General features: G+C 73.1%; 82 protein-coding genes and 2 pseudogenes (2 of these 84 only partly in view). 35 read left to right on the top strand and 49 right to left on the bottom strand.

From position 1 onward, the window contains the following. From ACZ6TD_RS30355 to ACZ6TD_RS30300, 12 genes and pseudogenes are all read right to left on the bottom strand, one after another. Nucleotides 1-6,803, bottom strand: partial view of a type I polyketide synthase gene (locus tag ACZ6TD_RS30355; RefSeq protein ID WP_471343260.1) — the 5' portion only. It extends 4,837 nt beyond the left edge of the window; 6,803 of the gene's 11,640 nt are visible here — the first part of the coding sequence; it begins with the start codon at nucleotides 6,801-6,803; the stop codon falls past the left edge of the window. 62 nt (nucleotides 6,804-6,865) lie between these two features. Further along, nucleotides 6,866-24,124 carry an SDR family NAD(P)-dependent oxidoreductase gene (locus ACZ6TD_RS30350; protein WP_471343257.1) on the bottom strand — a complete coding sequence of 5,753 codons (17,259 nt, stop codon included), beginning with the start codon at nucleotides 24,122-24,124 and terminating at the stop codon, nucleotides 6,866-6,868. Between the two features lie 56 nt (nucleotides 24,125-24,180). Beyond that, nucleotides 24,181-33,801, bottom strand: coding sequence for a type I polyketide synthase (locus tag ACZ6TD_RS30345; RefSeq protein ID WP_471343254.1), 9,621 nt, complete (start codon nucleotides 33,799-33,801; stop codon nucleotides 24,181-24,183). Nucleotides 33,802-33,866: 65 nt separating this feature from the next. Further along, the gene (locus ACZ6TD_RS30340; protein ID WP_471343252.1) at nucleotides 33,867-55,844 is read right to left on the bottom strand and encodes a type I polyketide synthase; all 21,978 of its coding nucleotides are present in this window, start codon (nucleotides 55,842-55,844) and stop codon (nucleotides 33,867-33,869) included. A 51-nt stretch (nucleotides 55,845-55,895) separates the two neighbouring features. After that, a complete protein-coding gene (locus ACZ6TD_RS30335) occupies nucleotides 55,896-71,699 on the bottom strand; it encodes a type I polyketide synthase (protein WP_471343250.1) in 15,804 nt (5,267 codons plus the stop codon). Nucleotides 71,700-71,958: 259 nt separating this feature from the next. Then, nucleotides 71,959-76,932, bottom strand: a pseudogene (locus tag ACZ6TD_RS30330) (type I polyketide synthase); the annotation flags it as partial. 73 nt (nucleotides 76,933-77,005) lie between these two features. After that, nucleotides 77,006-102,682, bottom strand: coding sequence for a type I polyketide synthase (locus ACZ6TD_RS30325; protein WP_471343247.1), 25,677 nt, complete (start codon nucleotides 102,680-102,682; stop codon nucleotides 77,006-77,008). Nucleotides 102,683-102,707: 25 nt separating this feature from the next. Next, a complete protein-coding gene (locus ACZ6TD_RS30320; RefSeq protein WP_471343245.1) occupies nucleotides 102,708-113,111 on the bottom strand; it encodes a type I polyketide synthase in 10,404 nt (3,467 codons plus the stop codon). Between the two features lie 47 nt (nucleotides 113,112-113,158). Continuing rightward, nucleotides 113,159-137,746, bottom strand: coding sequence for a type I polyketide synthase (locus tag ACZ6TD_RS30315; RefSeq protein ID WP_471343242.1), 24,588 nt, complete (start codon nucleotides 137,744-137,746; stop codon nucleotides 113,159-113,161). Nucleotides 137,747-138,077: 331 nt separating this feature from the next. After that, on the bottom strand, nucleotides 138,078-139,625 hold the full coding sequence (locus ACZ6TD_RS30310) for a PH domain-containing protein (protein ID WP_471343239.1): 1,548 nt from the start codon (nucleotides 139,623-139,625) through the stop codon (nucleotides 138,078-138,080). Next, nucleotides 139,622-140,122 (bottom strand): PH domain-containing protein, encoded by a 501-nt coding sequence (locus ACZ6TD_RS30305; protein WP_471343237.1) that lies wholly within the window; start codon nucleotides 140,120-140,122, stop codon nucleotides 139,622-139,624. The genes ACZ6TD_RS30310 and ACZ6TD_RS30305 overlap by 4 nt, the downstream gene beginning before the upstream one ends. Nucleotides 140,123-140,200: 78 nt before the next feature. Then, nucleotides 140,201-140,767, bottom strand: coding sequence for a hypothetical protein (locus ACZ6TD_RS30300; RefSeq protein WP_471343236.1), 567 nt, complete (start codon nucleotides 140,765-140,767; stop codon nucleotides 140,201-140,203). Between the two features lie 167 nt (nucleotides 140,768-140,934). Here ACZ6TD_RS30300 and ACZ6TD_RS30295 point away from each other — a divergent pair, with 167 nt between their 5' ends. After that, nucleotides 140,935-142,179, top strand: a complete 1,245-nt coding sequence (locus tag ACZ6TD_RS30295) for a sensor histidine kinase (protein WP_471343235.1) — start codon at nucleotides 140,935-140,937, stop codon at nucleotides 142,177-142,179. 4 nt (nucleotides 142,180-142,183) lie between these two features. After that, nucleotides 142,184-142,819, top strand: coding sequence for a response regulator transcription factor (locus tag ACZ6TD_RS30290; RefSeq protein ID WP_471358171.1), 636 nt, complete (start codon nucleotides 142,184-142,186; stop codon nucleotides 142,817-142,819). Nucleotides 142,820-142,828: 9 nt separating this feature from the next. Here ACZ6TD_RS30290 and ACZ6TD_RS30285 read toward each other — a convergent pair whose 3' ends face one another. From ACZ6TD_RS30285 to iolC, 9 genes are all read right to left on the bottom strand, one after another. Next, nucleotides 142,829-145,642 (bottom strand): helix-turn-helix transcriptional regulator, encoded by a 2,814-nt coding sequence (locus tag ACZ6TD_RS30285; RefSeq protein ID WP_471343232.1) that lies wholly within the window; start codon nucleotides 145,640-145,642, stop codon nucleotides 142,829-142,831. A 102-nt stretch (nucleotides 145,643-145,744) separates the two neighbouring features. Further along, nucleotides 145,745-146,506, bottom strand: a complete 762-nt coding sequence (locus ACZ6TD_RS30280; protein ID WP_471358169.1) for a thioesterase II family protein — start codon at nucleotides 146,504-146,506, stop codon at nucleotides 145,745-145,747. A 139-nt stretch (nucleotides 146,507-146,645) separates the two neighbouring features. Then, a complete protein-coding gene (locus ACZ6TD_RS30275; RefSeq protein WP_471343229.1) occupies nucleotides 146,646-148,760 on the bottom strand; it encodes an FUSC family protein in 2,115 nt (704 codons plus the stop codon). Nucleotides 148,761-148,942: 182 nt separating this feature from the next. Next, entirely contained in the window at nucleotides 148,943-151,699 is a 2,757-nt protein-coding gene (locus ACZ6TD_RS30270) for a type 1 periplasmic-binding domain-containing protein (RefSeq protein ID WP_471343227.1), read from the bottom strand. Nucleotides 151,700-151,898: 199 nt separating this feature from the next. Beyond that, nucleotides 151,899-153,395, bottom strand: a complete 1,497-nt coding sequence (locus tag ACZ6TD_RS30265; protein ID WP_471343224.1) for a CoA-acylating methylmalonate-semialdehyde dehydrogenase — start codon at nucleotides 153,393-153,395, stop codon at nucleotides 151,899-151,901. 28 nt (nucleotides 153,396-153,423) lie between these two features. Beyond that, nucleotides 153,424-155,310: a 3D-(3,5/4)-trihydroxycyclohexane-1,2-dione acylhydrolase (decyclizing) gene (gene iolD, locus ACZ6TD_RS30260; RefSeq protein WP_471343223.1), complete on the bottom strand. Its 1,887-nt coding sequence runs from the start codon at nucleotides 155,308-155,310 to the stop codon at nucleotides 153,424-153,426. After that, nucleotides 155,307-156,212 (bottom strand): 5-deoxy-glucuronate isomerase, encoded by a 906-nt coding sequence (gene iolB, locus ACZ6TD_RS30255; protein WP_471343220.1) that lies wholly within the window; start codon nucleotides 156,210-156,212, stop codon nucleotides 155,307-155,309. Before iolB ends, iolD begins: the two co-directional genes overlap by 4 nt. A gap of 29 nt (nucleotides 156,213-156,241) precedes the next feature. Continuing rightward, nucleotides 156,242-157,129, bottom strand: a complete 888-nt coding sequence (locus tag ACZ6TD_RS30250; RefSeq protein WP_471343219.1) for a Cgl0159 family (beta/alpha)8-fold protein — start codon at nucleotides 157,127-157,129, stop codon at nucleotides 156,242-156,244. A gap of 256 nt (nucleotides 157,130-157,385) precedes the next feature. Next, complete coding sequence (gene iolC, locus ACZ6TD_RS30245) at nucleotides 157,386-158,333, bottom strand: 5-dehydro-2-deoxygluconokinase (protein ID WP_471343218.1); 948 nt, start codon at nucleotides 158,331-158,333, stop codon at nucleotides 157,386-157,388. A 280-nt stretch (nucleotides 158,334-158,613) separates the two neighbouring features. Between iolC and ACZ6TD_RS30240 the strand changes: the two genes are divergently transcribed. The 6 genes from ACZ6TD_RS30240 (at nucleotide 158,614) to ACZ6TD_RS30215 (ending at nucleotide 164,256) form a co-directional block, all read left to right on the top strand. Further along, a complete protein-coding gene (locus tag ACZ6TD_RS30240; protein ID WP_191068811.1) occupies nucleotides 158,614-159,624 on the top strand; it encodes a sugar ABC transporter substrate-binding protein in 1,011 nt (336 codons plus the stop codon). A 7-nt stretch (nucleotides 159,625-159,631) separates the two neighbouring features. Next, complete coding sequence (locus ACZ6TD_RS30235; protein ID WP_471343216.1) at nucleotides 159,632-160,702, top strand: ABC transporter permease; 1,071 nt, start codon at nucleotides 159,632-159,634, stop codon at nucleotides 160,700-160,702. Nucleotides 160,703-160,707: 5 nt separating this feature from the next. Continuing rightward, nucleotides 160,708-161,583: an ATP-binding cassette domain-containing protein gene (locus tag ACZ6TD_RS30230; protein ID WP_471343214.1), complete on the top strand. Its 876-nt coding sequence runs from the start codon at nucleotides 160,708-160,710 to the stop codon at nucleotides 161,581-161,583. Between the two features lie 110 nt (nucleotides 161,584-161,693). After that, nucleotides 161,694-162,614, top strand: a complete 921-nt coding sequence (locus tag ACZ6TD_RS30225; RefSeq protein ID WP_471343211.1) for a sugar phosphate isomerase/epimerase family protein — start codon at nucleotides 161,694-161,696, stop codon at nucleotides 162,612-162,614. Between the two features lie 85 nt (nucleotides 162,615-162,699). Continuing rightward, complete coding sequence (locus ACZ6TD_RS30220) at nucleotides 162,700-163,719, top strand: Gfo/Idh/MocA family protein (RefSeq protein ID WP_471343209.1); 1,020 nt, start codon at nucleotides 162,700-162,702, stop codon at nucleotides 163,717-163,719. A 327-nt stretch (nucleotides 163,720-164,046) separates the two neighbouring features. Continuing rightward, on the top strand, nucleotides 164,047-164,256 hold the full coding sequence (locus tag ACZ6TD_RS30215) for a helix-turn-helix transcriptional regulator (protein WP_471343208.1): 210 nt from the start codon (nucleotides 164,047-164,049) through the stop codon (nucleotides 164,254-164,256). A gap of 100 nt (nucleotides 164,257-164,356) precedes the next feature. On the opposite strand, the gene ACZ6TD_RS30210 is transcribed toward ACZ6TD_RS30215, so the two are convergent. Next, the gene (locus tag ACZ6TD_RS30210) at nucleotides 164,357-166,681 is read right to left on the bottom strand and encodes an MMPL family transporter (protein WP_471343207.1); all 2,325 of its coding nucleotides are present in this window, start codon (nucleotides 166,679-166,681) and stop codon (nucleotides 164,357-164,359) included. A 167-nt stretch (nucleotides 166,682-166,848) separates the two neighbouring features. Between ACZ6TD_RS30210 and ACZ6TD_RS30205 the strand changes: the two genes are divergently transcribed. The 3 genes from ACZ6TD_RS30205 (at nucleotide 166,849) to ACZ6TD_RS30195 (ending at nucleotide 170,350) form a co-directional block, all read left to right on the top strand. Further along, entirely contained in the window at nucleotides 166,849-167,508 is a 660-nt protein-coding gene (locus ACZ6TD_RS30205) for a TetR family transcriptional regulator (RefSeq protein WP_471343205.1), read from the top strand. Nucleotides 167,509-167,730: 222 nt separating this feature from the next. Continuing rightward, on the top strand, nucleotides 167,731-167,955 hold the full coding sequence (locus tag ACZ6TD_RS30200; RefSeq protein WP_471343203.1) for a heavy-metal-associated domain-containing protein: 225 nt from the start codon (nucleotides 167,731-167,733) through the stop codon (nucleotides 167,953-167,955). Between the two features lie 85 nt (nucleotides 167,956-168,040). Next, nucleotides 168,041-170,350 (top strand): heavy metal translocating P-type ATPase, encoded by a 2,310-nt coding sequence (locus ACZ6TD_RS30195; protein WP_471343200.1) that lies wholly within the window; start codon nucleotides 168,041-168,043, stop codon nucleotides 170,348-170,350. A 445-nt stretch (nucleotides 170,351-170,795) separates the two neighbouring features. Here the strand turns inward: ACZ6TD_RS30195 and ACZ6TD_RS30190 are convergent, their stop codons facing one another. Both ACZ6TD_RS30190 and recD2 read right to left on the bottom strand, forming a co-directional pair. Further along, nucleotides 170,796-172,085, bottom strand: a complete 1,290-nt coding sequence (locus ACZ6TD_RS30190; protein WP_471343198.1) for a citrate synthase — start codon at nucleotides 172,083-172,085, stop codon at nucleotides 170,796-170,798. A gap of 151 nt (nucleotides 172,086-172,236) precedes the next feature. Continuing rightward, entirely contained in the window at nucleotides 172,237-174,480 is a 2,244-nt protein-coding gene (recD2, locus tag ACZ6TD_RS30185; protein WP_471343197.1) for an SF1B family DNA helicase RecD2, read from the bottom strand. A 198-nt stretch (nucleotides 174,481-174,678) separates the two neighbouring features. Here recD2 and ACZ6TD_RS30180 point away from each other — a divergent pair, with 198 nt between their 5' ends. The 8 genes from ACZ6TD_RS30180 to ACZ6TD_RS30145 all read left to right on the top strand — a co-directional run bounded on the left by ACZ6TD_RS30180 (nucleotide 174,679) and on the right by ACZ6TD_RS30145 (nucleotide 182,584). Next, nucleotides 174,679-175,695: a LacI family DNA-binding transcriptional regulator gene (locus ACZ6TD_RS30180; RefSeq protein WP_471343195.1), complete on the top strand. Its 1,017-nt coding sequence runs from the start codon at nucleotides 174,679-174,681 to the stop codon at nucleotides 175,693-175,695. A gap of 314 nt (nucleotides 175,696-176,009) precedes the next feature. Continuing rightward, the gene (locus ACZ6TD_RS30175; protein WP_471358166.1) at nucleotides 176,010-177,527 is read left to right on the top strand and encodes a sugar ABC transporter ATP-binding protein; all 1,518 of its coding nucleotides are present in this window, start codon (nucleotides 176,010-176,012) and stop codon (nucleotides 177,525-177,527) included. Further along, nucleotides 177,517-179,466 (top strand): ABC transporter permease/substrate-binding protein, encoded by a 1,950-nt coding sequence (locus tag ACZ6TD_RS30170; RefSeq protein WP_471343194.1) that lies wholly within the window; start codon nucleotides 177,517-177,519, stop codon nucleotides 179,464-179,466. The genes ACZ6TD_RS30175 and ACZ6TD_RS30170 overlap by 11 nt, the downstream gene beginning before the upstream one ends. A gap of 19 nt (nucleotides 179,467-179,485) precedes the next feature. Further along, nucleotides 179,486-180,412, top strand: a complete 927-nt coding sequence (locus ACZ6TD_RS30165) for a ribokinase (protein ID WP_471343191.1) — start codon at nucleotides 179,486-179,488, stop codon at nucleotides 180,410-180,412. After that, nucleotides 180,409-180,804: a D-ribose pyranase gene (gene rbsD, locus ACZ6TD_RS30160; protein ID WP_471343190.1), complete on the top strand. Its 396-nt coding sequence runs from the start codon at nucleotides 180,409-180,411 to the stop codon at nucleotides 180,802-180,804. The genes ACZ6TD_RS30165 and rbsD overlap by 4 nt, the downstream gene beginning before the upstream one ends. Before the next feature lie 307 nt (nucleotides 180,805-181,111). Continuing rightward, nucleotides 181,112-181,525, top strand: a complete 414-nt coding sequence (locus ACZ6TD_RS30155; RefSeq protein ID WP_471343188.1) for a hypothetical protein — start codon at nucleotides 181,112-181,114, stop codon at nucleotides 181,523-181,525. Between the two features lie 70 nt (nucleotides 181,526-181,595). After that, nucleotides 181,596-182,228, top strand: coding sequence for a sigma-70 family RNA polymerase sigma factor (locus tag ACZ6TD_RS30150; RefSeq protein ID WP_471343187.1), 633 nt, complete (start codon nucleotides 181,596-181,598; stop codon nucleotides 182,226-182,228). After that, a complete protein-coding gene (locus ACZ6TD_RS30145; RefSeq protein ID WP_471343186.1) occupies nucleotides 182,225-182,584 on the top strand; it encodes a hypothetical protein in 360 nt (119 codons plus the stop codon). The genes ACZ6TD_RS30150 and ACZ6TD_RS30145 overlap by 4 nt, the downstream gene beginning before the upstream one ends. A 42-nt stretch (nucleotides 182,585-182,626) precedes the next feature. Here the strand turns inward: ACZ6TD_RS30145 and ACZ6TD_RS30140 are convergent, their stop codons facing one another. Next, entirely contained in the window at nucleotides 182,627-183,100 is a 474-nt protein-coding gene (locus ACZ6TD_RS30140) for a hypothetical protein (protein WP_471343184.1), read from the bottom strand. Nucleotides 183,101-183,376: 276 nt separating this feature from the next. Between ACZ6TD_RS30140 and ACZ6TD_RS30135 the strand changes: the two are divergent. Then, nucleotides 183,377-183,544, top strand: a pseudogene (locus ACZ6TD_RS30135) (helix-turn-helix domain-containing protein); the annotation flags it as partial. 60 nt (nucleotides 183,545-183,604) lie between these two features. Here ACZ6TD_RS30135 and ACZ6TD_RS30130 read toward each other — a convergent pair. From ACZ6TD_RS30130 to ACZ6TD_RS30080, 11 genes are all read right to left on the bottom strand, one after another. After that, entirely contained in the window at nucleotides 183,605-184,438 is an 834-nt protein-coding gene (locus ACZ6TD_RS30130) for a sugar phosphate isomerase/epimerase family protein (protein ID WP_471343183.1), read from the bottom strand. Beyond that, nucleotides 184,435-185,604, bottom strand: a complete 1,170-nt coding sequence (locus ACZ6TD_RS30125; protein WP_471343182.1) for a dihydrodipicolinate synthase family protein — start codon at nucleotides 185,602-185,604, stop codon at nucleotides 184,435-184,437. The genes ACZ6TD_RS30130 and ACZ6TD_RS30125 overlap by 4 nt, the downstream gene beginning before the upstream one ends. After that, the gene (locus ACZ6TD_RS30120) at nucleotides 185,601-186,761 is read right to left on the bottom strand and encodes a Gfo/Idh/MocA family protein (protein ID WP_471343181.1); all 1,161 of its coding nucleotides are present in this window, start codon (nucleotides 186,759-186,761) and stop codon (nucleotides 185,601-185,603) included. The genes ACZ6TD_RS30125 and ACZ6TD_RS30120 overlap by 4 nt, the downstream gene beginning before the upstream one ends. A 114-nt stretch (nucleotides 186,762-186,875) precedes the next feature. Further along, on the bottom strand, nucleotides 186,876-188,717 hold the full coding sequence (locus ACZ6TD_RS30115; RefSeq protein ID WP_471343179.1) for a hypothetical protein: 1,842 nt from the start codon (nucleotides 188,715-188,717) through the stop codon (nucleotides 186,876-186,878). Next, nucleotides 188,714-189,298: a hypothetical protein gene (locus ACZ6TD_RS30110; RefSeq protein ID WP_471343177.1), complete on the bottom strand. Its 585-nt coding sequence runs from the start codon at nucleotides 189,296-189,298 to the stop codon at nucleotides 188,714-188,716. The genes ACZ6TD_RS30115 and ACZ6TD_RS30110 overlap by 4 nt, the downstream gene beginning before the upstream one ends. Nucleotides 189,299-189,300: 2 nt before the next feature. Then, nucleotides 189,301-190,173 carry a carbohydrate ABC transporter permease gene (locus ACZ6TD_RS30105; RefSeq protein WP_079343895.1) on the bottom strand — a complete coding sequence of 291 codons (873 nt, stop codon included), beginning with the start codon at nucleotides 190,171-190,173 and terminating at the stop codon, nucleotides 189,301-189,303. Further along, nucleotides 190,170-191,132 (bottom strand): carbohydrate ABC transporter permease, encoded by a 963-nt coding sequence (locus ACZ6TD_RS30100; protein WP_471343176.1) that lies wholly within the window; start codon nucleotides 191,130-191,132, stop codon nucleotides 190,170-190,172. The genes ACZ6TD_RS30105 and ACZ6TD_RS30100 overlap by 4 nt, the downstream gene beginning before the upstream one ends. Then, complete coding sequence (locus tag ACZ6TD_RS30095) at nucleotides 191,129-192,418, bottom strand: ABC transporter substrate-binding protein (protein ID WP_471343174.1); 1,290 nt, start codon at nucleotides 192,416-192,418, stop codon at nucleotides 191,129-191,131. Before ACZ6TD_RS30095 ends, ACZ6TD_RS30100 begins: the two co-directional genes overlap by 4 nt. Before the next feature lie 269 nt (nucleotides 192,419-192,687). Continuing rightward, nucleotides 192,688-193,437, bottom strand: coding sequence for a cupin (locus ACZ6TD_RS30090; protein ID WP_471358163.1), 750 nt, complete (start codon nucleotides 193,435-193,437; stop codon nucleotides 192,688-192,690). Nucleotides 193,438-193,442: 5 nt separating this feature from the next. Further along, a complete protein-coding gene (locus ACZ6TD_RS30085) occupies nucleotides 193,443-194,390 on the bottom strand; it encodes a DUF6807 domain-containing protein (protein WP_471343172.1) in 948 nt (315 codons plus the stop codon). A 7-nt stretch (nucleotides 194,391-194,397) separates the two neighbouring features. Next, nucleotides 194,398-195,555, bottom strand: a complete 1,158-nt coding sequence (locus tag ACZ6TD_RS30080; RefSeq protein WP_471343171.1) for a Gfo/Idh/MocA family protein — start codon at nucleotides 195,553-195,555, stop codon at nucleotides 194,398-194,400. A 181-nt stretch (nucleotides 195,556-195,736) separates the two neighbouring features. Between ACZ6TD_RS30080 and ACZ6TD_RS30075 the strand changes: the two genes are divergently transcribed. From ACZ6TD_RS30075 to ACZ6TD_RS30050, 6 genes are all read left to right on the top strand, one after another. Beyond that, nucleotides 195,737-196,786: a LacI family DNA-binding transcriptional regulator gene (locus ACZ6TD_RS30075; RefSeq protein ID WP_471343170.1), complete on the top strand. Its 1,050-nt coding sequence runs from the start codon at nucleotides 195,737-195,739 to the stop codon at nucleotides 196,784-196,786. A 200-nt stretch (nucleotides 196,787-196,986) separates the two neighbouring features. After that, on the top strand, nucleotides 196,987-197,937 hold the full coding sequence (locus tag ACZ6TD_RS30070; RefSeq protein ID WP_471343168.1) for a bifunctional helix-turn-helix transcriptional regulator/GNAT family N-acetyltransferase: 951 nt from the start codon (nucleotides 196,987-196,989) through the stop codon (nucleotides 197,935-197,937). Between the two features lie 83 nt (nucleotides 197,938-198,020). After that, a complete protein-coding gene (locus ACZ6TD_RS30065; RefSeq protein WP_471343165.1) occupies nucleotides 198,021-198,776 on the top strand; it encodes an RNA polymerase sigma factor in 756 nt (251 codons plus the stop codon). Next, on the top strand, nucleotides 198,773-199,852 hold the full coding sequence (locus tag ACZ6TD_RS30060) for a CU044_5270 family protein (RefSeq protein WP_471343164.1): 1,080 nt from the start codon (nucleotides 198,773-198,775) through the stop codon (nucleotides 199,850-199,852). The genes ACZ6TD_RS30065 and ACZ6TD_RS30060 overlap by 4 nt, the downstream gene beginning before the upstream one ends. Nucleotides 199,853-200,211: 359 nt before the next feature. Further along, a complete protein-coding gene (locus tag ACZ6TD_RS30055) occupies nucleotides 200,212-201,240 on the top strand; it encodes a methyltransferase (RefSeq protein ID WP_471343163.1) in 1,029 nt (342 codons plus the stop codon). Nucleotides 201,241-201,383: 143 nt separating this feature from the next. Further along, nucleotides 201,384-202,181, top strand: a complete 798-nt coding sequence (locus tag ACZ6TD_RS30050) for a sugar phosphate isomerase/epimerase family protein (protein ID WP_471358161.1) — start codon at nucleotides 201,384-201,386, stop codon at nucleotides 202,179-202,181. Between the two features lie 131 nt (nucleotides 202,182-202,312). Here ACZ6TD_RS30050 and ACZ6TD_RS30045 read toward each other — a convergent pair whose 3' ends face one another. Further along, the gene (locus tag ACZ6TD_RS30045; protein ID WP_471343161.1) at nucleotides 202,313-203,863 is read right to left on the bottom strand and encodes an alpha/beta fold hydrolase; all 1,551 of its coding nucleotides are present in this window, start codon (nucleotides 203,861-203,863) and stop codon (nucleotides 202,313-202,315) included. A gap of 237 nt (nucleotides 203,864-204,100) precedes the next feature. Then, nucleotides 204,101-205,060 carry an EamA family transporter gene (locus tag ACZ6TD_RS30040; protein ID WP_471358160.1) on the bottom strand — a complete coding sequence of 320 codons (960 nt, stop codon included), beginning with the start codon at nucleotides 205,058-205,060 and terminating at the stop codon, nucleotides 204,101-204,103. A 111-nt stretch (nucleotides 205,061-205,171) separates the two neighbouring features. Between ACZ6TD_RS30040 and ACZ6TD_RS30035 the strand changes: the two genes are divergently transcribed. Continuing rightward, the gene (locus ACZ6TD_RS30035; protein ID WP_471343159.1) at nucleotides 205,172-206,086 is read left to right on the top strand and encodes a LysR family transcriptional regulator; all 915 of its coding nucleotides are present in this window, start codon (nucleotides 205,172-205,174) and stop codon (nucleotides 206,084-206,086) included. A gap of 206 nt (nucleotides 206,087-206,292) precedes the next feature. Here ACZ6TD_RS30035 and ACZ6TD_RS30030 read toward each other — a convergent pair whose 3' ends face one another. Continuing rightward, on the bottom strand, nucleotides 206,293-207,513 hold the full coding sequence (locus ACZ6TD_RS30030; protein ID WP_471343158.1) for a macrolide family glycosyltransferase: 1,221 nt from the start codon (nucleotides 207,511-207,513) through the stop codon (nucleotides 206,293-206,295). A gap of 260 nt (nucleotides 207,514-207,773) precedes the next feature. On the opposite strand from ACZ6TD_RS30030, the gene ACZ6TD_RS30025 reads away from it, so the two are divergent. Further along, the gene (locus tag ACZ6TD_RS30025) at nucleotides 207,774-209,696 is read left to right on the top strand and encodes a glycoside hydrolase family 3 protein (RefSeq protein ID WP_471343157.1); all 1,923 of its coding nucleotides are present in this window, start codon (nucleotides 207,774-207,776) and stop codon (nucleotides 209,694-209,696) included. A gap of 31 nt (nucleotides 209,697-209,727) precedes the next feature. Here the strand turns inward: ACZ6TD_RS30025 and ACZ6TD_RS30020 are convergent, their stop codons facing one another. Next, the gene (locus ACZ6TD_RS30020) at nucleotides 209,728-211,134 is read right to left on the bottom strand and encodes a S28 family serine protease (protein ID WP_471343156.1); all 1,407 of its coding nucleotides are present in this window, start codon (nucleotides 211,132-211,134) and stop codon (nucleotides 209,728-209,730) included. A 182-nt stretch (nucleotides 211,135-211,316) separates the two neighbouring features. Between ACZ6TD_RS30020 and ACZ6TD_RS30015 the strand changes: the two genes are divergently transcribed. Beyond that, complete coding sequence (locus ACZ6TD_RS30015) at nucleotides 211,317-211,760, top strand: hypothetical protein (protein WP_020871152.1); 444 nt, start codon at nucleotides 211,317-211,319, stop codon at nucleotides 211,758-211,760. 105 nt (nucleotides 211,761-211,865) lie between these two features. Here the strand turns inward: ACZ6TD_RS30015 and ACZ6TD_RS30010 are convergent, their stop codons facing one another. Then, nucleotides 211,866-216,080, bottom strand: coding sequence for an ABC transporter ATP-binding protein (locus tag ACZ6TD_RS30010; RefSeq protein WP_471358157.1), 4,215 nt, complete (start codon nucleotides 216,078-216,080; stop codon nucleotides 211,866-211,868). A gap of 276 nt (nucleotides 216,081-216,356) precedes the next feature. On the opposite strand from ACZ6TD_RS30010, the gene ACZ6TD_RS30005 reads away from it, so the two are divergent. Further along, nucleotides 216,357-217,349, top strand: coding sequence for a helix-turn-helix domain-containing protein (locus tag ACZ6TD_RS30005; protein ID WP_471358154.1), 993 nt, complete (start codon nucleotides 216,357-216,359; stop codon nucleotides 217,347-217,349). A gap of 158 nt (nucleotides 217,350-217,507) precedes the next feature. Here ACZ6TD_RS30005 and ACZ6TD_RS30000 read toward each other — a convergent pair whose 3' ends face one another. The 5 genes from ACZ6TD_RS30000 to ACZ6TD_RS29980 all read right to left on the bottom strand — a co-directional run bounded on the left by ACZ6TD_RS30000 (nucleotide 217,508) and on the right by ACZ6TD_RS29980 (nucleotide 224,666). After that, nucleotides 217,508-220,291 carry a glycosyl hydrolase family 65 domain-containing protein gene (locus ACZ6TD_RS30000; protein WP_471343155.1) on the bottom strand — a complete coding sequence of 928 codons (2,784 nt, stop codon included), beginning with the start codon at nucleotides 220,289-220,291 and terminating at the stop codon, nucleotides 217,508-217,510. 99 nt (nucleotides 220,292-220,390) lie between these two features. Then, nucleotides 220,391-221,068 (bottom strand): response regulator, encoded by a 678-nt coding sequence (locus ACZ6TD_RS29995; RefSeq protein ID WP_471343154.1) that lies wholly within the window; start codon nucleotides 221,066-221,068, stop codon nucleotides 220,391-220,393. Next, on the bottom strand, nucleotides 221,065-222,420 hold the full coding sequence (locus ACZ6TD_RS29990) for a sensor histidine kinase (RefSeq protein ID WP_471343153.1): 1,356 nt from the start codon (nucleotides 222,418-222,420) through the stop codon (nucleotides 221,065-221,067). Before ACZ6TD_RS29990 ends, ACZ6TD_RS29995 begins: the two co-directional genes overlap by 4 nt. A gap of 10 nt (nucleotides 222,421-222,430) precedes the next feature. After that, complete coding sequence (locus ACZ6TD_RS29985) at nucleotides 222,431-223,660, bottom strand: acyltransferase family protein (protein WP_471343152.1); 1,230 nt, start codon at nucleotides 223,658-223,660, stop codon at nucleotides 222,431-222,433. Nucleotides 223,661-223,742: 82 nt separating this feature from the next. After that, nucleotides 223,743-224,666: an alpha/beta hydrolase gene (locus ACZ6TD_RS29980; RefSeq protein WP_471343151.1), complete on the bottom strand. Its 924-nt coding sequence runs from the start codon at nucleotides 224,664-224,666 to the stop codon at nucleotides 223,743-223,745. Between the two features lie 349 nt (nucleotides 224,667-225,015). On the opposite strand from ACZ6TD_RS29980, the gene ACZ6TD_RS29975 reads away from it, so the two are divergent. Next, a complete protein-coding gene (locus ACZ6TD_RS29975; protein WP_471343150.1) occupies nucleotides 225,016-225,426 on the top strand; it encodes a hypothetical protein in 411 nt (136 codons plus the stop codon). 538 nt (nucleotides 225,427-225,964) lie between these two features. Then, nucleotides 225,965-226,234 (top strand): hypothetical protein, encoded by a 270-nt coding sequence (locus ACZ6TD_RS29970; protein ID WP_471343149.1) that lies wholly within the window; start codon nucleotides 225,965-225,967, stop codon nucleotides 226,232-226,234. Between the two features lie 95 nt (nucleotides 226,235-226,329). Here ACZ6TD_RS29970 and ACZ6TD_RS29965 read toward each other — a convergent pair whose 3' ends face one another. Both ACZ6TD_RS29965 and ACZ6TD_RS29960 read right to left on the bottom strand, forming a co-directional pair. Next, the gene (locus tag ACZ6TD_RS29965) at nucleotides 226,330-226,962 is read right to left on the bottom strand and encodes an SRPBCC family protein (RefSeq protein ID WP_471343148.1); all 633 of its coding nucleotides are present in this window, start codon (nucleotides 226,960-226,962) and stop codon (nucleotides 226,330-226,332) included. A 3-nt stretch (nucleotides 226,963-226,965) separates the two neighbouring features. Then, nucleotides 226,966-227,337 (bottom strand): ArsR/SmtB family transcription factor, encoded by a 372-nt coding sequence (locus ACZ6TD_RS29960; RefSeq protein WP_471343147.1) that lies wholly within the window; start codon nucleotides 227,335-227,337, stop codon nucleotides 226,966-226,968. Between the two features lie 298 nt (nucleotides 227,338-227,635). Between ACZ6TD_RS29960 and ACZ6TD_RS29955 the strand changes: the two genes are divergently transcribed. From ACZ6TD_RS29955 to ACZ6TD_RS29945, 3 genes are all read left to right on the top strand, one after another. After that, nucleotides 227,636-227,839, top strand: a complete 204-nt coding sequence (locus ACZ6TD_RS29955; RefSeq protein ID WP_020871138.1) for a cold-shock protein — start codon at nucleotides 227,636-227,638, stop codon at nucleotides 227,837-227,839. Between the two features lie 97 nt (nucleotides 227,840-227,936). Continuing rightward, nucleotides 227,937-229,322 carry a DEAD/DEAH box helicase gene (locus tag ACZ6TD_RS29950; protein WP_471343146.1) on the top strand — a complete coding sequence of 462 codons (1,386 nt, stop codon included), beginning with the start codon at nucleotides 227,937-227,939 and terminating at the stop codon, nucleotides 229,320-229,322. Nucleotides 229,323-229,484: 162 nt separating this feature from the next. Further along, the gene (locus ACZ6TD_RS29945) at nucleotides 229,485-230,294 is read left to right on the top strand and encodes a phosphatase (RefSeq protein ID WP_471343145.1); all 810 of its coding nucleotides are present in this window, start codon (nucleotides 229,485-229,487) and stop codon (nucleotides 230,292-230,294) included. Nucleotides 230,295-230,399: 105 nt separating this feature from the next. Here the strand turns inward: ACZ6TD_RS29945 and ACZ6TD_RS29940 are convergent, their stop codons facing one another. Next, nucleotides 230,400-230,686 carry the final stretch of an acyl-CoA thioesterase gene (locus ACZ6TD_RS29940; protein WP_471343143.1) on the bottom strand. Its footprint extends 607 nt past the window's final position, so 287 of the gene's 894 nt are visible here — the last part of the coding sequence; the start codon falls outside the window, past its right edge; it ends in the stop codon at nucleotides 230,400-230,402.

Genomic DNA, 230,686 nt, shown 5'->3' with positions numbered 1-230,686 from the left:
TCGCTCTTGCCGGACAGGATCCACGGCAGCGCACCGGGCTCGGGTGCGGTGGCGTCGGCGGCCGTGGGCCGCTCCGCCGGGGCCTGCTCGATGATGGTGTGCGCGTTGGTCCCGCTGATGCCGAACGAGGACACCGCGGCCCGGCGCGGACGGCCGGTCTCCGGCCACTCCGTCTGGTCGGTGAGCAGCGACACCGCGCCCGCCGTCCAATCCACGTGCGGGGACGGCTCGTCCACGTGCAGGGTCCTGGGCAGCACACCGTGCTCGATGGCCTTGACCATCTTGATGATCCCGGCGACACCGGCCGCGGCCTGGGTGTGGCCGAAGTTGGACTTCACCGAGCCCAGCCAGAGCGGCTGGTCCTCGGTGTGCTCCTGGCCGTAGGTGGCGAGCAGCGCCTGCGCCTCGATCGGGTCGCCCAGCGTCGTACCGGTGCCGTGTGCTTCCACGACGTCCACGTCGGCCGGAGACAGCCGGGCGTTGGCGAGGGCCTGCCGGATGACGCGCTGCTGGGACGGGCCGTTGGGCGCGGTGAGGCCGTTGGAGGCGCCGTCCTGGTTGATGGCCGAGCCCCGGACGATCGCGAGGACCGGGTGACCGTGTCGGCGCGCGTCCGACAGCCGCTCGACCAGCAGCATGCCCACGCCCTCGCCCCAGGCCGTACCGTCGGCCGCGGCGGCGAAGGGCTTGCAGCGGCCGTCGGTCGCGAGGCCGCGCTGCTTGCTGAAGGCCACGAAGGTGCCGGGGGTGGCCATCACGGTCACACCGCCCGCGAGGGCGAGCGAGCACTCGCCGTTGCGCAGCGCCTGTACCGCCATGTGCAGGGTGACCAGCGAGGACGAGCACGCCGTGTCGACCGTGACCGCCGGACCCTCCAGCCCGAAGGTGTACGACACCCGGCCCGAGGCGACGCTGCCGGAGCTGGCGGTGCCCATGTAGCCCTCGAGGCCGTCGGGGGCGCGGTGCAGGAGGGTGCCGTAGTCGTTGTACATGACGCCGGTGTAGACGCCGGTCCGGCTGCCGCGCACCGTCGCCGGGTCGATCCCGGCCCGCTCGAACGCCTCCCAGGTGGTCTCCAGCAGCAGCCGCTGCTGCGGGTCCATCGCGAGCGCCTCACGCGGCGAGATCCCGAAGAAGACGGGGTCGAAGTGGTGGGCGTCGTGCAGGAATCCGCCGTTGCGGGCGTAGCTGGTGCCCTGCTGGTCAGGGTCGTCGTCGTAGAGCGACTCGATGTCCCAGCCCCGGTCGGTGGGCATGTCGGTGATGGCGTCCGCGCCGTCGGTGACCAGCTTCCACAGGTCCTCGGGCGAGGTCACCCCGCCGGGGAAGCGGCAGCTCATCGCCACGATGGCGATCGGGTCGTCGTCGTGTGGGGTGGCGGCGGCCACGGGTGCGGCCGCGTCCTCCTGGCTGCCCTGGGCCTCGGCCCGCAGATAGGCGGCGAGGGCGGCGGGGGTCGGGTAGTCGAAGATCAACGTGGCGGGGAGCCGGACGCCGCTGACCGCGGTCAGGCGGTTGCGCAGCTCCACGGCGGTGAGCGAGTCGAAGCCGACCTCGCTGAACGCGCGCTGGGGCTCGACCGCTTCGGGCCCGGCGTAGCCGAGTACGGCCGCCACCTGCGTACGGACCAGGCCGAGGACGATGGCCTCGGCCTCGGCGTCGGACGCCGCCCCGGCCAACTGCTGGGCGAGCGCGCCGGACCGCGCGGCCGCGGCGGCCTGGGCCGCGCGGCGGGGCGGGACGCGGACGAGTCCGCGGAAGAGCGGCGGCAGCATTCCGGCGCTCGCCTGGGCCCGGAGGGCGGCCAGGTCGAGCGGCATGGGGACCAGCAGCGCGTCGCCCGCGGCGTGCGCCAGGTCGAACAGTTCCCGACCCTGGTCGGCGGTGATGGCGGCGACGCCACCGCGCTGGAGGCGGGCGAGTTCCGCCTCGTCCAGGTCTCCGGCCATGCCGCCGGGCTCGGCCCACAGGCCCCAGGCGAGGGAGGTGGCGGGCAGGCCCTGGGCGCGGCGGTGCCGGGCCAGGGCATCGAGGAAGGCGTTGGCCGCGGCGTAGTTGCCCTGTCCGGCGCCGCCGAAGACGCCGGCGGCCGAGCTGAAGAGGATGAACGCGGACAGGTCCGCGTCCTGGGTCAGCTCGTGGAGGTTCCAGGCCGCGTCCGCCTTGGGGCGGAGGACGGTGGTGAGCCGGTCGGGGGTGAGGGACGCGATCACGCCGTCGTCCAGCACGCCCGCGGTGTGCACGACGGCGGTGAGGGGGTGCTCGGCTGGGATGGTGGCGAGGGTTGCGGCGAGGGCGTCCCGGTCCGCTACGTCGCAGGCGGCCCAGTCGGCTTCGGCGCCCAGCTCGGCGAGTTCTGCGGTGAGTTCGGCGGCGCCGGGGGCGCTTTCGCCGCGGCGGCTGACCAGGAGGAGGTGGCGTATGCCGTGGTCGGTTACGAGGTGGCGGGCGAAGAGGGTGCCCAGGGTGCCGGATGCGCCGGTGAGGAGGACCGTGCCGTTGGGGTTCCACTCGGGGGCTTGGTCCTGCGTTGACGCGGTGGCGCGGGCCAGGCGGGGGGTCTTGACCGTGCCTTCGCGCACCGCGAGTTCCTGTTCGCCGGATGCGAGGGCGGAGGCCAGGGCGGTGGGCAGGGCGGTGGCAAGGGCGGTGGGCAGGGCGTCGAGGGAGTCCGGGTGGGTGTCGGTGTCCACCAGGATGATGCGGCCCGGGTTCTCCGACTGGGCGGAGCGGATGAGGCCGTGGGCGGCGGTGTGGGCGAGGTTGGTGCCGTCGGTGAGGATGACCAGGCGGGTGTCGGTGAAGTGGGGTTCGGCCAGCCACGTTTGGAGCAGTTCGAGGGTCTGGGCCGTGGTCCGGTGTGCGGCTTCGGTGGGGCTTTCCCCTGTCCCGCCCCTTCCCGAAACAAGGGGCTCCGCCCCTTGGCCCGGGTCCTCAAACGCCGGACGGGCTTGATTTGCCAGGGATACCACTGCGTACTGCGGGGGCTGTGTGCCCGCGTCCAGGGCCTTGGCCAGCGCTGCCAGGTCCGGGTAGGAGGTGTTGGGGCCTATGGCCGTCCAGTCGTCGTTGGACACCGGCTCGGACGTTGCCGGGATCGGGGTCCAGTCCACCGTGAACAGGGCGTCGGGGGCGGTGCCCGGGGCGGTGAGCTGGTCCTGGGAGACCGTGCGGAGGGCCAGGCGGTCCACCGTGGCCACCGGGGTGCCCGTTACGTCCGCGAGTTGGAGGGACACCGTGCCGTTTCCGGCCGGTGACAGGCGGACGCGTACAGTGTCGGCGCCCACCGAGTGGACGCGGACGCCGGTCCAGGAGAAGGGGAGTCCGCCCTGGCCCGGGTTCTCGGTCAGGTCGCTGAGGCCGATGGTGTGCAGGACGGCGTCCAGCAGGGCCGGGTGGAGGCCGAAGAGGGCGGCGCCGGGTTCGGTGTCCTCGGGGAGGGCGACCTCGGCGTAGACCTCGCCGTCGCCGCGCCAGGCGGCGCGCAGGCCCTGGAAGACCGGGCCGTAGCCGAAGCCCGCCTCGGCCAGGCCCTCGTACAGGCCGTCGGTCTCGATGCGCTCCGCCCCGGCGGGCGGCCAGGCGCTCAGGTCGAACGACGGGGTCGCGGGGGCGCTCTCCGCGAGGACGCCCGTGGCGTGCCGCAGCCACGGCTCGTCGTCTCCCGCCTCGTCGGGGCGGGAGTGGAGGGCGAGGGTGCGGCGGCCGGTGTCGTCCTGGGCGCCCACGGCGATCTGGAGCTGGACCCCGCCCCGCTCGGGCAGGATCAGCGGTGCCTCCAGGGTGAGTTCCTCCACCAGATCGCATCCGGCCTGCTCACCGGCGCGCACCGCCAGTTCCACGAACGCGGTGCCGGGCAGCAGCACCGCGCCCATGACGGCGTGGTCGGCCAGCCACGGGTGGGTGTCCAGCGCGAGCCGCCCGGTGAAGAGGAAGCCCTCCGCGTCGGCCAGGGAGACGGCGGTGCCGAGCAGCGGATGGTCGGCGGTGCCGAGGCCGACGGAGGAGACGTCGCCGTAGGCGGTGCCCGCGTCCAGCCAGTAGTGCTCGCGCTGGAAGGCGTACGTGGGCAGCTCGACGCGCTCGGCGCCGGTGCCCGCGTAGTACGCCGCCCAGTCGGGGGCCGTGCCCCGGGTGTGCAGGGTGGCCAGGGCGGTGGTCAGGGTCTCGGCCTCGGGGCGGCCGGACCGCAGGGCGGGGGCGAACGCCACGTGCTCGGACTCGCCCGCCAGGCACTCCTGGCCGAGCGCGGACAGCACACCGTCCGGGCCGAGTTCGAGGTAGGTGGTGACGCCCTGCGCCTCCATCGCGCGCATACCGTCGAGGAAGCGCACGGCCTCGCGGACATGGCGGACCCAGAAGTCGGCGGTGGCGATCTCCGCGGCGGGCGCTACGCCGCCGGTGAGGTGGGAGACCACCGGGATCTTCGGGGCCTGGTACGTCAGGCTCTCCGCGACCTTGCGGAACGGCTCCAGCATCGGGTCCATCAGCGGCGAGTGGAACGCGTGGCTGACGGTGAGCCGCTTGGTCTTACGGCCCTGGGCCTCGAACGACGCCGCGATCTCCAGCGCCACGTCCTCATCGCCCGCGATGACGACCGACGTCGGGCCGTTGAGCGCGGCGATCGACACCCGCTCGGTGAGCAGCGGCGTGACCTCGTCCTCGGACGCCTGGACGGCGATCATCGCGCCGCCGCCGGGCAGCCGCTGCATGAGGCGGCCCCGGGCCGCCACCAGCAGGGCGGCGGCGTCGAGCGAGAGCACCCCCGCGACGTGTGCGGCGGCGATCTCGCCGATGGAGTGGCCGGAGACCACGTCCGGCTTCAGGCCCCAGGACTCGACCAGGCGGAAGAGGGCCACCTCGATGGCGAACAGGGCGGGCTGGGTGAAGCCGGTGCGGTCCAGCGCGGCGGCGTCGTCCCCGAACAGCACGTCCTTCAGGGGTCGTTCGAGACGTGGGTCGAGCGCGGCGCACACCGCGTCCAGCGCCTCCGCGAACGCCGGGTACGTCTCGTACAGCTCGCGCCCCATGCCGAGGCGCTGGCTGCCCTGGCCGGTGAAGAGGAACGCCAGCTTGCCCCGGGTCTCCACGCCCTGGACCACCCCGGCGGCGGGCTCACCGGAGGCGAGCGCGGCGAGGCGGTCGAGGAAGGTGGCGCGGTCACCGGCGATGACGGCGGCCCGGTTCTCCAGGGCGGCGCGGGTGGTGGCCAGGGAGTAGCCGAGGGACACCGGGTCCAGCTCGGGGCGTTCGGCCACGTAGGCGTGGAGCCGGGCGGCCTGGGCGCGCAGCGCGTCCTCGCCCTTGCCGGACACCAGCCACGGCAGGAGGGGAAGGGTCCGGGGCGCCGCCGTCTCCTGGGCCGGTGCCGCCGTGCCCTCGGCGGGGGCCTCCGCGGCCTCCTCGCCCTCGGGGTCCTCCGCCGGGGCCTGCTCGATGATCAGGTGGGCGTTGGTGCCGCTGATGCCGAACGACGACACGGCGGCGCGGCGCGGACGGCCGGTCTCCGGCCACGGTCGGCCCTCGGTCAGCAGCGAGACGGCCCCGGCCGACCAGTCGATGTGCGGCGACGGCTCGTCGATGTGCAGGGACTTGGGCACATAGCCGTGCTCGATGGCCTTGACCATCTTGATGATCCCGGCGACACCGGCGGCGGCCTGGGTGTGGCCGACGTTGGACTTGATGGAGCCCAGCAGCAGCGGCCGTTCGGCGGACTTCTCCTTGCCGTACGTGGCGAGCAGCGCCTGGGCCTCGATCGGGTCGCCGAGCGTGGTGCCCGTGCCGTGGGCCTCGACCACGTCGATCTGGTCGGCCGTCAGCCGGGCGCTGGCGAGCGCCTGGCGGATGACGCGCTGCTGGGACGGGCCGTTGGGCGCCGTCAGACCGTTGGACGCGCCGTCCTGGTTGATGGCCGAACCCCGGACGACGGCCAGCACCTTGTGGCCGTTGCGGCGCGCGTCCGACAGCCGCTCCACCAGCAGCATGCCCGCGCCCTCGGACCAGCCCGTGCCGTCCGCCGACGCCGCGAAGGACTTGCAGCGGCCGTCGAAGGACAGCCCGCGCTGACGGCTGAACTCGGTGAAGGTGCCGGGCGTCGACATCACGGTGACACCGCCCGCGAGCGCCAGCGAGCACTCGCCGTTGCGCAGCGCCTGCATGGCCAGGTGCAGGGTCACCAGCGACGAGGAGCACGCCGTGTCGACGGTGAGCGCCGGCCCCTCCAGGCCGAAGGTGTACGCCACCCGGCCGGAGGCGATGCTGCTGGAGCCGCCGGTGCCGAGGTAGCCCTCGACACCGGGCGGCACGGCGCGCAGCCGCGAGGCGTAGTCGTGGTACATGACGCCCGCGAAGACACCGGTACGGGTGCCGCGCACGGAGGTGGCGTCGATGCCCGCCCGCTCGAACACCTCCCAGGTGGTCTCCAGCAGCAGCCGCTGCTGGGGGTCCATCGCGAGGGCCTCGCGCGGATTGATACCGAAGAAGGCCGGGTCGAAGTAGTTGGCGTCGTGGAGGAAACCGCCCTCCCGGACATAGCTCGTGCCCGCGCCGTCCGGATTGTCGTCGAAGAGCCGCCCGATGTCCCAGCCGCGGTCGGTGGGGAACTCGGAAATGCCGTCCCCGCCCTCGGACACCAGCCGCCACAGGTCCTCGGGGGAGCTGACCCCGCCCGGGTAACGGCAGCTCATCCCGACGATCGCGATGGGCTCCTGGTCCTCCGACTCCACCTCCTGCAGGCGGCGCCGGGTCTCATGCAGGTCGGCGGTCACCCGCTTGAGAAAGTAGCGGAGCTTTTCCTCATTCATACGTGCGTTTCCCTCTCGAGGAATCCGGAAGACCTTGTCACTTCACGCCGGCTGCGGTCACTTCAGGAGATCCCGAATTCCTTGCCGATGAAGTCGAAGAGGTCGTCGTCCGTGGCGGACTCCAGCTCCTCGGCGACTCCGGCGCCGTCTTCCGGTCCTCGGTCGTCATTCCATTGCGCGAGCAGCGCCTGCAGCCGCGCGGTGATCCTGCTCCGGCCCTCGTCATCGGGGGCGGCTCCGGCCAGGGACTTCTCCAGCCCGTCGAGCTCCGCGAGCAGCGAGGTGACCGCCGTCGCGTCGTCCGGCAGGATCTCGCCCCGGAGGTATTCGACCAGTGCGTTCGGGGTGGGGTAGTCGAAGACCAGCGTCGCCGGGAGGCGGACTCCGGTGGTCGCGTTGAGGCGGTTGCGGAGCTCGACCGCGGTGAGCGAGTCGAAGCCGACCTCGCTGAACGAACGGGCCGGGTCGACCGTCTCCGGGCCGGGGTGGCCGAGGACGGCCGCCACCTGGGTGCACACCAGCTCCAGCAGCACCTCCTCGCGCTCGGGCTCGGAGAGCCCGGCGAGCCGCTCGCGCAGCGCCTCGGCACCGGCCGCGGCGGCCGCCGCGGACTCGGCCGCGCGGCGCGCGGACGCCCGGACCAGGCCGCGGAAGAGCGCGGGCAGCATGCCGCTCCCCGCTTGTGCCCTGAGGGCGGCCATGTCGAGCGGCAGCGGTACGAGGAGGGCCTCGTCCGAGCCCTGCGCGACGCTCTGTGCGGCGTCGAACAGCTCCATGCCGCTCTCGGCCGTGAGCACGCCGATCCCGCCGCGCCGGATGCGGGCGATCTCGGCCTCGTCCAGCTCACCGCCCATGCCTCCGGCCACCGACCACAGACCCCAGGCGAGGGAGGTGGCGGGCAGGCCCTGGGCGCGGCGGTGCTGGGCGAGGGCGTCCAGGAAGGCGTTGGCCGCCGCGTAGTTGCCCTGTCCGGGACCGCCGAAGACGCCTGCGGCTGAGCTGAACAGGATGAACGCGGACAGGTCCGCGTCCTGGGTCAGCTCGTGCAGGTTCCACGCCGCGTGTGCCTTCGGGCGGGCCACGGTGGCCATGCGCTCGGGGGTGAGCGAGCCGATCACTCCGTCGTCCAGGACGCCTGCCGTGTGGATCACGGCGGTGAGGGGGTGGTCGGCGGGGACGGACGCGATGACCTCGGCGAGGGCCTTTCGGTCGGCCGCGTCGCAGGCCGCCCAGTGGGCTTCGGCGCCCAGCTCGGTGAGTTCGGTGGTGAGTTCGGCGGCGCCGGGGGCTTCCGCGCCGCGGCGGCTGAGCAGGAGGAGGTGGCGTACGCCGTGTTCGGTGACCAGGTGCTTGGCCAGGAGGGTGCCCAGGGTGCCGGTGGCACCGGTGATCAGGACCGTGCCCTCGGGGGTGAACGCGAGGGTTTCGCGCTCCGCCGGTGTGGCGGCCCGCGCCAGCCTTGGCGCCCGGGGGGCGCCGTCGCGGAGGGCGATCTGGGGTTCGGCTGTGGCGAGGGCGGTGGCCACGGTGTCCTGTGGCGTGCCCTTGCCGTCCGTGTCCACCAGGACGATGCGGTCCGGGTTCTCCGCCTGGGCGGAGCGGACCAGGCCCCAGATGGCGGCTTGGGCCGGGTCGGTGGCGGGGTCGTCCGCACCGGTGCGCACGGCTCCTGAGGTGAGGATGACCAGGCGGGCGTCCGCGAAGCGGGCTTCGGTCAGCCACTGCTGGAGGAGGGTGAGGGTGTGGGTGGTGGTGCGGTGCGCCGTTTCGGCGGGCGAGGGGTTTTCCCCAATCCCGCCCCTCCCCGAAACTTGGGGTTCCGCCCCAAGGCCCCAGTCCTCAAACGCCGGACGGGCTTGAGTTACCGCGCCCGGACGGGCTGGGTGGGGCGTGCTGTCCGAGGCGAGGGCCACGGTCTGTGCCCCGGCACGCCCTTCGGGCGTGTCCTCAAGCGCCGGACGGGCTTGATTTACCACGACGTATTCCGGGAGCTGGGTGCCGGAGGCGACCGCCTTCGCCAGGGCGTCCAGGTCCGCGTAGGTCTGGAGGCCCAGGGTGTCGGGGCCCACTGCTGCCCAGTGGTGGGGGGTTACGTCGGTGGACTGGGCCGGGACCGGGAGCCAGTCCAGGCGGAAGAGGGAGTCGGACGGGCCGCCGGGGCGGGTGGCGCCCAGCTGGTCCGGGGAGATCGTGCGGAGGGCCAGGCCCTCCACGGAGGCCACGGGGGCCCCCGTCACGTCTGCCAGTTGGAGCGACACCGTGCCCGTTGTCGTGCCAGCCAGCCGTACCCGGAGGGCCGAGGCGCCCACCGCGTGCAGGGAGACTCCGGTCCAGGAGAAGGGCAGGCGGCCCTGGCCGCCGCCCTGATCGGCCGTCTGGAGTCCCAGTGCGTGCAGCGCCGCGTCCAGCAGCGCCGGGTGCAGGCCGAAGGTCTTGGCGTCGGCCTCGGCGCCCTCCGGGAGGCGGACCTCGGCGAACACTTCGTCGTCGCGCCGCCAGGCGGCGCCGAGCCCCTGGAAGACCGGGCCGTAGTCGAAGCCCGCCCCGGCCAGGCCCTCGTACAGGCCCTCGACCGGGATCTGCTCGGCCTCGGTGGGGGGCCATGCGGTCAGGTCGAACGACGACTCCGTGCCGCCCGGCGCCAGGGCGCCGGTCGCGTGGCGCAGCCACGGTTCGTCCGCCGGGGCGCCCTCTGCGCGGGAGTGCAGGGTCAGCGCGCGGCGGCCGGTGTCGTCGGGTGCGGCGAGCGAGAGCCGGAGCTGGACGGCGCCCTGGTCGGGGACGATCAGGGGGGCTTCCAGGGTGAGTTCGTCCAGGCGGTCGCAGCCCGCGTGGTCCCCGGCGCGCAGCGCCAGCTCCACGAAGGCGGTGCCGGGCAGCAGCACCGTGCCCATGACCGCGTGGTCGGCGAGCCAGGGCTGGGTCTGGAGGGAGAGCCGTCCGGTGAAGGCGATGCCGTCCGAGTCGGGCAGTTCCACGGCGGCGCCCAGCAGCGGGTGGCCCGCCGCGTGCAGGCCGATCGCGGTGGCGTCGCCGCCGACCGGCCCGGCGTCCAGCCAGAACGAGCGGCGCTGGAAGGCGTACGTCGGCAGATCGACCAGCCGCGGGCCGTACGGGGCGAACAGTGGCCCGAAGTCCACGGCGGCGCCCCGGACATGGGCGGTGCCGATCGCCGTGAGCAGCGTCTCGGCCTCGGGGCGGCCGCCGCGCAGGGCGGCGGCGAAGGAGCCGCCGTCCTTGGTGACGCAGTCCTGCGCCATCGCGGTCAGCACCCCGTCCGGGCCCAGTTCCACATACGTGGAGACGTGTCGCTCCTCCAGCGTCCGCACCCCGTCCAGGAAGCGGACGGCCTCGCGGACGTGGCGCACCCAGAAGTCAGCCGTCATGATCTCCTCGGCGGAGACCACGGCACCGGTCAGGTTGGACACGATCGGGATGCGCGGGGCCTGGTATGTCACCTCGTGCGCCACCTCGCGGAAGGCGTCCAGCATGCCGTCCATGTGGGGCGAGTGGAACGCGTGGCTGACGGTGAGCCGCTTGGTCTTGCGGCCCTCCGCCTCGAAGGCCGCCGCGATCTCCAGTGCCGCGTCCTCGTCGCCCGCGACCACGACCGAGGTCGGGCCGTTGACGGCCGCGATGCTCACGCGCTTGCCCAGCCGCGGGGCCACCTCGTCCTCGGACGCCTGGACGGCGATCATCGCTCCTCCGGCGGGCAGCCGCTGCATCAACCGCCCACGGGCGGCCACCAGCTTCGCCGCGTCGGCGAGCGAGAGCACACCGGCCACATGGGCCGCCGCCAGTTCGCCGATGGAGTGTCCGGAGAGGAAGTCGGGCCGCAGCCCCCACGCCTCGACCAGGCGGAACAGCGCCACCTCGATCGCGAACAGCGCGGGCTGGGTGAACCCGGTCCGGTCCAGCTCCTCCGGGTCGTCCCCGAACATCACCGTCTTCAGGGGCCGTTCCAGGTGCGGGTCCAGCGCGTCGCAGACCTCGTCCAGCGCCTCGGCGAACGCCGGGTAGGCGTCGTAGAGCTCACGGCCCATGCCGAGCCGCTGGCTGCCCTGGCCGGTGAACAGGACGGCCAGCTTGCCGCCCTCGGCCACCGCGCCCTCGACAAGACCGGTCGTGGTGCGGCCCTCGGCGAGGGCGTCCAACCCGGCCAGGAAGGCGTCCCGGTCCCGGGCGACGAGCGTCGCCCGGTGCTCGAACGGCACCCGGGAGGTGGCCAGGGAGTGGCCGAGGTCGGCGAGGGACAGCTCGGGACGGTCGGCCACATGGGCGCGCAGCCTGGCCCCCTGGGCGCGCAGCGCCTCGGGGGTCTTGGCGGACAGCACCCACGGCAGCACGGACGGCTCACCCGCCGGAACCGCCGGCACCCGCGCCGGTTCGGGCTCCGGCACCTGCTCGATGATGGCGTGCGCGTTGGTGCCGCTCATGCCGAACGACGAGATACCCGCCCGGCGCGGACGCCCGGTCTCCGGCCACTCCCGCGCCTCGCTCAGCAGCGACACCGCACCCGAGGCCCAGTCCACATGCGGCGACGGCTCATCGATGTGCAGCGACTTCGGCAGCACACCGTGCCGCATCGCCTGCACCATCTTGATGATGCCCGCGACACCCGCGGCGGCCTGCGTATGACCGAAGTTGGACTTGATGGAGCCCAGCCACAGCGGCTGGTCCTCGGTCTTCTCCTTGCCGTACGTAGCCAGCAGCGCCTGCGCCTCGATCGGGTCACCCAGCGTCGTACCCGTACCGTGCGCCTCCACCGCGTCCACCTCGGACGCCGACAGACCCGCGTTCGCCAGCGCCTGACGGATCACCCGCTGCTGCGACGGACCGTTCGGCGCCGTCAGACCATTCGACGCGCCATCCTGGTTGACCGCCGTGCCCCGCACGACCGCCAGCACCTTGTGACCGTGCCGCTTGGCGTCCGACAGCCGCTCCACCAGCAGCATGCCCACGCCCTCACCCCAGGCCGTGCCGTCGGCGGCCGCCGCGAACGGCTTGCAGCGGCCGTTCCTGGCCAGGCCGCGCTGGCGGCTGAACTCGGTGAACACATCGGGGGTGGTGATGATGGTGACACCGCCCGCGAGCGCCATCGTGCACTCGCCGTTGCGCAGCGCCTGCGCCGCGAGATGCAGCGCCACCAGCGACGACGAACACGCCGTGTCGACCGTGACGGCCGGGCCCTCGAAGCCGAAGGTGTACGCCACCCGGCCGGAGGCGATGCTGCTGGAGCCGCCGGTGCCGAGGTAGCCCTCGACGCCGTCGGGGACGGTGTGCAGCCGGGACACGTAGTCGTTGTGCATCTGGCCGACGAACACGCCGACCTGCTTGCCGCGCAGCGCGCCCGGGTCGAGGCCCGCCCGCTCGAAGGACTCCCAGGAGGTCTCCAGCAGCAGCCGCTGCTGGGGGTCCATGGCGAGCGCCTCGCGCGGGTTGATGCCGAAGAAGGCCGGGTCGAAGTGGTGAGCGTCGTAGTAGAAGCCGCCCTCGCGGGCGTACGAGGTGCCGGGCCGGTCGGGGTCCGGGTCGTAGAACGCCTCGAGGTCCCAGCCCCGGTCCTCCGGCAGCCGGGCGATGCCGTCCCGGCCCTCGGCCAGCAGCTCCCACAGATCCTCGGGGGTGCGCACATCCCCGGGGAAGCGGCAGCTCATCGCGATGATGGCGATCGGGTCGTCCTCGTCCGTCCCGGCGCCCGCCGGGCCCTCCGCCCGCGCGGGGACGGCGGCCGCCGCCTCGGAGCCGAGCAGCTCCTCCAGCAGGTATCCGGCGAGCGCGGTCGGCGTCGGGTAGTCGAAGACCAGCGTGGCGGGGAGCCGCAGCCCGGCGGCGCCGCCGAGGCGGTTGCGGAACTCCACCGCGGTCAGCGAGTCGAAGCCGAGGTCCTTGAAGGCCCGGCTCGCCTCCACCGCGTCGGGCGAGTCATGGCCGAGCACCACGGCCACCTGGGCGCGCACCAGGTCCAGCAGGGTCTGCTCGCGCTCGGCCGCGTCCAGCCGGACCAGCCGCTCCACCAGCGAGGAGCCGTCCCCGGCCGCGCCCGACTCGGCGGTGCGGCGGGTCGCGACCCCGCGCACCAGACCGCGCAGCAGCGGCGGCACCATCTCGATGGGCGCGCCGGTGAGCGGCGCCAGGTCGAGCTGCATGGGCACCAGGAAGGCGTCGCCCACCTCCTGGGCGGCGTCGAACAGCGCCAGGCCCTCGTCCGAGGAGAGCCCCAGCACTCCGGAGCGGGTCATCCGGGACTTGTCGGTGGCCTCCAGCTCACCGGTCATCCCGCTGGCCTCGGCCCACAGGCCCCAGGCCAGCGAGGTGGCGGCGAGGCCCTGGGACTGGCGGTGGCGGGCCAGGGCGTCCAGGAAGGAGTTGGCCGCCGCGTAGTTGGCCTGTCCGGGGCCGCCGAAGGTCCCCGCCGCCGAGGAGAACAGCACGAAGGCGGCCAGGTCCTGGTCGCGGGTCAGCTCGTGCAGGTTGACGGCCGCGTCCACCTTGGGGCGCAGCACCTTCGCCAGCCGCTCCGGCGTCAGCGCGTCGATCACCCCGTCGTCCAGCACACCGGCGGTGTGCACGACGGCGGTCAGCGGACGCCCGGCGGGGATGTCGGCCAGGACGGCGGCGAGCGCGTCCCGGTCGGCCGCGTCGCAGGCGGCGATGGTGACCTCGGCGCCCAGCTCGCGCAGCTCGGCGGCGAGTTCGGCCGCTCCCGCGGCCTGCTCACCGCGGCGGCTGGTGAGCACCAGACGGCGGACGCCGCGCTCGGTGACCGCGTGCCGGGCGACCAGGCCGCCCAGGGTGCCGGTGCCGCCGGTGATCAGCACCGTGCCGTCCGGGTTCCACGGGGCGGGCACGGTGAGCACGACCTTGCCGATGTGGCGGGCCTGGCTGAGGTAGCGGAACGCGTCCGGGGCCTGCCGCAGGTCCCAGGCGGTGATCGGCAGCGCCCGCAGCGCGCCCCGCCGGAACAGCTCCAGCAGCTCGCACAGCATCTCCTGGATGCGGTCCAGGCCCGCCTCGGTGAGGTCGAACGCCTGGTAGGAGACGCCGGGGTAGGCGGCCGCGACCTCCTCCGGCGCCCGGACGTCGGTCTTGCCCATCTCGACGAACCGGCCGCCGCGCGGCAGCAGCCGCAGCGAGGCGTCCACGAACTCCCGGGCCAGCGAGTCCAGTACGACATCGACGCCGCGACCGCCGCTGACCTCGCGGAACTTCTCCTCGAAGGCCAGGTCGCGGGAGGAGGCGATCCGGTCGTCGGCCAGCCCCAGCGAGCGCAGCGTGTCCCACTTGGCCCGGCTGGCGGTGGCGTAGACGTCCACGCCCCAGTGGCGGGCCAGTTGCACGGCGGCCATGCCGACACCACCGGCGGCGGCGTGCACCAGCAGCGACTCCCCGCCCTGGAGGTCGGCCAGGTCGCGCAGCGCGTAGTAGGCCGTCATGAAGACGATCGGCACGGACGCGGCCTGGGCGTACGACCAGCCCTCCGGCATCGCCACGATCATGCGGCGGTCCACGACCACCAGCGGGCCGAAGCCGCCGGGCAGCATGCCCATCACCCGGTCGCCGGGCGCCAGATCGGTGACCCCGGGGCCGGTCTCGAGGACGACTCCCGCGCCCTCGCTGCCCATCAGGCCCGCGTCACCGGGGTACATGCCGAGCGCGTTGAGCACATCGCGGAAGTTCACACCGGCGGCCCGGACCGCGACCCGCACCTGCCCGGCCTCCAGCGGCGCGGCGGCCTCCGGGCTGGGCAGCAGGGTGAGGTTCTCCAGGGTGCCCTTGTCCTGGATGTCCAGTCGCCAGGCCGGCTCGCCGGGCGGCGGCACCATGGGCCCGGTGGCGGCGGTGCGCGCCAGCCGGGGGGCGTGCACGGCGCCCCGGCGCAGCACGAACTGCGGTTCGCCGGAGGCGAGCGCGGCGCCCAGCGCCTCGTAGGAGGCGTCGGTGCCGTCGAGGTCGGCCAGCACCAGCCGGTCCGGGTTCTCCGACTGCGCCGAGCGCACCAGACCCCACACCGGGGCGTGCGCCAGGTCGTGGGTCCCGGCGTCGCCCGCGGTGGCCACCGCGCCCCGGGTGACCAGCACCAGCCTGGACGCGGCGAACCGGTCGTCGGCCAGCCACGCCCGGACGAGCGCCAGCGTCCGCTGGGTGGCGGTGTGGACGGCGGCGGTCACCTCGTCACCGGTGGCGCCGCGCGGGTCGAGGTACGCCAGGACGTAGGCGGGCGCGTCCCCGGCCGCGGCCAGCGCGTCCAGGTCGGCGTGGATCGCGGCACCGGAGGTCAGCGGGGCGGGCGCGCCCTCGCCGAGCACCGTCCAGGACGCGGCCGGGCTCTCGGTGGACAGTGCCACGGTGGCCCAGTCCAGCCGGTACAGCGACTCGTGGTACGCGGCGGAGCGGCCCTCGGCGAGCTGCCCGGCCGAGACCGGGCGCAGCGCCAGTTGCTCGACCGAGGCCACCGGGGCACCGGTGCCGTCGGCCAGCTCCAGCGACACGCCGTCGGCACCGGCCGGGGTCAGCCGGACCCGGAGCGCGTCGGCGCCCACCGCGTGCAGCGACACCCCGCTCCAGGAGAACGGCAGCCGCCCCTGCTCATCGCCGCCCGCGCGGGCGAACGTGCTGTGCAGCGCGGCGTCCAGCAGCGCCGGGTGCAGCCCGAACCCGCCCGCGTCGGCCTTGCGGTCCTCCGGCAGCCGCACCTCGGCGAACACCTCGTCGCCGCGCAGCCAGGCCGCCGTCAGCCCCTGGAACATCGGCCCGTACGCGAAGCCGCCCTGCGCCAGATGCTCGTAGAGCCCCTCGACCTCGGCGGGCTCGGCGCCCTGCGGCGGCCATGCCGTCAGGTCGAACGAGGGCCGGGGGCCGCCGGCCACCAGCACACCGCTCGCATGCCGGATCCACGGCATCTCGGCGGGCGCGTCCTGCGCCCGCGAGTACAGCTCCAGGGTGCGGTGCCCGGCCTGCTGCGGGGCGCCGACGACGATCTGGAGCTGGACCGCGCCGCGCTCGGGCAGCACCAGCGGCGCCTCGATCGTCAGCTCGTCCAGCCGGTCGCAGCCCACCTGGTCACCGGCGCGGATGGCCAGCTCCACGAAGGCGGTCCCGGGCAGCAGCACGGTGCCCATGACGGCGTGGTCGGCCAGCCACGAGTGGCTTTCCAGGGACAGCCGACCGGTGAACAGGAAGCCGTCGGAGTCCGCCAGCGGCACGGCCGCGCCCAGCAGGGGGTGGTCGGCCCGGTCCAGACCCGCCGACTCGACGTCGCCCACGAAGCCCGCGGGGGACGTCAGCCAGAAGCGGCGGTGCTGGAAGGCGTAGGTCGGCAGGTCGACGCGGTGGGCGCCGGTCCCGGCGAAGTACGCGGCCCAGTCCGGGGTCACGCCACGGACGTGCAGGGCGGCGAGGGCGGTGGCGACGGTCTCGGCCTCGGCGCGGTCCTTGCGCAGCGCGGCGGCGAAACCCGCCACGTCGGCGTCGGACTCGGCGAGGCAGTCCTGGCCCATGGCGGACAGCACGCCGTCGGGGCCGAGTTCCAGGTAGGTGGTGACGCCCTGGGCCTCCAACGTCCGTACGCCGTCGAGGAAGCGGACCGCCTCGCGGACGTGGCGGACCCAGAAGTCGGGGCTCGTGATCTCTTCGGCGGAGACCACGTCGCCGGTGAGGTTGGAGACGATCGGGATGCGCGGGGCCTCGTACGTGAGCCCCTGCGCCACCTCGCGGAACGCCTCCAGCATCGCGTCCATGCGCGGCGAATGGAACGCGTGGCTGACCGTGAGGCGCTTGGTCTTACGGCCCCGCGCCTCGAAACCGGACGCGATCTCCAGCGCCGCGTCCTCGTCACCCGCGATGACCACGGAGGCCGGGCCGTTGAGGGCGGCGATCGAGACGCGCTCGGTGAGCAGCGGCAGCACCTCGTCCTCGGACGCCTGGACGGCGATCATCGCGCCACCGGCCGGAAGCTCCTGCATCAGACGGCCACGGGCGGCCACCAGCTTCGCCGCGTCCGCCAAAGACAGCACACCGGCCACATGCGCGGCGGCCAGCTCACCGATCGAGTGCCCGGAGAGGAAGTCGGGCCGCAGCCCCCACGCCTCCACCAGGCGGAAGAGTGCCACCTCGATCGCGAACAGCGCGGGCTGGGTGAACCCGGTCCGGTCCAGCTCCTCGGCGTCGTCCCCGAACACCACCGTCTTCAGCGGCCGTTCCAGATGCGCGTCCAGCTCGTCGCAGACCGCGTCGAACGCCTCCGCGAACACCGGGTAGGCGTCGCACAGCTCACGGCCCATCCCCAGCCGCTGGCTCCCCTGCCCGGTGAACAGGAAGGCCACCTTGCCATCCGCCACCGCCCCCTGGACCAGCCCCGCGGCCGACTCGCCGCGCGCCAGCGCCGCCAGGCCCGAGACCAGCGCCGCACGGTCCCCGCCGACCACGACGGCACGGTGGTCCAGCGCGGCACGGGAGGTCGCGAGCGAGTACGCGAGGTCGGTCGGGGAGACGTCCGGCCGCCGCTCCAGGTCGGCGAGCAGCCGCTCGGCCTGCGCCCGCAGCGCGTCGGCGTTCTTCCCGGACACGGTCCACGGCAGCACGGACGGCCGGGCGGCCGGAAGCGCGGCGGCCTCGGCCGGTTCGGGCTCCGGCGCCTGCTCGATGATGGCGTGCGCGTTGGTGCCGCTGACGCCGAAGGAGGAGACACCGGCCCGGCGCGGACGCCCGGTCTCCGGCCACTCCCGCGCCTCGCTCAGCAGGGACACCGCGCCCGCCGCCCAGTCCACATGCGGCGAGGGCTCGTCGAGGTGCAGCGATTGGGGCAGTACGCCGTGGTGCATGGCCTGCACCATCTTGATGATGCCCGCGACACCGGCGGCGGCCTGGGTGTGGCCGAAGTTGGACTTGATGGAGCCCAGCCACAGCGGCTGGTCCTCGGTCTTCTCCTTGCCGTACGTAGCCAGCAGCGCCTGCGCCTCGATCGGGTCACCCAGCGTCGTACCCGTACCGTGCGCCTCCACCGCGTCCACCTCGGACGCCGACAGACCCGCGTTCGCCAGCGCCTGACGGATCACCCGCTGCTGCGACGGACCGTTCGGCGCCGTCAGACCATTCGACGCGCCATCCTGGTTGACCGCCGTGCCCCGCACGACCGCCAGCACCTTGTGACCGTGCCGCTTGGCGTCCGACAGCCGCTCCACCAGCAGCATGCCGACACCCTCGGCCCAGCCGGTGCCGTCCGCGTCGGCCGCGAAGGACTTGCAGCGGCCGCTGGCCGACAGACCGCCCTGGCGGCTGAAGTCGATGAAGGTGTCCGGGGTGGACATGACGGTGACACCGCCCGCGAGCGCCATCGTGCACTCGCCGTTGCGCAGCGCCTGCGCCGCCAGGTGCAGCGCCACCAGCGACGACGAACACGCCGTGTCGATGGTGACCGCGGGGCCCTCGAGACCGAAGGTGTACGCCACCCGGCCGGAGGCGACACTGCCCGCCGTACCGGTGCCGAGGTAGCCCTCGAGGCCCTCCGGCAGGGCGGTCAGCCGGGAGAGGTAGTCGTGGTACATGACGCCCGCGAAGACACCGGTCTTGCTGCCGCGCACGGTCGCCGGGTCGATCCCGGCGCGCTCGAACGCCTCCCAGGAGGTCTCCAGCAGCAGCCGCTGGTGCGGGTCCATGGCGAGGGCTTCGCGCGGGTTGATGCCGAAGAAGTCGGGGTCGAACTCGCCCGCGTCGTAGAGGAATCCGCCCTCGATGGTGGCGCTGGTGCCCGCCTGCTCGGGGTCGTCGCCCAGCAGCCCCTCCAACTGCCAGCCGCGGTCGGTCGGGAAGCCGGAGATGGCGTCCACCGAGCCGGTGACCAGTTGCCACAGCTCCTCGGGGCTGGTGACCCCGCCGGGGTAGCGGCAGCTCATGCCGACGATGGCGATGGGCTCGTCGTCGGCGACGGCCACGGTGGCGGCCGGGGCCGCGGCGGCCTCGTCGGCCTGGTCGCCGAGGATCTCGGTGCGCAGGAAGCCGGCGAGCGCGGTCGGTGTGGGGTAGTCGAAAACGAGGGTGGCCGGGAGCCGTACGCCGGTGACGGCGCCGAGGCGGTTGCGCAGCTCGACGGCGGTGAGCGAGTCGAAGCCCAGCTCCTTGAAGGCGCGCCCGGCGCCGACGGCCTCCGGGCCCGCGTAGCCGAGGACGGCGGCCACCTGACCGCAGACGATCTCCAGCAGCAGCCGGTCGCGCTCGGGGACGGACAGCCCGAGGAGCCGTGTCGCGAGCCCGCCGTCGCCCGCGGTGCCCGACTCGACGGTACGGCGGGCCGTTCCGCCGCGCACCAGCCCGCGCAGCAGCGCGGGGACCATGGAAGCGTCGGCGTGGCGCAGCGGCGCCAGGTCCAGGTGCATGGGGACGAGCGTGGGGTCGCCCACGGCGAGTGCGGTGTCCAGGAGGGCGAGGCCCTCCTCGGAGGAGAGGGCGGCCACTCCGGCGCGGGTGATGCGCTGGATGTCGGTGTCGTCCAGGTCGCCGGTCATCCCGCTGCGCTCGGCCCACAGGCCCCAGGCGAGGGCGGTGGCGGGCAGCCCCTGGGCGCGGCGCCGGTGGGCGAGGGCGTCCAGGAAGGCGTTGGCGGCCGCGTAGTTGGCCTGGCCGGGGCCGCCGAGGGTGCCGGCGGCGGCGGAGAACAGCACGAACGCGGACAGGTCGAGGTCGCGGGTGAGCTCGTGGAGGTTCCACGCGGCGTCCACCTTGGGGGGCAGGACGCGGTCGACGCGCTCGGCGGTGAGCGAGCCGATGACACCGTCGTCGAGCACACCGGCGGTGTGCACCACGGCGGTCAGCGGGTGTTCGGCCGGGATGGCGGCGAGCGCCCCGGCGAGCGCGTCGCGGTCGGCCACGTCGCAGGCGGTGAGGGTGACCTCGGCGCCCGACGCGCGCAGCTCGGCGGCGAGTTCGGCGGCGCCGTGGGCGTCTCCCCCGCGCCTGCTGAGCAGCAGCAGGTGGCGCACGCCGTGCTCGGCCACCAGATGGCGGGCCACCAGCCCGCCGAGGGTGCCGGTGGCGCCGGTGACCAGGGCGGTGCCCTCGGGGTCGAGGGCGGGGGCGGTCTGCTCGGCGGCGGAGGCGACCTTGGCCAGCCGCGGCACGACCACGGTTCCGGCGCGGACCGCGAGCTGCGATTCGCCGGTGGCCAGGGCGGCGGACAGCACCCGGTACGACTCGTCGGTGCGGTCGAGGTCCGCCAGGACGAAGCGGTCCGGGTTCTCCGACTGCGCGGAGCGCAGCAGGCCCCACAGCGGGGCGTGGGCCAGGTCCTCGGTGTCGGTGTCCGTCGAGGTGGCGACGGCGCCACGGGTGGCGATCACCAGCCGGGAGCCCTCGAAGCGGGCGTCGGCGAGCCAGCTCTGGACCAGCTCCAGCGCGCGGTGCAGGGCCTCGCGCACGGCGGTCTGGACGGGAAGCCCGGTGTCATCCGCGAAGAACGGCGCGACGACGGCCTGCGGCACCGGTGCCCCGGCGTCCACGGCCGCGCCGAGCGCGGCCAGGTCGGCGTACTCGGCGGCGGTGGGCAGGGCGGTGGCGAGCTCGGGGCGCTCGGCGCCCAGCACCGCCCACTGCCCGGCCACGACGGTGGTGGTGGCGGGCACCGGGGCGGGGGTCCACTCGACGCGGAACAGCGCCTCGTGGAAGGCGCCGCGCGCGGCGTGCACCTGGTCGGGCGAGACGGGGCGCAGCAGCAGCGAGTCGACGGAGGCGACGGGCGCGCCGCTCTCGTCCGTCACCAGCACGGCCACCGCGTCCTGACCGGCGGGCGAGAGCCGGACGCGCAGCGTGGCGGCGCCCACGGCGTGCAGCCGGACGCCGCTCCAGGAGAAGGGGAGGCGGCCGTGTTCGGTGTCCTCCAGGAGGGAGCCGATGCCCACCGCGTGCAGGGCCGCGTCCAGCAGCGCCGGGTGCAGCCCGAACAGCTCGGCCTCGGCGCGGGCGCTCTCGGGCAGCCGCACCTCGGCGTACACCTGATCGCCGTGGAGCCAGGCGCCCTGGAGCCCCTGGAAGACCGGGCCGTAGGCGAATCCGGTCTCGGCGAGCCAGTCGTAGAGGCCGTCCACGGGGACCTCGGTGGCACCGGCCGGGGGCCAGGTGGTGAGGTTCTCGTCGGGGGTGGTGGCACCGGCGGCGAGCACACCGGTGGCGTGGCGGGTCCACTCGCCCTCGCCCCAGGTGCCGTCGGCGGCCTCCTCAAGACGCGAGTGCAGGGTCAGCGAGCGGCGGCCGGTCTCGTCCGGGGCGCCCACGGACACCTGGAGCTGGACGCCGCCCTGCGGGGGCAGGACCAGCGGGGCCTCGAGGGTGAGCTCCTCCAGGACGTCCGCGCCCACGTGGTCACCGGCGCGGATGGCCAGCTCCACGAAGGCGGTGCCGGGCAGCAGCACGGTGTCCATGACGGCGTGGTCGGCCAGCCACGGGTGGGTCTGGAGGGACAGCCGTCCGGTGAAGAGGAACCCGGCGCCGTCGGCGAGCGACACGGCGGCGCCGAGCAGCGGATGGTCGGCGGAGCCGAGCCCGGCGGCGGTGACATCGCCGGTCCACGGGCCGGGCGGCTCGGGCCAGTACAGCTCGCGCTGGAAGGCGTACGTGGGCAATTCGACGCGGCGGGCGCCGGAGCCCTCGAAGACCGCGGCCCAGTCGACGGCCACGCCGTGGACATGGGCGCGGGCGAGGGCGCCTGCCAGTGCGGTGGCCTCGGGGCGGTCGCCGCGCAGCACGGGCACGAACACGGCGCCGTCGCCGGTGACGCAGTCCTGCGCCATGGCGGAGAGCACCCCGTCGGGGCCCAGCTCCACGTACGTGGCGACGTCGTACTCCTCGAGCCGGCGGATGCCGTCGGTGAAGCGGACCGCCTCGCGGACGTGCCGGACCCAGTAGTCGGGCGAGCAGATCTCGTCGGCGGAGACCGAACCGCCGGTGAGGTTGGAGATGATGGGGATGACCGGCGGGGCGTACGTCACCTGCCGTGCGACCTCGCGGAACGCGTCCAGCATGCCGTCCATGCGCGGCGAGTGGAACGCGTGGCTGACGGTCAGCCGCTTGGTCTTGCGGCCCCGGGCCTCGAAGCCCGCCGCGATCTCCAGAGCCGCGTCCTCGTCACCCGCGATGACCACGGACGTCGGCCCGTTGAGGGCGGCGATCGACACCCGCTCGGTGAGCAGCGGCGCCACCTCGTCCTCGGACGCCTGAACGGCGATCATCGCGCCACCGGCGGGCAGTTCCTCCATCAGCCGGCCGCGCGCGGCCACCAGCTTCGCCGCGTCGGCCAGCGAGAGCACACCCGCCACATGCGCGGCGGCCAGCTCGCCGATGGAGTGGCCGACGAGGAAGTCGGGCTTGACGCCCCACGTCTCCAGCAGCCGGAACAGCGCCACTTCGAGGGCGAACAGCGCGGGCTGGGTGGAGCCGGTGCGGTCCAGCGACCCGCTGTCGTCGCCGAACATCACCTCGCGCAGCGGCCGCTGGAGGTGCTGGTCGAGCTCGGCGCACACCTCGTCCAGGGCGCGGGCGAAGCTGGGGACGGCCGCGTACAGCTCACGGCCCATCCCGGCGCGCTGGCTGCCCTGGCCGGTGAAGAGGAACGCGACCTTGCCCTCGGCGACCTCGCCCCGGACGACACCGCCGGTGGGGGCGTCCTCGACGAGCTCGGCCAGCCCGCGCAGCAGTTCGTCACGGCCGCCCTCGCCCGCGAGGACCACGGCCCGGTGGTCCAGCGCGGCGCGGGTGGTGGCCAGCGAGTGGGCGAGGTCGACCAGGCCGAGGCCCGGGTCGTCCTGCACCCGGGCGATGAGCCGCTCGGCCTGGGCGCGCAGCGCCGGTGCGCTCTGCGCGGACACCAGCAGCGGCACCTGCCCGCCGATCCCGGTCCACTCCGACGGCGTGGCGTCGCCATCGGGGCCTTGCGGCTCGCGGTCCTCGGCGGGTGCCTGCTCGATGACGGTGTGCGCGTTCGTACCGCTCACTCCGAAGGAGGAGATGCCCGCGCGGCGCGGCTGGCCGGTCTCCGGCCACGGGGTGTTCTCGGTGAGCAGGGAGACGGCGCCCGCGTCCCAGTCCACGTCCCGGGAGGGCGCGTCGACGTGCAGGGTCCTGGGCAGCACACCGTGCTCGATGGCCTTGACCATCTTGATGATTCCGGCGACACCGGCGGCGGCCTGGGTGTGCCCGAAGTTGGACTTGATCGAGCCGAGCCACAGCGGGCGGCCCTCGGCCCGGTTCTGCCCGTACGTGGCGAGCAGGGCCTGGGCCTCGATGGGGTCGCCGAGGCTGGTGCCGGTGCCGTGTGCCTCGACGGCGTCCACCTGGGCCGGGGTGAGCCGGGCGTCGGTGAGCGCCTGGCGGATGACACGCTGCTGGGACGGGCCGTTGGGCGCGGTCAGGCCGTTGGACGCGCCGTCCTGGTTGATGGCCGAGCCCCGGACGACGGCCAGCACCTTGTGGCCGTTGCGGCGGGCGTCCGACAGCCGCTCGACGAGCAGGAGCCCTACGCCCTCGCCCCAGCCGGTGCCGTCCGCGCCGTCGGCGAACGCCTTGCAGCGGCCGTCGGGCGCGAGGCCGCGCTGGCGGCTGAAGTTGATGAACGCACGCGGGCTGTTCATCACCGTGACACCGCCGGTGAGCGCCAGCGAGCACTCGCCGTTACGCAGCGACTGGATGGCCAGGTGCAGCGCCACCAGCGACGCCGAGCACGCGGTGTCGACCGTGAGCGCCGGGCCCTCCAGGCCGAAGGTGTAGGAGATCCGGCCGGAGATGACGCTGGCCGCGTTGCCGGTGAGCAGATACTGCTCGACGCCCTGCGGCAGCGTGTGCATCAGCTCCGGGTAGTCCTGGCCGTTGGTGCCGACGAAGACACCGGCCTTGGCTCCGCGGAGCGTGGCCGGGTCGATCCCGGCCCGCTCGAACACCTCCCAGGATGTTTCCAGCAGCAGCCGCTGCTGCGGGTCCATGCCGAGGGTCTCGCGCGGGCTGATCCCGAAGAACGCGGCGTCGAACTCGCCCGCGCCGTCGAGGAACCCGCCCTTGTCGGTGTAGCTGGTGCCCTGCTCGTCGGGGTCGTCGGCGAAGAGCGAGTCGACGTCCCAGCCACGGTCCGTGGGGAAGTCCGCGATGGCGTCGCCGCCCGCGGCCACGAGCTCCCACAGCTCCTCCGGAGACGTGACGCCTCCGGGGAACCGGCAGCTCATACCGACGATCGCGATCGGCTCAGGCTCCCGCGACTCGACCTCGCGAAGACGCTGCCGCGTCTGGTGCAGATCGGCAGTTACCCGCTTGAGGTAGTCGAGGATCTTGTCCTGATCCGCCATTGGAGTCTCACCCATGCTTCTCGTCACAAACCTTGCGCCCTCGGACCCGTCGATCCTCAGATTCCGAGTTCCTTGTCGATGAAGGCGAAGACCTCGTCGGGCGTCGCCTCCTGCAACTTCTCCGTCACGGTGCCGCCGTCGCCGTCGGCCGCCTCGGCATCGGCCGTACGGGGCTCCGCCCACTTCGCCGCGAGGTCCCGCAGCCGGGCCGCGATGTCGTCCCGTGCTTTGCTGTCGGGGTCCAGGACGGACAGCGCGGACTCCAGCGCGTCGAGCTCCGCGAGCCCGGGGGCCGCGGCCGTGCCGCCGTCGCCCACGATCCGGCCGCACAGGAACTCGGCGAGCGCCGCCGGGGTCGGGTAGTCGAAGACCAGCGTGGCGGGCAGCTTCTGCCCGGTGGCGGCGGTGAGCCGGTTGCGCAGCTCCAGCGCGATGAGCGAGTCGAAGCCCAGCTCCTTGAACGCCCGCCCGGCGCCGACCTCGTCGGTCGAGGGGTGGCCGAGCGCGGCGGCCGCGCTCCCGCGCACGACCTCCAGGACGACCAGGGACTGCTCGGCCCGGGAGATCCCGGCCAGCCGCTTGCGCAGCGCGTCCGCCGGGGAGCCGTCGGAGGCCGCGCCGGGCTCGCCGGCCGGGCCGCCGGTCTCCCGCAGCCGCTTGACCTCCGGCAGCTCGCCGATGAGCGGGCTGGGGCGAACGGCCGTGTAGCCGCCGGCGAAGCGGTCCCACTGGATGTCGGCGACGGCCACGACCGTGTCCGCGTGGTCCAGGGCCCGCTGGAGCGCCGTGATCGCGGCGTGCGGCGCCATCGCCGGGACGCCGCCCCGGTCCAGCCGCTCGCCGATGGCGCCGTCCGCGGCCAGCCCCGTCTCGCCCCAGCGGCCCCAGGCCACCGAGGTGGCGGGCAGGCCCTGGGCGCGGCGCCGCTCGGCCAGCGCGTCCAGATAGGCGTTGGCCGCCGCGTAGTTGCCCTGTCCGGCGTCGCCGAGGGTGCCCGCGATACCGGAGAACAGCACGAACGCGGACAGGTCCAGCTCGCGGGTCAGCTCGTCCAGATGGCGCGCCGCGTCGGCCTTGGGGCCGAGGACGGTGGCGAACCGCTCCGGGGTGAGCGCGTCCAGGACGCCGTCGTCCAGGACGCCCGCGGCGTGCATGACCGCCGTGAGCGGCCGGTCGGCCGGGATGGCGGCGAGCAGCGTCTCGACGGCCTTGCGGTCGGCCACGTCGCACGCGGCGACGGTGACCTCGGCGCCGAGCCCGATCAGCTCGTCCCGCAGTTCGGCCGCGCCCGGCGCCTCCAGGCCACGGCGGCTGGTGAGCACCAGGTGCTCGGCGCCGCCTGCGGCCAGCCAGCGCGCCACATGGGCGCCCAACGCGCCCGTACCACCCGTGACCAGCGTCGTACCGGACGGCTTCCACGACCGTACGGCGGGCACCCCGGCCAGCGGGGCGTGGGCGAGCCTGCGGGCGAACACCCCGGCCGCGCGCACCGCGAGCTGGTCCTCGCCGTCGGTCCCGGCGAGCACCCCGGCGAGCCGGGCCAGCGCCCGCTCGTCGGGCGCCCCGGGCAGGTCCACCAGACCGCCCCAGCGCTCCGGGTACTCCAGGGCGGCGGTCCGGCCGAGGCCCCAGACGAGCGCCTGCTCGGGGGATTCCACCTGGTCCGTCCGGCCGACGGCGACCGCGCCCCGGGTGGCGCACCACAGCGGCGCGTCCACCCCGGCGTCGCCGAGGGCCTGGATCAGCACGGCGGTACCGACCAGCCCGGCGCTGACACCGTCGGTGCCGGGCGCGGTGCCCGCGTCGAAGGCGAGCAGCGACAGCACACCCGAGACGGCTCCGGCGTCGGCCAGCTCCTCGCGCACCAGACGGGTCAGCGACGCGCGGTCCGACTCCACGGCGGCCGGGGTGATCTGCCGCACCTCGGCGCCGCGTTCGGTGAGCATCCGGACCGCGCCGAGCGTCCAGTCGTCGATGGCGGCGGACTCGGGCACGGCCAGCAGCCAGGTCCCGGACAGCCGGGGGGCTTGGGCGTCGGTCAGGGAGGTCCAGGTCACGCGGTAGCGCCAGCCGTCCACGGTGGACTGCTCGCGGGCCTGCTTGCGCCACGACGCCAGGGCGGGCAGGACGGCGCCGAGCGAGGACCGCTCGCCGTCGTCCTCGAACGCGAGGGTGTCGGCCAGCGACTCCAGGTCCTCCCGCTCGACGGCCTCCCAGAAGCGGGCGTCCACGGCATCGGACGGCGCGCCCGACTCGTCGGCCACGGTGTCGGCCGCCCGCGGCCAGTAGCTCTGGTGCTGGAAGGCGTACGTGGGCAGCTCGACGCGGGCCGCGCCCGTCCCCTCGTACACCGCCTCCCAGTCCACGGCCACACCACGCGTCCACGCCTCGCCCAGCGAGGTGTGGAAACGGTCCAGGCCGCCCTCGTCGCGGCGCAGCGACCCGATCGCGGCGGCCTCGCGGCCCGCGTCCTCGGCGGTCTCCTGCACACCCATCGTCAGCACCGGGTGGGCGCTGGACTCGATGAACACCCCGAAGCCCTCGTCCAGCAGACGGCGAACGGCGCCCTCCAACTCGACGGTGCGACGCAGGTTGGTGAACCAGTACTCGGCGTCCAGCTCCGGACCCTCGACCCACTCCCCCGTCACCGTCGACAGGAACGGCACCTCGGCCGCCCTGGGCTCCACGGGCGCGAGCAACTCCAGGAGTTCCTCGCGGAGGAGTTCCACCTGGGCCGAGTGCGACGCGTAGTCCACCGGCACCCGGCGGGCCCGCACCTCGTCCGTCTCGCACGCGGCCACCAGCTCATCGAGCGCGGCCGGTTCACCGGAGACGACCACCGACGACGGCCCGTTGACGGCCGCCACCGAGATGCGCTCCTCGCCCCACGGCGCGATCCGCTCCCGTACGTCCGCCACCGGGAGCGCCACCGACACCATGCCGCCCTTGCCCGCCAGCACCCGGCCAATGGCCTGGCTGCGCAGCGCCACCACACGCGCCGCGTCCTTCAGCGACAGGGCTCCGGCCACACACGCCGCCGCGATCTCACCCTGCGAGTGGCCGACCACGGCCGCCGGGACGACGCCCAGCGAACGCCACAGCTCCGCGAGTGAGACCATCACGGAGAACAACACCGGCTGAACAACGTCCACCCGCTCCAGTGACGGTGCGCCCTCCGCCTCGCGCAGCACATCCACCAACGACCAGTCGGTGAACTCTGCGAGCGCGGCGGCACACTCATCAATACGGGCAGCGAACACCGGTGAAGCATCCAACAGCTCCACGGCCATGCCTACCCATTGTGACCCCTGTCCTGGGAACACGAATGCGGCCTTGCCCCCGATTGAGGCCCCCTGCACCAGGTTCGGCAGGACCTGCCCCCTAGCGAGGGCGTCCAAACCCCGGACGAAATCGTCCCGGTCCGTGCCCACCAGCACCGCGCGCCGGTCGAAGGCGGCACGGGTGGTGGCCAGCGAGTGGCCGATGTCCAGCGGGCGCGGGGCCGGGTCGGCGTCGAGGTGGGCCAGCAGCTTGGCGGCCTGCGCCCGCAGCGCCGCCTCGCTCTTGCCGGACACCGTCCACGGCAGGGCGCCGAGCGGCCGGGTCACCGGCTCAGCCTCGCTCGGCTCCTCCGCGGGTGCCTGCTCGATGATGGCGTGTGCGTTGGTACCGCTGAAGCCGAACGAGGATACGGCGGCCCGGCGCGGACGGCCGGTCTCCGGCCACTCCCGCGCCTCGGTCAGCAGCTCGATGTCGCCCGCCGACCAGTCCACATGCGGGGTCGGCTCGACGATGTGCAGCGACTCCGGCAGCACGCCGTGGCGCAGCGCGAGCACGAGCTTCATCACACCCGCGACACCGGCGGCCGCCTGGGCGTGGCCGATGTTGGACTTGATGGAGCCGAGCAGCAGGGGCTGCCCGTCGGGCCGGTCCTGGCCGTAGGTGGCGAGCAGCGCCTGCGCCTCGATCGGGTCGCCCAGCGTCGTACCCGTGCCGTGTGCTTCGACGACGTCCACCTCGGCCGGAGACAGCCGGGCGTTGGCGAGGGCCTGCCGGATGACGCGCTGCTGGGACGGGCCGTTGGGCGCCGTCAGACCGTTGGACGCGCCGTCCTGGTTGATCGCCGAGCCCCGGACGACGGCCAGCACCGGGTGGCCGTGTCGGCGCGCGTCCGACAGCCGCTCGACCAGCAGCATGCCCACGCCCTCGGCCGGGCTGAAGCCGTCGGCGTCCGAGGAGAACGCCTTGCTGCGGCCGTCGGAGGACAGTCCGCGCTGGCGGCTGAACTCGATGAAGGTGCCGGGGGTGGCCATCACGGTCACCCCGCCCGCGAGCGCGAGCGAGCACTCGCCCTGGCGCAGCGACTGGACGGCCAGGTGCAGCGCCACCAGCGACGCCGAGCACGCGGTGTCCACGGTGACCGCCGGGCCCTCCAGGCCGAAGGTGTACGAGAGGCGGCCGGAGACGACGCTCGCGGCGCTTCCGGTGGCGAGGTGGCCCTCGTAGCCCTCGGTGTTGCTGCGCATGAGGATGGAGTAGTCGGAGCCGTTGGTGCCGACGAAGACACCGGACGGGCTGCCGTGCAGCGTGGCCGGGTCGATCCCGGCCCGCTCGAACGCCTCCCAGGAGGTCTCCAGCAGCAGCCGCTGCTGCGGGTCCATCGCCATGGCCTCACGCGGCGAGATCCCGAAGAAGGCGGGGTCGAAGTCGGCGGCCCCGGTGAGGAATCCGCCCTCGCGGGTGTAGCTGGTGCCCTGCGCGTCCGGGTCCGGGTCGTACAGCGACTCGAGGTCCCAGCCGCGGTCGCCCGGGAACTCCGACAGCGCGTCGCCACCGGAGGCCAGCAGTTGCCACAGCTCCTCGGGGGTGCGCACCCCGCCCGGGAAGCGGCAGCTCATGGAGACGATGGCGATGGGCTCGTCGTCGGCGAGCGCCGCCGCGGTCGGCAGCGCGGCCACGGCGGCCTGCTGCCCGCCCGCGATCTCGGTGCGCAGATGGCGCGCGAGCACGGTGGGGGTGGGGTAGTCGAAGATCAGGGTCGGCGGCAGCTTCAGCCCGCTGGCGGCGCTGAGCCGGTTGCGCAGCTCGACGGCGGTCAGCGAGTCGAAGCCCAGCTCCTTGAAGGCCCGGCCCGCCTCGACGTCGTCGGCGCCCGCGTAGCCCAGGACGGCCGCGACGGCGGTGCGCACCAGGTCCAGCACCAGCCGCTCCCGCTCGGCCTCCGGCACCCCGGCGAGCTGCTGCGCGAGCGCGACCGCGCCCGCGCCGTCCGCCTCGGCGTCCCCGGCCATGTCCTGGATGACGTCCCGCGCCTCGGGCAGGTCGTGCAGCAGCGGACGGGAGCGGCCGGAGGTGAACGCGAGGACGAAGCGCTTCCACTCCATGTCGACGACGGTGAGCACCGACTCGTCGCGGTCCAGCGCGTGCTGGAGCGCGGTGACGGCCGACCGCGGCGCCATCTCGATGACGCCGTGGCGGCGCATCCGGTCACCCACGCCGCCCTCGGCCATACCGCCCTCGCCCCACGGGCCCCAGGCCAGCGAGGTGGCGGGCAGGCCCTGGGCGCGCCGGTGCTCGGCGAAGGCGTCGAGGAAGGCGTTGCCCGGGGCGTAGTTGCCCTGGCCGGGCGCGCCGAAGGTGGCCGCGAAGGAGGAGAACAGCACGAACGCGCTCAGGTCCAGCTCGCGGGTGAGCTCGTGCAGATGGCGGGTGGCGTCCACCTTGACCTTCAGCACCCGGTCCACCTGGTCCGGGGTCAGGCCCTCGATCACCCCGTCGTCCAGCACGGCTGCGGTGTGGACGACGGCGGTCAGCGGGTGTTCGGCGGGGATGTCCGCGAGCAGCGCCTCGACCTGGGCGCGGTCGGCCACGTCGCACGCGGCGATGGTGACCTTGGCGCCGAGCTCGGTCAGTTCGGACCGCAGATCCGCCGCGCCCGGGGCGTCCAGGCCACGGCGGCTGGTGAGCACCAGGTGCTCGGCGCCGCCTGCGGCCAGCCAGCGCGCCACATGGGCGCCCAGTGCGCCCGTACCGCCGGTGACCAGCGTCGTACCGGCCGGCTTCCAGGCCCGTACGGCGGGCGTGGCGGCCAGCGGGGCGCGCACCAGACGGCGTACGAGCAGCCCGGTGGCGCGGATCGCGACCTGGTCCTCCTCCTCGGCCCCGGCGAGCACGGTCACCAGCCGGGCCAGCGCCCGCTCGTCGGGCGTGTCGGGCAGGTCGACGAGACCGCCCCAGCGCTCGCCGTGCTCCAGCGCGGCCACCCGGCCCAGGCCCCAGACCAGCGCCTGCTCCGGAGATTCCAGCGGGTCCGCGCGGCCGGTCGAGACCGCGCCTTGGGTGGCGGACCACAGCGGCGCGCCGATCTCCGCGTCACCGAGGGCCTGCACCAGCGCGAGCTGCGCCGCCACCCCGGCCGGGACGGAGGCGTGGCGGGGGTGCGGACGGCCGTCGAGGGCCAGCAGCGACAGCACTCCGGTGAACGGGATGCCGTCGGTCTCGGCGAGCGCGGCGCGCAGCCGCCCGGCCAGTTCGTCGCGGCCTTCGGCGTCGGTGTCCACGGCGATCCGCGTCACGTCGGCGCCGCGTTCGGCGAGCACACCGGCCACGGCGTCGGTCCAGGTGTCCTCGGTGGCCTCGGTGTCCGGGGTGACGACGAGCCACGCGCCGGTCAGCCGCGCGGACCGCTCCTCGGCGAGCGGCTTCCACGTCACGCGGTAGCGCCAGCCGTCCACCGTGGACCGCTCACGTGCCTGCTTGCGCCACGACGCCAGGGCGGGCAGCAGCGCGCTGACCCGCTCGTCGCCGTCGACGTCCAGCTCGGCGGCGAGCGCCTGCCAGTCCTCGCGCTCGACGGCCTCCCAGAAGCGGGCCTCGACGGGGTCGGCGGCGGTGGCGGCGGCAGCGGCGGGGCTGCCCGCCTCGAGCCAGTAGTGCTGGTGCTGGAAGGCGTACGTGGGCAGCTCGACACGGGCCGCGCCCGTACCGTCGAACACCCCGGCCCAGTCCACGGTGACGCCCCGCGTCCACGCCTCGCCGACGGAGGCCCAGAAGCGGTCCAGGCCGCCCTCGTCACGGCGCAGCGACCCGATCGCGGCGGCCTCACGGCCCGCGTCCTCGGCGGTCTCCTGCACACCCATCGTCAGCACCGGGTGGGCGCTGGACTCGATGAACACCCAGAAGCCCTCGTCCAGCAGACGGCGAACGGCGCCCTCCAGCTCGACGGTGCGACGGAGGTTGGTGAACCAGTACTCGGCGTCCAGCTCCGGACCCTCGACCCACTCCCCCGTCACCGTCGACAGGAACGGCACCTCGGCCGCCCGGGGCTCCACGGGCGCGAGCAACTCCAGGAGTTCCTCGCGGAGGAGTTCGACCTGCGCGGAGTGCGACGCGTAGTCCACCGGCACCCGGCGCGCCCGCACCTCATCGGCCTCACAGGCGGCGAGCAGTTCGTCCAGCGCCTCGGGCTCACCCGAAACCACCACCGAGGAGGGGCCGTTGACGGCCGCCACCGAGATGCGCTCCTCGCCCCACGGCGCGATCCGCTCCCGTACGTCCGCCACCGGGAGCGCCACCGACACCATGCCGCCCTTGCCCGCCAGCACCCGGCCAATGGCCTGGCTGCGCAGCGCCACCACACGCGCCGCGTCCTTCAGCGACAGGATTCCGGCCACACACGCCGCCGCGATCTCACCCTGCGAGTGGCCGACCACGGCCGCCGGGACGACCCCCAGCGAACGCCACAGCTCGGCCAGCGACACCATCACCGCGAACAGCACCGGCTGGACCACGTCCACCCGCTCCAACGAGGGCGCGCCCTCGGCACCCCGCAACACCTCCACCAGCGACCAGTCGGTGAACTCCGCGAGCGCCGCGGCACACTCCTCGATCCGCGCGGCGAAGACGGGCGAGGCGTCCATCAGCCCCACCGCCATACCGGCCCACTGCGACCCCTGCCCCGGGAAGACGAAGGCCGTGCGGCCGCCGGCCACGGCGCCCTGCGCGACGCCCGCCGCCATCCCGCCCTCGGCCAGGGCGGTGAGCCCGGCCAGCAGTTCGTCGCGGTCGTGGCCGCGCACCACGGCGCGGTGGTCGAGCTGGGCCCGGGTGGTGGCCAGCGAGAAGGCCACGTCCACCGGGCTGAGGGACGGGTCGGCCTCGAGGTGGGCCAGCAGCCGCTCGGCCTGGGCGCGCAGCCCCGCCGCGCTCTTGCCCGACACCGCCCACGGCACGACGGCCAGCCGCTTCGTCGGGGCTGCCGGTGCCTCGGCGGCTTCCTCGGCCTCCTCGGCGGGGGCCTGCTCCAGGATGGTGTGGGCGTTGGTGCCGCTGAAGCCGAAGGAGGACACGGCGGCGCGGCGCGGGTGGCCGGTCTCCGGCCACGGTGTGGTCTCGGCGAGCAGCGACACCGCGCCCGCCGACCAGTCCACATGCGGGGTCGGCTCGTCGATGTGCAGCGTCTTGGGCAGGACGCCGTGGCGGATGGCCATGACCATCTTGATGATTCCGGCGACACCGGCGGCGGCCTGGGTGTGCCCGATGTTGGACTTGATCGAGCCGAGCAGCAGCGGCTGGTCCTCGGTGTGCTCCTGGCCGTAGGTGGCCAGCAGGGCCTGGGCCTCGATCGGGTCGCCCAGCGTCGTTCCGGTGCCGTGTGCTTCGACGACGTCCACATCGGCGGCGGAGAGGCGGCCGTTGGTGAGCGCCTGGTGGATGACGCGCTGCTGGGACGGGCCGTTGGGCGCGGTGAGGCCGTTGGACGCGCCGTCCTGGTTGATCGCCGAGCCCCGCACGATGGCCAGCACCGGGTGGCCGTGTCGGCGCGCGTCCGACAGCCGCTCGACCAGCAGCATGCCCACGCCCTCGCCCCAGCCGGTGCCGTCCGCGGCGGCGGCGAAGGGCTTGCAGCGGCCGTCGGCGGCGAGCCCGCGCTGCCGGCTGAACTCGGTGAACGTCGAGGGCGTGGCCATCACGGTGACACCGCCCGCGAGCGCCAGCGAGCACTCGCCGTTGCGCAGCGCCTGCACCGCCATGTGCAAGGTCACCAGCGACGACGAGCACGCCGTGTCCACGGTGACCGCCGGGCCCTCCAGACCGAAGGTGTACGACACCCGGCCGGAGGCGATGGAGCCGGAGCTGCCGGTGCCGAGGAAGCCCTCGACGCCCTCGGGCACGGAGTCCAGCCGCGAGGTGTAGTCGTGGTACATCACGCCCGCGAACACACCGGTCCGGCTGCCGCGCAGCCCGGTCGGGTCGATCCCGGCCCGCTCGAACGCCTCCCACGAGCTCTCCAGCAGCAGCCGCTGCTGCGGGTCCATCGCCATGGCCTCGCGCGGCGAGATCCCGAAGACCGCGGGGTCGAAACCGCCCGCGTCGTAGAGGAACCCGCCCTCGTTCACATAGCTGGCGCCCGCCTGGTCGGGGTCGGCGTCATAGAGCGACTCGACGTCCCAGCCACGGTCGGTGGGGAAGCCGGAGATCGCGTCCTCGCCGTCCAGGACGAGCCGCCACAGCTCCTCGGGGGTGCGCACACCGCCCGGGTAGCGGCAGCTCATCGCGACGATCGCGATGGGCTCCTGGTGCCGCTCCTCGACCTCGCGGAGCTGCCGGCGGGCCTGACGCAGATCGGCGGTGGCCCGCTTGAGGTAGTCCCGGAGCTTGTCCTCGTTATTCACCATTGCGTCGGCTCCTTGCGAAGAGGGAGGTGGTGCTCATGAGTTCCATGGGTTCAGAACGCTCCCGTTCAGGAGGAGCCGAGTTCGTCGTCGAGCAGGTCGAAGAGCTCATCGTCGGTCGCGGATTCGAGGTCGTGGTCGTCGGTGTCGCCGTCGCCGGTCGCGTCCTGGGCGTCGTTCCACTTCGCCAGGAGCGCCTGGAGGCGCATGGTGATCCTGGAGCGGGTGACGCTGTCGTCCGCGGCCACCGCCAGGGCGGCTTCCAGGCGGTCGAGTTCGCCGAACACCGACGGGCCGCCGCCGTCCCCGTGCGGGAGTTCCGCGCGCAGATGGTCGGCCAGGGCGTCGGGCGTCGGGTAGTCGAAGATCAGCGTGGCGGGCAGCCGGAGGCCGGTGGCGGCGCCGAGGCGGTTGCGCAGTTCCACGGCGGTGAGCGAGTCGAAGCCCAGCTCCTTGAAGGCCGCGCCGGGTTCGATCGCCGCCGCGCTGCCGTAGCCGAGCACGGTGGCCACCTGGCCGCAGACCAGGTTGAGCAGGAAGCGGTCCCGTTCGGCCGCGGACATGCCCGCGAGCCGCTCGGCGAGGCTCGCCGCCTCGTCCGCCCCGCCGCCGCCACCGGCCGCGGCCCGCCGTACGGGGGTACGGATCAGCCCGCGCAGCAGCGGGGCGACCCCGGCCGTGGACTGGGCGCGCAGGGCGGCGATGTCCAGGGCGGCGGGGATCAGCACCGGGTGTCCGGCCAGGCCCGACACATCGAACAGGGCCAGACCCTCGGCGTTGCTCAGCGCACCCATGCTGCCGCGGCTCATCCGCTGCCGGTCGGCGGTCGCGAGGGTCGCGGCCATGCCGCCCTCGTCCTCCCACAGGCCCCAGGCCAGGGAGACGGCGGGCAGGCCCTGGGCGCGGCGGTGCTGGGCGAGGGCGTCCAGGAAGGTGTTGGCCGCCGCGTAGTTGCCCTGCCCCGGGTTGCCGAAGACACCGGCGGCGGAGGAGAACAGCACGAACGCGGACAGGTCGAGGTCCCGGGTGACCTCGTGCAGGTTCCACGCCGCGTCCACCTTCGGGCGCAGGACGTGCGCGATGCGCTCGGGGGTGAGGGACTCGATGATCCCGTCGTCGAGCACGCCCGCCGCGTGGATCACGGCGGTGAGGGGGTGGTCGGCGGGAACGGACGCGATGACCTCGGCCAGGGCCGTGCGGTCGGCCGCGTCACACGCCGCCCAGTGGGCTTCGGCGCCCAGCTCGGCGAGTTCGGCGGCGAGTTCGGCGGCGCCCGCCGCCTCCGCGCCCCGGCGGCTGGTCAGCAGCAGCCTCCGGGCGCCGCGCTCGGTCACCAGATGGCGGGCCAGCACCCCGCCCAGGGTGCCGGACGCGCCGGTGACCAGCACGGTCCCCGCCGGGTCAAGACCGGGCACGGCCGCCCCGTCCAGAGCCGCCACCCGCGCGAGCCGCGGCGCGTGGACGACCCCGCCGCGCACGGCGAGCTGCGGCTCGTCGGTCCGCAGAGCCGCCACGAGGGCGGGGAGCCAGCCGTGGGGGGTGGCGGGGGTGGTCGGGGTGCCGGTGGCCGGGGTGCCGGTGGCCGGGGTGCCGTGGGCCAAGTCGCCGTGGGCGGGGACGCCGTGGGCCAAGTCGCCGTGGGCGGGGACGCCGTGGGCCAGGGCGCCGTGGAGGTCGATGTCTCCTTGGACGTCGACCAGGACGAACCGGCCCGGGTGCTCGGCCTGTGCCGAGCGCACCAGGCCCCAAGCGGCGGCGTGCGCCAGGTCGTCCACGCCTTCGGCCCCTTCGGCGCCCTCGGCGTCGTCGCCCGTGGTCACGGCCACGGCGCCACGGGTGAGCAGGACCAGCCGGGAGTCGGCGAACCGCTCGTCCGCGAGCCACTCCTGGACCAGCGCCAGCGTCCGCCGGACGACGGTGTGCGCGGCGCCCGCCGTGTCCCCGGGCGTGCCCAGGTCGGGCAGGCACGGCACCAGGACCACATCGGGCGCGATGCCCTCGGCCTCCACCGCCTCGGCGAGCGCGGGAAGCCCCGCGTACGTCTCGGCCTCGATACCGGTGTCCGCGTCCGTCAGCGCGGCCGTGAGCTTCAGATCGTCGCCACCGAAACCGTCCAGGACGGCCCACAGGGCGGTGTCCTCCGGCCGCTGCCGCTCCGGGGGCGTGGGCAGCGCGGCCCAGTCGACGCGGAACAGCGCCTCGTGGTGTGCGGTGCGGGCGCCCGCGAACTGCTCGGCGTCCAGCGGCCGCAGCGCCAGCGAGCCGACCGACACCACCGGGGCACCGGCCTCGTCGCTGATCTCCAGCGCCACCGCGCCGTGCCCGGCCGGGGAGACCCGCACCCGCAGCGCGGTCGCGCCGACCGCGTGCAGCCGTACGGCGTCCCACGAGAACGGCAGCCGCGCCTGGCCCGCCTCCTCGGCCGGGAAGAACCCGCCGAGCGCCACCGTGTGCAGCGCGGCGTCCAGCAGCGCCGGGTGCAGCCCGTACGCACGGGCCTCGCCCTGCCGGTCCTCGTCGAGCGCCACCTCGGCGAACACCTCGTCCCCGCGCCGCCACGCCTTGCGCAGCCCCTGGAACACCGGGCCGTAGGCGAGGCCGAGCGCGGCGAAGCCGTCGTACAGCCCGTCCACGTCGAGCGGTTCCAGGTCGGCGGTCGCGGTGGAAGCCGTGTCAGCGGCCGGGGGCCACTCCGCCGGGCCGGTCGGGACCCCGGAGGAGCCGGAGGAACCGGAGACCGTGAGCACACCAGAGGCATGCCGGATCCACGGCTCGTCCGTGGCGTCCTCCAGCCGCGAGTAGACGGTCAGCGCACGCCGCCCGTCGGGGCCCTCGGGCTCGTCCACGGCGACCCGCAGCTGCACCCCGCCGCGCTCCGGCAGAATCAGCGGCGCTTCGAGGGTCAGCTCCTCCACCAGATCGCAACCGACCTGGTCACCGGCGCGAACCGCCAGCTCGACCAGGGCCGTACCGGGCAGCAGCACGGTGTCCATGACGGCGTGGTCGGCCAGCCAGGGGTGGGTACGGAGCGAGAGCCGGCCCGTGAAGAGGACGCCCTCGGAGTCGGGCAGATCCACCGCCGCGCCCAGCAGCGGGTGATCGGCCGAGCCGAGACCGGCCGAGGCCACGTCGCCGATGGTCCCGGCGGGAGCCTCCAGCCAGTAGCGCTCGCGCTGGAAGGGGTACGTCGGCAGCTCGGTGCGCTGGGCACCGGTCCCCGCGAAGAACGCCCTCCAGTCCACCGCCACACCACGGACGTGGGCCCGCGCGACGGCGGCCGTCAGCGCCTCGGCCTCGGGCCGGTCCTTGCGCAGCGTGGCGGCGAAGGCGGCCGTGCCGGTGTCGGTGACGCATTCCTGGGCCATGGCGGTGAGGACACCGTCGGGCCCGAGTTCGAGGTAGGTGGTGACGCCCTGCGCTTCGAGGGTGCGGACACCGTCGAGGAAGCGGACGGCTTCGCGAACGTGGCGCACCCAGAAGTCGGCCGTCGTGATCTCCTCGGCGGAGACGACGTTGCCGGTGAGGTTGGAGACGATCGGGATGCGCGGGGCCTCGTACGTGAGCCCCTCGGCCACCTCGCGGAACGCGTCCAGCATTCCGTCCATACGCGGCGAATGGAACGCATGGCTCACGGTGAGCCGCTTGGTTTTCCGACCTTGTGCCTCGAACGACGCGGCGATCTCAGTCGCCGCATCCTCGTCACCCGCGATGACCACCGACGTGGGCCCGTTGAGCGCGGCGATCGACACCCGCTCGGTGAGCAGCGGCAGCACCTCGTCCTCGGACGCCTGGACGGCGATCATCGCGCCACCGGCCGGAAGCTCCTGCATCAACCGCCCACGGGCGGCCACCAGCTTCGCCGCGTCCGCCAGCGACAACACACCCGCCACATGGGCGGCGGCCAGCTCACCGATCGAGTGCCCGGACAGGAAGTCCGCCTTCAGACCCCAGGCCGCCACCAGCCGGAACAGCGCCACCTCGACCGCGAACAACGCGGGCTGAGTGAACCCCGTCTGATCCAGCGCCTCGGCATCCCCGCCGAACAGCACGGTCTTCAACGGCCGTTCGAGGTGCCCGTCCAGCTCATCGCAGACCGCGTCGAACGCCTCCGCGAACACCGGGTAGGCGTCGTACAGCTCACGGCCCATCCCGAGCCGCTGACTGCCCTGCCCGGTGAACAGGAACGCCACCTTGCCGTCGGCCACCGAGCCCTGCGTCAGCCCGGCCGCAGACTCGCCGCCCGCCAGCGCCGCCAGACCCGCGACCAGCCCGGCGCGGTCCGCGCCGACCACGACCGCACGGTGGTCCAGCGCCGCGCGCGTGGTCGCGAGCGAGTAGCCGAGGTCTATGAGCGAGACGTCGGGCCGCCGGTCGAGATCGGCGAGCAGCCGCTCGGCCTGGGCGCGCAGCGCGTCGGGGTTCTTGCCGGAGAGCGGCCACGGCAGAACGGACGGCTGGGCGACCGGGGCCGGGGAAGCCTCCGCCGGTTCGGCCTCGGGGGCCTGCTCGATGATCGTGTGCGCGTTGGTGCCACTGAAGCCGAACGACGAGACCGCAGCCCGCCGGGGACGCCCCGACTCCGGCCACTCCACCGACTCCCGCAACAACGACACCGCACCCGCAGACCAGTCAATATGCGGCGACGGCACCTCCGCGTGCAACGTACGCGGCAACACACCATGCCGCATCGACATCACGACCTTGATGATGCCCGCCACACCAGCCGCAGCCTGCGTATGACCCATATTCGACTTGATGGAACCCAGCAGCAACGGCCGCTCCCCATCCCGCTCCTGGCCATACGTCGCCATCAGCGCCTGCGCCTCGATCGGGTCACCGAGGCTGGTACCGGTGCCATGCGCCTCCACCGCGTCCACATCAGACGCCGACAGACCCGCATTCGCCAACGCCTGACGAATCACCCGCTGCTGCGACGGACCATTCGGCGCCGTCAAACCATTCGACGCACCATCCTGATTAATGGCGCTGCCGCGCACCACCGCCAGCACCGGATGACCATTCTTCCGCGCATCCGACAGCCGCTCCACCAACAGCATCCCCGCACCCTCGGACCACCCCGTGCCATCCGCGTCCGCCGAGAACGCCTTACACCGCCCATCAGCCGCAAGCCCACGCTGACGACTGAACTCCACAAACGGCGCCGGAGTCGCCATCACCGTCACACCACCGGCCAACGCCAGCGAACACTCACCGTTCCGCAACGCCTGCACCGCCAGATGCAACGCCACCAACGACGACGAACACGCCGTATCCACCGTGATCGTCGGCCCCTCAAGACCAAACGTGTACGCCAACCGACCCGAAATCACACTCGCCGCATTACCCGTACCGACGAAGCCCTCCACACCTTCCGGAAGCGCCGGGAGCGAGGAGGCGTAGTCGTGGTACATCACACCAGCGAACACACCGGTACGGCTGCCGCGCAGCGCACCCGGATCGATGCCCGCCCGCTCGAACGCCTCCCACGACGTCTCCAGCAGCAACCGCTGCTGCGGATCCATCGCCAGCGCCTCACGCGGCGAGATCCCGAAGAACGCCGGGTCGAAGTGGCCCGCCCGGTCGACGAAGCCGCCCTCGCGGGCGTACGAGGTGCCCGGGTGGTCGGGGTCCGGGTGGTAGAGCCCGTCCAGATCCCAGCCACGGTCGGTGGGGAACTCGGAGATCGCGTCCCGGCCCTCCATGACCAACCGCCACAGATCCTCCGGAGTCTCCACCCCACCCGGATAGCGACAGCCCAACCCCACGATGGCGATCGGCTCATCATCCGCAGCCGACACCACCACCGGACCCGCCACCGCAGCCGCGGCCCCCACAACCTCGGCGCGCAGGAACTCCGCCAACACCGCAGGCGTCGGGTAGTCGAACACCAGCGTCGCGGGCAACCGCAGCTCACTCACCGCGCCCAACGCGTTCCGCAACTCCACCGCCGTCAGCGAGTCAAAGCCCAGCTCACGGAAGGAGCGATGCGGTTCGACGTTGTCCAGCGAGTCATGGCCGAGTACGGCCGCGACCTGCGTACGGACCAACTCCAGCAGGGCGTCGAGCTGCTCGGCCTCGCTCAGCCCGGCGAGCCGCCGCGCCAGCGCACCCGACGCCGCCGCGCCCTCCGCCGCACGCCGCGCCGGAACCCGCACCAGCCCCCGCAGCAGCGGCGCCACCACACCGGTCGATGCCGCCTCGGCGCGCAACACGGCCAGGTCGAGCCGTACGGGCACCAGCAGCGCCTCGTCCGTGCGGTACCCGGCGTCGAACAGCTCCAGCCCCTCGGTGGCCGAGAGCGCCACGACGCCGCCCCGGCTCATCCGGGACACATCGGCGTCGTCCAGCTCACCGGTCATCCCGCTGGAGTCGGCCCACAGCCCCCAAGCCAGCGAGGTACCGGCCAGGCCATGGGCCCGACGGTGCTGGGCGAGCGCGTCCAGGAAGGCGTTCGCGGCAGCGTAGTTGCCCTGCCCCGCGTTGCCGAACACACCGGCGGCCGAGGAGAAGAGAACAAACGCCGACAGATCCAGGTCACGCGTCAGCTCATGCAGATTCCACGCCGCGTCCACCTTCGGACGCAGCACCCGCTCCAACCGCTCCGGCGTCAGCGAACCGATCACACCGTCATCCAGCACACCGGCCGTGTGCACCACGGCCGTCAGCGGGTGCTCGGCAGGGACCGTGGCGAGGGCCGCGGCGAGCGCGTCCCGGTCCGCCACATCACACGCCGCCCAGCGCGCCTCGGCGCCCAACTCGTCCATTTCGGCGATGAGTTCGGCCGCACCCGGTGCCTGGTCGCCACGACGGCTCACCAGCAGCAGATGCCTGACGCCACGCTCGGCCACCAGGTGCCGCGCCAGCAGACCGCCCAGCGTGCCACTCGCACCCGTGACCAGCACCGTGCCCTCGGCATCGACGTCGAGCGGCTGCTCGGTGTCCACGGTGGCCCGCGCCAGGCGCGGCGCCCGCAGCACCCCGTCCCGCACGGCCACCTGCGGTTCGCCCGACGCCAGCGCGTCCGGCACCGCCGCCAGCGAATCCGCCGCGCCATCGACATCGACCAGCACGAACCGGCCCGGGTTCTCCGCCTGCGCCGAGCGCAGCAGACCCCAGACGGCGGCATGGGCCAGGTCGGCCACCGGCTCATCCGTACCGGCGGCCACGGCACCCGAGGTCAGGACGACCAGGCGCGAGTTGGTGAAACGGTCGTCCGTCAGCCACTGCTGCAGCAGGCTCAGCGCCTGGGCGGTGGCGCGATGCGCCGCGTCGGCGGGTGAGGAGCATTCCCCAATCCCGCCCCTTCCCACAACCTGGGGCAAGCCCCAGGACCCCGGACCCCCTTCGGGCGTGTCCTCAAACGCCGGACGGGCTTGATCTGCCGCAACGTTCCCCGGCAGGGCGACCACCACATCATCCGGCAACGCCGTGGCGCCCGACTCCACCGCCGCAGCCAGCGCCTCCAAGTCGGCGTACGTCTCGAACCGCCGCCCGGCCGACGCCAGACCAAACGCATCGGACCCCAGCAGCGCCCAACGTCCAGCCGCGCCCTGAGCGGACACCTCAGCCCAGTCCAGCCGGTACAGCGACTCCTGACGGCCACCCCGCGCACCCTGGATCTGCTCCACGGACACCGGCCGCAACACCAGCGAATCCACCGACAGCACCGCACGCCCAGCACCATCCGCCACCGCGAGCGACACCCCATCGGAACCCGCCGCCGACAACCGCACCCGCAGCACCGAAGCACCCACCGCGTGCAACGACACCCCAGCCCACGAGAACGGCAGCCGGGCCCCGGCCTCGCCCTCGATCAGGCCACCGAGCCCCACCGCGTGCAGCGCCGAGTCCAGCAGTGCCGGATGCAGACCAAACGCACCGGCCTCGGACTGCCCGTCCTCCGGCAGCTCCAGCTCCGCGTAGACCTCGCCATCGAGCCGCCAGGCGGACGTCAGCCCCCGGAACACCGGGCCATAGGCGAGCCCCAGACCCGCCATGCCCTCGTAGAGACCGTCCAGCGCAACCGGCGTCGCACCCGCCGGAGGCCATACGCCCAGGTCGAACGACGCCGCCGGCGCACCCTCCACGAGCGCGCCCGAGGCATGGCGCAGCCACGGCTCATCGGCGGCCGCGTCCTCGAGCCGCGAGTACACCTCGAACGCACGACGGCCGGAGCCGTCCGGCGCGCCCACCGAGAGCTGAAGCTGAACACCGCCCACCTCCGGAAGCACCAGCGGCGCCTCCAGCGTCAGCTCCTCGACCTGGTCACAACCGACCTGGTCACCGGCGCGAACCGCCAGCTCGACGAAGGCCGTGCCCGGCAGCAGCACCGAGCCCATCACGGCGTGATCGAGCAGCCACGGATGCGTCTGGGCCGAGATCCGCCCGGTCAGCAGCACACCGTCACCGCCCGCGAGCGGTACGGCGGCGCCCACGAGAGGATGGTCCACGGCGGCCAGCCCGAGCCCCGCCGTGCCACCGACGCCGTAGGCCGACGCCTGCGGCCAGTACCGACGGCGCTGGAAGGCGTACGTCGGCAGGTCGGTCAGCTCGACGCGAGCCGCGCCCGTACCGGCGAAGACGGCCGCCCAGTCCACCGCCACGCCACGGACGTACGCCCGCGCCACGGCGGCGTGGACCGCCCGCGCCTCGGGCCGACCGGCCCGCAGCACGGCGGCGAATCCGGCCGCCTCGGCGTCGGTGACGCACTCCTGGGCCATGGCGGTGAGGACACCGTCGGGGCCGAGCTCCACGTAGGTGGTGACGCCCTGGGCCTCCAACGTCCGTACGCCATCGAGGAAGCGGACGGCTTCGCGGACGTGGCGGACCCAGAAGTCGGGGGTCGTGATCTCGTCGGCGGAGACGACGTTCCCGGTGAGGTTGGAGACGATCGGGATGCGCGGGGCCTCGTACGACAGCCCCTCCGCGACCTCGCGGAACGCGTCCAGCATTCCGTCCATGCGGGGCGAATGGAACGCGTGGCTGACCGTCAGCCGCTTGGTCTTACGGCCCTCCGCCTCGAACGACGCGGCGATCTCCAGAGCCGCGTCCTCGTCACCGGCGATGACGACGGAGGTCGGCCCGTTGAGCGCGGCGATCGACACCCGCTCGGTGAGCAGCGGCGTGACCTCGTCCTCCGACGCCTGGACGGCGATCATCGCGCCACCCGCCGGAAGCTCCTGCATCAGACGGCCACGCGCCGCCACCAACGTCGCCGCATCCGCCAGCGAGAGCACACCGGCCACATGCGCGGCGGCCAACTCACCGATCGAGTGCCCGGAGAGGAAGTCCGCCTTCAGACCCCAGGCCGCCACCAGCCGGAACAGCGCCACCTCGATGGCGAACAACGCGGGCTGAGTGAACCCGGTCTGATCCAGCGCCTCGGCGTCCTCCCCGAACAGCACGGTCTTGAGCGGCCGTTCAAGGTGCGTATCCAGCTCATCGCACACCGCGTCCAGCGCCTCCGCGAACACCGGATAGGCGTCGTACAGCTCACGGCCCATCCCGAGCCGCTGACTGCCCTGCCCCGTGAACAGGAACGCCACCTTGCCGCCGGCGGCCGACCCCTGGATCACCTCCGCGCCGGACTCGCCGCGTGCCAGGGCGTCCAGACCGCGCAGGAAGCCCTCGCGGTCGTCGGCCACCAGCACCGCGCGGTGGTCCAGCGCGGCGCGCGTGGTCGCGAGCGAGTAGCCGAGGTCGGCCGGTGCGAGCTCCGGCCGCTCGTCCAGGTAGGAACGGAGCCGCCCGGCCTGGGCACGCAGCGCGTCGGCGGTCTTCGCCGACAGCGGCCACGACGTCACACCGGGCTCCGTCGCCACCTCACGCGGGGCCTCGTCCTCGCTGACCGGGGCCTGCTCGATGATCGTGTGCGCGTTGGTGCCACTGAAGCCGAACGACGAGACCGCAGCCCGCCGGGGACGCCCCGACTCCGGCCACTCCACCGACTCCCGCAACAACGACACCGCACCCGCAGACCAGTCAATATGCGGCGACGGCACCTCCGCGTGCAACGTACGCGGCAACACACCATGCCGCATCGACATCACAACCTTGATGATGCCCGCCACACCAGCCGCAGCCTGCGTATGACCCATATTCGACTTGATGGAACCCAGCAGCAACGGCCGCTCCCCATCCCGCTCCTGGCCATACGTCGCCATCAGCGCCTGCGCCTCGATCGGGTCACCGAGGCTGGTACCGGTGCCATGCGCCTCCACCGCGTCCACATCAGACGCCGACAGACCCGCATTCGCCAACGCCTGACGAATCACCCGCTGCTGCGACGGACCATTCGGCGCCGTCAAACCATTCGACGCACCATCCTGATTAATGGCGCTGCCGCGCACCACCGCCAGCACCGGATGACCATTCTTCCGCGCATCCGACAGCCGCTCCACCAACAGCATCCCCGCACCCTCGGACCACCCCGTGCCATCCGCGTCCGCCGAGAACGCCTTACACCGCCCATCAGCCGCAAGCCCACGCTGACGACTGAACTCCACAAACGGCGCCGGAGTCGCCATCACCGTCACACCACCGGCCAACGCCAGCGAACACTCACCGTTCCGCAACGCCTGCACCGCCAGATGCAACGCCACCAACGACGACGAACACGCCGTATCCACCGTGATCGTCGGCCCCTCAAGACCAAACGTGTACGCCAACCGACCCGAAATCACACTCGCCGCATTACCCGTGCCGAGGAAGCCTTCGACGCCCTCGGGCACCCGCTCCAGCAGCGAGGCGTAGTCGTGGTACATCACGCCCGCGAACACGCCGGTACGGCTGCCGCGCAGCGTGGTCGGGTCGATGCCCGCGCGCTCGAACGCCTCCCACGACGTCTCCAGCAGCAACCGCTGCTGCGGATCCATCGCCAGCGCCTCACGCGGCGAGATCCCGAAGAAGCCCGGGTCGAAGTGGCCGGCGTCCTCCACGAAGCCGCCCTCGCGGGCGTAGCTCGTTCCGCTGTGGTCCGGGTCCTCGTGGTAGAGCGCCGCGAGGTCCCAGCCACGGTCGGTGGGGAACTCCGAGATCGCGTCCCGGCCCTCCATGACCAACCGCCACAGATCCTCCGGAGTCTCCACCCCACCCGGATAACGGCAACCCAACCCCACGATGGCGATCGGCTCATCATCCGCAGCCGACACCACCACCGGACCCGCCACCGCAGCCGCGGCCCCCACAACCTCGGCGCGCAGGAACTCCGCCAACACCGCAGGCGTCGGGTAGTCGAACACCAGCGTCGCGGGCAACCGCAGCTCACTCACCGCGCCCAACGCGTTCCGCAACTCCACCGCCGTCAGCGAGTCAAAGCCCAGCTCACGGAAGGAGCGGTCGGGCTCGACCGTCTCCGGACCGGCGTATCCGAGCACCGTTGCGACGTTCGTACGGACCAGGTCCAGCAGCACATCGAGCTGCTCGGCCTCGTCCAGCCCGGCGAGCCGCCGCGCCAGCGCGCCCGACGCCGCCGCGCCCTCCGCCGCACGCCGCGCCGGAACCCGCACCAGACCACGGAACAGTGGCGCCAGCGCACCGCTGCCCGCCTGCGCCCGGAGCGCGGCCATGTCCAGCGACATCGGCACCAGCACCGCCTCGCCGAGGCGGCCCGCGACGTCGAACAGCTCCAGCCCCTCGGTGGCCGACAGCGCCATGACGCCGCCCCGGCTCATCCGGGACACATCCGCGTCGTCCAGCTCACCGGTCATCGCGCTGGAGTCGGCCCACAGACCCCAGGCCAGCGAGGTGGCGGGCAGGCCGAGCGCCGTACGGTGCTGGGCGAGCGCGTCCACGTAGGCGTTGGCGGCCGCGTAGTTGCCCTGTCCGGCGGCGCCGAAGACACCGGCGGCGGAGGAGAAGAGAACGAACGCCGACAGGTCGAGCTCACGGGTCAGCTCATGCAGGTTCCAGGCCGCATCCACCTTCGGACGCAGCACCCGATCCAGCCGCTCCGGCGTCAGCGAACCGATCACACCGTCATCCAGCACACCGGCCGTGTGCACCACGCCCGTCAGCGGGTGCTCCGCCGGAATCGCCGCCAGCACCTCGGCCAGCGCGCCACGATCGGCGACATCACACGCCGCCCAGCTCACGCTCGCACCCAACTCAGCCAGCTCTGCGACGAGTTCGGCCGCACCAGGAGCCTCACCGCCACGACGGCTCACCAACAGCAAATGCCGTACGCCACGCTCCGCCACCAGGTGGCGGGCGAACAGGGCGCCCAGCGTGCCACTCGCACCGGTCACCAGCACCGTGCCCTCGGCGGCGAACTCCGGCGCGTCATCCCCGGGAACAGCAGCGGCGGCCCGCGCCAGACGCGGCGCCCGCAGCACCCCGCCCCGCACGGCCACCTGCGGTTCCCCCGACGCCAGCGCGTCCGGCACCGCCGCCAACGAATCCGCCGCGCCATCGACATCGACCAACACGAACCGACCGGGATTCTCCGACTCGGCCGAGCGCACCAGACCCCAGACAGCGGCATGCGCCAGATCGACCACCGGCTCATCCGCACCGGCCGCCACGGCACCCGAGGTCAACAGAACAAGGCGCGAGTTGGTGAAACGGTCGTCCGCCAGCCACTGCTGCAGCAGGCTCAGCGCCTGGGCGGTGACCCGGTGCGCCGCGTCGGCGGGTGAGGAGCATTCCCCAATCCCGCCCCTTCCCACAACCTGGGACAAGCCCCAGGACCCCGGACCCCCTTCGGGCGAGTCCTCAAACGCCGGACAGGCTTGAACTGCCGCACCCGAGCCAGCATGCGGAGCCACGCCAGCGGCAGGCTCCGCCCCAGCACCCCGGCCCTCGAAGCCCGGACGGGCATGATCTGCCGCAAACGCCGGAAGGTTCGAGGACAGGGCGACCACCACATCATCCGGCAACGCCGTGGCGCCCGACTCCACCGCCGCAGCCAGCGCCTCCAAGTCGGCGTACGTCTCGAACCGCCCGGCCGACGCCAGGCCAAAGGCGTCGGACCCCAGCAGCGCCCAACGTCCTGCCCCACCCTGAGCGGACACCTCAGCCCAGTCCAGCCGGTACAGCGACTCCTGACGGCCACCCCGCGCACCCTGGATCTGCTCCACGGACACCGGCCGCAACACCAGCGAATCCACCGACAGCACCGCACGCCCAGCACCATCCGCCACCGCCAGCGACACCCCATCGGAACCCGCCGCCGACAACCGCACCCGCAGCACCGAAGCACCCACCGCATGCAACGACACCCCAGCCCACGAGAACGGCAGCCGGGCGCCCTCACCCTCGATCAGACCGCCCAACCCCACCGCATGCAGCGCGGAATCCAGCAGCGCCGGATGCAGACCAAACACACCCGCCTCGGACCGCACACCCTCCGGCAGCTCCAGCTCCGCATAGACCTCGCCATCGAGCCGCCAGGCGGACGTCAGCCCCTGGAACACCGGGCCATAGGCGAGCCCCAGACCCGCCATGCCCTCGTAGAGACCGTCCAGCGCAACCGGCGTCGCACCCGCCGGAGGCCATACGCCCAGGTCGAACGACGCCGCCGGCGCACCCTCCACGAGCGCGCCCGAGGCATGGCGCAGCCACGGCTCATCGGCGGCCGCGTCCTCGAGCCGCGAGTACACCTCGAACGCACGACGGCCGGAGCCGTCCGGCGCGCCCACCGAGAGCTGAAGCTGAACGCCTCCGGCCTCGGGAAGCACCAGCGGAGCCTCCAGCGTCAGCTCCTCGACCTGGTCACAGCCGACCTGGTCACCGGCGCGAACCGCAAGCTCGACAAAGGCCGTGCCCGGCAGCAGCACCGAGCCCATCACGGCGTGGTCCGCCAGCCACGGATGCGTGTCGAGTCCCAGGCGGCCCGTGAGCAGCAGTCCCTCGCCACCGGCCAGCGGCACGGCGGCCCCGACCAGCGGATGGTCGACGGCTGCCAGGCCCAGCCCGGCCGTACCGCCCACGGTGGCCGGGAGCTCGGGCCAGTAGCGCGCGTACTGGAAGGCGTACGTCGGCAGCTCCACCCGTGCCGCGCCCATACCGGCGAAGACGGCCGCCCAGTCCACCGCCACGCCACGCACATGGGCCCGCGCGAGGGCGGTGGTCAGCGCCTCGGCCTCGGGACGGTCCGTGCGCAGCACGGAGACGAACGCGGCGTCCTCGCCGGTCACACACTCCTGCGCCATCGCGGTGAGCACACCGTCCGGGCCCAGCTCGACGAACGTGGAGACGCCCTGGGCTTCCAGGGTCCGGACGCCGTCGAGGAAGCGGACGGCCTCACGGACGTGGCGCACCCAGAAGTCAGCGGTCGTGATCTCCTCGGCGGAGACCACCTCGCCCGTCAGGTTGGACACGATCGGGATGCGCGGAGCCTCGTACGACAGCCCCTCGGCCACCTCGCGGAACGCCTCCAGCATCCCGTCCATACGCGGCGAGTGGAACGCGTGGCTGACCGTCAGCCGCTTGGTCTTACGGCCCTGCGCCTCGAAACCGGAAGCGATCGCCAGAGCCGCGTCCTCATCACCCGCGATGACGACGGACGTGGGCCCGTTGAGGGCGGCGATGCTCACGCCATCGGTGAGCAGCGGCAGTACTTCGTCCTCCGACGCCTGCACCGCGATCATCGCGCCACCGGCCGGAAGCTCCTGCATCAACCGCCCACGCGCCGCAACCAACCGGCACGCGTCCGCCAGCGACAACACACCCGCCACATGCGCGGCGGCCAACTCACCGATCGAATGCCCGGAGAGGAAGTCCGGCCGCAGCCCCCACGCCTCCGAAACCAGCCGGAACAACGCCACCTCAACCGCGAACAACGCGGGCTGAGTGAACCCCGTCTGATCCAGCGCCTCAGCGTCATCCCCGAACAAGACCTCACGAAGCGGACGCTCAAGATGCGCATCCAGCTCCGCACACACCGCATCCAACGCCTCCGCGAACACCGGATAGGCGTCGTACAACTCACGCCCCATCCCCAGCCGCTGACTCCCCTGCCCCGTGAACAGGAACGCCACCTTGCCACCGGCCACCGAACCCTCAACCACACCCGGCGCACCACGACCCTCAACCAGCGCACCCAAACCAGCCAGCAGCCCCTCCCGGCCCTCAGCCACCACCACCGCACGGTGATCGAAAGCCGACCGCCCGGTCGCCAGCGAGAACCCCACATCCACCGGCCGCAGCTCGGCCCGAGCCTCCACATGCGCCACCAGCCGCTCCGCCTGAGCACGCAGCGCGGCCGCACCCCGCCCCGACAGCACCCACGGCACCACACCCGGAGCCACAACAGCACCCGAAGGAGCCTCAGCCGCCTCCACCACCGGCGCCTGCTCGATGATCGTGTGCACATTCGTGCCGCTGATGCCGAACGACGACACACCCGCACGGCGCGGTCGGCCGGTCTCCGGCCATTCCGCCGGCTCGGTCAGCAGCGAGACGGCCCCCGCCGACCAGTCCACATGCGGCGACGGCTCGTCCGCGTGCAGGGTCTTCGGCAGCACCCCGTGCCGCATCGCGAGGACCATCTTCATCACACCGGCGACACCGGCGGCCGCCTGCGTGTGGCCCATGTTCGACTTGATGGAGCCGAGCAGCAACGGCCGCTCGGCGTCCCGCTCCTGGCCGTACGTGGCCAGCAGCGCCTGCGCCTCGATCGGGTCGCCCAGCGTCGTACCCGTGCCGTGCGCCTCGACCGCGTCCACATCGCCGACCGACAGCCCCGCGGCGGCCAGCGCCTGCCGGATGACGCGCTGCTGGGACGGGCCGTTCGGCGCCGTCAGGCCATTGGACGCACCGTCCTGGTTCACCGCGCTGCCGCGCACCACCGCCAGTACCCGGTGACCGTTCCTGCGCGCGTCCGACAGCCGCTCCACGAGCAGCATGCCCGCGCCCTCGGCCCAGCCCGTGCCGTCCGCGTCCGCCGAGAACGCCTTGCAGCGGCCGTCGGCGGACAGGCCGCCCTGGCGGCTGAAGCCGACGAACGTACCGGGGGTCGCCATCACCGTGACACCACCGGCCAGCGCCATCGTGCACTCGCCCGAGCGCAGCGCCTGCATCGCCCAGTGCAGCGCCACCAGCGACGACGAGCACGCCGTGTCGACGGTGACCGCCGGACCCTCCAGGCCGAGGGCGTAGGCGACGCGGCCGGAGGCGATGGAGCCCGTGCTGCCGGAGCCGATCGCGCCCTCGCCGCCGCCGTCCGGGGCCTGCTCCACGAGCGTGGCGTAGTCGTGGTACATCACGCCCGCGAACACGCCGGTACGGCTGCCGCGCAGCGTGGTCGGGTCGATGCCCGCGCGCTCGAACGCCTCCCACGACGTCTCCAGCAGCAGCCGCTGCTGCGGATCGGTGGCGAGGGCCTCGCGCGGCGAGATCCCGAAGAAGGTGGGGTCGAAGTCGGCGGCGTCGTGGAGGAAACCGCCCTCGCGGGTGTACGAGGTGCCGGGGTGCTCCGGGTCCGGGTGGTAGAGCGCGTCCAGGTCCCAGCCACGGTCCACGGGGAAGCCGGAGATCGCGTCCTGGCCGGAGGACAGCAGCCGCCACAGGTCCTCGGGGGTGCGCACCCCGCCCGGGAAGCGGCAGCTCATGCCCACGATGGCGATCGGCTCGTCGTCGAGCGCGCCCACGGTCGACACCGGCAGGCCCGACTGGGCGCGGGTGCCCGCCAGTTCGCCCCGGAGGTGTTCGGCCAGGACGAGGGAGGTCGGGTAGTCGAAGACCAGGGTGGCGGGGAGCCGCATCCCGGTGACCGCGTTCATGCGGTTGCGCAGTTCGACGGCGGTCAGCGAGTCGAAGCCCAGGTCGCGGAAGGCGCGGTCGGGGTCCACGGAGTCGGCGGTGGCATAGCCCAGGACGGCCGCGACCTGGGTACGGACCAGTTCCAGCAGCGTCTCCAACTGCTCGGCCGCGTTCAGGCGGGCCAGCCGCTGCGCCAGGGCGCCCGTTCCGGCGGAGCCCTCGGCCGTACGCCGCGCCGGGACCCGTACCAGCCCGGACATCAGCGGGGCCACCACACCGGTGGACGCCGCCTCGGCCCGTGCCGCCGCCAGGTCGAGACGCACCGGGACGAGCAGCGCCTCGCCCGCCCGTCCGGCCGCGTCGAACAGTTCCTTGCCCTCGTCGGTGGCGAGCGCCGCGACACCGCCCCGGCTCATCCGGGACACATCGGTGTCGTCCAACTCACCGGCCATACCACCGGACTCGGCGGCCCACAGACCCCAGGCCAGCGACGTGGCGGGCAGGCCGAGCGCCGTACGGTGCTGGGCGAGCGCGTCCACGTAGGCGTTGGCGGCGGCGTAGTTGCCCTGTCCGGCGGCGCCGAAGACACCGGCGGCGGAGGAGAAGAGAACGAACGCCGACAGGTCGAGCTCACGGGTCAGCTCATGCAGGTTCCAGGCCGCGTCCACCTTCGGACGCAGCACCCGATCCAGCCGCTCCGGTGTCAGCGAGCCGATCACACCGTCATCCAGCACACCGGCGGTGTGCACCACGCCCGTCAGCGGGTGCTCCGCCGGAATCGCCGCCAGCACCTCGGCCAGCGCGCCACGATCGGCGACATCACACGCCGCCCAGCTCACGCTCGCACCCAACTGGGCCAGCTCGGCGGCGAGTTCGGCCGCACCAGGAGCCTCACCGCCACGGCGGCTCACCAGCAGCAAATGCCGTACGCCACGCTCCGCCACCAGGTGGCGGGCGAACAGGGCGCCCAGCGTGCCACTCGCACCGGTCACCAGCACCGTGCCCTCGGCGTCGAACTCCGGCGCGTCATCCCCGGGAACAGCAGCGGCGGCCCGCGCCAGACGCGGCGCCCGCAGCACCCCGCCCCGCACGGCCACCTGCGGTTCCCCCGACGCCAGCGCGTCCGGCACCGCCGCCAACGAAGCGGCCGCGCCATCGACATCGACCAACACGAACCGACCGGGATTCTCCGACTCGGCCGAGCGCACCAGACCCCAGACAGCGGCATGCGCCAGATCGGCCACCGGCTCATCCGCACCGGCCGCCACGGCACCCGAGGTCAACAGAACAAGGCGCGAGTTGGTGAAACGGTCGTCCGCCAGCCACTGCTGCAGCAGGCTCAGCGCCTGGGCGGTGACCCGGTGCGCCGCGTCGGCGGGTGAGGAGCATTCCCCAATCCCGCCCCTTCCCACAACCTGGGGCAAGCCCCAGGACCCCGGACCCCCTTCGGGCGTGTCCTCAAACGCCGGACAGGCTTGATCTGCCGCAACGTTCCCCGGCAGGGCGACCACCACATCATCCGGCAGCGCCGTGGCGCCCGACTCAACCGCCGCAGCCAGCGCCTCCAAGTCGGCGTACGTCTCGAACCGCTGCCCGGCCGACGCCAGGCCAAAGGCGTCGGACCCCAGCAGCACCCAACGTCCTGCCCCACCCTGAGCGGACACCTCAGCCCAGTCCAGCCGGTACAGCGACTCCTGACGGCCACCCCGCGCACCCTGGATCTGCTCCACGGACACCGGCCGCAACACCAGCGAATCCACCGACAGCACCGCACGCCCAGCACCATCCGCCACCGCCAGCGACACCCCATCGGAACCCGCCGCCGACAACCGCACCCGCAGCACCGAAGCACCCACCGCGTGCAACGACACCCCAGCCCACGAGAACGGCAGCCGGGCGCCCTCACCCTCGATCAGACCGCCCAACCCCACCGCATGCAGCGCGGAATCCAGCAGCGCCGGATGCAGACCAAACGCACCCGCCTCGGACCGCACACCCTCCGGCAGCTCCAGCTCCGCATAGACCTCGTCCCCGACCCGCCACGCGGACGTCAGCCCCCGGAACACCGGGCCGTACGCCAGCCCGGCTTCGGCCAGGCCCTCGTACAGACCCTCGACCGGCAGTGCCGACGCCCCCGCCGGGGGCCACGCCGCCAGCTCGAACGACGCCGTGGGCGCGCCCGCGCCCAGCACACCCGACGCATGCCGCACCCAGGGCTCGTCGACCGCCGCGTCCTCGGACCGCGAGTACACCGTCAGCGAGCGCCGCCCCGAGCCGTCGGGCGCGCCCACCGAGAGCTGGAGCTGGACACCGCCCGCCTCGGGAAGCACCAGCGGAGCCTCCAGCGTCAGCTCCTCCAGCAGGTCACAACCGACCTGGTCACCGGCGCGTATCGCAAGCTCCACGAAGGCCGTGCCCGGCAGCAGCACCGAGCCCGCCACCGCGTGATCGGCCAGCCACGGATGGGTGTCCAGGGCGAGCCGGCCGGTGTAGAGGAAGCCGTCGGAGTCGGCGAGCGCCACCGCGGCGCCCAGCAGCGGATGGTCGGCCACGCCGAGCCCGGCGGCCGCCATGTCGCCCGCCCAGTAGCCGGTGTCGAGCCAGTAGGTCTCGCGCTGGAAGGGGTAGAGCGGAAGGTCGGTGCGGGCCGTGTCCGTCCCGGCGAACACCGCGGCCCAGTCCGGGGAGACACCGTGCACATGCGCCCCGGCGACGGCGGTGGCCAGGCTCTGGAGCTCCGGGCGGCCGGAGCGCAGCGCGGACACAAGGGTGGCGTCGTCGCGGGTCAGGCAGTCCTGGGCCATGGCGGTGAGCACACCATCCGGGCCCAGCTCCACGAACGTCGTGACGTTGCGGTCCTCGAGCGTCCGTACGCCGTCGAGGAAGCGGACGGCCTCACGGACATGGCGCACCCAGAAGTCCGGAGTCGTGATCTCCTCGGCGGACACCACGCCACCGGTCAGATTCGACACGATCGGAATCTTCGGAGCCTCGTACGACAGCCCCTGCGCCACCTCGCGGAACGCCTCCAGCATCCCGTCCATACGCGGCGAGTGGAACGCATGGCTGACCGTGAGCCGCTTGGTCTTACGGCCTTGGGCCTCGAAACCGGCCGCGATCTCCAGCGCCGCGTCCTCATCACCCGCGATGACCACCGACGACGGCCCATTGAGCGCGGCGATCGACACCCGCTCGGTCAGCAGCGGCGTCACCTCATCCTCCGACGCCTGCACCGCGACCATCGCGCCACCGGCCGGAAGCTCCTGCATCAAACGCCCACGCGCCGCCACCAACTTCGCAGCATCCGCCAGCGACAACACACCCGCCACATGCGCGGCGGCCAACTCACCGATCGAATGCCCGGAGAGGAAGTCCGGCCGCAGCCCCCACGCCTCCACCAGCCGGAACAACGCCACCTCAACCGCGAACAACGCAGGCTGAGTGAACCCCGTCTGATCCAGCGCCTCAGCGTCATCCCCGAACAAGACCTCACGAAGCGGACGCGCAAGATGCGCATCCAGCTCCGCACACACCGCATCCAACGCCTCCGCGAACACCGGATAGGCGTCGTACAACTCACGCCCCATCCCCAGCCGCTGACTCCCCTGCCCCGTGAACAGGAACGCCACCTTGCCGCTCGCGACCTTGCCCTCGACCAGCCCGGTCGCGGGCTCCTCGCGGGACAGTGCGTCGAGGGCTCGTATGAGGCCCTCGCGGTCGTCGGCGACGACCGCCGCCCGGTGCTCGAAGGCGGCCCGGCCGGTGGCCAGCGAGAAGCCGACGTCGGCGAGGCGCAGTTCGGGTTGGGCCTCGAGGTGGGCGCGCAGGTTGGTGGCCTGGGCGCGCAGCGCGGGGCGGCTCTTGGCCGCCACGGTCCACAGCGGCAGCGCGACGGCGGCGCGGGTCTCGGCGGGGGCGTCGTCAGCCGTCTTCGCGGCTTCTGCCTCCTCCGGCTCGGGCGCCTGCTCCAGGATGGTGTGCGCGTTGGTGCCGCTGATGCCGAACGAGGACACCGCGGCCCGGCGCGGCTGCCCGGTGTCGGGCCAGGCGCGCTCCTCGGTCAGCAGCGAGACGGCGCCCGCCGACCAGTCGACGTTGGGGGTGGGCTGGTCGACGTGCAGGGTCCGCGGAAGCACCCCGTGGCGCATCGCCATGACCATCTTGATGATGCCCGCGACACCGGCGGCGGCCTGCGTGTGCCCGATGTTGGACTTGATGGAGCCCAGCCACAGCGGCTGGTCCTCGCTGTGGTTGCGCCCGTACGTGGCGAGGAGGGCCTGGGCCTCGATGGGGTCGCCCAGCGTCGTACCCGTGCCGTGGGCCTCGACCACGTCGATCTGCCCGGGGGCGAGCCGGGCGGCGGCCAGGGCCTGGCGGATGACGCGCTGCTGCGAGGGGCCGTTGGGCGCGGTCAGCCCGCTGCTCGCGCCGTCCTGGTTGATGGCGCTGCCACGGACGACGGCCAGCACCTGGTGGCCGTTGGCGCGGGCGTCGGAGAGCCGCTCCAGCAGCAGCATGCCCGCGCCCTCGCCCCAGCCGGTGCCGTCGGCGGCCGCCGCGAAGGACTTGCAGCGGCCATCCGCGGCGAGTCCGCGCTGGCGGCTGAACTCGGTGAAGGTGCCGGGGGTGGACATGACGGTGACACCGCCGGCCAGGGCCAGCGAGCACTCCCGGCGGCGCAGCGCCTGCGCGGCGAAGTGCAGGGCGACCAGGGAGGAGGAGCAGGCCGTGTCGATGGTGACGGCCGGCCCCTCCAGGCCGAAGGTGTAGGCGACGCGGCCGGAGGCGATGGAGCCGGAGCTGCCGTTGCCGAGGAAGCCCTCGACGTCCTCGGGCGCGGAGAACAGCCGGGAGGCGTAGTCGTGGTACATCACGCCCGCGAACACACCGGTCTGGCTGCCCTGGAGGGTGGTCGGGTCGATGCCCGCGCGCTCGAACGCCTCCCAGGAGGTCTCCAGCAGCAGCCGCTGCTGCGGGTCCATGGCGAGGGCCTCGCGCGGCGAGATGCCGAAGAACGCCGGGTCGAAGTCGGCCGCGTCGTGCAGGAATCCGCCCTCGTGGACGTACGGCTCCTGGCCGCTGTCCGGGTCCGGCTCGAAGAGGACGTCGGTGGCCCAGCCGCGGTTGGTGGGGTACGGCGTGGCCGCGTCACCGCCGCGGGCGACGAGCTCCCACAGCTCCTCGGGGGTGCTGACCCCACCGGGGTAGCGGCAGCTCATCGCCACGATGGCGATGGGCTCCTGCTCGCGCTCCTCGACCTCGCGCAGCCGCCGCCGCGCCTCGCGCAGGTCGGTGGTGGCCCGCTTGAGGTAGTCGAGGTACTTCTCTTCGTTCGCCGTCGCCATTACGCCGTCCCCGCGGTGCTGAGGTGAGTCGATGAGCTCTTGTGGAGCAGGTCAGGAGAGCCCGAGCTCGTCGTCGAGGAGATCGAAGATCTCGTCTGCCGTCGCGGACTGGATTTCACGGTCTTCTGCGGTGCTGTCCGTAGCACTTTGCGTTTCATTCCACTTCGACAGGAGGTCGCGCAGGCGGGTGGTGATGCCGGGGCGCTCGATGTCGTCCGGGGCGATCGTGGCGAGGATCGCCTCGAGCTTGTCGAGCTCCGCGTGTACGGGCTGGTGTCCGGCCGCGCCGTCCAAGCCCAGCTCCTCGCGCAGATACCCGGCGAGCGCGGTGGGCGTCGGGTAGTCGAAGATCAGCGTGACCGGCAGGCGCAGCCCGGCGGCGGCGCCCAGTCGGTTGCGCAGATCCACGGCGGTGAGCGAGTCGAAGCCCAGGTCGAGGAAGCCGCGGCCGGCGTCCACGTCGTCCGGGGTGGCGTGGCCGAGGACGGCTGCCACATGGCCGCGGACGACCTCCAGCAGCTCACGGTCGCGTTCGGTCTCCGAGAGCCCGGAGAGCCGTGCCGCGAGCGAGCCCGCGCCGGAGTCGGCCAGGGCCCCGCCACCGGCCGCGCCGGTGGCCCCGGTGTCGGCGGAGCGCCGTACGGGGGTGCGGACCAGGCCGCGCAGCAGCGGCGGCAGCAGCCCCGCGGCGGCCTGGCCGCGCAGCGCGCCCGTGTCGACGCGGATCGGTACCAGCACGGGCTCGGGCAGGGTGGCCGCCACGTCGAACAGCGCCAGGCCCTCGTCCTGTCCGAGCGCCGCGAAGCCACCGCGCGAGATGCGGGTGACATCGGAGGTGTCGAGGCTTCCGGCCATGCCGTCGGCCGCCGCCCACAGGCCCCAGGCGAGCGAGCTCGCGGGCAGGCCCTGGGCGTGGCGGTGCTGGGCGAGCGCGTCCAGGAAGGTGTTGGCCGCGGCGTAGTTGCCCTGGCCCGAGCTGCCGAAGGCACCGGCGGCCGAGGAGAAGAGCACGAACGCGGCCAGGTCGAGGTCGCGGGTGAGCTCGTGGAGGTTCCACGCCGCGTCCACCTTGGGGCGCAGCACGGTGTCGATCCGCTCACCGGTCAGCGAGCTGATCACCCCGTCGTCCAGGACGCCCGCGGTGTGCACCACGGCGGTCAGCGGGTGCTCCGCCGGGATGGCCGAGAGGGTGGCGGCCAGGGCGTCCCGGTCGGCGGTGTCACAGGCCGCCCAGGTGACCTCGGCGCCCAACGCGCCCAGCTCGGCGGCGAGTTCGGCCGCGCCCGGGGCCTCGCCACCGCGGCGGCTGACCAGCAGCAGATGCCGTACGCCACGTTCCGCCACCAGGTGGCGGGCGAAGAGTCCGCCGAGGGCACCGGTGGCGCCGCTCAGCAGCACGGTGCCCTCCGGGTCGCCGAGTCCGGTCGGCTCGGGGGTGTCCGCCAGGGCCGGGACCCGGGCGAGCCGGTAGGCGTGGCCGGTGCCGGAGCGCAGGGCGAGCTGCGGTTCGTCGGTGGCGAGCACCGACGGCAGGGCCCGCTGGGAGGCGTCGGTGCCGTCGGTGTCCACCAGGACGAAGCGGCCGGGGTTCTCCGACTGCGCGGACTTCACCAGGCCCCACGCGGTGGTGTGGGCCAGGTCGGCGACGTCCTCGCCGGGGACCGCCGCGACCGCGCCCCGGGTGACGAGGACGAGCCGGGTGTCGGCGAGCCGCTGGTCGTTCAGCCAGTTCTGGACCAGGTCCAGGGCGTCCCGGGCGGCGGTCCTCGCGGTGTCGGGCACGGACGCGATGCCGCCGGTGGCGGAGAGGGAAGCCGTACCGTCCGTGGCGGGCAGGAGCGCCGCGCGGTCCGTGGCGGGCAGGGACGCCGCGCCGTCGGTCGCGCGCAGAGGCGCCACGCTGCCGGTCCCGGTGAGAGGCGCCGCGCCGTCGGTCGCGGTGAGGGACGCCACGCCCGTGAGGGACGCCGCGCCCGTGAGCGGCGCCACGACCACGTCGGGGGCGGACGCGCCACCGTCGAGGGAGGCGGCGAGCGCCGCGAGGTCCGCGTGGTCGTCCAGCCGCTCGCCGCCGACGGTGAAGCCGGTGGCGGCGCCGAGGGTGACCCAGCGCTCGCCGAGCGGGATGCCGGTGGCGGACGCGGGCAGGGGCGCCCACTCGGGGCGGAACAGCGACTCGTGGTGCGCGGCGCGCGAGGCGTCGAGCTGCTCGGCCGCCAGCGGGCGCAGCACCAGGCCGTCGATGGTGGCCACGGCGGCGCCGGTGCCGTCGGCGAGGTGCAGCGACACCCCGTCGGCGCCGGGCCGCAGCCGTACGCGCAGCGATGCGGCGCCCCCGGCGTCCAGCCGTACGCCGGTCCAGGCGAACGGCAGCCGCGCCCCCTCGCTCTCCTCGCCCTCCGGGTCGAGGCCGAGGGTGTGCAGGGCGGCGTCCAGCAGCGCCGGGTGCACCCCGTACGCGGCGGCCTGCGGCTCAAAGCCCTGGGGCAGCCGGATCTCGGCGAACAGCTCCTCGCCGCGCCGCCAGGCGGCGTGCAGCCCCTGGAAGACCGGGCCGTAGCCGAGTCCGGCGGCGGCCGCGCCCGCGTAGAACTCCTCGGTCGCCAGGGCCGTCGCGTCGGCCGGGGGCCAGGCGCTCAGGTCCACCTGCTCGGCGGCGTCCTCGACCGGGGCACCCTGGGCGCTCGGGGCGAGGAAGCCGGTGGCGTGGCGGATCCACGGCTCGTCGGCGGGCACGTCCTCCCGGCGGGAGTGCAGGGTCAGCGGGCGCCGCCCGGTCTCGTCGGCCGCCGCGAGCTCCAGCCGCAGCTGGACGGCGCCCTGTTCGGGCAGGACCAGCGGGGCCTGAAGGGTCAGCTCCTCGACCGTGTCACAGCCCGCCTCGTGGCCGGCGCGCAGGGCGAGTTCCACGAAGGCGGTGCCGGGCAGCAGCACGGTGTCCATGACGGCGTGGTCGGCCAGCCAGGGGTGGGTGAGCAGCGACAGCCGTCCGGTGAACACGAAGCCACCGGTGTCGGGGAGTTCCACCGCCGCGCCCAGCAGCGGATGGTCGGCCGTGTCGAGGCCCGCGGAGATCACGTCCTCGACGGAGATGCCCACGTCGAGCCAGTAGCGCTGGCGCTGGAAGGCGTAGGTGGGCAGCTCCACGCGGCGGGCGCCGCGCCCGGCGTAGACCGCCGCCCAGTCCGGGGCCGCGCCGCGGACATGGACGTGGGCGAGGGCGGTGGCGAGCGCCTGGGCCTCGGGGCGGTCACCACGCAGGGTGGGAACGAACACCGCGTCGGCGTCCACACCGCCGTCGGTCCCGGTTCCGGTCCCGGCCCCAATTCCGGTCCCGGTCTCCGTCTCGGCGAGGCAGTCCTCGCCCATCGCGGAGAGCACCCCGTCCGGGCCGAGCTCCAGATACGTGGTCACGCCCTGCTCGCGCAGGGTGCGGACACCGTCGGCGAAGCGGACGGGCTCGCGGACGTGGCGCACCCAGAAGTCCGGCAGGCGGATCTCGTCGGCGGAGACCACGGTGCCGGTCAGGCAGGACACCAGCGGGATCTTCGGGGCGTTGAAGGTCAGGCCCTCGGCCAGCTTGCGGAAGTCCGCGAGCATCGGGTCCATGTGCGGCGAGTGGAAGGCGTGGCTGACGGTGAGCCGCTTGGTCTTGCGGCCCTTCGCCTCGAACGAGGCGGCGATCTCCGTCGCCGCGTCCTCGTCGCCCGCGATGACCACGGAGTTCGGGCCGTTGAGGGCGGCGATGCTCACGCGGTCGGTGAGCTGCGGCGCCACCTCGTCCTCGGACGCCTGAACGGCGATCATCGCGCCACCGGCGGGCAGTTCCTCCATCAGCCGGCCACGGGCGGCCACCAGCGCACACGCGTCGGCGAGCGAGAACACGCCCGCCACATGCGCGGCGGCCAGCTCGCCGATGGAGTGGCCGGACAGGTAGTCCGCCTTCAGACCCCACGCCTCGACCAGCCGGAACAGCGCCACCTCGACCGCGAACAGCGCGGGCTGGGTGACCCCGGTGCGGTCCAGGGTCCGGGCGTCCTCGCCGAACAGCACGGTCTTCAGCGGCTGTTCGAGGTGCGGGTCCAGCGCGTCGCACACCTCGTCCAGCGCCTCCGCGAAGCGCGGGAACGTCCGGTACAGCTCACGGCCCATGCCGAGCCGCTGGCTGCCCTGCCCGGTGAACAGGAACGCCACCTTGCCCTCGGTGGCCACCCCGCGCAGCGCCTGCGCCGGGTGCTCACCGCGCGCCAGCGCGTCCAGCGCCGCCAGCGCCTCGTCATGGCCCTCGGCCACCAGCGCGACGCGGTGTTCCAGCGCGGCGCGGGTCGTGGCGAGCGAGAAGCCCAGGTCGGTGAGGGAGGCCCGGGGTTCGGCGGCGATCCGCGACCGCAGCCGCCGCGCCTGGGCCCGCACACCGTCCTCGGTACGGGCCGACAGCAGCACGGGCACGTACGGCAGGGCCTCGGGCTCCGCCGCGGGCTCGCTCGGCTCCGGGGCGGGCGGCTGCTCGATGATGGCGTGGGCGTTGGTGCCGCTGATGCCGAACGAGGACACCGCGGCCCGGCGCGGACGGCCGGTCTCCGGCCACTCCCGCGCCTCGGTCAGCAGCGACACCGCGCCCGCCGACCAGTCCACGTGCGGCGACGGCTCGTCCACGTGCAGCGTCCGCGGCAGCAGGCCGTGCCGCATCGACAGCACCATCTTGATGACACCCGCGACACCGGAGGCGGCCTGCGTGTGCCCCAGGTTGGACTTCACCGAACCCAGCCACAGCGGCCGCTCCGCGTCCCGCTCCCGGCCGTAGGTGGCCAGCAGCGCCTGCGCCTCGATCGGGTCGCCCAGCGTGGTGCCGGTGCCGTGCGCCTCGACGACGTCCACCTCACCGGTGGTCAGGCGGGCGTTGGCGAGGGCCTGCCGGATGACGCGCTGCTGGGACGGGCCGTTGGGCGCCGTCAGACCGTTGGACGCGCCGTCCTGGTTGACGGCCGAGCCGCGCACGATCGCCAGCACCTCGTGGCCGTGTCGACGGGCGTCCGACAGCCGCTCCAGGAGCAGCATGCCCGCGCCCTCGCCCCAGCCGGTGCCGTCGGCGGCGGCCGCGAAGGACTTGCAGCGGCCGTCCCTGGCCAGTCCGCGCTGGCGGCTGAAGTCGATGAACGTACCCGGGGTGAACATCACCGTGACACCGCCGGCCAGCGCCAGCGAGCACTCGCCCTGGCGCAGCGCCTGCGCCGCCAGGTGCAGCGCCACCAGCGACGACGAACACGCCGTGTCGACCGTGACGGCCGGGCCCTCCAGACCGAAGGTGTACGCCACCCGGCCGGACACCACGCTGCTGGAGCTGCCGGTGCCGAGATAGCCCTCGACCTCGTTCGGGACGGCGTGCAGCCGGGACCCGTAGTCGTGGTACATGACGCCCGCGAACACACCGGTCCTGCTGCCGCGCACCGACAGCGGGTCGATCCCGGCGCGCTCGAACGCCTCCCAGGAGGTCTCCAGCAGCAGCCGCTGCTGCGGGTCCATGGCCAGCGCCTCACGCGGCGAGATGCCGAAGAACGCCGGGTCGAACTCGGCGGCGTCGTGCAGGAATCCGCCCTCGCGGGCGTAGGAGGTGCCCTGGGTCTCCGGATCCGGGTCGTAGAGCGCCTCGAGGTCCCAGCCGCGGTTGTCGGGGAAGCGGGAGATGCCGTCCTCGCCCGCGGCGAGCAGTTGCCACAGCTCCTCGGGGGTGGTGACCCCGCCGGGGTAGCGGCAGCTCATCGCGACGATGGCGATGGGCTCGTCGTCGGTGGCGGCCACGACCGGCACCGGCGTGTGCACCTCCGCCGACTCCTCGCCCACCAGCTCGGTCCGCAGATGGCGGGCCAGGACCTGCGGGTCCGGGTAGTCGAAGATGAGCGTGGCGGGCAACCGCAGCCCGGTGACCGAGTTGAGCTGGTTGCGCAGCTCGACAGCGGTCAGCGAGTCGAAGCCCAGCTCCTTGAACGCCCGGCCCGAACCGATGGTCTCCGCACCCGCGTAGCCGAGCACGGTGGCCACCTGCGCCCGGACCAGGTCCAGCAGCAGCCGCTCCTGCTCGGGCTCGGACAGCCCGGCCAGCCGCCCGGCGAGACCGGTCTCGCCGCCCGCCGCGACCGCGTCCACCGCGCGCCGCGCCGGAATCCGCACCAGACCGCGGAACAGGGGCGAGACCGCCCCACTGGCGGCCTGGGTGCGCAGGGCGGCGAGGTCCACCCGCATCGGCACCAGCGACGCCTGGGAGACGGTCAGCGCGGTGTCGAGCAGCGCGAGGCCCTCGGCCACCGGCAGCGGCGGCAGTCCGGCGCGCCGCATCCGGGCGATGTCGGCCTCGTCCAGGGTGCTGCCCATACCGGCCCCGGCCCACAGGCCCCACGCGAGCGCGGTGGCGGGCAGGCCCTGGGCGGCACGGTGGCGGGCGAGGGCGTCCAGGAAGGCGTTGGCGGCGGCGTAGTTGCCCTGGCCCGGGCCGCCGAACACACCCGAGGAGGACGAGAACAGCACGAAGGCGGTCAGGTCGAGGTCGCGGGTGAGCTCGTGGAGGTTCCAGGCCGCGTCCACCTTCGGGCGCAGGACGTGGTCGACGCGCTCGGAGGTGAGGGAACCGATCACACCGTCGTCCAGCACACCGGCGGTGTGCACGACGGCCGTCAGCGGATGCTCGGCGGGGACGGCGGCGAGGGCCGCGGCGAGCGCGTCCCGGTCCGCCACATCACACGCCGCCCACGCCACCTGGGCGCCCAACGCGACCAGCTCGGCGCTGAGTTCCTCCGCACCCGGTGCCTGGTCGCCGCGACGGCTCACCAGCAGCAGATGCCGTACGCCACGCTCGGCCACCAGATGCCGCGCCACCAGCCCGCCCAGCGAACCGGACGCGCCGGTCACCAGCACCGTGCCCTCGGCGTCGAGGTCCCGGGCGTCGTCGCCCTCCGGCTCCACGGCCACCCGCGCCAGCCGCGGCACGGACACCGCGCCCGCGCGGATCGCCAACTGCGGCTCGCCCGAGGCCAGGGCGGCGGGCAGCGCCCGCAGCGACTCGTCCGCGCCATCGGTGTCCACCAGCACGAAGCGGCCCGGGTTCTCCGACTGCGCCGAGCGCAGCAGACCCCAGACGGCCGCACCGGCCAGATCCGCCACCGGCTCATCCGTCCCGACGGCCACCGCGCCACGCGTCACCACGACCAGCGGGGCGTCCCCGAACCGCTCCTCCTCCAGCCACCGCTGGACGACGGAGAGCGCCGCGGCGGCGGCACGGTGCGCCGCACGGGCCACCTGCTCACCGACCTCGGCGGACGGCGACACGACGACGTACTCGGGCGCGGGCGCCGTGCCCGCGGCGACCGCCCCGGCCAGCGTCTCGATGTCCCCGTACGCCGTGGTCCCGAGCCCGAGCGGATCGGCGCCCAGCACCGCCCACCGGCCGTCGGCCGGCACATCGGCCCCGGCCGCGTCGGCGAGCCCGGCCGTGGTCGCCCACTCCAGACGGAACAGCGACTCGTGGTAGGCCGTGCGCGCGCTCCGCAACTGCTCGGCCGAGACCGGGCGCAGCCCGAGCGTCTCGACGGCCGCGACCGGCGCGCCGGTGGTGTCGGCGATCTCCAGCCGGACGCCGTCGGTGCCGGCGGGGGTCAGGTGTACCCGCAGCGCCGAGGCGCCGCTCGCGTACAGCGACACGCCGGTCCAGGCGAACGGCAGCCGTCCTTCGCCGCCCGTGTTGCCCAGGCCGCCCATCCCGATGGCGTGCAGGGCGGAGTCCAGCAGCGCCGGGTGCAGCCCGAACGCGGCGGCCTCCTCGGCCGTCTCCTCGTCCAGCGCCACCTCGGCGAACACTTCGCCGCCGCGCTGCCACGCCCTGCGCAGCCCCTGGAACGCGGGGCCGTAGGCGAAACCGATGTCCCGCAGACCCTCGTAGCGGCCGTCCAGCTCCACCTCGGTCGCGTCCGCCGGAGGCCATGCGCTCAGCTCGAACGACGCCTCCGGACGGCCGCCGGACGCCAGGACACCGGTGGCGTGCCGGGTCCACGGCTCCTCGGCGGGCAGGCTCTCCAACCGGGAGTGCAGCGACAGCGGACGGCGGCCCGTCCCGTCGGCCGCACCGACCGACAGCCGGAGCTGGACACCGCCCTGCGCGGGCAGCACCAGCGGCGCCTCGAGGGTCAGCTCCTCCAGGTAGTCGCAGCCGACCTGGTCCCCGGCGCGGATCGCCAGCTCCACGAACGCGGTGCCGGGCAGCAGCACGGTGTCCAGGATGGTGTGGTCCGCGAGCCACGGGTGCGTGGACAGCGCCAGCCGCCCGGTGAACAACATCCCGTCCGCGTCGGGCAGTTCGGCGCTGGCACCGAGCAGCGGATGCTCGGCCTCGCCCAGCCCGACCGCGGCCACGTCGCCGAGGAACAGCGACGAGACCTTCGGCCAGTAGCGCTGCCGCTGGAAGGCATAGGTGGGCAGCACGACCTGTGTGGCGCCGGTACGGGCGTAGTACGCCGCCCAGTCCACCGCCACGCCACGCACATGCGCCCGCGCGACGGCCGACAGCAGTGCCTCGGCCTCGGGGCGGTCCTTGCGCAGCACGGCGGCGAAGGCGGTGTCGGCCTCGGAGTCGGCCACGCAGTCCTGGGCCATGGCGGTGAGCACGCCGTCGGGGCCGAGCTCGAGATACGTGGTGACGCCCTGGGCCTCCAATGTCCGGACGCCATCGAGGAAGCGGACGGCCTCACGGACGTGACGCACCCAAAAGTCCGGGCTGGTGATCTCCTCGGCGGAGACCACGTTCCCGGTGAGGTTGGAGACGATCGGGATGCGCGGGGCCTCGTACGACAGCCCCTGCGCCACCTCGCGGAACGCCTCCAGCATCCCGTCCATGCGCGGCGAGTGGAAGGCGTGGCTGACGGTGAGCCGCTTGGTCTTCCGACCCTGCGCCTCGAAGGCCGCCGCGATCTCCAGAGCCGTGTCCTCATCACCCGCGATGACCACCGACGACGGCCCATTGAGCGCGGCGATCGAGACCCGCTCGGTCAGCAGCGGCAGCACCTCGTCCTCGGACGCCTGGACAGCGATCATCGCGCCACCGGCCGGAAGCTCCTGCATCAACCGCCCACGCGCCGCCACCAACTTCGCAGCATCCGCCAGCGACAACACACCCGCCACATGCGCGGCGGCCAACTCACCGATCGAATGCCCGGAGAGGAAGTCCGCCTTCAGACCCCACGCCTCGACCAGCCGGAACAGCGCCACCTCGACCGCGAACAGCGCGGGCTGAGTGAACCCCGTCTGGTCCAGCGCCTCAGCGTCCTCGCCGAACAGCACCTCCCGCAACGGCCGCTCCAGGTGCCCGTCCAGATGCGCGCACACCTCGTCCAGCGCCTCCGCGAAGGCCGGGTACCCGTCGTACAGCTCACGGCCCATGCCGAGCCGCTGGCTGCCCTGCCCGGTGAACAGGAACGCCACCCGGCCACCGGCCACCGCGCCCCGCACGAGCCCGGCCGCCGTGCGGCCCTCGGCGAGCGCCGCCAGGCCGGACAGCAGCCCGTCCCGGTCCTCGGCGACCAGCGCCGCGCGCTCCTCGAAGGCGGTACGGCGCGTGGCGAGCGTGAACGCCACGTCGGTGAGGTCCAGCTCGGGCCGCTCGTCGAGGTGGGCGCGCAGCCGTACGGCCTGGTCGCGCAGGCCCTCGGGGGACTTGGCGGAGAGCACCCAGGTGGCGGGGAGGCCGGATCGGGGCGCGGCGGCGGGCGCCGTGTCCTCGGTCTCGTCCGCGTACACCGGGGCCTGCTCGATGATGGTGTGCGCGTTGGTGCCGCTGATGCCGAACGAGGACACCGCGGCCCGGCGCGGACGGCCGGTCTCCGGCCACTCCCGCGCCTCGGTCAGCAGCGACACGGCGCCCGCCGACCAGTCCACGTGCGGGGTGGGCTCATCGACGTTGAGGGTCCGCGGCAGCAGTCCGTGCTGGATGGCCAGCACCATCTTCATCACACCGGCGACACCGGCGGCGGCCTGCGTATGGCCGAAGTTGGACTTGATGGACCCGAGCCACAGCGGCCGCTCGGCGTCCCGCTCCTGCCCGTACGTGGCCAGCAGCGCCTGTGCCTCGATCGGGTCGCCCAGCCTGGTGCCCGTGCCATGCGCCTCCACCGCGTCCACCTCGGACGCCGACAACCCCGCACCCGCCAGCGCCTGCCGGATCACCCGCTGCTGCGACGGACCGTTCGGCGCGGTGAGGCCGTTGCTGGCACCGTCCTGGTTGATCGCGCTGCCACGCACGACCGCCAGCACCTCATGCCCGTTGCGCCGGGCATCCGACAGCCGCTCCACGAGCAGCATGCCCACACCCTCGCCCCAACCCGTGCCATCCGCACCCGCCGCGAACGCCTTGATCCGCCCATCAGCAGCCAGCCCACGCTGACGACTGAAGTCCACGAACGACCCCGGCGTCGACATCACCGTCACACCACCGGCCAACGCCAACGAGCACTCACCCGCCCGCAACGCCTGAATCGCCCAGTGCAACGCCACCAACGACGACGAACACGCCGTATCCACCGTCACCGCCGGACCCTCAAGACCCAACGCATACGCCACCCGACCCGACATCACACTGGCCGCGTTACCCGTCCCCATGAAGCCTTCCGAGCCATCGGGGGCGGAGAGGATCACGGGCAGATAGTCCTGGCCGTTGGTGCCGGCGAACACGCCGACCTGCCGGCCGCGCAGCGTGGTCGGATCGATCCCGGCCCGCTCGAACGCCTCCCACGAGGTCTCCAGCAGCAACCGCTGCTGCGGGTCCATGGCCAGGGCCTCGCGCGGCGAGATGCCGAAGAAGACGGGGTCGAACTCGGCGGCGTCGGCGAGGAATCCGCCCTCGCGGACGTAAGTGGTGTGCTCGCCCGCGCCCTCCGGGTCGTACAGCGTCTCCAGGTCCCAGCCGCGGTCGGCGGGGAAGCCCGTCACCGCGTCCTGCCCGGACGCCAGGAGCCGCCACAGCTCCTCCGGCGACCGCACACCACCGGGGAAGCGGCAGCTCATGCCGACGATCGCGATGGGGTCGTCGTCCAGGGCCACGCCCACCGACGACGCACCGGTCACCGCCGGGCGCGAGCCGATGAGTTCGGCCTGGAGGTGGTCGGCGAGGGCGATCGGAGTGGGGTAGTCGAAGATGATGGTGGCGGGCAGCTTCAGCCCGGTGAGCGTGGACAGCAGGTTGCGGATCTCGACGGCGGTCAGCGAGTCGAAGCCGAGGTCGCGGAAGGCGCGGCTGGGCTCCACCGAGTCCGGCCCGGGGTGGCCGAGGACGACGGCCACCTGGGTGCGGACGAAGTCCAGGGCTATCTGGTCGCGTTCCTCGTCGGTCCCGGCGTCGGTCAGCCGCTGAGCCAGCGATGTGGGCTGTCCGGGGATGGCGGGGCCACCGGTGGCGGTGCGCGCCACCTCGATCGCGCGCTTCGCCTCGGAGAGGTCGGCGAGCAGCGGGTTCGGGCGGTGGCCGGAGAGGCCGGGCGCGAAGCGGTCCCATTCGATGTCGACGACGAGGGAGAAGGTCTCGTCGAGATCGAGCGCGGCCCCGAGCGCGGCGGTGGCCGGTTCGGGAGCGAGGGCGGGCAGCCCGGACTGCCGGAGCCGCTCGGACACCAGCTCGTCGGTGGCCATGCCGCCGTCGGCCCAGGCGCCCCAGGCCATCGAGGTGGCGGGCAGGCCCTCGGCGCGGCGCTGTTCGGCGAGCGCGTCGAGGTAGGCGTTGGCGGCCACGTAGTTGGCCTGTCCGGCGGCGCCGAAGGTGGCGGCCATGGAGGAGAAGAGCACGAAGGCGGACAGGTCGAGGCCGCGGGTGAGCTCGTGCAGATGGCGGGCGGAGTCGGCCTTGGCGCGCAGCACATCGGCCATGCGCCGCGGGGTCTGGGCGTCGAGCACCCCGTCGTCCAGCACTCCGGCGGCGTGGACGACCGTGGTCAGCGGGAGGTCCGCGGGGACGGTCGCCAGCAGCCCGGCGAGGGCGTCGCGGTCGGCCACGTCGCAGGCGGCGACGGTCACCTGGGCGCCGAGGGCGGTGAGTTCGTCCCGCAGCTCGGCGGCGCCGGGCGCGTCGGGGCCACGACGGCTGGTGAGCAGGATGTGCTGGGCGCCGTGGGCCACGAGCCAGCGGGCCACATGGCCGCCGAGGGCGCCGGTGCCGCCGGTGATCAGCGCGGTGCCGTGGGTGGTCCAGCCGTCGTCGGTGGTCTCGTGGTGCGGTGCGCGGGCCAGCCGGCGGACGTGGATGCCCTGCGGGCGGATGGCGAGGTGGTCCTCGCCGCTGATGCCCTCGGGCCCGGCGAGGATGTCGGCGAGCCGCCCGAGGGCGCGGTCGTCGGCGGTCTCGGGCAGGTCGATCAGACCGCCCCAGCGCTCGGGGTGTTCGAGGGCGGCGGTGCGGCCCAGGCCCCAGATCTGGGCCTGTTCGGGGCTGGTGAGCCGGTCGGAGCGGCCGACGGAGACCGCGCCGCGGGTGGCGGCCCACAGCGGGGCGTCGAGGTCGGCGTCGCCGAGGGCCTGGACGAGGGTGAGGGTGCCCGCGAGGCCGGCGGTGAGGGAGGGGTGCCGGTCGTGCGGGCGCTCGTCCAGGCCGAGCAGGGAGAGCACACCGTCGACGCGCGGGGCCTCGGCCGCCGGGTCCGGGTTCACGGCGGTGCGCATCCGCTCGGCGAGGGCGGCGCGGTCGGCGGTGGCGCCGTCGACGTCGATCCGGTGGACGGTGACGCCGCGTTCGGCCAGCAGCCGCAGCGGCTCCGCCACCCAGGGGTCGTCGGCGCGCCCCTCGGGGGTGACCACGAGCCAGGTGCCGGTGAGCGGCTTGTCCTGGGCCTGCGGCAGCGGCGTCCAGGTGACGCGGTAGCGCCAGCCGTCCACGGTGGTGTCCACGTGGCTCTGCCGGCGCCACGCGGACAGGACGGGCAGCACCTCGCTGAGGGGCTGGTCGCCGTCGAGGCCGAGGGTGTCGACCAGGGCGGCCAGGTCCTCGCTGTGCACGACCTCCCAGAACCGGGCGTCGGCCACGGCCGGTGCGGCGGCCTCGGCGGCGGCGGAGTCGGCGCCGTACGAGAAGGGGTTGGCGGGCCAGTAGCGCTGCCGCTGGAAGGCGTAGGTGGGCAGCTCGACGCGGCGGGCGCCGGTGCCCGCGTAGTACCTGGCCCAGTCCACGGGCAGGCCGCGGACGTGGGCCTGGGCGAGCGCGTTGCTCAGGGTGCGGGCCTCGGGGCGGCCGGAGCGCAGGGCGGGCAGGAAGGCGAACGTGCGGTTCCGGCCGCCGCTCACGCACTCCTGGGCCATGGCGGAGAGCACCCCGTCGGGGCCGAGTTCCAGGTACGTGGTCACGCCGTGGTCCTCAAGGCGGCGCACGCCGTCGAGGAAGCGGACGGCCTCACGGACGTGGCGGACCCAGAACTCGGGCGTGGAGATCTCGTCGGCGCCCACCAGGGTGCCGGTGAGGTTGGAGACGATCGGGATCTTCGGAGCCTCGTAGGTCAGCCGCTCGGCCACCTGACGGAAGTTCTCCAGCATCCCGTCCATGTGCGGGGAGTGGAAGGCGTGGCTGACGGTGAGCCGCTTGGTCTTGCGGCCCTTCGCCTCGAACGAGGCGGCGATCTCCACCGCCGCGTCCTCGTCACCGGCGATGACGACCGACGTGGGGCCGTTGATGGCGGCGATGGACACCCGCTCGGTCAGCAGCGGCGTCACCTCGTCCTCCGCCGCCTGCACCGCGATCATCGCGCCGCCGGTGGGGAGTTGCTGCATCAGTTGGCTGCGCGCGGCCACCAGGGCGCAGGCGTGGGTGAGCGAGAGCACCCCGGCGACATGGGCGGCGGTGAGCTCGCCGATGGAGTGGCCGGAGAGGAAGTCGGGCCGCAGCCCCCAGGATTCGACGAGCCGGAAGAGCGCCACCTCGACGGCGAACAGCGCGGGCTGGGTGTAGCCGGTCCGGTCGAGCGTGGCGGCGTCGTCGCCGAACAGCACGTCCTTCAGCGGCCGGTCGAGGAAGCGGTCGAGCTGGGCGCAGACCGCGTCCAGCGCCTCGGCGAACACCGGGTAGGCCGCGTACAGCTCACGGCCCATGCCGAGCCGCTGGCTGCCCTGGCCGGTGAAGAGGAACGCGACCTTGCCCTCGGCGGCGAGACCCTCGGTCACCTCGGGGTGGTGGCGGCCCTCGGCGACCGCGTCCAGGCCCGCGAGGAGCTCGTCGTGGTCGGCCGCGACGACCGCGGCGCGGCGGTCGAGGGCGGCGCGGGTGACGGCCTGGGAGTAGCCGATGTCGGCGAGGCGGTGGCCGGGGTGGGCGGCCAGATGGGTCCGCAGCCGCAGGGCCTGGGCGCGCAGCGCCTGCTCGTTCTTGCCGGACAGTACGACCGGGACGAGGGGCGGCTCGGCCCGCTCCGGGTCGTCGCCCTCGGCGTGTCCGACGGGGGCCGCGGGGGCCGGGGCCTCCTCGAGGATGGTGTGCACATTGGTGCCGCTCATGCCGAACGACGAGACGCCCGCGCGGCGCGGGGTGGCGCCCTCGGGGTCCTTGGGCCACTCGCGGGGGGCGGTGAGCAGTTCGACGTCCCCGGCCGTCCAGTCGACGTGCGGGGTGGGCTCGGTGAGGTGGAGGGTCTTTGGCAGCACACCGTGCCGCATCGCCATGACCATCTTGATGACGCCGCCGACGCCGGCGCCCGCCTGGGCGTGGCCGATGTTGGACTTGATGGAGCCGATGAGCAGCGGTTTGCCCTCGGGCCTGCCCTGGCCGTAGGTGGCCAGCAGCGCCTGCGCCTCGATCGGGTCGCCGAGGGCGGTGCCGGTGCCATGGGCCTCGACGGCGTCCACCTGGTCGGGGCTGAGCCGGGCGTTGGCCAGCGCCTGGAGGATGACGCGCTGCTGCGAGGGGCCGTTGGGCGAGGTGAGGCCGTTGCTGGCGCCGTCCTGGTTGACGGCGGAGCCGCGGACCACGGCGAGCACCGGGTGGCCCTTGCGCTGGGCGTCCGACAGCCGCTCGACGAGCAGCATGCCGACGCCCTCGCCCAGGCAGAAGCCGTCGGCCTCCGGGGCGAAGGGCTTGGAGCGGCCGTCCAGGGCCAGTCCGCGCATCTTGCTGTAGTCGACGAAGACGCCGGGCGCGCACATCAGGGTGGCGCCACCGGCGAGCGCGAGCGAGCATTCGCCGTTGCGCAGCGCCTGGACGGCGAGGTGGAGCGCCACCAGCGAGGAGGAGCAGGCGGTGTCGACGGTGACGGCCGGGCCCTCGAAACCGAAGGTGTAGGAAAGGCGGCCGGAGGCCACGCTCGCGGCGTTACCGGTGCCGAAGTAACCCTCGAAGTTCTCATGGGAACTGAGGATCGCGCCCAGGTAATCGTGATTGCTGGTGCCGACGAAGACGCCGATCTGCCGGCCGCGCACCGCGACCGGGTCGATTCCGGCGCGCTCGAACGCCTCCCAGGAGGTCTCCAGCAGCATCCGCTGCTGCGGGTCCATGCCGAGCGCTTCCCGGGGGCTGATGCCGAACAGGGAGGGGTCGAAATCGGCTATGCCGTCGACGAATCCGCCCTCGTGCACATAGCTGGTGCCGGGGTGGTCCGGGTCCGGGTGGTACATCGTGTCGACATTCCACCCGCGGTCCAGCGGGAACTCGCTGACCGCGTCGACGCCCTCGCTGACGATGCGCCACAGGTCCTCGGGCGATTGGACGCCCCCGGGATAACGGCAGCCGATCCCCACGATGGCGATGGGGTCGTGGTTCTTCGCCTCGGCCTCTTGCAGGCGGAGGCGAGTCTGGTGCAGATCCGCCGTTACCAGCTTGAGGTAGTCCCGCAGCGTCTCTTCATTCGCCATTTACGCAATCCAATTACGGCAGACGGCATCGGAAATGCTCCACAGATCCTCAACGGGAGCCGGTAACCAACAACCAAATCAGTCGACTTCTCGCTGAGAGGCTATGTGCGAACTAACCCTCACAACAACCCCTAGATGCCCCCTATGACCCCCTGGAGACCCAAGGAGCGATAGGGGGCAACCGGTATTTCACAACTCTATTGAAGGGTAGAGAAAATCCTGGCCGACATCGGATACGACGTCAATAGCGAAATTCTCGTCAAGCCCTTCCGAGGCCCTTGTTGATGAATGCGAAGAGCTCTTCGTCGCTGGCCGACTGGAGCTGTTCGGCGTCCATCGTGTCCTTCGCCGGGCGCTCCGGCGCCGCCGCGGCGGCGGGCTCGGGGGTGACCGCCGTACCGTCCGACTCGTTCCACTTCGCCAGCAGCGACTGGAGCCGCATGGTGATCCGGGCCCGGGTGATGTTGTCGGGCGCGGTGCCGGTGAGCGCGGACTCCAGCTTGTCGAGTTCCTCGAGCACCGCGGTGCCATCGGCCGCCTCGTCGGGCGCGATCCCGGCCCGCAGATAGGCGGCCACGGCGGCCGGGGTCGGGTGGTCGAAGATCAGGCTCGGCGGCAGCTTCAGCCCGCTCGCGGCGCCCAGCCGGTTGCGGAGCTCGACCGCGGTCAGCGAGTCGAAGCCCAACTCCTTGAAGGCCCGGCCGGCCTCGATGGCCTGGGCGCCGGAGTGGCCCAGCACGGCGGCCACCGCGCTGCGCACCAGATCCAGCAGCACCCGCTCCCGCTCGGTCTCCGGCAGACCGGCGAGCTGACCGGCCAGGGCGGCACCGGCGGCGCCCGCGTCGTCGGTCTCGGCCGCGGCCATCTCCTCGACGACCTCACGGGCCTCGGGCAGGTCGTGCAGCAGCGGACGCGGCCGGTCGGCGGTGAAGGCGAGGGTGAAGCGCCGCCAGTCCATGTCGATGACGGTCAGCGCGGTCTCGTCCCGGTCCAGCGCGTGCTGGAGCGTGGCGGTGGCGGGCTCCGGCGCCATCTCGTTGATGCCGTGGCGGCGCATCCGGTCGCCCACGGCGCCGTCCACCGTGGCGCCGTCGCCCCACGGGCCGAAGGTCAGCGTGGTGGCGGGCAGCCCGTCCGCGCGGCGCTGCTCGGCGAAGGCGTGCAGGAAGGCGTTGCCGGGCGCCTGGTTGCCCTGGCCGGGCGCGCCGAAGGTGGCGGAGAAGTGCGCGCACAGCACGAACGCGGTCAGATCCAGCTCCCGGGTGAGCTCGTGCAGATGGCGTGTGGCGTCCACCTTCAGCCGCAGCACCCGCTCGACCTGATCGGGGGTCAGCCCCTCGATCACCCCGTCGTCGATGACGGCGGCGGTGTGCACGACGGCCGTCAGCGGCTGGTCGGCCGGGATGGCCGCGAGGGTCTCGGCGAGCGCGGCGCGGTCGGTCACATCGCACGCGGCGAGGGTGACCTTGGCGCCGAGCCCGGTCAGCTCGGCCTCCAGCTCGACCGCCCCGGGGGCGTCCGGGCCCCGGCGGCTCGCCAGGACGAGATGGTCGGCGCCGTTGCGGGCCAGCCACCGGGCGACCTGTGCGCCGAGCCGTCCCGTACCGCCGGTGACCAGCGTGGTGCCGGTCGGCTTCCAGGCCCGTACGGGGGAGGTGTCGGCCAGCGGGGCGCGCACCAGGCGGGGCCCGAAGACGCCGGTGGCACGGATCGCGGCCTGGTCGTCGTCGCCGTCGGCGGCGAGGAGGCCCACCAGCCGGGTCAGGGCGCGCTCGTCGGGCGTGTCGGGCAGGTCGATCAGACCGCCCCAGCGCTCCAGGTGCTCCAGCGCGGCCACCCGGCCCAGGCCCCAGACGAGGGCCTGCTCGGGCGCGGCCGGGCGGTCCGTGCCGCCCACGGAGACGGCGCCGTGCGTGAGGCACCACAGCGGCGCGCCGATCCCCGCGTCGCCGAGGGCCTGGATCAGCGCGAGCTGGGCGGCCGTTCCGGCGGGCAGGGAGGCGTGCTCGGGGTGGGCGCCCTCGGCCGGGGCCAGCAGCGAGACCACCCCGGCGAACCCGGCGCCGTCGGCCTCGGCGAGCGCCGTGCGCAGCCGCCCGGCCAACTCCTCCCGGCCGTCGATGGCGGTGTCCACGGCGATCCGCGTCACGTCGGCGCCGCGTTCGGCGAGCACACCGGCCACGGCGTCGGTCCAGGTGTCCTCGGTGGCCTCGGTGTCCGGCGTGACGACGAGCCACGCGCCGGTCAGCCGCGCGGACCGCTCCTCGGCGAGCGGCTTCCACGTCACGCGGTAGCGCCAGCCGTCCACCGTGGACCGCTCACGGGCCTGCTTGCGCCACGACGCCAGGGCGGGCAGGACGGCGCTCATGGGCTGGTCGCCCTCGACCGTCAGCTCGGCGGCCAGCGTCTGCCAGTCCTCGGCCTCCACGGCGGCCCAGAACTTCGCCTCCACGGCGTCGTGCCCGCTCTCCCCGGCCGCCCGCGCGGGCGCGGCCTCGGGCCAGTAGCGCTGCTGCTGGAAGGCGTACGTGGGCAGCTCGACACGGCGGGCGCCGGTGCCGTCGAACACCGCGTCCCAGTCCACGGCCGCACCCCGCGACCACGCCTCGCCGACGGAGGCCCAGAAGCGGTCCAGGCCGCCCTCGTCACGGCGCAGCGACCCGATCGCGGCCGCGTCCACACCGGCGTCCTCGGCGGTCTCCTGCACACCCATCGTCAGCACCGGGTGGGCGCTGGACTCGATGAACACCCCGAAGCCCTCGTCCAGCAGACGGCGGACCGCGCCCTCCAGCTCAACCGTGCGCCGCAGGTTGGTGAACCAGTACTCGGCGTCCAGCTCCGGACCCTCGACCCACTCCCCCGTCACCGTCGACAGGAACGGCACCTGGGCGTTCTTCGGCTGTACGGGCGCCAGCAGCTCGAGCAGCTCCTCGCGCAACAGCTCGACCTGCGCCGAGTGCGAGGCGTAGTCCACCGGCACCCGCCGGGCCCGCACCTCATCGGCCTCACAGGACGCCAGCAGCTCCTCCAGCGCGGTCGGCTCGCCGGAGACGACCACCGACGACGGCCCGTTGACGGCCGCGATCGAGATCCGCTCCTCGCCCCAGGGCGCGATGCGCTCGCGCACGTCCGCCACCGGGAGGGCCACCGACACCATGCCGCCCTTGCCCGCCAGCACCCGGCCAATGGCCTGGCTGCGCAGCGCCACCACACGGGCCGCGTCCTTCAGCGACAGGGCTCCCGCCACGCACGCGGCGGCGATCTCGCCCTGCGAGTGGCCGATCACCGCGGCCGGGACGACGCCCAGTGAACGCCACAGCTCCGCGAGCGACACCATCACCGCGAACAGCACCGGCTGGACCACATCCACCCGGTCCAGCGACGGCGCGCCCTCCGCGCCGCGCAACACATCGACCAGCGACCAGTCGGTGAACTCCGCGAGCGCCGCCGCACACTCCTCGATGTGGGCCGCGAAGACGGGCGAGGCGTCCATCAGCCCCACGCCCATCCGCACCCACTGCGACCCCTGCCCGGGGAAGACGAACGCCGTCTGCCCGGCGACCACGGTGCCCCGCTCCACCCCGGCCGCCATACCGCCCTCGGCGAGTGCGGTCAGCCCGGCCATCAGTTCCTCGCGGTCCCGGCCCTGGACCACACCGCGGTGGTCCAGCGCGGCGCGGGTGGTGGCCAGCGACAGGCCGATGTCCACCGGGCGCAGCGCCGGTTCGTCGTGGAGCCGGTCCAGCAGCCGCCACGCCTGGGCGCGCAGCGCCGCCTCGCTCTTGCCGGAGAGCACCCACGGCAGCACACCCGGCTGCTTGGACACCAGCTCGACCGGGCCCGGCTCCTCGGCGGGGGCCTGCTCGACGATGGTGTGCGCGTTGGTGCCGCTGAAGCCGAAGGAGGAGATGCCCGCGCGGCGCGGACGGCCGGTCTCGGGCCACGGCGTGGCCGACCTGACCAGCGCGATCTTCCCCGAGGACCAGTCGATGTGCGGGGACGGCTCGGCGATGTGCAGCGACTCGGGGACCACCCCGTGCTGCATCGCCAGCACCATCTTCATCACCCCGGCGATGCCCGCGGCGCCCTGGGTGTGGCCGATGTTGGACTTCACCGAGCCGAGCAGCAGGGGCAGTTCCCCGGGCCGGTCCTGGCCGTAGGTGGCCAGCAGCGCCTGTGCCTCGATCGGGTCGCCCAGCGAGGTGCCCGTGCCGTGGGCCTCCACGACGTCCACATCGCCCGCGGACAGCCGCGCGTTGGCCAGCGCCTGCTGGATGACGCGCTGCTGGGAGGGGCCGTTGGGCGCGGTCAGACCGTTGGACGCGCCGTCCTGGTTGACGGCCGAGCCGCGCACCACGGCCAGCACCTTGTGGCCCAGGCGGCGGGCGTCCGAGAGCCGCTCGAGCAGCAGGACGCCCACGCCCTCGGCCGGGCCGAAGCCGTCGGCGTCCGCCGAGAACGCCTTGCAGCGGCCGTCCTCGGACAGCCCGCGCTGGCGGCTGAACTCGATGAACAGACCCGGCGTGGACATCACATGGACGCCGCCCGCCAGGGCGAGCGTGCACTCGCCCAGCCGCAGCGACTGGACGGCCAGGTGCAGCGCCACCAGCGACGCGGAGCAGGCCGTGTCCACCGTGACGGCCGGGCCCTCCAGGCCGAAGACGTAGGAGAGCCGGCCGGAGACGACGCTGCCGGCGTTGCCGGTGCCGAGGTGGCCGCCGAAGTCGTCCTCGGCGTCGAGCGCCACCGTCAGGTAGTCGGAGGCGTTCATGCCCGCGAAGACACCGGTCCGGCTGCCGCGCAGGGACGCCGGGTCGATCCCGGCCCGCTCGAACGCCTCCCACGACGTCTCCAGCAGCAGCCGCTGCTGCGGGTCCATCGCCATGGCCTCGCGCGGCGAGATCCCGAAGAACGCCGCGTCGAACCGGGTGGCGCCGTCCAGGAACCCACCCTCGCGGGTGTAGGTGGTGTCCGGGGTGTCCGGGTCGGAGTCGAACAGGTTCGCCAGGTCCCAGCCGCGGTCGGCCGGGAACTCCGTCTGCGCCTCACCGCCGGAGGCCATGAGCTGCCACAGCTCCTCGGGGGTGCTGACACCTCCGGGGAAGCGGCAGCTCATGCCCACGATGGCGATCGGCTCATGGGCCTGGTCGTCGGCCTCCTGGAGCCGCCGGTGGGCGGCGGTGAGGTCGGTGGTGACCTTCTTCAGATATTCGCGGAGCTTGGCTTCGTTCGCAGTCGCCATGGACGTTCACCTATTCGCAATGCTCTTGATCGTCGGGGGGTTCGGATGAGGGTGCTGCCGCGCTTCAGCCGTTGCCGAACCTCTTGTCGATGAAGTCGAAGAGCTCGTCGTCACTGACCTCTTCGAACGCTTCCGCCTCGGCGTCCGCCCCGGCGTCGTCCGCGGTGCGACGCACGTCGTTCCACTTCGCCAGCAGCGTCTGCAGGCGCACCGCGATGTTCGCATGCGCGGCCTCGTCCTCCGTCACCGAGACCAGCTCCTCCGGCGTCAGCGAGGACAGGCTGTTCTCCAACCGCTCCAGCTCCTCCAGTACGGACACTTCCGGCCCCTCGGCCTCCGGCGCCACTTCCTGGCGCAGACGGCGCGCGAGCGCCACCGGCGTCGGGTAGTCGTAGACCAGCGTGGCCGTCAGCTTCAGCCCGGTGGCCGCGTTGAGCCGGTTGCGCAGCTCAACAGCTGTCAGCGAGTCGAAGCCAAGATCCTTGAACGCCTGCTCGGCGCCCACCTGGTCCTTCGAGGCGTAACCCAGCACCGCGGCCACCTGACGGCGGACCAGGTCCAGCACGGTCCGCTGCTGCTGGGCCTCCGACTGCCCGGCCAGTCGCTGGGCCAGGGTGCCCTCGCCGGTGTCCGCCACGGCCTCCGGGGCGGCGGGGCCACCGGCCGCGGCGCGGCGCACGGGGGTGCGCACCAGACCGCGGTGGAGCGGCAGCAGCTCCCCGGTGGCGGCCGCGGCGCGCAGCGTCGCCATCTCCAGCCGTACGGGCACCAGGACCGCCTCGTCGGGCACGGCGTGGGCCGCGTCGAACAGGGCGAGCCCCTCCGCCGCGGACAGCGGCAGCACCCCGCCGCGCGCCGCCCGCTTCCGGTCGGCCTCGCCGAGCCTGCCGCCCATGCCCCGCTCCTCGGCCCACATGCCCCACACCAGGGACAGCGCGGTACGGCCGGTGGCGCGGCGGTGGCCGGCGAGGGCGTCGAGGAAGACGTTCGCCGCCGCGTAGCCGCCCTGGCCCGCGCCGCCCAGCGTGCCGGCCGCGGCCGAGAAGAGCACGAAGGCGGACAGGTCCAGATCGCGGGTCAGCTCGTGGAGATTGACGGCCGCGTCGACCTTGGGCCGCAGCACCGCGTCCACCCGCTCGGGCGTCAGCATGTCGATGACGCCGTCGTCGAGGACGCCCGCGGTGTGCACCACGGCCGTCAGCGGACGGTCGGCCGGAATCGTGGCCAGCAGCCCGGCCAGCGCCTCCCGGTCGGCCGCGTCGCACGCGGCGACGGTGGCCCGCGCGCCCAACTCGGCGAGCTCCGCCACCAGTTCGTCCATACCGTCGGCGGCGGGGCCGCTGCGGCTGGTCAGCAGCAGATGGCGGGCGCCGTGCGCGGTGGCCAGATGGCGGGCGAACAGCCTGCCCAGACCGCCGGTGGCCCCGGTGATCAGCACGGTGCCCTCCGGGTCGATGGCCATGGCAGCCTCGGCCGCGCCGGTGGTCATGACAGTTCCGGTGGCCGGGGTCGCCTCGACCCTGGCCAGGCGTGGCGCGTATGCCGCCCCGGCGCGCAGCGCCAGCTCGGGCTCGCCCGAGTCCAGCGCCGCCGCGATCGCCGGGTACGACACCTCGCCGTCCACGTCCAGCAGGACGAACTGGCCCGGGTTCTCCGTCTGCGCGGACCGCAGCAGACCCCACACCGGTGCGTTCACCAGGTCCGCCACCGCCGTGTCACCGGCCGCGGCGACCGCGCCACGGGTGACCACCACCAGCCGGGCCGCACCGGGCCGGCCGCCGTTCAGCCACTCCTGGAGCAGGCCCAGGACGCGGTGGGTGGCCGTGTGCGCGGCGGCGGCGAGGCCGCCCTCCGCGACGCCCGGCTCCGGCGGGAACGGCACCAGCACGGTGTCCGGCGCGGGCCCGCCCGCCTCGACCGCCGCGTTCAGCGAGCCGAGGTCGTCATGGACCGTGGCACGGAACCCGGCCGTCTCCAGGGCCACGCTCAGCTTGAGCTCATCGCCGCCGATGACGGCGAAGCCCTCCGACGCGGCCTCCGAGGGCGCCGCCACCGGCGCCCAGTCGATACGGAACAGCGACTCATGGCGGTCGGACGCGGCCGCACCGGCGATCCGGTCCACCTCCAGCGCCCCGGTCACCAGCGCGTCCACCGACGCCACCGGCGCACCCGACTCATCGGCCGCCACCATCGACACCGCGCCGTCCTCGGTCAGCGCGAGCCGTACGCGCAGCGCCTCGGCGCCCACCGCGTACAGGCTCACCCCACGCCAGGAGCGCGCCACCACGGCACCGCCCGCGCCCAGCGCCAGCGGCTGCAACGCGCCGTCCAGCAGGGCCGGGTGCAGGGCGAAGCGGGCCGCCTCGGGCTGCCGCTCCTCCGCGATCCGCACCTCCGCGAACACCTCCTCGCCACGCCGCCAGACGCGGCGCAGGCTCTGGAACGCCGGGCCGTGCAGCAGCCCGGCCCGCGCCATGCTCGCGTACAGCTCATCGGTGTCGACCGCCTCCGCGTCGGCGGGCGGCCAGACGGACAGCGACTCGGCGCCGCCACCCGCCGGGGCGCCACCCGCCGGAGTGCCACCCGCCGGGGCCTCGCCCGAGGCGAGCACACCGGCGGCGTGCCGGGTCCACCGCCGGTCCGTGTCCGCGCGCTCGTCACGCCCGTACACGGCCAGCGGACGGCGGCCGTCGGCGTCCGGCTCGCCGACCGACACCCGCAGCCGCACCCCGCCGCGCTCCGGCAGGATCAGCGGCTGGTCCAGGGTCAGCTCCTCCAGCAGCGCACAGCCCACATGGTCCCCGGCGCGCACCGCCAGCTCCACGAGCGCGGAGCCCGGCAGCACGGCCGTGTCCGCGACCGTGTGGTCCGCCAGCCACGCGTGCGAGGCGAGCGACAGCCGCCCGGAGAACACATACGCGTCCGCGTCGGGCAGTTCCACCGCCGCGCCCAGCAGCGGGTGATCGGCCGAGCCGAGCCCCGCCGAGGCCACCTCGTCCAGGCTGAGCTGGGCGTCGACCCAGTACCGGCTGCGCTGGAAGGCGTACGTCGGCAGCGCGACCTTCCGCGCACCCGTACCGGCGAAGAACGCCTCCCAGTCCGGGGCCAGGCCACGGACGTACAGCCGGGCCAGCGCGCCCGTCACCGCCTCGGCCTCCGGCCTGCCCTTGCGCAGCGCGGGCAGCAGCTCGGCCGCTTCGGGCTCGGCCAGGCAGTCCCGCGCCATGGCGGTGAGGACACCGTCGGGGCCGAGCTCGACGTACGTGGTGACGCCTCGGGCTTCGAGGGTGCGGACGCCGTCGAGGAAGCGGACGGCCTCCCGGACGTGGCGCACCCAGAAGTCCGGGCTGGTGATCTCCTCGGCGGAGACCAGCTCACCGGTGAGGTTGGAGACGATCGGGATGCGCGGGGCCTCGTACGTGAGCCCCTGCGCCACCTCGCGGAACGCCTCCAGCATCCCGTCCATGCGCGGGGAGTGGAACGCGTGGCTCACGGTGAGCCGCTTGGTCTTCCGACCCTGCGCCTCGAACGACGCGGCGATCTGCAGTGCCGCGTCCTCGTCACCCGCGATGACCACGGAGGTGGGCCCGTTGAGGGCGGCGATCGACACGCCGTCGGTGAGCAGCGGCGCAACCTCGTCCTCGGACGCCTGCACCGCGATCATCGCACCACCGGCCGGGAGTTCCTGCATCAGTCGGCCACGCGCCGCCACCAGCGAGCACGCGTCGGCGAGCGACAGCACACCCGCCACATGCGCGGCGGCCAGCTCACCGATCGAGTGCCCGGACAGGAAGTCCGCCTTCAGACCCCAGGTCTCCACCAGCCGGAACAGCGCCACCTCGATGGCGAACAGCGCGGGCTGAGTGAAGCCCGTCTGGTCCAGCGCCTCGGCGTCCTCGCCGAACAGCACATCCCGCAACGGCCGTCCCAGGTGCCCGTCCAGATGCGCGCACACCTCGTCCAGCGCGTCCGCGAACACCGGGAAGGCGTCGTACAGCTCACGGCCCATGCCCAGCCGCTGGCTGCCCTGCCCCGTGAACAGGAACGCCACCTTGCCACCGGCCACCGCGCCCTCGACCAGGCCCGGCACGTCGGACTCGCCCCGCGCCAGCGCCGCGAGACCGGCCACCAGCCCGTCCCCGCTGTCCGCGGTGAGCACGGCCCGGTGGTCCAGGGCGGCGCGGGTCGTGGCCAGCGAGTACGCCACATCGGTGGCGGCCGGTGCGGCCTCGCCGCCGAGGTGGGCCAGGAGCCGTTCGGCCTGACCGCGTACGGCGGCCGGGGACTTGCCCGACAGCACCCACGGCACCGTCGGCAGCTCCACCGCCGGGGTGGCGGCGGGGCGCTCCTCCGGCTCCGGGGCCTGCTCCAGCAGGGTGTGCGCGTTGGTGCCGCTGATGCCGAACGCCGACACCGCCGCCCGGCGCGGACGGCCGGTCTCCGGCCACTCCCGCGCCTCGGTCAGCAGCTCCAGCTCACCGGCGGACCAGTCGACATGCGGGGTCGGCTCGTCCACGTGCAGCGTCGGCGGCAGCACACCGTGGCGCAGCGCCAGCACCATCTTCATCACACCGGCGACACCGGCCGCGGCCTGCGTGTGCCCGATGTTGGACTTGATGGAGCCCAGCCACAGCGGCCGGCCCTCCTCGCGGTCCTGCCCGTACGTGGCCAGCAGCGCCTGCGCCTCGATCGGGTCGCCCAGCGTCGTACCGGTGCCGTGCGCCTCGACCGCGTCCACCTCGGACGCCGACAACCCCGCACCCGCCAGCGCCTGCCGGATCACCCGCTGCTGCGACGGACCGTTCGGCGCGGTGAGGCCGTTGCTGGCACCGTCCTGGTTGATCGCGCTGCCACGCACGACCGCCAGCACCTCATGCCCGTTGCGCCGGGCATCCGACAGCCGCTCCACGAGCAGCATGCCCACACCCTCGCCCCAACCCGTGCCATCCGCACCCGCCGCGAACGCCTTGATCCGCCCATCAGCAGCCAGCCCACGCTGACGACTGAAGTCCACGAACGACCCCGGCGTCGACATCACCGTCACACCACCGGCCAACGCCAACGAGCACTCACCCGCCCGCAACGCCTGAATCGCCCAGTGCAACGCCACCAACGACGACGAACACGCCGTATCCACCGTCACCGCCGGACCCTCAAGACCCAACGCATACGCCACCCGACCCGACATCACACTGGCCGCGTTACCCGTCCCCATGAAGCCATCGCCGCCGTCCGGCGAGTGGAGGACGAGCGACATGTAGTCCTGGCCGTTGGTGCCCGCGAACACGCCGACCTGCCGGCCGCGCAGCGTGGTCGGATCGATCCCGGCCCGCTCGAACGCCTCCCACGAGGTCTCCAGCAGCAACCGCTGCTGCGGATCCATCGCCAGGGCCTCACGCGGCGAGATGCCGAAGAACGCCGCGTCGAAGTCCCCGGCGTCCGCCAGGAATCCGCCCTCGCGGACATAGCTGGTGTGCTCGGTGGCCGAGTCCGGGTCGTACAGCGCCTCCAGGTCCCAGCCGCGGTCGGCGGGGAAGCCCGTCACCGCGTCCTGCCCGGAGACCAGCAGCCGCCACAGCTCCTCCGGCGACCGCACACCGCCCGGGAAGCGGCAGCTCATCCCGACGATCGCGATCGGATCGTCGGCGACGGCCACCGCCGTGGACGGCACACCGGCCACCGTCTCGGCCGCGCTCTCCTCGCCCAGGATCTCCGTGCGGAGGTGGGCGGCGAGCGCCGAGGACGACGGGTAGTCGTACACCAGGGTGGGCGGCAGCCGCAGCCCGGTCACGGTGTTCAGCCGGTTGCGCAGCTCCACCGCCGTCAGCGAGTCGAAGCCCAGGTCCCGGAAGGCCCGGTCCGCCTCGACGGCCTCCGCGTCCGAGTGGCCCAGCACATCGGCCACGGCCGAGCGCACCAGGTCCAGCAGCATCCACTCGCGCTCCGCCGCCGGGACCCCCGCGAGCCGCAGGGCCAGTGAGGACTCGTCCACGCCGCCACCGGCCGTACGGACCGTACGCCCGCCCTCGGCCTCCAGCGCCGTACGCGCCTCGGGCAGCTCCCGCAGCAGCGGGCTCGGCCGGGAGGCGGTGAAGCCGGGGGCCAGCCGCTCCCAGTCGATGTCCGCGACCGTCACCGCGGTCTCGTCCAGGTCCAGGGCGCGCTGGAGCGCGGCGATGGCCAGGTCCGCCGCCATCGGCGGTACCCCGGCGCGGCGCATGCGCTGCTCCAGCGCGTCGTCCGCGGCCATCCCGCCCTCGGCCCACGGGCCCCAGGCCACCGAGGTGGCGGGCAGGCCCTCGGCCCGGCGACGCTCGGCGAGCGCGTCCAGGAAGGCGTTCGCGGCGGCGTAGTTGGCCTGCCCGGCGGCGCCGATCGAGCCCGCGAACGAGGAGAACAGGACGAAGGCCGTCAGGTCCAGGTCCCGCGTCAGCTCGTGCAGGTTGGCCGCGGCATCGGCCTTGGCACGCAGGACGGAGGCGAAGCGCTCGGGGGTCAGCGACTCCAGAACACCGTCGTCCAGCACCCCGGCCGCGTGCACCACCGCCGTCAGCGGCAGTTCGGCCGGGAGCCCGGCCACCAGCGCGGCCAGCGCCTCGCGGTCGGCGGCGTCGCAGGCGGCGACGGTGACCCGGGCACCCGAGGCGGCGAGTTCGTCCCGCAGCTCGGCCGCACCGGGGGCGTCGAGGCCACGGCGGCTGGTGAGCACCACGTGTTCGGCGCCCCTGTCGATCAGCCAGCGGGCCACATGCGCGCCCAGCGCGCCCGTACCGCCGGTCACCAGCACCGAGCCCGCGCCCGGCCGCCAGTCGCGGCCACGCTCGGTCGTGGCGGCGGTCTCGGCGGCCCGGGTCAGCCGGCGGCCGAAGACGCCGGAGGCGCGCACCGCCACCTGGTCCTCGCCCTCGCCACCGGCCAGCACGCCCGCGAGCCGGGACAGCGCACGGTCGTCCACCGTCTCCGGCAGATCGACCAGACCGCCCCACCGCTCGGCCAGTTCCAGGGCCGCGACCCGGCCCAGACCCCAGACCCGCGCCTGCCACGGGTCCACCGGACCGTCCGCCCGGCCGGTCGAGACCGCGCCGCGCGTGGCGACCCACAGCGGCGCGTCCACGGCCAGGTCGCCCAGCGCCTGTGCCAGGGCGGCCGTGCGGAGCAGCCCGTCGGCCCCCTCCGTCAGGGACGGCAGCGCGAACACACCGGCCACCGGCGCGTCGGCGACCGCCTCGCGCAGCGGCTCGGCCATGCCCGTACGGTCCTCGGCGGTCAGCTCGACGGTCCGCACCTCGGCGCCGCGTGCGGACAGCGTCCGTACGACACCCTCGGCCAGTGCGCCATCCGCCCCGCCGCCCGTCCCGCCGCCCGTCGCGTCGGCCGGGGCGACGACCAGCCAGCGGCCGGTCAGCGTCCCCTCGGCGCGTGCGGCCACCGGCTTCCAGGCCACCTGGTAGCGCCAGGCGTCCACGGTGGACCGCTCGCCCTGGCGGCGCCGCCACGAGGACAGCATCGGCAGGACGGCGCCCAGCGAGGAGAGCGCGTCGGCGTCCTCGGACTGGAGCGTCCCGGCCAGGGCCGCCAAGTCCTCGCGCTCCACGGCCTCCCAGAACCGCGCGTCCACGGAATCCACGGCCGCGACGGCCTCGCGGACCTCCTCCGGGTTCTCCACCCAGAAGCGCTGCCGCTGGAAGGCGTAGGTCGGCAGCTCGACCGTGCGGGCTCCCGTACCGGCGAAGAACGCCGCCCAGTCCGGGGCGAGCCCCCGGGCGTGCAGCGCGGCGAGGGCCGCCGTCAGCGCCACCGGCTCGGTACGCCCCTTGCGGAGCGCCGAGACGAAGGCGGCGGCATCGCCGGACACGCACTCCTGGGCCATGGCGGTGAGCACACCGTCGGGGCCCAACTCGACGTAGGTCGTGACGCCCTGGGCCTCCATCGTCCGGACGCCGTCGAGGAAGCGGACGGCCTCGCGGACGTGGCGCACCCAGAAGTCGGCGGTCGTGATCTCCTCGGCGGAGACGACGTCCCCGGTGAGGTTGGAGACGATCGGAATGCGCGGGGCCTGGTAGGTCAGCCCCTCGGCGACCTCGCGGAACGCGTCCAACATGCCGTCCATGCGCGGGGAATGGAAGGCGTGGCTCACGGTGAGCCGCTTGGTCTTACGACCCCGCGCCTCGAAACCGGCCGCGATCTCCAGAGCCGCGTCCTCATCACCGGCGATGACGACGGAGGTGGGCCCGTTGAGCGCGGCGATGCTGACGCGCTCGGTGAGCAGCGGCGTCACCTCGTCCTCGGACGCCTGGACGGCGATCATCGCGCCACCCGCCGGAAGCTCCTGCATCAACCGGCCACGCGCCGCCACCAACGTCGCCGCATCCGCCAGCGACAGCACACCGGCCACATGCGCGGCGGCCAGCTCACCGATCGAATGCCCGGACAGGAAGTCGGCCCGCAGTCCCCATGCTTCGACCAGCCGGAACAGCGCCACCTCGACCGCGAACAACGCGGGCTGAGTGAACCCCGTCCGGTCCAGCGCCTCGGCGTCCTCCCCGAACAGCACCGTCTTCAGCGGCCGTTCCAGATGCGCGTCCAGCTCGTCGCAGACCGCGTCCAGCGCCTCCGCGAACACCGGATAGGCGTCGTAGAGCTCACGCCCCATCCCCAGCCGCTGGCTGCCCTGACCGGTGAACAGGAAGGCCACCTTGCCGCCCTCGGCCACCGTTCCCTGGATCAGCCCGGCCGCCGACTCGCCACGTGCCAGCGCCTCCAGGCCGGACAGCAGCCCGGCGCGGTCCTCGCCGACGACCACCGCGCGCCGCTCCAGCGCCGCCCGGCCCGTCGCCAGCGAGTGGCCGACGTCCGTGGTGTCCAGCTCGGGGTGGGTGGCGAGGTGGGCGAGGAGCCGTTCGGCCTGGCCGCGCAGGGCGGCCTCGGACTTGCCCGAGAGCACCCACGGCACCGTCGGCAGCTCCGCCACCGGACGGCCGGTCGCGGGAGTCTCCTCGGGGGCGGGGGCCGGGGGCTGCTCCAGGATGGTGTGGGCGTTCGTACCGCTCACACCGAACGACGAGACGGCCGCCCGGCGGGGCCGGCCGAGCTCCGGCCACGGCCGGGCCTCGGTCAGCAGCTCGAGGTCGCCCGCCGACCAGTCCACGTGCGGGGTGGGCTCGTCCACGTGCAGCGTCCGCGGCAGCACCCCGTGCCGCATCGCCATGATCATCTTGATGATGCCCGCGACACCCGCGGCGGCCTGGGTGTGGCCGATGTTGGACTTCAGCGAGCCCAGCCACAGCGGCTGCCCCTCCGGCCGGTCGCGGCCGTAGGTGGCGAGCAGGGCCTGGGCCTCGATCGGGTCGCCCAGCGTCGTACCCGTGCCGTGCGCCTCCACCACATCGACATCGGCGGTGGTGAGCCGGGCGCTGGTGAGCGCGTCGCGGATGACGCGCTGCTGGGACGGGCCGTTGGGCGCCGTCAGACCGTTGGAGGCGCCGTCCTGGTTGATGGCGGAGCCGCGCACGATCGCCAGCACGCGGTGGCCGTTGCGCCGCGCGTCCGACAGCCGCTCGACGAGCAGCATGCCCGCGCCCTCGGCCCAGCCGGTGCCGTCCGCCGACGCCGCGAAGGACTTGCAGCGGCCGTCGGTGGACAGCCCCTGCTGGCGGCTGAAGTCGATGAACGTGTCCGGGGTGGCCATGACGGTCACACCACCGGCCAGCGCCATCGTGCACTCGCCGTTGCGCAGCGCCTGCGCCGCCAGGTGCAGCGCCACCAGCGACGACGAGCACGCCGTGTCGATGGTGACCGCCGGGCCCTCCAGGCCGAAGGTGTACGCGACCCGGCCCGAGGCGATGGAGCCCGCGCCGCCGGTGCCGAGGTAGCCCTCGAGCCCCTCGGGGACGGCGGTGAGCCGGGTCAGGTAGTCGTGGTACATGACGCCCGCGAAGACACCGGTCTTGCTGCCACGTACGGCCGTCGGGTCGATCCCGGCGCGCTCGAACGCCTCCCACGACGTCTCCAGCAGCAGCCGCTGCTGCGGGTCCATCGCCATGGCCTCGCGCGGGTTGATCCCGAAGAAGTCCGGGTCGAAGTCGGCGGCGTCGTGCAGGAAGCCGCCCTCGCGGGTGTAGCTGGTGCCCACCTGGTCCGGGTCGTCGCTGTAGAGCGCGTCGAGGTCCCAGCCACGGTCGACGGGGAAGTCGGAGATGGCGTCGGTGGCGCCGATGACGAGCTGCCACAGCTCCTCGGGGGTGGTGACCCCGCCCGGGTAGCGGCAGCTCATGCCGACGATGGCGATCGGCTCGTCCTCGGTGACGGCCGCCACCGGGACCGGGGTGTGCACCTCCGCCGACTCCTCGCCCACCAGCTCGGTCCGCAGATGACGGGCCAGGACCCGCGGGTCCGGGTAGTCGAAGATGAGCGTCGCGGGCAGCCGCAGCCCGGTGACCGAGTTGAGCTGGTTGCGCAGCTCGACAGCGGTCAGCGAGTCGAAGCCCAGCTCCTTGAACGCCCGGCCCGAACCGATGGTCTCCGCACCCGCGTAGCCGAGCACGGTGGCCACCTGCGCCCGGACCAGGTCCAGCAGCAGCCGCTCCTGCTCCGCCGTGCTCAGCCCGGCGAGCCGCCCGGCGAGGCCGGACTCGCCGCCCGCCGCGACCGCGTCCACCGCGCGCCGCGCCGGGCCCCGCACCAGACCGCGCAGCAGCGGCGAGACGGCGGGCTGGTTGCGCAGCGCCGCGAGGTCCAGGCGCATCGGCACCAGCGACGCCTCGTCGACGGTCAGCGCGGCGTCGAAGAGCCGCAGCCCCTCCGCCACCGGCAGCGGGGGCACTCCGGCCCGCCGCATCCGGGTGATGTCGGCCTCGTCCAGGGTGTCGCCCATGCCGCCACCGGCCCACAGGCCCCACGCCAGCGCGGTGGCCGGCAGGCCCTGGGCGGCGCGGAGCTGGGCGAGGGCGTCCAGGAAGACGTTGGCGGCCGCGTAGTTGCCCTGACCCGGGCCGCCGAACACACCGGCGGCCGAGGAGAACAGCACGAACGCCGACAGGTCGAGGTCGCGGGTGAGCTCGTGGAGGTTCCAGGCCGCGTCCACCTTCGGGCGCAGGACGTGGTCGACGCGCTCGGGGGTGAGGGAGCCGATCACACCGTCGTCCAGCACACCGGCGGTGTGCACGACGGCCGTCAGCGGGTGCTCGGCGGGGACGGCGGCGAGGGCCGCGGCGAGCGCGTCCCGGTCCGCCACGTCGCAGGCCGCCCAGCGCACACTCGCGCCCAACTCGACCAGTTCGGTGGTGAGTTCCTCCGCACCCGGCGCCTGGTCGCCGCGACGGCTCACCAGCAGCAGATGCCGTACGCCACGCTCGGCCACCAAGTGGCGGGCGAACAGGCCGCCCAGCGAACCGGACGCGCCCGTGACCAGCACCGTGCCGTCCGGATTCCACTCCGGGGCCTGGCTGTCGGCCGCCGAGGCGGCGCGGGCCAGCCGTGGTGTCTTGAGGACGCCCTCCCGCACCGCGACCTCGTCCTCGCCGCTCACGAACACCGCGGGCAGCGCGGCCCGCGAGTCGTCGTGGCCGTCCAGGTCGATCAGGAGGAGCCTGTCCGGGTTCTCGGCCTGTGCGGAACGCACCAGACCGCGTACGGCGGCGCCCGCGAGGTCCGTCACCGGCTCACCAGTCTCGGTGGCCACGGCCGCCGAGGTCAGCAGGACCAGACGTGAGTCCGTGAAGCGGTCGTCGGCCAGCCACTGCTGTAGCAGGCCCAGCACCTGGGTGGTGGCCTGGTGCGCCGTGGTGGCGGGCGAGGGGCTTTCCCCCACCCCGCCCCTTCCCACAACGTGGGGCTCCGCCCCAAGACCCCGGTCCTCAAGCGCCGGACGGGCTGGAGATGCCGCACCCGGGCATTCGAGTGCCGCGCCGTCTGCGTGCGGGTTGGTACGCCCTTCGGGCGTGTCCTCAAACGCCGGACGGGCTTGATTCGCCGCACCCCGGCGTTCAAGTGTCGCACCCCGGCGTTCAAGTGCGGCACCGTCCGAGTGCACGGCCGGACGGGCTTGATGCGTCAGGTCCACCACGACCTGGTCCGGCAGCGCCGTTCCGGAATCGACGGCCTCGCCCAGCGCGGCCAGGTCCGGGTACGCCGTGGCGCCCAGCCCGTACGCGTCCGTGCCCAGCACCGCCCACCGGCCATCACCCGGAGCGTCGGCCACGTCAGCAGCTGCGGCCGTCGTCCACTCCACGCGGAACAGCGACTCGTGGTAGGCCGTGCGCGCGCTCCGCAACCGCTCGGCCGAGACCGGGCGCAGCACCAGCGAGTCCACGGCCGCGACCGGCGCGCCCGTGGCGTCCGCGATCTCCAGCCGGACGCCGTCGCCGCCCACGGCGGCCATCCGCACCCGCAGCGTGGCCGCGCCGCTCGCGTACAGCGACACCCCGGTCCAGGCGAACGGCAGCCGCCCCTCGGTCTCGGTGCCGCCGAGCCCGGCCAGGCCGAGCGCGTGCAGCGCGGCGTCCAGCAGCGCCGGGTGCAGCCCGAACGCGGCGGCCTCCTCGGCCGTCCCCTCGTCCAGCGCCACCTCGGCGAACACCTCGCCGCCGCGCCGCCACGCCCTGCGCAGCCCCTGGAACGCGGGCCCGTACGCGAAACCGACGTCCCGCAGCTCGGCGTAACGGTCGCCGACCGCCACCTCGGCGGCGTCCGCCGGAGGCCACGCGGTCAGTTCGAACGACGCCTCCGGCGCACCGCCGGACGCCAGCACACCGGACGCGTGCCGGGTCCACGGCTCCTCGGCCGACAGGTGCTCGGCCCGGGAGTGCAGTTCCAGCGGACGGCGGCCGGTGTCATCGGCCGCGCCGACCCACAGCCGGAGCTGGACCCCGCCGTCCTCGGGCAGGACCAGCGGCGCCTCGAGGGTCAGCTCCTCCAGCACCTCGCAGCCGACCTGGTCACCGGCCCGGACCGCGAGCTCCACGAACGCGGTGCCGGGCAGCAGCACGGTGTCCATGATGGTGTGATCGGCGAGCCACGGGTGCGTGGACAGCGCCAGCCGCCCGGTGAACACCATCCCGTCGGCACTGGGCAGTTCGGCACTGGCACCGAGCAGCGGGTGCTCGGCCCGGCCGAGTCCGGCCGCGGCCACGTCGCCGAGGAACAGCGACGAGACCTTGGGCCAGTAGCGCTGCCGCTGGAAGGCGTACGTGGGCAGCTCGGCCAGCTCGTCCGGCGCCAGCCGCGTGGCGCCGGTCCCGGCGTAGAAGGCCGCCCAGTCCACCGCCACGCCACGGACGTGCGCCCGTGCCACGGCCGTGGTCAGCGCCTCGGCCTCGGGGCGGTCCTTGCGCAGCGCGGAGATGAACGCGGTGTCGGGCGCGGCGTCGGACGCGGCGTCGGTGACGCACTCCTGCGCCATCGCGGTCAGGACCCCGTCCGGGCCCAGCTCGATGAACGTGGTGACGTCGCGTGCTTCGAGAGTGCGGATGCCATCCAGGAAGCGGACGGCCTCGCGGACGTGGCGCACCCAGAAGTCGGCGGTCGTGATCTCCACGGCGGAGACGACGTCCCCGGTGAGGTTGGAGACGATCGGGATCCGCGGGGCCTCGTACGTGAGCCCCTCGGCCACCTGACGGAACGCGTCCAACATCCCGTCCATGCGCGGCGAGTGGAACGCGTGGCTCACGGTGAGCCGCTTGGTCTTACGACCCCGCGCCTCGAAACCGGACGCGATCTCCAGCGCCGCGTCCTCGTCACCCGCGATGACCACCGACGACGGCCCGTTGAGCGCGGCGACGCTGACCCGCTCGTTCAGCAGCGGCGTCACCTCGTCCTCGGACGCCTGGACGGCGATCATCGCGCCACCCGCCGGAAGCTCCTGCATCAACCGGCCACGCGCCGCCACCAACGTCGCCGCATCCGCCAGCGACAGCACACCGGCCACATGCGCGGCGGCCAACTCACCGATCGAATGCCCGGACAGGAAGTCGGCCCGCAGTCCCCACGCCTCGACGAGACGGAACAGCGCCACCTCGACCGCGAACAACGCGGGCTGAGTGAACCCGGTCTGATCCAGCGCCTCGGCGTCCTCCCCGAACAGCACCGACTTCAGCGGCCGTTCCAGATGCGCGTCCAGCTCATCGCAGACCGCGTCCAGCGCCTCCGCGAAGCCCGGGTACGCGTAGTACAGCTCACGCCCCATCCCCAGCCGCTGGCTGCCCTGACCGGTGAACAGGAACGCCACCCGGCCACCGGCCACCGCGCCCCGTACGAGCCCGGCCGCCGTGCGGCCCTCGGCGAGCGCCGCCAGGCCGGACAGCAGCCCGTCCCGGTCCTCGGCGACCAGCGCCGCGCGCTCCTCGAAGGCCGAGCGGCCCACGGCGAGCGCGTAGCCGAGGTCGGCCGTGCGGAGTTCGGTCCGCGCGCTCAGGTGGCCGTGCAACTGCTCGGCCTGGGCGCGCAGCCCGTCTTCCGTACGGGCCGAGAGCAGCACCGGCAGGGCCGCCGGGCCCTCATCGGCGTCCGCGACAGCCTCAACGGCGTCAGCCGCCGGGGCCTCTTCCAGCACGGCGTGTGCGTTGGTGCCGCTGAAGCCGAACGACGACACGCCCGCACGCCGCGGATGGCCGGTCTCCGGCCACTCCCGCGCCTCCGTCAGCAGGCTGATGTCGCCCGCCGACCAGTCCACATGCGGGGTGGGCTCGTCCACGTGCAGCGTCCTCGGCAGCACCCCGTGCCGCATGGCGAGGACCATCTTCATGACACCCGCGACACCGGCCGCGGCCTGTGTGTGGCCGATGTTGGACTTGATGGAGCCGAGCAGCAGCGGCTGCCCCTCCGCCCGGTCCTGGCCGTACGTGGCGAGCAGCGCCTGCGCCTCGATCGGGTCGCCCAGCCTGGTGCCCGTGCCGTGGGCCTCGACCGCGTCCACCTCGGACGCCGAAAGCCCCGCACCCGCCAGCGCCTGCCGGATCACCCGCTGCTGCGAGGGACCGTTCGGCGCCGTCAGACCGTTGCTCGCACCGTCCTGGTTGACGGCCGTGCCGCGCACGAGCGCGAGCACCGGGTGGCCATTGCGCCGCGCGTCCGACAGCCGCTCCACGAGCAGCATGCCGACGCCCTCGCCCCAGCCGGTGCCGTCCGCGTCGGCCGCGAACGCCTTGATCCGGCCGTCCTCCGCGAGTCCGCGCTGACGGCTGAAGTCCACGAACACACCGGGCGTGGACATCACGGTCACACCGCCCGCGAGCGCGATCGAGCACTCGCCGCCGCGCAGCGCCTGGATCGCCGAGTGGAGGGCGACCAGCGAGGAGGAGCAGGCGGTGTCGATGGTGACCGCCGGGCCTTCGAGACCGAAGGTGTAGGCGAGCCGGCCCGAGATCACGCTGGCCGCGTTGCCCGTGCCCATGTGGCCTTCGAGGCCCTGCGAGTCGCCCAGCAGCAGGGACAGATAGTCCTGGCCGTTGGTGCCGACGAAGACACCGGCGGTGGAGCCGCGCAGCGTGGCCGGGTCGATCCCGGCCCGCTCGAACGCCTCCCACGACGTCTCCAGCAGCAGCCGCTGCTGCGGGTCCATGGCCAGCGCCTCGCGCGGCGAGATGCCGAAGAACGCCGGGTCGAAGTCGGCCGCGTCCCGCAGGAATCCGCCCTCGCGGACGTAGGAGGTGCCCTCGACGTCCGGGTCCGGGTTGTAGAGCGTGTGGAGGTCCCAGCCGCGGTCGGCGGGCATGTCCGAGATGACGTCCGTGCCGGACACCAGCAGCCGCCACAGCTCCTCGGGGGTGCGGACACCGCCCGGGAAGCGGCAGCTCATCGCGACGATCGCGATCGGATCGTCGTCGGCCGCCGGGCCCGCCACCGGCGAGGTGCCGCCCGTGGCCGCCGCCTGCCCGCCGAGCAGCTCGGCGAAGAGGTGGTCGGCGAGGGCGAGCGGCGTCGGGTAGTCGTAGACGAGCGTGGCGGGCAGCCGCAGATCGGTGGCGGCGCCCAGGCCGTTGCGCAGTTCGACCGCGGTGAGGGAGTCGAAGCCGATCTCGCGGAAGGCCCGTTCGGCGCTGATATCGGTCACATCGGCGTGGCCGAGGACCTCCGCGACATGGGTCCGTACGAGATCCAGCAGCGCCCGGTGGCGCTCCGCCTCGGGCAGGCCGAGGAGGCGCCGCGCGAGCGTGGAGGCCGTCTCGGCGGGCGCGGCCTCGCTGGTCGCGGTGACAGCGGCCTGCCGCACCTCGGGCAGGTCGGCCAGCAGCGGGCTGGGGCGGCCCGCGGTGAAGCCCGGCGCGAACCGGTCCCAGTCGACATCGGCCACGGTCACGGCCGTGTCGCCCAGGTCGAGGGCGCGCTGGAGGGCGTCGATCGCGAGATCGGCGTCCATCGGCGGCATCCCGGCGCGGCGCATGCGCTGCTCCAGCGCCTCGTCGGCGGCCATGCCGCCCGCGGCCCACGGGCCCCAGGCGATCGAGGTGGCGGGCAGGCCCTGGGCGCGCCGCCGCTCGGCGAGCGCGTCCAGGAAGGCGTTCGCGGCGGCGTAGTTGGCCTGGCCCGCGGCGCCCACGGTGCCGCTGGTCGAGGAGAACAGCACGAACGCGGACAGGTCCAGCTCGCGCGTCAGCTCGTCCAGCGCGAGCGCGGCCTCGGCCTTCGCGCGCAGGACGGTGGCGAAGCGCTCGGGGGTCAGCGACTCCAGGACGCCGTCGTCCAGCACCCCGGCCGCGTGCACCACCGCCGTCAGCGGAAGCTCGGCGGGGAGGTCTGCCAACAGCGCGGCCAGGGCCCCGCGGTCGGCCACATCGCACGCGGCGACCGTGATCCGGGCGCCGGACGCGGCGCCGGACGCGGCGAGTTCATCGCGCAGCTCGGCCGCGCCCGGGGCGTCGAGGCCACGACGGCTGGTGAGCACCACGTGTTCGGCGCCCTTGTCGATCAGCCAACGGGCCACCTGGCCGCCCAGCGCGCCCGTACCGCCCGTCACCAGCACCGTGCCGTGAGCGCTCCAGCCCTCGGCCTCCGCCACCTGCCGTGCGGTCGCCCGCGCCAGCCGACGGCCGAACACCCCGGAGGCGCGGACGGCGATCTGGTCCTCGGCCCCGGCTCCGGCGAGCACCACAGCGAGCCGCGAGAGCACCCGGTCGGTCATCGTCTCGGGGAGGTCGATGAGACCGCCCCAGCGGTCCGGCAGCTCCAGGGCCGCCACCCGGCCCAGGCCCCAGACCCGGGCGCGGGCCGGGTCCACCGGCTCGCCCTGCCGCCCCGTCGAGACCGCGCCCCGGGTGGCACACCACAGCGGCGCGTCGATCGCGGCGTCGCCCATGGCCTGCACGAGGGCGGCCGTGGGCAGCAGGGCGTCGGCGTCCCCGGTGGCCAGCAGCGACAGCACACCGGCCACGGCGTCGCCGTCGGCCGCCGTGCGCAGCCGCTCGGCGATCCCCGCGCGGTCCTCGTCGGCACCGTCGGCCAGGTCGAGCCGCCGCACCTCGGCGCCCCGCTCGGTCAGCGTACGGACGACACCGTCCGTCCACGCGTCGGCGACGGCGTCCTCGGCGGGGGCGACGACGAGCCACACCCCGGACAGCCGGGCCGCGGAGCCCAGCGACAGCGGCTTCCACGCCACCTGGTACCGCCAGCCGTCCACACCCGCGGCGGCGGCCAGGCTCGCCACCGGCTCTTCGGGCCAGTAGCGGCGGTGCTGGAAGGCGTACGTCGGCAGGTCCACGCGGTTCCCGCCGGTCCCGGCGAAGTACGCGGCCCAGTCCGGCGCCACGCCGCGCACATACGCGCGGGCGACGGCCGTGGTCAGCGCCTCGGCCTCGGGACGGTCCTTGCGCAGCGCGGAGACGAACGCGGCGTGGGACGCGGAGTCGGTCACGCAGTCCTGGGCCATGGCGGTCAGGACACCGTCGGGGCCGAGTTCGATGAAGGTGGTGACGCCCTGGGCCTCGAGGGTGCGGACGCCATCGAGGAAGCGCACGGCCTCGCGGACGTGGCGCACCCAGAAGTCGGCGGTCGTGATCTCCTCATCGGAGACCACGTTGCCGGTGAGGTTGGAGACGATGGGGATGCGCGGGGCCTCGTACGACAGCCCCTCGGCCACCTCGCGGAACGCGTCCAACATCCCGTCCATGCGCGGCGAGTGGAACGCGTGGCTGACGGTGAGCCGCTTGGTCTTACGACCCCGCGCCTCGAAACCGGCCGCGATCTCCAGCGCCGCGTCCTCATCACCCGCGATGACCACGGACGTGGGCCCGTTGAGCGCGGCGATCGACACCCGCTCGGTGAGCAGCGGCGTGACCTCGTCCTCCGACGCCTGCACCGCGACCATCGCGCCACCGGCCGGAAGCTCCTGCATCAACCGCCCACGCGCCGCCACCAACGTCGCCGCATCCGCCAGCGACAACACACCCGCCACATGCGCGGCAGCAAGCTCACCGATCGAATGCCCGGAGAGGAAGTCGGCCCGCAGCCCCCACGCTTCGACCAGCCGGAACAGCGCCACCTCGACCGCGAACAACGCGGGCTGAGTGAAACCGGTCTGGTCGAGCGCCTCGGCGTCCTCCCCGAACAGCACCGTCTTCAACGGCCGTTCAAGGTGCCGGTCCAACGCGTCGCAGACCGCGTCCAGCGCCTCGGCGAACACCGGATAGGCGTGGTACAACTCGCGGCCCATTCCGAGCCGCTGGCTGCCCTGCCCCGTGAACAGGAACGCCGTCTCGCCCTCGGCGACCGCGCCCTCGACCAGCCCCGGCGCGGACTCCCCCCGCGCCAGCGCGTCGAGACCGGCCAGCAGGTCGTCCCTGCCGTCCGCGACCACCACCGCGCGGTGGTCGAGCGCGGCACGGCCGGTGGCCAGGGTGTGGGCCACGTCGGTCGGTTCGAGATCGGGCTGGGCGGTCAGGTGGGCGTACAGCCGCTCGGCCTGGGCGCGCAGGGCGTCGGTGCCCTTGGCCGAGAGCGCGTACGGCAGCACACCGGAGCCGTCCCGCTCGGCGTCCGCCACCGGCTCCGCGTCCGCCACCGGCTCGGCGGCGATGGCCGGGGCCTGCTCGATGATGGTGTGCGCGTTGGTGCCGCTGATGCCGAACGACGACACCGCGGCCCGCCGCGCGCGGCCGGTCTCCGGCCACTCCATCCGCTCCGTCAGCAGCGCGATGTCACCGGCCGTCCAGTCGACGTGCGGCGACGGCTCGTCCACGTGCAGCGTCTGCGGCAGCACCCCGTGCCGCATCGCCATCACCATCTTGATGATGCCCGCGACACCGGCCGCCGCCTGGGCGTGGCCGATGTTGGACTTGATGGAGCCGAGCCACAGCGGCTGCTCCGGGGCCCGCTCCTGGCCGTACGTGGCCAGCAGCGCCTGCGCCTCGATCGGGTCGCCCAGCGTCGTACCCGTGCCGTGCGCCTCGACCACGTCCACATCGCCGCTGGTCAGCCCGGCGCTGGCCAGCGCCTTGCGGATGACGCGCTGCTGGGACGGGCCGTTCGGCGCGGTCAGGCCGTTGCTCGCACCGTCCTGGTTGACGGCCGAGCCGCGCACCACGGCCAGCACCTGGTGGCCGTTGCGCCGCGCGTCCGACAGCCGCTCCACGAGCAGCATGCCGACGCCCTCGCCCCAGCCGGTGCCGTCCGCACCCGCCGCGAACGCCTTGCAGCGGCCGTCGGCGGCGAGGCCGCCCTGGCGGCTGAACTCGGTGAAGTGGCCGGGCGTCGTCATCACGGTGACACCGCCCGCGAGCGCCATCGTGCACTCGCCCTGGCGCAGCGCCTGGATCGCCCAGTGCAGCGCCACCAGCGACGACGAGCACGCCGTGTCGACGGTGACCGCCGGGCCCTCCAGCCCGAGGGCGTAGGCGATACGACCGGACATGACGCTGCCCGCGTTGCCCGTCATCACATGGCCCGCGACCTCCGAACCGGCCTGCTCCAGGCCCGCGTCGTAGCCACTGTAGGCCGCGCCGACGAACACGCCGACCGAGCGGCCGCGCAGCGAGTCCGGGTCGATCCCGGCGCGCTCGAAGACCTCCCAGGACGTCTCCAGCAGCAGCCGCTGCTGCGGGTCCATGGCCAGCGCCTCGCGCGGCGAGATGCCGAAGAAGGCCGCGTCGAAGAGGTCCGCGTCGTGCAGGAAGCCACCGGCGCGGGCGTAGTCGGACGGGCCCGCGTCGGCCTCGTCGCCGTCCGCCGCCCACTGGCTCTCCCAGTTGCGGTTGACGGGGAATCCGGTGATGGCGTCCGAGCCCGTGGCCACGAGCTGCCACAGGTCCTCGGGCGAGCGGACGTCGCCTGGGTAGCGGCAGCCCATCGCGACGATGGCGATCGGGTCGTCGGCGAGGGAGGCGGTGGCGGTGGTGGTGGCGAGTGCCGGGTCCGCCTGCTCGGCCTCGGCCGCGTTCTCGTCCGGGCCGAGGAGTTCGGCGCGCAAATGGTCGGCGAGGACGGTGGGGTTGGGGTGGTCGAAGACGATCGTGGTGGGCAGCTTGAGCCCGGTGGCGGCGGAGAGCCGGTTGCGCAGTTCGACGGCGGTGAGCGAGTCGAAGCCCAGCTCCTTGAAGGCGCGGCGCGCCTCGATGGCGTCGGCGGAGGCGTGGCCGAGGGCCGTGGCCACATGGCCGCGCACGAGGTCCAGCAGCGTCCGGCGGCGCTCGTTCGGGGAGAGCGCGCGCAGCCGCTCGGCCAGGGATGAACCCGCGGCGAGCGCGCCCGCGGCGGTGCGCCGGCCGGTGGTCCGGATCAGCCCGCGCAGCAGCGCCGGGACCGGGCCGGATCCGGCGGCGGAGCGCAGCGCGGCGAGGTCGAGGCGGGCCGGGATCAGCAGGGTACGGCCGGTGCGGCGGGCGGCGTCGAAGAGCGCCATGCCCTCGTCGTCGGTGAGAGCGCCCATGCCGCTGCGGGCCAGCCGCAGCAGATCGGTCTCGGTCAGACCGCCGGTGATCCCGCCGGACCGGGCCCACAGGCCCCACACGAGCGAGGTGGCGGGCAGGCCCGCGGCGTGGCGGTGTGCGGCGAGGGCGTCGAGGAAGACGTTGGCCGCGGCGTAGTTGGCCTGGCCCGCACCGCCCAGCGTGCCCGCGATGGCGGAGAACAGCACGAAGGCCGACAGGTCGAGGGCGCGGGTCAGCTCGTGCAGATTCCACGCCGCGTCCACCTTCGGACGCAGCACCCGCTCCAACTGCTCGGGCGTCAGGGTGGCCGCCGTGCCGTCGTCCAGCACACCGGCGGTGTGCACGACGGCCGTCAGCGGATGCTGGGCCGGGACGGCGGCCAGGGTCGCGGCGAGCGCGTCGCGGTCCGCGGCGTCACAGGCCGCGAGGGTGACCTCGGCGCCCCGCGTACGGAGTTCGGCGGCCAGCTCGGCGGCGCCGTCGGCGTCCGCGCCACGACGGCTGGTCAGCAGCAGGTGGCGTACGCCGTGCTCGGCCACCAGGTGGCGAGCGAGCAGCCGGCCCAGGGCGCCGGTGCCACCGGTGATGAGCACGGTGCCATCGGCGTCGAACGCGGGGGCGGCGACCACGGAGCGATTGGCCGAGGCCGAGGTCGAGGCCGAGGTCGAGGCCGAGCCCGGGCCCGGGGCCGGGGCCGGGGCGCGGGTCAGGCGGGGGGCGAGGGCGCGGCCCGCGCGCAGGGCGAGCTCCGGTTCCCCGGTGGCCAGGGCGTCGGAGAGCGCGTCGGCGGAGGTCTCGTCGAGGTCGACGAGGACGAAACGGCCGGGGTTCTCGGTCTCGGCGGAGCGCACCAGACCCCACAGGGGCGCGTGCGCCAGATCGGTGACGCCCTCCTCGGCGTCGGCGGCCATCGCGCCCCGGGTGACGAGCACCAGGCGCGCGTCGCCGAACCGCTCATCGGCCAGCCAGCCCTGCACCAGGGCCAGCGCACGCCGCGCCTCCCGGTGCGCGGCCTCGGCCATGCCCTCGTTCGCGTCGCCGGATATGGGCGCGAAGGACGCGAGGACCAGCTCGGGGGCGGTGGTGTCGCCCGCCTCGACGGACGCGCCCAGCGCGGCCAGATCGGGGGCGCAGTCGGCGGCCGCTCCTGCCGCGACCAGCCCGAACGGGTCGTCGCCCAGGACGATACGGCGGGCGGCGGCGTCCGGACCGGCGGAGGCGGTCTGCGGGGCCACCCAGTCCAGCCGGAACAGGCTCTGCCGCGCCACGTCCGCGTCACCGGTGAGGTCGTCCGGGAGCGGACGGCACCGCAGGCCGTCCACGGCGGCGACCGGCTCGCCCGTGGCGTCGGCGAGCGCCAGGGACACCGTGTCGGCTCCGGCGGGCGCGATCCGTACGCGCAGCGCGGACGCGCCCTCCGCGTACAGGGAGACGCCCTGCCAGCCATCGGTCAGTCGGGCGCCATCGCGGCCGTGGAGGGCGTGCAGGGCCGCGTCCAGCAGCGCCGGGTGCACGGCGAACTCATCGGCGCCGGGCTTGGTGTCATCGTCCAGCCGGACCTCGGCGAAGAGTTCGTCCCCGCGCCGCCAGGCGGCCGTGAGCCCCCGGAACGCCGGGCCGTACCGCAGCCCGTCCTCGGCCAGCCGGGCGTACAGCGCCTCGGGCTCGATGGCCTCGGCGGCGGTCGGTGGCCACTCGGCCAGGTCGAACGACGGGCCGGGGGCGCCGGAGGCGAGCACACCACTGGCGTTCCGGACCCACGCCGTGTCGGCGGGGGCGTCCTCCGCGCGGGAGGAGACGGTGAACGAGCGGTGCCCGGAGTCGTCCGGCGCACCGACCGTGACCTGGAGCCGGACGCCACCGCGTACGGGCAGCACCAGCGGGGTGTGCGGGGTCAGCTCGTCGAGGAGGTCACAGCCGAGCTGATCACCGGCCCGGACGGCAAGCTCCACGAACGCCGAGCCCGGCACCACCACCGCGTCCCGGACCATGTGCTCGGCCAGCCACGGATGGGTGTCGAGGCCCAGCCGTCCCGTGAACACCAGCCCATCGGTCTCCGCCAGCGGCACCGCGGCGCCCAGCAACGGGTGCCCCGCCAACTCCAGCCCCACGGAGGCCACGTCGCCCACGGACGCCGCACCCGGCTCCAGCCAGAACCGCTCGCGCTGGAAGGCGTACGTCGGCAGGTCGACGCGCTGGGCGCCGGTGCCGGCGAAGTACGCGGCCCAGTCCGGCGCCACACCACGCACATGGGCCCGCGCGAGGGCGGTGGTCAGCGCCTCGGCCTCGGGACGGTCCGTGCGCAGCGCGGAGATGAACGCGATGTCGGACGCGGAATCGGTCACGCAGTCCTGCGCCATCGCGGTGAGCACACCGTCCGGGCCCAGCTCGACGAACGTGGAGACGTTCTGCGCCTCGAGGGCCCGTATGCCGTCGAGGAAGCGGACGGCGTCGCGGACGTGGCGCACCCAGAAGTCGGGGGTCGTGATCTCCTCGGCGGAGACGACGTCCCCGGTGAGGTTGGAGACGATCGGGATCCGCGGGGCCTCGTAGGTCAGCCCCTCGGCCACCTCGCGGAACGCGTCCAACATCCCGTCCATGCGCGGCGAGTGGAAGGCGTGGCTGACCGTGAGCCGCTTGGTCTTACGGCCCTGGGCCTCGAAACCGGCCGCGATCTCCAGAGCCGCGTCCTCATCACCCGCGATGACCACGGACGTGGGCCCGTTGAGCGCGGCGATCGAGACCCGCTCGTTCAACAGCGGCGTGACCTCGTCCTCGGACGCCTGCACGGCGATCATCGCGCCGCCGGTGGGCAGCTCCTGCATCAACCGCCCACGCGCCGCCACCAACGTCGCCGCATCCGCCAGCGACAACACACCCGCCACATGCGCGGCGGCCAACTCACCGATCGAATGCCCGGAGAGGAAGTCCGGCCGCAGCCCCCACGCCTCCACCAGCCGGAACAACGCCACCTCAACCGCGAACAACGCGGGCTGAGTGAACCCCGTCTGATCCAGCGCCTCGGCGTCCTCCCCGAACAGAACGTCCTTCAAAGGCCGTGCGAGATGCGCATCCAGCTCCGCACACACCTCATCCAACGCCTCCGCGAACACCGAATAGGCGTCGTACAACTCACGCCCCATCCCCAGCCGCTGACTCCCCTGCCCCGTGAACAGGAACGCCACCTTGCCACCGGCCACCGAACCCTCAACCACACCCGGCGCACCACGACCCTCAACCACCGCACCCAAACCAGCCAGCAGCCCCGCACGATCCTCAGCCACCACCACCGCACGGTGCTCAAAGGCCGACCGCCCGGTCGCCAGCGAGAACCCCACATCCACCGGCCGCAGCTCGGCCCGAGCCTCCACATGCGCCACCAGCCGCTCCGCCTGAGCACGCAGCGCGGCCGCACCCCGCCCCGACAGCACCCACGGCACCACACCCGGAGTCACAGCAGCACCCGAAGGAGCCTCAGTCGCCTCCGCCGCCTCCACCACCGGCGCCTGCTCGATGATCGTGTGCACATTCGTGCCACTCACGCCGAACGACGAGATGCCCGCCCGGCGCGGACGGCCGGTCTCCGGCCACGGCCGCGCCTCGGTCAGCAGGGACACCTCTCCCGCCGACCAGTCGACATGCGGGGTGGGCTCGTCCACGTGCAGCGTCTTCGGCAGCACCCCGTGCCGCATCGCCATGACCATCTTGATGACGCCACCGATACCGGCGACGTTCTGGGTGTGGCCGATGTTCGACTTCAGCGAGCCGAGCCACAGCGGCCGACCCTCCGGCCGCTCCTGGCCGTACGTGGCCAGCAGCGCCTGCGCCTCGATCGGGTCACCGAGCGTCGTGCCCGTGCCATGGGCCTCCACCGCGTCCACGTCGGCGGCGGAGAGCCGGGCGTTCTCCAGGGCCTGGCGGATGACGCGCCGCTGGGACGGGCCGTTCGGCGCCGTCAGACCGTTGGACGCACCGTCCTGGTTGACCGCCGAGCCGCGCACCACCGCCAGCACCGGGTGGCCGTTCCGCCGCGCGTCCGACAGCCGCTCGACCAGCAGCACGGCGACGCCCTCGGACCAGCCGGTGCCGTCCGCCGAGGCCGCGAAGGACTTGCAGCGGCCGTCGGCGGAGAGCCCGCGCTGACGGCTGAACTCCACGAAGACATCCGGGGAGGACAGCACGGTCGCGCCCGCCGCCACCGCCAGTGAGCACTCGCTCTGCCGCAGCGCCTGGACCGCCAGGTGCAGCGCGACCGAGGACGACGAGCAGGCGGTGTCGATGGTGGCCGCCGGGCCCTCGAGACCGAAGGCGTAGGAGAGCCGCCCGGACGCGACGCTGGAGGCGGTGCCGGTGAGCAGATGGCCCTCGACGCCCTCCGGCAGGTCGTACTCCCCCGCCCCGTACGCCTGTGTGGACGCGCCGACGAACACACCGGTGCGCGAACCCCGCACCGTCGCCGGGTCGATCCCGGCCCGCTCGAACGCCTCCCACGACGTCTCCAGCAGCAGCCGCTGCTGCGGATCCATCGCGAGCGCCTCACGCGGCGAGATCCCGAAGAAGCCCGGGTCGAACCGGCTCGCGTCGTACAGGAAGCCGCCCCCACGGGCGTAGAACGTGCCCTCGCGCTCCGGGTCCGGGTCGTACAGCGCCTCGATGTCCCAGCCGCGGTCGTCGGGGAAGCCGGAGATGGCGTCCTGGCCGTCCGCGACGAGCCGCCACAGCTCCTCGGGGCTGCCGACGCCGCCGGGGAACCGGCAGCTCATGCCGACGATCGCGATCGGTTCCCGGGAGGCGTCGGTGAGCTGCTGGTTCTGTTTCCGCAGCCGCTCGGTTTCCTTCAGCGAGGCCCGCAGCGCGTCAACGAGCTTTTCGTTGGGGGTTGTCATCGTGTACTCCGTGCTTGGGCCCGCGTCAGGAATCGTTGCCGTCGAGGCTGTCGAGGTCGAGCGCCATGTCGATGAGGTGCTGGACGTCCATCTCGTCGATGGACTCCGCCTCGTCCTCGGCGCGGCTGGGGTCGGAAGTGGCGGCTTGCGGATCGGCCAGCCGGAGCAGCGTGTCCAGCAGCCCGGCCTCCCGGATCCGGCTCATCGGGATGGTGGCCAGGGTGCGGCGCAGCTCGGCGTCCTGCGGATCGAGGTCCACATCGGGCAGGGCGTGGCCGGGGCCGTGGCCCGGTCCGTCCGGGACCAGCTCGGTCAGCAGGTGCTCGGCGAGCGCGGCCGGGGTCGGGTAGTCGTAGACCAGGCTCGCGGGCAGCTTGAGGCCGGTGGCCGCGCCGAGCCGGGTGCGCAGTTCGACCGCGGTGAGCGAGTCGAAGCCCAGCTCGTTGAAGGCGCGCCCGGCCTCGACCTCGTCGGCGGAGGCGTGGCCGAGGGCGCTGGCCACATGGGTGCGGACCAGCTCCAGCACCGCGTCCTCGCGCTCGGCCGCGGACAGCCCGGCGAGCCGCTCGCGCAGGCCCGACGCGCCGTCGGCCGCCTTGTTCGCCGACTCGCCGTCGCCGCCGCCGCGCAGGACCTTGGCCACCTGCGGCAGATCGTCGATCAGCGGGCGGGGGCGGGCGGCGGTGAAGGCGGGGGCGAAACGCTCCCAGTCGACATCGGCCACCGTCACGGCGGTCTCCTCGCGGGAGAGCACCCGCTGGAAGGCGACCATGTTCACCTCCGGTGCCATCGGCGGCAGTCCACGGCGGCGAAGCTGCTCCTCGGCGTCACCCTCGGCGGCCATGCCGCCCTCCGCCCACGGGCCCCAGGCCACCGAGGTGGCGGGCAGGCCACGGGCCCGGCGCTGTTCGGCCAGCGCGTCGAGGAACGCGTTTCCGGCCGCGTAGGCGCCCTGGCCGCCACTGCCCCACACCCCGGCGATCGAGGAGAAGAGCACGAAGGCGTCCAGCGGATCGGCGTCCTCGCCGAAGAGGGCGTCGAGGTGGACCGCCCCGGTCGTCTTGGCCGCCACGATCCGGGCGAACTCGGGGAGTTCGGCGCCGGTGCCGGGCTCCTGGGAGATCCCGGCCGAGTGCACCACGGCCCGTACCGGGGTGCCGTTGGCCGCCAGCTTCTCCACCAGCGCGGCGAGCGCGTGGCGGTCGGCCACATCGCACGCCTCGACGGTCACGGCGGTGTCGGTGCCGGACAGTTCGGCCACGATCTCGGCCGCGCCCGGCGCGTCCGGGCCACGGCGGCTGAGCAGCACCAGCCGCTCCGCACCGTGGTCGGCCAGCCAGCGGGCCACATGCCGCCCCAGGGCACCCGTGCCACCGGTCACCAGCACGGTGCCGCGCGGCGTCCAGGGTTCGGCCGCCGCGGTGGCCGCGGTGCGCGGGACCGGGACGAGACGGCGTACGAAGACCCCGGTGGCACGGATCGCCACCTGGTCCTCGTCGTCCGACCCGGCGAGCACGGCCGCGAGCCGGTCCAGCGCCCGCTCGTCCACGGTCTCCGGCAGATCCACCAGACCGCCCCAGCGCTCGGGCTGCTCCAGGGCGACCACGCGGCCATAGCCCCAGACCTGGGCCTGGGTGGCGCTCTCCAGCCGGTCGGCGCCGCCGGTCGAGACCGCGCCGCGGGTGGCGCACCACAGCCGCGCCGGGGCGTCGTCGCCCCGCCGCGCCAGCGCCTCGGCCAGCGCACCGGTCAGCGCGAGGCCGACCGGCACCGCCGGATGCTCCGGGTGCGGCCGCTCGTCCAGCGCCAGCAGGGACAGCACCCCGGCCACCGGGCCGTCGGCCGACGCCGCGGCGAGGCGGTCGGCCACGGCGGCGGGGTCGGTGTCGGCGGCGTCCAGTTCGACGCGTACGACCCGCACGCCGCGGCGCGTCAGATCGTCGGCCACGGCGGTGATCCGCGGGTCGTCGGCGTGGGTCGCCGGGACGACGGTCAGCCAGGTGCCGGACGGGGCCGGGGAGCCCGACGGGCCGCCCTGCGGGCGCGGCTTCCACACCACGTTGTAGAGGTGGCCGTCGGCGGCGGACCGCTCGCGCTGGGCGCGGCGCCACGACGACAGGGCGGGCAGCACCGCGCTGAGCGGCTGGTCGCCCTCGACCCGCAGCTCACCGGCGAGCGACTCCCAGTCCTCGCGCTCGACCGCCTCCCAGAACCGAGCGTCCACCGCGTCCACGGCGCCTTCGGCCGGGGTCCCGGCCCCCAGGGTGTCCGGCCAGTAGCGGCGGCGCTGGAACGCGTACGTCGGCAGGTCGACGCGGTGGGCGCCGGTCCCGGCGAAGTACCCGGCCCAGTCCACCTCGGCGCCCCGGACATACGCCTGGGCGAGCGCGGTGGTGACGGTCTCGGCCTCGGGGCGGTCCTCGCGCAGCGCGGCGGCGAAGGCGGCGTCCTCGCCGGTCACACAGTCCTGGGCCATGGCGGTCAGCACGCCGTCGGGGCCGAGTTCGAGGTAGGTGGTGACGCCGTGGGCTTCCAACGTCCGTACGCCATCGAGGAAGCGGACCGCCTCGCGGACGTGGCGCACCCAGAAGTCAGCGCTGGTGATCTCCTCGGTGGAGACCAGCTCGCCCGTCAGGTTGGAGACGATCGGGATGCGCGGGGCCTCGTACGTGAGCCCCCGCGCCACCTCGCGGAACGCGTCCAGCATCCCGTCCATGCGCGGCGAGTGGAACGCGTGGCTCACGGTGAGCCGCTTGGTCTTGCGGCCCCGCGCCTCAAAACCGGAAGCGATCTCCAGAGCCGCGTCCTCATCACCCGCGATGACCACCGACGTCGGGCCGTTCAGGGCGGCGATCGAGACCCGCTCGGTGAGCAGCGGCGTCACCTCGTCCTCGGACGCCTGGACGGCGATCATCGCGCCACCGGCCGGAAGCTCCTGCATCAGACGGCCACGCGCCGCCACCAGCGTGCACGCGTCGGCGAGCGACAGCACACCCGCCACATGCGCGGCGGCCAGCTCACCGATCGAGTGGCCGGACAGGAAGTCCGGCGTCAGCCCCCACGCCTCGACCAGCCGGAACAGCGCCACCTCCACCGCGAACAACGCGGGCTGAGTGAACCCGGTCCGGTCCAGCGCCTCGGCGTCCTCGCCGAACAGCACATCCCGCAGTGGCCGTTCAAGGTGCGCGTCCAGCTCCGCACACACCGCGTCCAGCGCCTCCGCGAACACCGGGAAGACGTCGTACAGCTCACGCCCCATGCCGAGCCGCTGGCTGCCCTGCCCCGTGAACAGGAACGCCACCTTGCCACCGGCCACCGCGCCCTCGACGAGCCCCGCCGCACCGCGTCCCTCGGCCAGCGCCGCGAGCTGGTCGCCGAGGAGGTCGCCGTCCCGGCCGAGCAGCACGGCCCGGTGTTCCAGGGCGGCACGCGACGTGGCCAGGGAGTACGCGAGGTCGAGCGGGCGCGGCGCGTCGGCCCCGGCGGCCACGGAGGGGCGCAGCCGTGCGGCCTGGGCCCGTAGCGCGTCCCCGGTACGGGCCGAGACCGGCCAGGCGAGGACGGGCAGGGACCGCTCCGGGGCGGGCGCGGAGACCGCGTCCACGGCCGGGGCCTGCTCGATGATCGCGTGCGAGTTGGTGCCGCTGAAGCCGAACGACGACACGCCCGCGCGGCGCGGACGGCCGGTCTCCGGCCAGGGCCGGGCCTCGGTCAGCAGCTCGATGTCACCGGCGGTCCAGTCGACGTGCGGGGTCGGCTCGCTGACGTGCAGGGTCCGCGGCAGCACACCGTGCCGCATCGCCAGGACCATCTTCATGATGCCGGCGGCGCCCGCCACGGCCTGGGTGTGGCCGATGTTGGACTTCACCGAGCCCAGCCACAGCGGGCGGCCCTCGGGCCGGCCCTGGCCGTAGGTGGCGAGCAGCGCCTGGGCCTCGATCGGGTCGCCGAGCGTCGTCCCGGTGCCGTGGGCCTCCACGACGTCGATGTCCGTGGCCGACAGCCCGGCGTTGGCGAGGGCCTGGCGGATGACGCGCTGCTGGGACGGGCCGTTGGGCGCCGTCAGACCGTTGGACGCGCCGTCCTGGTTGATGGCGGTGGAACGCAGGACGGCGAGCACCGGGTGACCGTTCCTGCGGGCGTCGGAGAGCCGCTCCACCAGGAACAGGCCCACGCCCTCGGACCAGTTGGTGCCGTCGGCATCCGCCGAGAACGCCTTGATCCGGCCGTCGGCGGCCAGTCCGCGCTGCCGGCTGAACTCCAGGAAGGCGCCCGGGGTGGACATGACCGTGACGGCACCGGCCAGCGCGAGCGAGCATTCGCCACTGCGCAGCGCCTGCGCGGCCAGGTGCAGCGCCACCACCGACGACGAGCAGGCGGTGTCGATGGTGACCGCGGGGCCTTCGAGCCCGAAGGCGTAGGAGAGGCGGCCGGAGGCCACGCTGGAGGAGTTGCCGGTGCCGAGGTGGCCTTCGAGGCCCTGCGGCTCGTTCAGCCACAGCGTCAGGTAGTCCTGGTCGTTGGAGCCGATGTAGACGCCGGTACGGCTGCCGCGCAGCGTGCCCGGGTCGATCCCGGCCCGCTCGAACGCCTCCCAGGTGGTCTCCATCAGCAGCCGCTGCTGCGGGTCCATCGCGAGCGCCTCGCGCGGCGAGATCCCGAAGAACGAGGCGTCGAAGTCGGCCACGTCGTGCAGGAAGCCGCCCTCGCGGGTGTAGCTGGTGCCCTCGAGGTCGGGGTCGTCGCTGTAGAGGGTGGCGAGGTCCCAGCCGCGGTCGGCGGGGAACGGGGTGATGGCGTCGTCACCGGCCACCAGCAACTGCCACAGTTCCTCGGGCGAGTGCACCCCGCCCGGGAAGCGGCAGCTCATGGCGACGATCGCGATCGGGTCGTCGCGGTCCACCGCGCCGATCACCCGGTCGGGGACGTTCCCGTCGGCCGGGTCGCCGACGATCTCCTGGCGCAGATGGCCCGCCAGGGCGGTCGAGGTGGGGTAGTCGAAGACGAGCGTCGGCGGCAGCCGCAGCCCGGTGGCCTCACGCAGCAGGTTGCGCAGCTCGACGGCGGTCAGGGAGTCGAAGCCCAGGTCCTTGAACGCCCGGCCCTCCTCGACGGCCTGCGGGCCCGCGTAGCCGAGGACGGCCGCCACCTGCGTACGCACCAGGTCCAGCAGCAGCCGGTCCTGTTCGGCCGCGCTCAGCCCGGCCAGCCGCTCCGCCAGCGCGGAACCGCCGCCCGCGGCGGTGTCCACCGCGCGGCGCACCGGGACCCGCACCAGCCCGCGCAGCAGCGGCGCGAGCGCGCCCGCCGCGGCCTGGGCGCGCAGCGCCACGGCGTCCACGCGCATCGGGACCGGCGCCACCTCGTCCGTGGTGAGCGCGGCGTCCAGGAGCGCCAGGCCCTCCGCCGGGGACAGCGGCGGCAGCCCGGCGCGCCGCATCCGGCTGATGTCGGCCTCGTCCAGGCCACCGGCCATACCGGCGCCCGCCCAGGGGCCCCAGGCCAGCGAGACGGCGGGCAGGCCCTCGGCGCGGCGGTGTGCGGCGAGGGCGTCGAGGAAGGCGTTGGCCGCCGCGTAGTTGCCCTGGCCGGGGGTGCCGAACACGCCCGAAGCGGAGGAGAACAGCACGAAAGCGGTCAGGTCGAGGTCGCGGGTCAGCTCGTGGAGGTTCCAGGCCGCGTCCACCTTCGGGCGCAGGACGTGGTCGACGCGCTCGGGGGTGAGCGAGCCGATCACACCGTCGTCCAGCACACCGGCGGTGTGCACGACGGCCGTCAGCGGGTGCTCGGCGGGGACGGCGGCGAGGGCCGCGGCGAGCGCGTCCCGGTCCGCCACATCACACGCCGCCCACGCCACCTGGGCGCCCAACTCGACCAGCTCGGCGCTGAGTTCCTCCGCACCCGGTGCCTGGTCGCCGCGACGGCTCACCAGCAGCAGATGCCTGACGCCACGCTCGGCCACCAGATGCCGCGCCACCAGCCCGCCCAGCGAACCGGACGCGCCGGTCACCAGCACCGTGCCCTCGGCGTCGAAGGTGTTCTCGGTGGTCGTCTCTTCCGCGACCGGCACCCTTGCCAGCCTCGGGATACGGGCCACGCCCGCACGGACGGCGAGCTGTTCCTCCCCCGCCGCCAGCGCGGCCGGAAGCGCCGCGAGCGACGCGTCCTGGCCGTCGATGTCCAGGAGGACGAAGCGGTCCGGGTTCTCGGCCTGGGCCGTGCGCAGCAGACCGTGGACGGCGGCGCCCGCGAGGTCCGTCACCGGCTCACCGGCCTCGGTGGCCACGGCCCCCGAGGTCAGCAGGACCAGACGTGAGTCCGTGAAGCGGTCGTCGGCCAGCCACTGCTGCAGCAGGCCCAGCACCTGGGTGGTGGCCTGATGCGCCGTGGTGGCGGGCGAGGGGCTTTCCCCCACCCCGCCCCTTCCCGCAGCATCGATATGCGGCTCCGCCGCGTGGAGGGGCTCCGCCCCTTGAACCCCACCGGGGCTCCGCCCCGGACCCCGGTCCTCAAACGCCGGACCGGCTTGAATTGCCGCACCCGGACGTTCACGTGCCGGGCACACCACTACGTACTCCGGCAGCACCGTTCCCGAATCGACGGCCTCGCCCAGCGCGGCCAGGTCCGGGTACGCCGTGGCACCCAACCCGAACGCATCCGTGCCCAGCACCGCCCACCGGCCATCACCCGGAGCGTCGGCCACGTCAGCAGCTGCGGCCGTCGTCCACTCCACGCGGAACAGCGACTCGTGGTACGCCGCCCGCGCGGCCCGCACCTGCTCCGCCGAGACGGCGCGCAGGACCAGCGAGTCCACGGCGGCGACCGGCGCACCGGCGGCGTCCGCGATCTCCAGCCGGACACCGTCCGCGCCGCGCAGCTCCAGCCGCACCCGCAGCGCCGAGGCGCCGCTCGCGTACAGCGACACGCCGCTCCAGGCGAACGGCAGCCGCCCCTGGCCGTCGCCGTCGCCGAGGCCGTCCAGGCCGAGCGCGTGCAGCGCCGAGTCGAGCAGCGCCGGGTGCAGGCCGTACGCCTGCGCGTCCGACGCGGCGGACTCGTCCAGCCGGACCTCGGCGAAGAGTTCGTCCCCGCGCCGCCAGGCGGCCGTGAGCCCCTGGAACACCGGGCCGTACCGCAGCCCGCCGTCCGCGAGCGCCGCGTACAGCTCCTCCGTACGGGCCGCCTCGGCGTCCTGCGGCGGCCACGCGGTCAGCGCGAACGACGGCCGGGGCGCGCCCGTGGCGAGCACACCGTCGGCGTGTCGCGTCCACGGCTCCTCGGCCGGGGCGTCCTCCGCGCGGGACAGCACGGTCAGGGGCCGCCGTCCGGCGCCATCGGGCGCGCCGACCGTGACCTGCAGCCGGACGCCGCCGCGTGCGGGCAGCACCAGCGGGGCGTGCAGGGTCAGCTCGTCGAGAAGGTCGCAGCCGACCTGGTCACCGGCGCGGACGGCAAGCTCCACGAACGCCGTGCCGGGCAGCACCACCGCTCCCCGCACCACATGGTCGGCCAGCCACGGATGCGTATCCACACCCAGCCGTCCCGTGAACACCAGCCCATCGGTCTCCGCCAGCGGCACGGCAGCGCCGAGCAGCGGATGCCCCGCCAACTCCAGGCCCACGGAGGCCACATCACCCACGGATGCCGCACTCGGCTCCAGCCAGAACCGCTCGTGCTGGAAGGCGTACGTCGGCAGGTCAACGTGGTGGGCGTCCCTACCGGCGAAGTATCCGGCCCAGTCCACCACCACACCACGCACATGGGCACGTGCGACGGCCGTGGTCAGCGCCTCGGCCTCGGGACGGTCCGTGCGCAGCGCCGAGATGAACGCGGCGTCGGACGCGGAGTCGGTCACACACTCCTGCGCCATCGCGGTGAGCACACCGTCCGGGCCCAGCTCGATGAACGTGGTGACACCCTTGGCCTCAAGGGTGCGTACGCCGTCGAGGAAGCGCACGGCCTCACGGACGTGGCGCACCCAGAAGTCAGCGGTCGTGATCTCCTCGGCGGACACCACGCCACCGGTCAGATTCGACACGATCGGAATCTTCGGAGCCTCGTACGACAGCCCCTGCGCCACCTCGCGGAACGCCTCCAGCATCCCGTCCATACGCGGCGAGTGGAACGCATGGCTGACCGTGAGCCGCTTGGTCTTACGGCCTTGGGCCTCGAAACCGGCCGCGATCTCCAGCACCGAGTCCTCATCACCCGCGATGACCACCGACGACGGCCCATTGAGCGCGGCGATCGACACCCGCTCGTTCAGCAGCGGCGTCACCTCATCCTCCGACGCCTGCACCGCGACCATCGCGCCACCGGCCGGAAGCTCCTGCATCAACCGCCCACGCGCCGCCACCAGCTTCGCCGCATCCGCCAGCGACAACACACCCGCCACATGCGCGGCGGCCAACTCACCAATCGAATGCCCGGAGAGGAAGTCCGGCCGCAGCCCCCACGCCTCCACCAGCCGGAACAACGCCACCTCAACCGCGAACAACGCGGGCTGAGTGAACCCCGTCTGATCCAGCGCCTCAGCGTCATCCCCGAACAAGACCTCACGAAGCGGACGCTCAAGATGCGCATCCAGCTCCGCACACACCGCATCCAACGCCTCCGCGAACACCGGATAGGCGTCGTACAACTCACGCCCCATCCCCAGCCGCTGACTCCCCTGCCCCGTGAACAGGAACGCCGTCTCGCCCTCGGCGACCGCGCCCTCGATCAGCCCCGGCGCGGACTCCCCCCGCGCCAGCGCCTCCAGGCCCGCCGCCAGCCCGGCGCGGTCCTCGCCCACGAGCACCGCGCGGCGCTCCAGGGCCGCCCGGCCGGTGGCCAGTGTGTGGCCCACGTCGGCGGTGCCGAGGGCCGGTTCGCGATCGAGGTGGGAGGCGAGGCGCCGGGCGTTGTCGCGCAGCGCGGCCGCGTTCCTGGCGGAGAGGAGCCACGGCAGCACGGTGGCGGTGACCGGCGCGGCGTTCGCGGCCGGGGTGGCGTCCCCGTCCATGGCCGACGGCTCCTCGGCCTCCGGAGCCTCCGGCTCGGGGGCCTGCTCCAGGATGGTGTGGGCGTTGGTGCCGCTCACACCGAAGGCCGACACCCCGGCCCGGCGCGGCCTGCCGGTCTCGTCCCAGGGGCGGGCCTCGGTCAGCAGGGACACCTCGCCCGCCGTCCAGTCCACGGTCGGGGACGGCTCATCGACGTGGAGGGTCTTGGGCATGAGGCCGTGGCGTATCGCCATGACCATCTTGATGACGCCCGCGACGCCCGCCGCCGCCTGGGCGTGGCCGAGGTTGGACTTGAGCGAGCCCAGCCACAGCGGCCGTCCCTCGGGCCGCTCCTGGCCGTAGGTGGCCAGCAGCGCCTGCGCCTCGATGGGGTCGCCCAGCGTGGTGCCCGTGCCATGCGCCTCGACGACGTCGATCTCGGCGGCGGACAGCCGGGCGTTCTCCAGCGCCTGGCGGATGACGCGCCGCTGCGACGGGCCGTTCGGCGCCGTCAGGCCGTTCGACGCGCCGTCCTGGTTCACCGCGCTGCCGCGCACCACGGCCAGCACCTGGTGGCCGTTGCGCCGCGCGTCCGACAGCCGCTCGACCAGCAGTACGCCGACGCCCTCGGACCAGCCGGTGCCGTCCGCCGACGCGGCGAAGGACTTGCAGCGGCCGTCGGGGGCGAGGCCGCGCTGGCGGCTGAACTCCACGAAGACATCGGGGTTGGGCATCACGGTGACGCCGCCGACGAGGGCGAGCGAGCATTCGCGCTGCCGCAGCGCCTGAGCCGCCCAGTGCAGCGCGACCAGCGACGACGAGCACGCGGTGTCGATGGTGGCGGCCGGGCCCTCGAGGCCGAAGGTGTAGGCGATACGGCCGGACAGCACGCTGGTGGCACCGCCGGTGAGCAGCAGGCCCTCCAGTTCCTCCGGCGCGCCCTGGACATCGGAGCCGTAGCCCATGGCCGAGGCGCCCACATACACGCCGGTGCGGCTGCCCTTGACGGACGTCGGGTCTATCCCCGCGCGCTCGAACACCTCCCAGGACGTTTCCAGCAGCAGCCGCTGCTGCGGGTCCATGGCGAGCGCCTCACGCGGCGAAATGCCGAAGAATCCGGGGTCGAATTCGGCGGCGCCGTCGAGGAATCCGCCGCCGCTGTTGTAGAAGGTGCCCTTGCGGTCGGGGTCCGGATCGGCCAGTCCCTCGATGTCCCAGCCGCGGTCGGCGGGGAATCCGGAAATGGCGTCGCCGCCCTCGGCGACCAGTTTCCACAGATCCTCGGGCGAGCCGACGCCACCGGGGAAACGGCAGCTCATCGCCACAATGGCGATCGGTTCCTGCGCGTCCGCCTCCACCTCGGTCAGGCGGCGACGGGCCCGGCGCAGCTCAGTGGTCATCCACTTCAGATTGTCGAGAAGCTTCTCTTCGTTCGCGCTAGCCACGGAAACGTCACCTCCTGAGGTCAGTTGAATTGAGGGCGGTCATCACGTCAGGACCTTCCGAATTCATTGTTGATGATGTCGAAGATGTCTTCGGCGGAGGCGGAGTCGAGATCGAGTTCATCGTCGTCGGCGCCGTCGGCGCCCGCCGCGTTCTCGTTCTCGTTCCAGGTCCGCAACAGCGCTTCGAGGCGCGCGGTGACCCGCTCGCGTTCCGTCGCGTCGTCGGAGACGTTGGAAAGGGTGAATTCCAGCTTGTCGATTTCGGCGAGGACCGGGAGTCCGGGGGTGGTGTCCTCGCCGAGCAGGTCGGCGCGCAGCACACCGGCGAGCGCGCTGGGCGTCGGGTGGTCGAAGACCAGGGTGGCGGTGAGCTGGAGCCCGGTGGCCGCGTTGAGGCGGTTGCGGAGTTCGACGGCGGTGAGGGAGTCGAAGCCCAGCTCCTTGAAGGCCCGGCCCGCCTGGACAGCCGTGGTGTCGTCGTGTCCGAGGACGGCGGCGACCTCCGTACGGACGAGGTCGAGCAGGGCCTTCTCGGCCTCGGGCCCGGTGAGCCCCGCGAGCCGCTGCCGCAGGGACTCCCCCGGTGCCTCCGCCGTGCCGCCGCCCGCGCCCTCCGCCGGGTCCGCCGCGAGGACCGCGCGGACCTCGGGCAGATCGGCGATGAGCGGACGGGGGCGGGCCGCGGCGAAGGCGGGGGCGAAGCGGCCCCAGTCGACGTCGGCCACGGCCACGGCGGTCTCGTTCCGGTCCAGCGCCTGCTGGAGTGCGGCGATGGCGGAGTGCGGGGCCATCACCGGCAGGCCACGGCGGCGCAGTTGCTCGGCCGCCTCGTCGTCGACGACGAGCCCGCCGTCCGCCCACGGCCCCCAGGCCACGGAGGTGGCGGCGAGACCGCGCGCCCGCCGCTGTTCGGCCAGCGCGTCGAGGAAGGCGTTGCCGGCCGCGTACGCGCCCTGGCCGCCGCTGCCCCACACCGCGGCGATCGAGGAGAAGAGCACGAAGGCGTCCAGCTCGGTGTCGCCGAGCAGCGCGTCCAGATGGGCCGCGCCCGCCACCTTTGCGGCCACCACATCGGCGACATCGGCCGGGGTGGTCTCCGCGAGCGGTGCGAACTGCCCGGCGCCCGCCGTGTGCACGACCGCCGTGAGCGGGTGCCGCGGGTGTTCCTCGCGGATCCGGGCCAGCAGCCCGGCCACCGCGTCCCGGTCGGTGACATCGCAGGCGGCGACGGTCACCTGGGCACCGGAGGCGGCGAGTTCGTCGCGCAGTTCGGTGGCGCCGGGGGCGTCGGGGCCACGGCGGCTGGTGAGCACGAGATGCTCGGCGCCGTTCTCCGCCAGCCAGCGGGCCACATGGGCGCCCAGCGCACCGGTGCCCCCGGTGACCAGGACCGAGCCACGCGGCCGCCACGGCGCGCCGGTGGCCGGGGCGCGTTCGGCGTGGGCGAGGCGGCGGGCCAGGATTCCGGCCGTACGGATCGCCACCTGGTCCTCGTCGCCGTCGCCGTGTCCGCCGAGCACACCGGCCAGGCGGTCGGCGGCCCGCTCGTCGAGCGTCGCGGGCAGGTCGATCAGACCGCCCCAGCGCTCGGGGTGCTCCAGCGCGACCACCCGGCCCAGGCCCCAGATCTGTGCCTGTGCGGCGCTGCCGACCGGCTCCGAGGCGGCGGTGGCGACGGCGCCGGTGGTGGCGCACCACAGCGGGGCGTCCAGGCCCGCGTCCCCGAGCGCCTGCACCAGCACTCCGGTGCGCAGCAGCCCGGTGGGCACGGCGGGGTGGTCGGGGTGCGCACGCTCGTCCCAAGCGAGCAGCGACAGCACCCCGTGCACGGGGTCGTCGGCCGCGGCCCGGCGGATCCGGTCGGCCAGGCCGTTCCGGTCGAGGTCCGCGCCGTCTGCCGTGATGCGCCGGAGGTCGGCGCCCCGGTCGGCCAGCGCGGCCAGGACCCGCCGCACGGCCTCGGCGTGGCCCGCGGCTCCGGCCGGTTCGGCGACAAGCCAGACGCCGGGGGCGGCGGCGAGCCGGGGCTCCTCCAGCGGCTTCCAGGTGACGCGGTAGCGCCAGCCGTCGAGCGCGGACTGCTCGCGCTCACGGCGCCGCCACGCGGACAGCGCCGGGAGCAGCGCGCTGAGCGGCTGGTCCACGTCGATGCCCACGGCGTCCGACAGCGAGGCGAGGTCGTCGCTCTCGACCGCCTCCCAGAACCGGGCGCCGGCCGTGTCGTCGGCCGTGGCCTCCTGGGCGGGCGTGGGGTGCGGGGTGCCCTCGAGCCAGTAGCGCCGCCGCTGGAACGCGTACGTGGGCAGCTCGACGCGGCGGGCGCCGGTCCCGGCGAACAGCGCCTCCCAGTCCAGGGCCGCGCCCCGGACGTGCAGCGTGGCGAGGGCGGCGGTCAGCGTCTCGGTCTCGGGGCGCCCGGCGCGCAGCACGGGCACGAAGGCCACGTCCTCGGCGCCCTCGTCCCCGGCGGTGACACAGTCCTGCGCCATGGCGGACAGCACGCCGTCCGGGCCCAGTTCGACATAGGTGGTGACGCCCTGCGCCTCCATCGTCCGGACTCCGTCGAGGAAGCGGACGGCGTGGCGGACGTGGCGCACCCAGTAGTCGGCGGCCATGCCCAGTTCGTCGGAGATCTGCTGTCCGGTGACGGTGGAGACGATCGGGATGCGCGGCGCGTGGTAGGTCAGCCCCTCGGCGACCTTGCGGAACTCGGCGAGCATGCCGTCCATCAGCGGGGAGTGGAAGGCGTGGCTCACGGTGAGCCGCTTGGTCTTGCGGCCCCGCTCCTGGAACGACGCCGCGATCGCGGCGGCCGCGTCCTCATCGCCCGCGATGACCACCGACGTGGGGCCGTTGAGCGCGGCGATGCCGACGCGCTCGGTGAGCAGCGGCTCGACCTCGTCCTCCGCCGCCTGCAGCGCGATCATCGCGCCGCCGGAGGGCAGCTCCTGCATCAGTCGGCCGCGCGCGGCCACCAGTGTGGCGGCGTCCTCCAGCGACAGCACCCCGGCCACGTGTGCGGCGGCCAGCTCGCCGATGGAGTGCCCGGTCAGGACGTCCGGCCGCAGCCCGGCGGCCTCGGCCAGCCGGAACAGTGCCACCTCGACGGCGAACAGCGCGGGCTGGGTGAACCCGGTCCGGTCCAGCGGCTCCTTGTCGTCCCCGAACAGCACCTCGTACAGCGGGAGTTCGAGGTGCCGGTCCAGCTCGGCGCAGACCGCGTCCAGCGCCTCCGCGAAGACGGGGCTGGCCTCGTACAGCTCACGGCCCATGCCGAGCCGCTGACTGCCCTGCCCGGTGAAGAGCACGGCGGTGCGGCCCTCCGCGGGCACGCCCCGGACGAGCTGCGCGGCGGACTCGCCGCGCGCGAGGGCGGTCAGCCCCGCGAGCAGCCGGTCCCGGTCCGGGCCGAGGACCACCGCGCGGTGCTCCAGGGCGGACCGGGTGGTGGCCAGCGAGTACGCCACGTCCACCGCGGCCGGCCCGGCCTCGGCCTCGAGGTGGGCGCGCAACCGCTCGGCCTGGGCGCGCAGCGCGTCCTCGCCCTTGGCCGACAGCGGCCAGGCCACCACATCGGGCCGTACGAGGGGCCGCCGCGGTGCGGTTTCCCCGGCGGTCTCGTCGTGGACCGGTGCCTGCTCCAGCACCGTATGGGCGTTGGTGCCGCTGAAGCCGAACGAGGAGACGCCCGCGCGGCGCGGACGGCCGGTCTCCGGCCACTCCACCTGCTCGGTCAGCAGCGACACCGCGCCCGCCGACCAGTCCACGTGCGGCGACGGCTCGTCCACGTGCAGCGTCCGCGGCAGCAGGCCGTGCCGCATCGACAGCACCATCTTGATGACACCCGCGACACCGGCCGCGGCCTGGGTGTGGCCGATGTTGGACTTGATGGCGCCCAGCCACAGCGGCCGCTCCGCGTCCCGCTCCCGGCCGTAGGTGGCCAGCAGCGCCTGCGCCTCGATCGGGTCGCCGAGCCGGGTGCCGGTGCCATGGGCCTCGACCGCGTCCACCTCGGCGGCGGACAGGCCCGCGCCGGCCAGCGCCTGGCGGATGACGCGCTGCTGGGCGGGGCCGTTGGGCGCGGTCAGACCGTTGCTCGCGCCGTCCTGGTTGATGGCGGAGCCGCGGACGAGCGCGAGCACCGGGTGGCCGTTGCGGCGCGCGTCCGACAGCCGCTCCACCAGCAGGAGCCCCACGCCCTCGCCCCAGCCGGTGCCGTCCGCGCCCGCCGCGAACGCCTTGCAGCGGCCGTCCGGGGCCAGCCCGCGCTGGCGGCTGAACTCGATGTACGCGCCGGGGCTGGACATGACCGTCACACCGCCCGCGAGCGCGAGCGAGCACTCGCCCTGGCGCAGTGCCTGGATCGCCCAGTGCAGCGCCACCAGTGACGACGAGCACGCCGTGTCCACCGTGACCGCCGGGCCCTCCAGACCGAAGGTGTACGCGAGCCGGCCGGAGACCACGCTGGCCGCGTTGCCCGTGCCCAGGTAGCCCTCGACGCCCTCGGGGACGGTGTGCAGCGAGGCGTCGTAGTCCTGCCCGTTGGAGCCGATGAACACCCCGGCGGAGGAGCCGCGCAGCGTGGCCGGGTCGATGCCCGCGCGCTCGAACGCCTCCCACGAGGTCTCCAGCAGCAGCCGCTGCTGCGGGTCCATCGCGAGCGCCTCACGCGGCGAGATCCCGAAGAACGCGGCGTCGAAGTGGCCCGCGTCGTAGAGGAATCCGCCCTCGCGTGCGTAGAAGGTGCCCCGGGTGTCCGGGTCCGGGTCGTAGAGCGCGTCCAGGTCCCAGCCGCGGTCGGCCGGGAACTCGGCGATGGCGTCCCCGCCCGCGGTGAGCAGTTGCCACAGCTCCTCGGGCGACCGCACCCCGCCCGGGAAGCGGCAGCTCATGGCGACGATGGCGATCGGGTCGTCATCGGCCGCCGCCGTCACGGCCGCGGGGCGTGTGGGCTCGATGGCGGTGCTGGTCCCGATGAGTTCGCCGCGCAGATAGCCCGCGAGGGCGGAGGCCGTCGGGTAGTCGAAGACCAGGGTGGCAGGCAGCTGGACACCGCTGGCGGCACCGAGCCGGTTGCGCAGCTCGACGGCGGTCAGCGAGTCGAAGCCCAGCTCGCCGAAGGCCCGGTCGGCGCCGATGGACTCGGAGCCGTCGTGTCCGAGCACCGCGGCCACCTGCGTACGGACCAGGTCCAGCAGCAGCCGGTCGCGCTCCGCCTCGCCCAGCCCGGCCAGCCGGGCGGCGAGCGAGGAGCCGTCGGTGGCGGGCTCGGTGGCGGTGTCATCCGCCGCCGCGCGGAGCTCCGGGAGGTCCGCGAGCAGACGGCTGGGGCGTGCGGCGGTGAAGTCCGGTGCGAACCGGTCCCAGTCGATGTCCGCGACGGTGACCACGGTGTCGTCGAGGTCGAGCGCCCGCTGGAGCGCGCCGATCGCCAACTCGGCGTCCATCGGCGGCAGTCCACCGCGCCGCAGACGCCGCTCCAGCGCACCGTCCGTGGCCATCCCGCCCTCGGCCCACGGGCCCCAGGCGATCGAGGTGGCGGGCAGGCCCTGGGCGCGGCGCCGTTCGGCGAGCGCGTCAACGTAGGCGTTGGCGGCCGCGTAGTTGCCCTGTCCGGCGGCGCCGAACGTGCCGCTGATCGAGGAGAACAGCACAAAGGCCGACAGCTCCCGATCGCGCGTCAGCTCGTCGAGGTGGGCCGCGGCGGCCGCCTTGGCGCGCAGGACGGTGGTGAAGCGCTCGGGGGTGAGCGAGTCCAGTACGCCGTCGTCGAGCACCCCGGCCGTGTGCACCACCGCCGTCAGCGGCAGCTCGGCCGGGATGTCGGCGAGGAGCCGCGCGAGCGCGTCCCGGTCGGCCACATCGCACGCGGCGACCGTCACCCGGGCGCCGGACGCGGCGAGTTCGTCGCGGAGCTCGGCGGCGCCGGGGGCGTCGAGGCCACGGCGGCTGGTGAGCAGCACATGTTCGGCGCCGCCCGCGACCAGCCAGCGGGCCACCCGCGCGCCCAGCGCGCCCGTACCACCGGTGACCAGGGTCGTACCGGCGCCCGGGGTCCAGGAGCCACCGGCCGACGCGGGCGCGGAGGCGCGGACGAGGCGGCGTCCGAACACGCCCGACGCCCGCACCGCCACCTGGTCCTCGCCACCGGCACCGGCCAGCACCTCCGCCAACCGTCCCAGCGCCCGCTCGTCGGCCGTCTCCGGGAGGTCGACCAGACCGCCCCAGCGCTCGGGCACCTCCAGCGCGGCCACCCGGCCAAGACCCCACAACCGCGACTGCGCGGGGCTGACCGTTCCGTCCGAACGGCCCACGGCCACCGCGCCCCGCGTGGCCACCCACAGCGGCGCGCCGATGCCCGTGTCGCCCAGGGCCTGCGTCAGCGCGGCCGTCCGCAGCAGCACATCGCCATCGCCATTGCCGTCGCTGTCGTTGTCGTTGTCGCTGTCCGCGAGGGCCAGCAGGGAGAGCACACCGCCGGTCACGGGTGCGTCGCCGATGGCCCCGGCCAGCCGTTCGGCCACCGCCGCGCGGTCGTCGTCGGCGGTCAGCTCGACGCGGCGTACGCCGAGGCCACGGTCGTTCAGCATCCGTACGGCCCCCGCGACCCAGGCGTCCTCGGCCGCCTCGGCCGGTACCACCAGGAGCCAGTCGCCGGTCAGGGACGCGGCGGAGCGGTCGGTGACCGGCTTCCACGACACCCGGTAGCGCCAGCCGTCCACCGTCGAACGCTCCGACTGCTGCCGCCGCCACGACGACAGCGAGGGCAGCAGGGCCTCCAGCGCGCCGTTGTCCTCGGTGCCGAGGTTCAGGGTCTCGGCGAGCGAGGCCAGGTCCGCACGCTCGACGGCCTCCCAGAAGCGGGCGTCGACGGCGTGCTGGGCCGTGGCCTCGGGGGTGGCGGTGGCCGTCCGTACGTCCAGCCAGTAGCGCCGCCGCTGGAAGGCGTACGTCGGCAGCTCCACGCGCCGCGCGCCGGTTCCGGCGTAGAACGCCTCCCAGTCCAGGGCGAGTCCCCGGGTGTGCAGGGCGGCGAGCGCGGTGGTGACGGTCTCGGCCTCGGGGCGGCCGCCGCGCAGGGCGGCGACGAAGCCCGCCGTGTCTCCTTCGGTGAGGCAGTCCTGGCCCATGGCGGAGAGCACGCCGTCGGGGCCGAGTTCGAGGTAGGTGGTGACGCCCTGGGCTTCCAACGTCCGGACACCATCGAGGAAGCGCACGGCCTCCCGGACGTGGCGCACCCAGAAGTCGGGGCTCGTGATCTCCTCGGCGGACACCACGCCACCGGTGAGGTTGGAGACGATCGGGATGCGCGGAGCCTCGTACGTGAGCCCCTGCGCCACCTCGCGGAACGCCTCCAGCATCCCGTCCATGCGCGGCGAATGGAACGCGTGGCTCACGGTGAGCCGCTTGGTCTTACGGCCCCGCGCCTCGAAACCGGACGCGATCTCCAGCACCGAGTCCTCGCCACCCGCGATGACGACGGAAGTGGGCCCGTTGAGCGCGGCGATCGAGACCCGCTCGGTGAGCAGCGGTGTGATCTCGTCCTCCGACGCCTGCACCGCGATCATCGCGCCACCGGCCGGAAGGTCCTGCATCAACCGCCCACGAGCGGCCACCAGCTTCGCCGCGTCCCCGAGCGACAGCACACCCGCCACATGCGCGGCGGCCAGCTCACCGATCGAATGGCCGGAAAGGAAGTCGGGCCGCAGCCCCCACGCCTCCACCAGGCGGAAGAGTGCCACCTCGACCGCGAACAGCGCGGGCTGGGTGAACCCGGTCCGGTCCAGCTCCTCGGCGTCGTCCCCGAACACCACGGCCTTCAGCGGCCGTTCCAGATGCGCGTCCAGCTCGTCGCAGACCGCGTCGAACGCCTCCGCGAACACCGGGTAGGCGTCGTACAGCTCACGCCCCATCCCCAGCCGCTGGCTCCCCTGCCCGGTGAACAGGAAGGCCAGCTTCCCGGCCACCGGTGAGCCCTGCACCAGGCCCGTGGCCGGTTCGCCGGAGGCCAGCGCCTCCAGGGCGCGCAGGAAGCCCTCGCGCCCGTCGGCCACCAGCACCGCGCGGTCCTCGAAGGCGGTGCGCCCGGCGGCCAGGGTGTAGCCGATGGCGGCCAGGTCCACGTCCTCGTCGGTGGCGCGCAACCGGTCGCGCAGGCGGCGAGCCTGGTCGCGCAGCGCGTCGCCGCCCACGGCCGACAGCGGCCACGGCAGCACCGGCGGTACGGCGGACGGCCGCGCCGCCGCGTCCTCGCGGTCCTCGGCGGCCGGCGGCTGCTCGATGATGGTGTGCGCGTTGGTGCCGCTGATGCCGAACGACGACACACCGGCGCGGCGCGGACGGCCGGTCTCCGGCCACTCCATCGGCTCGGTCAGCAGCGAGACCGCGCCGTCCTCCCAGTCGACGTTCGGCGAGGGCGCGTCCACGTGCAGCGTCCGCGGCAGCACACCGTGCCGCATGGCCATCACCATCTTGATGATGCCCGCGACACCGGCGGCGGCCTGGGTGTGGCCGATGTTGGACTTGATGGACCCCAGCCACAACGGCCGGTCGGCCTCCCGCTGCTGCCCGTACGTGGCGAGCAGCGCCTGCGCCTCGATCGGGTCGCCCAGCGTCGTACCCGTGCCATGCGCCTCGACCACGTCCACATCGCCGGTCGTCAGCCCGGCGCTGGTCAACGCCTGCCGGATGACGCGCTGCTGGGACGGACCGTTCGGCGCCGTCAGACCGTTCGACGCGCCGTCCTGGTTGATGGCGGAGCCCCGGACCACCGCGAGCACCGGGTGACCGTTGCGCCGCGCGTCCGACAGCCGCTCCACGAGCAGCATGCCCGCGCCCTCGGCCCAGCCCGTGCCGTCCGCCGACGCCGCGAACGACTTGCACCGGCCGTCCGTGGCCAGGCCGCGCTGACGGCTGAAGTCGATGAACGTCTCGGGCGTGGCCATGACCGCCACACCACCGGCCAGCGCCATGGTGCACTCGCCCGCGCGCAGCGCCTGGATCGCCCAGTGCAGCGCCACCAGCGACGACGAGCACGCCGTGTCCACGGTGACCGCCGGGCCTTCGAGACCGAAGGTGTACGCCACCCGGCCGGAGGCGATGGAGCCCGCGTTGCCGGTGCCGATGTACCCCTCGACACCGTCGGGGATGCCGTCGAGGCCGGTCACGTAGTCGTGGTACATGACGCCCGCGAAGACGCCGATGCGGCTGCCGCGCACACGCGCCGGGTCGATGCCCGCGCGCTCGAACGCCTCCCACGAGGTCTCCAGCAGCAGCCGCTGCTGCGGGTCCATCGCGAGCGCCTCACGCGGCGAGATGCCGAAGAAGTCCGGGTCGAAGTCGGCGGCGTCGTGCAGGAAGCCGCCCTCGCGGGTGTACGAGGTGCCCGCGTGGTCGGGGTCCGGGTGGTAGAGGCCGTCGAGGTCCCAGCCACGGTCCACGGGGAAGCCGGAGATGCCGTCGCCACCGGTGGCGACGAGCTCCCACAGCTCCTCCGGGGTGCGCACCCCGCCCGGGTAGCGGCAGCTCATGCCGACGATGACGATCGGGTCGTCGTCGAGCGCCGGGGCCGCCCCGGTCCGTACGGGGACGAGCGGCGCGGTGGTCTCCCCGGCGCCCAGCAGCTCCTCGCGCAGATGGCCGGCGAGGGCGGTGGGGGTCGGGTAGTCGAAGACGAGCGTCGCCGGGAGCCGCAGCCCGGTGACCGTCTTGAGGTCGTTGCGGAGTTCGACGGCGGTGAGCGAGTCGAAGCCCAGCTCCTTGAACGCCCGCCCGGCTTCGACGGCGTCCGGGCCCGCGTAACCGAGCACCGCGGCGACCCGGCCGCACACCAACTCCAGCAGTTCGCGGTCCTGTTCGGGCCGGGCGAGCCCGGCGAGGCGCTGGGCCAGCGAGGAGCCGTCGGCGGTGGCGGCCGTGGCGGCGGCCCGCCGGACCGGAGTCCGCACCAGGCCCCGGAACAGGGCCGGTACCGTCCCGGTCGCCGTGGCCTCGGTGCGCAGCCCCGCGTAGTCGAGCCGCATCGGGAACAGCACGGCGGCGCCGTCGGCACGGGCCGCGTCGAAGAGCGCGAGCCCCTCGTCGGGGGCGATCGGGGCGACCCCGCCGCGCGCGATGCGCCGCAGATCGAGCTCGTCAAGACCGCTGCCCATGCCCGCACCGGCCCACAGGCCCCAGGCCAGCGCGGTGGCCGGAAGCCCAAGGGCGACGCGGTGCTGGGCCAGCGCCTCCAGGAAGGAGTTGGCGGCGGCGTAGCTCGCCTGTCCGGGCGCGCCGAACACGGCGGCGGCACCGGAGAACAGTACGAACGCGGACAGCTCGTGGTCGCGGGTCAGCTCGTGCAGGTTCAGCGCCGCGTCCACCTTGGGGCGCAGCACCCGCGCCACCCGCTCGGGCGTCAGCGAGCCGAGGATGCCGTCGTCCAGGACGCCCGCCGTGTGCACCACGGCGGTCAGCGGATGCTCGGCCGGGACGGCGGCCAGGGTCGCGGCGAGCGCGTCGCGGTCGGCCACATCGCAGGCCGCCCAGGTGACGGTGGCACCGGCCGCCGTGAGCTCGGCGCCCAGCTCCTCGGCACCCTCGGCGTCGGCGCCACGGCGGCTGACCAGCAGCAGGTGGCGTACGCCGTGGACGGAGACGAGGTGGCGGGCGAGGAGGCCACCGAGCGTTCCGGAGGCGCCGGTGATCAGTACGGTGCCGTTGGGGTCGTACGACGGGACGCCGTCTCCCGCGCGGGTGTCGACCGTGTCGTCGGTGTTCTCGGCGTTCGTGTCGTCCGTGACCGGCACCCGGGCCAGCCGTGGCGCGAGCGCCACGCCCGCGCGGAGCGCCAGCTCCGCCTCGTCCACGCCGAGCGCGGCGGGCACCGTACGGTACGAGCCCTCCTCGCCGTCCACGTCCAGCAGCACCAGACGGCCCGGGTTCTCCGACTGCGCGGAGCGGAACAGACCGCGCACGGCGGCGTACGGCAGATCCGCCACGCCCGCGCCCGGCTCGGTCTCCACCGCGCCCCGGGTCAGCAGCACCAGCCGCGACGCGGCGAACCGCTCATCGGCCAGCCACTCCTGGAGCAGGGCGAGCATAGCCTGGGTGGCCTCGTGCACGGCCGACGCGTCGCCGTCGCCATCGACACCGGCACCGGCACCGGCCAGCAGGACGGTGTCGGGCGCGGGCGCCCCGGACTCCACGGCCGTCCGCAGCGCCGCCAGATCGCGGTACGCGGCGAGCCGGACCCCGGGCCCGAACGCGCCCTCCAGCATGGCCAGTTGGGCGGTGCCAGCACCGAGCACCGCCCAGTCGCCCGTGACCGCGCCGCTCGCGGGCGCCGGAACCGCCGTCCAGTCCAGCCGGAACAGCGACTCGTGCAGCCCGCCGCGCGCCGCGCGCACCTGGTCGGCCGAGGCCGCCCGCAGCGCCACGGACTCGACCGTGGCCACCGGACGGCCCGTGCCGTCGGCCACCAGCAGCGAGACCGCGTTCGACGACCGCTCGGACAGCCGCACCCGGAGCGCACCGGCCCCGGCCGCGTGCAGTTGGACGCCGTTCCACGCGAACGGCAGCAGCGCGCCCTCGGCCGGCGCCGACTCACCGTCGGCGCTGTCGAGGCCGATGGCGTGCAGCGCGGCGTCGAGCAGGGCCGGGTGCAGCCCGAACCGCTCGGCCTCGGCGCCCGACGTCAGCGGCGCGTCCTCGGGGAAGCCCACCTCGGCGTAGAGGTTCTCGCCGAGCCGCCAGGCGCCCTTGAGCCCCTGGAACACCGGCCCGTAGCCGAGGCCCGCCCCGGCCAGCTCCTCGTACAGCCCCTCGACCGGGATCGGCGTCGCACCCTGCGGCGGCCAGACCGCCAGCTCATCGGGCTGATCGGACTCGGGCATCCGGGCGCCGGGTGCGAGCACACCGGTGGCGTGGCGCGTCCACGGCTCGGTGCCGAGCGCGTCCTGACGACGCGAGTGCAGGCTGAAGGAACGGCGGCCCGACTCGTCCGGCCCGTCCACGACGAGCTGCACCCGCACCCCGGTGTGCTCGGGCAGCACGAGCGGGGCTTCGAGGGTCAGTTCGTCCAGCCGCTCACAGCCGACCTGGGCGCCCGCCGTGCTCGCCAGCTCGACGAAGGCGGTGCCGGGCAGCAGCACGGTGTCCATGACCGCGTGGTCGGCCAGCCAGGGGTGGGTGCGGGTGGAGAGCACCCCGGTGAGCAGGAGCCCATCGGCGTCCGCGAGCGCGACGGCGGCGCCGAGGAGCGGATGGTCGATGTCGCCCAGCCCGATCGACTCGGGGTCGCCCGCCGCCAGGGCGGCGGCGCTGGGCCAGTAGCGCTGCCGCTGGAAGGCGTAGGTGGGCAGCTCGGCCGGGTCCACGGGGGCGGCGCCCGCACCGGTGAACACGGCCGCCCAGTCCGGCGTCACACCACGGACGTGCGCGCGTCCGACGGCCGAGAGCAGCGCCTCGGCCTCCGGGCGGTCCTTACGCAGGACGGCGGCGAACGCGGCATCCGACGCGGAGTCGGTCACGCACTCCTGCGCCATGGCGGAGAGGACGCCGTCGGGGCCGAGTTCGAGGTAGGTGGTGACGCCCTGGGCTTCCAACGTCCGGACTCCATCGAGGAAGCGGACGGCTTCGCGGACGTGGCGCACCCAGAAGTCGGGGGTCGTGATCTCCTCGGCGGAGACGATGTTCCCGGTGAGGTTGGAGACGATCGGGATGCGCGGAGCCTCGTAGGTCAGCCCCCGCGCCACCTCGCGGAACGCGTCCAGCATTCCGTCCATGCGGGGCGAGTGGAACGCGTGGCTGACGGTGAGCCGCTTGGTCTTACGGCCCTGGGCCTCGAAACCAGACGCGATCTCCAACGCCGCGTCCTCGTCACCCGCGATGACCACGGAGGTGGGCCCGTTGAGGGCGGCGATCGACACCCGGTCGGTGAGCAGCGGCAGCACCTCGTCCTCGGACGCCTGGACGGCGATCATCGCGCCACCGGTCGGAAGCTCCTGCATCAACCGGCCACGGGCGGCCACCAACGTCGCCGCGTCAGCCAGCGACAGCACACCCGCCACATGCGCGGCGGCCAGCTCACCGATCGAATGCCCGGAGAGGAAGTCCGGCGTCAGACCCCACGCCTCAACGAGCCGGAACAGCGCCACCTCAACCGCGAACAACGCGGGCTGAGTGAACGCCGTCTGATCCAGTACCGCCGCGTCATCCCCGAACAGCACATCCCGCAGCGGCCGCTCAAGGTACAGATCCAGATGCGCACACACCTCGTCCAACGCATCCGCGAACACCGGATAGGCGTCGTACAGCTCACGCCCCATCCCCAACCGCTGACTGCCCTGCCCCGTGAACAGGAACGCCACCTTGCCCTCGGCGACCGTCCCCTCGGCCACCCCCGGGGCGGCCTCGCCCCGGGCGAGCGCGTCGAGCGACCGCAGCAGCTCGTCCCGGTCGCCGACGGTCAGCACCGCACGCCGCTCCAGGGCGGCGCGGCCGACGGCCAGGGCGTGGGCGACGTCGAGCGGCGCCGCCTCCGGGCGTGACGCGATGTGGGTGTGCAGCCGCGCGGCCTGCTCCCGCAGCGCTTCGGCGTTCCTGGCCGACAGGGCGAACGGCAGAAGGCCGCCGAGGCCGTTCCGCTCGGGCGCCTCGGCCGGTGCGTCGACGGCCGGGGCCTGCTCGATGATGGTGTGCGCGTTGGTGCCACTGATACCGAACGAGGAGATACCGGCGCGGCGCGGACGGCCCGTCTCCGGCCACTCCACCTGCTCCGTCAGCAGCGAGACAGCCCCCGCCGACCAGTCCACATGCGGCGACGGCGCGTCCACGTGCAACGTCTGCGGCAACACACCGTGGCGCATCGCCAGCACCATCTTGATGACGCCCGCGACACCCGCCGCCGCCTGCGTGTGGCCGATGTTGGACTTGATGGACCCCAGCCACAACGGCCGGTCGGCCTCCCGCTGCTGCCCGTACGTGGCGAGCAGCGCCTGCGCCTCGATCGGGTCGCCCAGCGTCGTACCCGTGCCATGCGCCTCGACGACATCCACATCGCCGGTCGTCAGCCCGGCGCTGGTCAACGCCTGCCGGATGACGCGCTGCTGCGACGGACCGTTCGGCGCCGTCAGACCGTTCGACGCACCGTCCTGGTTGATGGCGGAGCCCCGGACCACCGCGAGCACCGGGTGGCCGTTGCGCCGCGCGTCCGACAGCCGCTCCACGAGCAGCATGCCCGCGCCCTCGCCCCAGCCCGTGCCGTCCGCACCGGCCGCGAACGCCTTGATCCGGCCATCGGCGGCCAGTCCGCGCTGACGGCTGAAGTCGATGAAGTTCTCGGGGGTGGACATCACCGTGACGCCGCCCGCGAGCGCCATCGTGCACTCGCCCTGCCGCAGCGCCTGCACCGCGAGATGCAGTGCCACCAGCGAGGACGAGCACGCCGTGTCGACCGTGATGGCCGGGCCCTCGAGGCCGAAGGTGTAGGCGACCCGCCCGGACACCACGCTCGCCGCGTTGCCCGTGCCCAGATGACCCTCCAGGCCCTCGGGCCCCCGCATCAGCAGCGAGAGATAGTCCTGGCCGTTGGTCCCGGCGAAGACACCGATCTGCTGACCGCGCAGCGTGGCCGGGTCGATGCCCGCGCGCTCGAACGCCTCCCAGGAGGTCTCCAGCAGCAGCCGCTGCTGCGGATCCATCGCCAGCGCCTCACGCGGCGAAATACCGAAGAACGACGCGTCGAAGTCCCCGGCGTCGTAGAGGAAACCACCCTCACGCGCGTACGACGTCCCCTGACGATCCGGATCCGGGTCGTACAGCCCCGCCAGATCCCAGCCACGGTCCGACGGGAACTCCGCAATCGCGTCCCCGCCAGCCGTCAGCAGCGCCCACAGCTCCTCCGGCGACCGCACCCCACCCGGGAAACGACAGCTCATCGCCACGATCGCGATCGGATCGTCGGCCACCGCGACCGCAGGCGCCACCACGCCACCCGCCGCCACAGCATCCGCGCCCAGCAGTTCAGCACGCAGATGGTCGGCCAGGGCCGTAGCGTTCGGGTAGTCGTAGATGAGCGTGGCGGGCAGCCGCAGGCCGGTCGCCGCGTTGAGACGGTTGCGGAGTTCGACGGCGGTGAGCGAGTCGAAGCCCAGCTCCTTGAAGGCACGCCCGGCCTCCACCGCCTCGGCCCCGCCGTGCCCCAGCACCGACGCGACCTGCGCACGCACCAGCTCCAGCAGCGTCTGTGCGCGCTCGTTCTCCGTCAGCCCGGACAGCCGCTCCGCGAGTGTGCCGGTGCCGGTCCCGGCGGTGGCGGCCGTGCGCGGCGCGCCCTCGGCGGCCGCCGCCGGACGCGCGGCCCGCACCTCGCCGAACAGCGCGCTCGGCCGTACGGCGGTGAACTCGGCGAGGAACCGGTCCCAGTCGAGGTCCGCGATCGTCACGGCGGTGTCATCGAGGTCCAGCGCCTGCCCCAGCGCGGTGAGCGCCGACTCGGGCGCCATCGGCGGCACTCCGTCGCGGCGCATCCGCCGGTCCAGCGCCTCGTCGGCGGCCATGCCGCCCTCGGCCCACGGGCCCCAGGCGATCGAGGTGGCGGGCAAGCCCTGGGCGCGGCGCCGCTCGGCCAGCGCGTCCAGATAGGCGTTGGCCGCCGCGTAGTTGCCCTGACCAGCGGCGCCCACCGATCCGGCGAGCGAGGAGAAGAGGACGAACGCCGAAAGGTCCAGGTCGCGGGTGAGCTCATGGAGGTTCTGCGCGGAGGTGGCCTTGGCGCGCACCACCCGCTCCAGCCGCTCGGCGTCCAGCGTGTCCACGAGGCCGTCGTCCAGCACACCGGCCGCGTGGACGACGGCGGTCAGCGGGAACTCGGCCGGTATGGACGCCAGCAGCGCGGCGAGCGCGTCCCGGTCCGCCACATCACACGCGGCCACCGTCACCCGAGCGCCCGAAGCCGCCAACTCATCGCACAACTCCGCTGCGCCCGGGGCGTCGAGCCCCCGACGGCTGGTGAGCACCACGTGCTCGGCGCCGTTCGCCACCAGCCAACGGGCCACATGCGCGCCCAGCGCACCCGTACCGCCCGTCACCAGGACCGAACCCGAGGCCCGCCAGCCCTCATCGCCGGACGTACGGGTCCCCGAAGCCTCCGTCAGCCGGCGCCCGAAGACGCCCGAGGCCCGCACGGCGACCTGGTCCTCGTCCGAGCCACCGGCTCCGGCCCCGGCCAGCACACCGGCCAACCGTCCCAGCGCACGCTCGTCGGCCGTCTCGGGAAGGTCGACCAGACCGCCCCACCGCTCCGGCAGCTCCAACGCCACCACCCGGCCGAGCCCCCACACCAACGCCTGACCAGGCGCCACCACACCATCCGAGCGCCCCACCGACACCGCACCCCGCGTCGCCACCCACAACGGCGCACCCACACCCGCATCACCCAACGCCTGCACCAACGCGGCCGTACGCAACAGCCCCGACTCGGGGGCGCCCTCGCCCACCGCCAGAAGTGACACCACACCCGTCACCGAGGCGTCGCCCACCGCCGTACGCAGTTCCTCCGCCATTCCGGCGCGGTCCACCGCGTTCGACTCGACCACGCGCACATCGACGCCACGCCCGGCCAGCATCCGCACCACACCCGTGGCCCAGGCACCCTCGGCCTCATCCACCGGGACGACCACCAACCAGCAACCACCCAGCACCCCGGTCGCCAACCGCTCCGTCACCGGCTTCCACGACACCCGATAACGCCAGCCGTCCACCGCCGAACGCACCGACTCCTGCCGCCGCCACGACGACAACGCGGGCAAGACCTCACCCAGCGAAACCCCCGGATCCACCGCGAGCTCCGCCGCCAGCGCGGCCACATCCCCGCGCTCCACCACATCCCAGAACCGCCCGTCGACGGCACCGCCCGGCGCGACCTCCGACGCCGCCGGGGCCTCCTCCCACCAGTACCGGGTGCGCTGGAAGGCGTAGGTCGGCAGCTCGACCCGCCGGGCCCCGGTGCCCTCGAAGTAGCCGCCCCAGTCCGGGGACTGGCCCCGGACGTGCAGCAGGGCGAGCGCGGCGGTCACCGACTCGGCCTCGGCGCGCCCCTTCCGCAGCGTGGCGGCGAACGCGGCGTCCGACGCCGAATCGGTCACACACTCCTGCGCCATCGCGGAGAGAACGCCATCGGGGCCGAGCTCGACGAAGGTCGTCACACCCTCCGCTTCCAGCGTCCGCACACCGTCGAGGAAGCGGACGGCCTCCCGGACGTGGCGCACCCAGAAGTCCGGACCGGTGATCTCCTCGGCGGACACCACGCCACCGGTGAGGTTGGAGACGACCGGGATCCGCGGGGCCTCGTACGACAGCCCCTCGGCCACCTCACGGAAGGCGTCCAACATGCCGTCCATACGCGGCGAGTGGAACGCGTGGCTCACGGCGAGCCGCTTGGTCTTACGACCCCGCTCCTCGAAGGACGCCGCGATCTCCAGCGCCACATCCTCATCACCGGCGATGACGACCGAGGAAGGCCCATTGAGCGCGGCAATGCTGACCCGCTCGCTCAGCAGCGGCGTCACCTCGTCCTCGGACGCCTGCACCGCGATCATCGCGCCACCGGCCGGAAGCTCCTGCATCAAACGGCCACGCGCCGCCACCAACGTCGCCGCATCCGCCAGCGACAACACACCCGCCACATGCGCGGCAGCAAGCTCACCGATCGAATGCCCGGAGAGAAAGTCCGGCGTCAGACCCCACGCCTCAACGAGACGGAACAGCGCCACCTCCACCGCGAACAACGCGGGCTGAGTGAACGCCGTCTGGTCCAAGACCGCCGCGTCATCCCCGAACAGCACATCCCGCAGCGGCCGCTCCAGATGCAGATCCAGATGCGCGCACACCTCGTCCAACGCATCCGCGAACACCGGATAGGCGTCGTACAGCTCACGCCCCATCCCCAACCGCTGGCTCCCCTGCCCCGTGAACAGGAACGCCACCTTGCCCTCGGCGACCGTCCCCTCGACCACATCCGGGACGGACTCGCCCCGAGCCACCGCGTCCAGGCCCGCCAGGAACGTCTCGCGGTCCGTGGTGACGAGGGCGGCGCGCCGCTCCAGCGCGGCGCGGCTGGTGGCGAGCGAGAAGGCGAGGTCGGTCGCGCTCAGCTCGGGGTGGGTGCGGAGATGGGTGGCCAACTGTGCGGCCTGGGCGTGCAGCGCCTGCCCGTCCTTCGCCGACAGCAGCCACGGCAGCACGGGCAGCTCACGCGGCGCGGGCTGCTCGCCCGGGGCGGCCGGGACGGCCGGAAGGGCCGGGACCGGGGCCTGCTCGATGATGGTGTGCGCGTTGGTGCCGCTGAGCCCGAAGGACGACACGCCCGCGCGGCGCGGACGGCCCGTCTCCGGCCACTCCACCTGCTCCGTCAGCAGCGAGACGGCCCCCGCCGACCAGTCCACATGCGGCGACGGCGCGTCCACGTGCAACGTCTGCGGCAGCACACCGTGCCGCATCGCCAGCACCATCTTGATGACGCCCGCGACACCGGCAGCGGCCTGCGTATGACCGATGTTGGACTTGATGGACCCCAGCCACAACGGCCGATCCCCATCCCGCTCCCGCCCGTACGTGGCCAGCAGCGCCTGCGCCTCGATCGGGTCACCCAGCGTCGTACCCGTACCGTGCGCCTCGACCGCGTCCACATCCCCGGCCGACAGCCCCGCACCGGCCAGCGCCTGCCGGATCACCCGCTGCTGCGAGGGACCGTTCGGCGCCGTCAGGCCATTGCTCGCACCGTCCTGGTTGATCGCGCTGCCCCGCACGATGGCCAGCACCGGGTGGCCGTTCTTCTCCGCGTCCGACAGCCGCTCGACCAGCAGCATGCCGACGCCCTCGCCCCAACCCGTGCCGTCCGCACCGGCCGCGAACGCCTTGATCCGGCCGTCCGCCGCGAGCCCGCGCTGACGGCTGAAGTCGACGAACGCCTCCGGCGTGGACATCACCGTGACGCCGCCCGCGAGCGCCATCGTGCACTCGCCCTGCCGCAGCGCCTGAACGGCCATGTGCAGGGCCACCAGCGACGACGAACACGCCGTGTCCACCGTCACCGCAGGACCCTCGAGGCCGAAGGTGTAGGCGACCCGCCCGGACACCACGCTCGCCGCGTTGCCCGTGCCCAGATGACCCTCCAGGCCCTCGGGCGGAGTGGAGACGAGCCCGGCGTAGTCCTGGCCGTTGGTGCCCGCGAAGACACCGGTACGGCTGCCGCGCAGCGTGGCCGGGTCGATGCCCGCGCGCTCGAACGCCTCCCAGGAGGTCTCCAGCAGCAGCCGCTGCTGCGGATCCATCGCCAGCGCCTCACGCGGCGAAATACCGAAGAACGACGCGTCGAAGTCCCCGGCGTCGTAGAGGAAACCACCCTCACGCGCGTACGACGTCCCCTGACGATCCGGATCCGGGTCGTACAGCCCCGCCAGATCCCAACCACGGTCCGACGGGAACTCCGCAATCGCGTCCCCACCAGCCGTCAGCAGCGCCCACAGCTCCTCCGGCGACCGCACCCCACCCGGGAAACGACAGCTCATCGCCACGATCGCGACCGGATCGTCGGCCACCGCGACCGCAGGCGCCACCACGCCACCCGCCACCACAGCATCCGCACCCACCAGCTCAGCACGCAGATGATCGGCCAGGGCGGTCGCGTTCGGGTAGTCGTAGATGAGCGTGGCGGCCAGCCGCAGGCCCGTCGCCGCGTTCAGCCGGTTGCGGAGTTCGATCGCGGCCAGCGAGTCGAAACCCAACTCCTTGAAGGCACGCCCGGCCTCCACCGCCTCGGCCCCGCCGTGCCCCAGCACCGACGCGACCTGCGCACGCACCAGCTCCAGCAGCGCACGGTCCTGTTCGGGCTTCGGGAGGCCGCTCAGGCGCTCGCCGAGCGGGGAGGCGGAGTCGGCGTCGGTGACGACCTTGGTGGTGTCGGCGCCGGTCGCGGTGCCCGGCCCGGCCTCCGCCGCCAGCTCGGCGATCAGCGGGCTGGGCCGTACGGCGGTGAGGGCGCGGGTGAAGTGCTCCCAGTCGAGGTCCGCGACCGTCACGGCGGTGTCATCGAGGTACAGCGCCTGCCCCAGCGCGGTGAGCGCCGACTCGGGCGCCATCGGCGGCATGCCCTCGCGGCGCATCCGCCGCTCCATGGCGTCGTCACCGGCCATCCCGGAGTCCGCCCACGGGCCCCAGGCGATCGAGGTGGCGGGCAAGCCCTGGGCGCGGCGCAGCTCGGCCAGCGCGTCCAAGTACGCGTTGGCGGCGGCATAGTTGCCCTGACCAGCGGCGCCCACCGACCCGGTGATCGAGGAGAAGAGGACGAACGCCGAAAGGTCCAGATCGCGCGTCAGCTCATCCAAATGCAGCGCGGCATCCACCTTCGCCCGGAGCACCGAGGCGAACCGCTCGGGCGTGAGCGCGTCCAGTACGCCGTCGTCCAGCACACCGGCCGCGTGCACGACGGCGGTCAGCGGGAGTTCGGCCGGTATGGACGCCAGCAACTCCGCGAGCGCGTCCCGGTCCGCCACATCACACGCGGCCACCGTCACCCGAGCGCCCGAAGCCGCCAGCTCATCCCGCAGCTCCACCGCGCCCGGAGCCTCCAGCCCCCGGCGGCTGGTGAGCACCACGTGCTCGGCGCCGTTCGCCACCAGCCAACGCGCCACATGCGCGCCCAGCGCACCCGTACCGCCCGTCACCAGCACCGAACCGGACGCCCGCCAGCCCTCATCGCCCGACGTCCGGCTCCCGGCCGCCCGCACCAGCCGGCGCCCGAAGACACCCGAGGCCCGCACCGCGACCTGATCCTCACCCGAGCCACCGGCCCCGGTCCCGGTCCCGGCCAGCACACCCGCCAACCGACCCAACGCACGCTCGTCCACCGACTCCGGCAGATCGACCAGACCGCCCCACCGCTCCGGCAGCTCCAACGCCGCCACCCGGCCGAGCCCCCACACCAACGCCTGACCAGGCGCCACCACACCATCCGAGCGCCCCACCGACACCGCACCCCGCGTCGCCACCCACAACGGCGCACCCACACCCGCATCACCCAACGCCTGCACCAACGCGGCCGTACGCAACAGCCCCGACTCGGGGGCGCCCTCGCCCACCGCCAGAAGTGACACCACACCCGTCACCGAGGCGTCGCCCACCGCCGTCCGCAGCTCCTCCGCGAGCCCGGCGCGGTCCACCGCGTTCGACTCGACCACGCGCACATCCACACCACGCCCGGCCAGCATCCGCACCACACCCGTGGCCCAGGCACCCTCGGCCGCGTCCACCGGGACGACCACCAACCAGCAACCACCCAGCACCCCGGTCGCCAACCGCTCCGTCACCGGCTTCCACGACACCCGATAACGCCAGCCGTCCACCGCCGAACGCACCGACTCCTGCCGCCGCCACGACGACAACGCGGGCAAGACCTCACCCAGCGAAACCCCCGGATCCACCGCGAGCTCCGCCGCCAGCGCGGCCACATCCCCGCGCTCCACCACATCCCAGAACCGCCCGTCCACCGCCGAACCCGGCCCGGCCTCGGCCGCCGATCCGGCCGGGGCCGGGGCGTTGAGCCAGTACCGCTGGCGCTGGAAGGCGTAGGTGGGCAGGTCGATCGTGCGGGCGCCGGTGGTGGCGTACGGGGCGGCCCAGTCGGCCTTCTTGCCCCGGACGTACGCCAGCGCCACGGCCGCCGTCAGGGTCTCGGCCTCGGGGCGCCCGCCGCGCAGCGCGGCGGCGTACGCGGTGCCGTCGGCGTCGGGCAGACAGTCCTGGGCCATGGCGGTGAGCACGGCGTCGGGGCCGAGCTCCAGGAAGGTGGTGGCGCCCTTGTCGGCCAGGGTGTGCACACCGTCGAGGAAGCGGACGGCCTCGCGGACGTGGCGCACCCAGTACTCGGGCGAGCACAGCTCCTCGGCGGTGGCGACGCGCCCGGTGACGGTGGAGACCACGGGGATGCGCGGCGGCGCGTACTCCAGCACCTGGGCGACGCGCCGGAATTCGGCGAGCATGCCGTCCATCAGCGGGGAGTGGAAGGCGTGGCTCACGGTGAGCCGCTTGGTCTTGCGGCCCCGCTCCTCGAAGGACGCCGCGATCTCCAGCGCGTCCTCCTCGGCGCCGGAGACGACGACGGAGCGGGGGCCGTTGATCGCGGCGATGCCGATCCGGTCCTCGCGCCCGGCGAGCAGCGGCAGCACCTCGTCCTCCGACGCCTGCACCGCGACCATCGCCCCACCCTCGGCAAGCTCCCGCATCAGCCGGCCACGGGCGGCGACCAGGGCGGCGGCGTCCTCCAGGGACAGCACACCCGCCACATGGACGGCCGCGAGCTCGCCGATGGAGTGTCCGGCGAGCAGTTCGGGGCGCAGCCCCCAGGACTCGATGAGGCGGTAGAGCGCGACCTCGATGGCGAACAGGGCGGGCTGGGTGTAGTCGGTGCGGTCCAGGAGGGCGGCCTCGGGGCTGCCCTCCTCGGCGAAGAGCACGTCGAGGAGCGGGAGTTCGAGCTGCTCCTCGAGGTACCAGCAGGCGTCGTCGAGGGCTTCGGCGAAGACGGGGTGGGTGGCGTAGAGCTCGCGGCCCATGCCGAGGCGCTGGCTGCCCTGTCCGGTGAACAGCAGGGCGAGCTTTCCGGCGGCGGGTGCGCCGCGCACGACGGACGGCCCGTCGCCGCCGTCGGCGAGGGTGCGCAGGGCGGAGAGGAAGCCGTCGCGGTCACCGGCGAGGAGCACGGCCCGCTGTTCGAAGGTGGCGCGGGTGGTGGCCAGGGAGTGGCCGATGTCGGTGAGGGCGAGGTCGGGGTCGGCCTCCAGCAGCGCGTGCAGCCGCTCGGCCTGGCCCTGGAGGGCGTCGGTGGTCTTCGCCGAGAGGGGCCAGGGCAGCAGGGCGGGTTCCGTGGCACCCTCGCCATCGGGCTCTTCGGCCTCGCCCTGCTCCTCCCCGTCGGCCGGAGGCTGCTCGATGATGGCGTGCGCGTTGGTGCCGCTCATGCCGAACGACGAGACGCCCGCGCGGCGCGGGCGGTCGCTCTCCGGCCAGGGCCGCGCCTCGGTCAGCAGCTCGATGTCACCGGCGGTCCAGTCGACATGCGGGGTCGGCTCGTCCACGTGGAGCGTCCGCGGCAGCACCCCGTGGCGCATCGCCATGACCATCTTGATGATGCCGCCGACACCGGCCGCGGACTGGGTGTGGCCGATGTTGGACTTGAGCGAGCCGAGCCACAGCGGCCGGTCCGCCTCGCGGTCCCGGCCGTAGGTGGCGAGCAGCGCCTGGGCCTCGATGGGGTCGCCCAGTGTCGTACCGGTGCCGTGGGCCTCGACCGCGTCGACCTCGCCGGCCGTGAGCCCGGCGTTGGCGAGGGCCTGGCGGATGACGCGCTGCTGGGCGGGGCCGCTGGGGGCGGTGAGGCCGTTGCTGGCGCCGTCCTGGTTGATGGCGGTGCCGCGGACGACGGCGAGGACCCGGTGACCGTTCCTCCGGGCGTCCGAGAGCCGCTCGACGAGCAGCATGCCGACGCCCTCGCCCCACGCGGTGCCGTCGGCCGCGGCGGCGAACGGCTTGCAGCGGCCGTCGGGGGCGAGGCCGCGCTGGCGGCTGAAGGCGATGAACGAGCCGGGGTTGGCCATGACCGCGGCGCCACCGGCGAGCGCCATGGTGCACTCGCCCGCGCGCAGCGCCTGGACGGCCAGGTGGAGCGCCACCAGGGAGGAGGAGCAGGCGGTGTCGACGGTGACGGTGGGGCCTTCGAAGCCGAAGGTGTAGGCGATGCGGCCGGAGGCGACACTGGCGGCGTTGCCGGTGACCAGATAGCCCTCGAAGCCCTGCTCGGCCTCGTGCAGCCGGGGGCCGTAGTCCTGGGTCTCGGCGCCGACGAACACACCGGTCCGGCCGCCCCGGAGGATCGCGGGGTCGATACCGGCGCGTTCGAAGACCTCCCAGGAGGTCTCCAGCAGCAGCCGCTGCTGCGGATCCATCGCGAGCGCTTCGCGCGGTGAGATTCCGAAGAACGCCGAATCGAACTCATCGGCGTCGTGCAGGAATCCGCCTTCGCGGGTATAGCTGCTGCCCGGCCGGTCCGGGTCGGGGTCGTAAAGTCCGGCGAGATCCCAGCCCCGGCTCACCGGGAATTCGGAGATGACGTCTTTTCCGCCCGCGACGATTTCCCACAGTTCTTCGGGGGATCCGGCCTCTCCGGGGAACCGGCAGCTCATTCCGACAATGGCGATGGGCTCGTCGGCGGCGATCGGGCCCATTCCGGCGTCGGCCGGGGAGGCGTCGGAGTCGCCGTCCGCACCGAGCAGTTCGGCCCGGACATGGCGGGCGAGGTCGGCGGGGGTGGGGTGGTCGAAGGCGAGGGTGACCGGCAGCCGCAGTCCGGTGGCGGCGGTCAGCCGGGCGTGCAGATCGACCGTGGCGAGGGAGTCGAAGCCCAGGTCGAGGAAGGGGCGCTCGGGGTCGAGGACGTCCGGCGCCTTGTCCTTGAGGGCCTGTTCGACGATCTCGCCGACCCAGGCGGTGAGGGCCTCGGCGCGCTCGGCCTCGGGAAGCGCGGCGAGCCGGTCGCGCCACGGGGACGCCCCTTCGGGGCTCGTGCCCCCCTTTTCGGTGTGCTCGGGCGTGAAATCCACGGACTCACTCACCATCGCGCGCCCCATTACCCTCGCAGACATAACACCAAGACCGTACGTCAGCTTTACACAGGGCAGGGCGGCTAGAAACCCCTTCAAACCCCCTATGGACCCCTATCATCCCTTTGGGGTCCCGTATCCGAGGGGCATCGCGCAATGGCCACCGTTAATTCACCAGAGTGCATGAGAATTCCGGCGGCGACAAGGATCTCGAGCAAATAATGCGCCCAGTATTCAGTTTTTCAGAGGTGGAGGGGGTTCAGAGGTGGAGGGGCGGCCTTTCGGTCCGCCCCTCCACCTCTCGGGGGATCGCCAGTTGGTCTCGGGGTGGTCAGCCGCGGTCGGGGGCTCTCTCGATGAACGGGGCCAGCAGCCCCGGTACCGCGGTCTCGGCGAGGGCGATTCCCTGGCCTTCGGTCAGGTCGTGCACGTGGTAGACGCCGTCGCCCGCGGCGGTGGTGGCGCCGAGGGTGATCAGCCCGGCCCGGCGCTGGAAGGGCGTCCGGGAGAGCTTCCAGCCGATGATCCCGTCGCGCTGGAGGGCGACGGTGCGGCGGGCGAACGCCCCGGAGCACGCGGCCAGATAGCGGCCGCGCAGCCCGTGGCCGAGGCTGCGGTAGGCGCTGAAGGCGAACGCCACCAGGACCGGAACCAGCACCACACCGGTGATCACACCGGTGATGACGAGCCACCGGCCCAGCCACAGGCCCAGGCCCACCGGGACGGCCGCGATCAGGACCGACCACATCAGGGCGCGGTTGATCCGGCGCCGCAGGGCCGCCTTGGGGTGCACGAGGAGACCCTTGCGCTCGATCAGCCCGGGGCCGGTCGGCAGTGCCTGGGCGGCGACCCGCATGGCCTCGTCGCGCGGGGTGGGCGGGGTCAGTCCGCGGCGCCTGCGGTTGTCCTCCTGGTTGCCCAGGCCGCTGGCCACGGCGTTGAGCTTGGCGCCCTTGGCCCAGCGCAGCGGGACGGGCTCGACGAGTTCGAGGCCGCGCAGATGGCGCTCCTCGATGCTCACGGAGCGGGTGGCCAGCAGTCCGCGGCGGATGCGGAGCACTCCGCCGTCCTCGCGGCGCAGTTCGTAACCGGCCCAGTTCTCGATGTAGGTGGCGGTGGAGCCGATCATGCCGAGGACGGCGATGACGACGGCGGCCAGCAGGATTCCGTACCAGAGCGGAATGGTGCCGAAGCGGTCCTCGAGGTCCTTGACGACGCCGAGGTCGAGCGGGTTCACCTGGAGCTCGCTCAGGGTGCGGTACGCACTGGCGGCGGCGATGAAGACACCGCCCACGCCCCATACGGTCAGCGGGCCGTAGCGCAGCCAGGACCAGTCCAGCCGGCTGAGCACACCGTCGCTGTCGGCCACCGGCCGGGCCCGGCCCGCGTCGCGCAGGGCGATGATCTGGCGGCGCAGTTCCAGGGCCTCGGCCTTGGTGATGCCGTCGAGGGCGAGCCTGCGCGCGGCGGCGTCGCTCTGGTCCCCGCTGTCGATCCGCAGCGTGGTGAGGCCGAAGACGCGGTGGACCGGGTTGGCGGTGAGGTCGACACCGCGGATGCGGCCGATCGGGACCGAGCGTTCGCTGCGGAAGAGCAGCCCGGTGTGGAGCTCGAAGCGGTCCTCGGTGAGCCGGTAGCGGGTGGTGAACAGCCGCATCAGCCCGATGCCGCTGATGACCAGGAAGGTCATGAACAGCGAGCCGAGGGTGATGATGACCTGGAGGTTGGTCTCGCCGCCGGTGACCGCGAGACTGGCCAGGAACATGGCCACCGGCGCGGCGAGGATGGAGAGGTTGACCAGGAGCAGCCGCCCGTTGAGCCGCCCCCAGTCGCGGCCGGCCGCGTGGGAGGACTGCCGCACGGTGGTCTCGGAGCTCATGTGGCGTCTCCCGGCACGGCCTGGGTGTACTTGGCCAGGTACTCCACCAGGTCCCCGGCGAGCTTGTGGTCGATGCCCTTGATCTTCACCGCGCCCGCGGCGGAGGCGGTGGTGACGGTGACGCCGGAGAGCCCGAACATCTGCTGCAGCGGGCCGCGCAGGGTGTCCACCGTCTGCACCCGGGACAGCGGCACGACCCGCCACTGCTGCCAGAGCCAGCCGGAGGCCGCGTAGACCGCCTCGTTGGTGGCCTCCCAGCGGTGGACCCGGTACCGCCAGGCCGGCATGACGGCCATGTAGAGCAGCCCGGGGACCAGCGAGATCAGCGTGGCCCACATGAAGAACTCACGCGTGGGGGGAATGGAGGCCCACAGGATCCCGAAGACGAGCGGCAGGGGCAGGGCGAAGAGTGCGGACTGCGTCGTCCACCAGCCGATCGCACGGCGGTCGACCCGGTGCCGAGGCGGTCGGAGCCTCAGATTGTCATGGCGTTCCACTGCTTCACCCTGCTCTTGCGTCCGACGGGTGCCGGGGCGGGGCCCGGCGGGGGTTGGTGGACTATGAAATCAGGCGGCTCAGACCGACGCACCGGTGGCGGTCTGCTGCGGGAGCTGACCGACCCCGGTGTCCTGGTCCTTCAGCTTGCGCATCTTGGCCAGCAGTACGGCGGTTCGGGTCAGCACCATGGCCAGCGACATGAAGACGAAGGCGTTGGCGTAGGTGTCCTGGCCGCTGATCTTGTAGTCGATGGAGAACTTGACCAGGTCCATGGTGAACCAGTGCTCGGCGCCGTAGGCGAAGAGGACACGTCCGCCGGAGAGGACGATCCACACCAGGGCGTAGCCGATGCCACCGATGGTGTAGAGCTCACCGGACGTGGCGTCCTTGTAGGCGGGCAGCAGCACTCCGGCGATCAGACCGCAGATGACGCCGGTGCCGACGCCCACGAGCTGGAGGGAAATGTCGTTGCCCTTGGTCGGGAAGGACTCGACGAAGATCGCGATGACCACGGCCACGGCGATGACCGAGCGCACCATCCGCATCGTGGTGATGCGGCGGCGGCCGATGTCGGTCGCCAGGATGATGATGAGAATCGTGCCACTGGCGATCAGTGCGGACAGGAACTGGCTCATCTGTGGCATATGCGACGTTCTCCAAGCCGAACGGGGATGTGCGTTCGGTGCGACGGCTCTCCGTCCCACCTGACTCAACGCTAGAAGCGGGCGAGCCACCGCGAGACGACTGAACGGTGGGTTCTGGCTGTCAACCGTCCGGTGGACACGGTGGACACGCGTGGTAGTACTGAGCCGTGCGCAATCACTCTCCGGGGGACGGCTCGCAGACCGGGGCGTACTACGGTCCCGAGTCCGGCACCCGCTGGTTCGGCCTCTGGGACGGCTTCTTCGCCGTCTCCTATCTCGTTACGGCGGTCCTGCTCTTCCTCTCCGGCGGCTCGCAGGTCAACCACTCCATCCCGATCGCCGCGCTGACCCTCATCGTGCCCTGGTACGCGGCGGTCGGCCGGACGCTGATGATCGAGGACACCTACGGTCCGCGGAACCTGGTCTTCGCGGCGGGCCTGGTGACGCTGTTCTGTCTCACCACGGCGTTCAACCTCGTCGGCGCGTTCGCGCTGTTCGCGGTCATCCCGATGCTCATCATGAGCCTGCCGATGGCCTCGGCGGTGGCGCTGGCCACGGTGGCCAATCTCTGCCCCGTGCTGGTGGTGGCGTTCACCGGTGAGGACCTGGGGCTGAGCGTCCTGGGCGTGCTGCCCATCTCGCTGCTGAGCATCGCGCTGTCGGTGCTGCTGGGGGTGTGGATCAAGCGGGTGGTGCGGCAGAGCAAGGGGCGCGGGCTGCTCATCGAGGAGTTGCGGCGCAGCCGGGAGCGGGTGGCCCGGCTCTCCCACGAGGCCGGTATCTCGGCCGAGCGCGAGCGGCTGGCCCGGGAGATCCACGACACCCTGGCGCAGGGCCTGACCAGCATCATCAGCCTGGTGCAGGCGGCCGAGTCGGAGGTGCGCGAGGCCCCGGACCAGGCGGTGAACCATCTGTCGCTGGCCGGGCGGGTGGCCAAGGAGTCGCTCGCCGAGGCCCGGGACTTCGTGGCCGCCCTCACCCCGCCCGCGCTGCGCGGCGGTTCGCTGTCCCAGGCGGTGCGGCGGCAGGCGGAGGGGCTGATCGCCGAGACCGGCCTGGAGGTGCGGTGTTCGGTGATGGGTGAGGAGAAGGCGCTGCCGATGGCGGTGAGCGTGGTGCTGCTGCGTACGGTGCAGGAGGCCATCGCCAATGTGCGCAAGCACGCCAAGCAGGCCCGTACGGTCGATGTGATCGTGGTCTTCGACCAGGGCGGGGTCCGGCTGCTGGTCCGCGACGACGGCGAGGGGTTCACCCCGGACGGCACCCAGGAGGGCTACGGGCTGCGCGGGATGCAGGCCCGGGTGGAGGAGATCGACGGGGTGGCGTCCGTCACCAGCAGCCCCGGACGGGGCACCACCGTGGAGGTGAGCGTGCCGATGACGGCGCTGGCCGGGGAGGAGTCGCGTGGCTGAGGGTATGCCGGGCGGGGCGAGCCCGATCAGGGTCCTGCTGGCCGACGACCACCCCGTGGTGCGGGAGGGGCTGAGCGCCATGCTGGAGTCCGCCGAGGGGATCACGGTGGTCGGGCAGGCCGGTTCCGGTGAGGAGGCGGTGGTCCAGGCGGTCGCCCTGCGGCCGGACATCACCCTGCTGGATCTGCGCATGGGCGGGATGGACGGGGTCGAGGCCACCGGGCAGATCCTGCGGCAGGTGCCGGGCTGCAAGGTGGTCATCGTGACCACGTACGAGGACGACTCCGACATCCTGCGCGCGGTGGAGGCGGGCGCCGCGGGCTATCTGCTGAAGGGCAGTTCACGCCAGGAGCTGATCGACGCGGTGCAGACCGCGGCGCGTGGCGAGACCGTGCTCACCCCGTCCCTCGCGGGCAAGCTCTTCCGCACCCGGGCGCCCGAGCCCTCCCCGCTCTCCGGCCGTGAGCGCGAGGTGCTGCGGCTGGTCGGCCGGGGGCTGACCAACGCCGAGATCGGCGCCGAGCTGTTCGTCAGCGAGGCCACGGTCAAGACGCATCTGCTGCGCTCGTACCGGAAGCTCGGTGTGTCCGACCGCACGGCCGCGGTGATGAAGGCCATGGAACTCGGCTTGTTGAACTGAGAGGGCCCGCTACACCGTGCCCGTGAGGCTGCTGTCGGAGAGCTTCGCGGGGAGGTCGCGGCGGCGCTTGACGTTCAGCTTGCGGTAGATGCGGGTCAGGTGCTGCTCCACCGTGCTGACGGTGACGAACAGCTTGGAGGCGATCTCCCGGTTGGTGTTGCCGTGTGCGGCCAGCACCGCGATCCGCACCTCCGCCTCGGTCAGCGCCTCCACATCGCGCTGCGCCTCGGTCCCCTGGCCCGGCTGGGCGGCGGCCGCCGCGAGCTCGCCGGGGTCCGCGTGCCGGGGCATCAGCTCACGGCAGAGCGGATCGGCGCCGCAGGTCTTGGCCACGTGCCATGCCTTGCGGACGAGCACCCGGCCCCGGTTGAAGTCCCCCAGCGCGCGGTAGGCGCGGCCGAGTTCGCCGAGGGCGACGGCGAGCTGGATGCGGTCGTCGCCACCCTCCAGGATCTCGACGGCCTCCTTGAGCCGGGGCACCCGGCGCTTGAGCTCGTCGGTGCGGGCGAGGACGACCAGCAGGGCGCCGCGCAGCCGGGTGTCCTCCGGGCCCAGCCGCAGCTGCTCCTCGGCCAGCGCGCGGGCGCGCCCCGGGTCGCCGAGGGCCAGCCAGGTCTCGGCGGCGTCCAGCCGCCAGGGGGCCAGCAGGGGGACGTCCATCCGCCAGGCGCCCATCAGCTCACCGGCGGCCGTGAAGTCGCCGAGCGCGGCGTGGTAGCGGCCGGTGGCCAGGTGGCAGCGGCCCCTGGCGCGCAGGTAGAACAGCCCGGGGAGGGTCTGGAAGAGCTCCTCGGGCAGGGGCTGTTCGAGCAGCGCCATGGCCTCGTCGTAGTGGCCCATCCCGGTCTCGGCCTGGATCAGGGTGGACAGCAGCAGTCCCAGCCCCACGCCCCAGCCCTGGACCGAGATCCGCGACATCGCGGTGCGCGCCTGGTGCGCGGCGACCTGCAGATCGCCCTGGCGCAGCGCGATGTCGGCCCGTACGGCCGACAGCAGCGCCTGCCAGGTGGGCACGCGGCGGGAGGAGCATTCGCCCTGCAGCCGCTCGCACCAGGACAGCGCGAGGTCGAGCCGGCCGGCCAGGACGAGTGCCATCAGCGCGACGACCAGCGGCTGGAGGGTGCTGTCGCTCAGGTGGTAGCGCTGCAGCACCCGCTCGGCCTCGGTGACGGCACGGTCGGCCTGGCCCTCGGTGAGCACGGCGGACATGGTGGCGGCGGCGTGGGCGTGGGCCAGGTCGGCCATGTCGCGCGGGGCTCCGGCAGTGGTCCCCGTGGTGCCGGTTCCGACGGTGGGGAGGCGGTCGCGCAGCGGGGGGCTGAGCATGGTCAGCCACTGGGCGGAGGCGGCGACGGCGGCGGTCATCGCGGGGTCACCGCCGGTGGCGGCCGAGCGGGCCAGCGCGGAGACGGCGCCGGCCGCCGCGTCCAGCCGCCCCGACCAGGCGAGGTAGGAGGTGATCGGGGCGACGTCGCGCGGGGCGAGCAAGCCCCGCTCGGCGTCCTCGGTGAGCTCCGGCAGATGGCTCTCGGCGGCGGCCGGGCCGATCCGCCAGGCGATGCTGACCAGCCGGGCCTTGAGCGCGGTGCGTTCGGGACCGGGCGCGCAGGCGTGGTGCGCGCATTCGAGGCAGCGGAGCGCGAACTCCAACTCCTCCTCGACCAGGGCGAATTCGGCGGCCTCGCGCAGCACGGGGACGGTCCAGCGCTCGGCGTCCTGCCGGGCGGAGACCAACTGGCGGGCCACGTCGAGCGCGGAGGCGCCGTCGGCGTGCAGCAGCCGGGCGGCGCGGGCGTGCAGCGCGCCGCGCGCGGTCGCGGGGGTCGCGTCGAGCACCGCGCTACGGGCCACCTCGTCGCGGAAGGCGTTGTGCTCCAGGATGGCGCACTGGTGCAGGTCCTGGACGCCCTGCTGGACCGTGTTGACGCTCAGGTCCAGGAGTTGGCCGAGCAGGCGTGGGGAGCGGGCGTCGCCGAGGACGGCGACACCGCGGGCGATCCGCAGCACTTCGGGCTCGCCCCGGTGCAGACAGCCGAGGACGGCGTGGGCGAACGCCTCGCCGGGCGCCGGGCGCTGCTGGGCCTCGCCGTGTTCGCCGACGGTCCGCCAGTCCTCCAGCAGGGCGCGCAGCAGCAGCGGGTTGCCGCCGGAGACGCGGTGGCATTCGGGGGCGAGGCGGGCGGCGACGGTGGCGGACAGGGTGCCGGACAGCGCCTCGGCGACGCCCGACTCGGTGAGCATGTGCAGCCGCATGCGCACACAGTTGGGCTGGCGGAGCAGTTCGGCGTGGAAGGTGAACTGCTCCTGACGGAGTCGGGGGGATTCGGTGAGGACGATGAGAACCTTCGCCTGACGCACCCGCCGGGCCAGGTGGAGCAGGAATTGCAGGGACTGGTCGTCGCCGGAGTGCACATCGTCGACAAGGACGACAAGTGTGCGATCGTCGACCATCCGCAGCAGCACGGAGGAAATCTGGGACATCACGTGCATGCGTCCCGCGGCGGTGGATTCCAGCGCGTTTCCGTCAAGCAGCGCGATCACTTCGGATCGCACATCGGCGGGCATCGCACCGTTATCGAAAATCTTTCGGACAATTCCGAAGGGAAGGTCCCGCTCGGCCCGCGAACCGGTCGCTTCCAGGAGCAACGCACCGCTTTCGATGGCCTGTTCGGCAAAGGTGTTCAGCAGTGTGGTCTTGCCACTGGCCACCGCACCGCTGACAAGAGCCAGCCGACCCCGGCCCTGCGTCGCGCCGCGCAGCATTTCACGCAGCGCGGAGAGGTGGTTCTCCCATTCGAAGAGGTTCGCAGGCAAAGAATTCATCCCCCGATGAAGCCACCTGATGCCCCCAGCGGACCGCCGGGGGCATCGAGCGTGACGAGTGGTGTTTTCCAGTGCGTCGGGCAGGTTCCTGAGGCGGTCGACTCAGGGTCTCGACCCCGAAAGCGCCTCCGCGACGAGACTCATAATCGGCCCTTGATGCCCGGCCAAGAAGAAGTGGCCACCCGGGAACACCCGGATGTCGAACCCGCCGGTGGTGTGCGACCGCCAGCCTTCCGCCTCCTCGAGGCTGGTCCTGGGGTCGTTGTCGCCGGTCAGCACGGTGATCGGCGAGCGGACGGCGGCGCCGGGCACCGAGCGGTAGGTCTCGATCGCCTTGTAGTCACCGCGAATCGCCGGCATCGCCATGCGCAGGATCTCCTCATTTCCGAGGACGCGGGAATCGGTGCCGCTCAGCAGCTTCATCTCGCGTACGACGCCGTCGTCATCGCGCCGATGCACATTCTCATCACGGTAACGGGACGGCGCCCGGCGGCCGGAGGCGAAGAGGGTGAGCGCGGAGAACTCCGGGTCGGCCTCCTCCAGCCGGCGGGCCACCTCGAACGCGAGAACGGCGCCCATGCTGTGCCCGAAGAAGACGACCGGGAGATCGAGCCAGGGCTTCAACTCCGCGGCGATGGTGTCGGCGTACTCGTCGATGGTCTCGATCAGCGGGTCCTGCCGCCGGTCCTGACGCCCCGGATACTGCACGCACAGGACATCAGCGGACGACGAAAGCGTTTGGGACATCGGGAAGAAGAACGACGCCGAACCCCCGGCATGGGGCAGACAGACCAGACGGGCGCGACTCTCGGGCATCGGATGGAATCGTCGTATCCAGACGCTGTCTTCTCGCTGTGCACCCATGCGTAGGGAAAGTCTTTCACTCGTCAAGCAATATGTGGGGGACAGACGGCAGAGCGTACCGGGCAGCATCCAAGGACGCGCGGCACAGCACTGCCCCTTCATGATTAACACGCCCAATGATGTAGGGGGCACCCCTAGTCTAGGGGGATTGTTCTTGACTGGGGTCACGGGGCGTGCGCGACTGTCGTGCGCTCTTGTTGAGCGCCTCCACCAGATCGTCCAGGGCGTCGACGAGTTGCTCCGCGTCGCGCAGCGCCACCCCCGGACGGTCCCCGGACCGCTGCCGCCACCGCTCCAGCGACTGGTGCACCGGCGACCAGTTGAGCGGCCGTCGCTCCCGTACCGCCTTCACCGCCTCCGGCAGCGCCTGCCGCAGTGCCCCGGCGAAGTCCCCGGCCTCCTCCGACGGCGGCGCGTCCCGCTCCGGAAGATGCGCCTCCAGCAACATGGCGACCCGGCCCATCGTGGACAGCGCCGTCTGCGCCGCCCGTGCCGCGGGCCGCGACAGCCCGCGGTGGCGCACCGGTTCCCGGTGCGCCTGGGTCTCGCTCTGCTCCCAGGCCGCCCGTGCCGCGCGGGCGTCCAGCAGGGCGTCCCGCACCTGGCGGGGACGGCGCTCGGCGGGGCGGGCGTAGGCGTCGAAAACGGCGGTGGCGAAGGCGCCGTTGGCGGCCAGCCAGTCCGCGAGCCGGTCCCGCAGCCGCGGTGTCTCCCAGGCGGGGAAGACCGCGTACGCGACCATCGCCAGCACCCCGCCGAGCAGCGTCAGCGCCACCCGCGCCTGCACGGTCTGATGCCACGCCTCGCCCGCGATGCTGAGCAGGAAGACCACGTACGCGCTCACGCACGCGGAGGTCACGATGAAGCCGGTGCGCAGCAGCAGATACATCGACAGGACGGACAGCACGGCCAGTCCGGCGCTCAGATACGAGCCGGGGTGGACCAGCGCCACCACCCCGCCGCCGACCAGCACTCCGCCCAGGGTGCCCAGGAAGCGGGCGACACCGCGGGAGTAGGTCTGGGCGAAGTCCGGCCGCAGGACCATCGTGGAGGTCAGCGGCGCCCAGTAGGAGTGTCCCAGCGGCAGCGTCGTGCTCAGCAGATAGCCGCTGACGCTGACCGCGCACAGGCGCACCGCGTGCCGCAGCACCGGCGAGGACCAGCGGGCCTCGCGGCGGACGGCACGCAGCGCCATGGCGGCGGTGCCCCCGATACCGGGGCGGGGCAGGAAGCGGTGCACCATCCGGCCTTCGGCCGACACCTCCTCCACCGGCTCGTCGGACGCCTCCACCACGTCCGCCACCAGCGAGAAGAGCCGCAGCGCGGCACGGCGGGCGGCACCGGTCAGCTTGGGCCCGTCCGCCGGCATCCGCAGGACGGCCATGGCCTCGAAGGGCACCCGCACCGGTGTGCCGTGGCGGATGGCGTGGGCCACCGCGTCCAGCACGGTGCCGGTGGCGGCCAGCAGTTCCCGCACCCGGTCGCGCTCCGGCCCCTCCTCGGGGGCGCCGACCACCGGGTCGGCCAGCGAGGCGAGCACCGGGCGGATCCGCTCGGCCAGCAGCCGGTAGCCGCTCAGCTGCCGGGGCCGCCGCCGGGCCTGACGGGGCGTCAGGGCGGCGGCACTGCGGGCGTCCATCAGCGGCTTGGGGTCGAAGGGCGCCACCGGCTCGTGGCGCAGCCTGCGGGCGTAGTCCGCCACGGCGGCGAGCGCGTCGGCGAGGGCGTCGCGCTGCACGCCCCACGGCCGTACCGGGAAGAGCACGATCAGCGCGGCCTGCACGACGCCGCCGAGCCCCACCAGCAGGGCGTGCCCCAGGGCGCCCGTGACCGAGGTCGGGAGGGTGACCGTGATCAGCATGACGGCCACCATCTGGGTGGAGACCAGCCCGGAGACCGGGCCGACCGCCCACGACATGCCCGTCATCAGCGTCCACACGGCGAGCATGAGGACGAAGGTGAGGGTGTGGGCGGCGGCCAGATAGCCGAGGAAGGTGCTCACCGCGAGACCGCTCGCGGCGGCCAGCGCCAGCCAGGGGCGGGGGCGCCAGCTGCGCTGGAAGGTGGCGATCCCGGCGGAGAAGGCGCCGAAGGCGGCCGAGACGGCGAGCGTCGGCGAGCCCAGCCACAGCGCCACCCCGACGACGAGCGCGACCCCGCACGCGCCGCGGACCGCGACCAGCGGTTCGGTCCTGGTGCGCTCGATCGCGAGGCCCGTCCGGGCGGTCTCCTTCAACGCGTGCGACCAGGTCATACGGCGAGACTACGGGGTGGCCCCGGGAGAACTGAACCAGCCGTTCCGGTCCGGGTCTCCCGGGTGCGGCCCCTGGCGGGGCCGGGCCCGGGACCGGCCACGGACCAACCCCGGATCCGGCCAGGACCGGCCCGGGATCAGTCCTCGCACGCATCACATCGTGTGTGCCACATCCCAGTGGCTCACCTGTCCCTGGGACATGAGAACTTCCCGTGCGGCCCCCAGTGCGCTATCCGTCCCGCCGGGTTCTGGGTGAACGCGCCGCAGTACAGCACCGGCTCCGAGCCCCGGTCGGTGTGGTGCAGGATCACCACCGGCTTGTCCCGGGGCACCGAGCGGCCCCGCCCGACGTCCAGATAGCCGCTGGCGCCCTGCTTCCGTATGCCGTTGTCGAGGCCGATCTGCACATTGGAGCGCTCCACGTTGTCCGTGCTGCGGAAGGCCCGGTTGGCGGCCTCGGCCATCAGCTGCATCGCGTCGTACGCCAGGGCGGCCCGTCCGTCGTCGCGCCACAGGTCATGGGATCCGAAGTCCCGGGCGTAGTCGGCGTTGAACTTCTTGGCGATGTCGCTCAGCCGCGGATGGCCCGCGGGCAGCACGTGGACGGTGTGGTACAGCCGCAGCCAGGGCCGGTCCGCGTACTCACCGGCGAGGGCGGCGGTGGTGAGGTCATTGCCGCCGAGCACCGTGAGCTTCCTGCCCTCGCACGCCGTGTTGTCCCCGAAGTCGTCGAGGAACGCGCTGAACTGGAGGGCGCGGGAGGCCCAGTAGACGACCGTCCGGGGGTTGGCGGTGATCCGCTCGCACACCGCGTCGGCCAGCTCGCCGATGCTCTCCTTACGGGCGACACCGTCCTTCGGCGGCTGCCCCTGGGCGAGACCGCCGCCCCGCCCGCCGGGGGTGTACTCCAGGGTGAACGGCCGGGCGCCGAACCGCTCGGCGAACAGCGTCCCTATCTCGTCGCTGTACAGATCCCGGGGATCCTTGACGACCACGGCGGCGCGGGCCGGGGAGCAGCTCCCGATGCCGTCGTCCATGATGTTGCCCCGGTGGGCGAAGTCGGCCTCGACCGCGGCCTCGCGGCTGTTGGTGGGCGCCACCCTGCGGTAGTACCCGTCCACCTGCATCAGATCCGCCGTGGCCGTGGTGCCCACGACGGGGATGCGCGCGGCGCCCAGGATGCGCACGGCCTCCTGGGTCTGCTTCAGGCTCTTGGAGAAGCCCACCACGCCGATGATCCCGGAGCCCTTCTCACGGGCGTCCTCGGCGACCTGGCGGGCGATGCGGGGCGCGCCCGCGAAGTTCTCCCCCGCGTTACGGCTGTCGACGCGCAGCCAGACCTTCTGGGAGTCGTTGCTCGCCTCGTCGTTCAGCGCGCGCTGGGCCAGGGCGATACCGCGCAGCTCGGGCACCGCCGCGTTGTACCGCTGCCCCTCCTGGTCGGCGGCCACGTCAGAGCCGATGTGCACCACCGTACGGGCGGTGCCGCCGTGGTCCCCGACCTCGCGGTCCACCCGTGCGTTCTCCTCGCGGATCAGCCGCCGGGCGTCCTCGTACTGCTTCCGCGGCGAGTCCGCGCTCAGCTCGGGGCGGCCCGCGACGACCTCGCTGGACGCCCCGCCCAGACAGCCGCGGTCCGGCTCGTCGGTGATCCGGTCGACCAGCCACACACCCGGCGCGCTCAGCAGGGCCGCCACCACGGCCCCGGTCAGGGCCAGCTCGGCGGCCGGGCCGAGCCGGAAGGTGCGCGGCGAGACGGGGTCGAGGTCCAGCGCCTCCGACTCCGGCACGGGCTCGGGCAGCGCGGCGCGCAGCGGCCGGGGCGCCCGCGACGGCATCCCGCTCGCGCCGCGCAGCCGGGCGGCCGCCCGGCCCAGCCCTCCGCCCTCTCCCTCGGCCACCCCGCCGGGCGGGGGCACGGCCGCCCCGTCAGCCCGGGACGCGTGCGCCCCGTCAGCGCGGGACGCGGCCGGCCCGCCCGCCGGGGCCACGGCCACCACCACGACCGCCGCGCACCGGGTGTCCCGGGCGGCCTCTCCGTACGCCTCCAGGAAGCGCTCCCCGGCCGCCGCACCCGCGGCGTCCTCCGGCAGCTCCAGCAGAAAGACGCACCGGGTGCGCCGCCGGCGCCGCCAGGGCGAGATCCGGCCCGGCCGCGCCGCGCGCCGCAGATCCGCCAGCAGCGCGCGCAACAGCAGCTCCTCCCACCGGCCGACCGCCGCCTCCCCGTCCCGCGCGCGCTCGGCGCGCACCAGCCGCGCGGCGTTCTCGAAGAACTCCTCGGCGGTGCGGCCATGGCTGATGCGCCGCCAGTCCGCGTACCAGCCGCGCCGGGTGGAGCGCAGCAGCCGACGGGTCCGGCGCCGCCCCCACCACCAGCGCGGCAGCAGCTGGAAGAGGGGGCGCACCAGCAGCCGGCGCAGCTCCGCGACCCAGCCCGGCCCCGGCGTGCTCCCCGACCCGTTGTCACCGCCTTCGCCGCCGAGCGTCCACAACGCCCGCAGCAGCGGCCCTCGTGCGATCCGCCGGGCGTAGCAGTGGTCGCGCAGCGCACCGCCGTCCGGCTCGGGGGCCCGCGGGTCCAGCGCCTGCTCGACGATGTCCCGCATCAGCCAGAAATCGGTGAGCCGCAGACCGCCGGTGCGGCGGGGCACATCGACGCACAGCTCCCGGCCGAGGTCCAGCGTCAGCGGCCGCCGCCCGGCGGCCCCGCGGATCTCATCGGGGCCCAGCGCCGCGTACGGCACCCGCTTGGCGCCGTCCGGATAGAGCATCCGGCGCAAGCCCCGCATCGCCCGGTGGGCGCGGGCCGCCGCCCCCTCGCCGCCCGCGAGCAGCAGCACGGGCGGCAGCAGATCCCGCGCCTTGGCCTTTCGGTCCCGAGGCACCACGGCGCCCTTGAACGCCTCGATGAACTCCTCGGTCCCTTCTCCCTCCATGAACCCAGGCACGTCGCCTCCCCCGTTTTCCCCCGGCTTCCCGTGCTTGTTGCGCCTGGGATCCCCGCCCGTCACAACGGCGAAACCCCCTGCCGGACCGGGTCCGGCAGGGGGCGGGCAAACCACTCATACGTGCGAATCACACGTCACACACGCCTCAGTGGCCTCAGTGGTTCTTCACCCTCAGTGGTTCTACGCCTCAGTGGTTCTTCGGGAAGCCGAGGTTGATGCCGACCTCCTCCGACGGCTCCGGCCAGCGGGTGGTGACGACCTTGCCGCGGGTGTAGAAGTGCACCCCGTCGTTGCCGTAGATGTGGTGGTCGCCGAAGAGCGAGTCCTTCCAGCCGCCGAAGGAGTGGTAGCCCACCGGCACCGGGATCGGCACATTGACGCCGACCATGCCCGCCTCCACCTCCAGCTGGAAGCGGCGGGCGGCGCCGCCGTCGCGGGTGAAGATGGCCGTGCCGTTGCCCCACTGCGAGCTGTTGATCAGCGCGATGGCCTCGTCGTAGGTCTCGGCACGTACCACGCACAGCACCGGGCCGAAGATCTCGTCACGGTAGGCGTCGGCCGTCGGCGGGACCCGGTCCAGCAGCGAGACACCGATGAAGAAGCCGTTCTCATGGCCCTCGACGGTGTACCCCGTGCCGTCCACGACCACCTCGGCGCCCTGGGCCGCGGCCCCGTGGACATAGGAGGCGACCTTGTCGCGGTGCTCCTTGGTGATGAGCGGGCCCATCTCGGAGGCCGGGTCGTTCCCGGGGCCGATCCGCAGGCGGGCGGCCCGGTCGGCGATCTTCTTCACCAGCTCGTCGCCCGCGTCGCCGACGGCGACCACGACGGAGACCGCCATGCAGCGCTCACCGGCCGAGCCGTAGGCCGCGTTGATGGCGTTGTCCGCCGCGAAGTCCAGATCGGCGTCGGGCAGCACCAGCATGTGGTTCTTGGCGCCGCCGAGCGCCTGCACCCGCTTGCCGTGCTCGACGGCCCTGGACTGGATGTACTTCGCGATCGGCGTGGAGCCCACGAAGCTGACGGCCGCGACGTCCGGGTGCTCCAGCAGCCGGTCGACGGCCACCTTGTCGCCGTTGACCACGTTCAGCACCCCGTCCGGCAGCCCCGCCTCGGAGGCCAGCTCGGCCAGCCGGTGGGAGGCCGAGGGGTCCTTCTCGCTGGGCTTGAGGACGAAGGTGTTACCGCAGGCGATGGCCACCGGGAACATCCACAGCGGCACCATCGCCGGGAAGTTGAACGGAGTGATGCCCGCGACCACACCCAGCGGCTGGCGGATCGAGGAGACGTCGACCCCGGTGGAGACCTGGGTGGACAGCTCGCCCTTCAGCTTCTCGGCGATCCCGCAGGCCAGCTCCACGATCTCCAGACCGCGGGCCACCTCGCCGAGCGCGTCCGAGTGGACCTTGCCGTGCTCGGCGGTGATCAGCTCGGCGATCTCGTCGCGGTGGGCGTCCAGCAGCTCGCGGTACTTGTAGAGGATCGCGGTGCGCCTGGACAGCGAAATGGTGCCCCAGGAGCGGTACGCCTCCTTGGCCGCGGCCACGGCCGCGTCGACCTCGTCCACGGAGGCCAGGGCGACCTGGGTGTCCTGGGCGCCGGTGGCGGGGTTGTAGACCGGTCCGTACGCGCCGGTCGCGCCCTCGACGGTCTTTCCGCCGATCCAGTGGTTGACGGTCTTCATGGGTGCGGAGCCTTTCTCTCGAAAAACGTCAGAGGTGGCGGCGGCGTGCGGCGGCCTGCCGGTCGTAGTCCTCGCGGGCCTTCACGGCGGCCGGACGGGTCGCGGTCTGGGCGACAGGCACATCCCACCACGCCTGTGCCTCGGGTGCGCCGGACACTGTGTCGGCCGTTTCGGTCTCCACATAGACACATGTGGGCCGGTCCGAGGCGCGGGCCTCGGCGAGCGCCGCCCGCAGCTCGCCCACGGTCTTCGCGCGCAGCACGTCCATGCCCAGCGAGGCGGCGTTGGCGGCCAGGTCGACCGGGAGCGGATCGCCGGTGTACTGCCCGTCGGCCGCCCGGAAGCGGTAGGCGGTGCCGAAGCGCTCGGCGCCGGTGGTCTCCGACAGACCGCCGATCGAGGCGTAGCCGTGGTTCTGGAACAGCACGATGTTGATGTTGATGCCCTCCTGGACCGCGGTGACGATCTCGGTGGGCATCATCAGATACGTACCGTCGCCGACCAGCGCCCAGACCGGGGTGCCGGGCGCCGCGAGCCGTACGCCGATGGCGCCGGGGATCTCGTATCCCATGCAGGAGTAGCCGTATTCGAGGTGGTACTGGCGCGGGGAGCGGGCGCGCCACAGCTTGTGGAGGTCGCCCGGCAGCGAGCCCGCCGCGTTGATCACCACGTCCTCGTCGCCGACGACCGCGTCCAGCGCGCCCAGCACCTGGGTCTGGGACGGGCGGGCGGTCTCGTCCCCGGCGGCGTAGGCGGCGTCCACCCGGCGCTCCCACGCGGTCTTCCCCTGGCGGTACTCGGCCTCGTACGTCTCGTCCACCCGGTGGCCCGCCAGCTCGGCGGTGAGCGCCTCGAGCGCGGCGCGGGCGTCGGCGACCACGGTGGTGGCGCCGAGCTTGTGGGCGTCGAACGGCGTGATGTTGAGGTTGAGGAAGCGGACGGCCGGGTCGGCGAACAGGGTCGCGGAGGCGGTGGTGAAGTCGCTGTAGCGGGTGCCCACGCCGATGACCAGGTCGGCGGTGCGGGCCAGGTCGTCCGCGACGGCGGTGCCGGTGTGGCCGATCCCGCCGATGTCGGCGGGGTGGTCGTAGCGCAGCGAGCCCTTGCCCGCCTGGGTGGAGGCCACCGGGATGCCGGTCGCGTCCACGAGGGCGCGCAAGCTGTCCTCCGCCTCGCTGTGGTGGACCCCGCCGCCCGCGACGATCAGCGGCCGGCGGGCGGCGCGGATGGTCCGCGCTGCGGCGGCCGCCTCGGCCGCCTCGGGGGCGGGCCGGCGGACGTGCCAGACCCGGTCGGCGAAGAACTCCTCGGGCCAGTCGAACGCCTCGGCCTGGACGTCCTGCGGCAGGGCCAGGGTGACGGCGCCGGTCTCGGCCGGGTCCGCCAGCACCCGCATGGCCTGGAGCGCGGCCGGGATCAGCGCCTCGGGGCGCACCACCCGGTCGAAGTAGCGGGAGACCGGGCGCAGCGCGTCGTTCACCGAGATGTCGCCCGCGTACGGCACTTCGAGCTGCTGGAGCACCGGGTCGGCGGGCCGGGTGGCGAAGATGTCGCCGGGCAGCAGCAGCACCGGCAGCCGGTTGACGGTGGCGAGCGCGGCACCGGTGACCAGGTTGGTGGCGCCGGGGCCGATGGAGGTGGTGACGGCCTGGGCGGCGAGCCGGTTGTTCTGCCGGGCGTAGCCGACCGCGGCGTGCACCATCGCCTGCTCGTTACGGCCTTGGAGGTACGGCATGGTCTCCGGCCCGGACTCCAGCAGCGCCTGGCCGAGCCCGGCCACATTGCCGTGGCCGAAGATCCCCCAGGTGGCGTTGATCAGGCGATGCCGCTGCCCGTCCCGCTCGGTGTACTGGTGGGCCAGGAACTCCACCAGCGCCTGGGCGACGGTGAGGCGGCGCACTGCCGAATCATTCATCGTGGGTCTCCAGCGGGTGCTTGATAGAGGGGCAGACGGGGGTCGACCGGCTGGTCCGGCCAGGTGGAGCGGATCCAGGCGTGATCGGGGTGGTCGCAGATGAGCCAGGCGCGCTCGGCCTCCGGGCCCGCCATGACGTTCAGGTAGTACATGTCATGCCCGGGGGCGGCGATGGAGGGGCCGTGCCAGCCGTCGGGGATCAGGACGGTGTCCCCGGAGCGGACCTCGGCGAGCACGTCGGTGCCGCGGCCGTGGCCCGACGGGGAGACCCGCTGATAGCCGATGCCCTCGTTGCCGTGGGCCTCGGCGATCTCGAAGTAGTAGATCTCCTCCAGCTCGCTCTCCTCGCCGGGGCGGCACTGGTCGTGCTTGTGCGGCGGGTACGAGGACCAGTTGCCGCCCGGGGTGAGCACCTCGACGGCGATCAGCTTGTCGCACTCGAAGACGTTCGCGGCGCCGAAGTTGTTGACCTGCCGCGAGCAGTTGCCGCTGCCGCGCAGCTCGACGGGGACGGCGGAGGCCGGTCCGTAGCGCGCGGGCAGCCGGCGCTCGCAGCGGGCGCCGGTGAGCGCGAAGCGGCCGCCCGCGCCACTGGCGATCCGGGCGTGGGAGTCGCGCGGCAGATAGACGAAGTCGCTCACCCCGCTGAACACGCTCTCCCGGCCGTGCAGTTCGAAGGTCTCGCCCTCGGCGATCACGGTGCAGCCGCCGCTCAGCGGCAGCACGATCCACTCGCTGTCCCCGGTGGCCAGGGAGTGCGAACCGCCGGGCGGCAGATCGAGGACCCGCAGGCTGGAGTAGCCCCAGCCGGCCCGCTCGGGGTCGATGTCCACGGCGTAGGGGCCGTCGGCCGCCTTGCCGGCCTGCACATGGAAGCCGGGGAACGGATCGGTGGTGGTCATGGCGTGAAGTCTCTGCCTTTCTTACAGCGTCACAGCAGGCCGACGGCGGTGTCCACGGCGGTTTCGACACTGCCCTCCGCCGGATAGAGCAGGGAGCGGCCGACGACCAGCCCCTGCACGGTGGGCAGGCCCAGCGCCTTGCGCCACTTCTCGTACGCCTCCTCCTGGTCCTGCGGAGACTTGCCCACGTCGCCGCCGAGCAACACCGCCGGAAGGGTGCTCGTCTCCATCACCGCCGCCATCTCGTCGGCGTCGTCGGTGACCGGCACCTTCAGCCAGGTGTAGGCGGAGGTTCCGGCGAGGCCGGAGGCGATGGCTATGGACTTGGTGACGGCCTCGGCGGACAGGTCGTTGACGACCTGTCCGCCCGTCCGCCGGGAGATGAACGGCTCGACGAAGACGGGCAGCCGCCGCTCGGCCATGTCGTCGATGGCGCGGGCCGTGGTGACCATGGTGGTCAGCGAACCGGTGTCCTCGTAGTCGATGCGCAGCAGCAGCTTGCCGGCGTCGAAGCGGAGGCGCTCGATGTCCTGGGGGCGGTGTCCGGTGAACCGGTCGTCGAGCTCGAACGAGGCCCCGGCGAGGCCGCCGCGGTTCATCGAGCCCATGACGACCTTGCCGTCGAGGGCGCCGAGCAGCAGCAGGTCCTCGAGGATGTCGGCGGTGGCGAGCACCCCGTCGACCCCGGGCCGGGACAGCGCCACGCACAGCCGCTCCAGCAGCTCGACCCGGTTGGCCATGGCCAGCTTGTGGCCGCCGACGGCGAGGGCGCCGCGCGCCGGGTGATCGGCGGCCACGATCATCAGACGGCCGCTGTCACCGATGAGGGGGCGGCGGACCCGGCGGGCGGCCGCCTCGGCGATGGCCTCCGGGTGGCGGCTGCGCACCGTCACGAGGTCGGAAACGCTGATACTCAAAGTACTTCCTCTCTTTTCGAGGCTCGGTTCGCCTCCGGGGCGCAAAAGTCGCTGTCGACGGTCGACCGTGCTCGGTCGCCCACGCGGCGGAGCCGCATATCGATCGGAGCCCTCGCTCCCTGCGCGCGCTCTCCCTTTCGGCAGCGACGCGCCCCTTCGGCTCGCCCCCAGCTACCGCTGGGAGGTACCCCCAGCCGGTCGGACGGGGACACCCGTAACGATGGGCACCCAGCGGCCTCACCACTGGGCCCCGGGGTCAGTCCCCACCGAGCAGGGCCTCGACCTCCGCTTCCGTGGGCATCGCGGAGGAGCAGGCGAGGCGGGACGCGACGATGGCACCCGCCGCGTTGGCGTACCGCATGACGTGCTCCAGGGGTGAGCCCGAGAGCAGCCCGTGGCACAGGGCGCCGCCGAACGCGTCGCCCGCGCCGAGCCCGTTGACCACCTCGACCGGGACCGGCGGGACCTCCGCGGTGGTGCCGTCGCGGTGCACGGCGAGCACCCCGCGCGGGCCCTGTTTGACGATGGCGATCTCCACCCCCGCGTCCAGCAGCGCCTGCGCGCACGCCTTGGGCTCGCGCGCACCCGTGGCGATCTCGCACTCGTCCACGTTGCCGACGGCGACGGTGGCGTGGCGCAGCGCCTCGGCGTAGAAGGGGCGGGCGGTCTCCGGGTCGGCCCAGAACATCGGCCGCCAGTCGAGGTCGAAGACGGTGGTGCCGCTCTTGGCGCGGGCGGCGAGCGCGGCGAGGGTGCTGGTGCGGCTGGGCTCCTCGCTGAGCCCGGTGCCGGTCATCCAGAAGATCCGGGCGGCGCGGATGGCGTCGAGGTCCAGCTCATCGGAGTGGATCTCCAGATCGGGCGCCTTGGGGCGGCGGTAGAAGTACAGCGGGAAGTCGTCCGGCGGGAAGATCTCGCAGAAGGTGATCGGGGTGGGGTACTCCTCGACGGGGGTGACGAAGCGGTCGTCCACCCCGAAGGCCCGCAGCTCCTGGTGGATGTAGTCGCCGAACGGATCCGCCCCGGTGCGGCTGATCACCGCGGTGCGACGGCCGAAGCGGGCCGCGGAGACCGCGACATTGGTCGCCGAGCCGCCGAGAAACTTTCCGAACGATTCAACCTGCGGCAGTGGCACACCGGTCTGCAGTGGATAGAGGTCCACTCCGATGCGGCCCATCGTGATCAGGTCGTACGGCTCACTCATGCCTGCCCCTTCGGGAAAGACGCAGCTCAGGGTCTGGTGCTCAGAACTCCGGGATCCGCCCCGGCCCTTCAGGTCTAGACGTGTGCCCGCCCACTGTCAAGACTTTGTCCTTACATACGGACGTAATCACCCAGGTCCATGGGGCGTGTTATCGCCTCGTTACGTCCAGATGAAATGTTGTCATGACAAAGTCTTGACAGTGGCCACCCACGGGGAGAGGCTCCCGTTCTGCAACGGCCGTGCTGATTCGACGGACCTGGCTTGAGAGGTGCTGGAACAGATGGACCTCAGACTCAATCGACACCGCAGAGCGGGCCTCGCCGCACTCGCCACCGCAGCCGCCCTCCTGGCGGCGGGCTGCAGCAGTCAGGGTGGCAAGAAGGCCCAGGAAGCCGACGCCGGCCTCGCGGCCGGGAAGGCCGACACCCCGCGGATGAGGATCGCGATGATCACCCACGCGGCCCCGGGCGACACCTTCTGGGACACGGTGCGCAAGGGCGCCAAGACCGCGGCGGCCAAGGACAACGTCGACCTCGTCTACTCCAGCAACCCCAACGGAGCCGACCAGGCCAACCTGATCCAGAACGCGATCAACCAGAAGGTCGACGGCATCGCCGTCACCCTCGCCAAGCCCGACGCCATGAAGGGCGCGATAGCCAAGGCCAAGAAGGCCGGGATCCCGGTCGTCGCCTTCAACGCCGGACTCGACCAGTGGAAGGACATGGGTCTGCTGGAGTACTTCGGCCAGGACGAGAACATCGCGGGCCAGGCGTTCGGCAAGCACCTCAACGAGGTCGGCGCCAAGCACGACATCTGTGTGATCCAGGAGCAGGGCCATGTCGCCCTCGAGGCCCGCTGCGCGGGCGTGAAGAAGACCTTCAAGGGCAAGACCGACATCCTGTACGTCAACGGAACCGACATGCCGTCGGTCAAGTCGACGATCGCCGCGAAGCTCAAGCAGGATTCCAGCATCGACTACGTCGTCACCCTGGGCGCCCCGTTCGCCCTGACCGCCGTGCAGTCCGCGAAGGACGCCGGCGACAAGGCCAAGGTGGCCACCTTCGACCTCAACAAGGACCTCGTCTCCGCGGTGCAGAGCGGCGACGTCCAGTTCGCCGTCGACCAGCAGCCGTATCTCCAGGGCTATCTGTCCATCGACTCCCTGTGGCTCTACAAGAACAACGGCAACTTCAGCGGCGGCGGCGAGCAGCCCGTACTGACCGGGCCCGCGTTCGTCACCAAGGACAACGTGGACACCATCGCCACGTTCGCCAAGAAGGGAACGCGGTGAGCCGGCCATGACCCATACCGCCACCCCGGCGGCCGCCACACCGCCCGCCTCCCCCGCCGTCCCGCCGAAGAGCCGCACCGCCGAGCGCTCGTTCGCCCGGCGGGCGCTGGCCCGGCCCGAGATCGGGGCGCTGGTCGCGGCCGTCGGCGTCTATCTCTTCTTCTTCGCCGTGGCCCCCACCTTCCGGCAGGCCGACTCCTTCGCCACCGTCCTCTACCAGGCGTCCACCATGGGCATCATGGCGCTCGCCGTCTCCCTGCTGATGATCGGCGGCGAGTTCGACCTGTCGGCCGGTGTCGCGGTCACCACCTCGGCGCTGACCGCCAGCATGTTCAGCTTCCAGCTCACCACCAATGTCTGGGTGGGCGTGATCGTCGCCCTGCTGGTCTCGCTCACCGTGGGGCTGATCAACGGACTGCTGCTGATCAAGACCGGGCTGCCCAGCTTCCTGGTCAGCCTCGCCAGCTTCCTGATGCTCCAGGGCGCCAACCTGGCCATCACCAAGCTGCTGACCGGCAATGTCGGCACCGACGCCATCAGCGACATGGACGGCTTCGACCAGGCCAAGTCGCTCTTCGCCTCCGAGATCGGCGTCTTCGGCGTCGATGTGAAGATCACCGTGCTGTGGTGGCTGATCTTCGCCGCCATCGCCACCTGGGTGCTGCTGCGCACCAAGTTGGGCAACTGGATCTTCGCGGCCGGCGGCTCGAAGGAGAGCGCCCGGGCCGTGGGCGTCCCGGTGAACCTCACCAAGGTCGCCCTCTTCATGACGGTGGGCTTCGCGGCCTGGTTCGTGGGCATGCATCTGCTCTTCGAGTACAACACCGTGCAGGCCGGCGAGGGTGTGGGCAACGAGTTCTACTACATCATCGCGGCCGTGATCGGCGGCTGCCTGCTCACCGGCGGCTACGGCTCCGCGATCGGCGCGGTCCTCGGCGCCTTCATCTTCGGCATGGTCAACCAGGGCATCGTCTACGCCAACTGGAACCCCGACTGGTTCAAGTTCTTCGTCGGCGTGATGCTGCTGCTCGCGACCCTCGTCAATCTGTGGGTGCGCCGTCAGGCCGCCAGGAGGTGATCGGAATGGCAACGAACGTCACCAAGGACAGCACCGCACAGGATCCCGCACCGGACGGGGAGCCGGTGGTCCGGCTGCGGGGCGTGGGCAAGCTCTACGGGAACATCCGCGCTCTGGAGGGCATCGACCTGGCCGTCCACCCGGGCCGGGTGACCTGTGTGCTCGGCGACAACGGCGCCGGCAAGTCCACCCTGATCAAGATCATCTCGGGGCTGCACCAGCATGACGAGGGCGAATACCTCGTGGACGGGAAGCCGGTGCGGCTGAACACCCCGCGCGACGCCCTGAACCTGGGCATCGCCACCGTCTACCAGGACCTGGCCACCGTGCCGCTGATGCCGGTGTGGCGGAACTTCTTCCTCGGCTCCGAGCTGACCCGCGGCCCCTGGCCGGTGCGGCGGCTGGACATCCAGCGGATGAAGCAGATCACCGGCGAGGAGCTGTCCGCCATGGGCATCCACCTCGACAACCTGGAGCAGCCCATCGGCACCCTCTCCGGCGGCCAGCGGCAGTCCGTGGCCATCGCCCGGGCGGTCCACTTCGGCGCCCGGGTGCTGATCCTGGACGAGCCGACGGCGGCGCTCGGCGTCAAGCAGTCCGGTGTGGTGCTCAAGTACATCGCGGCGGCGCGCGAGCGCGGGCTCGGCGTCATCTTCATCACCCACAACCCGCACCACGCCTATATGGTCGGCGACCACTTCGCGGTGCTCCGGCTCGGCGCCCTGGAGCTGAACGCGGCGCGCGAGGACGTCAGCCTCGAAGAGCTCACCAACCACATGGCCGGCGGTGCCGAACTGGCCGCGCTCAAGCATGAGCTGGCCCAGGTCCGCGGGGTCGATGTGGACGAGCTGCCGGAGGATGTGACAGCACCTTCCCCCTGACAAGACGTCCGAATGTCCTGACGAAGTCTTGACGGCCACCCGCCCAGCCGGTGAAGCTGCCCAAAGCAGCACGACGCGGGCACCCCAGCACACCGAGGAGACCCTCTGCCATGACTGCCGACGCCTCCCCCGTACCCGCCCTGGACCGCATCCGGGTCGGCTCGGCCCCCGACTCCTGGGGGGTGTGGTTCCCCGACGACGATCAGCAGGTCCCCTGGCAGCGCTTCCTCGACGAGGTCGCGGAGGCCGGCTACGAGTGGATCGAGCTGGGTCCGTACGGCTATCTGCCCACGGACCCGGCCCGGCTCACCGAGGAGACCGGCCGGCGCGGTCTCACGGTCTCGGCGGGCACCGTCTTCACCTCGCTGCACCGCGGCCCCGAGGTCTGGGACGCCACCTGGGAGCACGTCTCCCAGGTGGCCGAGCTGACCCGGGCGATGAACGCGGGGCACCTCGTGGTCATCCCCTCCTTCTGGCGGGACGACAAGACCGCCGAGCTGATCGAGCCCCCGACGCTCACCGCCGAGCAGTGGCGCCACCTGTCCACCGGGATGGAGCGGCTCGGCCGTGAGGTGCGGGAGCGCTTCGGGCTCGACATCGTCGTCCACCCGCATGCCGACACCCATATCGACACCGAGGAGAACGTGGCCCGCTTCCTGGACGCCACCGACTCCGACCTGGTCAACCTCTGCCTGGACACCGGCCACTACGCCTACTGCGGCGGCGACAGCGTCAAGCTGATCGAGACCTACGGCGAGCGCATCGGCTATCTCCACCTCAAGCAGGTCGACCCGGAGATCCTGGCCGATGTGGTGAAGAACGGGGTGCCGTTCGGCCCCGCCGTCCAGCGCGGTGTGATGTGCGAACCGCCGCACGGCATTCCGGAGCTGGGCCCGGTCCTGACCGCGGCCCAGAACCTGGACGTGGATCTGTTCGCCATCGTCGAGCAGGACATGTACCCCTGCCCGCCCGGCCGGCCCTTCCCCATCGCCGAGCGCACCCGGCGCTTCCTGCGCTCCTGCGGCGCCTGACCCCTCCCTTTTCACCCCCCAACGGGCCTTCGCCCCACGGGCCTTCGAACCGTCCAGAGAGCAGAGAGAGAAGAGAGAGCAGTCTATGACCCAGCAGGGAACGCTCGGGGTCGCCGTCATCGGGACCGGCAAGATGGGCGCCGACCATGTCCGCCGCATCAACGATGTGATCAGCGGCGCCCGGGTGGCCGCCGTGGTCGACATCGACGAGGCGCGGGCCAAGGCGGTCGCCGACACCGCCGACGGCTGTCAGGCGTTCACCGACCCGGCCGCCGCGATGGCCGCGCCCGGCGTGGACGCGGTGCTGATCGCCTCGCCGGGGCCCGCGCACGAGGCCGCGCTGCTCAGCGCGTTCGAGCGCGATCTGCCGGTGCTGTGCGAGAAGCCGCTCACCCCGGACTCCGCGTCCGCGCTGCGGGTGCTGGAGGCCGAGCAGCGGCTGGGCCACCGCCGGGTGCAGGTGGGCTTCATGCGCCGCTACGACACCGAGTTCATGAAGCTCAAGGCGCTGCTGGCCGGGGGCGAGCTGGGCCGCCCGCTGCTGCTGCACTGCCGCCACCGCAATGCCTCGGTGCACTCGTACTTCACCAACGAGATGATGATCACCGACTCGGTGGTGCATGAGATGGACCAGTCGCGCTGGCTGCTGGAGCAGGAGATCGCCGCGGTCACCGTGCTCAAGCCGACCCCCAGCTCGCTGTCGCCCGAGCCGCTCAGCGACCCCCAACTGGTGGTCTTCGAGACCACCGGCGGGGCGATCGTCAATGTGGAGATCTTCGCCACCTGCGGCTTCGGCTACCAGGTGCAGGCGGAGGCGGTCTGCGAGCGCGGCACCGCCCGCGTCGGCGACGCCCACGGGATGCTGGTCAACCGGCCCGGCACCTGGGGCGGGGAGATCGCCCCCGACTTCGTGGCCCGCTTCGAGGAGGCGTACGACCGCGAGGTGCAGAGCTGGGTCAACGCCACCCGCCGGGGTGAGGTCGAGGGTCCCAGCGCCTGGGACGGCTATGCCGCGACCGCCGTCAGCGAGGCGGGGGTCCGGGCCCAGGCCACGGGCCGGCGCACGGCCGTCGAGATGATCGAGCGCCCCGCCTTCTACGGCTGACGTCAGCCGACGTCCAGCTTCTCCTGACGCCCAGCGGGCCAGCCGTCTCCCTACGGCCGGCCCGCTGCGGTTGAGCCGCCATGGTTGAGCCGCTGTGGTTGAACCGCTGCGGCAACGGCACCTGAGTCATCGTCCGCTGCGTCACTCGTGCGTCACAGCGGTCACATCTCCACACGCCTCCGTCACAGGTGTTCAACAGCCCCGGGCCGCCCTTCACTCAGCGTCGTTGACCAGACACAGGCTGATGGAACATGAGCAGGCGCGCCGTGGCTCCCCCGACGGCCCCACCGGGCCGTGACCGCGACGCCCTGCGGAAGGGCATGAGAGATGACCGACCGGAGGCTGTGGTCGTACAAGGAGATCGCCGCGCATATCGGTGTGCGGACCGACACCGTACGGTCCTATCGCAAGCACGGCCTGCTGCCGCCCCCCGATCATGTGGAGGGCAGCAAGCCGTACTGGTACGCGGATACGATCCGCTCCTGGGTGGTCCGCAGACCCGGCAACCGTCGCGCCCGGCGTGATGGCAAGGACTAGCGGTGCGGTCGTTCATCTGCGGCTGCGTGGTGGCTGGTCGCGCAGTTCCCCGCGCCCCTTCGGGGCGCAACCGAACCGCACCGGACTTCAGCGAGGCCGCTTAGCGGCCCGCGCTCACCCGGTCCCGCACCTTCTCCCCCTCTCCCTCAACCCCGTCCTCGCCGCCGGTGGCGGCATCCGTGCCGGAGTCCCCGCGGCGTTCGGCCGGAGCGGACTCCCCCTCGCTCAGCCCGAACCGGGTGTGCAGCCGGCGCAGCGGGCCCGGGGCCCACCAGGTGGCCCGGCCGGTCAGCTTCATCACCGCCGGCACCAGCAGCCCGCGCACCACCATCGCGTCCATCAGCACGGCCAGGGCGATACCCAGCCCCAGCATCTTGGTGTTGGTGACCCGCGAGGTGCCGATGCCCACCATCACCACGGCGAGGATCAGCGCCGCCGCCGTGATCAGGCCGCCGGTGCGCCGCAGCCCGAACTCCACCGCCGCCTGATGGTCCCCGGTGCGGTCGTACTCCTCCTTGATCCGGGAGAGCAGGAAGACCCCGTAGTCCATGGAGAGTCCGAAGGCGACGCAGAACATCAGGACGGGCAGGGTGGTCTCGATATCGCCGGAGGTGGTGAAGGAGAGCGGACCGGACAGATGCCCGTCCTGGAAGACCCACACCACCGCGCCGAACATCGCGGTCAGACTGAGCGCGTTGAGCAGCACGGCCTGAATCGGTATCAGCACGCTTCCGGTGAGCAGGAAGACCAGCAGCAGGGTGACGGCGACGATGATGGCCGCGGCCCACGGCAGCCGGTCGGCTATGGAGTCCTTGGTGTCCACCAGGACGGCGGCGGTGCCGGTCACCGAGGTGGTGAACGACGGCTCCTGGGCGCGGATCGTCCGCACCAGGTCCTGGCTGGTGGCGTCCACGGCCTCGCCCTTGGGCTGCACGGTGATCTCCGCCGAGCCACCGGCCAGCCGCGCCGCCTCCGCCGGCCCCGGCTCGGCCACCCGCCGCCCGTCGGCGAACCGGCCCGCCGGGCTGTCCACCCGCAGCACCTGGGGGAGGGCGGAGACCTTGGCGCTGTAGTCGGCGAGGGCCTTGGTGCTGGTGGCGCCCTCGGCGAGGACCTCCACCGCGCCCCCGGGTCCGCCGGGGAAGCCCTCCCGGATGTGCTGCTGCACCACATGGGACTCGGCGCTCGACGGCAGCTGGCGGTCGTCCGCGGTGCCGAACTCCACCCTCAGGAACGGCAGTCCCAGCGCGACCAGACCGGCGACGGTGGCCAGCGCGAACACCGGGGCGCGCCGCATCACCAGCCGGGCGAGCCGCGCCCAGCCCGCTCCGGGCTCACCGCCCCGGGCCGGGCGGCCACGGCGCAGCAGCCGGGTGAGATCCAGTGCGTTGACCCGGTCGCCCAGGAGGATGAGCGCCGCGGGCAGGACCACCAGGGCGGCGGTGGCGGCGATCAGCACCACCGCGATCCCCGCATAGGCGAACGAGCGCAGGAAGTACTGCGGGAAGACCAGCATGGCGGCGAGCGAGGCGGCGACGGTCAGCGCCGAGAAGAGCACGGTGCGCCCGGCGGTGCGCAGCGTGGCCGCGACGGCGGGCAGCTTCTCCGCGCCCCGGCCCAGCTCCTCGCGGAAGCGGCGCACGATGAACAGGGCATAGTCGATGGCGAGTCCGAGGCCGAGCGCGGTGGTCAGGTTCTGCGCGAAGACCGAGACATCGGTGAACTCGGTGAGCCCGCGCAGCACCGCGTCGGTGCCGAGGATCGCGATGATGCCGACGCCGAGCGGCAGCAGGGCGGCCACGGCGCTGCCGAAGACCATCACGAGCAGCACCAGGGTGATGGGCAGGGCGATCATCTCGGCCCGCAGCAGATCCTCCTGGATGGTGGACTGCAGCTCATGGCGGACCGCGACCATCCCGCCGACCCGCACCTCGACCGGGCCGTGGGCGCCCCGGTAGTGGGGCGCTATGCGCTCCAGCGCCTTGCCCGCGGCCGACTCATCGCCCAGGATCCGCGCGGCGATGATCGCCTCGCCCCGGTCCCGGGCCCGCAGCGAGGGCGCGCCGGTGGCCCAGTACGAGGTGACCCCGGTGACCGCCTTCTCGCCCGAGAGCTTCTTGGCCAGCGCCCGGGCCTCGGCGGCGACAGCCGGATCGTCCACGGTCTTCTCACCGCTGTCGACGAGCAGGATCAGATTGGGCTGGGAGGCGGGGAAGCGCTTCTCCAGCGCCTTGGTGGCATACGCGGACTCGGACGCGGGGTCCTCCCAGCCGCCGCTTCCCATCCGGTCGGCGACCCCGCTCCCGGCGACGACGGCCAGCGCGGTGAAGATCAAAGCGATCAGCAGGGACAGCCGAGGACGCGCCGTGACCAGGCGGGTCCACCCTCCGATCCGGTCGTCGGGTGGGCGGTTGACATCGGTCATGGCGCGGTGTCCCCTTCACCTGTGCCCCATGCCGCCACCACATGTCCGTGGGCAGCACGGGTCGCTGATTACCATGGACGGTAAACACGAGCGACCGCTCGCGTTTCTCAAGAATGCGAGCGGGCGCTCGTGTTTGTCAATCGAACACGGAGAGCCGGGGAAAACAGGTGAGCGAGAGCAAGGCGGACCAGCCCGACGAGACGGCGAAGCCGCGCCGCAGACAGGCGCGCGGCGAGCGCCGGATCCAGCAGCTGCTCGACGCCGCCGCCAGCGTCTTCTGCCGCGCCGGCTACACCTCCGCGAGCACCAACGCCATCGCCCGCGAGGCCGGGGTCTCCCCCGGCACGCTGTACCAGTTCTTCCCGAACAAGGAGGCCATCGCCGTCGAGCTCGGCGAGCGCCTCAACCGCCGGATGCTGGAGACCCACGGGGTGGTCTTCACCCTGGAGAACGCCGCGCTGCCCCTGCGCGAACTGCTCGACGCGGTCCTCGACCCGATGATCGAGTTCAACTGCGCGAACCCCGCCTTCCTGACCCTGCTCCAGTCCTCCGACGCGCCGGGCCACTTCCTCGAGGAGCACGCCGCCCTGCACGACTCGATCCAGGACCGCATCAACGAGCTGATCGGCGTCCGCAACCCCGACCTCTCCCCCGAGCGCCGCGCCCACACCGCGAACATGGCGTTCGCCCTGTTCAAGGCCGGGCTGGGGCTGATCCTCGGCCATGAGGGCGCGGAACGGGAGGCGTACGTCGCGGAGTTGAAGACCGCTCTGTACGGCTATCTCGCCCCGGTGCTCGGCACCGAGGGGGTCCCCGCCCGGCCCTGACCCCCCGCGCCACACCTCGTCGCCCGCCCCTCGTCCACCCCTCCTCCACCCCGGCCCGCGGAGGGGCGCGCGCGGGCGCGGGGCACCCGCCACCGACCGGCGCATCACCGGCTTCCATCCATACCCCCTAGGGGTATAGAGTGGGGATTGCCAGGAGACGCTGGGGCATTCCGGTGCCTCCTGCGCACCGACCGTCACGCCCACCCCACACAGGAGAACCCCATGAGCTCCGAGGCAGTCACCACCGTCTACCAGGTGACCGGTATGACCTGCGGCCACTGCGAAGGCGCCGTCGCCGAGGAGATCGGCGCCCTCGACGGCGTCGCCTCCGTCAAGGCCGTGGCGTCCACCGGCCAGGTCACCGTGGTCTCGGCCGCCCCGCTGAACGACGAGACCGTCCGCGCCGCCGTGGACGAGGCGGGCTACGAGCTCGCCGGCCGGGCCTGAGCGAGCCCCCACCAAATCCGCCGGACCGTGCCGCCCTGCTCATACAGTCGCCGTACGGCCCGGCCCTCCTCCCAGGAGACCAGACATGACCAGCACGGCACCCCCCGCCGGGCCCGCCGCCGACACCACGGCGACGGCCGGCGGGCCCTCGCAGGTCGAGCTCGCCATCGGCGGGATGACCTGTGCGTCCTGCGCCGCCCGCGTCGAGAAGAAGCTCAACCGGCTCGACGGCGTCACCGCCACGGTGAACTTCGCCACCGAGAAGGCCAAGGTGTCCTACGGCGCGGGGATCGAGGTCGCCGACCTGATCGCCACCGTCGTCAAAACCGGGTACACCGCCGAGGAACCGCGCCCCGCCGTGCCCGAGCCCCGCGCCCCCGAGGACGCCGCCGCACCGGAGGCCGACCCGCGCGGCGAGGCCGCACCGGACTCCCTGCGCCACCGCATGCTCGTCTCCCTCGCCCTCTCCCTGCCCGTCGTGGTACTGGCGATGGTGCCGTCCCTGCAGTTCGACAACTGGCAGTGGCTCTCGCTCACCCTCGCCGCGCCGGTCGTCGTCTGGGGCGGCGCGCCCTTCCACAAGGCCGCCTGGACGAACGCCCGGCACGGCGCGGCCACCATGGACACCCTCGTCTCCATCGGCACCCTGGCGGCCCTCGGCTGGTCCGCGTGGGCGCTGTTCTTCGGCCACGCGGGCATGCCCGGTATGCGGCACGGCTTCGACCTCACCGTCTCCCGCACCGACGGTTCGTCCTCGATCTATCTGGAGGCGGCGGCCGGAGTGACCGCGCTGATCCTCCTCGGCCGCTATCTGGAGGCGAAGTCCAAGCGGCGGGCGGGCGCGGCGCTGCGCGCGCTGCTGGAGCTCGGCGCCAAGGACGTGGCCGTGCTGCGCGGAGGCAAGGAGGTACGGATCCCCGTCGGCGAGCTGGCCGTCGGTGACCGCTTCGTGGTGCGCCCCGGCGAGAAGATCGCCACCGACGGCGCGGTGGTCGAGGGCTCCTCCGCCGTGGACGCCTCGATGCTGACCGGCGAGTCGGTACCGGTGGACGTGGAGGTCGGCGACGCGGTGGCGGGCGCGACCGTCAACGCGTCGGGCCGGATCGTGGTCGAGGCCACCCGTGTGGGCGCGGACACCCAGCTCTCCCGTATGGCCAAGCTGGTCGAGGACGCGCAGAACGGCAAGGCCGAGGTGCAGCGGCTCGCCGACCGGGTCTCGGGGATCTTCGTACCGATCGTGCTGCTGATCGCCGTCGGCACCCTGCTGGGCTGGCTGCTCACCACGGGCGACTCGGCCGCCGCCTTCACCGCGGCCGTCGCCGTCCTGATCATCGCCTGCCCCTGTGCCCTGGGCCTGGCCACCCCGACCGCGCTCATGGTCGGCACCGGCCGCGGCGCCCAGCTCGGCATCCTGATCAAGGGGCCCGAGGTGCTGGAGTCCACGCGCCGGGTGGACACCGTCGTCCTGGACAAGACCGGCACCGTGACGGCCGGGCAGATGCGGCTGCGCGGGGCCGTCACGGCGCCCGGAGTGGACGAGCGGGAGCTGCTGCGGCTCGCGGGCGCCCTGGAGCACGCCTCCGAGCACCCGATCGCGCGGGCCATCGCGGACGGCGCGGCCGAGCGGATCGGCGACCTCCCGGCGCCCGCGGACTTCCGCTCCGAGCCCGGTCTCGGCGTCCAGGGCACGGTGGACGGCCACGCGGTGCTGGTCGGCCGCGAGAAGCTGCTCGGCGCCTGGGCCATCGAGCTGCCCGAGGACCTCGCGGCCGCCAAGGCGGCGGCCGAGTCGGAGGGGCAGACGGCGGTCGCGGTGGCCTGGGACGGCGAGGCGCGCGGCGTCCTTCTGGTGGCCGACGCCGTCAAGGAGACCAGCGCCGAGGCGGTCGCCCAACTGCGGGCGCTCGGCCTCACCCCGATCCTGCTGACCGGCGACAACCGGCTGGTCGCCGAGGCGGTGGCCCGCGAGGTCGGCATCGACGACGTCATCGCCGAGGTACTTCCGCAGGACAAGGTGGACGTGGTGAAGCGGCTGCGGGGCGAGGGCCGTACGGTCGCCATGGTGGGCGACGGGATCAACGACGCGGCCGCCCTCGCCACCGCCGATCTCGGGCTCGCGATGGGCACGGGCACGGACGCGGCCATCGAGTCCGGGGACCTGACCCTGGTCCGGGGCGACCTACGGGTGGCGGCGGACGCGATCCGGCTGGCGCGCCGGACCCTCGGCACCATCAAGGGCAATCTCTTCTGGGCCTTCGGCTACAACGTCGCCGCGCTGCCGCTCGCGGCGGCCGGACTGCTGAACCCGATGATCGCGGGAGCCGCGATGGCGTTCTCGTCCGTGTTCGTGGTGACGAACAGTCTGCGACTGCGGACCTTCACAGCATCTACATAGATTCACCAAGTCCCCATAAGCCGCACAACACCCATACGGTGGAGCCTCGATCTTCAAATCGAGGCTCTTGCCCTTTTATAGCCCTTATGGCAAGAGACGCAGATCACAGACAACCCAACGTAACCATCGAGGGGGGTCGCGAGTCTAATGGGACGGTGGGGATACGTCTTGGGGGACGGATCCTGCTACGCGTAGCCGGGACGACGTACTCGGGGAGCTTTGAGCGGCCCTCCCGTAGGTACGCGTCCCGGCAGATCGCGTCACCATACGGCCCGCAAGGGCCCCTGGACGCCCGGCCGGATCCCGTGGGGGGAATCCGCTCCGGGGCAAGGGAAGCGCCCCGCTCCGACCCGTGGGGGGATCGGCAGCGGGGCGCTTCTCGCTTGTTACGCGAAGCGCCCCCGGCCCAAGCGGGACGGGGGCACCCGGAGACGCGAATGGTGCTCTAGCGCTCTTCGACCGGGACGAAGTCGCGCTCCACCACACCCGTGTAGATCTGGCGGGGGCGGCCGATGCGGGAGCCCGGCTCCTTGATCATCTCGTGCCACTGGGCGATCCAGCCGGGCAGCCGGCCGAGCGCGAACAGCACGGTGAACATCTCGGTCGGGAAGCCCATCGCCCGGTAGATCAGACCGGTGTAGAAGTCCACGTTCGGGTAGAGCTTGCGCTCCACGAAGTAGTCGTCCGCGAGCGCGTGCTCCTCCAGCTTGAGCGCGATGTCGAGCAGCTCGTCGGACTTGCCGAGCGCGGAGAGGACATCGTGCGCCGCCGACTTGATGATCTTCGCCCGGGGGTCGAAGTTCTTGTAGACGCGGTGCCCGAAGCCCATGAGCTTCACGCCGTCTTCCTTGTTCTTCACCTTGCGGATGAAGGTGTCGACGTCGCTGCCCGAAGCCTGGATGCCCTCGAGCATCTCCAGCACGGACTGGTTGGCGCCGCCGTGCAGGGGGCCCCACAGGGCGTTGATGCCCGCCGAGATGGAGGCGAACATATTGGCCTGCGAGGAGCCGACCAGCCGGACCGTGGAGGTCGAACAGTTCTGCTCGTGGTCGGCGTGCAGAATCAGCAGCTTGTCGAGCGCGGAGACCACGATCGGGTCCAGCTCGTACTCCTGCGCGGGGACCGAGAAGGTCATCCGGAGGAAGTTCTCGACATAGCCGAGGTCATTGCGCGGGTAGACAAAGGGGTGGCCGACCGACTTCTTGTACGCATAGGCGGCAATGGTCGGCAGCTTGGCCAGCAGCCGGGTCGTCGAGAGGTTGCGCTGCTTCTCGTCGAACGGGTTGTGGCTGTCCTGGTAGAAGGTCGACAGCGCGCTGACCACGGAGGACAGCATCGCCATCGGGTGGGCGTCACGCGGGAAGCCGTCGTAGAACCGCTTGACGTCCTCGTGCAGCAGCGTGTGGCGGGTGATGTCCTCACGGAAGGCCGCCAGTTCATCGACGGTGGGCAGCTCCCCGTTGATCAGCAGGAAGGCCGTCTCCAGGAAGGAGGCGCGCTCCGCCAGCTGCTCGATGGGGTAGCCGCGGTAGCGCAGGATGCCCTGCTCACCGTCCAGATAGGTGATCGCGGATTTGTACGCGGCGGTGTTGCCGTAACCGGAGTCCAGGGTCACCAGACCGGTCTGGGCGCGCAGCTTGCCGATATCGAAGCCCTTGTCGCCGACAGTGCTGTCGACCACCGGGTAGGTGTACTCGCCGTCCCCGTACCGCAGTACTACAGAGTTGTCGCTCACGTCATCCCTCACCGACGTCTGGTTCTCTTCTTCGAGGTGCCCTGACTCCCCCCACCTTCCCCTACTCGGGTAGCGAACGTGCACTCGGGGTCGGCCGAAGAGCCTTTTGGCGGCACTCAGTGCCGCCTTCACGGCCATCCTGCCCCGTTCGTCATCGTTCGGAAACCCATCTGACACGCTCGACTGTCACATCGCCGCCGAGTCGGTGATCCAGCGCGGTGCAGCGCCTGCCCGCCGAGACGGTGCGCACCGCCTGCCCCAGCGCGCGGCGCGAGCCGACCAGCACCACAAGGCGCTTGGCACGGGTCACGGCCGTGTACAGGAGATTGCGCTGCAGCATCATCCAGGCCCCGGTGGTCACCGGGATCACGACGGCCGGGTACTCACTGCCCTGTGACCGGTGGATGGTCACCGCATAGGCATGAGCCAGCTCGTCCAGCTCGTCGAAGTCGTACGGTACCTCCTCGTCCTCGTCCGTCCGCACGGTCAGCCGCTGCTCATCGGTGTCGAGTGAGGTGACGACGCCAACCGTGCCGTTGAAGACCCCGTTGGCCCCTTTCTCATAATTGTTACGGATCTGGGTCACCTTGTCGCCGACCCGGAAGACCCGGCCTCCGAAGCGGCGCTCGGGGAGGTCCGGGCGGGCCGGGGTGATGGCCTGCTGAAGCAGTCCGTTGAGCGTGCCGGCGCCCGCCGGGCCGCGGTGCATCGGGGCCAGAACCTGCACGTCACGACGGGGGTCGAGGCCGAACTTCGCGGGGATGCGGCGGGCCGCGACATCGACCGTGAGCCGCCCGGCCTCCTCGGTGTCGTCCTCCACGAAGAGGAAGAAGTCCGACAGGCCCTGGGTGACCGGCGGCACCCCCTCGTTGATCCGGTGGGCGTTGGTGACCACCCCTGACTGCTGGGCCTGGCGGAAGATCCGGGTCAGCCGCACCGCCGGGACGGGGCTGCCGGGGGCCAGCAGATCGCGCAGCACCTCCCCGGCACCCACGCTGGGCAACTGGTCCACATCGCCGACGAAGAGCAGATGGGCACCGGGCGGGACGGCCTTGACCAGCTTGTTGGCCAGCAGCAGATCGAGCATCGACGCCTCGTCGACCACCACCAGGTCCGCGTCGAGCGGGCGGTCCCTGTCGTACGCCGCGTCCCCGCCGGGCTTGAGCTCCAGCAGGCGGTGGACGGTGGACGCCTCGGCGCCGGTCAGCTCCGACAGCCGCTTGGCGGCCCGGCCGGTGGGCGCCGCGAGCACCACCTTGGCCTTCTTGGCGCGGGCCAGCTCCACCACGGACCGCACGGTGAAGGACTTGCCGCAGCCCGGCCCGCCGGTGAGCACCGCGACCTTCTCGGTCAGCGCGAGCCGCACCGCCTGGCTCTGCTCGGGCGCCAGATCGGCGCCGGTGCGACCCGCCAGCCAGCCCAGCGCCTTGTCCCAGTCCACGCCCCGGAAGGCGGGCAGCCGGTCCTCCTCGGTGCGCAGCAGCCGCAGCACCTGGCCCGCGAGGGAGATCTCGGCGCGGTGGAAGGGCACCAGATAGACGGCGGAGACCGGCTCGCCGTCCGCCGGGCCCGGGACCGGCTCGCGCACCACGCCCTCGTCCTCGGCCGCGAGCTCGCCCAGGCAGTCGATGACCAGGCCGGTGTCCACCTGGAGCAACTTGACCGCGTCCGCGATGAGTTGCTCCTCGGGGAGATAGCAGTGGCCCTGGTCGGCGGACTGGGACAGCGCGTACTGCAGACCGGCCTTCACCCGGTCGGGGCTGTCATGGGGGATGCCGACCGACTGGGCGATCTTGTCGGCGGTGAGGAAGCCGATGCCCCAGACGTCGGCCGCCAGCCGGTACGGCTCGTTCTTCACGACCGAAATCGACGCGTCGCCGTACTTCTTGTAGATCCGCACCGCGATGGAGGTGGAGACGCCGACCCCCTGGAGGAAGACCATCACCTCCTTGATGGCCTTCTGCTCCTCCCAGGCGGCGGCGATCATCTTGGTGCGCTTGGGGCCGAGGCCGGGGACCTCGACCAGCCGCTTGGGCTCCTGTTCGATGACGTCGAGGGTGTCGACGCCGAAGTGCTCGGTGATCCGGTCGGCGATCCGGGGGCCGATGCCCTTGATCAGCCCGGAGCCGAGATAGCGCCGGATGCCCTGGACGGTGGCGGGGAGGACGGTCTGGTAGTTCTCGACCGTGAACTGTTTGCCATATTGCGGATGGGAACCCCAGCGGCCCTCCATCCGCAGCGACTCGCCCGGCTGGGCGCCCAGCAGCGAGCCGACGACGGTGAGCAGATCGCCGGAGCCACGGCCGGTGTCGACCCGCGCGACCGTGTACCCGTTCTCCTCATTGGCGTAGGTGATCCGCTCCAGGACCCCTTCCACCACCGCGAGTTTGAGCATGCCCCGACCGTACCGCCGGGAGCCGACAGGCGGTTCGGGCCTGTGGACAACGCCCGTGGACAACGCCCGCGGGGAAGAACGCGCGGGTGTGACCCGTGGCGGAATATCACGATCCGGTTTCACCGGGGGCCGACCTCTTGCCTCCGCCCATGTAATCGATTCCAATCCCATGTAATCGATTCCACAAGGAGGTGGACGATGCCGGCCATCAAGGATGTGGCGCGGCGTGCCGGGGTCTCCGTGGCGACGGTCTCACGGGTGCTCAATGACCACCCCTCCGTCCGCGCGGACACCCGCGAACGGGTGCTCGCCGCGGTCGCCGACCTCGGCTATCGCCCCAACGCGGTGGCCCGCTCGCTGCGTACCGACCAGACCCGGACCCTGGGGCTGGTCATCAGCGATGTGCTGAATCCCTTCTTCACCGAGCTGGCCCGCTCGGTCGAGGACGCCGCACGCGAGCTGGACTACAGCGTGGTCATCGGCAACGCCGACGAGCGGCCCGACCTCCAGGACCACCATGTGCGCACCCTGATGGACCGCCGCATAGACGGACTGCTGGTCAGCCCCACGGACGGCGGCTCCCCGATGATGCTGGCCGCCGCCCGCGCCGGCACCCCCATGGTCTTCGTCGACCGCTGGATCGAGGGCGAGGGCCTGGACCGGGTGCCGGTGATCCGCACCGACGGGCGGGGAGCCATCCGCGCTCTGGTGGCCCATCTGTGCGCCCTGGGCCACCGCCGGGTCGGGATCATCGCGGGCCCGGCAGCCACCACGACCGGCCGCGAACGGGTGGACGCCTTCCGCTCCGCGCTGCGCGAGTTCGGCCTGGAGCTGCACGAGGACCACATCGGCCAGGGCGACTTCCAGGCGGACAGCGGCCGCCGGGTGACCGCCCGCTTCCTCGAACTGCCGTACCCTCCGGACGCGATCTTCGCCGCGGACAACCTTATGGCGCTCGGCGCGATGGACGAGATCCGCGCGCGGGGCCTGCGGGTGCCGGACGACGTGGCGCTCGCCGCGTTCGACGACATCCCCTGGTTCGTCCACACCGATCCGCCGATCACCGCCATCGCCCAGCCGACCGGGGCGCTCGGCCGTGCCGCCGTGACGGCGCTGATCGATCTCGTCGAGGGGCGGCCCGCCGAGTCGGTGACCCTGTCCGCCCGTCTGGTCACCCGCCGCTCGTGCGGCGAGCCCGAAGGGAGCAAACCATGAGTTCCGAGTCCGAACCGTCCTCCCCAGGTGCCGCCGAGGCGGGCGCGTCGGCGACGCCGAACGCGGACCCCACGCCCTCGGACGCCCAGTCCCCCGCGTCCACGCCCTCCCGCGGCAACGTGGCGGCTTCGGGCGCCGGAACCCCGGCAGCGGGCACCGAGCCCGTGCGCGCTGACGCCGGGGCCGTGCGCGCTGACGCCGGGGCCGGGGCCACGGGTGGCGCCGCCGTCACGGCGACGGGCACGGCGACCGGCTCTCATGGCCCGGCGCCGGAGGGCGCGTCCACGGGCGGCGCCGGGCCGGAGCTGCTGCGCATGGAGGGGGTCCGCAAGACCTTCCCCGGGGTGGTGGCGCTGGACGGGGTGGACTTCGATCTGCGCCGGGGCGAAGTGCATGTCCTCCTGGGCGAGAACGGCGCGGGCAAGTCCACGCTGATCAAGATGCTCTCCGGCGCCCACCGCCCCGACGGCGGCCGGATCCTGGTCGACGGCGAGCCGGTGCGGATCAACAGCGCGCAGGACGCCGAGCGGCTCGGGATCGCCACCATCTACCAGGAGTTCAACCTCGTCCCGGACCTCACCGTGGCCGAGAACATCTTCCTGGGCCGCCAGCCGCGCCGCTTCGGCATGATCGACCGCAAGGCCATGGACGCGCGGGCCGCCGAGCTGCTGGCCCGCGTCGGGGTGGACGTCTCGCCCCGGACCCGCGTCCGCGACCTCGGCATCGCCCGGCTGCAGATGGTGGAGATCGCCAAGGCGCTGAGCCTGGAGGCCCGCGTCCTGATCATGGACGAGCCGACCGCCGTGCTCACCACCGAGGAGGTCGACAAGCTCTTCCGGATCGTGCGCACACTGCGCGCGGACGGGGTGGGCGTCGTCTTCATCACCCATCACCTGGAGGAGATCGCCGCCCTGGGCGACCGGGTCACCGTGCTGCGCGACGGCCGCAGCGTCACCCAGGTCCCGGCAAGCACCGACCAGGACGAGCTGGTGCGGCTGATGGTGGGCCGCTCCATCGAGCAGCAGTACCCGCGCGAGCGCGGGGACGCCGGTGAGCCCCTGCTGAAGGTCCGGGGACTCACCCGGAACGGCAGCTTCCAGGACATCGGCTTCGAGGTGCGGGCCGGGGAGGTGGTGGGCCTGGCCGGGCTGGTCGGCGCGGGCCGTACGGAGGTCGTCCGGGCGCTGTTCGGCGCCGACGCGTACGACTCCGGCTCCGTCGAGGTGCTCGGCCGCCCGCTGCCCGGCCATGACGTGGTGGCCGCCATGCGGGCCGGGATCGGCCTCGTCCCCGAGGACCGTAAGGGCCAGGGCCTGGTCCTGGACGGCTCCGTACAGGAGAACCTCGGCCTGGTCACACTGCGCGCCGCCACCCGCGCCGGGCTGGTCGACCGGGCCGCCCAGCGGCGCTCGGCGGCCGGTGTCGCCGAGCGGCTGGCCGTCCGGATGGCCGGTCTTGACCAGCGGGTGCGCACCCTCTCCGGCGGCAACCAGCAGAAGGTCGTCATCGGCAAGTGGCTGCTCGCCGACAGCAAGGTGCTGATCCTCGACGAACCGACCCGCGGGATCGACGTGGGCGCCAAGGTCGAGATCTACCAGCTCATCAACGAACTCACCGCGTCCGGCCACGCCGTGCTGATGATCTCCAGCGATCTGCCCGAGGTGCTGGGGATGAGCGACCGGGTCCTGGTCATGGCCCAGGGCCGGATCGCGGGCGAGCTGACCGCGCGGGAAGCGACCCAGGACGCCGTGATGGCCCTGGCAGTGAAGGACGTCAAGGACGCCGACGAAGGGGTCGGCGGCAAGGAAAAGGAGGGCTCCCGTGGCCACTGACACGATTGACGCCACGAAGGACCCCGGGGGCTCGGCGGCGCTGCGCCGCGTGCTGCTCGACAACGGCGCCCTGAGCGCCCTGGTGCTGCTGGTGGCCGCCATGGCGCTGCTGTCCGGCGACTTCCTCACCACCGACAATCTCCTCAACGTCGGCGTCCAGGCGGCGGTCACCGCGATCCTCGCCTTCGGCGTCACCTTCGTCATCGTCTCCGCGGGCATCGACCTCTCGGTCGGCTCGGTGGCCGCGCTGTCCGCCACCGTGCTCGCCTGGTCCGCGAGCTCACAGGGGCTGCCGGTCTGGTTCGCGGCGCTCCTGGCGCTCACCACCGGTGTCGTCTGCGGGCTGGTCAGCGGGGCGCTGGTCTCCTTCGGGAAGCTGCCGCCGTTCATCGCCACGCTCGCGATGCTGTCGATCGGCCGCGGCCTGGCCCTGGTGATCTCCCAGGGCAGCCCGATAGCCGTCCCCGACTCGGTGTCGAACCTCGGGGACACCCTCGGCGGCTGGCTGCCCGTCCCGGTGATCGTGATGGTCGTGATGGGCCTGATCACCGCGGGTGTGCTGGGCCGTACGTACCCGGGCCGGGCGATGTACGCGATCGGTGGCAACGAGGAGGCGGCCCGGCTCTCCGGTATCCGGGTGACCCGCCAGAAGCTGGTCATCTACGCGCTCTCCGGCGGTTTCGCGGCCGTCGCGGGCATCGTGCTCGCCTCCCGGCTGTCCTCCGCGCAGCCCCAGGCGGCCGTCGGCTACGAACTCGACGCGATCGCCGCGGTGGTCATCGGCGGCGCCAGCCTGTCCGGTGGCGTCGGTAAGGCGTCCGGCACGCTGATCGGCGCGCTGATCCTCGCGGTGCTGCGGAACGGGCTCAACCTGCTGGAGGTGTCCGCCTTCTGGCAGCAGGTCGTCATCGGTGTCGTCATCGCGCTCGCGGTGCTGCTGGACACGGTGCGCCGGCGCGCCGGGGCCGGGCCGGGGGCGGCCGGAGCCGCGGCGGGCGGACCGTCCGGTGGCGGCCGTAAGAAGGCCGTCACCGCGGGCAAGTTCGCGCTGGCCGCCGTGGTCGTCGCCGCCATCGCCTTCGGCGCCTCCGTCTGGCGCTCCGGCTCCTCCGGGGCCGCGTCCACCAAGGTCGGTCTGTCGGTCTCCACCCTGAACAACCCCTTCTTCGTGCAGCTCAAGGCGGGCGCCCAGGAGGAGGCCAAGCGCGCCGGGATCAGCCTTACGGTCACCGACGCCCAGAACGACGCCTCCCAGCAGGCCAATCAGATCCAGAACTTCACCAGCCAGAACATGAAGTCGATCATCATCAACCCGGTCGACTCCGATGCCGCGGGCCCGTCCGTCCGGGCCGCCGACAAGGCGGGCATCCCGGTGCTCGCCGCCGACCGCGGCGTCAACAAGGCGAAGATCGCGACCCTGGTGGCCTCCGACAACATCACAGGGGGCAAGCTGGCGGCGAAGACGCTCGCCGAGCGGCTCGGAAAGAAGGGCACGATCCTGGTGCTGCAGGGCACCCCCGGTACCTCGGCCTCGCGTGAGCGCGGTAAGGGCTTCGCGGAGGGCCTGAAGGCGTACCCGGACATCAAGGTCGTCGGCAAGCAGACCGCCGACTTCGACCGGGCCAAGGGGCTCGATGTGACCACCAATCTGCTCCAGGCCCACCCGGGCATCGACGGGATCTTCGCCGAGAACGACGAGATGGCGCTCGGCGCGGCCAAGGCGCTCGGGTCCAAGGCGGGCAAGTCCGTCGCGGTCGTCGGCTTCGACGGCACCCCGGACGGGCTCAAGGCGGTGGAGAACGGCACGCTCGCCGCGACCGTCGCCCAGCAGCCGAAGGAGTTGGGCCGGATGGTGGTGGAGAACGCCGTCAAGGCCGCCAAGGGGCAGAAGATCGACGGCACGGTGAAGGTGCCGGTGAAGGTCGTCACCGCGAATTGACAAACGAAAGGACGTGCGGATGCGCGACTACGACCTGCTGGTCGTGGGGTCGGCCAACGCCGATCTGGTGATCGGAGTCGACCGCCGCCCCGGGGCCGGTGAGACGGTCCTCGGGTCCGACCTGGTGGTCCACCCGGGCGGCAAGGGCGCCAACCAGGCCGTCGCCGCCGCCCGGCTGGGGGCCCGGACGGCCCTGCTGGCCCGGGTCGGCGACGACGACTACGGCCGGCTGCTGCTGGACTCGCAGCGGTCGGCCGGGGTCGACACGGTGGGCGTGCTGGTCGGCGGCGCGCCCACCGGGGTGGCGCTGATCACGGTGGACCCCTCGGGCGACAACAGCATCGTGGTCTCCCAGGGGGCCAACGCCCGGCTGACCCCCGGCGACGTCCATGCCTCGCTACGCCTGCTGGCCGCGGCGCGGGTGGTCTCGGTGCAGTTGGAGATCCCGCTGGAGTCGGTCGCCGAGGTGGTCCGCACGGCGGCCGCGGGCTTCGGCGGCCGCCCCGGGCCGCGGGTGGTGCTCAACCCCTCGCCGGTCGCGCCGCTGCCCACCGATGTGCTGGCCGCCTGTGACCCCCTGGTGGTCAACGAGCACGAGGCGCGGTTCCTGCTGAGCGACGGCCCGGTGGGGTCCTCCGACGACCCCGAGGAGTGGGCCGACGCCCTGCTCTCGCGCGGTCCGCGCTCGGTCGTGGTGACCCTGGGCGGCGAGGGCGCGCTGGTCGCCGACGGCGACCGTACGGTGCTGGTGCCCAGTCCCGCGGTGACGGCCGTGGACACCACGGGCGCGGGGGACGCCTTCACCGGCGCGCTCGCCTGGCGCCTCGGCGTCGGCGACGACCTGGTGACGGCGGTGCGGTTCGCGGTGCGCGTGGGCGCGGCCGCGGTGACCCGGGCCGGGGCGCAGGCGTCCTTCCCGAGCGCCGAGGAGGTGGCGGCCCTGTGAAGCGGTCCGGGATCCTCAACCGCCATCTGAGCGCGGGCATCGCCCTGTTGGGCCACACCGACACGGTGATGGTGTGCGACGCGGGCCTGCCGATACCGGACGGGCCGTTCGTGGTGGACCTCGCCTTCACGGCCGGGGTGCCGTCCTTCGAGCGGGTGCTCACCGGGCTGCTGGACGAGCTGGTGGTCGAACGGGCCACGGCGGCGCGGGAGGTGCGCGGCCACAACCCCGGGGCGACCGCCCTGCTCGACCGCCTCTTCCCGGCTCCCGCGCTGGATCTGGTCCCGCACGAGGAGCTCAAGACGCTGACGGCGGGGGCGCGGCTGGTGGTCCGTACGGGCGAGGCGCGGCCGTACGCGAACGTACTGCTGCGGTGCGGGGTGCCGTTCTGAGGGTGTGACGTTTCGAGGGGCCCGGCCGTGGTCCGGGCCCCTCGTTTTCCCCTCCCAGGGCTTCCTCTCGATCCCCCCCGGATCCCCCCAGGAAGCCCGATGCCAGGTACGACCTGCCAAGGGCCGGAACGGTTGCACGGCGATCGGCGAAAGATTTTTCCGGGGCGCGACAACCTCGGGTGGGGCCGCACGTCTGGTGGGTTGAAGGCGGGTTCCGGAACGGGTCCTCGGGTCCTCGTGGTCCTCGGATCCTCGGCGCACGCCTCGCCCTTCAGCGTTCGTTCATTCCTTTCGGGAGTCGTTCCGTATGCAGCACGTCCGCGCCAAGAAGCCGAACCGCCGTCTGCGCCCCTGGATCGTGGGGTCGGCCGCCGGAGTCGCCCTGATCGTGGGCGGGGGCATCGCCGCCCAGGCGGCCACCTCCGACCACTCCCGCCCGGCCAAGCCGGCCTCGTCGGCGACCTCGAAGCCCGAGCCGACCAAGCCGCCCACCAGCAAGCCGGAGCCCACGAAGCCGCCCACCGCCAAGCCCGAGCCGACGCTGCCGCCCACCAGCGTCCCCGAGCCCACCAAGCCGCCGACCGCCAAGCCGGAGCCCACGAAGCCGCCCACCGCCAAGCCCGAGCCGACGCTGCCGCCCACCAGCGTCCCCGAGCCGACCAAGCCCGCACCCACGCCGCCGCACACCAGCGTGCCCGCGCCCACCAAGCCCAGCCGCTAGCCGCCGATCAGGGTGGGGCGGGGCCGGATCCGGAGCCGGTCCCGCCGCACCGATGAGGTGAACGAGGACGATGCAGCTCACTCTTGTCCTGCCCTGGTGGGCCCGGCTGCTCCGCCGAGCCCGGACGACCGCCTCGACGCCGCCGGTGGAGACACCGCGCACCGGGCGGCGGCTGCGGGCACTGCGGCCGGTGGGCGGCCGGGGCGACGGAGAGCCCGGCCCCACGCTGGACGATCTGTACCGGGCCCGGCGGCTGGACATGATCCGGCTGGCGGTCTTCCTGGTGGACGACCTGCACACCGCCGAGGACGTCGTCCAGGACGCCTTCGCCGCCGTCTGCCGCCGCCACGGCTCACGGCTGGACAGCCTCCAGGACGCCCACGCCTATCTGCACACCGCCGTGGTCAACGCCGCCCGCTCGGTGCTGCGCCGGCGGCGCACGGCGCGCGCGTACACCCCGCCGTACCAGGGGCCGGGGGCGCCCGTGGACGAGCCGCTGCTGCTCGCCGAGGAGCACCGGCAGGTCCTCGACGCGCTCACCGAACTCACCCCGCGCCAGCGCGAGGTGCTGGTGCTGCGCTACTGGTCGGAGCTGACCGAGGCCCAGATAGCCGAGGCGCTGGGCGTCTCCCGAGGCACCGTGAAGTCGACCGCGAGCCGTGCGCTCGTCACCCTGGAGAAGCTGCTGGAGGCGGCCCGATGAGCACTCCCTCCCCCATCGAGGAACGGCTGCGCGCCGCGCTCGACGCCCGTGCGCGGCTCATCGACGCCCACGATCTGTCCCCGTACCGGCCTCCCACCGGCCCGGCCTGGGGCAGGCGGCGGATCCGGCGGGTCGTGTCCGCCGTCGCCGTGACGGTGGCGGCAGCGGCGGCCGTCGCCTTCCTGCTGCTGTCCGGCTCCCCGGAGCGCCCCCAACCGGCACCGCCCGCACGCGACCCCCGCCCCTCCCCTCCGGCCACCTCGGTCCCGTCCTCCAACACCGCCCCTCCGACCCAGCCCTCCCCGACCTCACCTCCCGAAACCCCGCCCCCGACCTCCACCGCCACCCAGCGCTGACCGGCCGCCCCGCACGCGCTGGGTGATACGCCGCGCTCTCGGTCAGTCGCGGGTAGCACCCTCCGGCCAGATCACCCGAGACCGGACACCGGTGCGCTCGGCGTAGGCCACGACATCGGCCGTTCCGCCGTACCCGCGAGCCGGCTGCCCGTCCCAAACGGCGACCAGCTCATCCACCACGCCCACCAGAATCTCGCTTCCGGCCATGTGCGCCTGGGAGTCTGACTCCACCATGCCTGTGCGGTGGATGTCGGCGGCCTGTTGGATGAGACGGTCATAGGTCTGGTGGTGCTCCTCCGGCAGGCCATCGCGGTACTTCTCCGCAGGGACCACCACTTCAAGGCGACCACCAGCCTCCAGCACCAGCTCGGCGAACCAGGCGTCCGGGCCGTCGGCGATACACGAGACCCCGACCAGATCAGGCCCATGGCGCGCGACTTCCGCTTGAAGGGCCCGGCGGACCAATCGCTCCGTCTCCGGGGGAAGACCGCGGTGGCCGGTGATGCCGAGGCGCATGGGCCGCTCCTTCGTGATCATAGGTAGATGCCGTGCAGTCGGTCGTCGAACTCGCGGACCACCCTGGGTGGAGTCGTCGAAATGTAGGACCGCCGGACCGCACGGCACGCTCGATGATCCGGCCTGACCGATACCGTGCCCCTGTCTCAAGTGCCCGCCCGGCCAGAGCGAACGCACCAACACGAAGGCCCCCAACCTGTGGTCAGGGGCCGATCACCGCAATCCCGTTCGGGCCGGGAGTACCGTCTGAGTGTCGAGTTCAGAACGGAGTTCAGTATGCATGAGGACACAGGCATTGGCTCCAGCCTCCGTAAGGTCCGCAAGCGGCGCGGTCTGACGCAGAGGGAACTGGCCACAGCATCAGGCGTATCGCTCTCGCTGATCCGGAAGCTGGAACAGGGAGAGATCACCGACACGCGCATGGAGACCGCCCACACCCTGGCCGCGCCGGGGTGCGCTCGGCTGCCTGGACGCAACGCTGCCCAACGCACCCCTAAGCAGTCGCTAAAGCACCAGCGTCCGGTAGCGGTCGGCGACCTCGGCCAGGACATCCGCGCCGTCGCGGGCCCACAGGTCCGGGTTGAAGATCTCCACCTCGATCGGGCCGGTGTAGCCCGTCGCGTCCACCTGCTCGCGGAACCAGCGGAAGTCGACCGATCCGTCGCCCAGTTGGCCCCGCCCCAGGAGGACGCCCTCCGGGAGCGGCGTGACCCAGTCGGCGAGCTGGAAGGCCGCGATGCGGCCGCCCGCGCCCGCGCGGGCGATCTGGTCCGCCACGGTGTCGTCCCACCAGATGTGGTACGTGTCCACGACCACGCCCACCTGCTCCGCCGGGAAGCGCTCGGCCAGGTCGAGGGCCTGGGCGAGGGTGGAGACCACGCAGCGGTCGGACGCGTACATGGGGTGCAGGGGCTCAATGGCCAGGCGGACGCCGTGGTCGGCGGCGTACGGGGCGAGGTCCCCCAGCGCCTCGGCGATGCGCTCGCGGGCGGCGAAAAGGTCGCGACTGCCGTCCGGGAGGCCGCCGGAGACCAGGACCAGGGTGTCGGTGCCCAGGGTGGCGGCCTCGTCGATGGCCCGGCGGTTGTCGGCCAGGGCCGTGGCGCGCGCCTCGGGCTCGCTCGCGGTGAAGAAGCCGCCCCGGCACAGGCTGGTGACGGTCAGGCCCGCATCGCGGACGAGGCGAGCCGCGGCCTCCACGCCGTACTTCTGGACCGGTTCGCGCCACAGGCCCACGCCCGTGACGCCCGCCTTGACGCAGCCCTCCGCCAGCTCGGGCAGCGACCACTGCTTGATCGTTTCCTGGTTGAGGCTCAGGCGGGGCACAACGGGGCTCATTGGGTGACTCCGTACACGGACAGCAGGTGTTTCATCCGGGATTCGGCCAGCGCCGGGTCCGGGAACAGGCCCAGCCCGTCCGCCAGTTCGTACGCCCGCGCCAGGTGCGGCAGCGAACGGGCCGACTGGAGGCCGCCGACCATGGTGAAGTGCGACTGGTGGCCCGCCAGCCAGGCCAGCAGCACCACGCCCGTCTTGTAGTAGCGGGTCGGGGTCTGGAAGAGGTGGCGGGAGAGCTCCACGGTGGGGTCCAGCAGGGCGCGGAAGGCCCCCACATCGCCGGTGTCGAGCCTGCGCACGGCCTCCGCCGCCAGCGGGCCCAGCGGGTCGAAGATGCCGAGCAGGGCGTGGCTGAAGCCCCGGTCGTCGCCCGCGATCAGCTCGGGGTAGTGGAAGTCGTCACCCGTGTAGCAGCGCACCCCGTCCGGCAGCTTGCGCCGCAGGTCGATCTCGCGCTGGGCGTCCAGCAGCGAGACCTTGATGCCGTCCACCTTGTCGGGGTGGGCGGCGATGACGTCGAGGAAGGTGCGGGTGGCGGCGTCCAGGTCGGTGCTGCCCCAGTAGCCCTCCAGGGCCGGGTCGAACATCGGGCCCAGCCAGTGCAGGATCACCGGCTCGGCGGACTGGCGCAGCAGATGGCCGTAGACCTCGAGGTAGTCCTCGGGGCCCTTGGCCACGGCGCACAGGGCGCGCGAGGCCATCAGGATGGCCTGGGCGCCGGACTCCTCGCAGACGGCCAACTGCTCCTCGTACGCCGCCCGGACCTCGTCCAGGCCGTACGGATAGCCGATCTCGGTGGCGGAGAGCTGGTCGGTGCCGACGCCGCAGGCGATCCGGCCGCCGACCGCCCGCGCCTCGGCCGCCGAGCGGCGGATCAGCTCGGCGGCGCCCGCCCAGTCCAGGCCCATACCGCGCTGGGCGGTGTCCATGGCCTCGGCCACGCCCAGCCCGTGGGACCACAGGTGGCGGCGGAAGGCCAGGGTGGCGTCCCAGTCCACGGCGGCCGGGCCGTCCGGGGTCACATCGGCGTACGGGTCGGCCACCACATGGGCGGCCGAGAAGACGACGCGGGAGGTGAAGGGGGCCCCGGGGGTCGGCGACAGCGGCTCGGTGCGGGGTTCGTAGGGGCGGGTCGTACCGCCCGGCGCGGGAAGGTGGATGGTCACAGGCTCAGCTCCGGTACGTCCAGCCGGCGGCCCTCCGCCGACGACTTCCATCCCAGCTCGGCGAGCTGGACGCCGCGCGCGCCGGCCAGCAGGTCCCAGCGCCAGGGCTCGTCGAGCGCGACATGGCGCAGGAACAGCTCCCACTGCGCCTTGAAGCCATTGTCGAACTCCTCGTTGTCCGGCACCTGCTGCCACTGGTCGCGGAACGCCTCGGTGGCGGGCAGATCGGGGTTCCAGACCGGCTTGGGGGTGTGCGAGCGGTGCTGCACGCGGCAGTTGCGCAGGCCCGCGACGGCCGAGCCCTCGGTGCCGTCGACCTGGAACTCCACCAGCTCGTCGCGGTTCACCCGGACCGCCCAGGAGGAGTTGATCTGGGCGATGACGCCGCCCTCGAGCTGGAAGACCCCGTAGGCCGCGTCGTCGGCGGTGGCCTCGTACGGCTTGCCGCGCTCGTCCCAGCGGGTCGGGATGTGGGTGGTGGCCTGCGCCTGGACGGTGCGCACGGGGCCGAACAGCTCGTGCAGCACGTACTCCCAGTGCGGGAACATGTCGACGACGATGCCGCCGCCGTCCTCGGCGCGGTAGTTCCACGAGGGTCGCTGGGCGGCCTGCCAGTCGCCCTCGAAGACCCAGTAGCCGAACTCCCCGCGCACGGAAAGGATTCTGCCGAAGAAGCCGCCGTCGATGAGGCGCTTCAGCTTCAGCAGCCCCGGCAGGAAGATCTTGTCCTGGACGACCCCGTGCTTGACGCCCGCCGCCTCGGCGAGCCGGGCCAGCTCCAGGGCGCCCTCCAGGCCGGTGGCGGTCGGCTTCTCGGTGTAGATGTGCTTGCCCGCCGCGATGGCCTTCTTGATGGCGTCCTCGCGGGCGGCGGTGACCTGCGCGTCGAAGTAGATGTCGACGCCGTCGGCCGCGAGCACGGCGTCCAGGTCGGTCGAGACGTCCGCGACCGGGTCGAGGCCATGGCGCTCGGCGATCTCCTTGAGCGCGTGCTCCCGGCGGCCGACGAGCAGCGGCTCGGGCCACAGCACGGTGCCGTCGCCGAGGTCCAGGCCACCCTGTTCGCGAAGGGCGAGGAGAGAGCGGACGAGGTGCTGGCGGTAGCCCATCCGGCCGGTCACACCGTTCATGGCGATCCGCACTGTCTTGCGTGTCACGTGGGTCTTCTCCTCACCGCGAGTGATAGTAAGCGCTTTCTAATCCTCAACGCTAGCCGCCCCGCCCCGCCCCTGTACAGAGGACCGAACACAGGGGCGGGGGCGGTCAGCGCTTCAGCGCAGGGTCAGCCGGTAGCGCAGCGGCGAACGCCCGGTGATCAGGACCCGCTGCCCCGCCGGGGTCAGATCGCCGCCCAGCCAGCCGTAGCGCTCGCCGGAGTCCACGACGGCGGGCTGGCGCGGCCCGCTGCCGTTGCCGGGGCCGAAAGTGATCACGTCATCGCCGGACGTATAGGTGCCGTACCCCTTGACCAGCTGGTACGTGTCCTTCTGGCCGGGCACGGGGTCGACCCCGGTCAGCTTTCCGCCGCCGCGAAAGCACAGTTCGAGGGCGAGCGGGACCTCGGACTCGCCGATCTCGAGGTCCAGGTTCCAGCCGCCGTCCGCCTCCGCGATCCGCACCTCGGTACGCAGGGTGCGCCACTCCTTGGGGCGGTGCGGAAAGTCCATCGCGGACCAGAACCGGCCGTCGTCGGTCAGCGGATACCGCCCGTCGGGGCGGCGGTGCCGGCGCGGCAGCGGGAGGTGGAATCCGGCCCGCACCTCGGCCCACAGCCGCCAGCCGTCCGCCGTGCGCTCCACGTCCTCGGCCCGGAAGTGGCCGAGCGAGAAGAACTGCGGGGACAGCCGGAGCGAGTCCAGGATCGCCGCGCCCTTGCGCCACTTGAAGAACGTCGGGTTGGTGGACAGCCCCGAGGAGATCGCGTGGACATCGGGGAAGTCGGTGCCGCCGAAGATCGTGGTCCGCGTCCTCCCCTTGGCGATCCGGACCAGCCCGCAGTCCTTGTCGTGCCAGGTGAACTCCCCCGGCGCACCGGTGGCCTCGGGCAGCGGCGCGGCCAGCTCCGGATGGTCCAGCACCTCGGCGAGGAAGTCCCCGAGCGGGGTCTCGTCGAAGGTCTGATCCGCCCCGCGCCGCTGGATGGTGGCGGCCACGTCTGCGAACCGCCCGTCCCGCTCCCGGAGCGCCAGGGCCCGGAACTGGAGCCAGTACTCGGACAGATGCTTGACCGTCTTCTGGTCCTGGCGGCGCGAGTGCACCGTCTCCACCTCCCCGTCGGGCTCCAGGAGGTGGAGGGTGGCGTCCAGGTTGCGGCGTACGTGCTCGTAGAGCGCCGGGCGCTCGGTGAGCCGGGCCAGGGTCAGCAGCGAGGGGTTGGTGACGATGGGCGCGTAGGTGGCGCTGCGCTCGCTGTACTGGCCACTGTCGTAACGGTCGATGCCCTCGGCCAGCCAGGCGTCGATACGGCGGGTGTAGCGGGCGTCGGGCCAGAAGGAGTTGATCCGGGCCAGCGCGGCACACACCTTCCAGCGGTGGTTGGGGGTGTGCACCCCGCCGGTGGACAGGCCCTTGCCCGCCTTGAGCAGGATCTTCTTCAAGGTGGCGCGGATCGCCCGGGTGCCGGTGTGGCCGTCCGCGTCCAGCAGGCCGTACACCAGCCCCAGGTCGACGATCGAGAAGGCGGTGTCCGGGGGCGAGTGGACCGCGCCCTGGTCGTAGAGGCCGTCGTCGAACTGGGCGGCGGCCAGCGCGTCCACGAGCCGGGTCATCGGCGCGATCAGCGCGCCGTCGTGGTGGTGGGCGGCGTCGCCCCAGACGTGGACGGAGGTGAGCAGCCGCAGGCCGCGGGCGGCGGGGCGGGCCTGCCCGAGGTTGTTCAGCTGGCCCAGGACCGCCTCGAGCCCGTCCACCACCTCGGCCACCCGGGCGTCGGCCGCCTCGGTGAGCAGCGCGAGGAACGGCTTGTCGACCCGGCCCTCGGCCGAGGCCCGGCCCCCGGCCGAGGCACCACCCGGGCCTGCTTCGGCCAAGGCGCCGCCCGGGGCGCCGACGGCCAGCAGTCCGCCCGCCACGGCGGTCCCGGCGAGGAAGTGACGGCGGGGCAGGGGGGTCATAGGTGGTGCTCCGTGGCTCGGGCCGCCAGGGCGAGGGGGCCGGGGACGAGGAAGGCGAGCGGCGGATAGGCCCAGGCACAGACGCCTGCGGTGGCCACGGCCAGCAGCAGCACGCCGCTCGCCCGGGGCCCCCGCACACTGTCGAACGCCGCCGAGCGCAGCGCCACCCGCCAGCTCGTGGCCGACTCGGGGCGGGCGCAGGCCCGCAGCAGGACGACGGCGAGCAGCCCTCCCACGATCAGCAGCACGGGCCGGAAGACCACCGCGCCCGGCAGCCCCGCCCCCGCCGCGGCCGCGTTGAACAGCAGCAGGGCGCCGCCGGCCAGCAGCCCCGCCCCGGCCAGCAGATCGCCGGTGCGCAGCCGGTCCCGCAGCGCGCGGAGGTAGCCGCCCGCCGTGGTGGGCACGTCCTCGCGCACCCGCCGGTCCAGGACGGCGCAGGCCGTGGACATCGCGGCCGGGGCGGTGAGGAGGGGCAGCGAGGCGGCGGCGGTGGCCAGGCCCACGGCCAGGACGTCGGCGAAGAGCGCGAAGCGCGGGCCGAACAGCTCGCCGGGTTCGCGTTTGGTGGCGGTGGCCATGCTCATCCCTTCAGTCCGGAGCTCGCCATGCCCTCGACCAGGAACCGCTGGAAGGCGAGGAAGAAGAGCACGATGGGCAGCAGCGCGAAGACCGACATCGCGAACATCGGGCCGAAGGCCGACTGGCTGGAGGCGTCCACGAAGGACCGCAGGGCCAGGGTCAGGGTGAACTTCTCCGGCTCGAAGAGGTAGATGAGCTGGGTGAAGAAGTCGTTCCAGGTCCAGATGAAGGTGAAGATCGCCGTGGTGATCAGGGCGGGCCGGGTCAGCGGCAGGATGACGCTGAAGAACGAGCGGAAGGGCCCGCAGCCGTCGATCCGCGCCGCCTCCTCCAGCTCGCGCGGCAGTCCGCGCATGAACTGCACGATGAGGAAGACGAAGAAGGCGTCGGTGGCCAGGAACTTCGGCAGGATCATCGGCCAGTAGGTGTTCACCATGCCGAGCTGGTTGAAGATGATGTACTGCGGAATGAGGATGGCGTGGTGCGGCAGCATGATCGTCGCGATCATGAACGCGAAGAGCGGGCCCCGCATCCGGAACCGCAGCCGCGCGAAGGCGTACGCGGCGAGCGAGCAGCTGATGACGTTGCCGAGCACCGCGCCGCACGCGATGAGCAGCGAGTTCCACAGCAGCCGTCCGACGCTGACCTCGTTCACCCCGTCCAGCGCGGTGGAGTAGTTGCCCCATTCGAAGTGGCTGGGCAGCAGCTTGAGACTGGCGATGACCTCGTCGGCGGGTTTGAACGAGGTGGCCAGCAGCCAGGCCAGCGGATAGAGCATCACCAGCAGCACGGCGATCAGGCAGATGTGCAGCACGATCCGGCCGGTGGGACGCCGCCGCGCCGCCGGGGCGGTGGTCATCGGGGCGGTGGTCATCGGGCCCCCTCGTTGTTGTCGTTGGCGTAGAAGACCCAGGCCCGGGAGGTGCGGAAGAGCACCGCGGTGACGACCCCGATGGCCAGCAGCAGCGCCCACGCCATGGCGGAGGCGTAGCCCATGTGGGAGGCGGTGAAGCCGCGGTCGTAGAGGTAGAGCGTGTAGACGAGCGTGGAGTCGGCGGGTCCGCCCTTGCCCGCGCTGACCGCGAAGGCGGGGGTGAAGACCTGGAACGCCTGGATCATCTGGAGCACCAGGTTGAAGAAGAGCACCGGGGAGAGCATCGGGATGGTGATCGAGCGGAACTGCCGCCACCAGGAGGCCCCGTCCACCGCGGCCGCCTCGTAGAGCTCGGCGGGTATCTGCTGGAGCCCGGCCAGGAAGATCACCATGGGCGCGCCGAACTGCCAGATGGTCAGCAGCGCGACCGACAGGATGGCCCAGCCCGGTTTGTTGATCCAGCCGCCGATGTCGATGCCCATGCCGGAGAGCAGGTTGTCGACGGAGCCGCCGTCGTTGAAGATCGCCCGCCAGACCAGGGCGATGGACATCGACGCGCCGAGCAGCGAGGGGGCGTAGAACGCCGAGCGGTAGAACCCCTTGCCGCGCCTGACCGACTTCAGCGCGATCGCGACGGCCAGCGCCAGCAGGAGCTGGAGCGGCACCGCGATCACGACGTAGGTCAGCGTCGTGATGACCGACCGCCAGTAGCGGGGGTCCTCGGTGAACATCTGGGTGTAGTTGCGGAAGCCGATCCACCGGGGCGCGTCGAACATGTCGTAGTCGGTGAACGACAGATACAGGGACACGGCCATGGGCAGCAGCGTCAGCACGGCGGCGCCGAGCACCCATGGGGACAGGAACACCCAGGCGGCCCCCTGCCGCTCGCGCTTGCGAGCCCGCTTGCCGCCCGTGGCGGGGGGCGCGGCGTCCTGGGGGCGGGTCGCGGTCGCGGTCATTGCCTCAGCTCCGCCTTCGCCTCGGTGATGTAGTTCTCCGCCGCCTCACGCGGCGACAAGCGCTCGTAGCTGACCTGGTCGTAGTCGCGCGAGAAGGTGCCCTGCAATGAGGTGTCGCCCTTGGGAGGCGCGGGCGGCGGGTCCTTGAGCTTGCCCTCGAACTGCTTCTGGTACGCGGAGACGACCTGGTCGAAGCCCTCCAGCTTCGGCAGCACCGTGTCCCGGATGGCGTCGTTGGCCGGGATGCCGCGGGTGGCGCCGAGGACGGCGCCCGCCTTCTTGTCGTTGAGCAGGAAGTCGATGAACTGGGCCGCCTGCTTGGGGTGTGCGGTCTTGGCAGAGGCGCCGAAGAACATCGACGGTTTGAAGTACTGCCCGGGGGTGCCGTCCTCGCCGACCGGCAGCGGCGCCAGCTTCAGCCCCTCGCCGACGATGGGCGCGAAGCCGCTGGAGGGGGCGTCCCAGTTGAAGTCGGAGACGGACTTCAGCCGGCCCAGCGGGGTGTTCTCCACCGTCCCGTCCATCTGGGTGGTCTGCTCCGCGGGCACGACCGCGCCCTCCTTGCGGAGCTTGGTGCACCACTCCCAGTAGCGGGTCAGATCGTCGGCGGTGAAGCCCAGCTTCTCGTCCTTGGTGTAGAGGGACTTGCCCCGGCTCCGCAGCCAGATCTCGAACACGTCCTCGCTCTGGCCCGGGTCGGTGGAGCCCACCCGCCCCCGCGTCGCCTTGGACGCCGAGAGCTTGCGCATGGCGTCGGCCCAGTCGTCCCAGGTCCAGGTCAGGGTGGGCTCGGGGACGCCCGCCTTGCGCCACAGCGCGGCGTCGTACGCCACCGTCTCGGTGCCGCGGGCCACCGGCAGCGCGTACTGCTTGCCGTCGACCACGCCGGTGGCCAGCAGCCCCTTGTCGATCTCCGAGGTGCGCAGCTCGGGGTGTTCGCCGAGGTTCAGCAGGATGCCGGAGGTCGCGTACTGGTTGATCTGCCGGTAGTCGAGCTGCATCACATCGGGGGCGTCACCGCCCGCCGCCTGGGTGGCCAGCTTCGCCTTGTAGGTGTCGAAGCCCGCGAAGGACGTCGCGATGTCGATGTCGGGGTGACGCTGCTCGAAGAGCTTCACGGCCTCCTCGGTGCGGGCGGCCCGGTCGGGATTTCCCCACCAGGTGAACCGCAGGCTGACCTTGCCGCCCGAGCCGCCGCCGCCATCGCCGCCGCAGCCCGTGAGGGTCCCTCCGAGCGTGAGCACAAGCGCCAGGGCCAGGGACGTCCTTGTCCCGTTTCCGCGCATACCGGAGCCGACCTCCCTCCATGATCATTTCGTTGAGCGTGCGTGGTGGTGCCTAAACGCTCCGCTGGGAAGCGTCGCAATGGGTCGTCGGCCAACCGCGGCACCGTCGTGGCTGGTCCCACGCGGCGGAGCCGCATATCGACACAGCCGCACGGCGGAGCCGCATATCGATACGGCCCCGCGCCCCTTCGGGGCACCTCCCAGCGGTAGCTGGGGGCGCCGTGCCAGGCTTCGCGGGCCCGCGAAGCTCCGCCGGACAGGGCATACCGCTATTCGCCGTAGTACGGGAGCGTGACGCCGGGCAGTTCGTACTCGTCCCGGCGGCCGCACATGCCGTAGCCACCCCGGCGGCTGGGCCCGGTCGCGGTGACCCGCGCCTCGGCGAGGTGCGCGGGGTCGCCCGCGGCGAGCGCGGTGAGCTGTTCACCGGTGCGCCGCGCGGCGGCGAGCGCCCCGTCCCGCCAGCGCGGCTCCCATTCCTTCACCTTGGGCGCCACGATCCGTGCCGCCGCCTCGTGGAAGGCGCGCAGCGGTGCGTCGTCGCCCTTCTCGGCGGCGGCCCGCAGCGTCAGATAGCCCTCGATCGCGAGGTCCCGGCGGCGCCGGGCGGCCGCGTCGGCCTCCGGCCCCTCCTTGGCGGGCAGCGCGGCGACGGCCGCGTAGCGCTCGGGGTCGGCCAGCACCTCGGACGGGAAGGTGAAGACGGCGTCCCCGGCCTCCGGCAGCCCGCTGTTCTGCATCAGCACGGTCACCTTGAGACCGCCGCCCTGCACCATGCGGTGGATCGTGCCGGGGGTGAACCACACCACCGAGCCCGGCTCCAGCGGGGTCTCGGTGAAGCCGTCCGCGAGGGTCAGGGTCTGCACGGCGCCGCGTCCGGCGGTGACCACATACGCCTCGGTGCAGGCGAGGTGGAGATGGGGGCTGCCGCCGCACACCCCGTCGGCGGCCTCCCACTCGTACGCGCTGATGTGGGAGAGGCCCACACCGCCCGGCAGCGGGGCGGACATCGCGGTCATCGTGCTCACCACCCGTGGTTCTCGAGGTAGTTCTCGGCGCGCGCCCGGTCCCAGGCTCCGTCGGCGACCACCACCCGGTAGCGGTAGCCGAAGGACTCACCCGGCGGAAGCTCGAACTCCTCGAAGAACGCCCAGGAGGGGGCCACCGAGGGGATCGGCTCGGAGCGCACGAACCAGTGGGAGGCGTGGATGGATTCGGCGTTCTCGGGGGCGTGGGCGAACAGCAGCGTGGAGTGCCCGTCCACGTCGTCGTGCTCACCGGTGAAGGCGATCCAGGGGGCGTCGGCGGCCGGGGTGCCCATCAGGTCCGATGCGCCCTTCTCGCCGTCGCCGCCGCGCCCGTCCGGGCCGATGACGTCACCGCCGGTGAAGTCGCGCGGGCCGCGCCAGTTGAGCCCGGTGTACCCGGCCATCTCCCGGCCCGCGGTGGTCGGGGAGCCGAAGTCCAGGGCCTCGCCGCGGATGTTGGTGAGGTGGATGGACCAGTCCAGGGCCCAGGTGCCCTCGTCCGGCTCCACCGAGTGGAGTTCGATGGTGCGCAGCTCCCGCGCCCACTCCTGGCCGCCGTTCTCCACCCAGGTCAGGGTCTCCACGAAGCGCAGCCGGTCGTCGGCGACGGTGAACTCCTCGAAGCCGTCGTGGCGCATCGAGCCGACGCGCTCCTCGACCCGCTGGTAGCCCTGGTCGGGGCCGAGGTAGGAGTTGCCGCCCCAGAAGTTCTGGCCGGACAGATGGCTGGAGGTCATCTGGAGGCCCTTGTGCCAGCGGTGGTCGTTCGGCCGGTAGCCGGAGACCGGGTTCCCGGCGAGGGTGCGCAGCGGGTGGGCGTAGGGCTTACGGGCCTCGAAGGCGTCCGGGTCGGGCTTGTAGACGTAGGCCATCAGCTCGACGCCGCCGGAGGCGACCGAGATCTGTTCGCCGTGGGTGTGGGTGACGGTGATGCGCTGGGTCATGACGGCCTCAGCTCTCCTTCGTGGTGGCGGTCGCCGCCTTCGGCGCCCATTCGGGGTGGTCGCCGTGCATGGCGTCGTAGTACGGGTCCCCGGGCACGATCTCGCCCGCGCGCACGGGCCGCCCGGTGAAGGCCGCCTTGTAGAGCGCGGCGATGAACTCGAGGGTGCGGCGGGCGTCCTGCCCGCTGCCGGGGGGCCGTACGCCGTCGCGCATCGCGTCCAGCAGCCCGGTGAGCTGGGCCCCGTGGGAGCTGGGCAGATCGGCGGCCGGGGTGCGCCAGCGCCGCTGCCGGGCGGGCTCGTCGCGGACGTGCGGGGCGGGGGTGTAGACCCAGTCGTCGTTGCGGTGGCCGTAGAGGTGGGTCAGCTCGACGGTGGCGTCCGCGCAGTCGACGCGGATCCGGCTGACCTCGTCGGGCGAGAGCACGCTGTTGACGACGGTGGCCATGGCGCCGCTCTCGAACCGCACCAGCGCGGTGGAGACGTCCTCGCTCTCCACGGCATGGACCAGCCGTCCGGCCATGCCGCGGATCTCGGTCCAGTCGCCGAGGAGGTGGAGCAGCAGATCCATCTGGTGGATGCCGTGGCCCATGGAGGGGCCGCCGCCCTCGGTCTCCCAGCGGCCGCGCCACGGAACCGCGTAGTAGGCGGTGTCGCGGTGCCAGGTGGTCTGGCAGTGGGCCACCAGCGGGCGGCCCAGGGCGCCCTCGGCCAGCAGCTCGCGGGCGTGGACGGCGCCCGAGCCGTAGCGGTGCTGGAAGACCACCGAGGCGTACGGGCCGCCCGCCTCCCGCTCGGCCGCGGCTATCTCGTCGTACTCGGCGAGCGTCAGGCACAGCGGCTTCTCGCACAGCACCCAGGCGCCGGCCTCGAGGGCGGCCACCGTCTGCTCGCGGTGCAGGGAGGGCGGGGTGCCGATGAGGACCAGGTCGGGGCGCTCGGCCTCGAGCATGGCGGCCACATCGGAGTAGCCGGTGACGTCGAAGGTGCCGCCCTCGGCCGCCGCGGCGCGGAAGGCGCCGAGCCGGTCCGCGGCCACGTCGACGGCGGCGACGAGGTCCACACGGTCGGCGTGGTCACGCAGTGCGGGCAGATGGCTGCCGCTGACGATTCCTCCGGTGCCGACCACTGCGGCACGGATACGGGCGGTGGCTGCTGCGGCCATGGGCTGAGGTCTCCTCGCCGTCGCCAGGGGTAAGCGCTTGCTGGGGAGGACCCTAGGCATGGTCCGGATGACAGGACAAGACCCTGGAGTGCGGCAATCGCGCCGCTCGTGGAGTGAGAGCATGGAGGCGCCCAACCAGCGCGCACGGTGTACCAGAAGGTGACCACCCAACGGAGGAAACATGGCAGTGACCCTGGCCGATGTGGCGGCACGGGCTCGGGTCTCGGCGGCCACCGTGTCGCGCGTCCTGAGCGGCAACTACCCGGTCGCGGAGTCGACCCGGGCCCGGGTGCTGCGTGCGGTCGACGAGCTGGAGTACGTGGTCAACGGCCCGGCAAGCGCTCTCGCCGCCGCCACCTCCGATCTGGTCGGGGTACTCGTCAACGACATCGCGGACCCCTTCTTCGGGATCATCGCGGGCGCCGTCCAGGCCGAAATGGTCACCCCGGCCGGGGAATCGGGCCGGGGCGGCGAGAAGCTCGCGGTCATCTGCAACACCGGTGGCTCGCCCGAGCGCGAGCTCAACTACCTCACCCTGCTGCAGCGGCAGCGCGCGGCCGCCGTCGTGCTCACCGGCGGCGCGGTCGAGCACCCCGACCACGCCGCCGCCGTGGCCACCAAGGCGTCCCGGCTGGCCGCGTCCGGTACCCGGGTGGTGCTGTGCGGGCGGCCGCCGATCGAGGACGCCACCACTCTCACCTTCGACAACCGCGGCGGCGCCCGCCGGCTCACCGAGCATCTGCTGACCCTCGGCCACCGCCGGATCGGCTATGTGGCGGGCCCCGCCGAGCGCACCACGACCCGCCACCGGCTGGAGGGCCACCGGGCGGCGCTGACCGCCGCCCGGGTGGACCAGGACGCGGAGCGGCTGACCGTCCACGGCCTGTACGACCGCGCCTCCGGCTATGACGCGACCCTCGAACTCCTGCGCCGCGACCGGGGCTTGACGGCCATAGTCGCCGCCAACGACACCATCGCACTCGGCGTCTGCGCGGCCCTGCGCGACCAGGGCCTGCGGATTCCCGAGGACGTCTCGGTCGCGGGCTTCGACGACCTCCCGTTCAGCGCGGACGCGGTCCCGGCCCTCACCACGATGCGGCTGCCGCTGCACGAGGCGGGCGCGCGGGCCGGGCGGCTGGCCCTGGGCCGCGAGCCACAGCCGCCGGGCGGGGTGGCGATGGTCCGGGCCGAGCTGATGGCCCGCGCCTCCACGGCGCCGCCGCGCGGCTGAGTCCTGCCGAGCGGCTGGCCCCTGCCCAGCGGCTGGCCCCTGCCGAGCGGCTGAGCCGTGCCCAGCGGCTGGCCCCAGCCGAGCGGCCTCGGACGGCACACGGTCCCGCGCGGGTGGGCCCCTCTTCCCAAATACTTGATCCGGCGCAACTATGTGGTCAAGCGAATCGCATCGACCACAGGGGTACGGAGGGGTGCCGGATGGAGCCGCGCGACGATCTTGACCTGGCCGTGGACGAGGTCCGCGACTTCAACCGGATGTACACCCGCCTGATCGGCGTCCTCGACTACCCCGGGCAGCTCAACACCCCGTACACCCTGGGCGAGGCCCGCATCCTCTACGAGCTGGCCCAGCGCGAGCGCACCCATGCCTCGGCGCTCCGGGAGCACCTGGGGGTCACCGCCGCGCATCTGAGCCGGACGCTGAGCCGGTTCGAGGAGCGCGGGCTGGTGACGCGCGAGCGCCACCGCCGCGACGCCCGCTTCCAGGAGGTGCTGCTCACCACGGAGGGCCGGGCGGCGGCGGAGGATCTGGACCGGCGCTCACGGGAGGCGGTGACCGGGCTGCTGACCAAGGTCCCCCGGAACGAGCTGGGGCGGCTGCGGGAGGCGCTGGCGACCGCCCGGGGCGTCTTCACCGGCCCGGCGGAGCCCGAGGTGCGGCTGCGCGGGCCGGAGCCGGGGGACCTGGGCTGGATCGTGCAGCGCCACGGCGCCGTGTACGCCCGGGAGTTCGGGTGGAACGCCGAGTTCGAGGCCCTGGTGGCCCGGATCGTCGGGGAGTTCGGCGCGGGCCACGACCCGGCCCGCGAGCGGGCGTGGATCGCGGAGCTCGACGGCCGCCCCGTCGGGTCGGTGATGTGCGTCCGCGACGAGCGGCCGGATACGGCCCGGCTGCGGCTGCTGCTCGTCGAACCGGAGGCGCGCGGGCGGCGGATCGGCGAGCGGCTGGTGAGCACGTGTATCGACTTCGCGCGCGAGGCGGGCTACCGCGATCTGGTCCTGTGGACCAATGACGTCCTGACCTCCGCCCGCCGGATCTATGAGCGGGCCGGTTTCGAGCTGATCGCCGAGAAGCGGCACCGGGGCTACGGGTCGCCGCTGGTCGGCCAGGACTGGCGGCTGACGCTGCGGGACGCCGCGCGGGGCTGAGGGCGCGGCCCGATGTGACGCGGCGCGGTCCGATGTGACGCGGATCACCGGCAGCGCGGTGCGCGCGGCGGACAGGGAGGAGTGTGGAGACTTCACTGCGCACCCGCGTGCGGGCCGGAGATCCGGATGCCTTCGGCCGGCTCTTCGACGAGCACGCCTCGGTGATCTACCGGCACGCCGTCCGGCTGACCGGCAACTGGGTCATGGCCGACGACATCGTGTCGCTGACCTTCCTGGAGGCGTGGCGGCTGCGCGAGCGGCTGCTTCCGGGTGACGGCGGCCTGCGCCCGTGGCTGCTGGGGATCGCGACGAACGTCACGCGCAACACCGCGCGGGCGGCGCGAAGACACCAGGCCGCGCTCGCCAAACTCCCGCCCCCGGCCCCGGTGCCGGACTTCGCCGACGAGGTGACCCAGCGCCTGGCCGACACCGAGGAGCTGGCCGCCGCGCAGCGGGCGTTGCGCACGATGCGCCGCGGGGAGCGGGAGGTGTTCACGCTCTGCGTATGGGAGGGCCTGGACGCCGCCACGGTGGCCGAGGCCCTGGGCGTGGCCGTCGGCACCGTACGGGCCCGGCTCTCGCGCGCGCGAAAGCGACTGCGCAAGCTCACCGAACTCGAGCTCATCGGCCGCGCGGGCGGCGGCGCCGGCACGGATGGCGGCGACGGCACGGATGGCGGCGACGGCACAGGCGGCAGCGGCGGCAACCGCGGCACGGGCGGCAACCGGGGCGCGGGCGGCGGCGCCGGGCAGGGCGCGGTGCAACGCGCGAGCACGGTCGGACAGTTACCGGTCAGCCGCCATCAGGCGGCTCGGTCCACGCAGGAGAAGAAGCGATGAACACCAACCCGCGACGACCCGATCAGCCGGTCGACCACCAGGATCTGGCCGAGATGCTGCCCGCACCCGGCCGTCCGGTGCTCCGGCGGGACCGCCACCGCGTCCTGAGGGAACATCTGATGGAGCACATCGGCAACAGCGCCGAGACCGTCCACGAGCGGTCGGGTACGACGAACACCCCCTCCGCGCCCCCCGCACCCCGGCGCCCCGGCCGCCGCCTCGTCCTCATCGCGGCGCCGCTGGCCCTGGCCGCCGTCGTGGGCGTGGGAGCGGTGGCGGTCGACGCCGTACGGGACGACGGCAAGGGCGGCACCACCGCCACCGGCGTCGGCGGCGGCACCACGGCCGAGCACCGGCAAGCCGCACGGCTGCTGGACCGGATCGCCGTGGTGGCGGCCGACCGCCCGGCGGTCACGGTCCGCGACGACCAGTTCGTCTTCACCAGGTCCCAGGGCTCCTCGGCCATATGGGGCGGCCCCTCGAAACCCGTGCGGGACGCCAAGGGGGACATCACGGGCACCACGACCTACAAGGGGAACGTCCGGAGCGATGAGTGGCAGCCCGTAACCGGCAAGCGGGACGGTCTCCGGCGCCTCACCGCGCTGTCCCCGAACGGCGAACCCGACCGCTCCCAGACCCAGGACATCGCCATGGCGCCGGGCACCGGATACCTGACCTTCCGGCAGCTCCAGGCCCTCCCCACCGACCCCGACGCCCTGCTGAGGAAGCTCGAGAGCGGCAACGGGGTGGTGAGGTCCCGGCTGACGGAGACCGTCTTCGAGAACGTCGGAGCCATCCTCGATCAGGCCACCCTGCTGCCCGACCTCAGTGCCGCGCTCTACCGCGCCGTGGCCAAGCTGCCGGACGTAAGGGTCGTGAAGAACGTCAAGGACGGCGCGGGCCGCACCGGTATCGGCCTCACGTACACCAACCGCCGGAACCCCTCGAAGACCACGAAGGGCTACTGGGTCTTCGACGCGAAGAGCCTGGCCTACCTCGGGACGGACAGAAGCGCGCTCCTGGATGTCGCCGTCACCGATGACAAGGGGAAGGTGACGGCGGTCGGCGCGTCCTGACGCGGCGGTCGAGCCGTCAAGCCGTCACAGGGCGCCCGCTCCGGCGGGCGCCCCGTGCGGCGCGTACATGACGCGGCGTCTCCCCGCCCCGACCGGAAAACCGCTCGCGCGGACGGGCCGGGTACGGGAAAGATCGGCGCACACACACGCACCGGCCCGTACAGCACGCGGGCATCGCACGGGCGACGTACGGTCGACGCATCCGTGCGGCGCGTCGGAACGGCACAAGAGCAAAGGGCGTACCCCTGAGTACCCAGCAGGTCATCGAGTGGACCGAGGACGGCCGGACCCGTACCGCCCAGTGGCGCTCCGAGAGCGGCGCGCCGCCGCCCCGGCGGGTCGAGGTCGCGGACGACCGGATGCCCGCCGACACCGCCCACCGCCTCGTCTGCGAGGGCACCGCGCTGCTGTGGCGCGGCGACTACCAGGGCGCCCGTCAGCTACTGACGGCGCTGGCGCGCCGGATCGACCGGGGCCCGCGCCGGGCCAAGGAACGGCGGCCACCGGCGGCGTCCCCGGCCGAGGCGTTCCACCGGCACCGCCAGGCCCAGTCCCGGCGGGCCCGGCTGCTGGGGATGCTGCTGGTGCCGCTGGACGCGGACTTCGGCGTTCCGCTGCGCCGGGCACCGGACGTACGGCAGGCGTGCACCGAGGCGTACGGCCCGGCGCGGGGCCCCTCGGTGGTCTCGCTCCGTGAGGTGCTCGGGCTGATCGGCGCGCATGAGTGGCGGGAGAAGGGCGTCACGGTGCGGGCGCTGGGCGGGGACCGCGTCCATCCGCACTACGGGGTCTTCTCGCCGGTGCGCGGCGAGTACGTGGACCTGGTGGCCGAGGCCCCGCTGCCGTCGCACGAGCTGGCCTTCGACATCGGCACCGGAACCGGTGTCCTGGCCGCCGTCCTCGCCCGGCGCGGCATCGAGCGGGTGGTGGCCACCGACCAGGACGCGCGGGCGCTCGCGTGCGCCCGGGAGAACGTGGCCCGGCTGGGTCTGTCCGGGCAGGTCGAGGTGGTCGAGGCCGACCTCTTCCCGCCGGGCCGCGCCCCGCTGGTGGTCTGCAACCCGCCCTGGGTCCCGGCCCGGCCCTCCTCACCGCTCGAATACGCCGTCTACGACCCGTCCAGCCGTATGCTGCACGGCTTCCTGAACGGGCTGGCCGGGCATCTGACCCCCGGCGGCGAGGGCTGGCTGATCCTCTCCGACCTCGCCGAACACCTCGGGCTGCGGCCGCGCGCCGAGCTGATGGCCGCCTTCGGCACGGCGGGCCTGACGGTCGTGGACCGGCTGGACGTCCGCCCCGTCCACCCCCGCGCCTTCGACCCCACCGACCCCCTCCACGCGGCCCGCGCGGCGGAGGTGACGTCGCTGTGGCGGCTGACGGCGGGCTGAGCGGGGCGGCCCGAGGCCGCGACGACACGCCGTAGGCGTGATCGGCACGGCAGGATTGATTCGGCTCATCCCCCTGCTTAGCGTCCCGCATGAAGGGCAAGAAGACCCCCACCTACCGCACGACCCCTACCAAGGGAGCCCGTATGAAGCTCGCCTTCTCCACCCTCGGCGTCCCCGGTATGCCCGTGCCCGACGTGGCCCGGCTCGCCGCCGGGGCCGGGTACCACGGCGTCGAGCTGCGCGCCCACCCCGAGGAGCCGGTGCACCCGGGGATCGGGGCGGACGAACGGGCCAGGGTGGCGGCGGAGTTCCGGGACGCCGGGGTCGAGATCCTCACCGTCGCCGGATATGTGCGCGCCGCCCAGGCCGGGCCGGACGAGCCGGTGCTGACCGGGCTCGGGGAGCTGCTGGAGCTCGCCCACGACCTGGGCGCCCGCAACGTCCGGGTCTTCCCCGGCGGCGGGGAGCAGAGCCCGGAGGAGGCCGACGCCACGGCCGCCCGGCGGCTCGCCGCGGCCGCGCCCCGCGCCGCCGACCTCGGCGTACGGCTGCTGCTCGAGACCCACGACTCGCACCGGACCGGCGCGGACGCGGCCCGGGTCCTCGGGCTCGTGGGCCATGGCAGCGTGGGGGCGATCTGGGACGTGATGCACACCTGGCTGGGCGGCGAGGACCCGGCCACCAGCTATCCGGCGCTCTTCGCGCATCTGGGCTACGTCCAGGTCAAGGACATCGCCTCGGCCGAGGACACCACCCCGCTGCCGCTGGGCGAGGGGGTGCTGCCGCTGACCGAATGCGTGGAGCTGCTCAGCCGCGAGGGCTGGGACGGCTGGCTGGCTTGGGAGTACGAGAAGCGGTGGTATCCGCGGGCACGGGAGTTCCCGGAGCTGCTGGCCCCGGGCCGGGAGCATCTGCTGCGGCTGCTCGCCGACGCGGCCTGAGCCCCGCGCCGGGCTCCGCCGCCCGGGGCGGACTGACCGGGCGCGGTACGGCCGCCCCCCAGCGGTACGGCCGCCCCCCAGCGGTACGGCCGCCCCTCAGCGGCGCGGCCGGGCGCGGCGCGGCCGGGGCGTCAGGGTCCGGCGCTCGACGCGCTCGTGGCGGGCGCGGAGTCCGCGGCGCCCGGATCGACCGCGGCGCAGCGGCTTCCGTCGCGTGGCACCTTCAGCGCCGTGAGGTAGCCGTCCGCCGCGTCGCGGGTGCAGTCACTACGCCCGTAGACGCTGTGTCCCGCGCCCTCGTACGTCAGCAGGACCGTCGTCCCGCGGGTCTGCCGGTGCACATTGGTGACCCATGAGTAGTTGTTCGCGGGGTCGTGGCGGGAGTGCATCAGCAGGATCTTGGGAGCTTTGGTGACGCGCAGGCGGTGTTGCGGGTTGTTCACCTGGTCCGGCCGGCCGAGGCATCCGGCCATCGCGGCGTGGACGCGGGGTGAGCCGCGCATATGCGGCGCGGCCCGTAGTTCGGCCGCGGTCAGGCGTGTGTACTCCGAATAGTCCTTGGCCCGGATGCGCCAGTCCTGGCAGAACACGGCTGAGAAGGGCTCCGCTTTCGTCTCCTGAGCGGTCTCCGGGGCGACCGCGGACGGCGCCGGCACGGCCTTCTGCGCGTCGAGTTCGGCCACGTAGGTCGCCAGTTGGGCCCAGTCCGGGCCGTAAAGGTACTTCCTGAAGGCGGTAAGTGTGATCGCGTTCGCCGTGAGGGCCTGGTCCGGATGGTCCGGATCCCGTATCTCGCCCCGGTCGGCCCTGGCGAGCAGACGGTCCCATACGGCGGTGACGTCCCGGCCGTGCAGCGCGCACGAGCGCGAGCGGTCGCACCACTTCACGAACTCGTGGAGGGAGTCCTCGGCGGTGGTCGCCGAGGAGACGAGGAATTCGCGGGTCCCGAGGCTGTGGTCCATGTTCGCGGTGAGGGCCATGGCACGGATCCGGTCGCCGTACAGCTCCGCGTACTGCTCGCCGATCAGCGTGCCGTAGGAGTGCCCGAAGTAGTTGATCTTCTGCTCGCCGAGTGACCTCCGGAGGGCTTCCATGTCCCGGACGACGCCGAGGGTGTCGGCGTGGTCGAACATCGGACCGCTGTGCCGCCGGCAGTCCTGGCGCAGCTCCCGGTTGTAGGCCACCAGCCGGTCGAACTCCACCTGATCGCGCGGATACACCGACGGCTGTCGGCCGAGCAGCTCCCGCGAACACGTCACCGGACTGCTGGCCCCGACACCCCGCGGGTCGAAGCCGACGATGTCGAACCTCGCCCGCACGTCCGCGCTGAAGTAGGTGGTGGCACGGTCAAGAGCGAAGTCCACCCCCGACTCGCCCGGCCCTCCCGGGTTGACCAGCAGTACGCCGACCCGGCGATCCGGGTCGACCGCCCTGCGACGGGCCACCGCCAGGTCGAAGTTCTCGCCCCGTGGGCGGGCCCAATCGACGGGCAGGCGCAAGGTCCCGCAGTCGGCGGTGGCGTCCTCGGCACACGGCTTCCAGTCAATCGAGGGCGGTTGTCCCGGGGGCGCCGAGGACGGACTCCCCGCTTCCCCCGACGTGTCGGCGTCCGCCACGCCCGCGCCCAGCACCAACGCCGCGGCGGCGAGCGCTCCGGCGAGCGCCTTGGTGAACGGTTGCACAGGTTCCTCCCGATGGTCCTTCGAACACGGATCACAGGAGTGGCCACCCCTCGACGAACCCTCGCAGCGAGCCGAGGGGGCCACAACCGTCCCCGGCCGGGATCAGGGGGGAACCAGGGAACCGCCCGGAGCGGGAGTCGGGGTTGGCCCCCGGGGCGCCGGGGGAAGCCCGGGCGCGGCGCGCCGTCGTCAGCGCACCCGGGCGTCAGCGGGCCCGGGCGTCAGCGCACCCGGGCGTCAGCGCACCCGGGCGTCAGCGGGCCCGGCGGACCGCGCCTCGCCCGGGGGCAACGTGTGCGGTGAGCCGGACCGCCCCCGCCGGACCGGCAGGCGCAGGCGCAGGCGTACGGCCGGGAGCGAGGTCAGTGCCACGCCGCCCACCAGCAGCGCCGCCGCCAGCCAGCGCGGCGCGCTGATGCCCTCCCCCAGCACCAGCGCCGCCGAGGACATCCCGAAGACCGGCACCAGCAGCGAGAACGGGGCGACCGCCGAGGCGTCGTAGGTGCGCAGCAGAAAGCCCCAGACCCCGAAGCCGAACACCGTGGTGACCCAGGCGACATAGACGATCGCGCCCACTCCGGCCCAGTCGAGCCGGCTCAGCGCCTCGACGTCGGGCCGCGCGCCCTCGAACACCAGCGAGAGCGCGAGCAGCGGCAGCACCGGCACCAGGCTCACCCACACCATGAAGTTCAGGGCGTCCGGCGGCGCCGCCTTGCGGGTGAGGACGTTGGAGACCCCCCAGAAGGCCGCCGCCGCGACGACGAGGACGAAGCCGAGGAGCGGTCCCGAGGTGCCCTCGTCCACGGCGGCCACCGCGATCCCGGCGAGGGCGACGGCCATGCCCAGCAGCCGCCGCCGGCCGGGGCGTTCGGCGAGGACGACGGCCGCGAACAGCGCGGTGAACACCGCCTGGATCTGCAGCACCAGCGAGGACAGCCCTGCGGGCATCCCCTCGTGCATCCCGATGAACAGCAGCCCGAACTTCGCCACGCCCAGGGCCAGCCCCACCCCCAGGATCCATCGCCAGGCGACCCTCGGCGGGCCGACCAGGAAGACGGCGGGCAGCGCGGCCACCAGGAACCGCAAGGCGCAGAAGAGCAGGGGCGGGAAGTGGTCGAGGCCCACCTCGATGACCACGAAGTTGACCCCCCACAGGGCCGTGACCAGCACGGCGAGGGCTATGTGCGCAGGTCGCATGGGTTGCGTGGATCGCATGGGTCGAGCATCGGGCGCCCGGACCTTGTAGCACCAGCGCGGATGTCTTCATGATTGGATACAGCATCGGTTAAGGGTGAGAGGGGGCGGCCCGTGTTGGACCTGGCCCGGCTGCGGGCGCTGCACGCGGTGTCCGTGCACGGCTCGGTCAGCGCCGCCGCGATCGCGCTCGGCTACACCCCGTCCGCCGTGTCGCAGCAGATCGCCAAGTTGGAGCGGGAGACCCGGACGACCCTCCTGGAGCGGCAGGGCCGGGGCATCGCGCTGACCGACGCGGCCCGGCATCTGGCCGCCACCGCCCAGCAGCTGCTCGCCATCGTCGAGGAGGCCGAGACCACCCTGGAGGAGCGGCGCGGACAGCCGACGGGCCGGCTGGTGATCGGCGCCTTCGCCTCGGCGGCGCGCGGGCTGATGCCCGTGGTGCTGGCCGCGCTCACGGCCGAACACCCCTCCCTGGACGCCCGGTTGCTCGAAGTGGACCCGCATCTGTCGGTGGACCTGGTGGCGCAGGGGGTCATCGACCTGGCGGTGGCCCATGACTGGGACATCGCCCCGCTGCCCGCTCCGGAGGGGCAGGAACGGGCGGTCATCGGGGAAGATCTGTGCGATCTGCTCGTCCCGGCCGGACATCCGCTGACCCGGGTGGCCGCACGGCGCCCGCTGCGCCGCGAGGACCTGCCGGGCCAGCGGTGGATCTGCCAGCCGCCGGGGTCGGTGTGCCACGACTGGCTGGTCCGTACGCTGCGGGCCTCGGGCCATGAGCCGGACCTGGCGTACCAGGCGGCGGAGAACCACACCCAGATCGCCCTGGTGGCGGCCGGTCTCGGCGTCGCGCTCATGCCCCGGCTGGGGCGCGGTCCGCTGCCGGAGGGGGTGCTGGCGCTGCCCCTGGAACCGGTCCCGGTACGGCGGCTGTACGCCCTGTGGCGCCCGGGCGCGGCCCGCCGCCCCGCCATCACCGAAACGGTGCGGCTGCTGAGCGACCTCTGGCCGCGGCGCACCGGCTGAGCGCCCCCGGGCCGAGCCACTCCGCCTGCGCGCCGCCGACGCTCAGGGAGGGGTGTCGCGTCGGCGGCGGGGTGCTGCTGGCCGCGGGCGGCGGAGAGGTTGGTCGGCGACGCAGCCAGCGGCGAGGCCGACTACCGCCGTGCGGAGACTCCCCATCAGCACGCCGCTTCGACGCGCGGCGGGCCGCACCGGTTCCGCACGGGGTGTCAGACCGGCAGCTCCGCCTCGATCAGGTCCGCCGCCCGGTCCGGCCCGCCCTCCGCCGCCATCCGCGCCTTGAGCGCGGCGCAGCGGACGGCCACCTCGGGGTCGTCCACCAGATCGAGCACCGCCTTGCGCAGCGCCGGTGCCGTGGCCTCCTCCTTGGGCAGATGGCGGCCGACCCCGAGCCCCTCGAGCGTGTCCGCGTTGCGGAACTGGTCGACGGCCTGCGGTACGGCGACCATCGGCACCCCGCAGGCCAGCCCCTCCTGGGCGCCGCCCGCTCCCGCGTGGGTGACGAAGGCGTCGGCCTTCCGCAATACGCTCAACTGCGGTATCCACGGGTGCACTTCGACATTGGCCGGAATCTCACCGAGGTCGGCCGGGTCGACGAACTCGCCGATCTGGAGCACCACGTACCAGCCCGGCAGATCGCCGAACGCCGCGACGCACGCGCGGTAGAAACCGGGCTCCTTGGTCCAGGTGGAGCCGAGCGAGACCAGCAGGATCCGGTCGGTCTCGGCGGCCCGCTCCGGGCGGCGCCACTCCCCCACGTCGCGGCGGGCGCTCTGGCAGCCGCCGACGAAGCTGTAGACGGAGGTGTCGACGCGGTCGGCGTTGGGCTGGAGCAGCTCGGGGATGAGGGCGACACAGCGGCTGGGGCGGCCGATGAGCGTGTCGGGGTCGGTGTCGGCCAGGCCGTTGGCCTCGAGCCAGGCGCGGTAGCGCGCGTAGTAGGCCCGGCCGCGCTCCGACCGCCGCATATGGCCGTACATCGGCTCGAAGACCTCTTCGCGGTAGCCGTCCCAGGGCACGAAGCTGGGCGCGAGCTCGATGGCGGACACGCCCCACCGATGGGCCAGGACATGCGCCGGGTAGGCCGTGACGTCGTACATCACCAGGTCCGGCTCATCGCCCGCGTAGGCCGCCAGATGCTGCGGAAGCGCCTGCTCCGCCTCGATGAGAAACGGCTCGATGTAGTCGATCAGATCGGAGCCTCTGGCGCCCGGCACATTCTCACCATGGAGGATCGAGGTGTAGGTCTTCGGCTCGGCGCCGGTTTCGGCCACCTTCTCGGCGAACGACTCGGGGATGGCGTAGGTAACCCGGTGGCCGCGGGCCACCAGCTCGCGGATCACCTCCAGGCTCGGGTTGACGTGCCCGTGTGCCGCGATGCCGAACATGGCTATGTGTGTGGGGGGCTTGGCACCCGTCGGTGGGGTCATGAAAACGGAACATAAGCGAGAACGGATGCCTCATACAAATACCGCGCATACCCGGTCGAGAGTTTAGTACCGGTTTCGTGCAGACACCAGATCATCGTCTTTAACCAGTCTTTTCCTTTACGCTTCCGGGCCACGCGGCGGAGCCGCATATCGATGCTGTGGGAAAGGCCGACTTTCCTTGACCCGGCCGCGGTTTGTGTCCCAGCGTGTCCTGCACACCTATGGCCGCCCCCTCCGAACGTCCCATGGAAGGAGTGCGGGTGCACACGACGTCCCGCCGCGCCCTGCTCACCGCCACCCTGGCCGCCGCCGCGGCCAGTGCCTGTAGCGGACCGACGAACAGCTCCCCCGCGCCCGCGGCCCCCGCGCGCCGCACCACCACCGCCGGTTCCGACGGCCCTTCCGCGGCCCCCTCCCGGCCCACCACGGAGCCCGGCCGGGACCACGAACGCGACCGCCGGCGGGTCGACGAGCTCATCGGGCGGATGACGCTGGACCAGAAGATCGGCCAGCTCTTCGTGATGCGGGTGTACGGCCATTCGGCCACCCGCCCCGACCCCGCCGATGTCGCGGCCAACCGCAAGGAGATCGGCGTCGACAACGCCGCCGAGCTGATCGCGAAGTACCACGTGGGCGGGGTGATGTACATCGGATGGGCACACAACATCCGCGATCCCCACCAGGTGGCCGCGCTCTCGAACGGCATCCAGAAGGCCGCGCTGGCCGCCTCCGTGCCCGTCCCCGTCCTGCTCTCCACCGACCAGGAGTACGGCACCGTCGCCCGGGTCGGCGCGCCCGCCACGCTGTTCCCGGGCGCCATGGCGCTCGGCGCGGGCGGCAGCGCGGCCGACGCCCGCACGGCAGCGCGCACCGCGGGGGCGGAGCTGGCCGCGCTCGGCATCCGGCAGGACTACGCCCCGATCGCGGACGTCAACGTCGACCCCGCCAATCCGGTGATCGGGGTGCGCTCCTTCGGCGCCGATCCGAAGGCCGTGGCCCGGATGGTGGCGGCCCAGGTGGAGGGCTACCAGAGCGCCGGGGTCGCGGCCACCGCCAAGCACTTCCCCGGCCACGGCGACACCAGCGTGGACAGCCATGTGGGCCTGCCGCGGATCACCCACTCCCGGAAGGAGTGGGAGCGGCTGGACGCGCCGCCGTTCCGGGCCGCGATCGAGGCCGGAATCGACTCGATCATGACGGCCCATCTGCTGTTCCCCGCGCTCGACCCGGCCGACGACCCGGCCACGCTCTCCCGCCCCATCCTCACCGGTGTGCTCCGCGAGGAGCTGGGCTACGACGGGGTGGTGGTCACTGACTCGCTCGGCATGCAGGGGGTGCGGAAGAAGTACGGCGACGACCGGGTGCCGGTGCTCGCACTCAAGGCGGGCGTGGACCAGCTCCTGAACCCGCCGAGCCTGTCCCTCGCCTTCGAGGGCGTGCGCAAGGCGGTCCGGGCGGGCGAGATCAGCGAGGACCGGATCGACCGCTCGCTGCGGCGCGTCCTGGAACTCAAGGCGCGCCGGGGCCTCTTCGACGATCCGTACACCAGCGACCGCGCGGTCAGCCGCACGGTGGGCACCCGCGAGCACCGCGCCACCGCCGACCGCATCGCCGAGCGCACCACCACCCTGATCACCAACCGCGGCGGACTGCTCCCGCTGTCGCCGCGCCGCCACCGCGACCTGCTGGTGGTGGGCGTGGACGCCGCCGCGCCCTCGGGCACCGGTGGCCCGCCGACGTCCGTCCTGGCCCGCGCCCTGTCCGGCCTCGGCTTCCGCACCGAGGCGCTCACCACCGGCACCGCCGCCTCCCCCGGCCCCTCCCCGCAGCGCATCGAGGCGGCGGTCGCCGCGGCGCGGGAGCGGGACGCGGTGATCGTGACGACGTACGACATCGCCTCCGGCTCCGCCCAGCGCACCCTGGTGGCACGGCTGGTGGCCACCGGCGTACCGGTGGTGCACCTGGCCCTGCGCAATCCGTACGACATCGCGCGCCTGACCGGCCGCGGCACGGCCCCCGGCGCGTCGCTGGCCGCCTACTGCTGGACCGACGTGGAACTACGCGCCGCCGCCCGCGTCATCGCGGGCCGGACCGCCCCGCGCGGCAAACTGCCGGTCGCGGTCCGGCACGCGGACGACCCGTCCCGGGTGCTGTACCCGATCGGACACGGGCTGAGCTACTAGCCCGTGCCCGATCGGGGCCCGCGGACGTGCCCTACGGGCGCAGCGTCACCGGCTCGCGCTCGATCTCGCGGCGGTCGAGCTTCGCGTCGTGCCGGGCGAGGGGCTTGCTCGTGGGGCTGACGCCCGCCCAGCGCTGCACCTCGGCGGTGGCCTTGGCCTTCTGGTCGCCCGTGAGCTGGGCGATGCTGGAGCCGTGGTTGCCGCCGGCCACCGTGTAGACGTACGCGTCCTTGGCGCCCTTGCCGACCCGGAAGCGCTCGGCGCCCCACGGGTCGTTCTGGCCGTAGACGAAGAGCATCCGGTGGGCGTCGTGCCGCACCCAGCGGTCGATGTCCCGCATCACGCCCGGCTTGAAGCGCATCGGGATGTCGCGCGGCACATAGGTGCGCGGGGCGTAGATGCCGGGGTAGCGCAGCAGCCCGTCCAGGTGCGGGGTCTTGAAGGTGGGCGAGCCGAGCTCGGTGCCCGCCTGGTAGTAGTACGGCGTGTAGGTCTCCAGGCCCTGGTCGGTGTAGGCGGAGAAGCCCGAGATCTCGTCGATGAAGCCGTACAGCTCGTCGGTGGACGCGGTCGGGGCGGGGACGTCCGCGCAGTCCTTCAGCAGGTGGTACTGCCAGAAGGCCCACACCAGGTCCAGGACCACGTTCTCGTACGCCTTGTCGGCGCTGCCGACGACCGTGAAGGTCTGCTTCTCGTCGTCCGCCCACTTCTGGTAGCGCTGCACGATCTCGTCGCGCCTCACCAGCGCCTCGCGCTGCACCGCGTTGAGCTTGGTGCGGCATTCGGCGGTGCCGACGCCCTCGAAGAAGCGGTCGTAGGCGGAGTCCTCCTTGTCGGCCACGTCGTTGGGCGCGACGTAGGCGACGGTGCCGTCCATGTCCCGGGGGTAGAAGCGGCGGTAGTAGGTGGCCGTCATCCCGCCCTTGCTGCCGCCGGTGGCCAGCCACTTCTTGCCGTAGATGGGCTTCAGGGCCCGGAAGAGCCGGTGCTGGTCGCTCGCGGCCTGCCAGATGTCCAGCTTGGACCAGTCGGCGGGCTGGGGCCGGGAGGGAGTGAAGAAACGGTACTCCATGGACACCTGGTTGCCGTCCACGAGCTGCGTGGGCTCACTGCGGCGCGGTGCGGTGGTGACGTTGTAGCCCGAGGTGTAGAAGACCGTGGGCCGGTCGGTGGCCTTGTGCAGCAGCGTGAACCGCTGCGGATAGGTGCCCTTGGAGGGATGCCGGTGGTCCACCGGCTGGGCGTAGCTGAAGACGAGGAAGCGATAGCCCTCGTAGGGCTGCTCCTCCACGAAACGCATTCCGGGAATCGCCAGGACACGTTCCTTGATGTCCGGCTGGGCGGGGGCGGCCGGTGCCGCGGACGCGCTTCCGGCGCCCGCGCCGACCGTCCCCACCAGTATCGCGAGCGACAACAGCCATCTGAGCATCTTGCGCATACACCCTCCCCTTGTTGCCGTGATGACCCATTGCCCCGTGAATTCGCACAGGTCGCCGAGAACCTATCCGGGCACACACGCGCGTCGCCAGATGCCGTCAACGCTCCAACCCGAGGCCGAATACGGAGAGTTGTTACCGCCGCCCTCTTTCGTAGCGGGCTGTGATGGCTCATGCTGCCTGTATGGACCGAGACGAACGGCACGACCGGAGTGAACGGGCCGAGCGACTGACGCGGTATCTGAACGAATTGCAGGAACGGATCGACCCTCGCTCCCTCGAGCTGCTGATGCGGCTGCTGCGCGAGTTGAGCACCTCACCGGCCGTCCGCGGGGGGACGTACGAGCTCGGGATGGGGCCGGAGGAGAAAGAGCTGTTCACCCCCGCTCTCCAGGCCGAGCTGCTGGTGCTGTTCGGCCTGCTCACCTCCCAGGACGAGCGTGTGGTGGTCGACCTCGGCGACAGCCCGCACGCCAAGGGGATGAAGGTGCTGGTGCCTCAGGAGCGGGCCGGGGACCCCGACTTCCTGCACCGCCACAAGCAGCGGGTGGCGGCCGAGGCGGAGCAGCGGGAGCGGGACCGGCGGGAGGTGGAGGGCATAGCGAGGGCCAGCGGCATGGAACCGTGACGTTACCGTACGTAACAACGGGCGAACGCTGAGCGTTACCGGCCGTAAGCCGACCGCTCAGGCGTCAGGCGACGGCGGGGCCGTCTCGCCACGGCCGCTCAGGCGTCAGACGACGGCTGGGGCCGTCTCGCCCGTGAAGGTGCGCCACAGCGCTGCGTACCGGCCGTCCCGCGCCACCAGCTCCTCATGGGTGCCGTCCTCGACGACCCGGCCGTGGTCCAGGACCACCACCCGGTCCGCACGGGCGGCGGTGGTCAGCCGGTGGGCGACGACCAGTGTGGTGCGCCGTCCCGTCAGACGATCCGTGGCCTGGTTGACCAGGGCCTCGGTGGCCAGATCGAGCGCGGCCGTGGCCTCGTCGAGCAGCAGGATGTCCGGGTTCACCAGCTCGGCGCGCGCCAGCGCGATCAACTGCCGCTGCCCGGCGGAGAGATTGCGCCCGCGCTCGGAGACCTCGTGCAGATAGCCACCGTCGAGCGACGCCACCATGGCATGGGCGCCGACCGCCCGCGCGGCGGCCTCCACCTCCGCGTCGCTCGCGCCGGGCCGTCCGTAGGCGATGGCGTCGCGCACCGTCCCGGCGAAGAGATACGGCTCCTGCGGAACCACCCCGAGGTGGCCGCGGTATCCGGTGAGGTCGAGCTCGCGCAGATCCACACCGTCCACCCGCACGGCGCCCTGCGTCGGGTCGTAGAACCGCGCCACCAGCTTGACCAGGGTGGACTTCCCCGCCCCGGTCTCCCCGACGAACGCCACGGTCTGCCCGGCGGGAATCGTGAGCGAGATGCCCGCCAGCGCCTCCTCGCCGTCCCCGTACCGGAACCGCACGTCGTCGAAGGCGATCTCGCCGCGCATCGCGCGCACCTCGCGCGGGGCTTCGGCCACCGGTGTGGTGGTGGGCTCGCGCAGCAGCTCCTGGATGCGGCCCAGCGACACGGTGGCCTGCTGATAGCCGTCGAAGACCTGGGAGAGCTGCTGGACGGGGGCGAAGAACAGGTCGATGTAGAGGAGGTACGCCACCAGCGCGCCCGCCGTCAGCGTGCCGTCCCCGACCCGCCCGGCGCCCACGATGAGCACCAGCGCGGAGGCCACGGACGACAGCAGCTGGACGAACGGGAAGTACACCGAGATCAGCCGCTGGCCGCGCACCCGCGCCTGGCGGTAGGCGTCACTGCGGGCCGCGAACCGCTCCCGTCCGGACCGCTCGCGCCGGAACGCCTGCACGATCCGCAGCCCCGCCACGCTCTCCTGGAGGTCCGCGTTGACCACGCTCACGCGCTCGCGGGCCAGTTCGTACGCCTTGACGCTGCGGCGCCGGAACACCACCGTGCCGATGATGAGCGGCGGCAGGGTCAGGAAGACCACCAGCGCGAGTTCCACGTCGATGATGAGCAGCGCGACCAGGATGCCGAAGAAGGTCAGCAGGCTGACCACGGCGGTGACGAGCCCGGTCTGGAGGAACGTGGACAGCGCGTCGACGTCGGTGGTCATCCGCGTCATGATCTTGCCGGTCAGCTCGCGCTCGTAGTAGTCGAGACCGAGCCGCTGGAGCTGGGCGAAGATCTTCACGCGCAGGGCGTAGAGCACCCGTTCGCCGGTCCGCCCGGTCATCCGGGTCTCGCCGATCTGGGCGGCCCACTGCGCGAGGACGACGAGGAGCGCGAGCCCGGAGGCGGCCCACACCGCGCCGAGCGAGAGCCGCTGGACGCCCTGGTCGATCCCGTGCCGGATGAGCACGGGCAGCAGCAGCCCGGCGATCGCGTCCACGGCGACGAGCGCCAGCGCGACCAGGAGCGGCGCCCCGAAGCCGCGCAGCAACCGCCGCAGCCCGTACGCCTCCTCGGGGCGGGCGGCCCGTTCCTCGTCGATGTCGGGGGTGTCGGTGGCGGGCGGCAGGGCGGCGACCTTGGCGAGCAGCTCGGGGGTGGCCGGCATCCCGGACAGCGCCCCCGCCATCCCGGGCCCGGCCACGGCCACGGCCCCGGGGCCCGCCGCCGTGTCGCCCTTACGGTCGTCACCATCGGGCCGCACCCATAGCTCCGGGGTCACCCGAAGCTCGCGGTCCGCCCCGGCCCCGTCGGGCCGGGATCCCGGCGCGGGACACGGCTCGCTCGGGCCCTCGGCGCCCGGCTCACCGCCGGACGCCCCGGCGAACCCCGTCGCCCCCGCCCGGTCCCCGGCGCGGGCGTGGTCGGGGTCGTCCCCACCGTGCGGGCGGCACCGCCCCTCGCCTCCGTCGGGCCGCACCCATGTGTCGGGCGACACCCCGTCGCCATCCCGCCTCGACGCCCGGCCCGCCCCGGGCCCGGTCGCGTCGGCCGCGGCCCGCGCCGGATCATCCCCACCACGCGCCCGCAGGTGCGCCGTCTCGCGGGGGCAGTGCGCACGGCCATGCGCCGTGCGGTCACCATCGGGGGACGGCTCCCCGTCGAGACGGGGCTCGGCCAAGCCGGTGGCGGCGGCCTCCCCGCCGAACGCACCGGCGAACCCCGACGCGTGCGCGTCGCCGCCGCACGGCTCGGTCTGGGCCGGGGCCGGGCCGTCGCCGCCTGGGGCGGCGGAGGGCTCGGTGTCATCCGCCAGCAGCCGCCGGTACACGGCGCTCCGCGCCCTCAGCTCCTCGTCCGTGCCCACGTCCGCGACCCGGCCGCGGTCCATCACCGCGATGCGGTCGGCGAGGGCGAGGGTGGAGGGGCGGTGGGCGATCAGCAGGGTGGTGCGGCCCGCCATGACGCCCCGGAGCGCCTCGTGGATCTCGTGCTCGACGCGCGCGTCCACCGCCGAGGTGGCGTCGTCCAGGACGAGCAGCCGGGGGTCGGTGAGGATCGCGCGGGCCAGGGCCAGCCGCTGGCGCTGGCCGCCGGAGAGGGTCAGCCCCTGCTCGCCGACCTCGGTGTCATAGCCGTTCGGCAGCTCGGAGATGAACCCGTCGGCCTGCGCGGCGCGCGCGGCGGCCCGGATCCGCTCCTCGCTCGCGTCCGGCAGCCCGTAGGCGAGGTTGGCGCGCACGGTGTCGGAGAAGAGGAAGCTGTCCTCCGGCACCAGCCCGACCGCCCCGCGCAGCGAGTCGTACGTCAGCTCCCGCACATCGTGGCCGCCGATCCGCACCGCGCCCGACGACACGTCGTAGAAGCGCGGCAGCAGCATGGACAGCGTCGACTTGCCGCTTCCGGAGGCGCCCACCACGGCCAGGGTCTCGCCCGGCTCGATGCGCAGGGACACCTCGGACAGCACCGGCCGCTCGGGGTCGTAGCCGAAGCTCACCCGGTCGAACTCGACCGTCGCCGGGGCGTCCTCGGGAAGCTCCCGGGCGTCGGGACGCTCGTCGATGACCGGCTCGGTGTCGATGAGCTCGAAGACGCGCTCGGCCCCGGCCCGCGCCTGCTGCCCGATGGTCAGCAGCATCGTGAGCATCCGCACCGGGCCCACGAGCTGGGCGAGGTACGTCGAGAAGGCCACGAAGGTGCCGAGGGTGATCTGGCCCCGCGTGGCCATCCAGCCGCCGAGCGCCAGCATGGCGACCTGGCCGAGGGCGGGGACGGCCTGGAGGGCCGGGGTGTAGCGGGAGTTCAGCCGTACGGTCCGCAGCCGGGCGGCGAACAGCCCCCGGCCGACCTCGCGCAGCTTGTCGGTCTCCTGCGCCTCCTGCCCGAACCCCTTGACCACCCGGACACCGGTCACGGCCCCGTCGACCACGCCCGCGACGGCGGCCGCCTGCCCCTGGGCGTACCAGGTGGCGGGGAAGAGCCGGACGCGGCTGCGCGAGGCGAGGATCCACACGGCGGGGGCGACGGCGAGGGCGACGACGGTGAGCAGCGGCGAGAGCACCGCCATCACGACGAGCGAGACCAGGAAGAGCAGAATGTTGCCGATCATCATCGGCGCCATGAAGAGCAGGCCCTGGATCAGCTGGAGATCGCTGGTGGCCCGGCCGATGATCTGGCCGGTGGAGAGCTTGTCCTGCCGTCTGCCGTCGAAGCGGGCGATGGACGCGAACATCTCCGTGCGCAGGGCGTGCTGGACGTCGAGGGCGAGCCGTCCGCCGTAGAAGCGGCGGACGTAGGTGAGGACGTACACCACGAGGGCGGCGACGATCAGCAGGGTGGCCCACGGGGCGAGGGACCGATCGTGCGAGACGATCACATCGTCGATGATCAGCTTCGGCACCAGCGGGACGAGCGCCATGACGGCCATTCCGGCGAGCGAGGCGCCGAGGGCGAGCAGCACATCGCCGCGGTACTGCCAGCAGTAGCCGAACAGCCGCCTTACCCAGCCCTGGCCGGCTTCCGGGCCGTCCGGATCCGGTCCATCCGCATCCATTTTGCCCGTTTCGTCCGCCGCGTCCGCCGCTACGTCCGCCACCCGTGAACCTCCCGATCCGCACACGCTTCCGGAAGGCACCAACACACTGATGTGCGGATTTCATCCTGCCGCAACAAACGGATCGGCGGTGACGGCAGCACCCCCGTCCGGACACACGCTCGCGGAATCGCCCAAAAGCGGACTGTTCAATACCGGACCGTTCATCAAACACTTAGCAGGGCTGTCTAGGGTCGCGCCCATCGAAAAGCGCACCACCGGCCAGGCGAAAGGATGATGATCGTGACGGTGCCCCAGATCGACGGCATCCCGCCCGCGGAACGGTTCGCGGCGTGGCGCGCCCTGTGCGAGCTGACGTCGATCCCCATGGAACTGCGCAGCGACCATGAGCACGACTTCCGCGCGAGCGTACGGGGCGGAGTGGACATCGGCGAGGTGATGCTGACCTACACCTCCGTACCGTCACTGCGGAACGAGCGGACGGCGGCCCACATCCGGCGCTCCGACCCCGAGCTCTACCATCTGCGGCTCACCCTGCGCGGGGAGAGCGACGTGTGCCACGGGGACGCCGAAACCACGGTCGGCGCCCGGCAGTTCATGCTCACCTCCACCTCCGCGCCGTATCTGGCGGTGTGCGAGCGCGGCAGGGTCGACGGGATGACGGTCACCCTCCGCCCCTCCTTGCTGCCGTTCCCGCCCGCCGACCTCCAGCGGCTGCTCGGGCGGCGGCTGTCCGGACGGTCCGGGATCGGGGCCATGCTCGCCGACTTCCTCACCCGGCTGGCCACCGAGTCCGACACCTACGGCCCGGCCGACGCACCGCGCCTTGGCACCGTCGCCGTCGATCTGCTCAACGCGCTGCTCGCGCACGAGCTCGACGCCGGTGCCGAGGCGCGCGCCGAGCACCGGCTCACCCCCGAGAGCCGTCGGCGCACCCTGCGGTTACGCATCCAGGAGTTCGTCCGGCAGAATCTGGACCGCCCGGGGCTCACCCCGCCCTCGATCGCCGCGGCCCATCACATCTCGCTCCGGTACCTCTACCGCCTCTTCGAGGAGCAGGGGCACACCGTCTCCGCGTGGATCCGGACCCAGCGCCTGGAACGCTGCCGCCGCGACCTCGCCGATCCCGCTCTGGGCGACACCCCCATCCATGTCATCGCCGCCCGTTGGGGCTTCAGCCACGCCGCGGACTTCAGCCGTGCCTTCCGCAGCGCCTATGGCGTGCCCCCACGGGACTTCCGCCATAGGGCGCTCGCGGCGAACAGGTGAGCGGGGCTCCCCCCGTAGCAACCCTGCTCACCCGTCACTGATCAGCATGGGCCCGCCGGGGCCGGGATGTCGTTGGCCTCCTGTGCACACTGTCTTGATCCTGCGTGCACGGACCGCGTCCGCTGGGTACGGACCGCGCATCCCGGCCCCTCACGGGGTCACTTGGCGCGAATCACCCGCAGCTCCTCGACGCCCGCGCGCTTCTTGTCGTCCGCCGACCGCACGGTGACGCGTACGAAACGGGCCGCGCCGGTCGTCCCCTCGCGCCAGTGGCGGCCGTCGAGCGAGGTCCGCACCTCGTGGGAGGCAGGGCGGGTGCGGGTCCACTCCGGGCTGACCTTCGCCAGCCGCACGGCGCGCCCGAGGTCGGCCGTGAGGGTGCCCTCGGCGGCGTCGGGCACCCAGGCGGTGGCCGCGTTGCCGTCCACGGCGGCGCCCGCGTACATCCCGGGCTCCTCCGTGCTCGCCGTCGCCTTACCGCAGCGCGCGACGTTGTCGGTCGGCTCGAGGTCGGGGCGGCGGGTCTTGAGCACCGCGGGCGCGCCCCGGCTCACGACCCGCGCGCCGCCGTGCGGGGTCTCGATCCGCATCGGCGCGCCCGCCGTCAGCCTTACGGTCGTCTCGTGCGGGCCGATGGCCACGTCGTAGGTGCGGCCCCGCCAGTGCAGCCCCCGCAGGGTGACACCGTCGTGGAGCTGCGGCGGCAGCGTCGGATCGAGCCGCACACCGTCCTCGGCCATCCGCATCCCGGTCAGACCGTGGGTGAAGACCTGGAGGAAGCCGCCCTTACCGGTGAGGAAGTCCTGCGCCGGGGAGCCGGACAGGGGGTCCTGCGCACCCGCCTTCTCGCCCCGGGCCTCCGAGAAGGTGTCGAAGGGACCGCGGACGAACGGCTTGATGGCGCGCTGGAGGTAGGTGTACGTGGAGCAGCCGGGCTCGCCGATAGCGGCGGCGTCGATGGCGTGCACCGAGTCCGTCATGGCCGGGCCGTCCGGGTCGGTGCGGGCCGCGTAGTAGTCGAGCGTCCTGGCGGCCGCCTGCCCGGACATCGGCCACTCCAGCGGATACATCAGCAGCACGGTGTCGGCCTGCTTGATCAGCGACCCCTTGTAACCGTCGTACTGCTGGAAGACCTGGCTCTTCGTGTCGTACGGGATCCGCAGCCGGTCGGCGATCCGGTTCCAGGCGGCGGGCACCGGCTCGCCGAGGAGGCGGGCGGCGCGGGCGGCGTCGCGCAGGGCGGTGGCGGCCCCGGCGTTGGTGAAGACCGCGTCGTCCACGCCGTTGCTGTACTCGTCGGGACCGGCCACGTTCTTGATGGAGTAGCTGCCGTCGGCGTTGTGCGTGGCGCGTCCGGCCCAGAACTCGGCGATCCCCTTGAGCACCGGCCAGCCGCGCCCGCGCAGCCACCGGGTGTCGCCCGTCGACTGGTAGTACTGCCAGGCCGCCACGGCGATATCGCTCTGGAGGTGGTTCTGGGTGCGGCAGTGCGGCGGGTCCCAGCTGTGGCACTCGGTCCACAGCCCGCCCTCGCTCGCGCTGGTCCAGGGGTAGAACAGACCGGGGTAGCCCAGCTTGCGGGCGTTGGCGCGGGCGCCGGCGCGGGTCTTGTAGCGGTACTCCACCACCGACTTGGCGAGTCCGGGATGGGTGGCCAGCAGCCCGGGGTACATCCAGGTCTCGGCGTCCCAGAAGATCAGCCCGCCGTAGTTGTCGCTGCTCATCCCGGTCGGGGAGATGCTGTTCCGGGAGCCGGCGCGGGTGGCGGACAACAGTCCGTACTGCGCGGAGCGCACCCAGTCCTGGAGGTCGCGTTGACGGCGCCCGGCCACCTCGATGTCGGAGCGCCACAGCCGCTTCCAGGCGGCGCTGTGCGCGGCGAACAGCCCGTCCCAGCCCTGGTCCGCCGCGCGGCGGGAGGCGGCGAGGGCGTCGGCGCGCGGGGCGCGGGAGGTCAGCGCGGTGTCCACGCCCACGTACTTGGTGAACTCATAGGAACGGCCGGGGTGTACGGGGAAGCGGAGGGCCTGGCGCGCGGACAGCTCCCGCGCCGCGTCCGTGCCACCGGCCGCCTCCGTGCCACCGGCATCCTTCCCGCCCGCCTCCGTGGCGCCCGTCCTCGCCTCGGCCGTCCGGACGCCCGGACCGGGGCGCAGTGTGGAGGCCACGGCTCCGTCGGTCTTCGTGCCATCCGTACGGAAGGCGACATCGACCGTGCCGCCCTTATGGGCGCCACCGCCGGTCCCGCTCATCCGCCGCGCACCGCGCCCGTCGACCAGGTCGGTGACGGTCGCGTCCCCGCCCCAGTGCGGGGTCATCCGCATTCTTACGGCGCCCACGTGCGCGTTGGCGCGGTCGGCGACGATGTCATAGGTGAGGTCGGTGGCACGCCCGTCGGACGCGGTCCAGGTGAGGGAGGTCCGCACCAGACCGCAGCGCATGAAGACCGTCTGCCGGTAGTGGGAGATCCGCCCGGCGGGCGTCTGCGAACCGAAGGTCTCCGAACGGTCGCCCCCGGTGGCCACGTTCAGCGTGGACCAGGTGGGGATGGCGGCGGCCACCTGCCGGTTCTCGGTCGTCTTCGCGTTGTGCGCGTAGAGGCCGGAGACGAAGGCGCCGTCGTAGCGGGGGGTGAACAGCGGCCATCCGGTCTTGTCACCCCCTCCGGAGTACCCGGTCCCCTGGGGTGGCACCCGCTGCCCCAGATAGCCGTTGCCCACGTACGCGTGGGAGCTGTCCTTGGGGTCGATACGGCTGGAGGAGAGCGCCCAGCCGTCGGACGGCCCGCGCGTGCAGTCCCCTCCGGCGGTGGCGTCGGCCGCCGCGGAGGGGTCGGATTCGGGAGCGGCGGACGCCGGGGGCACGGCGGCGATCAGCCCGCAGACGAGGAGCGGGGCGATCAGCCGGGCGGGCCGGGGCAGCCGGAGGGAGGAGTACGTCATTGTTCTCCGTCGTGGTTCGCCGGTGACGGTCGCAGTGACCATAAAGAGGTGAACACGGCGGGTCAATGGATGGCGCGATGCCTTCAATATCTGAACGATTCAGAACGCGGACGGTCGCACCAGCCCCGTCTCGTACGCGAAGACCGCCGCCTGGGTCCGGTCGCGCAGCCCCAGCTTGGACAGGATCCGGCTCACATGGGTCTTCACGGTCTGGTCGGCCACCACCAGCCGTGCCGCGATCTCCGCGTTCGACAGCCCCTGGGCGATCAGCGTGAGCACCTCGGTCTCGCGCTCCGTCAGATCGCCCACCCGGGCCCGGAGGGGCCCGCGCGGGGCGCCGGCGGTCACCCGGGAGAACTCGCCGATCAGGCGCTTGGTGATGTTCGGCGCCAGCAGCGCGTCACCGGCCGCCACCACCCGTACCGCATGGGCCAGTTCGTCCGCCGAGGCGTCCTTCAGCAGAAACCCGGACGCGCCCGCGCGCAGCGCCTCGTAGACGTATTCGTCCAGGTCGAAGGTGGTGAGGACGAGGATCTTGACGGTGGCGCCGGCGGGTTCGGTGAGCCGGCGGGTGGCCTCGATACCGCCGACCCCCGGCATCCGTATGTCCATCAGGACCACGTCCGGGGCGAGTGCGGCCACCTGGGCGATGGCGTCGGCCCCGTCCACGGCCTGGCCGACGACCTCGATGTCCGGTTCGGCGTTGAGCAGCACCGTGAAGCCCTGGCGGACCATCATCTGGTCGTCGGCGATCAGGACGCGGATGGTCGTCGTCATACGGGGTCCTCGGCGGTCTCGGGCGCGGCGGCGGACGGGGCGGGGTGGTCCGTGGGCAGTACGGCGATCACCTCGTAACCGCCGTCCGGCGTCGGGCCGGTGGTCAGCTCGCCCCCTAGCATCGCAGCGCGCTCCCGCATCCCGAGCAGCCCGTGCCCGGCGCCCGGCGACGGCGCGGCGGGGCGGTCCGGCGCGGTGTTGACGACCCGGACGGTCAGCCCGCGCGGCCGGTACCCCAGCTCCACTCGCGCCTCGGCGCCCGGCGCGTGCCGCATCACGTTGCTCAGCGCCTCCTGGACGATGCGGAACGCCGACAGCTCCACACCTGGCGGCAGCGCCCGCCGCTCCCCGGTGACATCGGTAAGGATCGTGATACCGGTCCCCCGCACCGTGCCCACCAGCTCGTCCAGCCGGTCCAGCGTGGGCTGCGGGGCGTGCCGTGCGCCGTCGGCCAGGGCGTCCTCGGAGCGCAGCACGCCCAGCACACGGCGCAGTTCGGCCAGCGCCTCGACCGCGTTCTGCCGGATGCCCGCGAGGTTCTCCCTGAGCTCGTCGGAGGGGTTCTCGGCGAGGTGCGGGGCGACCTGGGCCTGGATGGAGATCACCGACATGTGATGGGCGACCACGTCGTGCAGCTCGCGGGCGATGCGGTTGCGCTCCTCCAGCAGGGTGCGCCGGGCCCGTTCCTCCGCGGTGAGCTCCTCCTGCTCGACCAGCCGGGTCCGCGCCACCCGGCGGCCCCGCAGCGCGGCGCCGACCACCACGGCGGTCGTGAAGGACACGATGGCCTCGTCCAGGCCGTTCGCGTGGGGGCGGGTGGCGAGGGCCGAGGTGACCACCCCCACCAGCAGGGTCAGGATCAGCGTCTCGGCGGCGATCCGGGGGCGGACCCGCAGCGCGAGGAGGAACAGGACGGTGGTGTGCAGCGCGATCTGGCCGTAGTTCCAGGGGTAGAGCACATATGCGGGGAGGCGGTCGTCCACCGCCAGCGCCGTCACCATCAGCATGGCGGTCGAGAGCCACCACGCCGGTATCGGGCGGGTCAGCGCCAGTTGGACGGCCAGCGCTTCGAGCACGACGAGCCCGATCAGCGGCACCGGGTCCTGGGCCGTCCCCGGGCGGGCGGGCTCCTGGAACTGCGCCATGCTGAGCCAGGCCATGAGCACCGCGAACAACACCACATGGCCATGGGGCAGCCGGCCCAGCCAGCGCGTCCGCGGCAGCGGGTCGCGCGCCACCGTCCACAGGTCCTCGCGCAGGATGCCCGGCGCCGCGCGGAGGGCCTCGCCCACCGTGCGCGGCAGGGCGCGCAGGCCCCCCGCCAGCCGGTCCGCGATCTTGCCGCCTGTCATGCCCTTGACTCTAGACACTCCGCCGCTCCACGTGCCGTGCCTGCTGTGCCTGCTTCCCGGGACGTCCCTCGCGGACGACCCGGCTGCCACCGCCCGCGGCAGGGCCGCCGCCGCGGCCGACCCCGCCGGCGCCCTTCCGCGGCCGCCGCCCCGCCTCGTACGCGTGGAACGCCGCCCAGCAGATCAGCAGCGCCCCCGCGAACACCGGCAGCCAGCACAGCCGGGCCGGCACCCAGCCGGGCCCGTCGGGCACGGTATGCAGCCCGGTCTGCGGTCCGGCGAGCCGCAGCGTGGTCACGCTGACCGCCATCATCGCGGTCTGGTGCCACAGGAAGACGGTCATCGCGGCGAGGTTGACCAGCGCCACCACCGCCCACGCGGCGGGCCGCGCCAGCATCCGGCGCAGCGGGCCGCGCAGCAGCAGGGCCGCGCCGCACTGGGCGAGCCCGAAGGTGACGGCAGCCAGGGTGGGCGGGTTGAGATTGGAGATCGAGGCACCGGGCACCCCGACCATCGCCGCCGGATAGCCGCCGAGCAGGACGAGCCCGGCGGTGACCGCCGCGCCCCCGGCCAGCAGCACCCACCCGGCCGTCCGCCCGCGCAGCCTGCCCCGGCCCCAGGCCGCGCCCAGGCAGTACGGAACCAGCCAGCCCGCCGCCAGGTTGACCCAGCCGAGCCAGGCGGGGCCGCCGAAGCCGAACCGGATCAGGTCGACATGCAGCACGACGGCGAGCGGCCACAGCGGATGCAGCCGCGCCACCAGCGGGGTCGCGGCCGTGAGCACCGCGTAGACCAGCAGGAACCACAGCGGGGACAGGACGAGTGTGAGCAGCGTGCGCACGGTCAGCAGGCTCACCCCGGAGCCGAGCAGCACCCCCGCCGCCACGGCCCATACGGTCAGCACGACGGCCACGGGCCGGAACAGCCGGGCCAGCCGGGCGCGCAGCCACCGCCGGTGGCCGATGCCCCGGGCGCGGGCGCAGTCGTGGCTCTTGGCGCCCATCTGCCCGCCGACCAGGAAGAACACCGCGAGGGTCTGGAACACCCAGGAGACGGGGGCGAGTTCGGGCCGGTATTGCAGCGGGCTGGCCACGCGCAGGGTGCCGCTGTCGGCCACGAGGGCGGTCACCAGCCAGTGGCCGAGCACCACGCCGAGGATGGCGACGGCCCGCAGACCGTCCACGGCGCGGTCGCGGCCGGCCGGGGTGGCGGCCTCGATCCGCCGGACGAGGTCACGCATACGGACCGTCTCACGCCGCCGGACCGTCTCACTCGGCCGGACCGTCTTACTCGGCCGAACCACCTCACTCGGCCGGACCGTTTCACGCATCGCGGCCCTCCACGATCCGGCCCATGCTCGCCAGGGCGACGGACCCGGGCTTGAGGTAGTCGCTGTGCCCGACGTCCCCCGCGTCGAAGATCCGCGCGCCGAACCGCCGGGAGACCGGGTCGGTCCCGAAGCCGATGGTCGTGCCCAGCAGCGGAACCCGCACATGCGGCACCCCGCCGATCCAGTCGTTCCCGCCCCGCCCGGCCCAGACCGTGGCCCGGGTGTGCAACTGCCGGGCGTCGTCGTACCCCGTACCGGGGCTGCCGTACAGGACGATGTCCGCGGCGTTCAGCCCCCGCGCGGCCCGGGCGCAGACCACGGAACCGTAGGAGTGGCACAGGAGCGAGATCCGGGCCCGGGGCGCCGCCGCGTTCAACTCCCGTACGAATGCGGCCAGTCGGGGAGCCGCACCGGCGGCCCGGCCCGTGGTCAGCACCTCGGGCGCCACGGTGCCGGGCGTCTTGTACCCGAGCCAGCCGATGACGGCCTTACGGTCCCCGAGTTGACGGCTCAGCGCGAGGGCCCCGTCCCGGAACCGGCCGTACGTCTCCAGGTTGGTGTCCGACCCCGGCACCAGCACGGCGATGCGCGTGGCGCGGCCCAGATCCCCGTACACCTCGACGGCACGGCCCCCGTTCCGCCCGTCGAAGGACAGGAAGTGCCGCGACGCCCCCCGCATCTTCCGCAGCGCCCGCGCCCGCTCGCGGTCCCCGTGCCGGGCGGCCATCACCTCGGCCGCCCGGATCGCCTCCCGGTTGGCCGCGTACCGGTGCTCGAGACCCGCGACGCGCACCGGTCCGAGCGCCACCGGCGCGGGCGCGGGCACCTCACTGGGCCCAGCGGCCCCCACCAGGGGCACCACCACCGAGGCGGTGACGAGCGCCGCGAGCAGGGCGCGGCGAAGACGGGACGCCATGGCTGTTCCTTCCGTACCAACGGATGTCGTGAGTACGGAAGGTATGGAGCCGGCCGGGTGGTTGGCGTCCCACCGGGGAGTGCATCTCCGGGGTAGCCCCCAGGTACTACGGGTACGGGGTGCGGTCCGCCGACACCGGACGACGAGGCGTGCACGAATCGTCAACGACCGTACAAGGACCGGTAAGGACGAGCGTCGGCATCCTCAGCATCCTGGAAGCCGAACGACCCGACAGCCCCCGGCCGGCGCGCGTCCGGGCGGCGGGCTGAGCCATCCACATGATCCACCGCGTATCCGCGGAGCAACCACATCAGGTGGCTGCTCCGGGTGTCTTGAAGGAGGGACATCAGTGCGCCGCTCTCCACTCACGTTTCCGGCCACGGCGGCTGCAGCCATGGCGTTGGTCGCAGCCCTCGCCACCGCGGCGTCGGCCGCGCCGACAGCACGGTCGGGTCCGTCGTCGGCCGCCAGCTGCTTCGGCAGCGCCCACACCTACTCAAAGCCCGACGGCTACTACGCCTACCCGCCGGAGGGCGATCCCGGGATTCTCACCACCACGTCGAACTGCGCCGACATCAACATCAAGCCGAACACCAACCGTTACGTGATGGTGTGCTTCGTGGACACGGGCTGCCCAAGCAGCTACACCCTCACCACCGGGGGACAGTGGAACACGATCGAAACCAGGGTGCCGGACGGCACTGAATTCTGGTTCCTCTTCCGTTCATCCGCCACGTCGAACGGCAGTTGGGCCGCCTGACGGCTATCACCTGAAGGCACCGTCCCGAAACGCGGAAGAATCCAAGGAGTCCTGATGGCTAAATTATCTTTTCGTGTGGCTGCCGCCACAGCCGTGACCCTGGGCTTCGGCGTGCTTTCCGCGCCGGCCGCGGTGGCGGATTCCACAAGCGATTACACCCTCACCTCCTTCAAAGGCGGTAGAGGCTACGGAACATGGATCAACCCGAACTCCTCCGACAGACGATTGCAAGCCTGTGACCAGGGATATGCGGATGGGCTCAGAGTCGTAGCGGAGATCTGGTGGGAGGGCGGGTACACCGAGACTCACGCGGCAGGTGGTTCGGGAACCTGCAAAACCGAATCCAAGTCATTTGTCAGCCCCGGGACCTACAGGTTCCGAGTCTGTCTTCGCGACGGGGCGGTCGGCGCTGACGAATACTGCAGTGATCTCTGGTTCGGGACAGTGGACTGATCGCTCGCAATCGGGCACCGCGGCCGGACCGCATTTTGCATGCGCCACACACAAACCACGATCTCAGAAGGATGAGGAGTCATTCATGCGCATCCGTCATGCCCTCACCGGCACGGCCTTGGGCGTCACGCTCGCTCTCGGCGCGATGGCCGTCCCCGCACAGGCTGCCCCCTCCCAGCCGGTCGCACAGTCGGCCACAGTCACCGCGGACAACCCTGCCAGCACCCAAGGCTACGTTTTCGCGGGGCAGTACATCACGGAGTACCAGTGTGGAATAGCCGGCTACAGCCAGCCGCTGCCGTGGTACTGCCAGAGGTACGGGGTCGTTTGGTATCTCTTCGTCAAGATCTCCTGAACAACAGACTCCGGCTCCGCTCCGGATGTCGTAGTGGCCCCGCCGAAATCGGGGCCACTACGTGAGCCCGTCCGAGTCAGCCGAGCGGTAGCGCCTCATCCCTGGGGCACGTAGAACTCCGTCGTGGCGCGCGTCGCCGCCGCCACCACCTCCGCCGGGGCCCCCGAGGCTTCGTACGCCGCGCCCCAGCGCTCGCTGCTGCGGGTCATGAACTCCCGCGCCTCGTCCGATGCCTGCCATGCCTCCGGGTCGGCGGGCGCACCCTCGCCCGTCAGGTGCAGGGTGAGGCCGAGCAGCGCGCCGTCCCAGCCGACGCCGACCGCGCCGGGGCCGAACTGGTCCCACATCTCGGGCGGTACGACGGCGACGTGCTCCAACTCGAAGACGGTCCGCTCCTCGTCCTCGGCGGTCAGCCGGACCTCGACCTCGCTGAAGCCGGGGTTCTCGCCGAACAGCCAGCTCACCGCGAGCAGCCGCGGGGGCTCACAGCGCAGGATCTCGCCGCCCGCGTTGCCCTGTAGCTGGTAGTGGCCGCCCAGCTTCAGGTCGCCGCTCACCGGCAGGAACCAGCGGCCGATCCGCTCCGGGTCGGTGCAGGCGTCCCAGACGTCCTCGATCGCGGCGTCATAGGTGCGCCGCAGCAGGACGGTACGGGCCTCGCCGTCGGGCACCTCACGGGTGCCGACCTCGCGATGGACGTGGTTGATCTGGTCGACGATCTCGCTCATGGCTCATGTCTCCGCATCGGTTCCACTGCCGCCGCCGCGCCCCTGATCGAGCCGCCGCTGCCGCTTGCCCCGCGCCAGTTCCGTCCCCAGCGCGTCCAGCCGCTGCTCCCAGAAGCCCCGGAACCGGTCGAGCCACCGGTCGACCTCCCGCAGGGGCGCGACCTCGACGGCGTACAACCGCCGCGTGCCCTCGGCCCGTACGGAGGCGAATCCGGCTTCCCGCAACACCCGCAGGTGCTGCGAGACGGCGGGCTGCGAGATGCCGAACTCGGCCCGGACGACGGAGCTGACCTCGCCGGAGGACCGCTCCCCCTCGGCGAGCAGCTCCAGTATCCGGCGCCGGACGGGGTCTCCGAGGACATCGAGTGCGTGCACGTCCGGACTATGCCAGCCACCGCTTATATAAGTCAACACTTAAATTTGCCCTCCCGGCACCCTCGCGCTCACGCGCCCCGGCGGGGGTCGTCCACCTGATCCCCTCCGCGCCGAGGCGGCATGTGATAGCATCTCCTTCAGTTGCAGTTTTGGTACCCATGGACTTTGTGTGCGCCTGACGCTACGTAGCCTCAGGCGCATTTCTTGTTTTTGCCGGTTTTTCCGGATGGGGTCATTTCGGCGACTCGGGATGCGGTTCCCATGCATTCCGGACCGGCCCCATATGAAGGAGAAAGACATGGCTACTGGCACCGTGAAGTGGTTCAACGCGGAAAAGGGCTTCGGCTTCATCGAGCAGGATGGCGGCGGCGCCGACGTCTTCGCCCACTACTCGAACATCGCCACCAGCGGCTTCCGTGAGCTCCAGGAAGGCCAGAAGGTGACCTTCGACGTCACCCAGGGCCAGAAGGGCCCGCAGGCCGAGAACATCGTTCCCGCCTGATCGCAGCGCCTGTCACGAGCCGGGGCCCGTACCTGAAGGGGTGCGGGCCCCGGCTCGTACGCGTTTCCGCAGACCGCGCCCAGCAGAAGGCACCGCATTGAGCCGCTCCCCCCGCTCCTACCGCAAAAAACCCGCTCCCTCCCGTTCCGCCGACCACGGCCGCCCCCGCTCCACCGGCGGAAACGAATTCGCCCTGCCGCCCGGCTCCGCCCCGGTGCTGCCCGCCGTCACGTCGTTCTCCGAGCTCGACATGCCGGAGGAGCTGCTCGCGGAGCTGGCCCAGCAGGGCGTCACCGTGCCGTTCCCGATCCAGGCGGCCGCCCTCCCCAACGCCCTCACCGGCCGGGACGTCCTGGGCCGTGGCCGGACCGGCTCCGGCAAGACCCTCGCCTTCGGCCTCGCCCTGCTGGCCCGCACCGCCGGGCAGCGCGCGGAGCCCGGCCGCCCCCTCGCCCTGGTACTGGTCCCCACCCGGGAGCTGGCCCAGCAGGTCACCGAGGCGCTCACCCCCTATGCCCGGCGGCTGCGGCTGCGTCCGGCCACCGTGGTCGGCGGAGTGTCGATCAACCGCCAGGCCGAGGCCCTGCGCGGCGGCGCCGAGGTGGTCATCGCGACCCCCGGGCGCCTCCAGGACCTGATCGAACGCGGCGACTGCCGGCTGGACCAGGTGCGCGTCACGGTCCTCGACGAGGCCGACCAAATGGCCGACATGGGCTTCCTGCCCCAGGTGACCCGGCTGCTGCGGCGGGTCCCCGCCGACGGCCAGCGCTTGCTGTTCTCCGCGACCCTCGACCACAACATCGGCCTGCTGGTGCGCCAGTTCCTCCACGACCCGGCCGTGCACTCGCTCGACCCGTCCGCCGGTGCCGTCACCACGATGGAGCACCATGTGCTGCACATCGCGGACACCGACAAGCGCTCCGTCGTCACCCGGGTCGCCGCCAGGGACGGCCGCGTCATCCTGTTCCTGGACACCAAGCGCGGCGTCGACCGGCTGACCCGGCATCTGCTGACCAGCGGCGTACGGGCGGCCGCGCTGCACGGTGGCAAGTCCCAGCCGCAGCGCACCCGGACCCTGGACCACTTCAAGTCCGGCCATGTCACCGTGCTGGTGGCCACGAACGTCGCCGCCCGGGGCATTCATGTGGACGATCTCGATCTCGTCGTCAATGTCGACCCGCCCGCGGACCACAAGGACTATCTGCACCGTGGCGGCCGTACCGCCCGTGCGGGCGGATCCGGCAGCGTCATCACGCTGGTCACTCCGGACCAGCGCCGGGCCATGGTCCGTCTCATGGCCGACGCGGGGATCACCCCCCGGACCGCCCGGGTCCACTCCGCCGACCCCGAACTCACCCGTATCACCGGAGCGCAGGATCCCTCCGGTGTTCCCGTGACCATCAGCGCGCCCGTGCAGCCGCGGCCACCCCGTGGGGGCAGGGCCGCCCGCCGCCCCGCCAGGAGCCGTCGGCCCGGCCGTTAGGCCCGGCGCGCGGGGGCCGGGCAGCGGCCGTCCGGGCGGATATGCGGCGGCTGTGCGGGCGGACATCCGGCGGCTGTGCGGGCGGACGTCCGGCATTTCGCCATGATCGTGTCACGCCCGACCGGCGGTGGATGTCCCCATTCCCTCCTCGGAGAGGCGACAATGGGCCACATGCCGATACCCAGCGCCGTGCCCAGCCGTGCCGAACTGATCGACCATCTCGTCCGTACGCGCATCGCGGGCGATGTCGCCACCCCTCGTGAGAACAACCTCTCCCACTACCGCAAGCTCGCGAACGGCGACCGCCACTACTGGCTGGGCCTGGAGCTGGGCGACCGCTGGACCGATGAGCAGGACGTGCTGGCGGTCATGGCCGAGCGGTGCGGTGTGGTGGACGACCCGCAGCACCGCTCCGGGCAGGACACCATCGACCCGGAGCTGACGGTCGGCGCGCTGGACCGGATGGCGTCGGTGCTGCGGAAGGCGGCGGAGGCGAACGAGCGGGTGCTGTTCGCCACCGGACACCCGGGCGGGCTGCTGGAGGTCCACCGGGCCACGGCGGCGGCGCTGCGGGCCGCCGGGTGCGAGATCGTGGAGATCCCGGGCGGGCTGCAGGCGGACGAGGGGTACGTCTTCCAGTTCTGCGATGTGGCGATGCTGGAGCGGGGCGCCACGCTGTGGCACACCCACTCCCCCGCGCCCATGGCGGCGATCCTCGACGGGCTGGCCCACGAGGGGCGGCCGCTGCCCGATCTGGTGGTCGCCGACCACGGCTGGGCGGGGTGCGCGGGGCAGCGGGGCATCGACGCGGTGGGCTACGCGGACTGCAACGACCCGGCGCTCTTCCTCGGCGAGGCCGAGGGCACGCTGTCGGCGGTGGTCCCGCTGGACGACCACGTCACCAACCCGAGGTTCTACGACGCGATGACGGCGTACCTGCTGGACGCGGCGGGGCTGACGGCCCAGTTCTGACGACCCGGTCCTGACGACCCGGTCCTGATGGCCCGGTCCTGACGACCTGGTCCTGATGGCCCGGTTCCCGACGGCCCGGTTTCCAACGGCTCCGGGCCGCCGCGTTCACTTCTTCTCGCGCGGCACCCGCATGACCCCCTCCTGGATCACGGAGACGGCCAGCCGCCCGTCGGCGGTGAAGATACGGCCCTTGGCGAGCCCGCGTCCGCCGGACGCGGAGGGGCTCTCCTGGTCGTACAGCAGCCAGTCGTCCACCCGGAACGGCCGGTGGAACCACATGGCGTGATCCAGGCTGGCCCCGACGATGTCGCCGACCGCCCAGCCGCCGCGCCCATGGGCGAGCAGCACGGAGTCCAGCAGCGTCATGTCGGAGACATAGGTCGCCAGGCAGA

Source organism: Streptomyces yongxingensis (assembly GCF_055597465.1).
Note: the sequence above shows the minus strand (reverse complement) of the source record. Positions and strands in the feature narration are given on the sequence as shown.

What these genes read in the sequence shown, in the direction of transcription:
- ACZ6TD_RS30350 (WP_471343257.1), bottom strand. Translation starts at nt 24,124, where the DNA reads ATGGCGGATCAGGACAAGATCCTCGACTACCTCAAGCGGGTAACTGCC.
- ACZ6TD_RS30345 (WP_471343254.1), bottom strand. Translation starts at nt 33,801, where the DNA reads ATGGTGAATAACGAGGACAAGCTCCGGGACTACCTCAAGCGGGCCACC.
- ACZ6TD_RS30340 (WP_471343252.1), bottom strand. Translation starts at nt 55,844, where the DNA reads ATGGCGACGGCGAACGAAGAGAAGTACCTCGACTACCTCAAGCGGGCC.
- ACZ6TD_RS30335 (WP_471343250.1), bottom strand. Translation starts at nt 71,699, where the DNA reads ATGGCGAATGAAGAGACGCTGCGGGACTACCTCAAGCTGGTAACGGCG.
- ACZ6TD_RS30325 (WP_471343247.1), bottom strand. Translation starts at nt 102,682, where the DNA reads ATGACAACCCCCAACGAAAAGCTCGTTGACGCGCTGCGGGCCTCGCTG.
- ACZ6TD_RS30310 (WP_471343239.1), bottom strand. Translation starts at nt 139,625, where the DNA reads ATGAGCTCCGAGACCACCGTGCGGCAGTCCTCCCACGCGGCCGGCCGC.
- ACZ6TD_RS30300 (WP_471343236.1), bottom strand. Translation starts at nt 140,767, where the DNA reads ATGCCACAGATGAGCCAGTTCCTGTCCGCACTGATCGCCAGTGGCACG.
- ACZ6TD_RS30290 (WP_471358171.1), top strand. Translation starts at nt 142,184, where the DNA reads ATGCCGGGCGGGGCGAGCCCGATCAGGGTCCTGCTGGCCGACGACCAC.
- ACZ6TD_RS30285 (WP_471343232.1), bottom strand. Translation starts at nt 145,642, where the DNA reads ATGAATTCTTTGCCTGCGAACCTCTTCGAATGGGAGAACCACCTCTCC.
- ACZ6TD_RS30280 (WP_471358169.1), bottom strand. Translation starts at nt 146,506, where the DNA reads ATGGGTGCACAGCGAGAAGACAGCGTCTGGATACGACGATTCCATCCG.
- ACZ6TD_RS30275 (WP_471343229.1), bottom strand. Translation starts at nt 148,760, where the DNA reads ATGACCTGGTCGCACGCGTTGAAGGAGACCGCCCGGACGGGCCTCGCG.
- ACZ6TD_RS30270 (WP_471343227.1), bottom strand. Translation starts at nt 151,699, where the DNA reads ATGGAGGGAGAAGGGACCGAGGAGTTCATCGAGGCGTTCAAGGGCGCC.
- ACZ6TD_RS30265 (WP_471343224.1), bottom strand. Translation starts at nt 153,395, where the DNA reads ATGAAGACCGTCAACCACTGGATCGGCGGAAAGACCGTCGAGGGCGCG.
- iolD (WP_471343223.1), bottom strand. Translation starts at nt 155,310, where the DNA reads ATGAATGATTCGGCAGTGCGCCGCCTCACCGTCGCCCAGGCGCTGGTG.
- iolB (WP_471343220.1), bottom strand. Translation starts at nt 156,212, where the DNA reads ATGACCACCACCGATCCGTTCCCCGGCTTCCATGTGCAGGCCGGCAAG.
- iolC (WP_471343218.1), bottom strand. Translation starts at nt 158,333, where the DNA reads ATGAGTGAGCCGTACGACCTGATCACGATGGGCCGCATCGGAGTGGAC.
- ACZ6TD_RS30240 (WP_191068811.1), top strand. Translation starts at nt 158,614, where the DNA reads ATGGACCTCAGACTCAATCGACACCGCAGAGCGGGCCTCGCCGCACTC.
- ACZ6TD_RS30235 (WP_471343216.1), top strand. Translation starts at nt 159,632, where the DNA reads ATGACCCATACCGCCACCCCGGCGGCCGCCACACCGCCCGCCTCCCCC.
- ACZ6TD_RS30230 (WP_471343214.1), top strand. Translation starts at nt 160,708, where the DNA reads ATGGCAACGAACGTCACCAAGGACAGCACCGCACAGGATCCCGCACCG.
- ACZ6TD_RS30225 (WP_471343211.1), top strand. Translation starts at nt 161,694, where the DNA reads ATGACTGCCGACGCCTCCCCCGTACCCGCCCTGGACCGCATCCGGGTC.
- ACZ6TD_RS30220 (WP_471343209.1), top strand. Translation starts at nt 162,700, where the DNA reads ATGACCCAGCAGGGAACGCTCGGGGTCGCCGTCATCGGGACCGGCAAG.
- ACZ6TD_RS30215 (WP_471343208.1), top strand. Translation starts at nt 164,047, where the DNA reads ATGACCGACCGGAGGCTGTGGTCGTACAAGGAGATCGCCGCGCATATC.
- ACZ6TD_RS30210 (WP_471343207.1), bottom strand. Translation starts at nt 166,681, where the DNA reads ATGACCGATGTCAACCGCCCACCCGACGACCGGATCGGAGGGTGGACC.
- ACZ6TD_RS30200 (WP_471343203.1), top strand. Translation starts at nt 167,731, where the DNA reads ATGAGCTCCGAGGCAGTCACCACCGTCTACCAGGTGACCGGTATGACC.
- ACZ6TD_RS30195 (WP_471343200.1), top strand. Translation starts at nt 168,041, where the DNA reads ATGACCAGCACGGCACCCCCCGCCGGGCCCGCCGCCGACACCACGGCG.
- recD2 (WP_471343197.1), bottom strand. Translation starts at nt 174,480, where the DNA reads ATGCTCAAACTCGCGGTGGTGGAAGGGGTCCTGGAGCGGATCACCTAC.
- ACZ6TD_RS30180 (WP_471343195.1), top strand. Translation starts at nt 174,679, where the DNA reads ATGCCGGCCATCAAGGATGTGGCGCGGCGTGCCGGGGTCTCCGTGGCG.
- ACZ6TD_RS30175 (WP_471358166.1), top strand. Translation starts at nt 176,010, where the DNA reads ATGGAGGGGGTCCGCAAGACCTTCCCCGGGGTGGTGGCGCTGGACGGG.
- ACZ6TD_RS30165 (WP_471343191.1), top strand. Translation starts at nt 179,486, where the DNA reads ATGCGCGACTACGACCTGCTGGTCGTGGGGTCGGCCAACGCCGATCTG.
- ACZ6TD_RS30155 (WP_471343188.1), top strand. Translation starts at nt 181,112, where the DNA reads ATGCAGCACGTCCGCGCCAAGAAGCCGAACCGCCGTCTGCGCCCCTGG.
- ACZ6TD_RS30150 (WP_471343187.1), top strand. Translation starts at nt 181,596, where the DNA reads ATGCAGCTCACTCTTGTCCTGCCCTGGTGGGCCCGGCTGCTCCGCCGA.
- ACZ6TD_RS30145 (WP_471343186.1), top strand. Translation starts at nt 182,225, where the DNA reads ATGAGCACTCCCTCCCCCATCGAGGAACGGCTGCGCGCCGCGCTCGAC.
- ACZ6TD_RS30140 (WP_471343184.1), bottom strand. Translation starts at nt 183,100, where the DNA reads ATGCGCCTCGGCATCACCGGCCACCGCGGTCTTCCCCCGGAGACGGAG.
- ACZ6TD_RS30130 (WP_471343183.1), bottom strand. Translation starts at nt 184,438, where the DNA reads ATGAGCCCCGTTGTGCCCCGCCTGAGCCTCAACCAGGAAACGATCAAG.
- ACZ6TD_RS30115 (WP_471343179.1), bottom strand. Translation starts at nt 188,717, where the DNA reads ATGACCCCCCTGCCCCGCCGTCACTTCCTCGCCGGGACCGCCGTGGCG.
- ACZ6TD_RS30110 (WP_471343177.1), bottom strand. Translation starts at nt 189,298, where the DNA reads ATGGCCACCGCCACCAAACGCGAACCCGGCGAGCTGTTCGGCCCGCGC.
- ACZ6TD_RS30105 (WP_079343895.1), bottom strand. Translation starts at nt 190,173, where the DNA reads ATGACCACCGCCCCGATGACCACCGCCCCGGCGGCGCGGCGGCGTCCC.
- ACZ6TD_RS30100 (WP_471343176.1), bottom strand. Translation starts at nt 191,132, where the DNA reads ATGACCGCGACCGCGACCCGCCCCCAGGACGCCGCGCCCCCCGCCACG.
- ACZ6TD_RS30095 (WP_471343174.1), bottom strand. Translation starts at nt 192,418, where the DNA reads ATGCGCGGAAACGGGACAAGGACGTCCCTGGCCCTGGCGCTTGTGCTC.
- ACZ6TD_RS30090 (WP_471358163.1), bottom strand. Translation starts at nt 193,437, where the DNA reads ATGACCGCGATGTCCGCCCCGCTGCCGGGCGGTGTGGGCCTCTCCCAC.
- ACZ6TD_RS30085 (WP_471343172.1), bottom strand. Translation starts at nt 194,390, where the DNA reads ATGACCCAGCGCATCACCGTCACCCACACCCACGGCGAACAGATCTCG.
- ACZ6TD_RS30080 (WP_471343171.1), bottom strand. Translation starts at nt 195,555, where the DNA reads ATGGCCGCAGCAGCCACCGCCCGTATCCGTGCCGCAGTGGTCGGCACC.
- ACZ6TD_RS30075 (WP_471343170.1), top strand. Translation starts at nt 195,737, where the DNA reads ATGGCAGTGACCCTGGCCGATGTGGCGGCACGGGCTCGGGTCTCGGCG.
- ACZ6TD_RS30070 (WP_471343168.1), top strand. Translation starts at nt 196,987, where the DNA reads ATGGAGCCGCGCGACGATCTTGACCTGGCCGTGGACGAGGTCCGCGAC.
- ACZ6TD_RS30060 (WP_471343164.1), top strand. Translation starts at nt 198,773, where the DNA reads ATGAACACCAACCCGCGACGACCCGATCAGCCGGTCGACCACCAGGAT.
- ACZ6TD_RS30055 (WP_471343163.1), top strand. Translation starts at nt 200,212, where the DNA reads ATGCCCGCCGACACCGCCCACCGCCTCGTCTGCGAGGGCACCGCGCTG.
- ACZ6TD_RS30050 (WP_471358161.1), top strand. Translation starts at nt 201,384, where the DNA reads ATGAAGCTCGCCTTCTCCACCCTCGGCGTCCCCGGTATGCCCGTGCCC.
- ACZ6TD_RS30040 (WP_471358160.1), bottom strand. Translation starts at nt 205,060, where the DNA reads ATGCGACCTGCGCACATAGCCCTCGCCGTGCTGGTCACGGCCCTGTGG.
- ACZ6TD_RS30030 (WP_471343158.1), bottom strand. Translation starts at nt 207,513, where the DNA reads ATGACCCCACCGACGGGTGCCAAGCCCCCCACACACATAGCCATGTTC.
- ACZ6TD_RS30020 (WP_471343156.1), bottom strand. Translation starts at nt 211,134, where the DNA reads ATGCGCAAGATGCTCAGATGGCTGTTGTCGCTCGCGATACTGGTGGGG.
- ACZ6TD_RS30015 (WP_020871152.1), top strand. Translation starts at nt 211,317, where the DNA reads ATGGACCGAGACGAACGGCACGACCGGAGTGAACGGGCCGAGCGACTG.
- ACZ6TD_RS30010 (WP_471358157.1), bottom strand. Translation starts at nt 216,080, where the DNA reads ATGGATGCGGATGGACCGGATCCGGACGGCCCGGAAGCCGGCCAGGGC.
- ACZ6TD_RS30005 (WP_471358154.1), top strand. Translation starts at nt 216,357, where the DNA reads ATGATCGTGACGGTGCCCCAGATCGACGGCATCCCGCCCGCGGAACGG.
- ACZ6TD_RS30000 (WP_471343155.1), bottom strand. Translation starts at nt 220,291, where the DNA reads ATGACGTACTCCTCCCTCCGGCTGCCCCGGCCCGCCCGGCTGATCGCC.
- ACZ6TD_RS29995 (WP_471343154.1), bottom strand. Translation starts at nt 221,068, where the DNA reads ATGACGACGACCATCCGCGTCCTGATCGCCGACGACCAGATGATGGTC.
- ACZ6TD_RS29990 (WP_471343153.1), bottom strand. Translation starts at nt 222,420, where the DNA reads ATGACAGGCGGCAAGATCGCGGACCGGCTGGCGGGGGGCCTGCGCGCC.
- ACZ6TD_RS29985 (WP_471343152.1), bottom strand. Translation starts at nt 223,660, where the DNA reads ATGCGTGACCTCGTCCGGCGGATCGAGGCCGCCACCCCGGCCGGCCGC.
- ACZ6TD_RS29980 (WP_471343151.1), bottom strand. Translation starts at nt 224,666, where the DNA reads ATGGCGTCCCGTCTTCGCCGCGCCCTGCTCGCGGCGCTCGTCACCGCC.
- ACZ6TD_RS29970 (WP_471343149.1), top strand. Translation starts at nt 225,965, where the DNA reads ATGCGCATCCGTCATGCCCTCACCGGCACGGCCTTGGGCGTCACGCTC.
- ACZ6TD_RS29965 (WP_471343148.1), bottom strand. Translation starts at nt 226,962, where the DNA reads ATGAGCGAGATCGTCGACCAGATCAACCACGTCCATCGCGAGGTCGGC.
- ACZ6TD_RS29955 (WP_020871138.1), top strand. Translation starts at nt 227,636, where the DNA reads ATGGCTACTGGCACCGTGAAGTGGTTCAACGCGGAAAAGGGCTTCGGC.
- ACZ6TD_RS29945 (WP_471343145.1), top strand. Translation starts at nt 229,485, where the DNA reads ATGGGCCACATGCCGATACCCAGCGCCGTGCCCAGCCGTGCCGAACTG.